Origin of the sequence: Sphingobacterium sp. GVS05A (assembly GCF_019969845.1) — a bacterium.
Classification (GTDB): domain Bacteria; phylum Bacteroidota; class Bacteroidia; order Sphingobacteriales; family Sphingobacteriaceae; genus Sphingobacterium.
Genome location: NZ_JAHXYR010000006.1, coordinates 173,014 through 403,699, shown reverse-complemented (window position 1 = coordinate 403,699; position 230,686 = coordinate 173,014). Strand labels below are relative to the sequence as shown.

At 39.6% G+C, this 230,686-nt stretch carries 193 protein-coding genes and 1 tRNA gene (1 of these 194 cut by a window edge); 87 read left to right on the top strand and 107 right to left on the bottom strand.

Features of this window, described 5'->3' with window-relative positions:
* Window positions 1-159 precede the first annotated feature (159 nt).
* The 3 genes from LC454_RS17175 (at window position 160) to LC454_RS17165 (ending at window position 1,821) form a co-directional block, all read left to right on the top strand.
* Window positions 160-720 carry an RNA polymerase sigma-70 factor gene (locus tag LC454_RS17175; RefSeq protein WP_223583698.1) on the top strand — a complete coding sequence of 187 codons (561 nt, stop codon included), beginning with the start codon at window positions 160-162 and terminating at the stop codon, window positions 718-720.
* 124 nt (window positions 721-844) lie between these two features.
* Window positions 845-1,405, top strand: a complete 561-nt coding sequence (locus LC454_RS17170; RefSeq protein ID WP_223583697.1) for a Crp/Fnr family transcriptional regulator — start codon at window positions 845-847, stop codon at window positions 1,403-1,405.
* An 83-nt stretch (window positions 1,406-1,488) separates the two neighbouring features.
* Window positions 1,489-1,821, top strand: a complete 333-nt coding sequence (locus LC454_RS17165) for a hypothetical protein (protein WP_223583696.1) — start codon at window positions 1,489-1,491, stop codon at window positions 1,819-1,821.
* Window positions 1,822-1,947: 126 nt separating this feature from the next.
* Here the strand turns inward: LC454_RS17165 and LC454_RS17160 are convergent, their stop codons facing one another.
* Complete coding sequence (locus LC454_RS17160) at window positions 1,948-2,109, bottom strand: hypothetical protein (RefSeq protein WP_223583695.1); 162 nt, start codon at window positions 2,107-2,109, stop codon at window positions 1,948-1,950.
* Between the two features lie 342 nt (window positions 2,110-2,451).
* Between LC454_RS17160 and LC454_RS17155 the strand changes: the two genes are divergently transcribed.
* Window positions 2,452-3,234, top strand: coding sequence for an NIPSNAP family protein (locus tag LC454_RS17155; protein ID WP_223583694.1), 783 nt, complete (start codon window positions 2,452-2,454; stop codon window positions 3,232-3,234).
* A gap of 445 nt (window positions 3,235-3,679) precedes the next feature.
* Here LC454_RS17155 and LC454_RS17150 read toward each other — a convergent pair whose 3' ends face one another.
* From LC454_RS17150 to LC454_RS17135, 4 genes are all read right to left on the bottom strand, one after another.
* Complete coding sequence (locus LC454_RS17150; RefSeq protein WP_223583693.1) at window positions 3,680-4,687, bottom strand: bestrophin family protein; 1,008 nt, start codon at window positions 4,685-4,687, stop codon at window positions 3,680-3,682.
* A 32-nt stretch (window positions 4,688-4,719) separates the two neighbouring features.
* Window positions 4,720-7,353 (bottom strand): sigma 54-interacting transcriptional regulator, encoded by a 2,634-nt coding sequence (locus LC454_RS17145; RefSeq protein ID WP_223583692.1) that lies wholly within the window; start codon window positions 7,351-7,353, stop codon window positions 4,720-4,722.
* A 92-nt stretch (window positions 7,354-7,445) separates the two neighbouring features.
* Window positions 7,446-8,117: a succinate dehydrogenase cytochrome b subunit gene (locus LC454_RS17140; RefSeq protein WP_223583691.1), complete on the bottom strand. Its 672-nt coding sequence runs from the start codon at window positions 8,115-8,117 to the stop codon at window positions 7,446-7,448.
* 71 nt (window positions 8,118-8,188) lie between these two features.
* On the bottom strand, window positions 8,189-8,941 hold the full coding sequence (locus LC454_RS17135) for an SDR family oxidoreductase (protein WP_223583690.1): 753 nt from the start codon (window positions 8,939-8,941) through the stop codon (window positions 8,189-8,191).
* A 426-nt stretch (window positions 8,942-9,367) separates the two neighbouring features.
* On the opposite strand from LC454_RS17135, the gene LC454_RS17130 reads away from it, so the two are divergent.
* Together LC454_RS17130 and LC454_RS17125 are read left to right on the top strand one after the other, a co-directional pair.
* Complete coding sequence (locus LC454_RS17130) at window positions 9,368-10,243, top strand: helix-turn-helix domain-containing protein (protein WP_223583689.1); 876 nt, start codon at window positions 9,368-9,370, stop codon at window positions 10,241-10,243.
* 83 nt (window positions 10,244-10,326) lie between these two features.
* Window positions 10,327-11,553: a TCR/Tet family MFS transporter gene (locus tag LC454_RS17125; RefSeq protein ID WP_223583688.1), complete on the top strand. Its 1,227-nt coding sequence runs from the start codon at window positions 10,327-10,329 to the stop codon at window positions 11,551-11,553.
* Window positions 11,554-11,824: 271 nt separating this feature from the next.
* Here the strand turns inward: LC454_RS17125 and LC454_RS17120 are convergent, their stop codons facing one another.
* Together LC454_RS17120 and LC454_RS17115 are read right to left on the bottom strand one after the other, a co-directional pair.
* Entirely contained in the window at window positions 11,825-13,021 is a 1,197-nt protein-coding gene (locus LC454_RS17120; RefSeq protein ID WP_223583687.1) for a GTP-binding protein, read from the bottom strand.
* Between the two features lie 11 nt (window positions 13,022-13,032).
* On the bottom strand, window positions 13,033-13,257 hold the full coding sequence (locus LC454_RS17115) for a hypothetical protein (RefSeq protein WP_223583686.1): 225 nt from the start codon (window positions 13,255-13,257) through the stop codon (window positions 13,033-13,035).
* A gap of 265 nt (window positions 13,258-13,522) precedes the next feature.
* On the opposite strand from LC454_RS17115, the gene folE reads away from it, so the two are divergent.
* Together folE and LC454_RS17105 are read left to right on the top strand one after the other, a co-directional pair.
* Entirely contained in the window at window positions 13,523-14,188 is a 666-nt protein-coding gene (folE, locus tag LC454_RS17110) for a GTP cyclohydrolase I FolE (RefSeq protein ID WP_223583685.1), read from the top strand.
* A gap of 102 nt (window positions 14,189-14,290) precedes the next feature.
* A complete protein-coding gene (locus LC454_RS17105) occupies window positions 14,291-15,310 on the top strand; it encodes a CobW family GTP-binding protein (protein WP_223583684.1) in 1,020 nt (339 codons plus the stop codon).
* A gap of 67 nt (window positions 15,311-15,377) precedes the next feature.
* Here the strand turns inward: LC454_RS17105 and LC454_RS26655 are convergent, their stop codons facing one another.
* Window positions 15,378-15,551 carry a DUF6273 domain-containing protein gene (locus tag LC454_RS26655; protein WP_410528662.1) on the bottom strand — a complete coding sequence of 58 codons (174 nt, stop codon included), beginning with the start codon at window positions 15,549-15,551 and terminating at the stop codon, window positions 15,378-15,380.
* A 208-nt stretch (window positions 15,552-15,759) separates the two neighbouring features.
* Here LC454_RS26655 and LC454_RS17095 point away from each other — a divergent pair, with 208 nt between their 5' ends.
* A complete protein-coding gene (locus LC454_RS17095; RefSeq protein ID WP_223583683.1) occupies window positions 15,760-16,698 on the top strand; it encodes a proline dehydrogenase family protein in 939 nt (312 codons plus the stop codon).
* Window positions 16,699-16,980: 282 nt separating this feature from the next.
* Here LC454_RS17095 and LC454_RS17090 read toward each other — a convergent pair whose 3' ends face one another.
* From LC454_RS17090 to LC454_RS17070, 5 genes are all read right to left on the bottom strand, one after another.
* Window positions 16,981-19,191: a DUF4838 domain-containing protein gene (locus LC454_RS17090; protein ID WP_223583682.1), complete on the bottom strand. Its 2,211-nt coding sequence runs from the start codon at window positions 19,189-19,191 to the stop codon at window positions 16,981-16,983.
* Between the two features lies 1 nt (window position 19,192).
* Window positions 19,193-20,725 (bottom strand): YaiO family outer membrane beta-barrel protein, encoded by a 1,533-nt coding sequence (locus LC454_RS17085; protein ID WP_223583681.1) that lies wholly within the window; start codon window positions 20,723-20,725, stop codon window positions 19,193-19,195.
* A 4-nt stretch (window positions 20,726-20,729) separates the two neighbouring features.
* A complete protein-coding gene (locus tag LC454_RS17080) occupies window positions 20,730-22,019 on the bottom strand; it encodes a glycosyltransferase family 2 protein (protein WP_223583680.1) in 1,290 nt (429 codons plus the stop codon).
* A gap of 169 nt (window positions 22,020-22,188) precedes the next feature.
* Window positions 22,189-23,304 carry a HEAT repeat domain-containing protein gene (locus LC454_RS17075; protein ID WP_223583679.1) on the bottom strand — a complete coding sequence of 372 codons (1,116 nt, stop codon included), beginning with the start codon at window positions 23,302-23,304 and terminating at the stop codon, window positions 22,189-22,191.
* Window positions 23,305-23,317: 13 nt separating this feature from the next.
* A complete protein-coding gene (locus tag LC454_RS17070; protein ID WP_223583678.1) occupies window positions 23,318-23,698 on the bottom strand; it encodes a PleD family two-component system response regulator in 381 nt (126 codons plus the stop codon).
* A 546-nt stretch (window positions 23,699-24,244) separates the two neighbouring features.
* On the opposite strand from LC454_RS17070, the gene LC454_RS17065 reads away from it, so the two are divergent.
* Window positions 24,245-25,054 (top strand): AraC family transcriptional regulator, encoded by an 810-nt coding sequence (locus LC454_RS17065; protein WP_223583677.1) that lies wholly within the window; start codon window positions 24,245-24,247, stop codon window positions 25,052-25,054.
* Here the strand turns inward: LC454_RS17065 and LC454_RS17060 are convergent.
* The 8 genes from LC454_RS17060 to LC454_RS17025 form a co-directional block, all read right to left on the bottom strand.
* Window positions 25,051-27,447 (bottom strand): TonB-dependent receptor, encoded by a 2,397-nt coding sequence (locus LC454_RS17060; RefSeq protein WP_223583727.1) that lies wholly within the window; start codon window positions 27,445-27,447, stop codon window positions 25,051-25,053. The genes LC454_RS17065 and LC454_RS17060 overlap by 4 nt on opposite strands.
* A gap of 355 nt (window positions 27,448-27,802) precedes the next feature.
* Window positions 27,803-28,504 (bottom strand): lycopene cyclase domain-containing protein, encoded by a 702-nt coding sequence (locus tag LC454_RS17055; protein WP_223583676.1) that lies wholly within the window; start codon window positions 28,502-28,504, stop codon window positions 27,803-27,805.
* Window positions 28,501-28,959, bottom strand: a complete 459-nt coding sequence (locus LC454_RS17050; RefSeq protein ID WP_223583675.1) for a sterol desaturase family protein — start codon at window positions 28,957-28,959, stop codon at window positions 28,501-28,503. The genes LC454_RS17055 and LC454_RS17050 overlap by 4 nt, the downstream gene beginning before the upstream one ends.
* Before the next feature lie 36 nt (window positions 28,960-28,995).
* Window positions 28,996-29,832, bottom strand: a complete 837-nt coding sequence (locus tag LC454_RS17045) for a phytoene/squalene synthase family protein (protein ID WP_223583674.1) — start codon at window positions 29,830-29,832, stop codon at window positions 28,996-28,998.
* 4 nt (window positions 29,833-29,836) lie between these two features.
* Entirely contained in the window at window positions 29,837-31,315 is a 1,479-nt protein-coding gene (locus LC454_RS17040; RefSeq protein ID WP_223583673.1) for a phytoene desaturase family protein, read from the bottom strand.
* A gap of 12 nt (window positions 31,316-31,327) precedes the next feature.
* Window positions 31,328-31,744 (bottom strand): hydroxyisourate hydrolase, encoded by a 417-nt coding sequence (gene uraH, locus LC454_RS17035; protein ID WP_223583672.1) that lies wholly within the window; start codon window positions 31,742-31,744, stop codon window positions 31,328-31,330.
* Between the two features lie 8 nt (window positions 31,745-31,752).
* Window positions 31,753-32,394: a MarR family winged helix-turn-helix transcriptional regulator gene (locus LC454_RS17030; protein ID WP_223583671.1), complete on the bottom strand. Its 642-nt coding sequence runs from the start codon at window positions 32,392-32,394 to the stop codon at window positions 31,753-31,755.
* A gap of 471 nt (window positions 32,395-32,865) precedes the next feature.
* Complete coding sequence (locus tag LC454_RS17025; RefSeq protein WP_223583670.1) at window positions 32,866-33,264, bottom strand: hypothetical protein; 399 nt, start codon at window positions 33,262-33,264, stop codon at window positions 32,866-32,868.
* A gap of 24 nt (window positions 33,265-33,288) precedes the next feature.
* On the opposite strand from LC454_RS17025, the gene LC454_RS17020 reads away from it, so the two are divergent.
* On the top strand, window positions 33,289-33,426 hold the full coding sequence (locus tag LC454_RS17020; RefSeq protein WP_223583726.1) for a DUF892 family protein: 138 nt from the start codon (window positions 33,289-33,291) through the stop codon (window positions 33,424-33,426).
* 286 nt (window positions 33,427-33,712) lie between these two features.
* On the opposite strand, the gene LC454_RS17015 is transcribed toward LC454_RS17020, so the two are convergent.
* Both LC454_RS17015 and surE read right to left on the bottom strand, forming a co-directional pair.
* The gene (locus LC454_RS17015) at window positions 33,713-34,837 is read right to left on the bottom strand and encodes an aldo/keto reductase (RefSeq protein ID WP_223583669.1); all 1,125 of its coding nucleotides are present in this window, start codon (window positions 34,835-34,837) and stop codon (window positions 33,713-33,715) included.
* 19 nt (window positions 34,838-34,856) lie between these two features.
* Entirely contained in the window at window positions 34,857-35,591 is a 735-nt protein-coding gene (gene surE, locus LC454_RS17010; protein WP_223583668.1) for a 5'/3'-nucleotidase SurE, read from the bottom strand.
* Between the two features lie 55 nt (window positions 35,592-35,646).
* On the opposite strand from surE, the gene LC454_RS17005 reads away from it, so the two are divergent.
* Window positions 35,647-36,555 (top strand): diacylglycerol/lipid kinase family protein, encoded by a 909-nt coding sequence (locus LC454_RS17005; RefSeq protein WP_223583667.1) that lies wholly within the window; start codon window positions 35,647-35,649, stop codon window positions 36,553-36,555.
* A 111-nt stretch (window positions 36,556-36,666) separates the two neighbouring features.
* Window positions 36,667-37,254: a hypothetical protein gene (locus LC454_RS17000; RefSeq protein WP_223583666.1), complete on the top strand. Its 588-nt coding sequence runs from the start codon at window positions 36,667-36,669 to the stop codon at window positions 37,252-37,254.
* 156 nt (window positions 37,255-37,410) lie between these two features.
* Here the strand turns inward: LC454_RS17000 and LC454_RS16995 are convergent, their stop codons facing one another.
* The 6 genes from LC454_RS16995 to LC454_RS16970 form a co-directional block, all read right to left on the bottom strand.
* Entirely contained in the window at window positions 37,411-38,682 is a 1,272-nt protein-coding gene (locus LC454_RS16995) for an RICIN domain-containing protein (protein ID WP_223583665.1), read from the bottom strand.
* Between the two features lie 32 nt (window positions 38,683-38,714).
* A complete protein-coding gene (locus LC454_RS16990) occupies window positions 38,715-39,596 on the bottom strand; it encodes a metallophosphoesterase (RefSeq protein WP_223583664.1) in 882 nt (293 codons plus the stop codon).
* On the bottom strand, window positions 39,587-41,350 hold the full coding sequence (locus LC454_RS16985; RefSeq protein WP_223583663.1) for a RagB/SusD family nutrient uptake outer membrane protein: 1,764 nt from the start codon (window positions 41,348-41,350) through the stop codon (window positions 39,587-39,589). Before LC454_RS16985 ends, LC454_RS16990 begins: the two co-directional genes overlap by 10 nt.
* A 70-nt stretch (window positions 41,351-41,420) precedes the next feature.
* A complete protein-coding gene (locus LC454_RS16980; RefSeq protein ID WP_223583662.1) occupies window positions 41,421-44,885 on the bottom strand; it encodes a TonB-dependent receptor in 3,465 nt (1,154 codons plus the stop codon).
* Window positions 44,886-45,001: 116 nt separating this feature from the next.
* A complete protein-coding gene (locus tag LC454_RS16975; RefSeq protein ID WP_223583661.1) occupies window positions 45,002-45,982 on the bottom strand; it encodes a FecR family protein in 981 nt (326 codons plus the stop codon).
* 77 nt (window positions 45,983-46,059) lie between these two features.
* Window positions 46,060-46,629, bottom strand: coding sequence for an RNA polymerase sigma factor (locus LC454_RS16970; protein ID WP_223583660.1), 570 nt, complete (start codon window positions 46,627-46,629; stop codon window positions 46,060-46,062).
* 196 nt (window positions 46,630-46,825) lie between these two features.
* On the opposite strand from LC454_RS16970, the gene LC454_RS16965 reads away from it, so the two are divergent.
* Window positions 46,826-47,161 carry a DUF5367 domain-containing protein gene (locus LC454_RS16965; RefSeq protein WP_317196269.1) on the top strand — a complete coding sequence of 112 codons (336 nt, stop codon included), beginning with the start codon at window positions 46,826-46,828 and terminating at the stop codon, window positions 47,159-47,161.
* Between the two features lie 116 nt (window positions 47,162-47,277).
* Here the strand turns inward: LC454_RS16965 and LC454_RS16960 are convergent, their stop codons facing one another.
* From LC454_RS16960 to LC454_RS16940, 5 genes are read right to left on the bottom strand one after another with little or no spacing between them, the layout of a single operon-like run.
* On the bottom strand, window positions 47,278-47,856 hold the full coding sequence (locus tag LC454_RS16960) for a hypothetical protein (RefSeq protein WP_223583659.1): 579 nt from the start codon (window positions 47,854-47,856) through the stop codon (window positions 47,278-47,280).
* The gene (locus LC454_RS16955) at window positions 47,853-50,567 is read right to left on the bottom strand and encodes a GH116 family glycosyl hydrolase (RefSeq protein WP_223583658.1); all 2,715 of its coding nucleotides are present in this window, start codon (window positions 50,565-50,567) and stop codon (window positions 47,853-47,855) included. Before LC454_RS16955 ends, LC454_RS16960 begins: the two co-directional genes overlap by 4 nt.
* A gap of 13 nt (window positions 50,568-50,580) precedes the next feature.
* A complete protein-coding gene (locus LC454_RS16950) occupies window positions 50,581-52,224 on the bottom strand; it encodes a RagB/SusD family nutrient uptake outer membrane protein (RefSeq protein WP_223583657.1) in 1,644 nt (547 codons plus the stop codon).
* A gap of 4 nt (window positions 52,225-52,228) precedes the next feature.
* Entirely contained in the window at window positions 52,229-55,546 is a 3,318-nt protein-coding gene (locus LC454_RS16945) for a SusC/RagA family TonB-linked outer membrane protein (RefSeq protein WP_223583656.1), read from the bottom strand.
* Between the two features lie 32 nt (window positions 55,547-55,578).
* Complete coding sequence (locus LC454_RS16940) at window positions 55,579-56,607, bottom strand: FecR family protein (protein ID WP_223583655.1); 1,029 nt, start codon at window positions 56,605-56,607, stop codon at window positions 55,579-55,581.
* 432 nt (window positions 56,608-57,039) lie between these two features.
* On the opposite strand from LC454_RS16940, the gene LC454_RS16935 reads away from it, so the two are divergent.
* A complete protein-coding gene (locus tag LC454_RS16935) occupies window positions 57,040-57,636 on the top strand; it encodes an RNA polymerase sigma factor (RefSeq protein WP_223583654.1) in 597 nt (198 codons plus the stop codon).
* Window positions 57,637-57,725: 89 nt separating this feature from the next.
* Here the strand turns inward: LC454_RS16935 and LC454_RS16930 are convergent, their stop codons facing one another.
* From LC454_RS16930 to LC454_RS16920, 3 genes are all read right to left on the bottom strand, one after another.
* On the bottom strand, window positions 57,726-58,058 hold the full coding sequence (locus tag LC454_RS16930; protein WP_223583653.1) for a 2Fe-2S iron-sulfur cluster-binding protein: 333 nt from the start codon (window positions 58,056-58,058) through the stop codon (window positions 57,726-57,728).
* 149 nt (window positions 58,059-58,207) lie between these two features.
* Window positions 58,208-59,110: a dihydrodipicolinate synthase family protein gene (locus tag LC454_RS16925; protein WP_223583652.1), complete on the bottom strand. Its 903-nt coding sequence runs from the start codon at window positions 59,108-59,110 to the stop codon at window positions 58,208-58,210.
* A 27-nt stretch (window positions 59,111-59,137) separates the two neighbouring features.
* A complete protein-coding gene (locus LC454_RS16920) occupies window positions 59,138-59,638 on the bottom strand; it encodes a cupin domain-containing protein (RefSeq protein ID WP_120258890.1) in 501 nt (166 codons plus the stop codon).
* Window positions 59,639-59,739: 101 nt separating this feature from the next.
* Between LC454_RS16920 and LC454_RS16915 the strand changes: the two genes are divergently transcribed.
* Window positions 59,740-61,161: a PLP-dependent aminotransferase family protein gene (locus LC454_RS16915; protein ID WP_223583651.1), complete on the top strand. Its 1,422-nt coding sequence runs from the start codon at window positions 59,740-59,742 to the stop codon at window positions 61,159-61,161.
* Between the two features lie 189 nt (window positions 61,162-61,350).
* On the opposite strand, the gene LC454_RS16910 is transcribed toward LC454_RS16915, so the two are convergent.
* The 6 genes from LC454_RS16910 to LC454_RS16885 all read right to left on the bottom strand — a co-directional run bounded on the left by LC454_RS16910 (window position 61,351) and on the right by LC454_RS16885 (window position 72,504).
* Window positions 61,351-63,645 (bottom strand): PQQ-binding-like beta-propeller repeat protein, encoded by a 2,295-nt coding sequence (locus LC454_RS16910; protein ID WP_223583650.1) that lies wholly within the window; start codon window positions 63,643-63,645, stop codon window positions 61,351-61,353.
* Between the two features lie 246 nt (window positions 63,646-63,891).
* Complete coding sequence (locus LC454_RS16905) at window positions 63,892-65,706, bottom strand: RagB/SusD family nutrient uptake outer membrane protein (RefSeq protein WP_223583649.1); 1,815 nt, start codon at window positions 65,704-65,706, stop codon at window positions 63,892-63,894.
* Between the two features lie 13 nt (window positions 65,707-65,719).
* The gene (locus LC454_RS16900; protein ID WP_223583648.1) at window positions 65,720-69,082 is read right to left on the bottom strand and encodes a SusC/RagA family TonB-linked outer membrane protein; all 3,363 of its coding nucleotides are present in this window, start codon (window positions 69,080-69,082) and stop codon (window positions 65,720-65,722) included.
* A 254-nt stretch (window positions 69,083-69,336) separates the two neighbouring features.
* Window positions 69,337-70,437 (bottom strand): FecR family protein, encoded by a 1,101-nt coding sequence (locus LC454_RS16895; RefSeq protein WP_223583647.1) that lies wholly within the window; start codon window positions 70,435-70,437, stop codon window positions 69,337-69,339.
* A 51-nt stretch (window positions 70,438-70,488) separates the two neighbouring features.
* Complete coding sequence (locus tag LC454_RS16890) at window positions 70,489-71,034, bottom strand: RNA polymerase sigma factor (RefSeq protein WP_120258895.1); 546 nt, start codon at window positions 71,032-71,034, stop codon at window positions 70,489-70,491.
* Between the two features lie 222 nt (window positions 71,035-71,256).
* Complete coding sequence (locus LC454_RS16885) at window positions 71,257-72,504, bottom strand: winged helix-turn-helix domain-containing protein (protein WP_223583646.1); 1,248 nt, start codon at window positions 72,502-72,504, stop codon at window positions 71,257-71,259.
* A 252-nt stretch (window positions 72,505-72,756) separates the two neighbouring features.
* Between LC454_RS16885 and LC454_RS16880 the strand changes: the two genes are divergently transcribed.
* The 7 genes from LC454_RS16880 to LC454_RS16850 all read left to right on the top strand — a co-directional run bounded on the left by LC454_RS16880 (window position 72,757) and on the right by LC454_RS16850 (window position 83,075).
* Complete coding sequence (locus LC454_RS16880; RefSeq protein ID WP_223583645.1) at window positions 72,757-73,134, top strand: nuclear transport factor 2 family protein; 378 nt, start codon at window positions 72,757-72,759, stop codon at window positions 73,132-73,134.
* Between the two features lie 626 nt (window positions 73,135-73,760).
* Window positions 73,761-75,200: an SWIM zinc finger domain-containing protein gene (locus LC454_RS16875; RefSeq protein ID WP_223583644.1), complete on the top strand. Its 1,440-nt coding sequence runs from the start codon at window positions 73,761-73,763 to the stop codon at window positions 75,198-75,200.
* Between the two features lie 49 nt (window positions 75,201-75,249).
* A complete protein-coding gene (locus tag LC454_RS16870; protein ID WP_223583643.1) occupies window positions 75,250-77,073 on the top strand; it encodes a HEAT repeat domain-containing protein in 1,824 nt (607 codons plus the stop codon).
* Between the two features lie 12 nt (window positions 77,074-77,085).
* Window positions 77,086-78,180: an ATP-binding protein gene (locus LC454_RS16865; RefSeq protein WP_223583642.1), complete on the top strand. Its 1,095-nt coding sequence runs from the start codon at window positions 77,086-77,088 to the stop codon at window positions 78,178-78,180.
* Window positions 78,181-78,202: 22 nt separating this feature from the next.
* Window positions 78,203-80,494, top strand: coding sequence for a DUF5682 family protein (locus LC454_RS16860; protein WP_223583641.1), 2,292 nt, complete (start codon window positions 78,203-78,205; stop codon window positions 80,492-80,494).
* Window positions 80,495-80,516: 22 nt separating this feature from the next.
* The gene (locus tag LC454_RS16855) at window positions 80,517-81,680 is read left to right on the top strand and encodes a VWA domain-containing protein (protein ID WP_223583640.1); all 1,164 of its coding nucleotides are present in this window, start codon (window positions 80,517-80,519) and stop codon (window positions 81,678-81,680) included.
* Window positions 81,681-82,136: 456 nt separating this feature from the next.
* On the top strand, window positions 82,137-83,075 hold the full coding sequence (locus tag LC454_RS16850; RefSeq protein ID WP_223583639.1) for an alpha/beta hydrolase family protein: 939 nt from the start codon (window positions 82,137-82,139) through the stop codon (window positions 83,073-83,075).
* A gap of 93 nt (window positions 83,076-83,168) precedes the next feature.
* Here LC454_RS16850 and LC454_RS16845 read toward each other — a convergent pair whose 3' ends face one another.
* Window positions 83,169-84,161, bottom strand: a complete 993-nt coding sequence (locus LC454_RS16845) for a phosphotransferase enzyme family protein (protein WP_223583638.1) — start codon at window positions 84,159-84,161, stop codon at window positions 83,169-83,171.
* Between the two features lie 158 nt (window positions 84,162-84,319).
* On the opposite strand from LC454_RS16845, the gene LC454_RS16840 reads away from it, so the two are divergent.
* Complete coding sequence (locus LC454_RS16840) at window positions 84,320-85,414, top strand: DKNYY domain-containing protein (RefSeq protein ID WP_223583637.1); 1,095 nt, start codon at window positions 84,320-84,322, stop codon at window positions 85,412-85,414.
* Between the two features lie 260 nt (window positions 85,415-85,674).
* Here the strand turns inward: LC454_RS16840 and LC454_RS16835 are convergent, their stop codons facing one another.
* On the bottom strand, window positions 85,675-86,004 hold the full coding sequence (locus LC454_RS16835; protein WP_223583636.1) for a hypothetical protein: 330 nt from the start codon (window positions 86,002-86,004) through the stop codon (window positions 85,675-85,677).
* A 427-nt stretch (window positions 86,005-86,431) separates the two neighbouring features.
* Here LC454_RS16835 and LC454_RS16830 point away from each other — a divergent pair, with 427 nt between their 5' ends.
* The gene (locus LC454_RS16830) at window positions 86,432-87,154 is read left to right on the top strand and encodes a ferritin-like domain-containing protein (protein ID WP_223583635.1); all 723 of its coding nucleotides are present in this window, start codon (window positions 86,432-86,434) and stop codon (window positions 87,152-87,154) included.
* Between the two features lie 21 nt (window positions 87,155-87,175).
* Window positions 87,176-88,009, top strand: coding sequence for a ferritin-like domain-containing protein (locus tag LC454_RS16825; protein ID WP_223583634.1), 834 nt, complete (start codon window positions 87,176-87,178; stop codon window positions 88,007-88,009).
* A gap of 65 nt (window positions 88,010-88,074) precedes the next feature.
* Here LC454_RS16825 and LC454_RS16820 read toward each other — a convergent pair whose 3' ends face one another.
* Window positions 88,075-88,917, bottom strand: coding sequence for an anti-sigma factor domain-containing protein (locus LC454_RS16820; RefSeq protein ID WP_223583633.1), 843 nt, complete (start codon window positions 88,915-88,917; stop codon window positions 88,075-88,077).
* Between the two features lie 2 nt (window positions 88,918-88,919).
* Entirely contained in the window at window positions 88,920-89,486 is a 567-nt protein-coding gene (locus tag LC454_RS16815; RefSeq protein ID WP_120258909.1) for an RNA polymerase sigma factor, read from the bottom strand.
* Between the two features lie 348 nt (window positions 89,487-89,834).
* Between LC454_RS16815 and LC454_RS16810 the strand changes: the two genes are divergently transcribed.
* From LC454_RS16810 to LC454_RS16800, 3 genes are all read left to right on the top strand, one after another.
* On the top strand, window positions 89,835-90,683 hold the full coding sequence (locus LC454_RS16810) for an NAD-dependent epimerase/dehydratase family protein (protein ID WP_223583632.1): 849 nt from the start codon (window positions 89,835-89,837) through the stop codon (window positions 90,681-90,683).
* Between the two features lie 101 nt (window positions 90,684-90,784).
* Entirely contained in the window at window positions 90,785-91,219 is a 435-nt protein-coding gene (locus tag LC454_RS16805) for a hypothetical protein (RefSeq protein ID WP_223583631.1), read from the top strand.
* An 87-nt stretch (window positions 91,220-91,306) separates the two neighbouring features.
* Window positions 91,307-91,636: a winged helix-turn-helix transcriptional regulator gene (locus LC454_RS16800; RefSeq protein WP_223583630.1), complete on the top strand. Its 330-nt coding sequence runs from the start codon at window positions 91,307-91,309 to the stop codon at window positions 91,634-91,636.
* Here the strand turns inward: LC454_RS16800 and LC454_RS16795 are convergent.
* The 3 genes from LC454_RS16795 to ppsA all read right to left on the bottom strand — a co-directional run bounded on the left by LC454_RS16795 (window position 91,633) and on the right by ppsA (window position 95,752).
* Window positions 91,633-92,091, bottom strand: coding sequence for a VOC family protein (locus LC454_RS16795; RefSeq protein WP_223583629.1), 459 nt, complete (start codon window positions 92,089-92,091; stop codon window positions 91,633-91,635). The two genes, LC454_RS16800 and LC454_RS16795, sit on opposite strands and share 4 nt — an antisense overlap.
* 103 nt (window positions 92,092-92,194) lie before the next feature.
* Window positions 92,195-92,995 (bottom strand): DUF1080 domain-containing protein, encoded by an 801-nt coding sequence (locus LC454_RS16790; protein ID WP_223583628.1) that lies wholly within the window; start codon window positions 92,993-92,995, stop codon window positions 92,195-92,197.
* 324 nt (window positions 92,996-93,319) lie between these two features.
* Entirely contained in the window at window positions 93,320-95,752 is a 2,433-nt protein-coding gene (gene ppsA, locus LC454_RS16785) for a phosphoenolpyruvate synthase (RefSeq protein ID WP_223583627.1), read from the bottom strand.
* Window positions 95,753-95,878: 126 nt separating this feature from the next.
* On the opposite strand from ppsA, the gene LC454_RS16780 reads away from it, so the two are divergent.
* On the top strand, window positions 95,879-96,763 hold the full coding sequence (locus LC454_RS16780; RefSeq protein WP_223583626.1) for an AraC family transcriptional regulator: 885 nt from the start codon (window positions 95,879-95,881) through the stop codon (window positions 96,761-96,763).
* 53 nt (window positions 96,764-96,816) lie between these two features.
* On the opposite strand, the gene LC454_RS16775 is transcribed toward LC454_RS16780, so the two are convergent.
* Window positions 96,817-102,822: an alpha-2-macroglobulin family protein gene (locus LC454_RS16775; RefSeq protein WP_223583625.1), complete on the bottom strand. Its 6,006-nt coding sequence runs from the start codon at window positions 102,820-102,822 to the stop codon at window positions 96,817-96,819.
* Window positions 102,823-103,161: 339 nt separating this feature from the next.
* On the opposite strand from LC454_RS16775, the gene LC454_RS16770 reads away from it, so the two are divergent.
* From LC454_RS16770 to LC454_RS16760, 3 genes are all read left to right on the top strand, one after another.
* A tRNA-Leu gene (locus LC454_RS16770) sits at window positions 103,162-103,243 on the top strand.
* Window positions 103,244-103,447: 204 nt separating this feature from the next.
* Entirely contained in the window at window positions 103,448-103,675 is a 228-nt protein-coding gene (locus LC454_RS16765; protein WP_223583624.1) for a PLDc N-terminal domain-containing protein, read from the top strand.
* 77 nt (window positions 103,676-103,752) lie between these two features.
* The gene (locus tag LC454_RS16760; protein WP_223583623.1) at window positions 103,753-104,199 is read left to right on the top strand and encodes a VOC family protein; all 447 of its coding nucleotides are present in this window, start codon (window positions 103,753-103,755) and stop codon (window positions 104,197-104,199) included.
* A gap of 563 nt (window positions 104,200-104,762) precedes the next feature.
* Here the strand turns inward: LC454_RS16760 and LC454_RS16755 are convergent.
* Window positions 104,763-105,503, bottom strand: coding sequence for a glycine-rich domain-containing protein (locus LC454_RS16755; protein ID WP_223583622.1), 741 nt, complete (start codon window positions 105,501-105,503; stop codon window positions 104,763-104,765).
* Between the two features lie 119 nt (window positions 105,504-105,622).
* Between LC454_RS16755 and LC454_RS16750 the strand changes: the two genes are divergently transcribed.
* Window positions 105,623-106,519: a hypothetical protein gene (locus LC454_RS16750; RefSeq protein ID WP_223583621.1), complete on the top strand. Its 897-nt coding sequence runs from the start codon at window positions 105,623-105,625 to the stop codon at window positions 106,517-106,519.
* A 174-nt stretch (window positions 106,520-106,693) separates the two neighbouring features.
* On the opposite strand, the gene LC454_RS16745 is transcribed toward LC454_RS16750, so the two are convergent.
* From LC454_RS16745 to LC454_RS16725, 5 genes are all read right to left on the bottom strand, one after another.
* Window positions 106,694-107,077 carry a hypothetical protein gene (locus LC454_RS16745; protein ID WP_223583620.1) on the bottom strand — a complete coding sequence of 128 codons (384 nt, stop codon included), beginning with the start codon at window positions 107,075-107,077 and terminating at the stop codon, window positions 106,694-106,696.
* 128 nt (window positions 107,078-107,205) lie between these two features.
* Complete coding sequence (locus LC454_RS16740) at window positions 107,206-108,174, bottom strand: ROK family protein (protein ID WP_120258923.1); 969 nt, start codon at window positions 108,172-108,174, stop codon at window positions 107,206-107,208.
* Between the two features lie 260 nt (window positions 108,175-108,434).
* On the bottom strand, window positions 108,435-109,145 hold the full coding sequence (locus tag LC454_RS16735) for an SDR family NAD(P)-dependent oxidoreductase (RefSeq protein ID WP_223583724.1): 711 nt from the start codon (window positions 109,143-109,145) through the stop codon (window positions 108,435-108,437).
* A 171-nt stretch (window positions 109,146-109,316) separates the two neighbouring features.
* Window positions 109,317-109,823 carry a hypothetical protein gene (locus LC454_RS16730; protein WP_223583619.1) on the bottom strand — a complete coding sequence of 169 codons (507 nt, stop codon included), beginning with the start codon at window positions 109,821-109,823 and terminating at the stop codon, window positions 109,317-109,319.
* Between the two features lie 539 nt (window positions 109,824-110,362).
* Window positions 110,363-110,800 carry a GNAT family N-acetyltransferase gene (locus LC454_RS16725; RefSeq protein WP_223583618.1) on the bottom strand — a complete coding sequence of 146 codons (438 nt, stop codon included), beginning with the start codon at window positions 110,798-110,800 and terminating at the stop codon, window positions 110,363-110,365.
* 213 nt (window positions 110,801-111,013) lie between these two features.
* On the opposite strand from LC454_RS16725, the gene LC454_RS16720 reads away from it, so the two are divergent.
* The 5 genes from LC454_RS16720 to LC454_RS16700 all read left to right on the top strand — a co-directional run bounded on the left by LC454_RS16720 (window position 111,014) and on the right by LC454_RS16700 (window position 113,801).
* Entirely contained in the window at window positions 111,014-111,508 is a 495-nt protein-coding gene (locus LC454_RS16720; RefSeq protein ID WP_223583617.1) for an SH3 domain-containing protein, read from the top strand.
* A 2-nt stretch (window positions 111,509-111,510) separates the two neighbouring features.
* Window positions 111,511-111,834, top strand: coding sequence for a hypothetical protein (locus tag LC454_RS16715; protein ID WP_223583616.1), 324 nt, complete (start codon window positions 111,511-111,513; stop codon window positions 111,832-111,834).
* 31 nt (window positions 111,835-111,865) lie between these two features.
* Window positions 111,866-112,897 carry a hypothetical protein gene (locus tag LC454_RS16710; protein ID WP_223583615.1) on the top strand — a complete coding sequence of 344 codons (1,032 nt, stop codon included), beginning with the start codon at window positions 111,866-111,868 and terminating at the stop codon, window positions 112,895-112,897.
* A 276-nt stretch (window positions 112,898-113,173) separates the two neighbouring features.
* Complete coding sequence (locus tag LC454_RS16705; RefSeq protein WP_223583614.1) at window positions 113,174-113,395, top strand: hypothetical protein; 222 nt, start codon at window positions 113,174-113,176, stop codon at window positions 113,393-113,395.
* Between the two features lie 25 nt (window positions 113,396-113,420).
* Entirely contained in the window at window positions 113,421-113,801 is a 381-nt protein-coding gene (locus tag LC454_RS16700; protein WP_223583613.1) for a hypothetical protein, read from the top strand.
* Between the two features lie 438 nt (window positions 113,802-114,239).
* Here LC454_RS16700 and LC454_RS16695 read toward each other — a convergent pair whose 3' ends face one another.
* The 3 genes from LC454_RS16695 to LC454_RS16685 form a co-directional block, all read right to left on the bottom strand.
* Window positions 114,240-115,247, bottom strand: coding sequence for a bestrophin family protein (locus LC454_RS16695; RefSeq protein WP_223583612.1), 1,008 nt, complete (start codon window positions 115,245-115,247; stop codon window positions 114,240-114,242).
* A 254-nt stretch (window positions 115,248-115,501) separates the two neighbouring features.
* Window positions 115,502-116,755: an outer membrane beta-barrel protein gene (locus LC454_RS16690; RefSeq protein WP_223583611.1), complete on the bottom strand. Its 1,254-nt coding sequence runs from the start codon at window positions 116,753-116,755 to the stop codon at window positions 115,502-115,504.
* Window positions 116,752-117,501, bottom strand: coding sequence for an RNA polymerase sigma factor (locus LC454_RS16685; protein ID WP_223583610.1), 750 nt, complete (start codon window positions 117,499-117,501; stop codon window positions 116,752-116,754). Before LC454_RS16685 ends, LC454_RS16690 begins: the two co-directional genes overlap by 4 nt.
* Here LC454_RS16685 and LC454_RS16680 point away from each other — a divergent pair.
* The 4 genes from LC454_RS16680 to LC454_RS16665 all read left to right on the top strand — a co-directional run bounded on the left by LC454_RS16680 (window position 117,491) and on the right by LC454_RS16665 (window position 120,418).
* Window positions 117,491-118,339 carry a hypothetical protein gene (locus LC454_RS16680; protein ID WP_223583609.1) on the top strand — a complete coding sequence of 283 codons (849 nt, stop codon included), beginning with the start codon at window positions 117,491-117,493 and terminating at the stop codon, window positions 118,337-118,339. The two genes, LC454_RS16685 and LC454_RS16680, sit on opposite strands and share 11 nt — an antisense overlap.
* Window positions 118,340-118,495: 156 nt before the next feature.
* Window positions 118,496-118,900, top strand: a complete 405-nt coding sequence (locus tag LC454_RS16675) for a c-type cytochrome (RefSeq protein ID WP_223583608.1) — start codon at window positions 118,496-118,498, stop codon at window positions 118,898-118,900.
* A 12-nt stretch (window positions 118,901-118,912) separates the two neighbouring features.
* On the top strand, window positions 118,913-119,461 hold the full coding sequence (locus LC454_RS16670) for a YceI family protein (RefSeq protein ID WP_223583607.1): 549 nt from the start codon (window positions 118,913-118,915) through the stop codon (window positions 119,459-119,461).
* 39 nt (window positions 119,462-119,500) lie between these two features.
* Window positions 119,501-120,418 carry a DUF5777 family beta-barrel protein gene (locus LC454_RS16665; RefSeq protein ID WP_223583606.1) on the top strand — a complete coding sequence of 306 codons (918 nt, stop codon included), beginning with the start codon at window positions 119,501-119,503 and terminating at the stop codon, window positions 120,416-120,418.
* Between the two features lie 110 nt (window positions 120,419-120,528).
* Here LC454_RS16665 and LC454_RS16660 read toward each other — a convergent pair whose 3' ends face one another.
* The 10 genes from LC454_RS16660 to LC454_RS16615 form a co-directional block, all read right to left on the bottom strand.
* Window positions 120,529-122,052, bottom strand: a complete 1,524-nt coding sequence (locus LC454_RS16660) for a RagB/SusD family nutrient uptake outer membrane protein (RefSeq protein WP_223583605.1) — start codon at window positions 122,050-122,052, stop codon at window positions 120,529-120,531.
* 50 nt (window positions 122,053-122,102) lie between these two features.
* A complete protein-coding gene (locus tag LC454_RS16655) occupies window positions 122,103-125,225 on the bottom strand; it encodes a SusC/RagA family TonB-linked outer membrane protein (protein WP_223583604.1) in 3,123 nt (1,040 codons plus the stop codon).
* A gap of 251 nt (window positions 125,226-125,476) precedes the next feature.
* Window positions 125,477-127,807, bottom strand: a complete 2,331-nt coding sequence (locus LC454_RS16650; RefSeq protein WP_223583603.1) for a glycosyl hydrolase family 95 catalytic domain-containing protein — start codon at window positions 127,805-127,807, stop codon at window positions 125,477-125,479.
* A 44-nt stretch (window positions 127,808-127,851) separates the two neighbouring features.
* Window positions 127,852-130,221, bottom strand: coding sequence for a discoidin domain-containing protein (locus tag LC454_RS16645; protein ID WP_223583602.1), 2,370 nt, complete (start codon window positions 130,219-130,221; stop codon window positions 127,852-127,854).
* 95 nt (window positions 130,222-130,316) lie between these two features.
* On the bottom strand, window positions 130,317-131,525 hold the full coding sequence (locus LC454_RS16640) for a DUF4998 domain-containing protein (protein ID WP_223583601.1): 1,209 nt from the start codon (window positions 131,523-131,525) through the stop codon (window positions 130,317-130,319).
* Window positions 131,526-131,556: 31 nt separating this feature from the next.
* A complete protein-coding gene (locus LC454_RS16635) occupies window positions 131,557-132,735 on the bottom strand; it encodes a DUF5000 domain-containing lipoprotein (protein WP_223583600.1) in 1,179 nt (392 codons plus the stop codon).
* 53 nt (window positions 132,736-132,788) lie between these two features.
* Complete coding sequence (locus LC454_RS16630; RefSeq protein WP_223583599.1) at window positions 132,789-134,702, bottom strand: RagB/SusD family nutrient uptake outer membrane protein; 1,914 nt, start codon at window positions 134,700-134,702, stop codon at window positions 132,789-132,791.
* A gap of 19 nt (window positions 134,703-134,721) precedes the next feature.
* Window positions 134,722-138,084 (bottom strand): TonB-dependent receptor, encoded by a 3,363-nt coding sequence (locus LC454_RS16625; RefSeq protein ID WP_223583598.1) that lies wholly within the window; start codon window positions 138,082-138,084, stop codon window positions 134,722-134,724.
* A 191-nt stretch (window positions 138,085-138,275) separates the two neighbouring features.
* Complete coding sequence (locus LC454_RS16620) at window positions 138,276-139,373, bottom strand: FecR family protein (RefSeq protein WP_223583597.1); 1,098 nt, start codon at window positions 139,371-139,373, stop codon at window positions 138,276-138,278.
* A 376-nt stretch (window positions 139,374-139,749) separates the two neighbouring features.
* Entirely contained in the window at window positions 139,750-140,349 is a 600-nt protein-coding gene (locus LC454_RS16615; protein ID WP_223583596.1) for an RNA polymerase sigma factor, read from the bottom strand.
* Window positions 140,350-140,867: 518 nt separating this feature from the next.
* On the opposite strand from LC454_RS16615, the gene LC454_RS16610 reads away from it, so the two are divergent.
* A complete protein-coding gene (locus LC454_RS16610; protein ID WP_223583595.1) occupies window positions 140,868-141,341 on the top strand; it encodes a hypothetical protein in 474 nt (157 codons plus the stop codon).
* Between the two features lie 19 nt (window positions 141,342-141,360).
* Here the strand turns inward: LC454_RS16610 and LC454_RS16605 are convergent, their stop codons facing one another.
* From LC454_RS16605 to LC454_RS16575, 7 genes are all read right to left on the bottom strand, one after another.
* On the bottom strand, window positions 141,361-141,936 hold the full coding sequence (locus tag LC454_RS16605; protein ID WP_223583594.1) for a hypothetical protein: 576 nt from the start codon (window positions 141,934-141,936) through the stop codon (window positions 141,361-141,363).
* A 34-nt stretch (window positions 141,937-141,970) separates the two neighbouring features.
* A complete protein-coding gene (locus LC454_RS16600) occupies window positions 141,971-142,933 on the bottom strand; it encodes a hypothetical protein (RefSeq protein WP_223583593.1) in 963 nt (320 codons plus the stop codon).
* A 191-nt stretch (window positions 142,934-143,124) separates the two neighbouring features.
* Entirely contained in the window at window positions 143,125-144,486 is a 1,362-nt protein-coding gene (locus LC454_RS16595; RefSeq protein WP_223583592.1) for a Gfo/Idh/MocA family protein, read from the bottom strand.
* 185 nt (window positions 144,487-144,671) lie between these two features.
* On the bottom strand, window positions 144,672-145,250 hold the full coding sequence (locus LC454_RS16590) for a fasciclin domain-containing protein (protein WP_223583591.1): 579 nt from the start codon (window positions 145,248-145,250) through the stop codon (window positions 144,672-144,674).
* A gap of 4 nt (window positions 145,251-145,254) precedes the next feature.
* Window positions 145,255-146,631: a RagB/SusD family nutrient uptake outer membrane protein gene (locus LC454_RS16585; RefSeq protein ID WP_223583590.1), complete on the bottom strand. Its 1,377-nt coding sequence runs from the start codon at window positions 146,629-146,631 to the stop codon at window positions 145,255-145,257.
* A gap of 6 nt (window positions 146,632-146,637) precedes the next feature.
* A complete protein-coding gene (locus tag LC454_RS16580) occupies window positions 146,638-149,730 on the bottom strand; it encodes a SusC/RagA family TonB-linked outer membrane protein (protein ID WP_223583589.1) in 3,093 nt (1,030 codons plus the stop codon).
* Window positions 149,731-150,267: 537 nt separating this feature from the next.
* A complete protein-coding gene (locus tag LC454_RS16575) occupies window positions 150,268-150,717 on the bottom strand; it encodes a protein-disulfide reductase DsbD N-terminal domain-containing protein (RefSeq protein WP_223583588.1) in 450 nt (149 codons plus the stop codon).
* 631 nt (window positions 150,718-151,348) lie between these two features.
* Here LC454_RS16575 and LC454_RS16570 point away from each other — a divergent pair.
* The 4 genes from LC454_RS16570 (at window position 151,349) to LC454_RS16555 (ending at window position 156,140) form a co-directional block, all read left to right on the top strand.
* Entirely contained in the window at window positions 151,349-151,846 is a 498-nt protein-coding gene (locus LC454_RS16570; RefSeq protein ID WP_223583587.1) for a DinB family protein, read from the top strand.
* A 512-nt stretch (window positions 151,847-152,358) separates the two neighbouring features.
* Window positions 152,359-152,976: a zinc-ribbon domain-containing protein gene (locus LC454_RS16565; protein ID WP_223583586.1), complete on the top strand. Its 618-nt coding sequence runs from the start codon at window positions 152,359-152,361 to the stop codon at window positions 152,974-152,976.
* Between the two features lie 57 nt (window positions 152,977-153,033).
* Window positions 153,034-153,585 carry a putative glycolipid-binding domain-containing protein gene (locus tag LC454_RS16560; RefSeq protein WP_223583585.1) on the top strand — a complete coding sequence of 184 codons (552 nt, stop codon included), beginning with the start codon at window positions 153,034-153,036 and terminating at the stop codon, window positions 153,583-153,585.
* Window positions 153,586-153,851: 266 nt separating this feature from the next.
* Window positions 153,852-156,140, top strand: coding sequence for a family 20 glycosylhydrolase (locus LC454_RS16555; RefSeq protein ID WP_223583584.1), 2,289 nt, complete (start codon window positions 153,852-153,854; stop codon window positions 156,138-156,140).
* Window positions 156,141-156,274: 134 nt separating this feature from the next.
* Here LC454_RS16555 and LC454_RS16550 read toward each other — a convergent pair whose 3' ends face one another.
* On the bottom strand, window positions 156,275-156,943 hold the full coding sequence (locus tag LC454_RS16550) for a class I SAM-dependent methyltransferase (protein ID WP_223583583.1): 669 nt from the start codon (window positions 156,941-156,943) through the stop codon (window positions 156,275-156,277).
* Window positions 156,944-157,302: 359 nt separating this feature from the next.
* On the opposite strand from LC454_RS16550, the gene LC454_RS16545 reads away from it, so the two are divergent.
* Window positions 157,303-157,860: a hypothetical protein gene (locus LC454_RS16545; RefSeq protein WP_223583582.1), complete on the top strand. Its 558-nt coding sequence runs from the start codon at window positions 157,303-157,305 to the stop codon at window positions 157,858-157,860.
* 26 nt (window positions 157,861-157,886) lie between these two features.
* A complete protein-coding gene (locus tag LC454_RS16540; RefSeq protein ID WP_223583581.1) occupies window positions 157,887-158,399 on the top strand; it encodes a GNAT family N-acetyltransferase in 513 nt (170 codons plus the stop codon).
* A gap of 50 nt (window positions 158,400-158,449) precedes the next feature.
* On the opposite strand, the gene LC454_RS16535 is transcribed toward LC454_RS16540, so the two are convergent.
* Window positions 158,450-158,833, bottom strand: a complete 384-nt coding sequence (locus LC454_RS16535) for a winged helix-turn-helix transcriptional regulator (protein ID WP_120258965.1) — start codon at window positions 158,831-158,833, stop codon at window positions 158,450-158,452.
* A 210-nt stretch (window positions 158,834-159,043) separates the two neighbouring features.
* Here LC454_RS16535 and LC454_RS16530 point away from each other — a divergent pair, with 210 nt between their 5' ends.
* Complete coding sequence (locus LC454_RS16530; RefSeq protein ID WP_223583580.1) at window positions 159,044-159,727, top strand: YceI family protein; 684 nt, start codon at window positions 159,044-159,046, stop codon at window positions 159,725-159,727.
* 169 nt (window positions 159,728-159,896) lie between these two features.
* Here LC454_RS16530 and LC454_RS16525 read toward each other — a convergent pair whose 3' ends face one another.
* The gene (locus LC454_RS16525) at window positions 159,897-161,621 is read right to left on the bottom strand and encodes a tetratricopeptide repeat protein (RefSeq protein WP_223583579.1); all 1,725 of its coding nucleotides are present in this window, start codon (window positions 161,619-161,621) and stop codon (window positions 159,897-159,899) included.
* A gap of 341 nt (window positions 161,622-161,962) precedes the next feature.
* On the opposite strand from LC454_RS16525, the gene LC454_RS16520 reads away from it, so the two are divergent.
* On the top strand, window positions 161,963-162,430 hold the full coding sequence (locus LC454_RS16520) for a GNAT family N-acetyltransferase (RefSeq protein WP_223583578.1): 468 nt from the start codon (window positions 161,963-161,965) through the stop codon (window positions 162,428-162,430).
* Between the two features lie 22 nt (window positions 162,431-162,452).
* Here LC454_RS16520 and LC454_RS16515 read toward each other — a convergent pair whose 3' ends face one another.
* Complete coding sequence (locus LC454_RS16515; protein WP_223583577.1) at window positions 162,453-163,982, bottom strand: DUF2931 family protein; 1,530 nt, start codon at window positions 163,980-163,982, stop codon at window positions 162,453-162,455.
* Window positions 163,983-164,246: 264 nt separating this feature from the next.
* Here LC454_RS16515 and LC454_RS16510 point away from each other — a divergent pair, with 264 nt between their 5' ends.
* On the top strand, window positions 164,247-164,816 hold the full coding sequence (locus tag LC454_RS16510) for a GNAT family N-acetyltransferase (protein WP_223583576.1): 570 nt from the start codon (window positions 164,247-164,249) through the stop codon (window positions 164,814-164,816).
* A 210-nt stretch (window positions 164,817-165,026) separates the two neighbouring features.
* Window positions 165,027-165,644, top strand: a complete 618-nt coding sequence (locus LC454_RS16505; protein ID WP_223583575.1) for an HPP family protein — start codon at window positions 165,027-165,029, stop codon at window positions 165,642-165,644.
* Between the two features lie 302 nt (window positions 165,645-165,946).
* Here LC454_RS16505 and LC454_RS16500 read toward each other — a convergent pair whose 3' ends face one another.
* Window positions 165,947-166,351 (bottom strand): VOC family protein, encoded by a 405-nt coding sequence (locus tag LC454_RS16500; RefSeq protein ID WP_223583574.1) that lies wholly within the window; start codon window positions 166,349-166,351, stop codon window positions 165,947-165,949.
* 118 nt (window positions 166,352-166,469) lie between these two features.
* Window positions 166,470-166,892 (bottom strand): hypothetical protein, encoded by a 423-nt coding sequence (locus LC454_RS16495; protein ID WP_223583573.1) that lies wholly within the window; start codon window positions 166,890-166,892, stop codon window positions 166,470-166,472.
* A gap of 187 nt (window positions 166,893-167,079) precedes the next feature.
* On the opposite strand from LC454_RS16495, the gene LC454_RS16490 reads away from it, so the two are divergent.
* Entirely contained in the window at window positions 167,080-167,463 is a 384-nt protein-coding gene (locus LC454_RS16490; protein ID WP_223583572.1) for a hypothetical protein, read from the top strand.
* A gap of 11 nt (window positions 167,464-167,474) precedes the next feature.
* Here LC454_RS16490 and LC454_RS16485 read toward each other — a convergent pair whose 3' ends face one another.
* The 4 genes from LC454_RS16485 to LC454_RS16470 all read right to left on the bottom strand — a co-directional run bounded on the left by LC454_RS16485 (window position 167,475) and on the right by LC454_RS16470 (window position 170,547).
* Complete coding sequence (locus LC454_RS16485) at window positions 167,475-167,918, bottom strand: hypothetical protein (RefSeq protein ID WP_223583571.1); 444 nt, start codon at window positions 167,916-167,918, stop codon at window positions 167,475-167,477.
* A 339-nt stretch (window positions 167,919-168,257) separates the two neighbouring features.
* Window positions 168,258-169,013, bottom strand: a complete 756-nt coding sequence (locus tag LC454_RS16480) for a hypothetical protein (RefSeq protein ID WP_223583570.1) — start codon at window positions 169,011-169,013, stop codon at window positions 168,258-168,260.
* Between the two features lie 12 nt (window positions 169,014-169,025).
* Window positions 169,026-169,829 carry a DUF6882 domain-containing protein gene (locus LC454_RS16475; protein WP_223583569.1) on the bottom strand — a complete coding sequence of 268 codons (804 nt, stop codon included), beginning with the start codon at window positions 169,827-169,829 and terminating at the stop codon, window positions 169,026-169,028.
* 10 nt (window positions 169,830-169,839) lie between these two features.
* Window positions 169,840-170,547 (bottom strand): hypothetical protein, encoded by a 708-nt coding sequence (locus LC454_RS16470; protein ID WP_223583568.1) that lies wholly within the window; start codon window positions 170,545-170,547, stop codon window positions 169,840-169,842.
* A 237-nt stretch (window positions 170,548-170,784) separates the two neighbouring features.
* On the opposite strand from LC454_RS16470, the gene LC454_RS16465 reads away from it, so the two are divergent.
* The 8 genes from LC454_RS16465 to LC454_RS16430 all read left to right on the top strand — a co-directional run bounded on the left by LC454_RS16465 (window position 170,785) and on the right by LC454_RS16430 (window position 180,318).
* Window positions 170,785-171,528, top strand: coding sequence for a LytR/AlgR family response regulator transcription factor (locus LC454_RS16465; protein ID WP_223583567.1), 744 nt, complete (start codon window positions 170,785-170,787; stop codon window positions 171,526-171,528).
* Entirely contained in the window at window positions 171,525-173,444 is a 1,920-nt protein-coding gene (locus LC454_RS16460) for a sensor histidine kinase (RefSeq protein WP_223583566.1), read from the top strand. Before LC454_RS16465 ends, LC454_RS16460 begins: the two co-directional genes overlap by 4 nt.
* Window positions 173,445-173,449: 5 nt before the next feature.
* Window positions 173,450-174,010 (top strand): hypothetical protein, encoded by a 561-nt coding sequence (locus LC454_RS16455; protein ID WP_223583565.1) that lies wholly within the window; start codon window positions 173,450-173,452, stop codon window positions 174,008-174,010.
* 241 nt (window positions 174,011-174,251) lie between these two features.
* Window positions 174,252-174,941, top strand: a complete 690-nt coding sequence (locus LC454_RS16450; protein ID WP_223583564.1) for a hypothetical protein — start codon at window positions 174,252-174,254, stop codon at window positions 174,939-174,941.
* A 274-nt stretch (window positions 174,942-175,215) separates the two neighbouring features.
* A complete protein-coding gene (locus LC454_RS16445; protein WP_223583563.1) occupies window positions 175,216-176,133 on the top strand; it encodes a hypothetical protein in 918 nt (305 codons plus the stop codon).
* A gap of 51 nt (window positions 176,134-176,184) precedes the next feature.
* On the top strand, window positions 176,185-176,823 hold the full coding sequence (locus LC454_RS16440; protein WP_223583562.1) for a hypothetical protein: 639 nt from the start codon (window positions 176,185-176,187) through the stop codon (window positions 176,821-176,823).
* A gap of 156 nt (window positions 176,824-176,979) precedes the next feature.
* Window positions 176,980-179,427: an ABC transporter permease gene (locus LC454_RS16435; RefSeq protein WP_223583561.1), complete on the top strand. Its 2,448-nt coding sequence runs from the start codon at window positions 176,980-176,982 to the stop codon at window positions 179,425-179,427.
* 288 nt (window positions 179,428-179,715) lie between these two features.
* The gene (locus LC454_RS16430) at window positions 179,716-180,318 is read left to right on the top strand and encodes a DUF1062 domain-containing protein (protein ID WP_223583560.1); all 603 of its coding nucleotides are present in this window, start codon (window positions 179,716-179,718) and stop codon (window positions 180,316-180,318) included.
* 157 nt (window positions 180,319-180,475) lie between these two features.
* On the opposite strand, the gene LC454_RS16425 is transcribed toward LC454_RS16430, so the two are convergent.
* Window positions 180,476-182,941 carry a glutaminase family protein gene (locus LC454_RS16425; RefSeq protein ID WP_223583559.1) on the bottom strand — a complete coding sequence of 822 codons (2,466 nt, stop codon included), beginning with the start codon at window positions 182,939-182,941 and terminating at the stop codon, window positions 180,476-180,478.
* Between the two features lie 352 nt (window positions 182,942-183,293).
* Here LC454_RS16425 and LC454_RS16420 point away from each other — a divergent pair, with 352 nt between their 5' ends.
* Window positions 183,294-185,096 (top strand): mechanosensitive ion channel family protein, encoded by a 1,803-nt coding sequence (locus tag LC454_RS16420; protein WP_223583558.1) that lies wholly within the window; start codon window positions 183,294-183,296, stop codon window positions 185,094-185,096.
* Between the two features lie 2 nt (window positions 185,097-185,098).
* On the opposite strand, the gene LC454_RS16415 is transcribed toward LC454_RS16420, so the two are convergent.
* Window positions 185,099-186,553, bottom strand: a complete 1,455-nt coding sequence (locus tag LC454_RS16415; RefSeq protein ID WP_223583557.1) for a PLP-dependent aminotransferase family protein — start codon at window positions 186,551-186,553, stop codon at window positions 185,099-185,101.
* Window positions 186,554-186,652: 99 nt separating this feature from the next.
* On the opposite strand from LC454_RS16415, the gene LC454_RS16410 reads away from it, so the two are divergent.
* Window positions 186,653-187,534, top strand: coding sequence for a DMT family transporter (locus LC454_RS16410; protein ID WP_223583556.1), 882 nt, complete (start codon window positions 186,653-186,655; stop codon window positions 187,532-187,534).
* A gap of 149 nt (window positions 187,535-187,683) precedes the next feature.
* On the opposite strand, the gene LC454_RS16405 is transcribed toward LC454_RS16410, so the two are convergent.
* A complete protein-coding gene (locus tag LC454_RS16405) occupies window positions 187,684-188,028 on the bottom strand; it encodes a GNAT family N-acetyltransferase (protein ID WP_223583555.1) in 345 nt (114 codons plus the stop codon).
* 198 nt (window positions 188,029-188,226) lie between these two features.
* Between LC454_RS16405 and LC454_RS16400 the strand changes: the two genes are divergently transcribed.
* From LC454_RS16400 to LC454_RS16385, 4 genes are all read left to right on the top strand, one after another.
* Window positions 188,227-188,832, top strand: a complete 606-nt coding sequence (locus LC454_RS16400) for an FMN-binding negative transcriptional regulator (RefSeq protein ID WP_223583554.1) — start codon at window positions 188,227-188,229, stop codon at window positions 188,830-188,832.
* A gap of 110 nt (window positions 188,833-188,942) precedes the next feature.
* The gene (locus LC454_RS16395; protein ID WP_223583553.1) at window positions 188,943-189,677 is read left to right on the top strand and encodes a YggS family pyridoxal phosphate-dependent enzyme; all 735 of its coding nucleotides are present in this window, start codon (window positions 188,943-188,945) and stop codon (window positions 189,675-189,677) included.
* Window positions 189,678-189,687: 10 nt separating this feature from the next.
* Complete coding sequence (locus LC454_RS16390) at window positions 189,688-190,419, top strand: glutamine amidotransferase-related protein (RefSeq protein WP_223583552.1); 732 nt, start codon at window positions 189,688-189,690, stop codon at window positions 190,417-190,419.
* Between the two features lie 299 nt (window positions 190,420-190,718).
* Window positions 190,719-191,036 carry a hypothetical protein gene (locus LC454_RS16385; protein WP_223583551.1) on the top strand — a complete coding sequence of 106 codons (318 nt, stop codon included), beginning with the start codon at window positions 190,719-190,721 and terminating at the stop codon, window positions 191,034-191,036.
* Between the two features lie 116 nt (window positions 191,037-191,152).
* Here LC454_RS16385 and LC454_RS16380 read toward each other — a convergent pair whose 3' ends face one another.
* A complete protein-coding gene (locus LC454_RS16380; RefSeq protein WP_223583550.1) occupies window positions 191,153-191,443 on the bottom strand; it encodes a putative quinol monooxygenase in 291 nt (96 codons plus the stop codon).
* Window positions 191,440-192,051, bottom strand: coding sequence for an NAD(P)H-dependent oxidoreductase (locus tag LC454_RS16375; protein ID WP_223583549.1), 612 nt, complete (start codon window positions 192,049-192,051; stop codon window positions 191,440-191,442). The genes LC454_RS16380 and LC454_RS16375 overlap by 4 nt, the downstream gene beginning before the upstream one ends.
* A 97-nt stretch (window positions 192,052-192,148) precedes the next feature.
* Between LC454_RS16375 and LC454_RS16370 the strand changes: the two genes are divergently transcribed.
* Complete coding sequence (locus LC454_RS16370) at window positions 192,149-193,045, top strand: LysR family transcriptional regulator (RefSeq protein ID WP_223583548.1); 897 nt, start codon at window positions 192,149-192,151, stop codon at window positions 193,043-193,045.
* Between the two features lie 7 nt (window positions 193,046-193,052).
* Here the strand turns inward: LC454_RS16370 and LC454_RS16365 are convergent, their stop codons facing one another.
* Together LC454_RS16365 and lpdA are read right to left on the bottom strand one after the other, a co-directional pair.
* Window positions 193,053-193,622, bottom strand: coding sequence for a Crp/Fnr family transcriptional regulator (locus tag LC454_RS16365; RefSeq protein ID WP_120259001.1), 570 nt, complete (start codon window positions 193,620-193,622; stop codon window positions 193,053-193,055).
* 123 nt (window positions 193,623-193,745) lie between these two features.
* On the bottom strand, window positions 193,746-195,149 hold the full coding sequence (lpdA, locus tag LC454_RS16360; protein ID WP_223583547.1) for a dihydrolipoyl dehydrogenase: 1,404 nt from the start codon (window positions 195,147-195,149) through the stop codon (window positions 193,746-193,748).
* A 355-nt stretch (window positions 195,150-195,504) separates the two neighbouring features.
* On the opposite strand from lpdA, the gene LC454_RS16355 reads away from it, so the two are divergent.
* Window positions 195,505-195,975 (top strand): OsmC family protein, encoded by a 471-nt coding sequence (locus LC454_RS16355; protein ID WP_223583546.1) that lies wholly within the window; start codon window positions 195,505-195,507, stop codon window positions 195,973-195,975.
* A 2-nt stretch (window positions 195,976-195,977) separates the two neighbouring features.
* Here the strand turns inward: LC454_RS16355 and LC454_RS16350 are convergent, their stop codons facing one another.
* Both LC454_RS16350 and LC454_RS16345 read right to left on the bottom strand, forming a co-directional pair.
* Window positions 195,978-196,673 carry a LytR/AlgR family response regulator transcription factor gene (locus LC454_RS16350; protein ID WP_120259004.1) on the bottom strand — a complete coding sequence of 232 codons (696 nt, stop codon included), beginning with the start codon at window positions 196,671-196,673 and terminating at the stop codon, window positions 195,978-195,980.
* 2 nt (window positions 196,674-196,675) lie between these two features.
* Window positions 196,676-197,686 (bottom strand): sensor histidine kinase, encoded by a 1,011-nt coding sequence (locus LC454_RS16345; RefSeq protein WP_223583545.1) that lies wholly within the window; start codon window positions 197,684-197,686, stop codon window positions 196,676-196,678.
* 171 nt (window positions 197,687-197,857) lie between these two features.
* Between LC454_RS16345 and LC454_RS16340 the strand changes: the two genes are divergently transcribed.
* Genes LC454_RS16340 through LC454_RS16330 form a run of 3 tightly spaced genes read left to right on the top strand, consistent with a single transcriptional unit; the run spans window position 197,858 to window position 203,641 of the window.
* On the top strand, window positions 197,858-199,246 hold the full coding sequence (locus LC454_RS16340; RefSeq protein WP_223583544.1) for a TolC family protein: 1,389 nt from the start codon (window positions 197,858-197,860) through the stop codon (window positions 199,244-199,246).
* 10 nt (window positions 199,247-199,256) lie between these two features.
* Complete coding sequence (locus LC454_RS16335; RefSeq protein ID WP_223583543.1) at window positions 199,257-202,547, top strand: efflux RND transporter permease subunit; 3,291 nt, start codon at window positions 199,257-199,259, stop codon at window positions 202,545-202,547.
* Window positions 202,544-203,641 (top strand): efflux RND transporter periplasmic adaptor subunit, encoded by a 1,098-nt coding sequence (locus tag LC454_RS16330; protein ID WP_223583542.1) that lies wholly within the window; start codon window positions 202,544-202,546, stop codon window positions 203,639-203,641. Before LC454_RS16335 ends, LC454_RS16330 begins: the two co-directional genes overlap by 4 nt.
* A 146-nt stretch (window positions 203,642-203,787) precedes the next feature.
* Here LC454_RS16330 and LC454_RS16325 read toward each other — a convergent pair whose 3' ends face one another.
* Window positions 203,788-204,825 carry a linear amide C-N hydrolase gene (locus LC454_RS16325; RefSeq protein ID WP_223583541.1) on the bottom strand — a complete coding sequence of 346 codons (1,038 nt, stop codon included), beginning with the start codon at window positions 204,823-204,825 and terminating at the stop codon, window positions 203,788-203,790.
* A 250-nt stretch (window positions 204,826-205,075) separates the two neighbouring features.
* Here LC454_RS16325 and LC454_RS16320 point away from each other — a divergent pair, with 250 nt between their 5' ends.
* The 4 genes from LC454_RS16320 to LC454_RS16305 all read left to right on the top strand — a co-directional run bounded on the left by LC454_RS16320 (window position 205,076) and on the right by LC454_RS16305 (window position 207,591).
* Window positions 205,076-205,339 carry a hypothetical protein gene (locus tag LC454_RS16320; protein ID WP_223583540.1) on the top strand — a complete coding sequence of 88 codons (264 nt, stop codon included), beginning with the start codon at window positions 205,076-205,078 and terminating at the stop codon, window positions 205,337-205,339.
* Between the two features lie 70 nt (window positions 205,340-205,409).
* On the top strand, window positions 205,410-206,195 hold the full coding sequence (locus LC454_RS16315) for a class I SAM-dependent methyltransferase (RefSeq protein WP_223583539.1): 786 nt from the start codon (window positions 205,410-205,412) through the stop codon (window positions 206,193-206,195).
* Between the two features lie 58 nt (window positions 206,196-206,253).
* Window positions 206,254-207,177: a Dyp-type peroxidase gene (locus LC454_RS16310; RefSeq protein ID WP_223583538.1), complete on the top strand. Its 924-nt coding sequence runs from the start codon at window positions 206,254-206,256 to the stop codon at window positions 207,175-207,177.
* A gap of 51 nt (window positions 207,178-207,228) precedes the next feature.
* Window positions 207,229-207,591, top strand: a complete 363-nt coding sequence (locus LC454_RS16305) for a DUF4180 domain-containing protein (RefSeq protein ID WP_223583537.1) — start codon at window positions 207,229-207,231, stop codon at window positions 207,589-207,591.
* A gap of 84 nt (window positions 207,592-207,675) precedes the next feature.
* Here the strand turns inward: LC454_RS16305 and LC454_RS16300 are convergent, their stop codons facing one another.
* Window positions 207,676-208,125: a VOC family protein gene (locus tag LC454_RS16300; protein ID WP_223583536.1), complete on the bottom strand. Its 450-nt coding sequence runs from the start codon at window positions 208,123-208,125 to the stop codon at window positions 207,676-207,678.
* Between the two features lie 212 nt (window positions 208,126-208,337).
* Between LC454_RS16300 and LC454_RS16295 the strand changes: the two genes are divergently transcribed.
* The 3 genes from LC454_RS16295 (at window position 208,338) to LC454_RS16285 (ending at window position 211,815) form a co-directional block, all read left to right on the top strand.
* Window positions 208,338-208,829 (top strand): GNAT family N-acetyltransferase, encoded by a 492-nt coding sequence (locus tag LC454_RS16295; RefSeq protein WP_223583535.1) that lies wholly within the window; start codon window positions 208,338-208,340, stop codon window positions 208,827-208,829.
* Between the two features lie 52 nt (window positions 208,830-208,881).
* A complete protein-coding gene (locus LC454_RS16290; protein ID WP_223583534.1) occupies window positions 208,882-209,778 on the top strand; it encodes a helix-turn-helix domain-containing protein in 897 nt (298 codons plus the stop codon).
* Between the two features lie 96 nt (window positions 209,779-209,874).
* The gene (locus LC454_RS16285; RefSeq protein ID WP_223583533.1) at window positions 209,875-211,815 is read left to right on the top strand and encodes an oleate hydratase; all 1,941 of its coding nucleotides are present in this window, start codon (window positions 209,875-209,877) and stop codon (window positions 211,813-211,815) included.
* A 74-nt stretch (window positions 211,816-211,889) separates the two neighbouring features.
* Here LC454_RS16285 and LC454_RS16280 read toward each other — a convergent pair whose 3' ends face one another.
* The 5 genes from LC454_RS16280 to LC454_RS16260 form a co-directional block, all read right to left on the bottom strand.
* Window positions 211,890-212,951, bottom strand: coding sequence for a serine hydrolase domain-containing protein (locus LC454_RS16280; protein ID WP_223583532.1), 1,062 nt, complete (start codon window positions 212,949-212,951; stop codon window positions 211,890-211,892).
* Between the two features lie 96 nt (window positions 212,952-213,047).
* Entirely contained in the window at window positions 213,048-213,722 is a 675-nt protein-coding gene (locus tag LC454_RS16275; RefSeq protein ID WP_223583531.1) for a LytR/AlgR family response regulator transcription factor, read from the bottom strand.
* A 5-nt stretch (window positions 213,723-213,727) separates the two neighbouring features.
* Window positions 213,728-215,227 carry a TlpA family protein disulfide reductase gene (locus LC454_RS16270; protein WP_223583530.1) on the bottom strand — a complete coding sequence of 500 codons (1,500 nt, stop codon included), beginning with the start codon at window positions 215,225-215,227 and terminating at the stop codon, window positions 213,728-213,730.
* Between the two features lie 73 nt (window positions 215,228-215,300).
* Window positions 215,301-216,809: a sensor histidine kinase gene (locus tag LC454_RS16265; protein WP_223583529.1), complete on the bottom strand. Its 1,509-nt coding sequence runs from the start codon at window positions 216,807-216,809 to the stop codon at window positions 215,301-215,303.
* Between the two features lie 224 nt (window positions 216,810-217,033).
* Window positions 217,034-217,600 (bottom strand): Crp/Fnr family transcriptional regulator, encoded by a 567-nt coding sequence (locus tag LC454_RS16260; RefSeq protein ID WP_223583528.1) that lies wholly within the window; start codon window positions 217,598-217,600, stop codon window positions 217,034-217,036.
* 267 nt (window positions 217,601-217,867) lie between these two features.
* Between LC454_RS16260 and LC454_RS16255 the strand changes: the two genes are divergently transcribed.
* On the top strand, window positions 217,868-218,560 hold the full coding sequence (locus LC454_RS16255) for an HAD family hydrolase (protein WP_223583527.1): 693 nt from the start codon (window positions 217,868-217,870) through the stop codon (window positions 218,558-218,560).
* 63 nt (window positions 218,561-218,623) lie between these two features.
* On the opposite strand, the gene LC454_RS16250 is transcribed toward LC454_RS16255, so the two are convergent.
* Window positions 218,624-219,148: a DinB family protein gene (locus tag LC454_RS16250; protein WP_223583526.1), complete on the bottom strand. Its 525-nt coding sequence runs from the start codon at window positions 219,146-219,148 to the stop codon at window positions 218,624-218,626.
* A gap of 224 nt (window positions 219,149-219,372) precedes the next feature.
* Between LC454_RS16250 and LC454_RS16245 the strand changes: the two genes are divergently transcribed.
* The 5 genes from LC454_RS16245 to LC454_RS16225 all read left to right on the top strand — a co-directional run bounded on the left by LC454_RS16245 (window position 219,373) and on the right by LC454_RS16225 (window position 227,239).
* Window positions 219,373-220,053: a response regulator transcription factor gene (locus LC454_RS16245; protein ID WP_121125026.1), complete on the top strand. Its 681-nt coding sequence runs from the start codon at window positions 219,373-219,375 to the stop codon at window positions 220,051-220,053.
* Window positions 220,053-221,429 (top strand): sensor histidine kinase, encoded by a 1,377-nt coding sequence (locus LC454_RS16240; RefSeq protein WP_223583525.1) that lies wholly within the window; start codon window positions 220,053-220,055, stop codon window positions 221,427-221,429. Before LC454_RS16245 ends, LC454_RS16240 begins: the two co-directional genes overlap by 1 nt.
* Window positions 221,430-221,591: 162 nt before the next feature.
* Window positions 221,592-222,737, top strand: coding sequence for an efflux RND transporter periplasmic adaptor subunit (locus LC454_RS16235; protein WP_223583524.1), 1,146 nt, complete (start codon window positions 221,592-221,594; stop codon window positions 222,735-222,737).
* 25 nt (window positions 222,738-222,762) lie between these two features.
* Entirely contained in the window at window positions 222,763-225,888 is a 3,126-nt protein-coding gene (locus tag LC454_RS16230) for an efflux RND transporter permease subunit (RefSeq protein ID WP_223583523.1), read from the top strand.
* Between the two features lie 67 nt (window positions 225,889-225,955).
* Window positions 225,956-227,239 (top strand): TolC family protein, encoded by a 1,284-nt coding sequence (locus LC454_RS16225; protein WP_223583522.1) that lies wholly within the window; start codon window positions 225,956-225,958, stop codon window positions 227,237-227,239.
* Between the two features lie 5 nt (window positions 227,240-227,244).
* Here LC454_RS16225 and LC454_RS16220 read toward each other — a convergent pair whose 3' ends face one another.
* The 3 genes in view from LC454_RS16220 to LC454_RS16210 are tightly spaced (at most 2 nt apart) and all read right to left on the bottom strand, a layout consistent with a single transcriptional unit that may run on beyond the window.
* Window positions 227,245-228,822 carry an MFS transporter gene (locus LC454_RS16220; RefSeq protein WP_223583521.1) on the bottom strand — a complete coding sequence of 526 codons (1,578 nt, stop codon included), beginning with the start codon at window positions 228,820-228,822 and terminating at the stop codon, window positions 227,245-227,247.
* Between the two features lie 2 nt (window positions 228,823-228,824).
* Window positions 228,825-229,883, bottom strand: a complete 1,059-nt coding sequence (locus LC454_RS16215) for an HlyD family secretion protein (protein WP_223583520.1) — start codon at window positions 229,881-229,883, stop codon at window positions 228,825-228,827.
* On the bottom strand, window positions 229,883-230,686 hold the 3' portion of the coding sequence (locus tag LC454_RS16210) for a TolC family protein (protein WP_223583519.1). The gene runs 579 nt beyond the window's last position; the window shows 804 of its 1,383 coding nt (coding positions 580-1,383); its start codon lies off the right edge, out of view — the gene reads right to left on this strand; the stop codon is at window positions 229,883-229,885. Before LC454_RS16210 ends, LC454_RS16215 begins: the two co-directional genes overlap by 1 nt.

Here is a 230,686-nt window from a genome sequence, read left to right as displayed (position 1 = left end):
GAATATAATTCGCTACCATTCTAATTCACGTGTAGAGTAGCGCAAATACAACTTAAAACGTATATTTATATGGATTGATTTTTTTTACTATTATTTTCAAAATAATATACAGATTTGCATATTACTTGACCTACTGGATGAAAACAATGTCCGATAACTATGATTGACTTAAAAACATATACCGATGCAGAACTGACTAAATTGATGATTGGAGGGGATCATAATGCTTTTACGGAAATCTATACTAGGTATTGGAAACGGCTATTTCATATCGCAAGTTTAAGACTCAATGATACGGAGGAAGCAGAAGAGGTGGTGCAAAATATATTCGTGTCCTTATGGGATAGAAGAGAAAAGCTTGAAATCACCACAAGTTTAAACGCCTATTTGGCCATATCTGTCAAGTATAGAGTTATCAAAGTGTTGGACAAGCATTACAATCAACAAAAGTATGTAGAGAGCTTAACCACTTCCATATTGGACGATTCGACACAACAATGGCTTGAATTTCTCGATCTCAAAGAGATACTCGAAAAAACGATTACTGAGCTTCCTGAGAAATGTCAGCTTGTTTTTCGAATGAGCCGGGATTTACATTTGTCCCAAAAAGAAATAGCAGCACAACTGGATATTTCCGAAAAAACAGTCGAAGCACACTTGGGCAAAGCAATAAAAACACTACGCAATAAGCTAAATAGATTTCTTATCTTGCTTTTGTAACGAATGGGTCTCCTGGACTATGATCCCCGTACACTGATCCAAGATTTCAAAAGCCATGAAAGCTTGGGATAAATAATAATAGAAATCATAGGTAGACTGCTTCATTTTTTTATATTTGAACTAAATGGAACTTATACCTTATCTGCTTAGGCACACAAAATTGAACAATGCAGAATGCGAAGCTATCGACAACGCCTTTGCCACAGAAACTTTTGCGAAAGGAACCCTATTGTCTCAGCCAGATAATCACCACCAAAATATTTATTTTATCGAAAGAGGACTGATACGCGCTTTTTATAATTTAGATGGAAAAGATATCACCCATTATTTTTTCGATGAGAATAATTTCTTGGTATCATTTGAAAGTATTTTTTTTAACCGACCTCACCCCTATGGCAAACAGGTATTGGAAGAATCCTGTTTGCGCATTATCCCTTACAGCAAACTCGACGAACTCTGTAAAAGTATACCTGCTTTTAAAGACTACCAGTTGCAGGTGTCGCTGCAAGTGATTAGTATGTTGTCAGATAAAACTCTTGCTTTACAATTTCAAACGGCCGAACAACGCTATAAAAATCTGCTCGACAAATTCCCTGGCATATTGCGGAGAGCATCCCTAGGACATATTGCATCCTATCTAGGTATTACACAGCAAACACTAAGCGTGATACGGGCGGGCAGGTAAGTGTTTTCATTTTTTAAGATATATTAAAAACACTGCAGATTATTTTAATTTGCTTTGCAGTATTAAATCATTAAACAATCAATATGAAAAAAGTACTGTCATCTCTTGTCATCATGTTCATGACAATAATTTGTGTTGCCCAATCTGCCAATGATAATTTTGTAGGTAAATGGAAAACTGAGGAAGGCTTCATTATCACCATCTCTTATAATAACGGTAAGTTCTCCGGTCTTGATCCCAAAGGCCGATCAACACTCTATAATGTGCGTTTTGAAAAAAATGAATGGAAAGGGACAGTGGAAAATCACGACACTGGCCAAAAGGGTAATTGTGAAATGTACCTGCAGGGAAAGAAGCTGAAAATTGTGGCTCATAAAGGCATTTTTTCAAAAACATTTTATTGGGTAAAACAGTAGCCAAGGTTGGCTATCCTACAAAACTGCATTTCGTATACGCCAAGTACTGGCACCATGCTGATCAATGCACATTCGATTATATAAAAGTTTAGAGTGATATGAATAATTTTCGATTTTATCCGTATTTTATTTCGAGAATATAATCTCAGTATCTTGAAGCATCCATGAGGTCTCTTTTAATCCGATCTTCTGAAATACTTGTTCTTGAAGCTCCAAATCCTTGGTGGAGCATAAAAGCTGATAAGCAAACAGTTTTAGGCCTTCTTTATTCGCTTTAATAAAGTCCATGTCTTACAAGTTTTACATAGTATGATGTCTAATTTCTTTAAAATACTCAATAAGGGTGCGAATTTCATACTATATAGGTTTTTAGGAAAGAAAGTATAACCCGAATTCTAAACCCATCGAATTCGATGGGTTTAGAAAACAAACTGTTCTCAATAGCTGTGTGATGACCCCGAAAAGCTGGATAGAAAATACCAACGCAATCCGGTAACTGAATACCTAAATAGCATGGTTATGATTCTAGCAGCTGTACTGTACAAAAAAAATCATATTTTTAATCTGTATTTTCTTAATAATAAGAAAACAAAAAATAATAATCTAAATCTATAAAACTAAATGTTAAACATGGTCAGATCTATGAATCCGGGACATTGGATGCTAATCTTATTGATTTTTATCAGTAGTCAATCCAGCTGTTTTGCCCACACAGCAACCACTTATTTTCAATTGAAAGTTTATCACTTTCAGACCACAGAACAAGAACAGGTGATCGATCGCTTTCTTGAAAAAGCCTACTTGCCAGCAATGCACAGATTAGGATTTAAAGAAATTGCTATTTTCAAACCGATTGACAATAAGGATAAAGCGGATAAATTAGTTTACGTATTCAGTTCATCGGCTAATCTTGAAAAATATGCAAATCTTGACGTAGATATTTTAAAAGATAAACGGTATCAAGCGTCGGGGAAGGAGTATTTAGAAGCCGCATATAATCACCCACCATATTCAAGGATTGAAACGATTTTAATGAAAGCCTTTGAGGGAATGCCATTGCTTTCCTTTCCAAAATTAAGCTCTGATAAAAGTGAACGTGTTTACGAACTGAGGAGCTATGAAGCTCCAACGGAAAAGTTATCCGCAAATAAAATCTCCATGTTTAATAACGGTGAAATCGATATCTTCAAAAAACTGAATTTTAATGCCGTTTTTTATGGTCAGGTCATTGCCGGCAGCACGATGCCTAATTTAATTTATCTTACGACTTTCGAAAACATGACAGAGCGCGATGCTCATTGGAAAGCTTTTGGACCTTTGTATAAACCCATGGCTGACTTACCAGAATATCAGAATAATGTTTCTAAAAACGTAACTACACTTTGTAGGCCAACAGATTATTCGGATATATAACGAAAAAAGGACTGCCCTTTGAAAAAATTGAGTAGTCCTTTCGTATTTTACCTGCAAAAAACTACTTAAGCACGTTGACTTCTAATTTTTCCTCAGTTTGGCCTTTTTATTCATTTACCAACATTAAGGCGCTGGGCTTTAAAAAAAATCTCGATGCTTTCCCGTCTTAAGGCAGCCCGGACACAATTGAGGAAAGAAAATAATATGATAATACCGATTTCAGTTATAACAATAGAACTTAGTTTTTTTTATTACGTAGTTTGTGAGACAGTCTCTAGAACAACAATCATTCCGAGAATCTATATGAGGCGATTCTTTTTAAAATCATTAATGTTAGTTTCGACATGATAGAAATTGATTCATTCGAGATGTCAGCACCATAAGATAAAGTGAGAGAAAGCACCAATACGTGATATTGGTTTGCCATTCGGATCCTCTGGTCCAATTACAAAATAATATTATTCCGGTTATCAATGATCTGAGCAAATTTTGAATCTCCCCATATATCCCCTATCTCATTTTCAAGATTTTGACACATTTGAGAGATAGGAATGTCATTGGGACTGCCTTCAAAAGGATTTTCAGTACTCTCTCCGACTTGATCCAATGAGGTATACACCCAGGATATAATCATACTGAAGGGTATGACAAGCCAAACCATGTGGCCTTTCATCAATCCAGCTATTAATTGATTTAACGAATCAAACTCCTTTAACATGGCAAAAGGTAACAACATGCAAAAAAGCCAGACAAATATTCGATTGACGGTTGCATATTGTCTCGGATAAGGAAAATTTTTTATTTTTTCACTTCTGGCTTGGAGGACTGCGAATTCCCTCAGATATTTATGCAGTTCAAAAAAACGGCCATTGTCCAGGTCACCAGTATCCGACAAATGTACCAGTGCAACGCTCTGCAAACTCATTAGTTGCGTAATTGGATTCCTGGCGGAAATCACTTTTTCAAGTTCCTCATGACCAATATATTTTTGTAGTGCAGTTGGCAATGCTATTTCCTTCTCTGGAATAGTATAGAGGGTAGCATATTCGCGATTGTAAGTTTTATCAATATTTTCCCAAACCCGCTTGGACCGCAACTCATATCGCAGCACCGTGAGCCAAGCCAAATGGCGAAAAGTAATCTCACGTGCAATCTCGCTGTCTTTGATAAAATCGCGACACATCATTGCCCAAGCCCTGCTCATGCCAATCTTAAGACCCCAGATATCACGTGCCTCCCATGTCCTATTATAGGTCTGCTGGTTTTTAAATCCGACCACAAAGGCTGTTGCCGTTCCTAAAAAAGCAACTATAGGCCAGGGTACCACCAGCCAGGTAAAACCCAATAATTCATAGAAGAAAACTGGAACAATACTCATGAGGAGCAATAGAAACAATTTTCGTCGTGTCCAGAAAATAAATTCGGTTATTTTATAGCTTCTTCCAATATACATTATTTAATATTTTATAAGATCTCTGATAACAATTAGCTAAAATATTCGTTCTTTCTAATATTTAGTTTTTTCATTTTTGAATGCAGGGTATTCCCAGGAATTTGTAGAATTTCTGATGCACTTCCCGGACCAGAAATCTTCCCGGCACAACGTTTTAAAACCTGAATAATATAATTGCGCTCCAATTCGTCTAGTGAGTAGTTTAGCAATTGTAATTCATCCTGTCCAGACTCAACATGTGGCTGTGGAAGATAGATATGTTCAATTATCTCTGTTGTGGTTAAAAGAATAGATCGTTCTATCAGATGTTCAAGCTCGCGTACATTTCCGGGCCAGCTATAACCACGCAACTGCTGAATGACTTTTGGCATAATTTTCTTAATCTTGCGGCCCGTATAGCGACTATATTTTTGTATAAAAAAGTCAGTAAGCTGGGCGATATCGTCAAGCCGTTCCCGCAGTGGCGGTAGTTGAATCGGAAACACATTGAGCCGGAAATATAGGTCAGCCCGAAAACGTCCGGCTTTTACCTCTTCTTCCAAATTGCGATTGGTCGCGGCAATAAGGCGAACATCAATTTTGATGGTCTGTTGCCCACCGATTCTTTCAAGCTCACGTTCCTGAATGATCCGCAACAATTTTGATTGCGCTTCTAACGGAAGTTCTCCGATCTCATCCAAAAACAGTGTGCTTTCGTGCGCCAATTCAAATTTACCTATACGGCGCTCGAAAGCACCTGTAAATGCACCTTTTTCATGTCCAAATAATTCACTTTCGATCAGATGGGCAGGCAAGGCGGCGCAATTTACTTTGACCATGACTTTATCTTTCCGATCCGAGGATGTATGGATACCACGGGCGACCAATTCCTTTCCCGTCCCCGTTTCACCTGTAACCAGAACAGTAGTGGCAGTACTTGCAACGAGAGACATCAGGTGATATACTTGCTGCATAGGCTCGCCACTGCCAATAATTTCAGAAAAATTGTAAATGGTCCGGATCTGCTCTTTTAGATAATCATTCTCTATTTCCAGATTCTTTTTATAGGTCAACAGTTGTTCATTTGCCCGGATATTATCGATGGCAATTGAAATCTGTGAACAAATGCCTTTAATGAGCATTTTATTGAGCTGATCTGCCAGCAACCATATCGTACCTATATTTTTATCACCGATCCGCAAAGGCAAGCCATACATATTTCTTCGCCCTGTGGTCTTCCACAGTCGGGCGTAATCGTTTCCTTTTTTAATTTCCTCATCGACATTGAACACAAGGCCCTCCTTGCTGGCAAATACTTGAGCAGTATATAGTTCATCGATGGTAATAAGATTACTTGCCAGTTTATCAAAATCGTTTTTTGCATCTGCAAACAATGTAGCATCATACATAAAAGGAGATAAGTGGGTTCCGTCTGCTTCGATCACACGGATCATGGACAATCTCGTGGATAGGGTTTTGTCCAAAACCCGACTGATAGCCGACTGAAGGTCTTGCTTCGTCCTAAGCTGGGTAATATCATTGCTGAAGTCCAATAAAAAAGATTGCTCCTGCTGCTTTTTAACGAGCTGTTCATTAGCCAGCGTATTGGAAATAGCCGTTGAGATCTGTGCACAAATGCTCTGAAGTAAGGGAATATTGATTTCGGCAGTCTCCAACAACAACAGGCCTAAATTGGTCTCACCATTCCGCAACCGTATCCCTGTAAATGTCGCTATCCCCAATGACCTCCAATAATGGAGATAACCTGAAGTAATACCACGTTGCACCTCCCGGTCGACATCAAATAACAACGGAATAGCACTAGTTAAAATACGGTTCTGTAAACCATCATTGAGGGGTAATTGTTGGAACCAATCCACTTTGACTTTCGGTAAGGGATGGGTTCCGAAATCATAAATGTAGGGTGCTGTAAAAGATTTCGTTTCGTCACAGATTCGCCGAATGACAAAACTTCCGGTCGGACTAAGTTGCTTCAATACATCCCGAACAGTCTCTGTTAATTCTTCCTTTGTCCGAACGGCAGCCATTCGGCTACTGAATTCGAGTAAAAAGGTCTTCTCCTTTTCCCTTTTTAGCAGCTCTTCGTTTTTTACGATATTAGAAACTGCACTCGATATCTGGGGAATAATACCAACAATGACATCCCTGAAATTTTGGCTAAAGCCATTAATTTGATCGGTATAAATGTGAAGGAAACCAATAGCACGTCCCTCACGCATCAATTTGGCCATTAAAATTTCCCGAACACCTTTTTCATAATTGACGCGTAGAAATGCTGGGCTTATGGGATCGTCCATAATATCCGATAATACAAATGAAACCGGCTCCGAAGCATCCAATACAGCCTGAATAAATGGTTCATTAAGTGGAAAACGTGTCTTTATCATTTCGGCGTAACGCGGGTGCTCCCGAATTGGAGAACCATCATTGTCAAGAAGGAAAGGGCTATACGTATCATCTTTATAATCGATGGTGGTGACGATGGTATGCGTAATAAAGTATAAGCCTTTTATACCATCCTTAAAAAGCCGAATGAGATCATTTTTGTCACGAACTTTAGTCAAATCATTGCCTAATGCCAATAGAATCTCGCGCTCCTTTTGGTAATACGCAATGCTCTGCTGGGACACATCATTTTTAGGATTGTTTTTTTTATTTGCTTTCATTTTATCCAGAACTGAAGTACAGCAGTACCCATACAATGCTTACTGATGCGTTGATATTTTGGCTATAGTCCGAATATACGCAATCTATTCAATCATTTTATCCACTTAAAATAAATGGACAGCGGCATTAAAAATAATACAAACGGCACAATAACTGAAAAGCTGGTACCCATCCATTTTATAAAACCATTATATCGACGATGAGATATTCCTAGCGAAGTAAATGCACTATTAAAACCATGCAAGAGATGCCAAAATAAGGATACACAACCAAATGAATAAACCAAAACTTCCAGGGGATTACTAAACTTCTCCAGCATCAAATCATAAAGTGGCAGTTCCTCGTCATAACGAAACTGGTGAATACGATTGGGTATCCAAAAGTTGGACGTGTGTATTACCAAAAACAGAAGCAAAAGTGTCCCCAGCAAAGTCATACTCTTACTGTACCATTTTATTCTCGGAGTAGCCAATGGATATGCATATCTAATGGGGCGCGCATCTCTGTTTTTTTTCCACAACAGAAGCCCCTGTAGAATATGAAGCACAAATCCAAAAATAAGCACGATTTCTAAAGTCCGGATAACAGGATTTGTAGCCATAAAATGTGCGCCAACAGTAAACGTTGCTCCACCATCATTATAAAATATGAGTGCATTGACCGACATATGCACAAGCAAAAAACTGATGAGAAACAGTCCACTCAATGCCATTGTAAATTTTCGGCCCAAAGAGCTCGTAAAGATGTTATAAAAACTGTTCATAAGAATATTTTTTTTAAGAAGAGATATACTTCAATATCCAAGGGCTTTATTGCCCTTGGATAAGATTCTATTTATTTTTGAGCATTTAGGCCAAACCAATCTTCAAAGGTCAGCTTACCCAATTTTGCATCACCAGCAGGTACTAAGGTAAATTCCTCCAAGGGTGAACCAAAATATAATGCATCTTTACTGCCCAAAACTTCCTTGGGGTTTTCGGTCTTGGCCAAATATTTCTGTACCAGATCCGCAAGTCCAAATTGTTCGGGGCCGCCAATTTCAACGATTCCATTGATCGGCTGACCAAGTGCAAACTCGGCCACAAACGAAGAGACATCTTCAGCTGCGATCGGTTGTATTTTTGCGGTGGAAAGATTGATAGCATCCCCGTCCTGTGCAGATGCAACGATGCCCCCTAGAAATTCTAAAAATTGCGTGGAGTGAATAATCGTATATGGCATACCTGATTTGACAATAAGATCCTCTTGTACTTGCTTTGCTCTAAAATATCCACTTGCTTGGAGACGACTCGTACCGACAACAGACAGTGCAATATGGTGTTTGACTCCTGCATTAATTTCGGCTGCCAACAGATTCTTTCCAGAAGTCTCAAAAAATTCCATCACCTCCTTGTCTGCGAATGATGGTGAATTGGCCAGGTCAATTACAACTTCGGCTCCACTCACAGCTTCTGCCAAACCCTCGCCAGTAATGGTATTTATTCCGGTATTAGGTGATGCTGCAATAACTTCATGCCCTAGCACTCTTAACTTTGTAACAGTTTTTGTGCCGATCAATCCTGTGCCTCCAATGACTAAAATTTTCATGATTTTAAATTTAATGATTAACAGTTCTTTTTATATGTCGACTGAAACAACAGTGAAGCCAAAAAAAACAAAACACTAAAAATCAAATACTTAACCAACATCCTAAATTAAAAACACACTGTATATCGTGATATTACGTCAAGTTTCACTGTATTTAGTGAAAAAAGTATTAGTTTGATTGTACTATCAGCAACAGACAGTTCATTTATTTAAATAATATAAAACCATAAAATAAGATTGCTTCCTACGCTGATAATACTTAACCTATCATCAGTACCAAAGTCCGGGACAGCTGGAGCTAGTTAATATAACAAAAGTAAGTCTGTCGATAATGGATCGGAGGAAAAGACGCGGTATGTAAGCGGTATCTAAGAGATATCGAAAAGTCAAGATTTGCCATACAAATGAATTTGACGATATTTGAATATGGCACTATCCCTTACATCAGACAACGTGTATAAACTCTACAATATTGATCTTTCCAAAAAGATAGAAGGAATTGCTGTGCTCCAGCAAAAGCATGTCAATGGACAAGCCTATTCGGAACATCCACGCCTGTTTGATGGATTGATTCTTGCATTCATGATAAAAGGTTCCATGAAAGCCCGTATCCATTTCCTGGAGTACGAGCTTTGTGCAGGCCAGATTGCGATTGTGCAACCTCAATTAATGTTAGAGACACTATCGATGACTGAAAATGCCGAGATCATTACGATCGGTCTTTCTGTGGATTTCATATCGACATATCCTATGCTACATGACTTTGTCATGAACAACCAGATTCGCTGGCAGCCTGTCCTAGATCTTCAGGCTGAAGAAATGATCCTAAAAAATGAATTGCTAAGCCTTATACAAAAGGTATATCATAAAAATCAAAGTCCTAAGAAAGTCGAAATGCTACGGCATCTTGTCATTTCACTGATGAGTCTGATCGCCGAGTCTTATACCGCGCTAGCTGATCACAATAATCCTGTAAAAAGCCGTACGCATGAAATTATTGATGATTTCTATCTATTGATTTCAAAATATGCCACCCAAGAGCGTAGTGTTTATTTTTATGCGGACAAACTCCATCTCACACCGCAATACCTCTCGACTTTTCTCAAACAGAAAACAGGAAAGTCTATCTTACAATGGATTGATTATGTCACACTCATGCATGCCAAGACATTACTCAAATCAACCAGCCTGTCGATCAAACAGATCAGCAACAAACTAAATTTTGATGAACCAAGTGTATTTTGCCGATTCTTTCAACGTCTTTCCGGCACTTCACCCGGTGTTTTTAGAAACCGACCATAATAATCTGCCCAATCTTACAAATTGTACATACAGACCATAAAAGTGTAAAACATCTGCGACCAATTGCTACCTACTTTTACAGCATGAAAATCGCAACAAAAAAAGCAGCTATCGGTTTTATATTTGTGACCTTGCTGATCGACATTACAGGATGGGGAATCATACTTCCAGTGGTTCCAAAACTCATTAAAGAACTTATACATGCAGATCTCAGTGAAGCGGCGACCTATGGCGGATGGCTCGGTTTCGCCTATGCCTTTACGCAATTTTTATTTTCGCCTATCGTAGGTAACCTCAGCGACAGATACGGAAGACGGCCAATTATTTTAATCTCACTTTTTGGGTTTGCCATAGACTATATTTTCCTGGCGCTAGCGCCCACAATAAGCTGGCTATTTCTAGGAAGGGTAATTGCAGGGATTACAGGTGCCAGCATGTCGACCGCAACTGCGTATATAGCAGACATATCTACAGATGAAGATCGGGCCAAAAACTTTGGAATGATCGGTGCCGCACTCGGACTTGGTTTTATAATTGGTCCAGTAATCGGTGGTCTGTTGGGGCAATTTGGGGCGAGGGCTCCATTTTACGCTGCCGCAGCTCTATGTCTACTGAATTTCATGTATGGCTATTTTATTCTGCCTGAAAGTTTGGATAAAGAAAAACGGCGACCATTTGATTGGAAACGTGCCAATCCCATTGGTTCCTTTAAATTTTTGGTGAGATATCCGAAGATCTCGGGCCTTGTGACGGCATTGATATTGACTTACATCGGTATCCACGCCGTGCAGAGCAACTGGCATTTTTTTACAATGTACAAATTTGGATGGAATGAGCAGATGGTGGGGTATTCGCTGGGCTTGCTCGGATTACTGTTGGGATTGGTGCAGGGAGGGCTGATCCGGTGGACGTCGCCTAAATTTGGGGAGCAACGAAGTATTTACTATGGTCTGCTATGTTACGCCATAGGATTGCTTTTATTTGCTTTTGCCAGTGAAGGCTGGATGATGTTTGCTTTCCTGATCCCGTATTGTCTCGGCGGTATATGTGGTCCTGCCCTGCAATCGGTTATTACAAAAAATGTACCTGCAAATGCTCAGGGGGAGCTTCAAGGGGCGTTAACCAGTTTGGCAAGTGTCACAGCAATCGTGGGTCCTCCAATGATGACGAATCTGTTTTATTACTTTACGCAGGACAGCGCACCTTTTAAATTTACCGGAGCTCCCTTCTTTCTTGCGGCTCTATTAATGGGCATCAGTGTCGTGATCGTGCGTATCGCTTTCAAAAAAGATAATCGTAAACAGGGGTAATCTGTCGAAAATAAAAAATCTTTAGTTTTTTTAAACAGAATAATATATTTCCAGATACTAATTAGAAATCTCCTGAAACTGCAACATTTCAAAACGGATCACAAAGCCCTGGTTAACGATTAATATAATCCTGATATTCTTCCTGGATCTTTCCTTTGGAAATGTATTGCTGGTACTGAAAAAAGCCCTTGCAAACCGATAGATTCCCGTAGGTAACTGATTTTCTAGAATATCTGTATTTCTAGCTTTATTATGAGGACAACATTAGACACTAGATATTTTTGGGAAATTCGTCCTTCCACCAAGTGAAACGCCAATCATCAGCCTCCTCCTCTGTCAATAAACAAGATTCCAATTCTTTAATATATTTCTCTTTATCCAAGTGTTGCCCTATAAACACCAATTCATTTTTACGATCCTCCCACTCCGGATGCCAGCGTTTTAATAGATCAGCTTTTATTTCGGAGTAAATTGGATGTTGGTACCGCATCTCTTCTGGCATGCTACTCCACCACGAACCAGCGCTTTCCAACCGGATACTTCCGCCAGCTTGGCTAAAACTAATTGCAGTATCTGGCCTCGACGCTAGCCAGAATAATCCTTTAGCACGTATAATATTATGAGGATAATCGTCATTTAAATAACAGTGTAATCGTTGCGGATGGAAAGGCCGCTGGGAGCGAAAAACAAAAGATGAAATCCCATATTCTTCAGTTTCGGGAACATGCTCCTCCGCTAGTTCTTTTATCCAACCCGCAGACGAAGAAGCTTCTTCAAAGTCGAACGCCCCTGTTCCCATAATTTCTTTTGGATCAACTTGGCCAAATTGGGTACGAATGAGCTTCGCTCCTGGATTAAGTTTGCTAATTGCTGCTTCCAAAGTGCCTATGGTCTCCTCTGACACAAGATCTGCTTTGTTTAAAACAATCACATTTGCAAACTCGATCTGATCGGTCAATAAATTTACTATTGTCCTGTTATCCATAAGATCGTCTGCCAGCGATCGATCTAACAAGGTTTCAGAACTGCCAAAATCTTTGGCGAAATTGAAACAGTCCACTACAGTGACCATTGTATCAATATAGCTGAATGATGAAAGGTCAATGTTATCATTAGAATCAACATAACTGAAGGTCTGAGCAACTGGAATTGGCTCTGAAATACCTGTACTCTCAATCAAAAGGTAATCAAATCGATCTTCTTTGGCCAAACGCTCAACCTCAATCATGAGATCTTCCCTTAATGTACAACATATACATCCATTGCTCATTTCAACAAGTTTCTCCTCTGTCCGGGATAGCACATTCTCACGCTCGACGGATTGTGCATCAATGTTCACTTCACTCATATCATTGACAATGACAGCAACTTTCTTGCCCCCCTTGTGATGAAGTACATGATTCAGCAAGGATGTTTTACCTGCCCCCAAAAAGCCACTTAGAACTGTGACCGGTAATTTTTTTTTCATTTCCACTCAAATTAATTTATTTTTTTCTCTTCAGTCCTCACCACAATACGCATCCAATTTTTTATATTCTCAAGGTGCTCCATTCCATAATTTGAAATAAAACGTTGCGTCTCCGCATTGGAATGATCTTCATAAATTGCCAGACGTTGCTTGGCAAATTCTACCGTTAAAGGAATACCGCATTTTTTTTCAATACACCATTTCCAGTCTGCAAAGTTTTCAGGAATTATGCTCATTGTCTTTTTATTTAAAAACAAAACTAAGGACAATAATTCATAAAAGCAATTTAGTTGCATTTATATTTTTTGTGTATATTTGGATTATAAAGCGCAGCGAGCTGCACAATAAAGCTTATACGATTTACGCAACTGTAGATAAATATTGAAATGACCACTTCCGAAGCATTCAAACAACTTTGGGCTATTGGGACTTCAAAACTAGTCTTTCAAGATTATCCATAATAAAGGGATATTAGGTGCAATAATTATTATATCACTAAAAATGAATACATTAAAAAATAAAAATACTTTCATAGATGACATAGGCGACTCACATGTTATGACCTCAATAGAAACTCCGATGCGATCAGATGCCTTTGCGATCTCAGAATCAGAAAAAATAAACAGAATTGCCAAGCTCTTTCATGGTATAATGCATGAGCTTGGCCTTGACCTAAACGATGATAGTCTGAGTGGAACACCCCATAGAGTTGCTAAAATGTATATCAATGAGTTATTCTACGGGCTAAATCCGCTCAACAAACCAAATCTATCTACCTTTAGCAACAAATATGGCTACAATAAAATTTTGATCGAAAAAGATATCTGTGTGAATTCTGCATGTGAACATCATTTTCTTCCGATTGTAGGGAAGGCACATATTGGTTATCTGGCAAAGGAAAAAGTAATTGGTCTTTCTAAATTGAACCGAATCGTAGATTATTACGCGCATAGACCACAAGTGCAGGAGCGATTAACAATTCAGATATTCAACGAATTAAAATCTATTTTACAGACCAATGATATCATCGTGGTCATCGAAGCAGATCATCTCTGTGTATCAGCGAGAGGAGTGAAAGATATCACAAGCAGCACGCTCACGGTAGAGCACGGTGGGATCTTTTCAACTGCGGACAAAAGAGCTGAATTTTTTAACTTAATAAAATAAGCAGCTACTTTTGACCTTTATTGCTAACTATTAAGTGGATACTTACCTGAGATGATGGGTACAATCTACTTAAAAAAAACACCAGATAGGAGTTAAAATTACATGGATGATCTTGAGGCAAGACCAGTAACGATCTTGACAGGTTTTTTGGGATCGGGAAAGACAACTTTTCTAAATGAGCTATTGAAGCATTATGCCGAATATCGTTTCGCTATTATTGAAAATGAAATCGGGCAGTTGAATATTGATGGCATGTTATTGGCTAAAAATTATGGACAGCTTATCGAGCTTCAAGATGGATGTATTTGTTGCACGCTAAACGATGATTTGTATAGTGCCCTCGAAACGCTACATGAGGACAGAGATAGCTTTGACGAATTGGTCATTGAATGTACTGGACTAGCGATGCCGAGCACTGTTATGGAACCTTTCACGGTCCACCCTATTTTTAAAAAATATTTTCCGCTAAAAAGGGTGATCTGTCTAATTGATGCAGAATTTATAGCGGATCAGGTGAAAGAAAGAGATGAAGTGCTCAGACAGATAACCGCTGCTGATATACTCCTCATTAATAAAACCGAGACCGTACACCCTGATTATTTAAATGATCTGCAAACATACCTGCTAACATTAAACCCTTTAGCAAGATTATTTTGTGCTACCAGCAAAAAACAATTTCCATTTGAGGAAATAGAACAAGTGAGTTATTCATATAACAACAATAAATCATTCTCGCTGGTAGAAAACAATAAGCTATCTGCTATAAAAGCGAAAACTTTTTCAGCATTCGGGCAGCAACATCTTTCTGATATATCCTATCGAACGTATATATTTCCTGGAGAATTTAATTATATAGATCTTTTTCTCGCACTCAGTAAGCTCGTTGGAAAGCATATGGATCGGATCTATAGAATGAAAGGAATAGGATATAAAAGTGATAACGATAAAAAAATTGTCCTGCAGACTGTCGGGTTCCGGGTGGACCTGGAGTACGGCGACTATTGGGAAGAAGGCGAAGAAAAAACAAATGTCCTTGTTTTTATTGGCAAAAAACTCGATCAATTAAATATTGAAACGCTACTGAATCAAATGCTGAAAAACCCAACTTTCGAAAAAAAATGAAACTTATTTTATATTATCCGACAAACTGTAACGCAAACAAGGCACCGTAGGAATGATGGCTCATTGATTATTTATCACAAAAATTCCTGTAATTTTCATTAAATGAGTTATAAAGTTCATTATTAAGATATCTTCTCAAAGTACAGTTTTCCCACGTTACATCAACAAAACTATTGTAATACCATTGCACTTCTATTATCTCATTTGTTATAATTAGAAGCTTGCCATCTTTCCTCTTTATTACTTAACGTTCATAATTTCCAAGAATAATTGTATTGCCTTCTTTCATTGTTGCTATAACTTAATTTGATGGTAACTCCAATAAAAAATAATGTCTATTAAAAATACAGCTTTAATTTCCCTGCAAAAAATAATCAATGAATAGAACTGCATATTTTTTTTCACCTCCAAATTTATGTATTTTACATAGCTAATTTTAAGATCGCTAAATGGAACAATTACTAACAGCTGGTGCTGATGCACTGAGGAAAGCTGCATTAAATGAAGATGCTAAAGCTTTTATTTTGAATAATGAAGCACTTTACAAGCTAATGAAGAAAGCCGCTGACCGATATATTGGTGGCGAAAACCTTACGGAAACCCTAAAAAAAGTACAGGTTTCAAATGGTATTGGTTTTAAATGCTCGATCGAATATATGGGCGAAAGCACACGGACTATTCAGGAAGCTGAAAAAGCAACTAATGAATTTTTGAGCATCTGTGATGCAATACTACAACACAATCTCAATTCAACGATTTCACTTGACCTTTCGCACATTGGACTGGAAATCTCTGAAAGCCTCTGTTATGAAAACCTTTCGAATATATGTGAATCTGCTAAGGGCAAAGAAGTGATCATCAGTGCAGAAGGAACCGAAAGGACTGACCGTATATTAAAGCTCTATCAGAAAGGCGCTAAAGAATTCTCAAACTTGTCCATCACATTGCAGGCTTATCTCCATCGAACAACGGATGATTTTGATGCGATGTGTAAAGAAAGAGGACGTATCCGCATGGTGAAGGGGGCTTTCGAAACAGCCAAAGGCCTATCGCTACCACGTGGACAAGAACTCAACGAACGCTATCTTTACTATGTCGAACAGCTGCTTTCAAAAGGTCACTTATGCTCTATCGCAACACATCACCATGAAATTCAACAAGGGGTAAGAAAGCTGATTGATAGATTACAGCCTGCAAAGAGATATTATGAATTTGAAAGTTTATACGGCATACAAACAGAGCAGCTGGCACAATTAAGAGATGAAGGGTATCCAACAAAGCTGTATTTCGTATATGGTCAAGAATGGTATCTCTATCTTTGCAACAGATTAGCCGAATATCCGCTAAATTTATTCAGAGCACTACAGGACATTGTTGAAGCTAAATGACAGTGGGTAATAGAAAGTTCATTATAACTATGAACTTTCTATATCATCACGCTATTTTAAAATCTTACCACAGTAGGTATTATTGACAGTTATGGGCTGGGCGACCGCATTTGGAAGCCAAAGATTGATGGACAGAATCCTGCAGCACCCACCACATCTGTCAATGTTATTGTCTTTTGCCAAGAGACCATAACAATCTCTTCGTAATCATCAGGGATATTATAAGCATAAGATGGCCTCTTTACATGTCAACCTTTAAGATTCAACAACAATCCAATTGGATTACTCCACCCAGATTTCGTCGCAGGCAACAGAGACCTGTCGCGTGGGATGATAGCGCCATTCCGGCAGGGAGGGAAATGGTAAGGCATAAACGCGGATTATTTTAACATCATCCATTATCGACGCTTTAAATTTGACTTTCTGCACCGTATAGTCTTCGTCTATTTTTTCAATCTTAGATGAAAGTAGCTCCTTAAAAATTTCACCGTCTTTCGAAGCTGTTATGCGAATTTCTTTTGGAAGAAAAATCCAATGCCGTGCATCCTGAAGGAAATTGAGTTCTATGGCATGCGCTTTTTTTGCCTTTTCGAAGTTAAATGCAATCTCCATAGGTTCTCCGGTCCACAAAAGCCAATTATAGCTATAATCCAGATAGCCGGGTACACTGTCAATCAGGGTCCTTGGACCATTGGCGGGGAATGAAGGGTCAAAAGGGTATTTCATCATCATTTTTGCTTCAGAGGCTTTATTCCCGCGTACTCCTGTGCTAAATATTTCACCCCATTCTTTCGCATATTGGTCGGGTGAAGCTCCGCCCTCCGCAAGTTCAACTATACCGAGTTTCTTCGCATCCTCAACAAAGCGTTGCAGCTTGCGTTTTACATTTGGTCTAACATTCCATTTCCCATTCTCCTCGAAGAATATCCCATGTTGACGTGGTCCATAAAACCGTGCCTGTTGTAAATAGGTATAATCCAACCCAAGGCCCAACCGCCTAATACGTTGTTCCATTAATGGATTGCCCTCACTTAGTACTTCAGCTTTCTCCAGTAATGTACTATAGTGCTCCATTTTCTCCGGGCTTAAATAATCGTTCCTGTTATCAATTGGATTTCCGTATATCGACAAGGCGGATGAGGGGGCGGGTAGAGCATTTCGTCGTGCATTGAGGTAGGCTTTTATGCTCGAACCGGCTTTGCCGTAATAACCATTTACAAATTCATCCGTAAGCTGATCTTCAGAGATCGTATCGTTCCATACCAGATGAGCTAAAATATATGCATTTAGTTCAGCCATATCACTATAATTAGCTCCTCCTCCTTGCAAAAATACCCCCTCTACCCCCTGGCGTTTTAAATAGTCCAGATTCTTCTGCAAAGTTCCTTGAATAGGAAAAGGAGCAAGGTAATTTGTAAACTGCGTTAAATAGTCCCATACAAAGACATGTGCTGCTTTGGATTTCCAATCACGCAACTGTCTCCGGAATGTAGCCGCAGATGGTTCATTACCAATATCCGCTTTACGAAAAGCATCAATATTGCTTAATATCACGGAAACATTATCGGCCACGCGAAGATGCGTGGGTGCATTGGCTGTCTGTAGGTAAGCAAGTGTCGTAAATTCCTTATCCGGAAATTTAGCAGCGACCCTATTCACAAAGTGGATCAAAGAACCTTGAGGGCCACCTTCGCGTTTATCAATAGCTTGACAGTCGTCACAGGTACAGCTGCCGATATCATCATTGGGCGCTATTGACCAGTATTTAGCTTGCGGATTCTCAAGCATTTTTTGCCTGAAATATGCAACGGTATGTTCAAAAACAGCTTCATTGGAAAGACAGAGCTGGATAGCTTGTCGTTTTCCATGGTATAGCGAATAATATTCTGGGTGTTCTTTAAAATAAATGGATGGCGGTAATATCTTGTTGAACGTATGTCCCCAGTCTCCCCATTTTTCTTCTAGATTATGTAGTCCATACCAGTCTAAATACTCCTGATCCAGTTCAACTGGGAAATATACCTCGCGAAACTGGAAATTAGGTTTCGCAAAAATATGATAATCTGCATCCACGACCAACGAAGATAACTTGGGAATGAAGGTATTCTCCCTACCAGTATACCATTTACGTGCCCCGATAACATCTCTCACATATCGATAAGCGCCATAAAGGGTACCTTTTCCACTACCTTTAATATACATATTCCCTCCAATAAACTGTATCGAGTAACTGTCTTCTGGATATGTTTTGTCTATTGATACCTGCTCCAATATGATCGCTGGCCGATCTTGGTCCTTTGCCTGCAAATCAAACGCTGTACCTGTACTTAATTTTGTAAATTCGTTGATTACCGCGGCTGCTTTTAGCAGAGTTGAATTGTTTTGGTCAGTACGGATCACATAATTGGGAACACCTTCATTCACCAATGTAATCCGCTCTTTACCCTGAGCTATTGTTGCAACAAAAAGCAGACATAACATATACTTCCACATATTAAAAATATTTCCTTAATGAGAGATTCAGATCATACTGATTCATAAATCTATTTTCAGCAACTTTGTAATAACTCCATCCGCCCATAAGCGTAAATCCCCAGCTTTCGATACGATGCTGCCATCCTGCATTGACGGATCGCGACAAAAAACCAAATCTGTTGTTTAAAAACTGATACCGAGAAGGATCGTCCGGAGAGGTTCCGATATTGCCAATGATAGTCACATAGGAATTAGGCTTTTCGCTATTGTAATAGTGCCTTACTGCTAGCGAGTAGGCCTGATTCCAACGCTGTTCGTCATGCAATAAAAATCCCCTAAGATAGATAAAGGTCGGCCCCAAATATCGTCCTGCTGACGCAACCATTCCATAATTGTTAGTATGGTCAGCCGATCGCACATAACGCCCCCCTACATCAAAGAGCCAAAGGCCGGCCTCCCGATAAAGACTATATGCTGCCCGCCAGGTAGGAAATACGGTTCCATCGGCCCAGGCAAGATGATGATAAGCATATAATTTTGAACTATAATTCAACCAAGCATCCAATCCCACCTGAGAACCCTTTTCTCCCCTTCTATTTCCATAGTTGAACTGACCAATAAACATATTTTTTTCGCCCACTTTCTTCCCATATTCCACTCCAGAAATAAAGAAGTGCCCGTTGGGTCTATCTTGTGCACTCTGTGTATGATTTAATCCGACATAGAAACTATAAGGTAAATTTTCGCGATATACTTTTGCCAATTGACGATAACGCTCCACTTGTGGTGATTGTTGCTGCAGTTGTTCCATATAGGTCAAAGCAGTCTGATAATCTTTATTTACAGCAGCGATATTCGCCAGCTGCTCGCGGATAAATAGGGTACTATCCCCTTTATCCCAAAGCATTTCATACCCACTTTTTGCTTTATTATATTCCTTGACAGACATATAAGCATTGGAGCGGAGGTATAAATAACGATGATCGTTAGCATCTGCCTGCTGCATACTGTCCGAAAGAGTAATTGCTTTTTGCTGCTCTCCCTGTTCAATAAATTTTAAGCCCTCTTTGTACCAATTGTCGATGTTACGGTTGACAGAATTTTTCGCACTTCTGGCTTCAAATTCTTGGTATGCTGTTGCCAGCGCTACATCATCAGGAAATCGCTTATATGCCAGCATCCAAATTCGACCCGCTTTGTCTATTTCGCCTTTTGCCTCATATAATGATGCCAGAGGTGAGTAGCTGTCTTTATATTTCGGATCACTTGACATAACAGCTTCGAAATACGGAATAGCCCAATCCGCCCGTCCCATCTTTTGGTAGCTCAATCCCAAAATATAATTAAAATCAGTGTACTGTGGATATTTAGCCAATACCGTCCTACTCAGCATAACCGACTCGTCCAACTTCCCTGCGCGCAGATAGCCAATTGCCTGCGGCACCAAACTATCCACATCGTATTTTTTATTTTGCCAGACCACCTGCGCTGAAATGGTTTCAGCGAACAAGAACTGACAGAAAACGACTATTAAAATCAATAATTTGTTCATTGCTCTATTTTTTTACCCCGTCCGGTGGTAAGGGTGTTAAGGTACCTTTGCGTTTCATTTCTCCCCAGGCATGTTTTTTACCAAAAAGCTCCTGTATATATCCTTTGATAGAACTGTACACAATGATCGGATGATATATAAAAGGTTCTAAAAATGCGGTGAGGCACAAGCGAACAATATCCTCCCTGCGTTTATAATACTTATACACATAATTGTCCAATAAAATCGAAAAGCTTGTTAAAAAAACCGAAAACATATATACAAAAACCAGTAGCAGAATAGCCATCTGCCAGTTGATTCCATTTGTCAGGATCAAATAGATATAAAAAAATATGCCCAGAATTTCCATAATTGGCGCAAAGAACTCAAAAATTGCATTATAGGGAAATACAATCAGTCCAAACTTTCGATAGCTGGGATTGAAGAAGGCCTTACGATGCGTTCGCATGATCTGCATGAGACCCCTTGCCCACCGGATACGCTGACGTGTTAGCATTTTCAAGCTATCTGGTCCCTCTGTCCAACATAATGTCTGCGGGATATATTTAACCTCATATTTTTCATTATTGTCGCACATCTTCATACACATCCTGGTGACCATTTCCATATCCTCCCCCAATGACTTTGGATCGTATCCGCCAGCTGCAATAAGAATTTCCTTATCAAATAAACCAAGTCCACCAGATACATTGGGAATACAATTCAGGTAATTCCATCCCATTTTACCAAGAAGGTATGATCGGATGTATTCCATTTCCTGAAATCGGGCGAGGATCGGTTTAGGCAAAGCTGCTTCAACCAGCATCCCTGAATCCACATAACTCGAGTTGGACATACGTAAAGTCGCTCCTACGGCGATGACACGTTCCTTGGCATCCAATACTGCCTCCATCAAATACACCAATGTATCATTGGCAAGCACACAATCAACATCTGTATTCAATATATAAGGAAAGGCTGCGACATTTATTCCCGCATTGACCGCATCAGCCTTACTTCCTCCGTTAATCTTGTCAACGACAGTCAGGCGTTTATGGGAAATATCACGCGATTTATAAATTGCTTTAATTTCCTTGCAGGGAACCAAATAATCGACCATAAAATCGACTGCCACAAGATCGAATTCCTTGATCAGTTTTGCTAAGGTATCATCCTTACTTCCATCATTTACGATCACGACCTCATATCTTGGATAAAAAAGGGTCATCAACGAACGAACATTATTTACAATAGTCACCGACTCATTGTAAGCAGGTGCGACAATACTGACTCCCGGCGCAATTTCCGATTCCATGAGCGTTTGAATCCGTCTGGAATTGCGTTTTCGAAGGTTCTCGCGAATCGAAAGCGATGATATCCGAAACAGCATAACATACACCACTAACAATAAAAGACAATATAATCCAAAAATAAACTCTACTGAAGAAATAAAATGTGTCATATAAAAACCTCTCCCCTAATATTTAAATGTAATGGACCATTGGATGATTAACAGAGCGTATGAGTTTACTTTCTTCGCTATCCAGTTCTCCATCTATTTTTCGCAAAAGCGTTGTACTATAAGGTTTTTGAGCAACCAATGAGCGATAAGCGTGCTTTCGCAGGCTTAATGGCAAATTGCTATCTATAAACAATCGATACAGGAAATCAATCGATTTTCCTTGTCCTATGCGGCCGAGTGCCTTCAGTATTTCCAATTTAGCTGTCAGGCTGCTTTCCCCCGTATATAGCTCCTGCAATCGCTCTTCGCTATCCTTTGCCAACAGTTTTCCTAATGAGTTAACAGCTTTTAAAGCAGTTTTTGTTTCCTTATTGGCGTTAATTAATTCCCAAAGCCCCGCTTCGTTTAGTTCTTGGTAATAGACCATCAGATCCATGATCAAACTATTAACTTCAAAGGATTTCGACACATCCAACCATTGCGAAAATATATAGTCACCAAAATAGTCCCCCTGGACAATTGTCTGAAAAATATCAATCGCGTGAAGCTGACTGATCCCATATAGTCCTTCAAATACCCTGTCAAAAGCATGTTCACCTTCCACCTGTAACAGGTATTTAGATGCCGCAACACGGATTTCAACCTGAGGACTTTTCAGCAGCTGATCAAGGATCTTTTCCTGAATGGACACCTTCATCAAGGCCAGATTGGCCAGGGACCTCACCGTGGTCACCATGTTCGTGGCTGAATGTCTAATTTCATATTGCGCTTCTTTATCAAAGCCCAATTCATTGAAAAGATGCCGCATACTCTGGCCCTTCTCTCCGCCGATCGTGAAAATAAACTCGTGTAAAACATGGCGTACAACCTTGCTCACGAGCTTATTATTCAAATCCAGCCCCAATTTCTCGACCGGGAAATGACTGGTCCTGTTTTCCGCCAAAACGTGTTCATAGATAAAATCCCTTAATGCCGGATATATCCTAGAATAGGCTCTACGGTACCGATAATCACGGTAATAAAAGAAGGCGATTCCAATAAGACTTGCTGTCCAAAACAGCACGCTCAAGACCAGGGCAGCGATAACAAGTATCGGCCAGCCATCACCTTCAAAAAAGGCGCGAATATCATGCATCATATATGTCAATGTCCTAAGCATGGCCAATCCTCAAACGTACACGTGAAATCAGTTCAGATGGAGATATTGGTTTTTTGATATAATCATTTGCCCCCACTTCAAAGCCCTCCACAATACTGTTGTCGTCGCGATATCCTGAAATAATAATAACTGGTACCTGATTATTAGTGTTGCTCTTTCTAATACGGTCTATAATTTCAAAACCATTAGCAAAAGGTAGTGCCAGATCAGTAATAACCAGATCAATTGATTCGTCCGAGACCAGAGAGAGCGCTTCCTTACCAGATTTGGCAAGCAATAGGTCGTATCCCTCCCGTAAAAGAACAAATTGCATGGTGCTCAACAGAATCTCATTATCTTCGACAACAAGGATTCTCTTTTTTTTGTCCCACATAGCGTGTTTTGTTTAGTTTTTCATAGTGAAACAAAATTTGATAAAAAAAAGGAAACTACCTGTAGTACAACAACTACAGAACGTCATAGATCATTTAAACAAAGTTTTTCATAAAAAACAAAAATAAAATGACAATAAAATGACCTGAAAATTTAAGTTTGTAATAATCAAACTCATGAGTTACTATTTAAAATTTAAACTTTTAGGATCAAACATATGAGCGGGACTTTTATTAAGACTCCCATCGTTACATTTCAATCTACTCTACACTAGGTTTACATTTATAGTAATTAAGCATAGAAAAACTTAGTAGCAATCAAAAAAGAAGGCTATGACACATGGAAAAAAGTATATTCAAAACAGTTTCTTTTTTGCATATCCAAGCAACTGGCAACAGATACCAATGAATGCCCCGACTAACATAGCAAAGCTACACCGTAGTATTTTTTTTTCAGCTGTCAAACTAGCATTCAGTATAGTATGCTTAAGTATAAACTTTGTTTCAATACAAGGATTTATTTTATTTTTACTTTCAAATTTACTTGCATGGTCAGCAAAACAATCATCGTAAAAGATAAGCTCGAGCCCCAGAAATTATTAAAGGTGGCTGCATTTGACAATTCAAAAGCTGTAACCACAGCACATAGACACAATGGGTACCTAGAATTAGTGTTTTTATGGTCCACATCTGGAAAACATGTCATTGATGGCAGGGAAAGTCCAATTAAAACGCCATGTATACTGATCATTCGAAAGGAAGCTGTACACCATTGGGAGTTGACAATACCCATCGACGGTTTTGTACTCTTGGTAAAAAAATCATTTGTAGACCAGAGCTTAGATCTTGAAATCACAAGGATGGTCGATGAAATCAGTAGGTTTGACACCATATATCTTAAAGAAAAGGGGATCATACCAACCCTTCTTAAACTATTATCACAAGAAGAAAATAAAATATGTCAGGAAGGATTGTTTAGATCGTTATTGGCCAAGGCGCTGGAGGATAAGGATAAAACGGAGCAATCCACATCGATATCCAACGACCTGTATGTCAAATTTATCGAGCTGTTAAATACAGGTTCAAAAATCATAAACAGTGTCGCATACTATGCATCCCTCCTGCATACGAGTCCCCAAAATCTGAGTGCAGCATGCAAAAGAAACACCAATAACACGGCCTCTCAGATATTGGCAACCTATATTATCAAAGAAGCGAAAAGGCTTATTTTCTATACCAACAACTCGATCGCTGAAATTGCTTTTGTATTGGGTTTCTCAGATAAATCAAACTTTTCAAAATACTTTAAACGATACACAGACTTGACCCCTTCAGAGTTCAAAAGACAACAGGGCTAAAATTCTTTCTCACCAAACTCACTCTTAGGTAATTTCGAAAGCTGATTCAGCTTATGAAAATTAAAACTGAGGTTAAGCATCAATATATTCTTTTCATAAATATAATTAGTGGTGGTGAAAAAGTCACTAGAGGACGTCGTAATACGCTGCTCATTGACACCCCATTTGCCAAGTTCAATGAACTGCCATTGAAACTGTGCTTTGATCGCTCCTTTCAAAAAGGCCCTACTCAGATTGAAGTGGGGGGTGACAAACCTAGAGTCTTTTCCCTGTACGGTAGGCCTTTCTGAGAGATAATTTACCTGCAAACCTGTGCTCCAATTCTTGGCTAGATCTGCCTGAACCCCAGCGTTCAAGGAATAGACCCAATCGCTATTGCTGTTTGTCTCTTTATAAGTAAGCACTTGTCCAGATATCTTATAACGATACAGGTTCAATCCTCCGTTTACTTTTAACCAAGGGAGGAGCTTTCCGTCACCTCCCAGTTCTGCACCCAAGCGGGAAGCATAGTCTGCATTTGTAAACACCCGATTAAGTATCGTATCTGCATACACAGAATTGACCCGTTGGATCGGATTTTTCGTATGTTGGTAGTATGTGTTTAAGAATATACTTCCTGTCTTTAATTTTTTCACAATCCCCGTCTCGACATTCGTTGTAAATTCCGGAAGCAAGTTGGGGTCTCCTTGTTCCAATGTCTCTGAATGTTCACGTTCGGGTATAGGATTTAGTTCAAAATTGTTATTTCGTTGAACGCGACGGCCAGCAGCAAACTTCCATGACCAATCCTCGCTAAGGGTATGCATCAAATTGAACGTAGGATACAATTGGTGGACTGAATAGGGATATTCTACGCCAGTATTGACTAAAAGTACATCCCGTTGATAATATTCATAACGAATTCCAAGTGAAAACTGGGTCCTTTCAAGTTTATGATCATATTGGCTAAAAATAGCATGCACCGTATTATTTGCGTTTAACTTTCCTGTAAATTCGGAAATAAGCTTAATTGCTTCCCCTGGCTTTTCAATGGCGAAATATTCAAAATTACCTTTTTGCCGATCATTTCTTAATTGGTATCCACTCAAAAGCTCGCCATGTGGCAATTTCCATTGATGTTGAACCGAAATCCGTAATCCACGTAAAGGGTTGGTATAATTGTTATTTGTCCATTGAACAGTATCAATCCCATGTTCGATATTCGCATTCTGGGTCGATCCATATATATGGGCATATTCATAAATTGCACCTGCCTGCAATAAATGGGTATCACTAAACTTGTACTGATAATTGAAATCAATAAGATAAAATTCTCCCTGTTTATTCTGCAGATTGGAGTTGAAATAATTTATTTTTGAAAGTTCTTCACCGGTTGATGGACGAACTGTTCGATTTGTATAATCGATATCAGCCAGTCTGTCCTGAAATTTCCGGGACGCCAACACACCTAAGTTAATTTGCTGTTTATTAGATAGTTGATATAAACCATTCAATCTGACGCCAAAATTATATTTGTCAAAGCTCCGTTCACCTCTGGATGGAAAGAACGTCTGCCGATCCCCAATAATAGTATAAACGCTACCTTCTCTGGAACCTGCATTGTCATTGCGCAGATAATTGGCCGAACCACTCAATTCAAGCTTATTTTTTTTGAGCTGGAAAGAAATATCTCCACCAAATCGCTTTTGCTCTCTCTTGTTTCCATAATCATCTATGCTCGGCAATCCTCCCTGGAGATTAACTATCCAAGCAAATCCATCCGATGTAGCTTTTTTCGTCCTGAGATTAATAATCCCTCCTTTGCCATCAGGATCAAATTGAGCTGAAGGGCTGGTAATATATTCTACCTCGGTAACATCATTAGCTGCGATCTGGCTTAAAATTGTCGCAGGATCTAAAAAAGAAGGTTTACCATTAATAAGTACAATAATGCCTGTATTCCCGCGCATACTTATATTGCCATTCCCGTCTACGGCAGCTGATGGTAGATTTTTTACAATATCCAATGCTGTACCACCAACTGCATTTCTATACTGGCTTGCTTGATACCGCTGCCTATCGGCGGAGTGCTTCTGCGTGGCAATCTCTCCGGTAATCTTAACTTCGGTCAACCGTTGATCCGTACTGACAAGTGCTATTTCAGCTAGATTGATCTGCCTTGTACCATCCAAGTCCACCACTAGTTTTTTCTGTCGATAACCAATAAATTTCACCAAAATAGCATATTGTCCTTTTTTCAGATCGAGAAAACGGAAACCACCTATCGAATCTGCAACCGCACCATCGACGACATGACCATGTATATCGAGGAGAGCAATCGTAGCAAAAGAGATTGGCAAATTTGACATAGAATCCTTTATACTTCCAAAAAGTATTGATTTTTGCGCAAGCACTGCTGTTAGCGTGAATAATAGGTAGAGTAGGATAAAAAATCTTTTCACTGCGGTCTAAGTTTCCCCAAAAATAGAAAAGTTAATAAACATGAAGTACGTACTTGAAAATTATACCACAGTTTTTTCAAATCGACCTTAATCTTACTGAAACTATATGTTCAAGAATGACTAATATGGCTATTTAAAGAATTTCAATAGAAAAACAATGTAACTATTTAATTAAATAGAGAGACCAGCCAAAAGTAGCAGTAGCCGCGTTTTTTCCACCTAATAATTATTCGGATCATAAAGATTAATCATTTTCGACAACGGGCAACATCTTGCTCTCCATGAGTTTTTTACGATAGAATAATTTTTATGAATTGGGGTTATACGGTCTGGTTTGGAATTTTTTGAAAAAATAAAGTACCCATAGAAACTGGGTGTATCCATAAACCGCATCTTCTATAGGAATGGTGAGTACCCGAATACCCATAAAATCCACTGGATTATAATTGACTATTGGTGATTCCAGTCCTGTTCCTGTGAGTATACCATTGACAGGCAAAAATCCTAACATAAGTATTGTGAAAACCAAAGAGGCCTGGCTAATCCATTGTACCCGCATAACAAAGTGAAAGACCAGCAATGTCACTATGGTGACTACAGCAGTCACCAAGGTATATATTCGATCAGCATAGCGAAGTGCTACCACTGCGCATACAATTATACTGACAAAGACAATAATATTGTTAACAGCACTAAGATGTTGCCATCTAAAAAATTTATCCAGGCAGAAATAGGTGAATATGCAGGAGAAAGGAATAAAGATAAAAAATAACCATTCCTCCAGAGGTAATCCAGCCAAGACAATGCCCAAGGTATACTTTGTATTAAACCACCAAACACCGCGACTGGTAAACCAGACATCCCATGCAATAAAAAACAGGGCAACAATAACTGAAGCTTTTAAAAATGGGACAAACTCTCGATCAAATCGAAGCCGCTTGTCGAAGGAAGCGACAAAACATATTATGACCGTAAAAAATAAGATAAGCGAATAAGTATACTGCATCATGTTTTTTCATTATTACTGTACATTTTAAAGTATTTCAACGGAACATATAAAAAGCCAAAGCACTCTCCTTCTTCCTTGACCAAATGTTTGTGATGCTGCTTGTGGGCACGACGAAGTGCCAAAAAGTATCTATTTTTTGTCTTACTCAAAAATTTGAAACGCTGGTGGATAAAAATATCATGCACAAAAAAATAAGCCATACCATACAACATAATTCCCAGACCAATATAAAATAGGTAATTATAATCTTTTAGCGATCCAAAATACATTAGTGCAATGGTAGGCAATGCAAAGATGACAAAGAAGTAATCGTTCTTTTCCAAAAAACCTTCATTGCTATGATCATGATGGTCTCTATGCAATATCCATAAGAAACCATGCATAATATACTTATGGATAAGCCAGGTAGCACCTTCCATGGCAACAAAAGTGATCAGTACGGTAATAAAATTCATATGTTTATTCGCTGATGATTTTAAATTTGCGCAGAATTATAAATAAGCAGCCTTGTATCTCAAATAGCTTTTGAGAGCGACATAGGCTTTTTGAGTATTGGGTATTCTAATTCTATTTTCTAAAATTTCCTTCGATGATTTCTTTCGGATCTTTGCAAAAAGCGAAAGATAATATTTGTAAGCCAGATAAACACCAAACTTGGCCGAGGAAGGTAATTTTTTAATACCCAAAAGTGCTTCTTTAAACTCCTTGTGGATTTCATCTTCAATCTTACTTTTGAGTACATTATCAAATACAGCCATATCCAAATTTGGAAAATAAGTGCGACCGAGGATATGATAATCATCTTTGAGATCCCGCAAAAAGTTTATTTTTTGGAATGCAGAACCAAGTTTCATAGCATATGGTTTTAACTCCTCATAGCGCTGTTTATCTCCCTCGGTAAAAACCTGTAAGCACATCAATCCTACAACCTCTGCTGAGCCATAGATATACTCTTTATAGCGTTCTGAATCATAATCTATTTTTTTCAGATCCATCTCCATACTGTGCAGGAATTGATTGATAAGGTCAATGTCGATGTCATATTTGCGTACTGTCTCTTGAAAAGACTGCAAAATAGGGTTCAACGAAATTCTTTCTTCCAAAGCAGCATTTGTTTCTAAATACAGACGCCTCAATAATCGTTGCCGGTCATATCCATGAAAACTATCGACGATTTCATCTGCAAGTCTAACATAGCCATAAATTGCGTAAATACTATGACGGATGCTTGGTTTCAAAGCCAAAATGCCAAGCGAAAAGCTTGTACTGTATTTCTCAGTTGTTTTTTTGCTCACTTCATAAGCGAGTTCATCAAATAACTTCTTCATGGTCTTATGATTTATGATATAATTCAATGGCTTCTTTAGCGACAATCTTTCCAGAAATGATGGAGGGCGGTACACCAGGACCGGGTACAGTCAACTGACCTGTATAAAAAAGATTGTGCACTTTTTTATTTCTAACCTTTGGTTTCCATACCGCAGTCTGCTTAAGTGTATTGGCCAATCCGTAAGCGTTTCCACCGTAAGCATTATAATCGTTCATAAAGTCGCTGACACAGTAACTTCGTTTGTATGAAATTTGTTCGTATAGATTTTTTATACCCGTATGCTTTTCCAGACGTTCTAACATGTGCATCAGGTATTCTTCACGTACTTCCTCGTTATCCGATATACCTGTCGCTAAAGGCATCAACAAAAAAAGATTCTCAGCATCCGAGGGTGCAACATGAGTATCCGTTTTGGACGGACAACAGGCATAAAACAACGGGTTTTGAGGCCATTTTTTATCCCCGTAAATAGAATCTATATGATCATCCAGATTATGTTCAAAAAATAAAGTATGGTGAATCAAATTAGGAATAGTGGATTTCATACCAAGATAATAAATCAGACTGGAGGGGGCAAAAGTCCTGCTTTTCCAATAGGCATCATCATAATTTCTCAATCCTTGGGGCAATAGCGATTCAATATGGTGATAGTCCGCCGAAGCAACAATAAGATCAAATTCTCGATTTTCGCCATTAACTGTGATCGAGGAGACTGCTTTGTTTTCGATGTTAAGTGCTTCAACACTGTGCCCAAAATGAAAATTTGCTCCTTGCTTTTGTGCTACTTGTTGCATAGCTTGCACAAGCTGAAAAAATCCTCCCTTGGGGTAATACGTTCCCAGTGCATAACCACCATAATTCATCAGACTGTACAATGCCGGAATATCTTTAGGAGAGGCCCCTAAAAAAATGACGGGAAATTCCATCAAAGTCCGTAACCTTTCATCTTTAAAATATTTTGCAACGTAAGTCCTAAAGCTTGATAAGAGATCTAATTTGAAGGCGCTGCGCGCAATTTTTGGAGAAGCGAACTCCAGCCAACTATGGCAAGGTTTATTGACAAAATCACGCATCCCAACTTCATATTTAAATTTAGCTGCCTGCATAAATTTGTCCAGTTTCCTCGCTGCCCCCAATTCAATCCGTTCGAATAACTGTTTTAAATCCTCGTATGATTCAGGCACACTGATCTTTCCGGAATTAAATATCATCTCGAACTGTGGATTCAATGAAACAAGTTCAAAGAAATCAGCTGTGGTATGGCCAAAATCCGAAAAGAAGGACTCAATAATATCAGGCATCCAATACCAGCTGGGTCCCATATCAAACCTAAAGCCTTCAGGCGTAGAAAACTGGCGCGCACGTCCACCTGGCTGTACATGTTTTTCAAAAACATGCACGTCATAACCCGCCTTAGCTAAATAAGCTGCAGCCGAAAGCCCCGAAAAACCTGCACCAATTACAGCTACTTTCTTTTTCATTTTCTTTTGATTTTAGCTTCCTCTATACGTGGAGTACCCATAAGGACTTACCGTGATCGGAACATGATAATGTCTATTGTCTTTTATTTCAAATATTACCTCGATATACGGATAAAAGGTTTCTATTTTTTGATTCAGAAAGTAACTTTGGGTATGAAATTTAAGCTTGTATATACCTTTATTAGTATCTTTTCCAGATAATAAAAAATTACTTATGCGACCATTGGAATCCGTTTTTTCACTGGCTACAGCAGTCCATCGGTTATCTGGCGTCAACTTCTCTAAATCAACTCTAACATCTTGAGCTGGGTTCCCCTTAGAAATATCCAGTATGTGACTTGATAATTGATAATGAAGTTCTTGCGCGTAGGTTGTCAATCCAGAAAGTAAGAAAAACAACATAAAAAAGTATCCTATTCTACTAATCATCTGATTCGCTATATTTTAACTTTGTCCAATAATTGTTCTGTCGCAATGTTTTTATCGTAAATCACTTGATGAAAATCGCTCAGTTTAGTTAACAAGTTGATAAGTATCATTTTTTCCTCATTAGTGAGATCTCCCGAAACAATCCGTGTCGCGTGCCGTATGCTTCCCATTTGCTTCTCCAATGCCAATAAACCAGTTTCTGTAATGTATATCACCTTACTTCGCTTATCCAATTCAGATTCCTCCTGACTTACCCATCCCTGTTTGAGCAAACGATTTATAATAGCCATACCGACTGGCTTTTCATGAATATTTCGTTTGATCAATTCCATTTTTGTCATCTGCCCAAATGATTTTAGCGTAATCAAATAGATAAATTCCTCTTGAGTAGAGAAATCAGATCCCCAAATCGCAGCTTTTGAATAACTCTTTGCGAATCTGTTCATATGTACAATTAACGTACTTATGACACTCTCCGGACTGCGTCCATTTTCCTTACCTTCCCAGTGGGGATCAACAAGCTTATTACTTTGCACATTTACAACCCAGCGCTTAAACCCTTCAGCATCATTAGCATAATTACCGTTTACATTATCTGCTTCGAATTGCTCAATCAATGGTAGGATTCCTTCTAAAAGTTTATACTTCATAACACTAAATTAGAACACTAATATACCATTAAAGTTTTATTTATTTTAAAATAATGATTTTTTGGAATAAAAATATACTAAATAACCAGAAATAGGTCTGGAAATGAATTGGTAAAAAACATCAGTACGATGGGCCTTACCCCTTAAATTAGGGTAACGGTATTTCTTAAGTTTTACGGATTCCCGAGCTGCTGCACCTAAGCAATATGAGTCTTAGGCCCCTATTGCACCAAATGAGTGGATCAAATTAAAAATTGAGGTAAAAGATAAAACAGCCAAGCTATTTATAAATGACGCCAAACCACCTAATCTTATTGTGAATGATCTCAAAATGGGCGCTGATAAAACTGGAAAATTGGTCTTTTTGTCGATATCGGAACCGAAGGATTTTTCAGGGATTTGAAAATGACAAGTAAATAAATACTCAAATGGTGAGGTTGAATTTTTGCCAGCTATATATAGCTGTAATATCTATTTATAATAGTTTATCAGAAGAACTCCTTCTCCTTCATTATCCAGCACCAATTCACCGTCTTCTAAAACGGTACCATCTTTAGCTAAAATCGATATCTGATATTTGGCTCCAGCTCTTCCACCGTCAATCGAAACGGAGAGTCCTGCAGCACCTACCGCATCTATCAATGTTACCGTCTTTTGCCAAGGGGTCGTAACAATCTCTTCATAGTCATCAGGAATATTATAAGGATCTGTAATTGTAGGGGTATATTGAACTTTCGCCGTTGTTGCAGGCCCCTTTAAAGTATAAGTAATCTGAAAGCTCGATGAATCTGAATCATCCTCTTTTGAACAACTGAAGCAAATAAAACTAAAAGTGCACAACAGCAAAAATATTTTAAAAGCTCTTTCCATATATAAATCTAATTTTGTCTTTAAATCCAATTATCGTACCAAGAAGCAGACGAAATTATTGAAAATTATGAAATTGCTAGTTACGGTTGTTTGGCCACTTTTGCAAAGCTGATGGAACATACTGAAGCAGAACAATTGTTACAGCAAACACTTGATGAGTAAAAGCAAACGGATACTTTGTTAACTGAAATAGCACTCTCAGGAGTAAACGAATTAGCTAGCAAATAACAATATAATAATGCCCGGAAATCCGGGCATTATTATTTTAATAGCTCTCTCCTATTTATTACCTATTTTTATACTTACTGATATATAAAGACGTATTCAAAAAAATAAATACCCATACGTATCGCTATTAACAGGTTTTTCAATTAGAATTTATTGCACTAAGAAATTCTAATTGAAGAATGACACTTTCACCAGTATAAAAAGAGGCAAATCCAATGCATTAAGCCTTCGGTAGCGGAGCATTTTTTACAATTAGTTTTTCATGCTTTAATTCCTCCCAAAAATCGGCCGGTATCTTGGTCTTGAAGGACTGGGCATTTTGTATCGCCTGCTCAACGGTATGTGCGCCTGGTATAACACCTGACACTTCTGCGGGGGCCGCCGCAAACTGTAAAGCTGCTGTTCGCAGATCCACAGCATGATTTTCCGCTACGCGCTGTAAGGCGTTCAGTTTTTCCTTTACACCAGCGGGGAATTTTCCATCATATAAATAGCGGTCTTTACCGGACAGAAATCCAGCACATAATGGAGCTCCTACGACGATAGACACATCTCTTTCAGCTACTTTTGGAAAAACCTTATTCAGATCATCCTCATGTTTGATCAATGAATATTGGCAGGCAGAAAGAAAAATATCGGGATCTGCAACACTCAATGTCTGCAATATAGGTTCAATGGTATTAACACCTAGCCCCCAGCCTTTGATAATTCCCTCTTCTCTCATTTTAGTCAGCTCGGGCATCGCCCCCTTGGTCGCCTCCTCGAAATAGTGCGCATAACTATCTTTCATATCGCCATTATCGGGCGAAAGGTCATGGATAAAAACAATATCAATAGACGATAGGCCCAAGCGCTGCAAGCTATCTTCCACACTTCTCCTTACACCAGCAGCACTGTAGTCATACTTATAACCAAAATTTAGTTTCCCCTTCCATAGTATTTGTTCCATCGTAAAGTCTTCTTTCGGGTCCATAAGTCGCCCTACTTTAGTCGACAGTGTAAAACTGTCACGCGGTTGATCTTTTAAAAACAGGCCCATTCTACGTTCGCTGATCCCTAGACCATACCATGGAGACGTATCAAATAATCGTATCCCTGCATTCCATGCAGCCTCTACTGCTTGTAGACATTCAAGATCTGAGTTTTGCTGAAATCCATTACCCAATGCGACCCCACCAAATCCAGCTTTATCAACGGGACGGAATCGTTTCTTTTCTATTAAATTTTGAGCTGTTGCCATTTTATATTCTTTTAATGTTGTTGATAAAATATCAGGTGTCGCTGCACTCAGTGCAAAACCCGCACCCGCAAGGGCTGTCTCTGCTAAAAATTGCCTTCTTTTCATATGTCTGATCCTATCGGTCTCATTTTCGTTCGCTTGCCAGTCTGATCAAAAGTTCATCATGTGCAGTCAAATCCAGCCGTAGTGGCGTAATAGATACCAGTTTATTTTCTACTGCCCAGCGATCTGTCCCTTCCTCCGCAGGCTCAAGTGGTACTACCGTAATCCAAAAGTTTTTTCTCCCCATGGGATCCTGATCAGGTACTACATTGCCATCATAGAGTCGCACCGATTGTCTTGTCCATACAACTCCCGCTGGTTTTGGAGGGAAATTCACATTATATAGCGCAGGGCCTTTATCATTGAGCAAGATCTTGAGTACATCGCCGGTCCATTGGGATAGTCCTTCAAAATCTGGCTCCGTATTTCCAACGGGTGTGCTCAGCGCGATACCGGTAATACCGAGGAGCATGGCCTGCTTTGCCGCAGCAAGTGTGCCTGAATGCCACATGGAATTACCAAGGTTGGGTCCCATGTTAATGCCCGAAAGCACAACCTGCGTATCGGGAAACATATGCAAGCCTAGCGCCACGCAGTCCGCAGGTGTCCCATTCACCCGAAAGGCATCAATTCCCTCAAATGTAATGGGGGCAGTACGATAGCTCAGGGGGCGAGAATGAGTAATAGCATGTCCCATGGACGACTGCTCAACATCTGGCGCAACAATCCTAACGGTACCAAACTGCCTCGCGGTCTTTGCTAGAGCTGCTATGCCCGGCGAATAGATACCATCGTCATTGGTGATAAGTATATTCATAATAATTGTACCTTTTCTATGAAAACCAATCTCAGCCAGGCTTTGTTCAGCTGATATGAAAGAACATGGCAAAAAAGTAAGATTAGTACACAATCCAGCTGCTGGGGATGATGACAATGGCGACAAGGACGAACTATGTCAGCTTATTGAAGAACTAGGACACCATTGCACAGTAGTCGCTAAAAAAGATGCCGTCAAAAAGATCGATCCAGAGACCGATATCATTGCCATAGCCGGAGGTGATGGCACGATAAAAATGACAATTATGGCGCTATTAGAAAAAAAGCTACGATTTAAAAGACCGATAGCAATCTTGCCCCAGGGAACAGCAAACAACATTGCCATTTCTTTGGGTATTCCTTTGGACTGTAAACAGGCTGTGAGTCTATGGAGTCAGTTCCAGCTTAAAAAATTCGATGTCGGGATGATGACCGGTCTAGAACGAAAGCCCTTATATTTTATCGAATCTATTGGCTTCGGTCTATTCCCTATACTGATGGAGAAAATGGATAAGAAAAGCCTAAATACCGCCAGTGCAGAAGATGAAATTAGGATCGCGCTCAAGCAACTCCGAAAACTAGCACTGACATTCCCAGCCAAAGTGCTCAAACTCGTAACCGCTACGGGTAGCATTGAAAAAGACTGCATTATGGTTGAAGTCATGAACATCTCGAGCATGGGCCCCAGACTGGTACTCGCTGCGAATGCTGATCCGGGAGATGGGCAATTTGATATTATAGTCGTAAGCGCCGATCAACGCCAGGAACTGGTTGCTTATATAGATGGGTTATTGAAGAAAAAGAACGTGACATTTAACATTAAGCCTATTAGAGCAAACCGCTTAGCGATGGAGTGGCAGGGAACAGAATTGCACATTGATGATGAGTGCAAGGCTTATGCTGGAGAGCAACTCAAGATTTCATTACTCGATAGCTTGATCGAAATTATTGTGGAAGGGAAGTGATATTCTTAATCAAAAAGAGATTTGCCATTGCGAAAACTAGTAGCAGATCAGTAAGCACAAATAACCAAGAAATAAAATGTATCTTACCTAAAGAATTACTATCCTGCTATTATGTCCAAAAAGAACATCGAAAAGATCAGTCTATTGATAGAGAGAATTAAAGATTGGAAAAGGTTAAATGATGATGAACTGTTTCCGTTAATCAAAGAATTTGAGAAAATGCCAAGGCTGGAAGTTTCTACATTTTACAATGATCTTTTTAACGACACCAAATTGGTAGAAAATCTTTTGGCTATTTATGACAGACATAGCGATAATACGAAGCTCGTTGTTCTTCTCATCTCTTCCCTCGGAAATATGATACAACGATATCACATACCTGAAACGAAGGTTATTTATGAATTCATGTTGAAAAATGCCTATAGAAAAAATGTAAGTGCCTATGTTGCTTTGTTTCTACCAAGATTAGCCTCTTTTAAGGTATATGATAAGAAATGGAAATATATAATGGATATCAAAATGATGTCGCCCAAAAAGATTGCAGAAAGCGCTTTTGAAATCTTAATGGATTTATATATGGATAGCATTCCGGCAGAATATAAAGTTGAGGTTAGCGGATATTTTAAAGCTAAAGCGCAAAAGGCCAATAATGACTATGGAAAGCAGTATTATTTAGATTTAGCAAGTAAAATTCAGTAAACGGTGAGACTGTAACCTCGACTGTATCAATTCTTATGGACCAAACAAAAAGCGCGACTTTGAATATTAAACTCGTAGTCGCGCTAACATTAAACACTAAATTACCTATCTTTTATCAATTTAAAGGCAAAATAAAAACCTTGATTGCTTTCAGTTTTATTGTTTCACCAATCTGAATTTTTGTGCATTGCCAGTATGTGCTGAATAGATCTGTATCTGGGTATCATCTGCCGTGCTTGATCCATTTACATCCAGGTTTTTACCCGGAGCAGATGCAGGCTCCAGATTATAATTACCACTTCCCACATAAGTGATCTTCCACCGTTGCTCAGAAGTGTTGGCAAAAGTGGCGACCTGTACAGGTGTACTGTTTGTGGATCCCCCACCCCGTACTTCCAATACTTTAGTCGTGTCAGCTACGCTCTTCAGCGCATAATATCCGCTGCCCACACTTCTCAGCTTCCATACCTGATTGGATGATGTTGGATAATTGTAAGTCCATAATGTAACATCTTCACCATTCACAGGTGGATTGCCATTAACATCAACGAGCTTGCTAGGTTCTTTTGTTAAAGCGGAAGCGATCTTGTAATTCGCTCCATTGATCAGAATACCCTCTGGCGAATAGAATGTAATCAATAAAATATCGAGATGTGCATAAGTTGCCAGTTTGCTTGCCAAGTCAGTTTCGCCATAATAACGCGATAATGCCCAGGCATACATTTTGACGCGCTCCCCACCAACAGTTTTGGTCGGAAAGTAGGATTTCATTGCATTGTCCACTGAGGCGTCATAACTAATTCCGTCGACACCATAAGTATTGAGTTTGCTGTACATCTCATCCATCACAACCTGTTGCTGTGCTGGGGTCTTACCGCTCAAATCTGACCAGTTACAATAATAGCTTACCTTCCAGCCGAGCTGTTTGAACCCTGTCAAATGTTGTGGATACATGCTTTCTATCAACACTCTATTTTTAATAGCATATAGGCTATCCATTTTCTTCAGTGTCTTTAAAAACAATTGTTCATTTGTACTGCTATTCAAATCTTTACAATCTAACCAAAGCGATGTAAAACCTGGAAGCTTATTGTTTAGATTCGCAAAATACTGTTCCAAAGTCTGTCCAGTGGCTGTTCCGGCTTCATGGCCGATGAGACATGTCGGCTCACCATTTTTATTGGCTACATATATATCCACCTCAAGACTATTGATGCCTTCGTTGATAATCTCATCAACTTTAATCAGATCGTTAGCACGATGTGCACTGACAAATGTCGGCCCAGCTAATGTCGTATTGACTTTACCCATTTTTTTGGAAGCATTCTCTTCATTTTTGGCAATATCTTTCTGACAGCTGACAAATAAGTAGGTCATACAGGCAAACAAACAGACTGCCTTACCAAACATTAACGTTGTTTTTCTCATAATTTTTGTATTTTAATATTAAGTTTATTCGTTTAAAAATCAATTTTTCTGGATGTCATCCGACCTTCTCCATGGAGATTCAGCTGATCTGTCCCTAGTTCCAAAATACCATAAGCATTTTGATCAGCGGTTTCGATCATCCCTTCGAGTGTAATCATCGGAATACCTTTGTAACTTGCAAAATTACCGGGATGATGATGGCCGGATATCACGGCTTTTACAACTGAATATTTTTCAATGATGGCCAATATCTCCCGATTATTCAATGCTTCGAGGCCGTTCTCAGGATACAAGGGATGGTGTGTAAAGACGATCACCTTTTTTGCCTTTGACTGTGCCTTTTGGAGCTGCCTTTCCATCCATTTGAGCTGCGTTGTACTTATACCACCATTCCAGGGTTGGTCATTACCTCTTTTTTCTGTTTGGAGTCCATCATTAAGCATTTGCCAAGCCTTTCGCTCACCTGATCCTGCTTTGGTGGCATACTCAGCCAGTTCATTGGTATTAAGCAGGATAAATAGCCATCCCTCCTTTTCCACCGTATAGTAAGGATTTGGCATTTTATAGGACTTATAAAGTTCCACACCGTCTTCAACGTCCACATAATCGTGGTTTCCCAAAATATTGTAGATGGGTCTTTTGAGCTTTTCGAGTCGCTGAAGTGCAGGGGTAAGATCCTTTGGCCCTACATCGACCAAATCGCCTAGCATGACTGTAAAATCTACTCCTTCCTTATTGATAGCCACAACAGCCGAATCCAATTTGACAAGTGAATTTCGGTAAAAACGGCTCCCGCGGGTATCTTTATCCGCATATTGTGGATCAGCTATCAGACCGACCCTGACCACTGATTGACCTTGCCCCATACTATAAAATAAGCCGAAGAGCAGCGATAAAAATAACTTTATTCCCATCCTGGATTTTGTTTTAGATTATTATTCAAAGTGATTTCATTCAAGGGAATACATTCGAGATAATCCCGGTTTTCTTTAAACCCATAGCCATTGGGCAGCTGTGTCACAAAAGGATCCAACAGACCATCCGCATCAACTTTATAGTTGATTTTAGTACCTGTCCAGTCTGAAGCCGCGAATGGGTAGCCTCTGGGACGTTTTCCTTTCAGCAGTTTATGCGCAGCCCATCGCCGGATATCATCATAACGAAACCCTTCTGCTCCCAGCTCGGCAGTACGTTCACGACGGATTTCTTTTAACTGGTCTGATAAGTTATAACCATAATCAGCATATCTGTCCTTATTGGGATCGTTGGTAATAGTAAAATCCGGCATACCTGATCTTTTGCGGAGTAGATTGATTGATTTGGTATAATCGACTGTTTCGCCAAGTTCAGCCTTCGCTTCAGCATAGTTCAATAAGGCTTCGGCATAACGGAAAATGATGGCACCAGTTTCATCACTTGAGCTCCAGGAGACACCACCACCGGCCAAAGCTGATTTCGGATCATTTCCTTTCCGGATCTGAAAACCGGTATTATTCAAGGCTTCACCAGATTTATCTAAAAATGGCTTTTTAAAGGTGGCCTTACCAAAGGTATTATCCCACATCAAGGCTCCTGGTGTCCAGATCGTCTGGGACAGTCTTGGATCACAATCGGCCCGTATTTTTTCTAAAAAAGCATTTCCTTTCACAGTCTTACCAAGGGTAAAATAATCGTATGGCTGACCATTCCGGCCCAGATAATGCTGTACCTGTTCAAAAGTCATAGATATCCCCGCTGTACGATCGGACACGTAGATCTGAAAAGAGTGTGACAAATCACGGTTGACTGAATAGGCTTTCCAGAGGATCACCTCTTTATTGGCAAGCTGATCTTTCAGGGAAAATAGTTTACAGTAATCGTTTTCGGGATCGTTGTTGCTATACAGCGACATGCCATATTTAGCATCCATCAACGTTTCGGCAGCCACAGCAGCTTGTCGGAAGTACTTAGACGGATCAGCGCCAGCTGTACCAAATGCTGTGCCCTTGTGGTATTTCTGCCAGCTGCCTTCGAATAGGGCGACTCTGGATTTGAAGAGCAAGGCAGCCTGTTTGGAAAGCCGATTGTTTTTACCTTTTACTGTAGCCACAGGCTCCAGATATTCAATCGCTTTATCCAGGTGTGCCAAAATCGAATCGACTACTGTTGTACGTGGGTCGCGTGCTTTGAATAGCTCCTCAGAGTCCATCTCCAATGGCTCCGTATACCAGGGAACATCACCGTAGAGCCTGACTTTTTCGAAATAAAACCAAGCTTTAAAAAAATGCGCCTCACCTAAAAACTGCTTATATTTTTCAAAAGGATCTTTGCATTTCGTATAATTCTTAAAAAAGATATTGACACTACGGATATTACCCCAGGTCCAGTTTCCGCCCGATGAAACCGGCGATTCGGTACCATTCCAGACTGTACTAGGCGAACTGGAAATCTGAGCATCGGATCCACGCGAACCATCCCAACCGATCACACCAAGGAAACTACCTACTGTATTAAAAGCCGGGAATACCGTATAGAATTGAATCGTATAATTCTCTAGGTCTTTGGCTGTTTTCCAATAGCTTTCGTTTTCAATCTGTGTCAATGGAGGTCTATCCAAAAAATCTTCGGAGCAGGAACCGACCAACAGTAAAATGACTGTCGTATATAGTAAGGTTATGATTTTTTTCATTGGTTATTAATTGCTAGATATAATTTTCTTTCACTATCCAGATAGGCTTTTACATTCAACTCAAAGATGATTACAGTGAGATATTCATTCCAAATGCCCAGATCGCTTGTGAAAACATGCTTTTACCATCCCCCAATTCTCCTAACGATGCTGTTTCAGGATCAAATCCGCTAGGAAGTTTGGAAAAGGTGTAGATATTTTCACCGGAAAAATAAATACGGGCGCGTTTTAATCCGATTTTTTGGAGCATTAATGCAGGAATGGTATAGCCTATCTGTAGATTTTTAAGGCGTGCATAGGCACCATTCTGCAGGTAGCGCGTCTGCATTTGCTTATTCTTGCTATCTTGAGTGGTATTACTGTAAGGCCGCGGAAAATAAGCTTCAGTGTTTATGCCAAGTCCCGAATACCGGTCGCCTTCGGTATCCCGATAGTAATCCATGTGATGTGGGAACAGCGAGGACTGATTCCAGGCCCTAAAACCCCAAAATACATTGCCATCCAGCCATAGATCACGCTTTCCAGTACCTTGGATAAACACCGCTATATCAACATTTTTGTAGTTAGCTGTTAAATTAAGTCCAAATTGATAACGGCGTGTCGAATTACCAATGATTTTAAGGTCCCCATGGTCATTTATGGTGTTTTTACCCTTATTGATTAGCGCATCCCCGTTGAGATCACGGTATTCTATATCCCCTGTCTGCCAGGGCTGTCCATTGATAAATTTTTGGTAGCCCGATGCATTGATCTCATCAGCGCGCTCCTTGGTTTTGATCAGGCCAACAGTTTCATAGCCCCAAATTTCTCCGGCATCTTTACCTATGTAATCCGTTGTCAGGATACCCGTAGGATTCGTATACTTCGTAATTATATTTTTGTAATCAAAGACATTAGCTGCAACAGAATAATTAAAATCAGAGCCTATTTTTCCATTCCAACGCAAGCTAAAATCCCAGCCCTTGGTTTTGAGCTCCGAATTATTCTCTCGGGGAATATTCGCTCCCAATACAGCGGGAAGTGCCTGCGCTGGTCCAAGACGGTCAAAGGTTAGCCGTTGATAGTATTCAAATTCAGCTTGCAGGCGGTTTTGGAAAAATCCCAGTTCGACGGCCGTATTCATTGAACGTGATGACTCCCACGTAAGAAAGCGGTTTACCAAATTTGGTGCTGTGGTGTATGCCGGCCGCACGCCGTCAATAAGCCAGCCCAGGTTACTTTGTACCCCCAATAATGCCAGATCCTGATAGGCAGCAACATTTTGATTACCCAGCTTCCCCCATGATGCCCTCAGTTTCATAAATGGGATATAATCCAGTAGAGGTTGCCAAAACAATTCTTTAGAAACCACCCATCCTGCGGATACGGAAGGGAATGCCCCCCAGCGTCTGCCATGGGCAAATTTGGATGTACCATCATAGCGGACATTTGCCTCGATCAAATATTTGTCTGCATAATTATAATTTAAACGTGCAAAATAGCCTAAAGTCGACCAATGCGTGAGACCGTCCCCCACCTGCATTTCACCTGTTGCTGTTGTAAAAGATGGGATATCTGGAACAATGAGTTCCCTTCTTAATCCACTCATCGAATCCAGTTTATTGATTTCATTCTGAAAGCCGGCCAGTACCGTAAAATGGTGATCCCTTCCTAGATCTAAATTATAAGTTGTATAAATATTAAACGCTTTGTAGGTGGTATTGGATTTTATCTTTTGAATATACGGAGGGACGGTAAGTGCTATTGGCACGAGCGTACCATCTACTTCATCTTCATAAGCTACCTGATTGACGCCTGCATAGTCAAAAATCTGATAATCTATCGAATAATCAGCATTTATTTTCCAGTTTTTGAGCGGACTGATTTCAGTCGCCAAGCGCTGCACCAGCGTATTATTTGTCAACTTCTGATAACCGGCTTGCATCTGCGGTACACGAGAAAGTTGCGAATAATAACCATTTGGCGATTTAAGGAAAACCTCGGGATGCGTTCTCAAGATCTGGTGGATAAGCATGCCATATCCCCCTTCACCGTTATATATTGGCCTATCACGGACTCCATTTGTGAGCCTTGTATTGGAACTTATCTTCCACCAGTCTGTGATATTGGCATCGAGTTTAGCCTGAAAATTGTAGCGTTTATACTTATCATCGACCATTCTCAACACCCCTTTTTCGGATGCGTGCCCAAGAGACAAAAAATAAGACATGTCTTTTGATCCTCCCTTAACAGATAGATTTTCCTGCATCCGGCGACCATTACCATAATGGATATCTATCCAATCATTATTACCGTTTGAGAATTGATAGGTTGACCACTTACGCGGGTTGTTGACATCAGGGACAGTTTCAGGAAGTGTAGGATCATCAATATATGCAATAATCCTATCGATGGTAGATTCAGAAAACAACCTAGCAACGCCCTGGTTGTCATGCATTTGATTCATAGCCCGTGCAAATGTATAGGAATCCACCATCTTTGGTTTATTGATAATGGTTGTAGGTCCTCCATTCATTGAAAAATCGACTTGTGGTTTCTGATTAGCTTTGCCGGATTTGGTCGTAATCAGTAAGACCCCATAAGGTGCGCGGGCACCATAGATTGCAGAAGCAGCTGCATCTTTTAAGACAGAAACACTTTCGACAGTATTCGGATCAATGCTATTAATGTCTCCGGCGGTACCATCGATCAGGACATAAGGTTTACCTTGGCCCCTGATCTGCACAGAGGGTGCCGCACCAGGTTCAAAGCCATTGCTGCCATAGGCTATCGTCAGGCCACTGACCGTTCCATAAAGCGATTGGGAAACATTATTTACTGGTCTATCTTGCAAACGCTTGCCATCAACAACCGCAACAGATCCCGTGAGGTTAACTTTCTTTTGGACACCATACCCCACCACCACGACTTCATCAAGTTCGCGTGCCTGGTCAGTTGCCAAACGGATCACCAGATCTCCCACAAGATCATTTGTCACCAAGGTATCAATGGACTTAAAACCCATAAAATGTACGGACAAAGTATCCGAAGGAAAAATCGAATTAAGTAAAAAAGTACCCTTATCATCACTTTTGGATTTTGTGTTGGCCCGCTTTAAATTTAAGGTAGCTCCTGAAACCGGTATGCCGGATGGATCAATCACTTTTCCTGAAATAGGCTTGCCCTCTTTCTGTGTCTGTCTGGCCAAAACAAAACCATTATCGGTCTTTTTTACCTGAATACCGTAAGGTGCCAATAATCTCCGTAAGACTTGTTCCAAAGATTCATTTTTTGTATCAAATTTGGCTATACTAATATTTTTTAGGCCTAGGCTCTCTGTAAACGAAATGTCTGATCCCGACTTCTTCTGAAGGTCAATGATAACGTCGCGCAGTGTGGTCTTTTGATAATTTTGGTTGTATATTTTGCCATTTGCCTGTGCAAATGTACTGTTCCAGGAGATAGTACTAGAAAATAGCAGCAGCGCCCCCCCGAGGGTTAAAGAAAGATATTTGTTGCTTCTTTTTTCTTTTATAATTAGTTTTTTGTTAATCATTTGTTAATTTTGTGTTGATTAAAGGTTTTACATCCATGAAACCGATTATGGAATCGGGTCAGATAGATTCCATAATTTTCTGTAAAGGGTCTTACACTATGTGAGCCCTTTTATTTTTAATATAAAATGATCTCTTTTCCCTCCTGCTTATTTTTGATACTGATTTTTTTTCCGGTCAATAACTGAATCTCTTCTAGCGCAGCTTCCATTGTTTTGGATTGTCGGAAGCTGATGTTGTAGCGATCTATTAATAGTTTTTCATCGGCTGTATAGAGTGTGAATCCGTAGAAATTTTTAAAGTTTTGGCTCAATTCTTCAAAGCTGGCCTGATCTAGCTTAACATGGTCAGACAACCAGGATGATTCTAAAACATACTCAGCATTGGTCAATTTATAATCACTGGACTTGCGATCATAGACTATATTCTCATCTGGCATTAGTGTGCGCAGATTTTTCTTGTTATTGTCAACTTGAACCTTACCCGTGCGCACGGATACGGATGTATTATGGATATCAGGATAAGCTTTGACATTAAAACTGGTACCCAGCACTTTGATATGCAATCCACCACCATGGACGGTGAATGGTCTGGAAGGATCTTTTTTGACATCAAAGAAAGCTTCTCCATACAGATTTACCTCCCGCTTGCGGTCGTAGTCACCAACAGTAAGACTAGAATTCGCATTCAGGATCACTTTTGTACCGTCGTTCAAGATGACTGTTTTCCGTTCGGCAATACTGGTGGATATGGTTCCCTTATTAAGATAGGCTGTCTTGATTGGTTTAATAAGACTGTCGATCTGCGATACCGAAAAGTATTGATGATATAAAACGGTAGAAAGTATCAAGAGTATGATGCTCGCCACAGCCCCACATAAAAAGCGATATCGGTAGCTCGATCGCTTGACTGTGTATCCAGCAGCAGCAATAATCCGGGTCCTGAGATCGCTTCGTTCCGGAACAAAGCCTATCTCTGAAGCTTCGGGCTCTTGTTGGTCCAAGGTTTCGTACCAATATTCCACGATAAATTTCTCGGCTGCATTGGCTGTACCATCTTGGTACTTCTTGATTAGCTTTTTTAACTGTTTTTGATCCACGCGTAATCTTTTCTAGGTTTGCTCTTTCTAGTAAGACAGTTGGTGAGAATCAAAAGTATGTAAGGAATTAAAAAAAATTATTTGATTAGCAAAAATGATAATAATGCTGTCAATGAGCGGGCAAATTCAGGATGCCGTTCGATCAGCATGGCTTTGATGCGACGGTGCATTTCAGCACTGTAACCTTTGACAGTCTGCTCCGCAAGGCCCAATGCGACAGCAATCTCTTTTAGTGTAAAATCTTCATTTCGGAGCCTAAAAATCTTTTGCATATGATCCGGCAACTCGCTCAAAATTTCCGAAAACAAGGTATTCAAGTCTTTTTCAATTAATAGGTTTACTAAGGAGAGATCCACAACCTCGAGATGTATTGACAGCCTGTCTTTCACATCCTGATGGAGTTTTGCCTTGACAAAATAGTTCATAATTTTATTTCGGAGGGCTACATGGAGGTAATTATTGACTGAACCGTGCACAACGATGGATTCTCTTTTAACCCAGAGATTGACAAAAAGGTCCTGCACGAGATCCTCTGCGTCCTGCAAATTTCCAATTTTTAGGAAAGCGCTTTGTGTTAGCTTGTCGGTATGAGTATTCACCAACATTTCAAAATCAGAAATATCTTTGATTAATAGTGTCGATTTCATAATCTTTCTGCTAGCGATATGATTGGTCGTCACAACAAACTTACATGATTTTTTCAATTTAAAAATCTAATTATGAAAACAAACGTTTGCGTAAATTTGGTATTATCTTTTATGTGCATTTTATGATTGCTTTTTCACGGTAGACTAAATCTTTCCACAATTTCGGAGTCGGACAAATTCTCTCATTTATGTCTTTATGATGTTAGCCTTTCGCGTTGCAGGACAATTCTTTTTTATCAAAGATTCAGTACCAATACTTACTAGTTTATATGTAGCTCTAATACCCGCATTAGTATTGATTTCAATTCTAACTTTCAAAAGATTTAAACTTTCAGGATTCGAAAATATCGTCGCTGGCGTATTGTTGGTATTACCAGGAATGGTTCTCGATATGTTCATTATTCAATTTTTTGAACACATCTTTCCTAACATGGCCCCAAACAGTGCGACAACCTTTGGTTCTTGGTTAATGTGGGCATACAGCATTGTATTACTCACATCGATTGTGGTTGGATTGCGAAAAAACAGTTAAGCCCAAAACCTAAGAAGTATACCATTTGGATAGCTACCGAGCTAAATGGATGTGTAAATTATTTTATCCATTTAGCTCTGCAGTCAATTGTCTAAATTACGACAAGATTGAAGACTTTATTCTGTCGACTTTGTCATCCGCTCACGTAAAATCTTTTCACGGTTAGCATCCCAGTATTTACAGTCAAGTTCTATAAAAACTGAACTATACGGGATAAGTGATTCTGTTTTCACGACAATTATCTGGAAAAGATCAGCGGCTTTATCTATTTTTCCAAAAACATCTTCGTGCAACAGGGACCGTTTTTCAATATGCGGTAAAAGTTTGGTTAAGCTCTCTTTGTATTCCTTTAATCCTGGTGCAAGCCTATCATCTAAGTAATCAAATTCTTTATCAAAATAAAATATAGGTTTTACGTGATGCTGTTTATCGAGCAATTGTACAACATAGTCCAGTACTTCCGGCATCTGTTTTTTTGAATCGAGAACAAGTATATTCGCTCCCGTTGGTGCGGGATAAGCTTTATCAACGATCAATATCCAATTGCGATGTCCAAGTAAGGGTACTTTTTGCAAAAGCACCTCTCCCCAATCGGATTTCGGCGCAGATCCGGCCTTTTGATCTGCTGATGACATACATCCCATAACCAAGAAAAGACTTATTATCACAAGCAGTTTATTCACTATTTTTTTCATGACCATCGAATAGTTAATGTATCGCCTTTTTTTAGTCCTACTTTGTCTTTAAAATTGATCACCACACGTTCTCCTTGACGTTTCACTTTATGAATTGATATTTGTTTATCATTTTGTAGCACAGTGATCTGCTTAGCATCAAGTGATAGCTCTTCGGCATCGCCCAGATGAAATTCTTTAAGTTCCAACACGCCATAATTTAATGTTAACTGACAAACAGGCTTTCCTTCCCTTTGCTGCTTTTGAATGTAGGTCCCCCATCCCATCGCCGTGGTAAAAGGCGCTTTAAAATCTGAAGATCCTATTTTTGGGGCAAAACCGATCTGCCCTTTTGGACCGTGATAACTAAAGCCACAGGCATTGATAAAGGTTCCGTAACTCGCCATCGCACGCGCATAGTGATCACTGCATTCAATTTCGTTAAAGGGATTTCTTTTTGCCGCATGGTAGCGGTCATGAATTACCCTGGTCATGACCAAACTTTCGTCGATCATACCCTCGGCCATCATGTGCGCTGCTACTTGATGTTCAAATCCACTCATACATTCATGAAAGTAACCCAGTTGCCAAGTCATATTATCGCCATAAGCTTTTTCCTCATTTTTTGGATTGGTATTCATGACCATACCCCCTTCACCCGCCAATGCATATGGCCGTCCTCCGAGGTGTGTCTTAATATAGGGACCCACATCCATCGCAAAATTATATTTCCAAAGTGCTTTCAGAGCAGATAATGTTTTCTCTTTTTCATTAATCCGGGGCATATCCACTTGAAAACACCAGGCCTGTCCATAGACCTGATCAATATGACAGGTATTGTAGGAACCTAGCTTCTTCCTTCCCTGTATTGCATCTGGTCGATGAATATAATATTCTCCGTTAAAAAGATATTTATCCATGTTTTCAGTTCCTCTTCTGACATAATCCATGCAGATCTGTTGAAATTTCTTATCGCCAGCTTCTTCGGCCATCAATGCCGCAGCTTGTATGGCAGCGAGACAAAGTCCTACAATCCAGCCGATCTCCCCTTCCCACACGGCGTCCAATGTATTTTCCATTGGCGTATCGGTCATACCATCTCCGTTTTTATCCTGATCGAGAATAAATTGAATCGCCTGTTTAAGTTTTGGCCAATTCCGTTTTAAGAATGTGTCATCAGTGCTCATCTGATGATCCCGATAAAAACGAAGGATAACACCAGCCTGCCCGTCGATGGCGGGTCTTTTTTCATATTCTGCCCGGAAGATAATTGCGCCAGTTTCTGGCTGAAAGCCCACCCCAAGGTCAGTAACCTCGCGCAAATTGCGCTCAATATCAGGAAATATACGTCCCATAGACTGACCATACTGCCACACATGGGTGCAAGTACCGGCACAGGCGCCAATACCTTCCCAACCCCAAAATCTTCCTGAAGCAAAACGCATCGTATTCGCTGTCGCCAAGGTTCCTATATTAACAAAGGTACGGTCCATAAACCAATGGGGTAATGTGGTATCATTCCAGGTCTGTTGCCAGGCCAGCGTTTCCCCATCAAGCTTTTGCCGATGCGCCAGGTAATAGTCAATGACTGCCACCGCATCGTTGAATTTTGCACCGTACCAATAGCCAATTTGGGCATCCTTTAAATGCGCTTTCAACTTGGGATGTGGATTATTAAAATGCCAGGAGATCGCATACGAAATCTGACTAGTCTCTGTTGGTTTTATAATCCGCTTAACGGTATAGGCACCCACTTGTAAATCAGCGAAGTCGACGACCGAATCATTATGATCCGATTGCAATGAGTACGGTGTCACCGGCCAGTGTTCCAGCTTGGTATGTACCCATGCCTGAGGATCCAAACAAGTAAAGGCCATTGTACCATAATCACCAGCTTGCAAAGCACTATCGGGTACTTGTTCACAACTGTAGTTTAAGACTTTTACGCCTGCTTTATCTAAGATGCGGGATACTTTACGAACCGCATTGAGATCTTTACGTCCCTTAAACACACCGTTTTCCATCCAGCCTGTTAGGCTTACTTCGACTGGTGTATTTATTTTATTACGCAATTCCAGATGTAATGTCGTTAACGGCAAGGAAGAATTATCTTGGTCCAACGGAATAAATGGCGAATAGGCGGTCAATACGACTTCCACAGGAAAGTTGGCACTACTATATCTAACCCGGCAGGTCGGATAAGTCGGTTCAAACACAATCTCGTCCCAATGATTTTCGCGGAGTTCTTTGACGACTTGTTTTCCTCCAACAGCAACTGATATTGCAAAACCTTGCTCGATGCTACGTAAGTTGTCCGCAATGGCTGGCTCGATATAGGCTGACCCATCACGTGGACGGACAGTCACCAGCTCTTTCCCATTATTCCATTGCACATTTTTGGGTTCTATACCTTCACGTTCACCATCATAAGCTGTATTAAATATCTGCCATAACCACAAGCGTCCATCGCCTCCGATATACACTGTACCTGTATGTAATCCACCAACTGGCATACCAATATAACGCAGTTCATTTTTACTCTTTCGGTAGACAATTTTCTCGCCCCTCTGATGCAAAGAGGCAAGCCATTGCTTATCTATATCCTTCTCCTCAGGGATATTGTGTATCGGATTGTCCCAGGAAAATATTGATTTGGACCAAACTGTAAAATGGCTGGCCAGTACACCTAGACCTATTAAACTCGTTTTCTTAAAAAAGCTTCTTCTATCCATACGTTTTATATAATTACCATCCGGGATTTTGTGGAAGTAAATTTTTGTTTCTATCAATTGCATTCTGTGGAATTGGCCACAAATAGTGCTTATTTTTATCAAATACTCTTTTTTGCGCAAGAAAACGCGGTTTGGTCCAATCACCTATCGCATCATTCTGATTACTGTTAATTCCTTCCGCTGGTTTGCTCAAAACATCTTCAGCGATTTTCCAACGCAAAATATCGAAATAGCGTTTGTGTTCGGCGACAAATTCATGCCGGCGTTCCTCCCGGATTAATTGTCGCATTGTCATTTGACTGCCTAGTTCCGCCGCGGTAACAGCGGGGAGTCCAGCTCTTTTTCGAACCTGATCGAGGGCGGTTTTTATTAGCGCGTCTCCAGGCCTAAATTCATTCAATGCTTCAGCAACGATAAGCAAGGCCTCAGCATATCTATAAATTGGCCAGTTAGCAAAACCTTGATCGGGCTTGGCATATTCAGGTTCATTGAATTTAAGATACATAAAACCGGTGATTCCTCCACCTTCGCTATTGATTTTTTCGCTTTTATTGTAGGCCGGATGTGGCTGATAAGCAACATATTGCCCATTCGGGCGCAACACAGGTAGGCCAGGCAACATAAATGTTTTTTTCAACCTCAAGTCACGCTTCTCCCAGGGATTGGCCGGATCATATAGGCCCGACTGTCGGATATCTTTACCATCTGTACAGAGGTAAGAATCTACCAGATCCCGTGTAGGACAAAAACTCGCCCAGCCATTGCCTGTAATCCCTGTCCCTGAAGGTGATGCCAATACCGGCGTCATGTGTGTGATCTTATCCTCTACATATTGACGGGCGAGAATAACCTCGGTTGTATTCGCATTATTGGCTTGTTTAAATACTTCGGCATAATCGTCAACCAAAGAATAACCCATTTTCTGTACCTCAGCTGCAGCCTCATAAGCCTGCTGCCAAAGCGTTGCGGCCGATACATTTTCATGAAACTGTTTGATGCTAGCTTGATACAAGTAGATATTTGCTTTCAGCAAATAAGCTGCAGCTTTATTTACTCGTCCGAGGTCCGCTCCGGTAAATCTTGCTGGTAGATGATCAATGGCAAACTGGACATTTTCCAATGCATAGGCTAAAACCTCTTCTTTATTAGCTCTCGGCAAACTACTTTCATTTATCGTAACAGGACTTTCTTTAATTACCGGAATATTGCCGAAATGCTGCACCATCCGCAGATATTTCATGCTTAATATAAACCTAGCCTCAGCTTCAAAACGGTTCTTTTTGGCTTGATCAAAGTTCATTCCACGCAGCCGTTCCAAAAAATACAAGCATTTACGAACATCGTCATAGCGCCATTCCTCAGCGATATAACCTGTCGCTGCGTTTTGGTTCCCCATACTGATATAACCTAGGCCTCCTTCACCCCATGCATTGGTCATGGCCGAATTATCGCTCTGACAATCCCGCCAAAAGTCTCGGGCAGTTGGTAAAGCGGTATACACAGCATTCAATCCGACCAATGCATCGTTTTCGGATTTCCAATAGGTCGTCTCGGAAGCCTGAGACAAAGGATCACGGTCAATAAATTTTTCACAGGCTGAAGTACCGAGAAGAATACCTATACAAACAGTCGATTTAAGTATATATTTGTTAAACATTGTATTAAAATTTAAGGTTAACACCAAAAGAAAATGTCCGCGAAATTGGGTAATAAGAGCCTTCTGGATCAAATCCCTTATAATCGGTTATCGTTGCCAAATTTTGCGCTGATACAAAAGCACGTAAGCTTGCTATTTTTAAACTGGATAATAAGTTTGCTGGAAATGTGTAACCAATCTGCGCATTCTGAATCTTTAGATAATTGGCCTTTCGTAGCCAATAATCGGAATATTGTGTATCGTTTGATGTATACTGTAAAGAGAGTCGAGGATAGCTGGCATTTGGGTTTTCTGGAGTCCAGTTGTCCAAGTGCATAGGTCTGGCATTCTGTGTCAGGAAAAAGGCCCAGCCTTCATAACCACTGATATATCGCGTATTCTGCAAGGCACCGTACATATTGACCGATATATCCAAATTTTTCCAACCCAATCCCAAGTTCAGTCCATAACGTATGACAGGTTTATCGCGCAATATCACACGGTCATCTCCATTGATGACACCATTTCCATCCTGATCTTTGTATTTAATATTTCCCGGAAAAATATTCGCTCCCTGTGACGCACTATTGGCAATTTCCGTTTCAGATTGGAACAACCCCTCGGCTTGATAGCCGTAGGGAAGATTATAAGTATATCCTACATTCGTAAAGGTCTGGCTTCCAATCCATGGACCTGTCCCCGCGAGATTCTTAACTTTATTTTTAGAAAAGGAAGCGTTAGCATCGACGGACCAGTACCAATCATTTTTGCGATCATTATATCCAACCTGAAACTCCATTCCCTGGCTCCGCAAACTCAGCAAATTGGCCAAGGGTCCGGCTAAGCCAAACTCTGTAGGTACCGGCGGTGCATATAAGATATTATCGCGATTATTGATAAAATACTCCGCGGTTATATTCACTTTGTTGAATAGACCCAAATCAATAGCTAAATTGCTCTGTTTGGACTCTTCCCAGCTTATATTTGGATTGATCGAGACATTGTTCCAAGCACCGGGTACCACAACGCCATTGAATCCATACATGGCCGGATCATAAGTTAATACAGCAGCAGTAGCATAATATCCTACCTTTTCGGCATCACCCAAAATCCCCCAAGATCCTCTCAATTTTAAAGTGCTCAGGAAATCAGCATGAAAGAAATCTTCCTGATGAATATTCCACCCTGCAGAAAACGATGGAAATACACCCCAACGATTTCCCTTTGCAAACCGTGAGGATCCGTCAGCTCGAACATTTGCCTGGAATAGATATTTCCCTTTATAATCATAATTCAACCGCGAGAAGTAAGATTGGATAGCCACATCGTTAGCATCCCCTGTCGAAATCATATTGGTCTGGGCTCCGCTATTTAGCACATCAATGTTCGGAAAAGGCAAATTGTCCCGAAATGCTGTAAAACCTGAAGTATTAAAATACTCCTGTGAATATCCACCTAACAATTTGAAGTGATGACCACCGAAATCCTTTTTGTAGGTACCCGTAAATTGTAGCATATTACGGTAATTGTTACTCGCGCCATCCGTTAAATTTGTGACCCGATTTTGAACAGAAACTACATTTCCAGCATCATCATATAAATTGTAACTCAAGACACGGTTTTTACTCCAGTTATCAAACGTATAACGGGAAAAATTTCCTTTAAGCTCCAAATCTTCTATCGGTTTATAAGTCAGTTCGAAAATACCCAATAGCTCCTTGTATTTTTGTCGATTGAACCCAGATTGGTAAACTCCCGCAATGGGGTTGTTAACCATCGAAGAACCTGGACCATACTGTCCTAGTTGATTTTGTACAGAATAAATAGGTGCAACACGCGTGGCTTGTGTCTGCCAAATCTCTGTTCCGCCCTGAGGAGCATCAATATAGGTCTCCGTATATTGAATATTTGCCCGCGCATCAATCTTTTCGGAGATATGAAATGTCATATCTGGTTTTAAAATAATCCGGTTATATTTGTTGTTGGGCAACGTTCCGTTTTGGAAATCGTGTGAGGTCGAAAATCTATATTTTACGCGTTCGTTGTTACCGGAAAGCGACAAATAATTATTGTTAATAATTCTGTTTTTCTTATAAATCTCTTCGTACCATTTAACATTGGCATATTTTCCCTCGTGTAAATCTTGCAAACCTTTTTCCCCATACAATGCAGCTTTTCCATCATTTACAAGTGCTTGATCCCACAACTTCATAAAGTCTTCTGAGCCTACGAAATCAATATGTTGTTGCGGTGACTGAATACCTATTCCTGTATTGACTTCAATAGACAGTTTATCAAATGCTTGGCCACTTTTAGTGGTGACTAAGATTACACCATTTGCCGCACGAGACCCATATATTGAAGCAGATGAAGCATCTTTTAAAATCGAAACACTCTCGATATCATTCGGATTTAACGTATTGATATTACCCGGTACTCCGTCGATGAGTACCAATGCTCCTGAGCTGCCACCAATTGTTGATGTTCCGCGGATGTTGATTGAGGCCCCACTGCCTACAGCCCCACTACCCTTACTGACATTGACTCCAGGAATTGTTCCGGCCAAAAGCTCCTGAACGTTTGTAACCGGGCGTGACTTCAGAGATTTCCCAACTTCCACTATCCCCACAGAGCCTGTCAAATCAGCTTTCTTTTGTGTACCGTACCCAACAACGATAACTTCGTCCAAATTGGTAATAGCCGTAATGAGCTGTACTGTCATTGGTGCATCAGAATTAATTTCTCGACTAACAGCCTGATACCCCAAAAGATTGAACTGTAAAGTACTCCCAATGGCAGCTTCTATGTTAAACTTCCCCTCAATATCCGTTCTAACTGCTGTTGTTCCCTTTAAAACTTTTACTGTAACGCCAGTCAAAGGTTTTCCATCTGTATCAGTTACAGTCCCATTAATATATTGCTGATTTGTAAAATTCTGCTTACTTAATGGGGTTCTCTCCACCGTATTACTGGTCGATTGCTCAAATTTTTCGATAACATATTGTTTGTCCGAGATCTTGACCATCCGAAGATTAGCTCTCGCCAAAATTTTAGGTAGCGAGGACAATTTCACTGTCAAGGGATCTATTTCGCCAATCGCCAACTTTTCAATAAGGACATCTGCATAGGCAAAATAAATTTTCTCCTGTTTGGAAACAATCTGCAAAATTTCAGGAACACGCAGGGATCGAAGCACTATTTTGTCAATTCGTTGTTGCTCAAAAGACAGTTCTGCAGCATTCGTATTCCAATAAATCTCCGAGGCTGAGGCGCTGTTGATCAGCGAAAATAATGACAGACCAATCCCAGCCCAGGCGAGTTGCCGAATCCATTTGTTTTTCATAATGTAGGGGTATTTAGATTATATTTTTTTGTTTATTCGCTCGTTTTGATTTCGAAGTGGTCTTTTTCTTCTGAAATACTAACCTTATACAAGTTGCCTATTGATCTCAATACAATTTCCTGTTCGGAGACATCTATCTTGCCACTCACTGTGGCCTTCATCATACTTGAAGGAAGCCTGCCAACCACTTTCTTTCTGTAGATTAATTCCATCCAAATAATAATTTCATTTAAAGTAGTTTTATCCAAATCGAGTATACCTGTCTGCCAACTATTTATCAAACTAGATCGTACCGGCAGTCGCTTCAATACACCCCGGTCTACGTTTACAACTTCACCTGGCTTCATAACCATATTCCGACCTTCGTAACCGGCTCTTACACTCCCTTCATCCAAAGCCACTAATTTAGTTGTCGGTGTATTGATAATATTAAAACGTGTTCCCAGTACTTCAACTTTTAAACCATCGTGTTCGACAACGAATGGTCTTCTCTGACCATTGTGAATCTGTTTTGTCACATGTAGGTACCCTTCCCCAATTAGATCCAGTTTTCTACGAGATCCATCTTCCTGATAAGTAGCAGTACTCTGTTTATTAAGCCATAATGTACTACCATCTGGCAAGATAATTTCTTTCTTGTTTGTCGATGTTGCGTAAGTTTCACTCATTCTTGGTGTGGCTTGTTGCAGATAGATCCATAAACTAAGCGCACTCACAGCGATCAAAATCGCCGCATATTGCAACCACTGGCGAATTTTTAATTGCCTCAATCGAGGTTGAACAACATTTTTCTCTTTATTTTCTAAATGCGCGACAATTCCTGTCCAAACTTCTGAGCAATAGGTTTCATTGACAGTTACTGTGGATTCATAATATTTTAACTCGTAAAGTTTTCTAGCCACGAGATTCACCTCTTGATACCTCGGATACTCATCAAACCAAAGTTGCCATTGCGCATCGTCAACCAAAACTTGTTGCGCAGTTAATTGCAAAAAGGAAGGTTCTCGGAACAATTCTTCTAAGAGTTGGTCGCCGCCAAACATATCTGTATTAGTTGTCATGTATCAATAATTCGGTTTACTTAATTTAAAGACACCATTTTTCCATTCTGTCACCCAAGAAAAATTAAAAAAAGTCATAAAACACTGTAAATGAGATAGAATTATTTAAATTTAAAGTTCATTTCAGCAAAATATAGCAGGGAGTAATGTCAAATTGACTTATAGCTGTTGATTTCGATGGTCAGATGCAGGACTTCTATAACGAACAGTGGCAGCTATTTTAGCTCTTAACGAATTGTTTTTTCATCGGATAAAATGTATATTCTCGATGAGGATCATTTATAAATATTCTTTTTTGCAAAAAATTTTATTTTCGTTTCAACTTCCGTTTCAGGTTACAAATGACGATCTTGAAAAAGTAAAAATAAAGGCTGTAAATCCAAACGATATACCTGTATATTTGTCTCATTACTAATAGCTAGTCATATAACGATGCAAGATGAAAACACATTAGAAATTGAATGGGAGAAGTTTCTGAAGGGAGATAGAAGCTCTTTTGAGAAAATTTATAATTCCAATTTCAAAAGTTTATTTCTATATGCCCTTCGTTTTTCAAAAGATGATGACTTAATTAAAGATGTAATACAAAATGTTTTTATCAATTTTTGGGAAAAACGGAATTATATTAAAGAGGTGAAGAACGTGACGGTGTACCTACACCGATCTGTTCGCAACGAGCTTTTAAATCGGAAAAGACAGGAGGATAAGTATGCTTTTGATGTTTTGGATGAACAGGTTTACGCGTTTGATTTCGAACTCCCGCTTGAGGCCAGAATTATAAAAAAGGAAGAATTAAAGGAAACGCGCCAACGCCTAAAACATGCATTAGAAAATATTACTGATCGGCAAAAAGAAATATTGTATCTGAAATATGTCAAAGGCATGACTTTCGAAGAGATATCTGACACAATCGGTATCACCGTTAAGGCTTCTTATAAGCTTCATGCTCGAGCAATCAGCTCCATTCGACAAAATTTCGGCAACAACCGTTATTCTATTGCTTTCCTAATATCGCTGTATTTCTCTTGACAAAAGTAAAGATAATATCTGCTTGAATAGCGACCTAAGATGTCGGCTAGTAGCTCAGACAGAATCAACTAAAAAAAAATCTATTATAGCTAAAATTCGTCGTAGTTTATCTTGATTGTGTTACTTACAGGTGCCGCTACGCAAGTTAAAATTAAACCTTGCCGTAGGTGAGCTTCTGACAAAATAAAATTTCGTCTCAAACGCACTTCTCCTTTCTCTAACTTGCACACACAAGTCCCACAATTACCACGGCAGCAGCTATGTGCTGCAGCAATCCCTGCATCGAGGATAGCATCAAGCAAGGATATTTTCCTGTCCCAGCGGATCTTGCTGATAGTTCCATTCAAGGTTAATGAAACTAATACACAATCCGATGGTTCGGCATCGGTTTCGGTAGTTTTTGATTCTTCGTCCAGATTCATACTTTTTCACTTATAAAATTACAACAAGTTCGGTTTACAAAGCCCGAACGCTCGTAGCGTTTCGGGCTTTAAAAATCATTATTTTAAATCTTCAATAGATGTCCTAAAGCCAATATGTTATACATTTTCATTAGCTCCGTTTTTCTGCTCTATTGATATTGGTATCCTTCACTTTTTACTGAGGCGAGTATCGTTTCTAATGTTGCGATATCATGATCACTGAGTGGTCCCAAAGGGCTTTTAAAACCACCACCGCCTATTCCCAGAATATCTAGTCCGGCCTTAATGGAACGCGGCAACCCTTTTGCTACGATGAATTTGAGCAGGTCAACCTGTTGATAGAAGAGCTTTCTTGCCTTTTCCAAATTATTTACTTGAATTGCCTCGTACAATGCTATATTCAATTCGGGGATAAGGTTAGGAGCCGCAGTACACCAACCAGCTGCTCCGGCCGTAAAAGCAGCCAATGCCAATGGATTGGAACCATTGAAAAAGGCAACTTCCTCTCCCAATTCCTTCCTTAAATAATGCATGCGCTGAATGTCCCCTGTACTCTCTTTGATCATGGTCACATTGGGAATTTCGAGCAGGCGTTTCAGCAATGTTGGCGACATATCAACCCCGCCTGTTGCGGGATTATTGTATGCCATTATTGGGATAGAAATTTTGGATGCCACGGCATCGTAATGCCTTACTATTTCATCGTCGGTCAATTTCCAATAACTCATCGGTATAATCATCACGGCAGTCGCGCCAGCTTTTTCTGCAAACTGTGCATGGTAAATGGTCTTTTCCGTAGTCAGATTGGAAACGCCGACTAACGTAGGGACACGCCCTGATACCTGCTTCATGGTGGCTTCAGCAATAGCTTCTTTCTCTGCGTCATTCAAATAAGGCAGTACGCCTGTACTCCCTAATGGCGCAATCCCATGTGAACCCGCAGCAACTAAACGTTCAACCTGCTTTTTAAACAAAGGAATATCCACGACCTCATTGTCGTCGAATGGCGTAACAGGATAAGCGATTATCCCTTTAAATGGTACATTATCCATATGGTTTCTATTTTAATGTATGCTGAACTAAAAATCTCTTCCTTCTTCTTCGCGCAAGGCAACCCCTAGGTTTTGCAGTTGTGGCGCATTTTCACAAGCGATGTATTTTGCACTTTCGGTATCACTGGTGTTTTGGTGTTGATGCCAAGCCCAGGACGGAATATAAACGGCATCGCCGGCTTCCCATTCTACAATTTCATCCTCCACTTTGGTCCAACCTTTGCCCTCGATCACATACAGGACAGTCTCATAGGTATGGCGATGTAAATGCGTTTTTTGTCCGGGTAATAGTCCTCCGATCGTCAAACTGACATTTTTGCTTGGTAAGTCTACAAAGAAAACGGGATGCTTTCTTTCCGCTGAGAATTGATTGTGTACCCCAGCGTTTTCAACATTCTTATGGATGACATGTGAAGGTCTTACATAGGTAGGTCTTGCAAAGGTCTGATGAAAATCTTTAGAACTAAATTGCTTTTGTTCGGCATGAATTGATTTTTTTACTTCTGTTGATGCTTCTAATTTTGACATAACTTTAAAAATTTTAATGTTCATTGCATTATTGCATAACAAAAATATGCTAACTTTGGACTAGCGTTGTGATACAGTTTTTATAAAAACAAATAGTCCAGATGTTACGAGAGTGGGAATTTCAAATTCAATTAGATGAACAATCAGAGAAGGCCATTTATCTGCAGATTGCCGATGCCATCATAAACGATATTCATTCCGGCCGATTAAAGGCGGGTGATGCTTTGCCGGGCAGTAGAAATCTGGCGCAGCGACTGAAAGTCAATAGAAATACCATAGTAGAAGCATTGAGTGTACTATTGATAGAAGGTTGGCTTGTTTCCAGAGAGCGGCAAGGCACATTCGTTGCTTCGACCTTGCCCGATTTTAAGGAAACGCAGACTACAGCGCCAATCGCTGAAGCAACAAATGATGCCACGAGTGGATCTACTCAACTGCAAATTGATGATGGATACCCCAACAGCAAAATTGCACCTGTTAATGAATTAGCTCGGGCATACCGTCAAATTTTCAACCAAAAAGCGAAGTGGCAATTAATGGGCTACAGTAGCGAATTCGGGAATCTAGAATTTAGAAAGGCTGTGGTCCAAATGCTCAATCATCAACGGGGAATGCGGGTGAATGAACAACATATCTGCATCACAAGGGGGAGCCAAATGGCCATGTATCTTGCAGCTCAATGCTTACTTTCAAAAGGAGATTATGTGATCATTGAAAATCCCGGATATAAACCCGCTTGGGAGGCCTTTGACCAAAGCGGAGCCAAGTTGTTACCTGCGGGGGTAGATAACGAAGGTGTGATAATCGAGGATATAATAGCGCTTCTGAAATTGCACAAAAACATAAAAGCTATTTATGTGACACCCCACCGCCAATACCCAACTACGGTCACAATGAGCCTAAAAAGAAGACTGGAACTGATCAAACTTTCCAATGAATATGGATTTACCATTATTGAAGATGATTATGACAATGAATTTCATTTTGGTTACCGTCCCATTCTTCCGCTGTCAAGTTTTATGGAGCTTAAAAATTATGTGTATATCGGTACCATGAGCAAGGTCGTAGCTCCGGCGTTACGTATCGGTTATATAGCAAGTAATGATTGTACTTTGATCAACAAGGTCGCTCGTTTGCGCAAGATTATCGACGTGCAAGGAGACAGTATTATGGAACAGGCCGTTTTGCAATTGATCAAGGATGGCACCATAAAACGTCATATAAAAAAAGCAACAAATTATTATAAGACAAAAAGGGATATTACCGAAATATTACTACAAAAACACCTTGGAAATAAAGTATCTTACCTTATCCCAGAGGGTGGGCTTGCCTATTGGATCGTGCCTAAAAAGCAGATCGACTGGGTACTGATTTCGGAAAAACTCAATATGAAAGGTTTCAGCATGATCACACCAGAGAGCTACAGCTTTGACAAAATAATGAATGGTATGAGATTGGGATACGCATCGCTGTCTGATCAAGAATTGGAGGATTTTATCAGCGCTTTGGCGGACTTGTTTTAATAAACAGTACGGTCGGTGTTTAGCGTATGTCTATCCCGAGCTTTATTTCAGTAAAATAAGTTGGAGAACTGGGAATTTTAAGTTCTCTATTAAGCTGGGCAATATAAAGGTGAGTTGCCCAGCTAATTTTAAGATAATATTATCAAACTATTCCACCTTAGTCTAAGTGTGGCCTATATTCAAAGTAATTTATTTTGTTGTTGTCGTTATATTAAAACAATAGACATTACCAGCAAAGTCCGCAACATAGACTTCATTTCCATGAATAGAGACTTCAGCTAATATCGGTGTGCCCAGATTAACCTTTTGCACCAAAGTTCCATCTAAATTTAACACATATAGATAGCCGTCTGATCCGCCGAAAAACAACTTTCCAGCGGCATAGCGGACACTGGATTCGACAGTTGCAACTTTCTTATGAAGATCAGGAGTTGAGTAAGCAGAGCTGTAAATAAGGGCCTCCTCAGTCTGGAAACTCCATTTTTCGGTTAATGCATTACGATCAAATGCTTTTATCCCATTAGTCGCTGTGGGCATGATCACCAGTTCCTCTGTTAATAAGGGTGAAGCCATAACCTTAAAATCATCATCAGTTTGGCTTTTAGTTAACAGAGTCCCTTTCTTTTGATCCAATCTAAAAAGATTGTTCAGCCCGGCTACATAAAGCGAATTTTCATCTGCACTGGCTCCTCCGGTTCTAAATCGCAAACCATCTTCATTTTTCTTCCATAGGAGTTTTCCTGTCTTACTATCGTGAACAAATAAGGCATTCCAATTTGCACCAGTAATTAGATATCCGTTGGTGATCAGTAGTTCTCCAGGCATACCTTCACCACCATTCCATTCACTATTCTGCCATACTGTTTTCCCATCTTCGACTTTTATTGCTGATAGATAATTACCTGCGCCAGTATAATAAATACCATCGCGAACAACTCCAGCACTTACGTATCCTGGAAGCCGCCCACCACTGAGATCCTTTTTCCAAACAAGTTTGCCATCTTTTTCATCGATTGCATACACTGTACCTCCCATATCTGTTGCCAATACCAAGCCATTGCTATAGGCCAACTTCTGCTTGACGGAGTTCTGGGTATGGAAAGTCCAGATGGTTTCCCCAGATTGGGCTTTTAATGCCTGAATTTTACTTTTACCACCAATGGCATCATCGATACTGGCCACATATACCCGCTGTCCCTGAACAAGAGGTGAACTCTTCCATACATTAGACCCTATGTTTTTTGACCAAGCCAATTGAAGAAAAGCGGTAGAAGTGGGTTCATTATGCCAAGCAAATTTCTTAAGCGCCTGTGTGCTGTCGCCATAATTTACTTCCAGCATAATATCATACTGCTGATCGGTACGGCGTGGAACTGTAAAATTTCCACGCCAGTTCCAGTCGCTAACGGGTTTCAATTTAGCCGTTTTTATCGCAGTTCCAAATTTATTTAATAGTGTTGCATACACAGAAATAACATTCTTTTCCGTATGATACACACTTGTGCTAATTTCTATTTCTTTTCTGTTTGAAAAAATCTGCATTCGCTTACTTTGTGGGTAAATTAACGCGATGTGATCTGACAAATAAGGATACTTTGGCGTTATTTTGCTAACCCCCTTTTTATCCACATCAATAACCAGGAATTGAGCTGCAGAATTATCTATTCCTCCTTTATTAGGAGCATTTGTGGATATAACCGCAACTCCATCTCTGCTGCCAAAACTATAATTATTGTGCCAATGGCCATACAGGTATGCTTTTAGATTATACTGCTTCAAATCGATAGAATCGGTTTTTCCTCTCATCACGAAATCCCTTCCAACAAGCAGGTCATGATTAATAAAAATGAGCGGTTTATCTTTTGCTTTTAGTGCCAGATCTTTTTTCAACCAAGCGATTACTTGATCCTGACTATAGCTGGGTGCATAATCACCGCCAGGCATGGGCGTCACCACAAAATGGGCTGGTCCTGCCTCAAATGAATAATAGACCGGACCAAATAAGTCCTCAAATAGTTTTTCACCATACTCACCTTTAACAAGGTCATGATTGCCTACTGTGTAATAGGTTGAAACGCCCATCAGTTCCGTATTTACCTGTCGGGCATGAAACTGCATCCCCGGCTCGTAGCAGATGTCGCCCGTATGCATAATCAGTGTGGCATTTTGTTGCTGCGAAAACTTACGGATATTGTCTATCCATTCCCCGTATAGTGGCGTTTCGGTATCTGTAATCTGAATAAACCGAAGCTTATCCGCCTCTTGCTTTTCATCTTGGATTAAACCGAAATCATAATTTTCTAGTTTTGGATCAATCTTAATATAATGAGTTCCACTTGCTTTATAACCAGCTGGAACACGCACAAAGAGAAATCTGGCTTTATCATTCTTTTTTAGGTTAAAGCTTCCATCTTCAGCAGTTTTTACAACCTCGTAACCATCGGATAATACAATATCTTTCATTCCTTTTTCAGCGTTTTCCATCTTTTTGTTGTTATCAAGATCCAAAAAGACATGCCCCCGATATTGAGCGTAAATTGCATTACTACATAGTAGTAGCAGTGATAGTATAAATTTATGTGTAGAACATTTCATATAAAAACTCTAATTGCAAATAAAGATAGGGTGCCATCCATCGATTGGAGTACCCTATCTTTAACCTTAAAATTTGTAAAAAATAACTCTTTTAATTTAGTCTTTTAGCATATTATCTAGCATAAAACCAATCCCTTACCAAAAGTTTGTCTGTACCAACTTACTACCATCCAGAACCATCTGACTATTAGCAACCGGATAATAGTAATACTTCGGTTTTTCAAATGTCTTCTTCTTATCTCTGGCTACAGTGAACATTATATGTCCATTGTTCCCATTTTCAAGATAAATTGAAGTATTATTACCATTGGCATCTTTTAAATAATACAGGGAAATGTTCTTCTTTTCCTCTTCTGTCAAGTCTTTAATCGGACCGGTATCCTTTGCTGATTCAAGTATAGCGATATCTATTTTACCATCTCCGGTTACGTCCATTGGTCCCAATGCTTTTACATACATCCCTTGTTGTTGATCGGCCAGACGTTCGCCAACTTCCCATCTAAAAATGTCTCTATAGCGTTGACCTTCACAAGCCAGTTCAACACGTCTTTCTCTCCGTATTTCTAGGACAAGCCCCACATTGCCTCCTTTCACATTTGAATAGTAAGCTTGCAATTTCGGATCCACATTGGCATTTGCCTCGCCCAGCTGCATGCTTGGCATCCCCACACGTTGACGTAGCAGGTTGACCGATTTGTCAAGATCAGCCTGGCTCGTGAGGATTCCCAGCTCCGCTTTGGCTTCCGCGAAGATTAACAGGATTTCGGCATAACGAAATACAAATGCATCTGTATAGGCTGCCTCCCAACTGATCATATCTGCTATTTCGGGATAGAATTTGATCTGATTGTACCCTCCGAGCGTTGGTTTGAGTCGCTGTGGGGTTGCAGCATTGACTGACTGAAACCCAGGTTTCATAAAAGTCTGCTCAAGGCGCGGGTCTCGGTTTACAAAAACTTGGTCTATATTCTTCGTTTTATAATCCGCTTGGTCCGTAAAACGCTTTCCGTCTTTCATCAGATAGTTTTCCATCAGCGTTTGGCTCAGAGCCCATTCATAATCCAATACCGTATGTGCATTACGTCTTCTTCCTAAATCCTTATCGTAATCAATAAATAGGATGGTCTCAGGATTGGCCTGCAGGTTAAGACTTATAAATAGATCCCGATAAGCACGGTTAACACCACCAGCATTACTAATTGAAAACTTATTTGACTTCATAATCTCCTCAGTAGCAGAAACCGCTCTTTGCAGAAAAGTATTGGCCGATCCGCTCAGATTCAAATAAGAGTGATATTTACGGAAAGTTCCTTCTTGCAAGGCGAACTGCGCTAATTGCGCCAAGGCTCCCCATTTCGTAACTGTCGACTTGTGCCCATCGGGTTTGATATTGGCAGCGGCAAATTCGAGATCAGCCATGATTGAATCCACAACAAGCGACCGGCTGTCTTGTTTTTTGTGCAATAGTTCAATATCTGATGTTCCCATTGTCTGACTATACCAAGGAACATCACTGTACTGGTTGACCTTATCGATATAAAACCGTGCACGAAAAAACTTTGCAATGCCGATGTAATGGTTCACATCGGCGGCACTAGCCCCCTTCACACGCCCAGCATTTTCAAGAAAGAAATTAATATTTCTCAATGCTGACCAACTCCACACTGCTGCATTCTGCGCGCTCACGCCACCACGCATGATCTCATCAATCGTACTTCCAGAATTGTAATGTGCCAGATTATCTGTCCCAAGATCCGCTATCGGCGCACTCAAACTACCGTAGAAACCATCGGTATAAGTTTTAAGATCGTTTACATTGCTAAAAAACACTTCCGGTGTAACCGATGTCGTGGGATACCTATCCATGAAATCATCGTTACAGCTCATGATCAGGAACAAGGCCCCCAGCAACGCTCCAATCTTGATAATTTGTCTTTTTATATTTTGCATGATAATAGTCATTTTAGAAATTAAAGTTTAAGCCAAACGAGTAGGTCCTTTGGAAAGGATATGCCGTCCGATCGCCAACAATTTCAGGATCGAGATAATCCATTAGTTTGGTAAACTCAAAGAGGTTTTCACCGCTGACGAACAGACGCAATCGATCTATCCCCCATCTATCTGTCATCAACTTGGGAAGTGTGTAACCCAAAGTCACATTTTTCACCCTTAAATAACCTGCATTCTGCAAATATTTAGTCTGCGTCGCAGCTAGTTCAATACCACTTTGCTCGGCTACATAGGATTTTGGTCTTGGCAAATACGCATTTGGATTTTCAGGCGTCCAATGGTCCAAGTTAAACTTGGTTAGACTCGCCCAAGGTTGAGCATATATACCCCAAAAATAGTGGTCACCACCTGGAGGATAATAATTTCTTTTTCCGACACCTTGCAGGAACACGCGCAAATCAATTCCGTTCCAGCTTGAATTCAAATCTATACCGTAACTGTAACGCTGTCTCGAATTACCGATAATTTTATAATCTCCATGATTATCCAAGGTCCAATCCCCCCGGTTTATTTTGCCGTCACCATTGATATCAGCAAACTTGAGGTCACCCGGTTCCAATCCTCTCGTACCAGGATAAGAAGTGACATCATTTTGATTAGCATGTGCCTTGATCTCTTCCTGAGATTGGAAAAAACCCAATGTGGTTAGCCCCCACATCTCCCCCAATTCCTGTCCGACATAATAATCGCTTAAGTTATTTTTAGGATTATTGTATTTTGTAATATAAGCTCTACTGTCTGCTAAATTAACTCTTGCGGAGAATGAAAACGGTTTGCTGGCCACCATAAACTCTTTATTATATCCAAGTGTTAATTCCCAACCGTTGGTTTTTAGGTTCGCCGCATTTTCAAGAGGAACCCCCGTACCAAGGACGATTGGCAACGTCCTACCTGCTGTCAACATATCTTTGGTATCACGACGATAGATATCAAATGAACCAAAAAATTGATTTTTAAATAAGCCTATATCCACCCCAAAATTAGATTGTGTGATGGTTTCCCAGGTCAGGGTTGATGACACTAAGCCCGGACTACCCACAATAGGTACAACCTTGCCATCCAAAATTGCTCCACTTCCTTTGGACATATTGGCAATATAAGGGTAATAGTTGTCCCTTAGATCCTGATTTGCCAATGAACCATACGATCCACGCAGTTTAAAATTGGACAGGGTCTCCTTAATTGGCTGAAAGAAGTTTTCTTGCGAAACTACCCATGCAGCGGATACGGAAGGATTGAATGCAAAACGATCTTTTTTAGGGAATCTGGAGGAACCATCATAGCGGAGGTTAGATTCCAAGATATATCTATCTTTATAAGTATAGTTTAATCTGGCAAAAGCCCCTCTTACCGACCAGGCATAATCAAAAGCACCGACAGAAGGAGTTTGACCAGTCGCGAGTCCTATCGTGGGTAGCGAATTGGAAATCAACTGATCCCGGGATGCCGAAAATGACTCATATATCCGTTCTTCCTGATTGAAGCCCAGCATCACTGAAAAATAGTGATCATTGAGTGTCCGCTGATATTGTGAATAAATATTGTACACATTATAGCGTGTTTCATTACTTCCATTGGAGGCATAGCTATTGAAGTTTTGCCTGTTCATCACATTTGGTCCTGTACTGTAGGCAAGCGGCAACTGAAAGAAGTGTGATTTTCCAGAAACCCTTCTAAAGGTCGCGTCCCCATTTAAGGTCCAAACATTTTTGATGAAGTCGATTTTCGCACCAAAACTAGTTTGAAAATCGTTGATGCGACTGATACTGCGGCCCCCTTCGGCTACAGCTCCGATCATATTTACCCCAGCTTCTGTATAGGTACCATCCGGATTTCGGACGGTATTCAGCGAAGGTTGACGGTTAACATTATGCCAGTAGAGATACCCCTGATCAATTGCTGAGGGCTGATCATACTTATCATTTGTAAAGGTTGTATTATTTGATAAAGTAAACCAGTCCGTGATTTTGTAATCACCTTTTGCCCTGAAATTATAGCGGTCATAGGTATCGGGACTGATCCGTAGCATACCATTTTGTTTGTAGTATTCACCAGAAAGGTAAAACGAAGAGCGTTCATTCTTTTGCGCGATGCTGATATTGTTGGTATACGAGGGTTGTATATTTTTATAAACTTCCTTAAACCAATCCGTAGATCCTAAATAGATATAAGCATTTGGATTTTGTGGATCGACGATTACACGAGGCAATGAAGGGTTTTCACTCAGCTGTTTACCATATTCGAGCATTTTCTCATCGTAAAGATTGTACCATGGTGCTGACATGATATTCCTGTATTTCATTACCTGATACGGATCATCCTCTATCTCTACTGTACGTGTTATTGCTTTTGCCGCAAAGATTGAGTTGGCCGTGACCTTAATTTCCTTCGTTGTACCCGATTTAGTCGTAACCAGTACAACCCCGAAAGCAGCGCGACTACCATAAATCGCCGCTGACGCTGCATCTTTCAATACAGTAACACTAGCAATGTCCATTGGATTCATACGATTGAGCTCCTCGTTCGTTGCTGGAATCCCATCAATAACAATAAGTGGCCCACCACCTGACAGTGATGTATACCCTCGCACATTGATCCCTGGCGAGCTATTGGCTCTTCCAGAGGTCGGTGTAATATTAAGATTAGCCATAGCGCCCTGCAATGCTGTCCCCACATTTGTAATCGGTCTACTTTCCAAAAACTTTTCACCAATCTGATCTACAGCTCCCGAAAGATTGATCTTTTTCTGCGTACCATAGCCAACAACGATGACCTCGTCGAGATGAGACTCTGCAGTTTCCATCAATACATCCGCTCTGTTCTTGTCTGAGACATTGATTTCAACATCTTTATAGCCCATAAAGCGAAACAAAAGGATTGCTTTCTCTGGAACCCGTATGCTGTAACGTCCATCCTTATCGGTTTTTGTTGATATTCCAGCTACCCCCAGTACAGTCACCGTCACTCCTGCCATTGGTCCGGAAGCATCTTTCACAGCTCCTGACACTTCACGATCAGTCTGTTTTTTTTCTTTAATGACGATCGTACTTCCCATGATATCAAAGATCAAATTGCGACCACGCAATGTCTTTGCCAATGCAGCCCTTACATCAGATCCTGCCACAGAGATATCGACACGTGAGGCATTTTCAAATAGCCTTTCATCGTAAAACAGACGCAACTTCGTCTGGTTGGAAATCTCTTTAAGGACAGTTTCAATTTTGGCATTCTTCAAGGACAGATTTACTTGTTGCGCATATCCAGATGCTCTAACACCTACCGTAAATGCCAGCAACAGTACACAAATCAACTTCATAGTCAAAATGACTTTAATGCTTAGGGTATAAGAATGACTTCTCCGGTCCCCCCATGCTATTAATGGAGAAAAAAATTTCATAACTTTGAATTGTTAAGGGTTTAATAATCTATAGAATTCGTACTTCGATAAATTTGGCCTTTTACAACAGGGGATGCGTCAACATCCCCTTTTCTATTGTATAGAACCTTTTGGTTAATTCGTCTGGTTATATCATATCTTATAAATTTTAATTGGTGAAAAATTTAACTGTACTAACGAATGATTATATGCCGTCCATCTATTTCAAACTTTCGGTTTGTCGCAAACGACAGAATGTTCAACACCTCTGAAAGTCTGGATTCCCGGCTAAGCGTTCCATTAAACCTATTGCTTACGGTGATATCCTCCGCATTAATAAAATCCACATTATACCACCTAGAAATTTGACTAATAATTTCCGAAAAGCTGCTACCCTCAAGTGAAAACTCCCCCCGTTGCCAAGCTGTATTTTTTTGTATGTCTGCTGGCTGTATGCGTATTTTATCCGTACTAATGATGGCTTCATTTCCTGGGAGAAGATAGGCTTCGTGTCCTTGACTCATAATTTTCACCTTACCTTCTACCAAAGAGGTATTGATTTCTTTATGGTAGGCATTTACATTAAAACTCGTACCGAGTACCTCGATAACAGAGTTTTCAACTTCGATCCGAAAAGGTTTGTTGGCATCTTTGGCTACTTGAAAAAAAGCTTCTCCAATCAATTTTACTCGGCGTTCATCCCCTTCAAATTGATCTGGGTACTGTAATGTTGAAGCAGCGTTTAACCATACTTGGGTACCATCGTTCAATACAATACTATAGGTGCCCGCTGCTGGTACTTCTAATTTCAGATTCCCCTTAAGTTCTGCGGACTTTATGTTTTCGACCTGATCTTCCTTTCCCAAAGAATGTGTTTCCCCATGCTCATTGGAAAGCCTCGCATAACGCTCACCAGGAAGAATATCATTTTTATACAGGCCTGTTGTATCCGGAGTAATGGCCGCAAGCTGTGGAGCAGGGCTTGTTTGTCCTTGTTGCAAGAATAAAACAGTAATAGTTAACGCAAAGAGAACTGAAGCTGCAATGGCAATCCGTTTCCATGTAAACACATTTTTGTTAGGTTTCATCTTATTCATCTCCCCTTCAAATTTGTGCATCAAAACATCTTTGGATCGACCTAACAACGCCTCTCTTTCATTCTTTGGCAATGTTGGTTCATCATCTAATGAATAGAACCATTTGGATACAAGCTGTTCTTCTTCTGGATTGCACTCCCCTCTCAAATATTTTTTAAGTAATTTTTGAGCATGCTCTCTTTGATTATCTTCTGTCATATATCTATATAACCTTAGATAGCGGATAGAAGTACCGAAAAAAAATGATTTTTATTTCGCCTTAAGCTTTAACCGACTTAAAGCCAGCGAAATATTATTCTTCACGGTCTGTTCGGATATTGATAGTCGAAAAGCGATTTCTTTAATGCTTAAGCCTTCGATACGGCTGAGATTAAATGCTGACTGCATTGTGGAGGGCATCTTAGCGACTTCATTATCCAGCAAAAACGAGAGTTCTTTAACCATCAATTTCTCATCGCTGTTACTTGCACCAACTGGTTCGTTGGTCAGTGGAAACACTAGTCGCTCGAAATATGAAATCCGTTTTTGATCCCTTGCCATCCAGTCAATGACTTCGTATTTAGCAGCTTTGAAAAGATAGGGGTAAATAGATTCCTCGATTTCTATTTTATAGCGTCTGTTCCATAAAGATGTAAAAACCTCTTGAAGGATATCTTCAGCATCTGTAATAGAACCAATCCGCTTTAATATAAAACTTAATAAAATATCTGCATAGCGATCAAATAACACCGAAAATGCCTGTGTATTGCCTTCTCTCACAATATCAAACAATTCTTTATCAGACAGATCTCTCATGACACATTGATTATTATGTACACTATATCAGATTTCCAGAGGATTTTTACAAAGGTATAATTGTGATGTTAATATAACATTAAATTGTACATCCTGCAAGCTACAAAATAATAAATTTTAAAAATAGAGTATTTAAATTAGGTGAAGATCAAGTAAGCTTATAATACTCCTTTTCTGATCAAGTATAAGTTTTCCAAATTCTACAGTTATGCCGTACAAAAACTAGGAACTACTGGAAAGTGCTACTATTGGGGCAGAAATTGCTTCATATTGACAAAAAATATTGTTCAGAAGTAGGGCTAACGAATTATTCAAGGGACTTACCTGTGTTAATTTTATGGAATCACACCCGTTAAAAGTGGCAAACTTTTTTATTATTTCTGCAAAAGGCTCTACCCACAATGCAAAGTCTATAGACTGTTTTTCTATATGCAGATGGATCAGTTCAAGTTGCCTATTTTTTCGATGCGCTTTGCAGTCTACTCTGCCGATAAATGTATTGCCAAATAAAATAGGTAAACAAAAATATCCGTATTGTCTTTTCTCCTTTGGTGTGTAACATTCAATTCGATAATCGAAATTGAAAAACTGCTGAACCCGATCACGATGAATAATAGCATTGTCAAACGGTGATAGCAAATTAATTTCCGCACGAATCTTCGCTATTCTTCTGTCTACTACATCTCGGAGAACATAAACTGACGGATAGCCTTCAATAGTAACTTTTTCTATTACATCCTCCTCAATCAGTGCACGCAAAACGTCATTTACATTTTTCCTGATCGCTTCGCCCGCTTTAAGATGAGTAATCTGTTTGACAGTAGTCCATCCATATGCTCTTAAATAAGTTTTTACTAAATACTCGGCAAACTCAAGTGAACTTGGCTTCGTCAGGTCGATATCATTTGGTAGTACTCTTTCTGCGATATCATACGTCTTTTGCATTCCATCGCGTTCAGAAATCATTAAATCCCCCTGCAGGAAAAGCCGTTCCAAAGCAATTTTTGCAGGCTTCCAATTCCACCAGCTTCCCAGTTTTTTAGTTTCATTTTCAAAGTCTCTTGCTCTTTTGGGACCTTCAGCCCGCATGGTATCTATGATATATTGCATCATTTTAGGGTCCGCATTGTAGTAATGTGATTCACTTTGTTTTACTTCCAACATTCGCGGTAAAACAAAGCGAAAATCTTTCATCGGAAGATAAGATGCTGCGTGAAACCAATATTCAAATACCTGATGCTCCTTTACGAGTTCATCCAAATAACTTGTTTTGTAATCAGGGATCCTTGTCCAAAGCGTATGGTGATGGGCCCTTTCAACAATTGATAATGTATCTATCTGTAAATAACCGAGGTGATCCAGTGCTTTGAGCACGGCCTTTTTTCCTTTTCCGAATGCTGATCGGCGAAGTAAGCCCTGGCTTTCCAATGTAATATTTTTTAACTGCTGTAGGGTCAAGTTTCGCTGCATTTATTTAAGTTTATTCTCTTATAGTAAGATGTTTTCTACTTCTACATGCTTTACAGCATTCATTTAGTCTTTAACGAGGGCTAACATCGATATTAATCCCGATAACCGCTATGTATTGTTATGGTCCAATGGAAACGATCAATGAACCTTTTATGATTCAATCAAATTTACGAAATAAAGTGTCCCGCAGTAGCCGTCTGATTTTTTTTGTTATTTTTAAAGTAAATAAAGTTATTAATTATATAATCAATTATGAGTAAAGTTACTAAAGAAGATGTTGCGGATGCAGAAAATCAGCTTTTCTTAGCCCAGTTGGCAAGCAATGTAGATGCTCTGGACCAACTATTATTTGATAATCTCATTGCAATTGCACCAACGGGGCAAATGTTAACTAAAGAAATGGATTTAAATGCGCATAGAACAAAAGCAATGATTATTGAAGAGGCTTCCACAGAAATTGATGATATCAGAATAACCGGAGATACCGCGCTTTCCGTCGTTACGATGAAGGCAAAAGGCAAGGTAATGGGAGCTCCATTGGAAGGAAAATTCAGGTATTTCAGGGTTTGGAAATATGTTGATGACAAATTAAAAGTCATTGGTGCAAGTTTCATGCAATTGCCTGAATAAGGATGTGATGAATTGCTTGCATCTATAGCTCGTTAATATTAAACCAGATGCTATATAGAACCAATCGGTATACCTTAAGAATATCATGTGACGCACTTGCTTATAATGCAATATCTGACACAGATGACTGGTTTGAATTTAAATACGAACTTAACACAAAGTACTACATTATCTTATTGATTAGATTATTTGAAAAGCGTTTAATCTCCAATTTACTCCCTCCGACCTGTCGTGAATACAGTTTTTATGATCCCGTGAAACCTTAAACAGGCAAATCTTATCGGCTATAAATCATTCCTAAAGGTATTAAAATCATTTTTATAAGTCACTTCTAAAGTAGATTAATGCGGTCGTTTTGTGCCACAAATCAATCGTTCCAAGTGCTGAAATATCGAACATACTGATGATGTATCCAAAAACTGGATGAGAAGATGCTATTCCTCACAAAAAAGTCAATATTCGAGAGCATGCGCTTCGTGAGCAGCCGACTGTATTAAGCAAAATGGAACGATTAGTATTCACTTGAAATCATGAAAGACAACAATTGAAAAACTTATCCACACAGATAATTCTATTAAAAACATTTTTTATCTTGGAAGAGCAAACGACTATATGAAATAGCATTTATGGAAATCACCGAATCACAGATTGAATCTCTCGCTCCCAATGCAGCTGCTGTCAAAAATGGGCGAGATTTAGCAGCTAAAAATAAATTCTCAAATCTCCACATCGATGCTGACAACACCATAATTTGGGGGGATTGTGCTGGCAGCGGTAAAAATCCCTATTCATGCTCTGCGGATTTCTTTGAGAAATCGAATCCAGTATTTAGATGCAGTTGTCCGAGCCGCCAATTTCCTTGCAAACATGGCATCGGCCTACTTTTTGCCTATAAAAATGGTCTCACTTTTAATTCTAGCGATATACCATCTGATATAATAGACAAGCGCAATAAAATTGAGAAAAAGCAGGAGAAAAAGGAATTACTCCAACAAACGCTAAAAGAGAAGGTAGATCAACCTAAAAAGATCAATGCAACAGCTTTAAAGAAGAAAACAAGTACTCAGCTAACCGGCATTGAACTCGCAGAAAAAATTTTGTTTAATATAATACAAAACGGACTTTCATCAATTGATCAAAAGGAACGGAAAAACTATGAAATACAAATAAAAGAGCTGGGGAACTATTATATATCGGGAATTCAGACTTCGTTCCAACATTTTCTGATCTTACTAAGTGACGTAAAGAATGAGCAGTTTACACCTGCGATCGATCAACTTAATTATATCCATAGCTTGCTTAACAAAGCCAGAACTTATCTCCAAAGTCGGTTGGATAATCCAGATAGTCCCATCGATACAAGTTCTTCAATTGAAGAACAAATTGGAACGATATGGAAATTGACAGAACTCACTTCTTATGGTCTCTATGAAGAGAAGGCGGAATTGATGCAACTTTCTTTCGATTCATACGACAATCCTGCCCGTCGAGAATTCGTTGATGAAGGAATTTGGATAAATATGAAATCTGGTGTACTGTATAAAACAAAAAATTATAGACCGCATAGAGCTTTAAAATATGTTAAAGAAGATAACAGCTTTAGCGATATCTTGCAACTTGAAGAGCTTTTCATCTATCCGGGTGGATTAAATCCACGTATCAGGTGGGAATCGGCTAGTCAGACACAAAGAGCACCTTCGACCCAAGACATCGCTGCACTCCACCAGTATGCATCAATAAATTATGCTGAACTATTCAAAGGAGTAAAAAACAGTATTAAAAACCCCTTGGAAGATAAAAATCCCGTTGTTTTAATACATGTCCACCATACCTTCTTAAACGGAAATGATCTCGTTGTTGAAGACGCTAACGGTTACAAATTGACTTTAGTAGATTTCGAAATAAGTACAGTAAAACCAACAAAAATCTTACAGCGCCTTATTTCTGAATATCCCGAACAAACTAGCCTTTTGGTCATGTTAGATAATAATATCACATCGGGACTTTTTACAGGACAACCTTTATCCCTGATCATAGGCAATCAATTGGTAAAACTATTGTATTAAAATTTATTTGACCTACCAGTGTCATAATTACACAATTAAACACATTGCAATGAAAATTCAAGCCTTGTACGACTTACAACAAGAAATAAACAGATTGTTTATTGCAGGAAGCAAGTTTTCGCAGGATGATCCGCGCTTGTTGAAATTGGTTCCAGTTTTTGAAAAAATGGGGGAAAAAGCGCCTGTCTTTAAAAAAATAGCTGGAGATATCGATGAATTGACAAGGACAAATGCTCAAGAATCCGCCTCCAAATTAATGGCTATCAGCACACTAGTGTACGCTGTACTCTACACACAAGGAGAAGACATTGTTGCTAATCAAAAACAAGAAGCACAGTCACCCAGTTTTGACATACAAGAGATACAGACATCAAACTCTTATCTCACATTAAAACCTATTATAACAGCGCTCACACAAAGCAATAGTGGTCGACTAGAGATTTTGGAAGATGCCTACAAAAGGAACATCTTTAGGGATTTTCGTCTAATGCCTTATCTCGATCAGGCCCTAGGAGATAGATACAGTGAATTAGCTGATTATATTGCAGAGCCAATTGCTAGTCAGGCGGGAAAAATGCTTATCCCATTTTTGTTGACAAGTTTTAAGTATGAGGATAAAACTGAAAATGTGCGCCGTTTGCGAATTTTAGACAAACTGCACTATACAGACATTCAGGATATTATCGACAATATCTTCAGCAACAATCTGCCTAATTTACAAGAAGAGGCTATCAATATATTAGCTAAAAACCCCAACAACGAACAATTTATCATTCAGCTTGCAGACGATAAAAATAAGCAAGTCCGTGAAGCTGCCTATAAGGCCTTGTCAAATTATAATTCCGAAACAAGCCTAAAGAAATTGGTAAATGCGTTTAAAAATTTAAAGAACAACAAATCATTAAACGCGTTAGTTTCTGCCCTATCCCGGTCCTCGATGCCTTACTTTTTTAAGGAAGTCAACGATCATTTCAATGAAAAATTAGAAAATTTCATCCAATTAGATCCTGCTGCAGAAGAGAAAATTGTATCGGATAAATTGGAAGAAATAGCTGTCGGATTTGAATTATTCGCGAACAAAGATAGGAAAGAAGTCTACGAGCTTTTCGATAAGTTTTTATTATCGGAAACGATCAACAATCGTATCCAAAGCAAAAAATCAATCTTTAACGAGCCAGCACAAGACGTCGCATACAGTATCTCTTACGTATTAAACAGTTTTGACAAAGTCAATAGGCTACATTACCTAGAGCAGATCGTTCCAAAAATGGCTAAAGATAATTGGCAGGTACCGATTTTCAGAAATTATTTCTATGCCGCTTTTGCCAACAATCTTTCCAGCGATAAAATCTTTAATCTGTTCAAAACAGCTTATGCAAAAGGTTTTATTGACGAAAGTGACCTATTTAATATTGTCTATCCCCAAACAGGTTATCTCGTTCCTGAGGAAACCGCACCTCGACCCCCACAACAGGTCTTAAGTAAGCAATGGATACCGGTTTTGTACGAGAGGCTGCGTGAAATGAAAAATTGGAACGAGAATCTCACGCGTCTGTTTCAATTGATCCACATTACGGAACAGAATAATACATCCGAATTGAATGTTTTCCTTCGAGAAAGAATTCAAAAAGAAACCCTGAGAAAAGCAGAAAACTTATTTCAGCTCGTTATGGATAGAGAGGTCTCCGATAGATTTGAGTTAATTTTTAACGCATTAGCGAACCATAATACGAGTTATTATTATTCCACAATTACCAATGCAGATTATTGGAACCTGTTTCCAAAGGAATATGCAGAAAAAATCAGGACAATGAACCTTACTAAAAAAATAACGATATTCAACGAAATTGCGGATAAAATAGATGCGCTATAAAACCAAACCATTATGAATAATACCACAGATATTTTACGGTTACCAGCTGAAATATTATATAAAGACGAATTAGAGGCGTTAAAATCAGAGGATCTCAATGAAACTAAACCTATAGGTTGGCAACTCTCACCAAAGGCAGTATTCAAGTTTATCACTGGGGGAACGAGTAAAGGACTCACTATTACACCTAAATATATTGGTCACAATAGACTGGTTGAAATTGCTATTGCAACCTTACTGACCGACCGATCCCTCCTATTGATCGGTGAGCCCGGGACGGCAAAATCTTGGTTATCTGAAAATCTAAGTGCCGCCATCTGTAGTGATTCAGCCAAAGTGATTCAAGGTACGGCGGGAACGAGTGAAGAACATGTACGCTACTCATGGAATTACGCCATGCTCATTGCCAATGGTCCTTCAAATGAAGCGCTGATAAAAAGCCCAATCTATCGTGCCATGGAAACTGGTTCAATGGCAAGATTTGAAGAAATCTCCCGTTGCGCTTCAGAAGTACAGGATGCCTTGATCTCCATTCTTTCCGAGAAGACAATTGCAATCCCGGAGCTCTCCCGTGAGATTCCCGCTCAACGCGGCTTTTCAATCATTGCAACTGCAAATACACGCGACAGAGGTGTAAACGACATGTCTTCGGCGCTCAAGAGGCGCTTTAATACGATCGTTCTGCCGGCTCCAGCCAATCTTGAAACAGAAATTTCTATTGTCACAAAACGGGTCGCAGAAATTTCTAACAATTACCAATTAAAAGCTGCCCTTCCGACAAATCAGGTCATTGAAAAAATTGTAACCATTTTCAGGGAACTGAGACAAGGTCAGACACTGGATGAAAAACAGAAGCTCAAAGCCCCTACAGGTGTCATCTCTACTGCTGAAGCAATCTCACTAATTACCAACAGTATGGCTCTAGCTGGCAGCTTTGGAAACGGATCCATTACCGACGAAGATCTCGCAGCTGGCTTACAAGGTGCCATCATAAAAGACGAAGAAAAAGACAAAATAGTGTGGAAGGAGTATTTGGAGAATGTGATGAAGAAGCGAGGTGCTGAATGGCGTGGATTATATAACTCCTGTTCAGATATGAATAAATAAGGAGATTGGAGCAAAATAAGTCATGCATAAAGATTTAAACATATTTGGAATAAGACACCTATCTCCAGGAGGATCCTTTCATCTAAGAGCATATCTGGAACAAATAAAACCAGACTGTATTCTTATTGAAGGTCCTTCGGATGCAACAGATCTCTTACTTCAATTAGGGAATAATGACGTAAAACCTCCCGTGGCACTCTTAGCATATACCAATGCGTTGCCTATTGAAACCGTCTTGTATCCTTTTGCCTCCTATTCACCAGAATACGAAGCACTGTCATGGGGGCTAAAAAAGGGCTGTACAATTCGTTTTATTGACTTACCTACTGACATCCTTCTGAAATTAAAGCAGCGAGACAATCAAACTGATCCAGAGATCAAGTCGGAATTCCACCGCTTTCAAAACAAAATATACGACAATGTTGCAGGGCTGTATGGAGAGGATAATTATGAGAGTTATTGGGAACGAAATTTTGAACATAATTTGAGTTTACATAGCTACAATCAAGGAATTAGTCTCGAAGCAACCGAAATACGTCAATTGGTCATTGATAAAGAAGCGCTTGCTCTCCCTTATGATCATGCATACAATGAAGTACGTGAAGCTCATATGCGCCGGGAGATAAAAAAGGCTATTTCCGAAGGTTTCAGTCCAGAAAAAATAGTCGTCATAGTAGGCGCTTATCATGTTGAGGGTATTCAAACAGATCGTACGACAATGTCTGATGAAACGTTAAAAATGATCCCTCGCGCAGAGAGCAACATGACACTGATGCCCTATTCATACCATCGCTTGAGCAGTCGAACGGGCTATGGTGCTGGTAATAAAGCACCTTATTATTTCGAGCTAATGTGGCAGCAGCTACTGGGACAGAACCTTGGTGATTTATCGGCGATCTATCTTTCTTCCATCGCAAACAATCTCCGGACTCAGGGACATAATGCATCTTCAGCAACCGTTATCGAGGCAATACGGCTAGCTAATGCTTTAACAGCTATGCGTGGTGGCGAATACCCCGTATTACAAGATCTTCACGATGCAGCTATCACTTGTTTTGGAGCAGGAGAACTAGCCATCGTTGCCGATGCTCTTAACCGTGTCGATATTGGTACAGCGATCGGTAGCTTACCGGAAGGTATTAGCCAAACACCTGTCCAAGAGGATGTCGCTCGCGAATTAAAGCGATTGAAATTAATCGACTACAAATCGGCTATCGCGCAGGAACTCACGCTCGATCTTAGGGAAAATATTAAGGTAAAATCTACAGAAGCAGCTTTTATTGACCTCACTCGCTCCACTTTTCTCCATCGCTTAAGTGCATTGAAAATTGGGTTTGCCAAACAACTTCATGTGAATCAAGAGACTGCATCCTGGGCCGAAAAATGGGTTTTACAGTGGACTCCAGAAGTAGAAATTGAAATTGTAGAAGCTAATTTAAAAGGCGAAACGCTAGAAATTGCAGTAGCGTATCAACTAAAAGAAGAACTTCAAAATGGCGATTCATTAGCCGTTGCAACTGCAGTGATAGCCAAGTCCTGCTTGTGTGGGTTAACGGATATTTTTTCAAATGCCTTGGCGGTATTACAACATAAGCTTGTTGAAACGGTAAGCTTTAGCGATATCACTGAAGCATCTCGTCAACTATCTTTTATTTTACAGTATGGTTCACTGCGCAACTTTAACCTTGAGCCATTATTTCCGTTATTGCAACAACTCTTTCTGCGTGCAGCATTACTCCTTGTAGAAAACTCTGCTTGTGACGATAAAGCGGCAACGGCTATTATCAATGGTATCACCCAAATGGAAACGGTTGCGAGAGAACACTATGAATTGGTCAATACAGAGATATGGCATAATGAAATTAAGGTGCTGGCCCAAAGAGATGATCTGAACGCCAAATTGTCTGGCATCGCCTTCTCCATTTTACTCGAACATAATTTTGTCAATGAAGATGAATGCGCTAGAGAAGTTTCTAGACGCTTATCCCCAGGCATTCCAGCAGATATTGGTGCGGGATGGTTTGAAGGCCTTGCCGGTCGCAATAGATATGCTCTATTGTCCCGAATAGGCCTTTGGCGAGAACTTGACAACTATGTACAAATGCTGGATAAGGATGAATTTATGCGAGCGCTCGTCTTTCTCCGAAGAGCTTTTGGAGACTTTGAATCTAACCAAAAAAATTCTGTTGCTGAATTACTTGGCGATCTTTGGGGAACAGGAGCCGAATCAACTGCCGAATTTCTGTCAAAAGAGCTCAATGAGGAAGAGACAACGAAATTGGATGAATTGAATGATTTTGACTTTGATTTTTAATCAAAATTAACCCTTTATAATCATGACCGAAGATATAGATAAATCAAGATGGAGATTGATTCTTGGTGAAGATACAAGAGCATTAAATAATATTGCATTAAGTCCCGAACAATCACTTATGGATCTAACGCTTGCGGCCTTATATAATGGAGATCAGAAGCAACAAGCTTCGAGCAAAGCAGCTGGAGCGGGACGTGGAATCCCCAATTTAGCAAAATGGCTGACTGATGTACGCTCATTTTTCCCTGCGGATATCGTTAGTGTTATACAAACTGATGCCATAGAAAAAAAGGGAATGACCAAACTATTATTGGAACCGGAAACATTAAAGAATGTAAAACCCGATATTTCCATGGTAGGAACGTTAATGGCATTAAAAGGGCAGATCCCAGAGAAATCAAAAGAAACTGCACGTGAACTTGTTCAATCTGTTGTAGATGAAATCATGAAAAGAATCGAGCAGGACACACGTCGTGCAATAAGCGGTGCTTTAAACAAAAAACAGCACAGCCCTTTGCCTAACTTTTCGTCGATCGATTGGAAACGGACAATACATCGAAATCTAAAAAATTACGACGCTAAGAATAACCGTATTATACCAGAAAAATTTTACTTTTTTGAAAGCAGCCAACGTCAAAAAAGTTGGACTGTTGTCCTAGATATTGACCAAAGTGGTTCTATGGCCGATTCCATTATCTATTCATCTGTCATGGGATCTATTTTTGCCAGTATGCCCGCCTTAGATACCCATGTCGTAGTCTTTGATACGGAGGTGACGGATTTAACCGAAATGTGTCGTCATGATCCAGTTGACATGCTATTTGGGGTACAATTAGGAGGAGGAACGGATATCAACAAATCGGTTGCTTATTGTCAAGAATTAATTACCGACCCGCAAAAAACTATATTTATCTTGATATCGGATCTGTATGAAGGTGGAGTACGCAAAGGATTGCTTCGCAGGCTAAATGAAATGCATCAAGATGGTGTTAAAGTCATTACCCTATTAGCTCTTTCTGATCAGGGTAAACCAGATTACGACGTTAACCTGGCTCAGGATATCAGCAAACTGGGAATACCAGCTTTTGCATGTAGCCCCGATCGATTACCGGAACTTGTCGCAGCGGCAATAAAAGGAAACGATTTAAATGGATTTGTAAATCAAGCTAACAATAAACCTCGTTAATGACTAAAAAGATATAGACATCATCACAAGCAATCACGAATTACCATAGAAAAATTCTTCGCATATGAACTGATCTCTCGAAGACGATTCAATTTTATTGCATCAGTAGACCATGAATGATGTCAACAGCATAGCATCTATAATGCTATCATAAAGAATTGGAATAATACTTTATAACTACTAGCATCAATATCAGAAAAATCAGGCATATAAAGAGTGATGAGCTAATAAACTATTGAAGAGTTGAAAATTTGGAAAAGCTATTTCAACAAAGTTGACCAATTAAAGAAAAAATCTATTAAATTTTTCACCGATATATTGGTACTTTTACCGATTAAAATAAATACTTCACCTAAATAATACCAAGATAAGAAATCGGAATTAATTAAGTTAGATGCAGAAAATAATAGTGTACCATTAACATTTAAGCAACATAACTTTAAAAATAGATCCCCAATGCAAAAACACTTAAGTATAACGTATTCTTATCGTAAATCGTCAGCTCAATATGCGAAAGAGAGTTTACATATAAGCCTAATTTTACTCTTACTTTCTCTATTATTTACGACAACTAACATAATCGCCCAAACAACAACATACACAGTAAAAGATATAAAATTTAAAAGTAAAGGGATTGAATTAGCCGGGACAATTTTCACCGCTTTAAATTCGAAAATTGGAATTGTCATAGTTCATGGATCTGGACAAGAGCATAGATCGAATAAGTTTGCAACACTGTTGGCTAAAAATGGGATATCTGTATTGACTTATGATAAGAGAGGGGTCGGTGAATCTGGAGGGGAATATGCGGGGCCCGAGGTTGGTACGAATAATATTGACTCAGCAAACCTCAATCTTCTAGCGGAGGATGCTAGTGCTGCAGTTTTAACCCTCAACAATTATTTTGGAAAAAAACTAACATATATTGGTCTCTCGGGGGGGAGCCAGGCTGGGTGGATTATTCCTTTGGCATCAAATAAATCAAAAAACGTGGATTTTACGGTGATTTTCAGTGGACCGGTAGTTCCGACATTGGAACAGCTCCGTTTTCAATTTTTTACCGAAGGAAAGGCAAATTTTTGGGCGAATCACACCGAGCAAGAGGTAAGAGACCATATCCGAAATGCCCCAGATAAATATAAATTTATTACAACCGATCCGCAGGTATCCCTTCGCCGTTCAAATACACCGGGAATCTGGCTTTTTGGTGGACAAGATGTACAAATTCCTGTCGGTTTATCAATTGACCAGCTCAATTTACTTAAAATCGAAGGGAAACCGTTTGAATATTGTCTATTTCCAGAAATGGGACACTTTCTAACAGCTTCGGACTCCTCAGCTCCTATTAAAATAGCTATAAATTGGATCAAAAAGCTAAGCGAAAAAGCAAAATAGAAGCGAAAAAAAGCTCATTTCTTAAATAATACTGATTACTGTCAATTTATTATTGAATACACAGGCTGTTTCTGCGCAACAGTATTTCGAATATCACTTGTCCCAATAATTCTCCACGATATGCTTTAAAAAAGCTGTGTAAAAATTTAAATGCGGGGGTTGGCTAAATGCAGTGAATTGATCGTGGGTGGTATGGAATCCCATATAGAAAAGCCAAAATCCCAATGAAAGATAGGGTACTGCGGCTAATTCCTCATCCCGGATAGTGCGATTGAGACGATAGCCATCTAAGAAAATACGATACGAATCATTGGCAGTCTCTTGTGTCATTCGCCCAGTATATACATCTAAAATGAGGTGTTGCCAAAAAGTCATTATATCATTCACCAGCCAGCCGAATCCCATGAAATCAAAGTCAAAGAAAGTCACTGAATCATTTTCGAAATGAAAATTTTTGGGTAGAAAATCAAAATGGCAATAGCCTTTTGAAAATTCAGATGGATCAATTTGCGACAATTTTTGTTCAATACGACGAGCCATCTCGCACAACCAACTATATTCTTCAACGTTCTCTTTAAAAACAGGTCTCAGTTTTTCCAAAGGCTTAAAAACTGTTGTCTCAAGATCGAAAGTCCATCTTTCTCCGCTCAAACTAACGGTGGATGAGGTATTGTGAAAACGTGCCATTTCATTTCCCAAAACACGAAGCTGATTTTCACTCAATGACCGGACGACCTGACCTCGCGCAAAACTGAACAACACCGCATAACGCACCCCCTCTACTGCTTCAATTTTCTGTATTGATTCTCCCAAAGTATCAGTAATCGGATAGGATACCGAGACCTTTGCCTGCTCTAAAGCGTGCAACAATTTCACTTCCTCTCGTATCTGTGGTAAACTTCGATGTGATGAACGATAAACCCGCAATATAAACTTGGCTTCAGAAGCCTCTACAAGATAGGTATCCCCTACCCCGCGAAGCAGAAATTTACATTGAACATTTTCAAGTCTATATTTCGCTGAAATCAGCGAAGATAATGCGATTGGACAGAGTGTAGAATAAGTAGCAGGAAAAACAGGCTTCATTTCATAAAGATACGTGAATATGTAGCAGATCACAAATACACGTCCACTTCAAAACCAAATGTTCCAAAGGGTTTATTGACCCAATATTAGATTTGGTATTTTTATAATTTTACAAGAAAATTCCCCTTTTTTAAATTCCACAGCGTAAATTTATATAAATGAACACTATAACGAATATGGCATCGATTCTACCAAACAGGCAAGTGAAAAAATACTTTTTTTTCTTGGCTTGTATTTTACTCAGTTTTTGTACCGCATGTAAGGATGTTGGCAAACTGGTTGATAAGCAAAAATCGAGTTCCTATTTTATCGATTCCAAAGGACATGTAGTCTATTGTCAGAATGGCAATTGGTTTAGCTTGGGCGTATTGCAAATGCAGGCTGATGCGAAATCATTTGAGGTTTTGGCGGAAGATATAGGCAAAGACAAAGATTCGGTTTACTTTCGTAATATGACACAAAAACTGGTAGACAAGAATTCCTTTTATGTTGACAATCAAGTTCCTAAAGATCGTTTTCACGTATATTATATTGATCAGGTCTTGGGCTTTAATGTCATTGAAGGAGCAGATCCAAAAACCTATGAACTAATAAGCAATCATATCAATTGGGCTCGGGATAAAGACCATTACTTCTACTCTAATGACATGATACAAGCCGATCGGGAAACTTTTGCATTCGTTAATGACTTTTTTCTGAAGGATAAAGATTCTGTGTATGTTTCGCCTAATATTGGAGACTTTAGGTCTGTCATGCCTAACACTGGAAATGTTGAAGCCATAAACAAGTATTACATGAGAATCGCAAATACAATATGCTATCCGCCTTTTCAGCAGGGCTCTGCTGCCATAACGAAATCATTTGATTCCATACATACCATTCGGGAGCTTGATCAGGATATAATTTGTGTGAACAATAAAACCATCCTATTCCGGGGTAAAGATTTTAAATACACAGATGTGGATGCCAGCTCCTTTCAGTTATTTCCCATGAATGAAAAAGATGGAATATATGCAGACATCACTTATTCAAAAGACAAAAACCATATTTACTATAATCAGGAAATAATTCCGGATGCAGATGTAAAGACATTTATACCCATCGGTCGTGATTTCGGAAAAGACACTAAAAATGTATATTATCAAAAACAACGGCTAGAAGGTGTAGATGCAGCAAGCTTTAAAAAAGACGGGGATTTTTATAAAGACAAACGGGGTAATAAATTCAGCGCTTTGACAGGAAATAAAGTGTAAATAAATATCTCCTCCGGAGGGAGCTTACCGGAGGAGATATAAGTTATCCGACACAGCACCAGCAGTGATAAATTGCACGCCTTTCACCTTAATTTCTTCGTACAGATGCATATAACCTTGTAACACAAGCTTTAAATTATGTTCTTTAAAAAGATCAAATACTTGTCTTTGATTTGCAAAGGTATCATCGAAAGTATAACGTCCCTCCAGTACTTACTTAAAGTTAAACTGTTGCGGCATCTATCTCTGAAAAGTCTCTACTAATTCCGAAGTAACATATTGTATGTGGCCAAATAAAACTCATCAATCAGTTGCTTAATTAAATCATCTTTTTTGCTATCTACGGCCAGCCCGACCCAATTTTTGGTTGGAAGATATCTACTCCGAATCCATTGAACAGGCAATTCCACCTGCTTTTCCGTACGCAGCCATTCTAATCCACACTCGTTAAAATAGATCTTTTCATTAAATAAATCCATAACAACGAATGGTCTTTTCTTGAAATAGAAAATACTCATATCCAGATCAGCAAGCTCATTGAAGCTGATATATTTTTTTAGATGCATATAGGCATTAATTTCGGTCAACATAACGGTTTATTTGTTTTATCGGTTCATAAAATTATCCATTGGTCCAGATCATTAATCACACCTGATTGATTCGCTTACCAGTTGAAATTTCGCTACCAGTTCCTTTTTTGGAATTTGGTTTATAATTCAGTTACTAATCAAATCTAGGTGAATCGGGGCTGTTCGTTGGGGTAAATTTTGGTCTAATAGGTGGAAAAACGCGAATTTTCATCGTCCATTGGTTTCTTAACTGAAAAGCATTTGAATACCTTGGTATTTGAAATAGCTAGGATGACAACATCCATTCTAATATGAAAAGCGATCTTGGTATTCTTTAGTTCAATTTTTCAGAACATTAAAAAAAAGATGGATCTTCGCAATCCAAGCAATCCAAAAAGTCGTAAATGCTTATAAGTACAGAAAAATTATAAACTAAAAGACTTTTGTTATGAAAAAGATAACACCAAACAATGAGTCACTATTGACCTCCGATAGTGAATTTGAAAAGAAAGATCTCGGGCGTAGAGATTTTCTAAAATTTGCAGGCGCCAGTGCCGCTTCACTCGCCATTCTTGGGATGGCAAGCTGTAAAAAAGATCGTGATGACGATATGGATAATGGTGGTAAAGGTATGTACTTCGGTAGTGGGGATATTGCCATCCTAAATTATGCCTATGCACTGGAACAGCTTGAAGCTGCTTTTTACATCCAGTTGGTCAATAATCCTTATTCAGGTATTTCTGATATGGAAAAAGCTTTCTTTACAGATATCCGTGACCACGAGATTGCCCATCGAGAGTTTTTTAAAGTGGCTTTGGGAGCAAAAGCTATATCTAGTCTTGAATTCAACTTATCAGGTATTAATTTTAGCAGTCGAGCATCTGTCTTAGCCACCGCCAAAACATTTGAAGATCTTGGTGTTTCGGCCTATAATGGTGCCGGTTGGTTGATTAAAGATCCGAACTATCTCCTTTTAGCAGGTAAAATCGTTTCTGTGGAAGCCAGACATGCCGCCTGGGTGCGGGATATGATCGACAATGGTAGTTTTGCTAACCAAGAAGTTGTCGATTCCAATGGACTTGACCTAGCCAAGAGCCCAAGCGTAGTTTTGAGTGCTGCGGCACCATTTATCAAATCAAAAATAGATGTAAAGGATCTACCCACTTATTAATTTACTTAAAATCTGATTATTATGAATCTCTTAAATGTATTTGACCAAATAAATGCTGTAGATCCAGAGTTTAGCGATCGTATCAGCCCACGTCGTGAAGCTATTAAAAATCTGGCCTCTATAAGCGGAAAAGTCACGCTAGCGGCAATCCCTTTTTTTATCAGTGATCTATTTAAAAAGGCTTATGGTGCTACTGCACCCACTGACGTCAACGGTGTACTTAACTACGCCTTGACCTTGGAATACCTCGAAGCGGAATACTATACGATGGGGGTTGCCAAAGCGGGTCTTATTCCATTGGGTAGACCACTTGGTGCCATCACCACCATCCGCGACCATGAAGTTGCTCATGTCAATTTCCTCAAACAGGTACTGGGCAATAAAGCCGTTCCCAAACCTACATTCGATTTTACTGCTGGTGGCACCTTTGGTAATGTCTTTAGCAATTATGATACTTTTTTAGCCGTTGCACAGGCTTTTGAAGACACCGGAGTACGGGCATATAAAGGACAGGCTGGTATACTCCTAGGCAATCGAGTCGTACTTACGGCAGCCTTGCAGATTCATTCGGTCGAAGCGAGACATGCCTCCCACATCCGTCAGATGCGACGTGCCCGCGGTGGTGGTGCAGCTGATCAAAAACCATGGATCACAGGAAGCAATGACACCGGCATCGGCGCGGTTGTAGACCCTATATATGCTGGTGAAAACAATATTACACAAGCTGGAGTAGACATCACAAGCCTCTCGGGCCCTATGGGAAAAATATCAACAAATACGGCTACCCAGTCTTTTGATGAACCACTTTCTGCAGAAGCTGTACTTAATATTGCAGGTTTATTTATTAAAGCATAACAAAAAAAAGACGTAGTTTATCTGTTTAGCATGTCCTGGTTTGTTTATCGAATCAGGGCATTTTTTTAGATACCACCCATGACACAAAGTTCACTAAGCGTAGGCACATCTTTGCCCCCCTCATCCTCGAGTGTAATAGCAAAAGCTTGCGCTTTGGGGATGTCCAGCATTTTGCTTGTACCATCTGCTTTTGCATCCAATGGAAATACGCCAGCATTCACTGGCTTACCATCAACCATGGCCCACAATTGATACTGCTTACCTTTAGGTGCGACAGGCATCTGTTCAAGATTTAGGTAAACTGCTTTCGAAAGCTGATCCCAAAATAACAAAGCATGGAGATCTGGCTTATTTTCGACCCCTTTTAGCGGAATTGTTTTTATTGCAGGATTTTGCACAAGGCGCCATTTGTCTTGTAACGTAGCTAAGCTCGCTTGTTGCTGATCAAATGAAGAACTCGTCTTTGTCAGTTTATCTTTCGTTTCATTGTTTTGCTGATACAGCAACACATTAGCGCCGACACTGAGTACAAGCAACACACTCGCGGCTATCGCCCAATTGTAAGACTTACGTGGTACAATAACCTCCTCCGGTTCCTCCCCGGAGTTCCGTTCAATATTGTGATCGAGTGTTGAGGATTCAGTCTCTTTTCCCTCAGAAGGATCTCCAAAGGCAACGAGGTTTTCCGCATTTAGCTTATTCCAGATATCCTCTTTTAGAGACACAGGCATAGCCATCGCTTGGATATCAGCCAATTCTTCGAGCGCTTTCTCCGCTTCGGCGATGGCCTGTTCCACTTCGACATTATTTTTTCGAATACAATTCAAGATGCTCACTTCCTCTTCCGAAGCAAGCCCCAAGACGTATGATTCAATAATCCCTGACGATATGTATGCTTTAATATCCAAAACTAACGATACTCCTTTAATAATTGTTGTAGCTGTAAAAATGCAGCTCTGGTACGTGTTTTGACCGTCCCCAAAGGAACGTCAAGCTGTTCGGCAATTTCCTGTTGCGTATAGCCTTCATAGTATGCCATTTCGATTAAGATACGCCATTCAGGCTTTAATTTATCCAAAATATTTCTGAATCCAATAAAATCTGCTTTGGCGCTCTGTTCAATTTGAGTCTGATCCTGTTCTTCCTTACTATTTACGATATTTGAAAGCGGTTGGTTTTTTTGTTCGTTTAACACAGCCTTGGATTTTCGGTAGTCTAGGGCAGTATTCCGGGCGATACTGATCATCCAGGTATAGAGCCTACCTTTCTCAGCGTCGAAAAGATCGACATGCTTCCAGATCTTAACAAATACATCTTGTATCACTTCCTCCGCATGCTCACTTGAAGCTACAATACGACAAACTACCCCATAAAGTGCCTCCGAATAGTTATCATAAAGATAACTAAAAGCCTGTTGGTTCTTTTTTTTCAATAAAAGAATCAGTGTTTCTTCGGGAAGGTTGTGTAAAGGACTCAAATTTTACGTTTATAACTGAATAAAGATGAAAATTATATGTTATAAAACCAAGACGCTCTGATAAAACAAGTTAAAATACCCAATCAACTGCATAAAATACTTAAATCGCAGATCGATTAATAATGATCTCATCCTTTTTATTATTCTCTGCCATAATCCATTTTTCTCATCTGACGAACTTTCAAAAATAGACTTTTAATGATCAACGTTAGAATATAATACCTCTGTAAAAAAGAACAACTGATAGCCCAGTAAAAAAATGCAGTGAGAAGAGGACAATGATCTGGCTTCACTATTTTAAATAGTATTTATAATATCTTTACTTTTATTTGCTAAAAAAATAGAAAGATGCGCATATTGGTAACAGGTTCGGCGGGAAAACTAGGAAGTATAACAGTTCAGACGCTACGCAAGGCGGGACATCATGTCACGGGAATTGATTTATTGGAAAGTGACACAACAGATTATTTTCTAGATGTTCAACAACTTGATTCCGTTATCGAATTTACTGTTGGTTATGATGCAATTATTCATACGGCCGCTCTGCATGGAAGGCATATGGATTTAAACTATATTCGACAACATTTTATAGATACAAATATTACAGGGACATTAAACCTATTGAATGCCTGTGTAAAAAACAGTATAAAACGATTTCTTTTTACTAGCACAACATCCATATATGGCAATGCGATGGTGGACAATGAAAAAGCTGTTTGGGTTACCGAAGAACTTACACCCCAGCCCCGCGATATTTATGACATTACAAAACAAGCATGTGAAGAACTCTGTAGAGATTTTTTTGAAAAGGAACAAATAATGACCAGTGTCTATCGCGTAGGTAGGTTCCTTCCGGAATCTGAGAATCTCATGTTAAATCATCGTTTGTATAGAGGATTAGATGAAAGAGATGGCGCTGAAGCTCTTCGACTCGGTGTTGAATTCAACTTTAAATCGTTCCAGATTTTCAATGTGTCCAGTGGCTCGCCTTTTGAAATTGATGATCTAATTGAGCTAAAATCTAATCCTGTACATGTTATCGCTAAGCGTATTCCAAAAGCCATTGAAATATACAAACAAAAAGGCTGGAGCTTTCCAATCTCAATAGATCGAGTGTACAGAAGTGACAAAGCAGCCAATTTGCTTGGCTATAAGCCACAATTCACATTCACGTTTCTTTTAAATCAACTATCCTAGAATTTTAGTTATTGTCAATATCTAAAATTTCATAAAATATAGCTTAGTTTTGGATAAGAATTATACAAAGTTTTATTAGTGAATTCAACAAGGAAAAAATCATGCTATGTAAAGTTTTTATTTTGAGTCTAGGGATCTATAGCTTGGTAAGTTGTACTTCCCAAAAGAATGTTAACGCATATGGAAAAGAGGCAGAAAGCATAGATCTATCTGAGGGACAACAAAAACTATTGAAAGAATATCCGTTGCAAATTAAATTCAACCGTATTGTCGAAGAAAGCCGTTGCCCTGAAGGGGTGGATTGTATATGGGCTGGGGTCGCTGTTGCCGAAGTTGAATTAACGGACAAGGCGGCCAAACCTATAATTTTGAATCTCGCTACAACGGATATGCAAGCAAAAGGTTATCAGAAATCTACTAATTTCAACGGATATACCATTGCATTACAAAATGTTGCCCCCTATCCTACGGCAGAACGCGGTACACAAGATTTAAAAGGAAACTATAAAATTTCCATTTCTGTACAAAAAAAGTAAAATAAACAAAGTTTAATAAGAGAATAATGATCACAGCACTGTGGGGTTACAATGAACAAAACTGTGGTCTTTCAAGGTATAATATGTATGCGTAAAGAAAATTCGACCAATGCCATCAATGAAAAAGCACTACAACAATATTGCAGTGCTTTTAAAACACTATCATTAATTAGCGGGCGGTGGAAGCTTTCCATTTTATTCAAATTGCTTAAAACTGAGACAAGCTATTCGGAGTTCAAACTCCTTCTGCCTGAAATAAGCGACCGGACACTTTCTAAACAATTGAACGAATTAGTGGCGGATGGATTGATTTTAAAGAATAAGAGCAAGGTTTCGTCGATGTACACATTGACAGATAAGGGCCTGAAGCTCGAAAAAATTTTAATCGATCTTTCCGCATTTCATGATCAAGATTAACCAAAATCTATTTTTTCCAGAAACTCTATAACCTCCCCATTAGGACTGTATACCAGGCTATTTCTCACAGGAACAGTTTTGGTATTATTTGATAAATCCAACTCAAACAAACCCTGGCTTAGGTCTTTGGCTCCATATTCAAGGGCTTGTTTTCTTGCCGCATCTGCATCCCTCACAACGAAACATATATGAAGCAAAGCATTCTCTATATATTCGTCATCCGGTCTTCTTTTTCTGCCCTGTGTTGGTATAGCTCCATTTTCATCACATATCTCTAAATAATAATTGATAGCTCTGTTATGAAGCATCACACATTTTTCTAAATTGAAATCCGGTAAAGACCAGCTATGTACTATTTCGAAGCCAAAATTCTTATAAAAATCCACAGTATGCTCAAAGTCCTTGGCTTTAATAGATATATGATGAAAACCGATGATGTTATTTTTTAAATCCATATTGCTAAGTTTTGTACTTTCAAAGGTACCCATCAATAGATAGCAATAAAAGGGCTTACAAAATTGTTAGTATATGAAAAGAAACAATAAAGCATAGCAATCTTTATCTCCTTGGCTTAGGGAGCTCTTTGATCCAGATATTCTTAAAATCTACCGGTTGCCCCTCACTCTGCAAGGCGATAAATCCACTACTCAACAACTTACCATCAATCTTAATTTTGGGGTCGTACCCATTTGCTGTTCCCCCTCCGATCTGCGGTTTTGAGTATTCCAGAACGGTATCGCCGTTAATAATATGTTTAATCAGTGAATCACCCAATACAATCAATTCTCCTTGAACCCATTGATCACCATCATAAGTCTTGGAAGTCGAATTTAAACAATGTGAAGAAGCGATCTTACCTTTGTAAACCACGTTAGTCCCCGGAGAACACATATTACCTGTGGGCCGTGGCTCGCCATCACTTAATCCACCCAAAAGTTGCATTTCTACAGAGATAGGCCAATCTTGCTCTTTCAACATTGTTCGGGGATCTTGTGAATGAAACATGACACCGCTATTGCGCAACGTATATGAAGGTGCTCCTTTGTGAAGATCACCCACAAACCGATATTCAAATTTTAAGTGATAATAAGAAAACGGTGTTTTATAATATAAATGACCAAACTGATCATTGAAATCACCATATTGATCGTACCTGATCTTTATAATTCCATCTTCAACCCTAAAGGTATTCCCGTAATTCTCACCAACTTCATGGTGATGAATTTTGACAAACCAATCATTAATATCCTTCCCATCAAATAATGATTTCCAGCCCGCGTTATTAGACTTACCCTTTATTCCTGCACAACCACCAAACATCAGAGCGGCGGCTAAAATTATATAAATCAATCTTTTCATTTAATACATATTTGGTTTAAATCGGATAGCAATATACGACATATTCCATTAAGCCTCATTGAACAGGCTTGTTCTTAGTATTTAATAATAATAATAGCCTTAAAGCTTCTTAGCTTGATTTATAAAAAATTTCGGGTGTAAACAGTTCCAAAGCAACGCTGCTGAAAGATTTCGAACGCTATTCTCACCGGGAAGAGCAGGTCTCATTTTTCTCGGAAGTTAGTAAATCTGACAGGATCCATGTAACTATAGGAAAAATCACAGTAGAATAATTTTGATATACGAGATACTCCCGGGATTTTGATCCCGGGAGTATTTTGAACTTTAATAAGCGACCAACTTCTCTTCGATTTCTTTGACGGCTTTCACTGTTTTCATAAAGGAATCGGGTGTAACGGAAATTGAATCTATACCTTCTTCAACCAGAAATTGGGCAAAATCCGGATAATCGGATGGGCCTTGACCGCAGATGCCGACCTTGACTCCCTGCCTCTTTGCAGTGCGAATAAGGTTCGCAATCATTATTTTGACCGCAGCATTGCGCTCATTATATAAACCGGAGACTAAGGCCGAATCGCGATCCAATCCAAGTACCAACTGGGTAAGATCATTCGATCCAATGGAAAATCCATCGATATAACGAGCGAACTCTTCAGCGAGGATGATATTGGAAGGAACTTCCGCCATCAGATAAACTTCCATACCATTTTGGCCCCGTTTAAGACCAAATTCATCCATCACCTGATAAACCCGCAGCAACTCATCTACTGTACGGCAAAATGGGATCATAACGACGACATTGTCTAGCCCCATTATTTCCCGAACCCTTTTTATCGCTTTACATTCCATCCCAAAGGCTTCCTTATAGGCTGCTGAATAATATCTCGAAGCTCCCCTCCAACCAATCATTGGATTTTCCTCTCCAGGTTCAAAGTGCTTTCCACCGGGCATATTATAGTATTCATTGGTTTTAAAATCTGAAAAACGAACGATTACTTTATTTGGATAATAGGCCGAAGCGATCTTACCTATTCCGTACGACAGCTTTTCAATAAAATATTGCTGCTCATCTGCATAACCGGTAATAAGCGAACTGATGTAATTGCTCAATTCAATATCATTCAGCTCCCGATGTTTTAAGAGCGCCATCGGATGAATCTTGATATAGTTGTTGATAATAAATTCTTCCCGAGCCAAACCTACTCCCTTTGCAGGGTACTCCGCATATTGAAAAGCGATGTCTGGTGATCCAATATTCATCATTATCGGCGTACTCACTTCCGGTAAGTCCGAAAGATTATGCTCATGCTTACTATATGGAATCCGTCCTTGGTAAATTAACCCTGTATCCCCTTCTGCACATGAAACAGTAACTTCCTGTCCGGTAAGCAATGTTTCTGTCGCTCCATCACAGCCCACGATAGCGGGTACCCCCAATTCACGGGCAACAATAGCAGCATGACATGTCCGTCCACCTTTGTTGGTAATTATTGCAGCTGCCTTTTTCATAATTGGCTCCCAGTCGGGATCGGTTATCTCCGCAACCATGATATCACCAGCATTAAAGTTGATCTCTTGTATATTTTGCTTATTGATACCTCTGAAATTATGAATTCTCCCAGAAGCAATCTTGTCTCCCACCGCAATGCCTTTTAGCAGAACCTGCGAGGACCTGTTTTTCGCATTGATTTTATATTCCGTGATACAATTGGATTTTTTTAGTGAATGGATGGTCTCAGGTCTTGCCTGAACAATGTATAAATCACCTTTCAAACCGTCAAGAGCCCATTCAACGTCCATAGGACACCATTTTCCTTTGAGCGCGGTATAATACTCTTCAATAATACACACCCATTTGGATAGCTGAAGGATTTGCGCATCACTTAGACAAAATCGCTTCGTGTTTTCCACTGGCGTATCTATCACCTTCACTGTTTCACTTCCTGAAACACTGTAAATCATTTGTAATTGTTTGCTCCCTAGTTTCTTTTCTACAATCGATGCATAACCTCTTTTTAACAAGGGTTTGTATACAATAAATTCGTCCGGATTCACCATCCCCTGAACAAGAAGTTCGCCCAATCCATAAGATCCATTCATAATCACGGCATCTTTAAAACCACTTTCTGTATCAATAGAAAAAGCGACTCCTGAAGCTCCTAAGTCGGATCGTACCATCTGTTGTATGCATACAGAAAGTCCGATATTAAAATGCCCAAAATTAAATGCTTCTCTATAACTGATCGCTCGATCAGTGAAAAGAGAGGCAAAACAATTTTTAATCGCTACCAACAGATCTTGCCGCCCCCTAATATTTAAATAGGTATCCTGCTGACCGGCAAATGAGGCATCAGGGAGATCTTCTGCGGTAGCGGAAGAACGGACCGCAACACCAAAGTCCTGTATATGCTCTAAACCGATAAGCTCTTCGTAGGCGGCTAGGATCTCCTCTTCCATTGCCGGGGAGAAAATACCCTGCTGAATCAATGTTCTGATCCTACCTCCGCAACTGGTCAGCTCCCGCAGGTTTGTACTGTCAACACCCTTCAGTATATCTTTGATTTTCTGATCTAGTTGATTGTAGGTGATAAACTGAAAGTAAGCCTGACTGGTCACAATAAACCCATCTGGAATATTTACTCCTAAAGGTTTCAAATGCTGTAACATTTCTCCTAAGGAAGCACTCTTCCCTCCTACCAAATCAATATCCTCAATAGAGGCTTCAATCAGGCGCATTGTAAATCTGTTGTTGTTCATTATACAATTATTTTATACGAAGTTAGGCTGCATTTTTTGAAGTCATTTGTTAAATATTAAGACAAACTGATATTATTTTAATAATTTTATTTACATCATAAGCATATTTGTATTTATATTATATAAATGGAAAACTATTTTGGACAGACCATCCTAACGAAAAATTCGATGTTTACCTTAGCAACTGCTGATGTTTACCACGCAGCAAACAGCTTCCACAGCCATCGTGAACTCGAACTGATTTATATCTGTTCGGGGGAGGGAACTTTTTCAATAGGTCAATCTTCCAAAAGAATTTCCAGCGGTACGATCATTTTAATTGGGGCACATGCGCCACACATGTTCAAATTTGAAACGAACCGCTATTATGACTATGCAATGAAGCACGGCAGGACGCCGGTACCTCTCAAGCTGTTGACATTACATTTTGATCCCAACAAATTAGGGCAAGATTTTCTCAATCTCCCTGAAAACAACTTATTAAGCAAGCTACTAACAGCTTCAAAGGTTGGATTGCAACTAGAAGGACGAACAAAAACGCGTGCGATAAGGAAGCTCAAGAAGCTAGAAAGCTGTGAAAGCTACGAACAGCTACCTTTGTTACTACTGCTAATAAATGAAATCAGCGCAAGCCAAGATATTCCCCAGAGCTGCGCAAATGAGGATATCAAACCCTTTAAGAAAATAGACGAAACTCGTTTGAGCAGGATCTACTTGTACACCATGGATAATTTTTACAAAGACATTAAACTAAGTGACATTGCAGGCATAGTATACATGGTTCCGAATGCTTTTTGCCACTATTTTAAATCACGTACTGGAAGAAGCTATTTTGACTTTCTCATTGAAGTCAGAATTGAACATGCCTGTAAGCTATTGCGTGACGGAAATGAGAGTGTTTCTGCCATCTGTACAAGCTCAGGATTCAACAATTTATCAAACTTCAACCGCTATTTTAAACAGCAAACCGGAAAATCTCCGATTGCCTATCGCCAGGAACATCGACAATAAGAAAGTATACAACAACCATTTGAGTGCTATTTTCATCATCTATTTTGTAATTGTTAATTTACTTCTATTTCTTTCAGCTTTTCATTTCCATAAAAAACAGGAAAATACATCAGTTCTGCTTTAGCCGGATTCAATGTATAAGTTCCGGTATAACGTGGCAATAAGTCAATCTCAAATAAGTGTGCCCCTTTGCTCAGTTTATTGCAAAAGATAATAACGCGATCTTTGAAATGTTCACGGTGTGCTTCTTTCCAAGAATATCCATTTAATTTGCTCTCATAGGAGCAACCCGCTGGAATTGGCACCTCAATCTGTACATATTCGGCTTCGCCGGTTAATTCTAGCGAAACTTCGAGTTTGACCGGCTTTCCCTCTTTTAACAAATTACCCTGTCCCGAATTGTCCTTAAATCGTGTGGAGATCTTGAAACCTTTCGTTGTCTCAATAGTAGGATTCGGATTCCAAAAGCGCTGATATGCGGTAACAAATAATGGTCCTGTTCCCTCCTTACTAACTTTAACCTGATCTGATGGCGCAAATTTCTGGGTATACGGGAATGTAGTTACACGTTTGCCATTGACAATTGCTACTGGAGCTTGAAAAGTCGTACTATTGGCTTTCAACAAATCAGGAAGGATGGTTTGTATAATACGTGAAGACTCATATATATTACTCCAACTGCCTTGTTGCCGCTGTGCGAAAAAATAGTTTCGTATTTGCTCCAGTACTGACTCTTGCTTCCCAATTGTTTTTAAAACTCGGTATGCCAATAAGGTATTCTCGGTATTAGTCTCATTAGGACGAAGGAATATTCCCAGTTTCTGATCCGCAAGCTGTCTATTCGTCCAATACATTCCTCCTAAAATAGTTTTTGACGCATATTGGAGTACAGTATCAGCAATACCGACTTCGTTTGTAATCCCCAATTTAGAGATCAACAAAGCACGTAATAATTTATCTTTGATAGTTTTACTTTTTAGCCTTTTATCGATCGCGTAGAAATACTCCTTATAGTTTGCTTTGGGATCCAAACGATTTAGAAAAACCAAGGAGCTGAACAAGTTTTCTTTTGCTACCGTTAATCTATCTTTATCTAAAAGCACCTCCAGAGAAGCTAAACTATTTTTAAGATTCAATTCCTCCTGTTCAATATATTTACTTCTATCCAGCACGGTTTTATAACCTGCATCTTCGGCATCCAATAGCACACTGACCACATAATTGCTGATCCACGGAGTGGTTTCACTTTTGTTCCACCAGCCCCAGCCTCCACTTGTGTTCCTGTTTTTCTGTAATTCCTTTAAGAGACTGAGGATCTTTTTTTCCTCTCCAAAAGGTTTGCTCAAAAGAGTCGAAAGCATTTTTTTCGAAAGGAGCGCACTTAATTTAGATGCCAGTTGCTCATTACACAAATATTTATAAGTCCCTATCTGCTCGATTTCCCGTTGGACCAATTCCAATGAATTTGCTTCTGCATGCACTGTAATCTCACCTAATGCGGAGAATGTTTTTAGTTCATAAGGATTGGAATCATTGAGTACTTTAAAATCTCCCTGATGTTGTTCAAGTCCTTTCTCGAAAACAGGAATACTTCGTTTTTCGCCATCAAAATAACCATTGGAAAGTCCAAGCGAATAGGAAAGCCGCACACTGTCTCCTTCGGCAACCTGAACAGCGAAGGGATCGCGATATGATTTACCTATTTTTAGTTTCGCTACAGTTGTATTAATCCCATTATTAATGGTCCGGGATACCTCCAAAGTATCTAGTAGATAATTAACGATCCGCCCCATCGCCATAAATCGATCACCCCGAATAGCGAATCGCGGGATAGCCAGATGGGCCGAAATAGCTTTGAAGGATTTAATTTGCAGTTCCTTGGTATCTGTAAAATCTTTTGCCCCTTTAGCGATAAAAAAAGTCTTCCAGTTTGTGATATCATCAGGATAGGAAATATCAAAGCTCGCCTTTCCCATGGCGTCAGTTGTTAGTTTAGGCTGCCAAAAAGCGTCATCATGAAAATTGACACGCATGGCATTTCCGGATTCCAGGTATGGCATAGTGATGGGTGCTGGCGAAACCGAACCACTACCGCTTTTCGTTTGTACCATGATCACGCCATTCGCAGCGCTTGATCCATACATTGCAACCATAGTCTGATCTCTTATGGTATTCAATGAAGCAATGGTTCCTGGAGCAAGGTTAGAAAGATCCCCCGTATAAGGTACTCCATCTACTAATATCAATGGCCGGGCATTTCCGCTAATATTACTCCCACGAATGGTCACTCCCGCAACACGTCCCTGTAAGGATTGTGAAATATTATTTGCCATATGTTGTGAGCTGATCGTCGTTGCTGATCCTGTCATTGCTTGCTTCCTTTGAATTCCGTAACCTACGACAACCACCTCCTCTAAATTATTTTCAGATGGTCGCAATTCAACAAAATAATCCTTGCCAGTAGAAACCTTTACAATCGAGGCAATATAACCAACTGAGACAATCTCTAGGGTAGCATCGTTTGACTCCGTAAGATTCAATTCAACACTTCCTTCAAAATTCGTAACATATCCTTGCTTCGATCCTTGTACTTTTACTGTCGCACCTATCAGAGGTGTATCACCCTGATATACCAAAACCCTCGTTTGCTGTTTATCCTTACGTTTGGCAATAAAACCTGCCCGATCTAATTTTAGTCCTGTCTCTACTCCCGTTACTTCATACTGAATAGAATCCCGCAACGGATTTGCCACCCGCTGTATAATGGTTTCATCACGAACAAGTTTGTAAGCTAAAGCGGCAATATCTGATGTTTGGCTCCACGAAATAGTATCTAATTTTAGATAGTTTTTACCATGAGGCTTTAACTTTACCGGTAGGCTGTATGATATAGAATCATCTTTAACAATATGTACTATAATATCGTTGACAGGCAGGTTATTGAAATTACGTTCAGCACCATAATACAACCTAAAATAACCGCGGTCGGCCTCTTTTGCTGGCTCAATAAAAATCAATGTTGGCTTAATGTCTTTTCTGTCTGAATCCTTTCCGAGGATCAGATTTAGATTAAATACTTTGGACTTTGGGTCCTTTTTTATCGTAACAAATTGTGCCAGTCCGCTACTATTTTGCATGAGCTGAGAAAATTTATCGGCTACGTTTTTCCTGATATCTCCAACCGTCCATATTTTTTCATCGAAAGTCAGTTTTGGCTTAAAATCATAGGCGTCTTTGCGAATATAATTTGCATCCCAGCTTTTGAGTTTTTGATAGTCCCGGTAAAGAGTGTATTGGTACCCGCCTTCAATTTCAAAACGTCCAATTTTTGTCGTATCCACGATTAGCGCAGCTACTTTTGGAATATTATTATATATGTCTGTTCTTGGGAAAGGGCCTACCGATACAGGTAAAGGAACCTGGGTTCTCAACTTATTGTTATAAATGGTATTTGATTCAGGATTTAAATAATAAAGATCACCTGCCGTCTGGATAAAGGCAGGTAGCTCGATCTGCGTGTTTAGATTAGGCAATTGCCAAGCGCCGAAGTTATTCGTTACTGAAATAAGCTGTTTTTTTAGTTCATTGATTTCAGCAGTACCAAGATTTCCGATCTGTTCTTTGGGAAGCATACGTGTTATAATCTGTCCTTGTCGCAATGTCTTGTCCGAATAGGAAAAAACAGTATCTCGCGCGGCATTAAAAGAGGCTACTATTCTTTTTCCTTTTTCAACATAAAAGCCCTTGACAGAGATCTCTCTATCCTTGGTTCTAAAACGGAGATCATGCTGCCCGGGATAAATTGCAAAGATATAATCAGCCTGATGTTGAGTCTGCCTTGAGTAGATCAAAGCACCGTCGATCCATAACATGTGTACCCCCTGCACTTGACCATCTACCACGATATACGGAGAAAGTTGGCTTTGATTTCCTGTGAGCGGCCGCGTTGCCTCATAATAATTAGCTGGAAATAGGAATTGATAGAAAGCAATTGTATCCAATTGCATTTCCTTCGACCATCTCGCCCAATCTTTTAATGCTTTATTGTGCTGTATCTGCTCCTCATCCAAGTCAAAGTCGTCATTTTGAATTGGTCTTGCGCTCCGCATCAGACCTCCAATGGGAATATTCGGGAATCTGGTATTCTTGAATTTTGAAGTAAAACCATATGCAGTAATGTCAATATCCTTGACCGGCTTACCTCTCATATCTGTTACCGACAACTGTACTTCGGCTTTCTGGCCCGGATAAACCGTTGTTGCTGTATTGACGTCCAGATTCAGTTTTTTCTGTATAAAAGGTAGCTCTTCCTTAATCACCTGTGACATTCCCCCAAAGAGATACGTAATCTGCATACTATAGCCATCGTTTCCTTTTCCGGCAAATGCCTGATTTAATTGAGTTGTATAACCCGAAGCAATGGTTCTTTTTGCCTTGCGTACCTGATACCAAAAAGGGATAGCAGCAGGGTTATGGACATTTAATATCACAGAATCAGCAGTGCGATAAAACCGATAGCTCAATTGTCTTTTTTGTTCATCCTCCAGATCTATGGTCTTGGTTATTCCGTTTGTTTCAACAGTTATGCCCGAGGCCTGCCAAGGAAGCGGAATAGTTGCGGGTAGCTTGCTGTTTTCTGTTCTTAAAATTTCACCGCTTTCGCCAAAGACCTGAACTTTTGCAGTTCCTATTTTTTCTATCCCCCGCTCAAAATATTTTGCTTCGGCAATTCCATCATTGGTTGAGAGTTGAATTTCCTTTTCTGTTTCCAACAAGGAAAGATCAAGTTTTTCGCTATATCGCTCATTATCTGAGCTCAGATAGGTGCCAATTACCTGAAAAGAAAGACCAATATCTGCTGGAAAAATAGTATTGGGCAATATGACTTCTTTTTCAGCTACTTCCGTGAGCGATATGCTTGTATTCCAGAGTGTATCGGGAACAAAATTTACGCGATTAGATTTCATGCTTGCGGAAAACTGTGGCATGGGCAAAACCGTTAATTCCACCTTGCCATCGTAAATTGGCATATCGTTTTCATTTACAGCTTTTAATTTTAAACGGATACTGTCACCTTTAGCATAAATAGTTTTGTCGGTTTTCATGCTAAAGGTGATGCTTTTTAGCTCATAATCTTCATAATGTAATACTTCTTGATGTAATATTTCTTTGTCTCTGGTCGATTCCAATACAATCTGGTACGATTTATCCAACATAAGCCCTAATCCAGCATTCAGATCAAAAGAATAGCTATACATTCCCGGACGATATGGTCCGAGCCTAGTTAAAACAGTATCTTTGGCAAATCCATATCCACCCATTAGTCGTACCTTAACTGAGTCTCTATAGGGTTTCCATTTCCCTTTTTCGAGATAAGCTTTAAATTTGACCTGATCATTTGGTTTATATATAGGTTTATTAAACACCATAAAACGCTGTGTTCCACGAGGATCTTTCTTGCGAAAAATATTACCAATCCGATATTTCGTACGTAACCAGCTATTCTTCAAGCCTCTCCATAGGGATTGTCTATATTTATAAGACGAGTTTTTTTCTACACTGAGATAGTGATAAACACCTTTATGTAAAATCTTAACAATATCACCATCGTGAGCATTTTTGGTACTATAGTAACTATGCCTTTTGTCATAGGACATGCGATGTTTGCCTAAATTCAATTTTGCATCTGTGATCAGCTTGCCCAATGAATCATATAAACAGACCGCAAATTTCTCCCCTGGTATGATTTTAGCATATAGATCATCCACAACAAATTCGCGGTACAGCAGATTGCTTTCCTCAGCCCGAACCTGTACATAGTTCCCCCTGGGTAGATCTACTCGCCTTTCTTCTTTTTTAGTTTTAATCACAAAATCTGTAAGCATCGACTCTTCAAAGTTCACTTTATCAATATGGATCTTTTTTAAAACTTCAGGGCTGAGTTTATAAATGTAATATTCAGAAGATCGGCGTTGGCCGTCAAACAAATTAGTTTGGCTAAGCAAGGCTGTTGAATAAAAAAATGCTAAAAGGCTAATTGCGAAGAGTCTCCAGTTCATATTTAATGCTATTGGCTATAGTTTATTTAAAAATAAAGAAATTAAATCAAACAAACCTATTGATTTAGTTTCGCTCAATTCTGTTTTTTCAAGAAAGGGATGCAGTAAATTTTCAAATTCCATAACGACAAAAAAATATTTTTGAGAGTCCAATATAATGGACTAAACTCATCAAGTTCCACAGCTTAAAAAAAGAGGAACTATAAAGCCCACCCATTACCAGAAAGGCCGCGTTAAAAATATCTAGCTCATAATGTGCCCCGTACAGCGAATACAAGCAAAATATTTGCAAGATATAGGTCGGATTTATATATTTGCGACATCAAAAGAAATCCTAATGCGGAAGTGGCGTAATTGGTAGCCGCACCAGACTTAGGATCTGGCGCCGCAAGGCGTGGGGGTTCGAGTCCCTTCTTCCGCACTGATATCCTCCCAAGCTTAAAATCTTCGGAGGATTTTTTTATTTTAGAATATTCCAGAATTATCCGAGCTCCCCCCGATAGCGATCAGATATTTTGATGTACCATAAAACCTAGAATGCAAACAATTACACAAATAAATTCATTATATTAGTGTTAACGCTATTAACTTAATAAGCTAAGTATTAGCTATAACCAATTTGAATATGAACCTATTATTTTTAAATATTGGAGCCCAAGAACTCATTCTTCTCCTCCTGTTTATTCCACAGTGCCTAGTCATTTATACGCTCTACAGTATTATTACAAACGATAAATTTGCCAGTGACAAGAAGATTCTATGGATAGTGGTTGTTTTTCTTTTCAATATTATCGGCAGTATCTTATACTGGATGATAGAAAAAAAAAGCCAGAAGCTTATTAACAATAAATAGCTATTCTTGACAACTATTGACATACAGGTGTCATCGTCGAATTTATCTTTGAGGTATTCAACTAAAATAATATTATCATGGCATTATTACACGCGTACTTAAATTTCAATGGCAACTGCGAAGAAGCATTTGACTTCTACAAAACAGTTTTTAACACTCCACTAATCGGCGTTCATCGTTTCGGCGACATGCCTGCAGATCCCGAACATCCTATTGCAGAAGCTGATAAGGATAAAATTATGCATACCGCACTCAATATTAACGATTCGGTTATGCTAATGGGCTCAGATTGTCTGGAGAGTTTCGGACAGAAAGCAACCTTCGGAACAGGCAGTTATTTGATGTTGGACGCTAAATCTGCAACAGAGGCCACAGAACTTTACAGAAAACTTTCGGCAAATGCCCAAAATATGGAAATGCCTTTGGGCGAGCAGTTTTTCGCTGAATTATTTGCATCCTTTCAAGATAAATTCGGCATTGCTTGGATGATTCACTTTGAAGGCAATAAAAAAATGGGAATGTAAGAAATCTCTTCAAAAAATACAGCTAAACATATACCGCCTATTACTCTATTTCCTGCAAATACATCGTTTGTGGGGAATGGAGTAATAGTTATCTGCAACTGGTTCGGGATTTAAAATATCGTCAAACTTTTCTCTGGGTTGTCCCACACATAAAACCACATTGGTTCATAGCGACAAATTGTATTATTAACAGGATGATAAGATAGCCAACTGGTTTTCCTAAAAAAAGACCAATTGTTATTTTAATCATTCCCGAAACAAGAATGACCATCATAAAGTAAAATGTTGTCTTCGAAATAGTCTGCCGTAAATAGTTGAGGCTAAAAACTGAAAGATAAAATCCGGATAAGAGGATCAAATAAAACTTTAAAAATTCAGGTCCTTTCAAAGAAAATGGATTGTAAGTTTGATGGTTTATTACAAGCCAGATCATACTTATTGCAATTGTAGCCGAGTGAAATAGTATTTTTTTCATCTGTCTGAATTATTTGTTCATCAATTATTTTTAGATAAGGTATTATTCATAAGTATTTATTTTCAATGGTTTTCATAAGCTCATTTACTCAACCTCCACAGCCCCCGCAGCCGCCACAACCACCGCAGCCACCACCACAACTTCCACCTCCGCTACAGCTTCCCCCCGTAGTAGCACAACTTCCGCCGTCAGAATTAGTATTGTTACCATTTTTTGGATTTTTTGTGATAGTACTACCAAAAATCCAGGAGAAAAAACCTAGCAGGAAGAAGATACTAATGACCAACACAATCATTGCTGCCAACGTATTAATCACTTCTCCTAGGCAAGACGTCATCATCAACAGCAGTACAAAAAAGGGAACCAGCTTTAATCTTTTAAACCAGCTCAGCCCCGAAGGTTTCACATCATTATTCCAAATATCGTGGGGTGCATCTTGATTAAAAATTTCTCTATAGCTGGCCAGCGTATCTACGAACCATTTTTTGTGCCTGCTTTTCTCTGCGACACCTCCTTTTGATGGGTGATGATGTAACTTTCTTTTCAAAATCTCGGGACAGAATTCCTCCCAATAGTTTTGAGTATACATAAGATGCATATGCCAGACTTTATCTACGGTTTCACTTGGTGAAGCGCCGTCGGGCAAAATACAGCAGAGATAGACAAACTTCTTATACTCTTCTATCGCTTTTTTTGTAAAGTCCAAAGTCCAGTTTTCTTCTTTGGCCAGTTTCTTTGAAAAAGTAAGATCAACATCTGGACTGTCTAACGAAAACTTCTGAAGCCTGCTCCAGAGAGAATCGTTCTGTAGTATGGTGTTTGTTTCCATTGTTTTAAATTTTAAGTTCTATTTCTTATTCAAATATGCTTTGATTAGAAAATATAAAAGTCCTGCAACAGTCTCTTTATGTTGTAAATAAATCTTAAATTAGTCTTATACAAAGACTGATGAAAAAAGAAGATATCCTGCATCTTGAAAAATTAATGAATTTTCTGAGCATGCATTTTTTGAAAAAAAATCATTGGGAAGATGTCACAAAAACCGAATGGTCTTACATCATTGCAGAGCTTAATGAATTAATTATCAGGGATAATACAGAAAAAAGAATCAAAAAAGAACCTGAAATACTGGGTTCCAATTATCTTTATGAACACCTGATAATCAACAAACTAAAGAAGTATTACCAGAATAAGACCACCATTCTAAGCAAACCTAATTTAGCAAAACTGAGTTTAATCGTCAGAGTTTTAGGCTATGCAAATTATATTGATTTTATTAATTCAAATACGGAAGCATTTAATTTTAATGATCTAAGGATTAATATGAACAATGCAAAGCAGAATACATTGCTTTTAGATCGGCTGGTGGGATGCTGGTATTCCTATAACAGGAATCTTCCAGATAATATTCTACAGGCCAAAGAGGATCGGATATGGCGTTCGGCGATGGAGATCTACAAGTCTGAAACTTCTGATGAATATTTTATCGAACGAAGTGGTGGTGATCATCACAAATATTTCGGGAAGGTAACGGCATATTCAGACTATGTCTTCATCATAATGAACAGCAATACATTTATTCGCCAGCGGCATTTTATTTCAAGAATAAAAGACATCAATGAAAAGCTTAAAAACCCAGAATATAAACTCTTTGAATTGCATTTTATAAGCACCTGTATCAGCTTTAATCAGGAACCAATTGCACTATTTGAAATATTTCAAAAAGCAGAAAGAAAGACCTTTATCTCCGATTCGATCAGCTTCCCAATTGACAGCGATGAAATTCCTCAATCTATTTTAAGGCAACTTGAAGATACTGAGGCAAACAGAATAGATTACAGATAGGTATTAGGTGGGATTTTTAGCATTCCAATATATTTTGATATCCAGAAGGTAATACCTCAAATTAGTATTCAGTCCTTTCTAAAAAAAATCAGCATGGAATCTTCCATGCTGATTTTTTTCAATTATCAATTGCTGCGAGTGTTAGCTCCACAGACTCAAAATTGTCTTTATAACTTAAGCTGACCAGTCGAAAGGTTTTGTACAGGGATCGCACTCAAATTTTAATACCTTACCTAGGCTCTTTGCTTTTTTACCTTTTTTCACAAACACATAGGCTAGGTCTAAATATTCTTCAACTTCCTTTCCACTTTCATCTCTACCTTTTAATATGACAGAATAATATTTTCCCTCACTATCTTTTTTATAAAACACCTCGTTAACGGTAACTTTTTTCGGTGTTTCATTATCACAACAGCTGCACCACAAAACAACAACTGCTTCCTTCTTGAGATATCCAACAGCTTTCTCTGCCTGCGCCTGTGTTAGTGCCGAAAGTTGATCTGCTTTTGAAAAAAAAGCAGTGCAGAGCAATACAAAAAGTAAAATGGTCTTTTTCATCTATTTAAATTTGTTTTTTAATTGTGTAGAAAGTTTTCAATTTTTAAAGAATATATTAAGCAAATACTATGCCCTTTAATAATAAAAACTCTGCCCCTCTCTCACAAATTAAATATGCACCATTATAATTACTTTTCCCAAACCAAAGCACTCGCTCCGAGAATGGCTGCATCTGCTTCCTCCAGTTCACTGAAAACCAGTTTCACCTTATTTCTAAATAAGGGAAAAAGATTCCTTTCCATATGTAACTTCGCAGGTTTTAAAATAAAATCACCAGCTTTAATTACACCACCAAACAGCAAAATAGCTTCCGGAGAGGAGAACATCACAAAATTTGCCAATGCTTCCCCCAGTTTCTGACCAGTATACCTAAAGACTTCAATAGCAATGGGGTCACCTTTTTCCGCACATTCATGAACAGTTTTGGAGTTGATGGCGTCTTCGGGATATTGATTCAGCATTGACTCCGGAAATTCAGCTCTCATTTTTTTCGCAGTAATTGTGATTCCCGTTGCAGAAGCATAGGCTTCCAGACTTCCCTCAGAACCTGTGCTCCAATGCTTTCTTCCTCCCGGTTTGACGATCGTATGTCCCAGTTCTCCTGCAAATCCATCATGTCCATAAATAAGCTTCCCGCCAGCAACAATGCCGCTTCCTACGCCAGTTCCTAAAGTGATCATAATAAAATCCTTCATTCCTCTTGCTGCCCCAAAAAGCATTTCACCATAGGCTGCCGCATTCGCATCGTTGGTTATGGTACAGGGAATATTGAATTTGGCAGTCATTAAATCACTAAATCGAATCACGCCTTTCCATGGAAGATTGGGGGCATGGTCTATTGTCCCAGTATAATAATTTGCATCGGGAGCACCAACTCCAATTCCATCAAAGTTCTCTTCCCCGCCAAACATTTCGATAAAAGGATGAGCTTTCTCATACAAAGCGTCTATAAACTCTTCAACATGCTCATAATCATTCGTTCTTATACTTCCTTTTTCAAGTACCTCACCCCGATGATTGACTACCCCGAATTTCGTATTGGTGCCTCCGATATCTATGCCTAGCGCTACACGTTTTGATAAATCTATTAATGACATTACTATTCCTCGTTTCTAAGTTTTAAAATTATAAAAAAGATAGTGTTTTATAGTGAATTAAACAAGGGATTCGTGTACCAGTTTGGATACTGACGGTGAAACAATCTAATATAATGATGGTCTATTTAAACAGATATTACAATAACAGCCTGCCGATTACCGATGTTAGTTCGATTATTTAAGATCATGAGCCCAATTTTTACCCTGTTGAATTCGACTGGGTAAAAATTGGGCTCATGTGAAGATCGTGCTTAACGTCTCTAGTTCGTATTTTCTGCATAATATAGATCTGAAAAGATCTTTGCTAGCTTAGAAGGATCTTCTCGCCAGATATTGTACATCCCTTGTCCCATCTCATCCGGAACAATATCAAGTTTACCCTTAGATACATATTCCAATATTTTTAGGGCTGTGCTATCCGGATCCGGCATATCCCAATCACTTCCTTTGTTCATATCTGTATCAATTGCTCCTGGATTGACTGCATAAACAGCAATTCCTTCTTTAGCCAATTCGATTCTGACAGATTGTGTGGCAGAAAAGAGGGCTGCTTTTGAAGCAGCATATCCGGCAATAGATGGTAAAGGCGAATAAGCTGCAATTGAAACAATGTTGATTATTTTCGATGGTTTATTCTTTCTCAGAATAGGAGCAAACGCGCGCATCATCTTTATTGTTCCAAAATAATTTACCTTCATATCATTATCCATTCCCAACAGATCGCCTTCCAAAATATTTCCTGCGCTTAAAACGCCCGCATTATTGATGAGGATTTCAGTGTCCTGGGCGACCCTTGCAACCATCGTAATCTGCTTATCATCTGTTATATCCAAGGACAATGTTACGACCCTGCTATCATCAAATACTGGCATTGTATTTAAATCTCTACAGGTAGCATAAATCTTTCTTGCCCCATTATTTAGTGAAGCCTTTACGAGTGCCCCACCTATTCCCCTATTGGCTCCCGTAATGAGGATAACTTATCTTTAAAAATCTGCATATCGCTTGATGTATTTAGTTAACACAAAGCTATCTTGAAAGTTAAAAAGATAAAATCCGGAACTTGCTACATTTGCTGTTCTGACTTTGATGTTGATAGAAGTCCTCCCAAGAAAAATCGATCAACAGAAATTTCAGTAATCCTATTTTCTAAAAGTCCAAACCTGCGTTTTTTTATCATATTGACCTGATTTATCATTTTGTTTCAATTCCGTTAGTTTATAATCTCGGCAGGGATCACCTTCATCAATTTTAGCTGTATAGTTTACTCTGTCTATTACACCGGGTTTGAGTTGTATATAGAATGTTCCATTTTCCATTTTTTCTAAATTAACGGCAATAAACTTTTGCTCGCTGTTTATTGTAAAAGGAAGGGAAATACGTTGGTCGTTTGGTGCTATTTTATATATTTCAATTCCTTCGGCAGGATAAAGCGGGTTGTCACTAAAAATTAAATCCTTTCCATTTTCATTTAGGTAATTAATGTTACTTACCATTGGAATATAAATCTCGGCACAGTATACGTTATCGTCATTACTTTTACAAGCTCCAACAGTAATAAAAACTAGGGATAGGAGCAATAATTTTAGATATTTTTTCATCTGTATAAATTTGTTTTCAGTTGTGATGAAGCTATCAGATTTATTCATCGAGTGTATGTTGTATGTGGCATTCATGAGCTCGCTTCACTCGGTTTGAATAAATCATGATGGTTTCATAATTTATCTATTTGATTAGCATAATATCAAACGCCAGTTTCCATTGATTCGCTACAACATGAAGTAACAGATAGATTTGCCCCGTCAATAGCCCCCACAATAAAGTTGAAGCTGTTGATTGAAAATTATTTGTGGCAATTACGTAAATTTTAATAATTCTCCATATATTCAATAATTAATTAAACAGATGTTTATTTAATAAGATTAACTCCTACGATTTAGAGATTTGGGCAGTGGCTAAGCCTACCGTTTTATCCGACATTTAACACAAAAAAATACAACAACAAGTTAACTATGTTAAAAAGCTTACCTTCCAGGTCATTATTGGTTGTTTTGACAGTTTCACACTCACCTCATTATAAAATACTAATTCCATTCCAATCTGAGAACTATCATGATAGGACACATATCTTCGGAGTTGAAGCTGGTTTAGTCTTTAATATTCGCAAATAAAATAATAGCACTGCAGCTTAGTAGCTACTAGCTTCTAATCCCATGTGTAGGATAGGGTATTCTTTACCCTGGCCGTCCAATGCGGACCTTCTCAGAACTCTAAATCCGATATGCTTGTAGAAATCCACGGCTTGGATATTTTGCTCATTTACATCGACGTTAGCCACCTCCAGATGTTTTATTGCGTGATAAATCAGTTGTTTTCCAATTCCTTTACCACGAAAATCATTGTGAATAAATAACATTTCCAGGTTCTCTCCAGCAATCCCCATAAACGCAACCAATACGCCATTTTCCTCATACCCCAACAACGCAACATGCTCAAAATAGGATGGAATTTGCGCCTTATAATAATTAAAATCCTCCTCTTTCAGAAAATCATGTGTGTTCAACACAGCGCTCTCCCATATTTGAATCAGATTTTGATAATCACTCGTTTCAATTTTTCTAATCATACCTGTAAATTTTGAAGGGTAAAAAAAGCACCCCACCCATTCATTGTAATTTAAAATAAAATTCTATAGAATAAAATTACAATTATAGCTATATTTCATCTATATAAATTTGTTTATTCATTCGTCAATCTTCCCTTTAAGGCATTCACGCTGCCTTCGGCGGTTTCAATTGTGATGAAGCGAACAGATTGATTCATAAAATAAATTATCTCTATGGCAAGCCTCAAAACATTCATTCAAAAAAAAACTTGGATTTTCAGTTTTTTAGCATTTGTTTTTAGCCTAAATGCATTTGCACAGCAAGTGTCCAAAACCTATTATGCCACAATGTCTGAGGGGGTGAAACTTTATGAAAGTCCCAGCGAACACGCAAAGGTCCTAACGACCGTCACCTATGGTTCTAAAGTGACCTTCAATAATTCGGAAGTAGATAAGCTGACTATGCTCGACAATTCAGTGGTCATAGATGGAGCAAGAACTTATTGGATGAAAGTAACACATAATAATGTCAAGGGTTATGTTATAAAAGATAATTTGGCAACCATACAGCCACCGAAGGAGAATACGGATAAGCTTTCTGATTGGTTGAAACAATTCGCTCAACCCTTCGCCAATAAATGGGAAAGTGGCAAAATAGCTGAATCCTTGAGCGAAAGTGAACATGACAATTACATTTCAAGGCAAATATTTCAAACGGATTACTTTTAACTGTGACCTCAGGTTATGATGTAAATTCCTCAGAGACTGTGCAGATACCAAACACCAATGCATTCGCAGTTTATAACCTGATACAACATATCGGAAGTTTTAAATCGGTTTTTAAATTAAATACAGCACTGCGTGAAGGGACATCTAGTTTTAAAGATAGCGAAGGCAACGAATATAAATGGGAAGTCTTATATCAGGAAGGGGAAGGAATTAAAGACAAAATCCTAAAGTCAGTTGTAATAACCTGGAACAATGGAAATAACAATACACTCAAAATATCCACGCTTGGTAATGATATTGTTGTTTTTTATGAAACCACACTGTAATTCTGTTACGATCCAGTATAATTTTTAAAGTATGATAAACCTGAATTACAGTCTTTTTTCCCTTTTCATCGGTATTTTGGCATCCCTTGCTCCAATGACCGGAAACGCTCAAGTGCCATCTTTCTATCAGGTTACACCGGTTGAGATAAAAGGTTATTTCACAAAGACAATATTCCCATTCAATCCAACTTTTATGAAGGAAAATAAAGTAAAAAATGTAACCATCAAAAGTCAGGAAAATGGAATCGCCAATCATTATGCATTTGATTCCAATGGTCTTTTGGTGAGCATAAATATGACCCGATACAATAGAGAAAAAATAGATACTGTTTTTTATACAGCATATAACTATAATACCAATGGTCTTGTCGCTAGAGAAGCAAGAATTGATTATCATAGCGGCATCGTAAAAATAAAGCTGTATGGGTATGACGAAAAAAATCGAGTTGACAATATCAGAATCTTTTCCTTGAACGCTCAAATGCCCAATAGAACACAAAATAATGATTGGATGGGAGAACCTGTTCCCGGTTTAGATCAAATCATTCTCAAAGGATCTTGGCCGGATGAAAATCTATTAAATAGCATGATCAATGAAAATAAGTTTTCTTCCTGGCGATATCGTTATTTTACAGAGAACAAATTTGAGGCAGAGGAACGTACAGAATTCTTCGATTTTGTAAAAAATGGGGGTAGTCAAGATACATGTCACCAAAAGATGACGTATTATTATCTAAATAATCAACCTATTGTTCAATTTCTCCATCCTGGTTGTGCTGCCAAGACCATACCCTCCGAACAATATGATTTTAAAGATGGACTTCTACTGGCAATAAATGAAACAAATGCCAGTATTGAGCCTAGAAATGAAAAATATACCTATGACAAAAACAAAAATCTGATATTGATGCAAAATAGCTGGAATGGACAAAAAGTAAGCGAGTTGATTATGACGTATAATAAAAAAGGCTTTCTAACGACCATACAACGAAAATCTGAAACCGCTAAAATGACTCATTATTTTGAAGATCGCATCCTCAATCTGAGCTACACCTTCTATTGAAAAATTGCATCATATTAACCGGTTTCGTTAAAATATGATTTCAAAAATCTTTAGATAGATATCACCACGAATTGATCGATCTTAATCCGGCATAGCATATTACTAATCAGTAGCGAAGATCCAATACGAAGTAACCGGCATTCAGTCCTCCAATTTATCGAATTGTAAACAAAATATCACGGATTGTAAATAGATAAGATTTAACTTTATAGTAGTCATTAATTTTAGTTTATAAAGGCTGATGCTATTTGTTCAGCCCGTTAGACCTTAGACAAAATGACAACAGCAAACAACGTTCAGGCAATTGCAGAAAAAGTTAAATCCTTCGCAATGGGATTTATTGGCGCATTTTTTTTGGCTCTTGGAGTCAGTTATTTTAGTGAGCAATCATCTTATAGAATCCCAAGAATATTACTTCCTGTTTATGAATTTTTAGGAAATATAGGTTTGGCAATCGGTTTACTTATATTGGGAGGTATACTCTTACATCAAATTTAAAAAATACGGTGGCAGACCGGTTATCATGCTGATTGTTCTACCCCTGTTTACACTACTAGCTTTTGGTTTAAATACATTCTTCAACAATAATCAGGCTGGCAAAAAAGAGGACAATGCGCAAAATAGACAAGCGACAGACCAGGTAGGAAACGCAAATCGTCCCGAGTTAAACAATGAGAAAGCAGAAAAATATTTGGATAAGCTGGAAAACCTATGCGCTGAAATGACCAAGGCTAAAGAGCGTGCTGATGAAAATAGGTTTAAGCTCTTGGAGACACAGTTTTTAGATTTGGGTACTGAATTAGCTATTATTATCCCAGAAATGGCTAAAACAGAGCAATATCCAAGCTTCATACAATATAATGCCTATGTTTCAAACAAGATTCATAAGATGCGAATGAACTAACAGACTCCTAGCATAGTGATTGAAATAAATAATATTTCCAACAAAAATTCTAGCACTTTCAGTTTAAGACATACATTTCCCTATACTCCCGAAAAGGATGAGAGAAATGATAAATACAAGGATCTTACATTAAAATTGAAACCGGTGTAGGATCTTTTTCACAAAAGGGTATTGAACTACAAATAGACCATGAATTGATCATTGATTAAAACAATACATCAACAAAAAAAGGTTTTCAAACGGGGAGAATGAAAACCTTTAAATAACCAATTATAAACCTAAATTATGATAGTACAAATATAAAGATTTAAAAGCATAAAAACAAAAATATCTACCAAAATAGTAGATATTTTTTTTCTTTCTGTTTTCAATCCTTTACACACATGTTGATTTTGAGCTAAAAAGAACAAAAAAGCTACGACAGACAGAATAAACGGTTTACATTAAAATATTATTTTCAGCAACAATAGGTTGCGGTAGCGAAGTCTCATCCAACATATCACGCATATCAATTTCGATCATTCGGCTAATTTGCGTAATCGGTATATCATTGGCACTACCTTCAAATGGATTGACGGAGCTCTCCCCTATGGTATCCAAAACATGAAATGCCCATGCTACGATTGTCGAAAACACAACATTAAGCCAAATACTATATCCTTCCAGAAACGTCCCCTCGCCCAATTTATCATACTCCCGGAGCAAACCAAAAGGTAATAATAAAATAAACACAAACATCAGATAAGTCGTAACCGAAGCGAAATTGCGCGGATAAGGAAAGTTTTTGATACGCTCGGCTTTTCCCTGATCATCGATCAGCCGGATGATAGCCTGTTGCAGCTCCAACCATTGAAAATCATTGATATGCCCCTCTTTTTTCAGGGCTGCAACTTGTTCCGACTGTAATGCCAACAATTGGGTTGCCCTATTCTTTTTGGACAGAATATAAGTGAGTTCGTTTTCTTCCAGGTAGCTTCCCAACACTTCCTCCAACTTGCCATCCCATTCAGGAATACGATAATGTGTACGCAGAAATTCTTGATTGCTCTTACGACTGGTATTTTCCCAATTACGTGGTTCCCTAAGTTGGTATCGCAATGCGGTAAGCCAGGCAAAGTGCCGGTAGAACAATTGTTTTACAATCGGGCTCTGCTTTCCACCGGCTGTATCACGTACCAAAAATGCGAAATTACGACTGTCGTTGATCACGCTGCCATAGATCTGCCTCGCTTCCCAAATACGCCCATAACTCGCATTATTTTTAAACCCGACAATGAAAGCCAAGCCAGTCCCTAACAGGGCAAGGGGTTGCCAGGGTAATGCAAGAAAATGCCAGCCAAAATAATATAAAGCGGTAGGGACTGTAGCAATTAAAAGTATCCACAAGGTATCGCGGAAAGTCCATTTGAAAAATTCCTGGGGACTGTATCTTCTTCCGGTATGCATAGTCTATTTGATAATATGTTCTCTTGAAAATACGAAATATTCTGCATTATTCAACTGTAATTCATTAAGATCCACTGTCCTTCTACAGCATACTTTATTGCATACAGTTGTACCCGATTCAAGCATTATGATCTATCCGTATAACAATATAGACGGTTGAAACAATCAATTGTCCCTCTCTTTTTCTTTCGTCCGACAGAATTATTCAGCTGTAAACATGAACAGCTTGATCGGTATATACTGATCGTATCATATTACAAACTCAATCCGAGTGTAAACGCGACACCTTTTGATTGTAAGTCCACATTCCCATATCCTATTCCTGTTAGAGGTATCTTAACAAAGGGTTTTATGCCTATATTGATCTTGTTGCTGATTTTCTTTTCAACCGATATCGAAAAGTCTGCTACACCAAAAATATGCTGGTTTTCGCCATTGACCTCATAGCTTACACTTTTTTTATCTTCGTAACTGCTTTTGGCCCCATAGACTGCACCCTTTTTGCCTCCGTAATTAGCTTCACCTTCATAGTCAAATGTATATTTTTCCTTCAGCATAAAATAGCTGGACAGACCAGCACTTACATTAAACTTTACCTTTTTACTTTTCAATACCGTATAATTTGCTGTCAGGGGGACATCGATCACATCACATACGGCACTGACCTGGCTAGGCAACTGTGTCAGTTGTGGGGGATTCGACGGAGAATAAAAGCTATATGCCGACTTATAATTCTTCTTGGCATAGATAGCGCCAACAGAAACGCTCAACCCTTTAATTAGTGGATAGGAATAAGCCAAACCAACGTTCTGACTTAAGGAAGATTTACCGGCACCTTTTACACTAGTTAGATCAGGTCCCGCCAAAAGTGTTAACACTGACGACTCTCTTTTTTGCACACTAGGCTCCTCCACCTGCTTCTGATTATACAACGCGGCTAACCGATCTCCTGTTGTTTCAACCGGATCTACCGATAAGTTAAAACGTAGTAGTTGCCCAGCTTTAAATTTCATTTTCGGAACTGTAAAATCGGTTTTTGTATCGATCCGCCGTAGGATACCATGATTTGCTTCTGGGAGCGCTGCTATCGTATTATTTTGTGTCAGCTCCCCTCCAGTTTTTTCCCCCAGACTAAAATCAACATTTTCTTTCAACCCGGATTTTATATTTTCCGTTTTTCCTTGAGGCCTTATCCGTGAAAGATCATGCTGAATAATCGTATCCCCTACCTGTTTCTCAGATCTATTTATAGCAGCAGATGGACCAGAATTATCCATTTTTTTGCTTTCTACCGGTACCTCCATATTCCAAATAAAAAAAAGAGCAAGAACTGCGGCTGCCGCCACAGATAGTGCTGTAAGGAAATACAATGTTGGCTTTCTTTCATTTCGATCATTGTTCAATCGAGACTCCATCTCCTCCCAATGCGATTCATTAAAGTCAAAATTGGCTTCATCGAGACCTTCTCTAAAGATCTCATCAATCTTGTTCTTGTCCTTTTCCATCATGTATTCTCCCCAGTTTTACCTTTTGTCTCCTCTTGGTTTTTCACCATTTCAGCAAGTCGTCCACGGGCTTTATGCAAATTGGATTTTGAAGTTCCAACTGCTATACCTAGCATATCACTGATCTCTTCATGTCCATACCCATCAATCGCATAAAGATTAAACACTGTACGATAGGCCGGTGGAAGCCGATGTATCATCAGTAGCAAATCCTCGTAATTCAATTTTTGAGTTATCGTATCATTATCGGCAATAGCATGTTCGACCACAGCTATATCGACCAGGTAACCCTGTCTAATTTTCGCGCGATAGAAATCTATTGCCGTGTTTGTCATGATTTTTTTTATCCAGGCAGATAAAGGCTTTTGATAATCATATTTGATTATATTTTTAAATACTTTAAAAAATCCCTCGTTTAAAATACCTATTGCATCTTCTTTATTATCGGCATATCGTAAACATATACCCAGTGCCAGCGCATAATATGTGGTATAAAGATCTTTTTGAGATCTACGGTCCTCATTTATGCATCCCTTAATAATATGGATAGATTTTTCGTCAACTTCTTTTATCGCCACTCGATATTGTTGCTTTTCTTTTGATAAATATAGTATAAAATGTAGTACGATGAGATAATAAGAAAGGTTGCCTGCAATGAAAAAAATATTTTTTTCATTGCAGGCAACCTTTTCCAGAGCATGGTCGTAAACGGTAGTATCAACATTAAAACTTAGTATTATGGAACTCAACAAAAAAAATGTAAAAACAGCCCTAATGGCCGTTCTCTTGTTATCACTATTTTCGTCTTGTTCTAAAGATGACGATAAAGCCCCTGAGGATAAAAAGAAAGGAATACAGACCGCTGCAAATGCGCAATTTGGAACTATTCTGACAGATGCTAATGGGAAAACGCTCTATTTCTTTTCAAATGATACAAAAGGCATGTCAGCATGTACAGGAAATTGTCTATCAACCTGGCCGGTTTATCATAACAATGAGACAAGTTCTGATATGAAGATAGATAAAAGTCTTCTGGGCGAAATTACGAGAGCTGATGGTGGCAAACAAAGTACCTACAAAGGTTGGCCACTATATTATTATGCTGGAGACAGCCAATCTGATCCTGTAAAAGGAGATGCCGTAAATAAAATCTGGTATGTGGCAAAGCCCGATTATCTGCTCATGGTTGCCAATGCACAACTTGTCGGGCATGATGGAAAAAACTATTTGGGAGATTACACGGAAGGTACGGGTAACACCTTGTATTTAACCGACGATAAAGGCCGAACACTTTATGCCTTTAATCCCGACAAATTCAATAAAAATACGTTTACCAAACCCGATTTCAGTAATGATGCTGTCTGGCCGATCTATCAAATGGACAAAGGAGCCTTACCGTCCCTCATAAAATCGGCAGATATCTCGGTTATCGATGTTTTTGGTAAAAAACAATTGACTTTCAAAGGATGGCCTACGTACTATTTTGGTCAGGATCAACAACGTGGTGACAACAAAGGAATTAGCTTCCCTCGCCCCGCTGTATGGCCAATCTTGAATGACAAAACAACTACCGCACCTACTAGCTAAATTATAGTTTATGAAGCTACAATGATTTATTCAAATAAACGGCCAGCTGAACGGAGTCCCAAACATTCGAACGAGTCCTTGAACAGCAACAGCAGATAAAAATATGTAAAAAATAAAGCTGATAGCTTCATCAACTTCGAGAAAAAAATGATACAGATGAAAAAACTAAAAATAGCTATACGGCTCATCCCGAACAATAAGTTCATGTTGACTATTGCGACTATTGTTGTAATAGCTATTGCACTTACAGGATGTACGAAAAAACAAGCAGAGGAATTATCTCCTGAACCTCCGGGGCCAGAAGAAGTTACCGTAAAAAATGTATCCTATACAAATTTTGCAAAAGCACTTTTTGAAACCAAATGCAGGTCATGCCATACCGCTGGACGACCTGCCAGTGCACGCTGGGAATTTAACGGATATAACTCTGTCAAAGATCATATTACAAGAATTAACAACGTCGTATTGGTGACCAAAACGATGCCCATCGGGGGCACCTTGACAGCGAAAGAAATAGAATTGCTGGATGCTTGGATCAAACGCAATACTCCGGAAAACTAATGCAAAACTCATATGAATAAGATACATATCTATAGTATACTCCTGTTATTGCTCGGGAGTAAAGCTACATTCGCTCAGCAGACAAATTCCTTAGTCTCCAAAGCTGCAACCATTTCTTTTTTCAGCAGTGCCCCCCTGGAAGATATAGAAGCGAAAAGCAGTTTAGCCGGGTCTGCCCTAAATATCAAAACAGGAGAAATTATCTTTCGCGTAAAAATTACTTCATTTCAATTTGATAAAAAACTGATGCAGGAGCATTTTAATGAAAACTATATGGAGAGCGATAAATATCCGCTCTCTGAATTTAAAGGTAAGATCGAAGAATGTGAAAAATTAGCCAAAGATGGCACCTACAAATTAAATGTCTCAGGTACTTTACAAATTCACGGTGTCGGTAAATCCTATTCTACCGCGGCAACTTTCAATGTGAAGAATGGTGCAATAAAAGCTATCGCAGCCTTTGATGTCAGACTGGCAGACCATAAAATCAGTATTCCCTCCATCGTCGGAAAGAAAATTGCGGAGGTCGTGAAAGTAAAAATAGAAGCTGCTTATAACTAATAATTATTCCATTCAATTATGAAAAGTATACTATGCATAATGCTATCTATTATTTCGCTGAAAGTAGTTGCACAGGAAGGTCTCGATAAAATGATCAAGCTTGAAGGGCCAAAGAACGAAAAAGTTACTGCCACATTTAAATCAGGCAACTTGATCAATCTAAAAACTACTGAAACCATTCATCGAAATGAAATGGACTTCAGAGTAGATCACCGGTTTGGAGATATTGGAGGAAGTGCCGGCGGAGCAAAAAATTTCTTCGGTCTTGATAATTCAACAGATATCAGGATCGGTTTTGATTATGGTTTAACGGATAATATCAACATTGGAATCGCCAGAGCGAAAGGTGCCACAGAAGTCAGACAGCTCTATGAGGGTAATATCAAATACCGCTTTTTTGAACAAACAACAGACAATAGTGTACCTGTTTCGATCGCTTTTTTTGGAAGCACAGTCGTATCCGCGATGGAGGCTTCGGAAGAAAAACATTCAGCGGCAAGTTTCGAACGGTTCAGTGATCGTCTGAGCTATGTGACGCAATTGATTATTGCTCGAAAATTCAGTTCGAGTTTTTCTCTTACCGTTGTCCCCTCCTATCTTCACCGTAATTATACAGCTTATAATGATCAGAATAACATGTTTGCAATCGGTATTGGTGGTAGGGCGAAAGTCAGTAAGAGGATAGCATTCGTTGCCGACTATTTCCTCCCCTTCCGCCAATCCTCGAAAAAGAAATACCGCGAAGAGGTTACTGGCCAACGCTACTACAATGCTTTAGGTGTTGGTTTGGAAATGGACACAGGTGGACATATATTTCATCTCAATTTTACAAATGCAACAGCGATACAAGAATCACAGTTTATCAGTGAGACCAATAGTTCATGGGGGAAAGGGCAATTTAGATGGGGATTCAGTATTGCAAGACGTTTTAATTTTAACAAAAAAGATAAAGGATAAAATCAGTAAACATACTGTGCTTATTGGTTTGCTATAAATGATATTAATCGTTTAAAGCTGAACTATTATCCCCCCACCGCTAAAGGTGAGGGGGAATAAAAGCTACTAATTTAATTATAGTCTTCATTTTGCACCAAATTCTTGTTACGATCAAGTTCTGACTGTGCAAAAGGCAGTACATTGTTTTTTTCACCGAATTTCAACGGTGCACCACCAGGGTTTTTAAGTGGGGCCAACGTACTTTCCATCAGGTTTCGCCGCTTGAGATCATAATAACGATGTCCTTCCAATGCTAATTCGATCCGACGCTCATGTAAAATGAAATCGCGTAATTTTTCCTTGGTATTGTAAATCGTCTCATCTACTTTCGGCATCTCAACACCTTTTCTTTCCCTAATCTCATTAAGCGCTTTGTAAATACTTGCGTCTGGTCCGCTCACCTCATTTTTGGCCTCCGCATACATAAGTAATACATCTGCATAACGGGTATGGACAATATTTTGATCCGTCAATGGAGTCTTCGTTCTGTCAAATGGCAGTTTTGAAAAGTCTAAATATTTCTTTTGTACATAACCTGTCAACAATGGATCAGATTCCTTAAACTCCTGACCGTTGGGATTTATGTATTTTTCGGTAGGCACTTTAATTGTCATTTTAAGACGGGGGTCTCTGTTTTCATAAGGATTAGCAGCAACATAACCAGATCCAGCTTCATTGATCCGCTTTCCATTCTTCATTTCATAAGCATCCACCAAATTTTGATAGGGAGCAATACTACCATACCAGCCTATTTCAACCAATACCCCTTCTCCGCCCTGCGGGTTATTTGGTGCGAGGTATTTTGTGGAGAATATGATCTCCGGATTATTTTGTTGTGTAGCTGTGAGAAATAGATTTTGATATCCGCCCTGATAAATCTGAAACTTTCCTCCACTGATAATCTGCTTGGCCAAGTCAGCGGCAGCGGACCAATTCTGCTGGAAAAGATACACCTTTGTTTTAAGAGCCTGAGCACTGGCTTTCACAGCGTGTCCATTATAAGCCTCGTCAGGAAGGTTTGCTATTGCAAAATCCAACTCCCTATGAATAAATTTCAGTACATCCTCCTTTGAACTCTTTGCTATTTTAGCGTCTTCAACTGTTGCCGGCTCAGTTTGATAAAGAACAACTCCACCAAAGGCCTGAACAAGGTCAAAATAAAACATCGTCCGTATAAAACGTACTTCAGCTTTGTATACTGTCTTCTTTGCATCAACCGTAGGCGATTTATCAATATTATCGAGAAAAAAATTACAGCCAGAGATCCCTGCATAGGGTATGGTGTAAAATGTACTTGTGACATTGGTCGAGTTGACAATACCTCGGGTCAGATCACCAAATCCATAATAAGAATGTCGATCTAACGCATTGTCCGAGTAAGCATCCAACCATAATTTACCCTGCCCATAAAATCCACTTTGCAATCTCCGATATACACCTGCTAAGCCCAATTTTGTATCAGCATCAGTTTTCCAGAATGCGGCACCATCAATTTTGGTGGTAGGGTCTTTATCGAGAAAATCTTCATTGCAGGAGGTCAGCATTGCCGTCATAGCTATCGCGATCATAGCTATGCCAATATATTTTGTTTTCATCTTTGCTAAATTATATTTACATCCGATTTTTTTATAACAAATGGATTCGATCAATATTTGATCTTAATCCCCGCTGTATACATTTTGATCTGTGGGAACTGTGCAAACCGTCCCGAGCCCGATCTTTCGGGATCATTACCTTCATATTTTGTCCAGGTAATCAGATTATCTCCGGAAACATACAATGTAATTCCTTTTGCAGCTATCCGTTTCGTCATCGACTCTGGAAAAGTATAGGACAGATAGAGATTTTTCAGTCGAAGGTAAGATGCATCCTGAAGAAAGTATGTAGAAGGATAACCTGATACACCCGCATAACCTGTCAGATAAACAGCAGGCACGGTATTACTTGGATTCGTAGGTGTCCAAGCATCCAAAAATTTGGTCGGAGGAGCTGATCCCTGCATAAATGGTTCATAGCCCCAATGACTCACCTGAACTTTTTGTCCTTGTACTCCTTGAAAGAATGCGCTGATATTAAATCCATTCCAACCAGCATACAAATTGAATGAATAGGTATAATCTGGAAACCGACTGATACGAATGCGGTCTTCTGGGCCGATAATTCCATTACCATCCACGTCTCTCATCTTCAGATCCCCTGGTTTAAGCACACCTGAGTTAGGCTGTTTCGGTGAATTATCAATCTCAGCCTCACTTTGGAAGATTCCTATCCAGTCATACAGAAAAAAATTATCATACGGCCTTCCGATCTCAATTGTTCCAAGAGTTTCTGTCAATCTTTTAGTCACCTTATTTCGATAGCGGCTAAAAACAATATTGGCACCATAATTAAACGTTCCAATTTGATTCTGATGACGTAATTCGATCTCAATCCCTTTATTTACCATAGCTCCAGCATTAATAATCGGTGGCGTCAAACCACGGCTAGCAGGGACATCAGTGCGCTCTTCCAATATATCAGTCGTATTTTTACTATACCAGTCAATCGTTGCACCAAATAAGCCCTTATAGATATCGATATCTAAACCAAAATCGGTAATAGCGGTCTTCTCCCAACGCAGATTTTTTTCCACCAGACGGGTTTTTATCGCGCCAGATTCAAGTGTGCTAAAAGGATAGGTCACATTGTCCAAAACCTCCTGGTATGGATAATAATCCAGATTACCACCCCTTCTTATCTCCTGGTTGCCTAAAGCGCCATAAGAGGCTCTCAATTTAAGATTATCGAGCCACCCGACATTATCTTTGATAAAATCCTCCTCAGAAATACGCCAGGCAGCTGATCCGCCACCAAAGGTTCCCCATCTGTATTTGGATCCTACCCGGGATGTACCATCATAGCGGATATTCCCTTCAGCAAAGTATTTCCCTTTATAATCATAATTAATTCTTCCGAATAAAGATTTAAGGCTCCATTCAAAAGAACTTCCGTTCAATGATTGTTCTCTTGCCGAACTTCCATCAAGTTCCATAATCGTATTATTAGGAAAGTCATATCGTCCTCCGCCTATGCTTGTCGTGCGGTTATCCTGTTGCTCATAACCTCCCAAAATACTGATATTATGTACGGATGCTAGGGTTTTCACATAGTTCAAAGTAGAATAGAAAGTCTTCGTCAGACTACGTCCGGACGATTGTCGGAGACCTACAAAATCGGGACTTCCATTACCCGACTGTTCATATTCACCTTTGTCATTGGGATGATAGGCAAAAGAAGGGCTACCAAACTGACGATTGCGATAGTCTTCGTTGAAAAAAGCAAAGGCAGCCTTTGTTGACCATTTCAAACCATCCATAATATCAACATCCATATAAGCTTGGGCATTTACATTATATTTTTTTGTCAGTTGTCTTCCGGTATTAAACACTTCCTCTGCGGTTCTATTTGTTCCACCGGTATTCATATAGTCTCTGCCAGCGGAACGCCCACTACCATCGGGTAACCAAGGTTTGAACGTCGGCGCTGACGCATAGGCCAACAACAACAAATCATCGTTGGTCATCCAGGGAGCCTTAAAGTCTTCGTATGAAAAATTAACATTGGTACCTATTTTCACTCTTTTATGTACCTGAGTACCATAATCTGCAAGTCCATTGTACCGTTTATATAGATAGCCCTTTGTAATGCTATTTTGATCCAAATAATTGAAGGACAGATTATGTGTACTCTTTTCACTTCCCCCTGAAAAGCTCAGGTTATGATTTTGAACAGGTCCTTTCCCCAAAATATAGTCCAGCCAGTCGAAGTTTGGATATGCCTCGCTATTGGGATTATTTTTATAACTATCAATCTGTTCCTGGGTGTATATGGCCGGTTGACCACTTCGGGCACGTGCGGCATTATACATTTCCATATAGGTAACGGAATTGGTAATCAGATCGGGATATTTCGTTGCTTCACTAGTTCCCCAATAACCATTATATTCGATATTGCTGGTCCCTGCTTTTCCCTTTTTGGTGGTAACCAGAATTACACCATTCGCCGCGCGGGCTCCATAGATCGAGGCTGATGCCGCATCTTTTAGTACAGTTACATTTTCAATATCTTGAGGTGAAAGGTTCGATATTGAACCTATGACTCCATCAACGAGCACCAATGGATTAGGCGATGCACCACTTGATCCCAGCCCTCTGATCCGCATACTGCCATTGTCCCGACCCGGTTCGCCCGTAGGCTGTACCACATCTAGTCCCGCAATACGGCCCTGCAATAAATTTTGAACATTAGGTACGGGGCGCTCAGTCATTCTCTTACCGGATACACTTGCGACCGAACCAGAAAGATTTACTTTCTTCTGGGTCGCATAGCCTACGACAACAACTTCGTCCACCATCCTGGTATCTTCCTCCAACGTAATGTTGTAATTTTTAGATCCTCCTACAAGAACCTGTTGTTCCTTATACCCGACAGAAGTGATCAATAAGACATCATTGGCTGAAGCATTGATGTTAAAGCGTCCCTGTTCATCCGTTTTAACGGTCTGATTGGTTCGTTTTAAGTGAACCGTAACCCCTACAAGTGGTGCTGCTCGAACATCCCTAACTGTTCCGGTAATTGTCGACTGTTGCTGTACAGCTGGCTGATGAAAGGCATGTACAGGAAGATAGCTTGTGCTTAAAAAGAACGACGCAGCTAATGGGATTGCGGTCCTTTTTATTAGTTCCCGCGCACTATATGCAGCGGGTCCTACAGGTTTAAATAAGTACATAATTTTTGATTGGTTATAACAGTAATTATTTTATAAAACCGATAAAAAGTTTAAAAAACGAACAAACTTCCTATCGATTCTATTTTTTATAGCTGGATAGATAGAACCGAACATAAAGATCACACTACTGTCAAGATAAAACCTTTATGCCGGTACAAAACAGTGAGCCCCAAAAGCCCCACAGCCTACTTTCAACTATTCGACTATTCGACTATTCAATGCACATGAGAAGCATTCTTTTGAACAGCTACTTAAATATTTTTAAGTGTGGTGTACCATTGGTAGCCACCATTTAGTCTGATTTTTATTTTCTCTGGCTTAGCAGAGCGTATGGTATACTTGATCAATTTACCCTCTTTCCATTTCATGTCGACCGTGTAATTGCCCCTCGCTTTGAGGCCTTTCACCTCGCCATTTTTCCATGCATCAGGTAAAGCAGGCAACAGATCTATACAGCCATCGTGACTCTGCAAAAGCATTTCCGCAATACCAGCTGTAGCACCAAAATTGCCATCGATCTGAAATGGAGGATGTGCGGAAAATAGATTCGGATAAACACCTCCACCACCGCCCATATTATTCGGGTCAGCTACCGGTTTTAGCATTTCCCGGATCAATTTGAACGCTCTGTTTCCATTATGAAGTCTTGCCCAAAACAAGGTTTTATAAGCAATTGACCAGCTCGTACTATTATCTCCCCTCACTTCAAGTGTCTTCTTTGCAGCTTCCGCAAGTTCGGGAGTGGATAAAGGCGTGATTAATGGTGCTGGATAAACCCCATATAAATGAGAAACATGGCGATGGGTCGGTTCGATTTCCTTATAATCCTCCAACCATTCCTGTATACGTCCATCTTTGCTGATCACTCCAGCTGGAGGTATCGCCTGCAGCAAATTCTCCAAATCCTGTCTAAACGCATGATCAATTTTCAGCTTTTTGGAGGCTGTGATCACATTAGTAAACAGCTCCCGCACAATCTGATTATCAATGGTAGGTCCCATACAGATACTTGCTGTCTTTCCGTTAGACATATAGAAAGTATTCTCTGGCGAAACTGAGGGTGAAGTAACCATCCAGCCTGTTTTAGGGTCTTTCACTAACACGCTTTTATAAAATTCCGCAGAACCTTTCAGCACAGGATAGATATCTTTTAGATAATTTAAATCATTTGTAAAAGCATAATGATCCCATAAATTGCTACATAGCCATCCTGACCCCGCATTTGATGCTCCCCATGATGCACTTTCGCCGGGCTCAGTAAATCCCCAGACATTTGTAATGACATGCGCAATCCAGCCATCAGCATTATAGTAAGCCTTGGCGGTTTTCTTTCCCGGTTCAACAAGACTTTTCACCAATTCTGCAAGTGGCAGATTCAGTTCAGATAGATTGACCACCTCTAGAGGCCAATGATTCATCTGTACATTCACATCCAGGTGGTAATCCCCATTCCATGGTGTGTTGATCTCCTGCGCCCAAAGACCCTGTAAATTTGGTGGCAACAGTCCTACCCGGGTGCTACTGATGCTCAGATATCTCCCATACTGAAAAAACAAAGTAGCAAGTGATGGATCATTATTGAAATTGTTGTAGAAATTGGCTATCCGACGGTCTGTTGGTAAATCTGCAGCTGCCCCTTCTCCAAGATCAATATAAGCACGTTTAAAGAGCTTGCTGAATGCAGCTATATGACTGCGTTTTTGTAGATCATAACTTTTTTTCATCGCTGCGGACAAAAATTGACTTGTCTTTTCTTCAAAGGTAAAGCCCTTGAAATCAGTTCCAGCAGAAATATAAATCAACACCTCAGTAGCATCTTCAATAACCAGATTATTATTTTCTGGACGGATAGTTCCGTCTTTCAATTTAGCCTGTACGCGAGCCAGATACTTCATCCCTTTACCATCGGTACCGTTATTGAGCTGGCCGGACATCTGCAATTCGTTGCCCACCGTATTAACCTGATAACGTTCAGGTCTATTCATCGCAATACGACAATTGAGCTGCCCTGGCTTGTCTGCTGTGAACCTAATGACATCGACATCATCATCAAAACTTGTAAAATACTCTCGTTTATAATTTACACCATTACGTGTAAATGTACAGTTCGCAATGGCTTGGTCCAATAGGAGTTCGCGACGGTAGTTCTCAACTTTTTGTCCCACACCCTGATCGCCCTTATAAGTGAAATCGATCTGCAATGCACCCATTGTTTGAAATTTACCCCACCGTTCTCCTGCTGAGCCTTCGCCTTTACAAACAAAATTGCTGTTTACCAATGCTTGCGCCTCATCATTTCTCCCCTGTAAAATAAGTTGCCGGATAGCCGGAAGGCTTTTGTAGGCCTCGTAATTATTGGCATCCTGCGGACTTCCAGACCATAAAGTAATATCGTTCAGGACAATACGCTCCTTTAAAATACCGCCATCGGGTGTCATTCCCAACCTGCCATTACCCAGCGGTAATGTGGCTTCCCAAATTTCCGCTGGTTTATCATACCACAATTTTAAGGGCTTTTGCTGAGCAGATACAGTTGTAAGAGCGAAGCAGCAAAAATAAAATACAGTTAACAGTTTCTTCATGATATATAGTGTTTCAAATCCCTCATTGTTATATGGAAAGCTAATTAATCTCCATAAACTTTAAATTCATAGATATTGGCAATAGTCTTGTCTTTGGCAGGCAACACTGTCAATCGTACCCATCTCGCTTTGGCATTGCCCTCATCAGCAAAACATGGAATTGATATTTTAGCATTGTTGGTTTTATCTGCAAAAACAGACCATTTCACATTGTCGGCGGAATACTCAATTTTGTATTGTGCTCCTTTATCTACAAAATCCGTAAAGGTTTCACATCTTTTGATTCTCTGTAGAGAACCAAGATCCACGACCAGATGCTGCTCGGTACCATCAGCTTTTGGACTCCACTTGGAAAGGCTATTTCCATCAAATGCTCCAATCAAGCTATGTCCCACGGGATCAGCTGGAGAGGTAGCTGGTTTCCATGCAGACAGCAATTGACCTGAAGCCGGCGTATAATTGAGGACAAGGTTGTCGAATCCGGCAAAATTAAAGCCCGATACATAACCTGCTGCACCAATTGAATAGGTATCATCCTGTACATCAACAACGAGTTGGCCATCTATGTAACCTTTGATATTGCTTCCTTTTCCGGTCAGCTTCAATTTATGCCATTTACTGGCATCCACATTTCCACTTGCAAGTATATTTTTCTTTGTCTGAAGTTTCCATGTACCATCTTTATAGATATTAAAACGATAGCCGAAAGGAATATTTGATTGATTGGCTTTATCATAGGCTCCTCTCAAAATTAGTCCGGCATAACCGACTCCATTAAAGGCATCATTTTCGACAAAAACATCAGAAGAAATCTCGCCCTGCTCCCATTCCGTATTTTGTGCAACAAACGTATAGGCACATTCATCCGGAATCCAGTGCGTGATATCGTTTACGAGCAATTGTCTTAAGTATTTATTATTCCCTTCAGATTGCGCCAATTCAAAAGCACCCGAGTTGTCATAAAAGTATTTTGGCGAAAGTGGTGCTCTTTCTAAAGAGTAGTTATCAAAATTATCACTGTATTTTGTTGGGAAGGCTTTTTCTTTAGGAATATTGTGTACTCCCTTTTGCTGACCTGTCGTTGTCGTAATCGTATAAATACTCTCCGGATCAACAGCTAATGTAACTTCTCCGTTGACTACAGAAACATCTTCCTGTTGTACAAATTGGCTTTTACTGTCCGACTTCCACACATGCAACTTATCTTTAGGAAGATCAGCGATATTGAATGTTAATTTCTGCCCCTCTGAACCACTGACCACCACAATACTATAATCATTGCTGCCATCCATGTTTTTATAAGTACAGTAAGCACCATCCCCACTGAATTCCCCACAGCCACTATCGAGATATTTCCATCCCGGTTTGGCAAACTGGTTAAAATGCGCTACTGCCCAGATCGTTGGCCACACCTCATAATATCCTGACCAAGGTGTGGTCCCTTTCATCAAGCCTACGTTCGAAAAACAGGAAATATCGGGCATTGAAGCAATCGGACACCACATATTTACTTTCACTATTTTCCATTTGATGTAACACTTTAGAATGTTCTTGGCTAAATATGTCGTGTTTCTCCAGGATGCTCCAGGCAATGAAAAATCCTCACCAGACCATAAGGGTAATTCTGTCAAAACAGAATTTGGATTTGGTTCTTCACCTCTATATCCCCACATATAGGAATCCGGATAGTGATAGCTGATCGATGAAATTGTATTTCTGAATACAGAGTCTTTAACCAGCAAATCACTGATTTCCCATGCTTTACCAGCACCTTCGGGTGCATTTATTTTAATATCTTTAAAGCCATTTCGATCGAGTGTAGGTCTTAAAACATTGACAATCCAATCCCTGTTATAATCGCGTTCATTCCAACAACCTGAAATATACTTCATCTTGAGTCCCCAGTGTTTTGCACCTTCAATAAACTTGACCAGGTAGTCAGCGTTATCCTGTGACCATACCCCTTTAAACCATCCGGGCATGCTCCATTCCAGGGCATCGAGTTCGATATTCGGATTTCGATTTGCTGCTTCACGCATCAGCCAGTACTCAAATCCACGATTGTAATGAGGTTTTTCCATTTCTGCCCTTGTTCGTGCAAAACTTGGTTCCGAACCACAGGTGGTGTTACCATCCCCCCCAATTTCAGTCTTAAGGTAAGTAAAGCCAGCACCGAAGTTTGGTTTGAACAGGTAATCTAAAATATCGCTTCTGGATTTATCGGCATAATCTATCAATAATCTTGATGAAGAGCCTGCACTGACAGCGCCGACCCCATCAAAAAAACGTCCGCTACCTTTTCCGTCGATCTTAATTAGTTTAGATGAACCAGCGTTCGTCTGTGCTAAAGCGGCACTGACTGCAAGAGCTAAGTAAAGTGTTGTAATTGTGTTTTTAAACATAGTTGGTTTCATTGTATTACCTGTTTGAATTTCGTATAAATTTCAGGGTAAAATCTGATGGCTTTACCCTGAATATTCTTGTATTAGCGCATGCTAAAAAATGATTATTATTTTACGATCCGATCACTTGTCCAGAAAGTCAGTTCTCCCATTGTGATAAATGTACCTCCGCCCCAAGTTTCCAGTACTTTAATTCGAATATACCGCGCTTTAGGCGTTCCCGGAGGAAGCTTAAAATCTTCGCCTGCTTTTGCGTAGTTGATATCTCCATCGGTTGTTTGTCCGACCGGTAATCCAGAAGGTTTTATGGATTGACATTCGGCCAGTTTTGTCCAGCTTCCCCAAGATCCGTCTGAAGCAGGACTATTGCTGCCCCATATTTCGAATTTCTTCACATTCTCAGCCCTAAAGATACGGTCTGCAGCTTGCCAGGTTTTAAATCGGCTAATAGAAACAGATTCCCCCATATCAAAAGTAAACCATTGCGAAGGCCCTTCAGTGGAAGCAAAGCCCTTGCCGTCGTAATCTTTATTCCAAAGATATTCCATCAGCCAACCCCAATTATCCCGAACATCTGTAGGAAGGGAATAGACCTTAAAGTTTGCCTTATCCACTTCGCGCTCAAATGCTGGAAGTGCGACCTCACTCGGTGCTATTGAGAACTCATCTATTGCCTTGGGTTCAGGTAAAAATATAGATTTGTAAATAAGCTTAGTATCGCTCTTAAAGCCCGAAATCTCTGTTTTTAAACTTCCTCCGGGAATCACCATGGTTTGGGTAGTACCAGTTTCAGTAGTATATTTTAACTCAATGGACTTTTCCCCCTCCAATGGAGAATTCCAGTCAATAAAGAGCTTGCCCCCATCCAATGAATAACTTAACGTTTTTACCGTTCTGTTAGATAATACTTTTAGGTAATTATCCCCATACACCATACCAGTTCCTTGTTTTACTATTGATTTAGCTTTAGGTCCAGTGTATGTATATACATCAAAAGAATAGGTACCTTGAGAAAGATTATTAATCAACAGATCAACAGTATCTTTACCCGTTGTTTTTACAACGTCTACTTCTGTCGAGTCTGCATTATTATTCCAGAAGGCCTTAACTTTGGTTATCAGCGGATCATTTCCCAAAACAACCTGTAATTTAATTCTTTTATTACCACCATGGACGAGCACAGTATCTGCTCTCCCGGGGTAGTAAATTTCGCCATCCTTTGTAATTTTTTTATACTCATCTTCTTTGGTACAGGAACTCATATATAATCCTACAGTGACAAGGAAGAAACAGGTCAGATATTTAGTCATTTTCATATTTTCACTATTAATTATTTACACCAAATTTCTATTGTGGATTCCCCCACAGCGCTAATTCTGTAAAATTCACATAAACTCCATCTGACCAATTCCGCAAGGTTTTAAAGCGGATATATCTTACTGCAGGAGCATCTACAGGAATGCTGATGGTCTCCCCCTCTAGTGCAGCTTCAATATCAGCATTAGAATTCTGTCCCGGTGGCAAACCTGATGGTTTTATCTGTTCGTGTTCGGCTAATAATATCCAGTTGGTGAAACTGCCATCCGGGCTCGGATTGTTGGAGCCCCATATTTCCACTTTTCTTGGATTATGGAGATGAAAATACCACCCTTGTCTCATAAACCAGACTAAACGGCTCAACTTAGCAGTTTGCCCCATATCGAAGGTAAACCATTGGGGCATACTTACCGGGTCAATGGTATGATAAGCTGTTTTATTACTTACATCACCATCAAAAAGATACTCAACTTCGTTTCCAGGATAATTTTTCGCATCAGTACCATTAATATTTAATCCTTTCATTTTTGTTCTATCCAATTGTGCTTCAAAGAAAGGCTTTAAAGTCACATAGGTGGTATCGGATAAATTACCCCAGCGATCCCGTACCATCAGTCCAAATCGGGTTTCTACGGCAGCGAGATTTCTTGCACCGAACGTTCCTGTTTTTAGCTTCGTATTCAGCGTTTTCAGTGGCGCAAAATTGCCCAGTTTATCATTTGCTAAAATAACTATGGCTACATCCGATTCAGTCACATTCTGATAACCAACATCCAACCCGCCAAAAGCAGCACTAGCTACTAGCTTTTGTTTAACAAGCTCAAAAGGTGGTGTTTTGGGTTGTACTTTTACAAGCAATGGTACAGAGACATTTTCACTTTTATCCACGGCATATAACCTTGCTTCATAAACGTCCGTATCGGCAAAGCCCTGTAAAACAACACTGTCCAAATACCTACTAACCTTGGTGTTCCGAACGATCCCTTGTTTCGTCGTATACTCAGCCCTTATATACAATAAATCATCATCTTGTGGCAAGCTATAGGTTATTTTGGCCGCTCCATTTAAATTCTCAACCTGGGCGTTGCTCACAGGCCCCGGAGCCTGCTTATCACTTTTATCCATCGTCCCCACCTCCGTTTTACGACAGGATCCGATCGTTCCGACGAACAACAATCCTGCATATAACATATATATTAATCCTTTCATTTTTGTTCTTTTCTAATGATTGATTTTGAATACTAAGTTTTATCTAGCTTTTGTTACCAGCCTCCATTTTGAACCAGATTCGGATTTACCAGGATATTATCGTCTTTTATCGGCCAAAAATAATCCCTCGGACTGTTAAAACTTTGATTGAATAATAATATCCTTCGGTTATAATCGGCATATTCTGACCGAATCACATCCCAGCCATAAATGGGTTGGTTCAGAATCTCTCCAGCCTTTTTCCAGCGTCTGAGATCCCAGAAGCGGCTGCCCTCAAAGGCCATTTCAATTAGACGTTCCTGTTGTATAATATCTCTTAAACCATTTTTATCGGTATATTTATTTGGATTCTTAGAGAAGTTAGTCCAAGAAGACTCAACAGATTTAAGCCCTGCCCGATCTCTTACCATGTTAACGTATTCCAGCGCAAGCGCCTTATTATCTGTCTCGTTTAATGCCTCAGCATAAAGCAAATAAAGATCTCCTAGACGTACTACAGGCCATGGATAGCGTTCAACAACTACATTTATCGGAGTTGCCACCATTTTCCAGTTCACCAGTTTCTTGGTATAATAACCTGTTACCGAATAAATACGGGTTTGCTTTTTTCCAGAATGTTGTCCTGATTTAGCCTTAATGTTAAAATTTGCATTTTCCATATACCATGTAGATCCATCAAATGCCATATCAGCATAAAAACGAGGTTCTCTGTCAAAATGCAGACCAACAGACTGATAGCCATTCTGTATCCCAAAATCTGCAGCTGTTGCAGTTCGCAGTTGAAATCTATTGGCATAGTCCCAGGTTTTATCTTCTGTAATAGGTACACCATTTTCTGTATAAAATAATTCAGCCATTTTCAAAGTAGGTGCAAGCTGCCCCTTTAAGCTTGGATTAGCTACATTTGGATCTAGTTGTGGACTAGCATAGAGTTGTAAGGTCCAAGTGTCATCTGGCTTAGTGGTTGTCCCCCAGATCAGCTCCGTATTCCATTTTTCACATACGGCATTACGGATGCTCATTTCCGTTTTCGTGAAATCATCTACTGGCTTTCCCGGTGAATTAAAGTGATACAAATTTATATCCACTTTTTTGGCGGCAGCGATGGCTAGTTTACATGCTTCCACTGCTTTATCCCATTTTTTTTGATCATAGGTCGCACTAAATAATGCCCTACCATCGCGATTCTTAATATTTGCAAAATCTAGGTTTCCGTTAAACAAAGGACTTGCCGCAGTAACAAGTACTCTGGCTTTGATTGCCAGTGCAATAGGTTTGGTTATTCTACCCAGCTCTGTACTTTGGTCTAATATTTTTTCTGGTAGCCCCACACTTCCCTCCCCTGCAGCAGCCTCATCGAGTAGATTAACAATATAGTTTACAACGGAGTCTGTAGACTGACGACTTACCTTTACCTCATCAGGCAAGGCATTAATTGGCAAATTTTTATCAACAACCGGAATAGGACCATACATTCTGAATAAATACCAGTGAAAATAAGCCTTCAAAAATTTGGCTTCGGCAATCCAGCGGTCTTTCATATATGGCTCCACGTCTTTAACCCTATCAACATTTTCTAAAAATATATTACAGTTCCGAATACCATTCCACATCGATTTACCATCAAAACTATCCCAATAATTCATTTCTGGCTTATTTCTGTTTTGAAGTCCTCTAGCAATATTATACGGAGATAGGGTCGAATAATCTTCTCTGGTAGGCATTGGCCAATAAATCCAAAACTCATCTCCAGTGTTCATACCTGGATTCATTTCCGGATGGCCTTCCCGTGGCAGCCCATCATAACAGGTAAACAAAAATTTCTCTGCTTCATTACGATTGGAAAAAGCGTGGTCAATGGTAGAGACATTGTCTGGAACCACATCAAGAAAATTTTTCTTACAGGAATTCATCATAAATAGCAGCAAGGCCGCCGAAAGGGTAAAACGAATCGTATATTTTTTCATATTGAATTTCTTTTTTGTGTTAGAATTGGACGTTTAATCCGAAATTGTATACTTTTTGAAGCGGATATCTTAAACCATTACCACCCATCTCTGGATCCCAGAGATCAAAGCTACTTTTGACGAACAGGTTACTGGCATTTAGATAAAGTCTGATTGGTCCCACCCCCATTTTATCAAGCATCTTGCTTGAAAGATTATAGCCCAATTCCACTGTTTTTAACCGTAAAAATGAACCATTACGCATCCACCAGCTAGAAGATTCAAGGTTATTATGGTTCAGATTCGGGCTTAAGCGAGGCCAAAACGCATATATATTACCGTTCTCCTCGGACCAGTGATCATCAGCAATGGCTTGTAACAAACCATGTTGATAGGCACCATTCATAACAAAAGGACTGGTTTTATCGGGGTCGATCCAGAAAGAAGATCGGCCGGAGCCCTGAAAGAATCCACTAAGATCAAAGTTCTTATAGCCTACTGACAATCCAAAACCATAAATAATTTCAGGTACCATAGGTAAGCCCAATGGGACATAGTCCTGTGATGTGATAATTCCATCTCCGTTCATATCTCGATATTTAATATCGCCTCCCATGACCTCACCGAAAGTCTGAACAGGAGAATTTTTCACCTCTTCATTATCGACAAATAGCCGCTCAGCGATCAGCCCGTACCCTTGACTAAGAGAACGACCGACCTTGGAAAGATAAGCTAAACTGGATGGGTAATTAGGTTCCTCATTGACAAGCAATTTACTGGTTGCATAGGTAAACGTTCCTCTAGCCTGTATCCACATATCACCAAAATTCTTATTGTAATCTATGGATAGGTCAATACCTTTTCCCTCAGCCTCGCCCACATTAGCCCGTATGTCTGCCGATAATCCCATTGTTGTAGGAATATAAGACCGATTCATTAGAATATTATTTCTGCGTGTCTTGTAGGCATCCAAAATGATATTGACACTGTTAAATAGACTGAGATCCATCCCTAGGTTGACCGTCGACGCTTGTTCCCAGGTAATCGCTTCGTTTGCATATCTGGAAATTGTCACCCCCGGTTTACTGTATATATAATTTGTACCAAAAGCTGATCCGTGACCACCATCTTTTAGATTCACATCTGATAAATAAAAGAAACGATCATTTGGATCACCAATCTGATCATTACCGATCAAACCATAAGTTGCTCTAAATTTTAGTTTCGTTATAGTCTGTCTTAATGGTCTAAAGAACTCTTCATTCGATGCGTTCCAGGCAGCTCCAATTGAAGGGAAGAAGCCATAACGATGATTCTTCGCAAAACGTTCGGAACCATTTAGTCCAAAATTTGCTTCAAACAGATATCTGTTATCGTAACCATACGTAAATCTACCCGATAGTCCCTGATTTCTATAAGGGAGAGAAGTCTGAAGCTTATCTGCATCACCAGTTACAAAACTCCGTAGCTGGGTAACCAACAAGCCTCCAACACTATGTTTTTCGGCGAAGGTGTGATTGTAGTTAACCGCAGCCTCCAGATAAGAAACTGTATTTGCAACTTTAGCTCCTCGCTTAAAATCCAAATACTCTGTGGCATCTTTCTCATTGAGCAACTCCAACGAATATTTGTCACCTTCTGTACTAGTTGCATTTGCCCGATAATAAAAAGGAGTGTATCTCCTACTCAGATCAAAATAAGAATAGCGTTGTGTATAGGCCATTAATCGTGCACTCAGCCCTTCTGTTAGGAATTTAAAATCTTGCTTAACTTCAAGCTGTACATTTAATGTTGATGAATTTGATTGCTGAAATCCTGATACCATTTCTGCATACGGATTGAAATACATCGCTTCCGTCTGCCCGTTAATTCTGGCATTCCCAAATAATGGATGTTCGGCATAAGGCATATCAGATGCTGGAAAAACAGCCGGAAAATTGACAGGATTTGCAGCTATTGCTCCCTGAAAGATATTGCCCCCTCCACCAATTGGCCCTTGATAGTCATCAAAGCTTCCCGAAGTTCTTACGATTCCCTCTGTTGTAGGGGTCAGTTTAACATTGACATTTGACCGGATCTGATAGCTTTTCAAGTTAATATTATTATCGAATTTATTTCCATGGTCAGACTTTAATACACCATTATCCACATTATAGGTTCCCGCAATGTAAAACTGTGCATTTTTTCCCCCACCACTCATATTCATATTAAATCGTTGGTTAATCGTGTAATCTTTGATCAACAAACCAATCCAGTCATTATTAGGGTAAAGAAAAGGGTTTTCCCCTGCTATTGTGCGGTCTATCTTATTCTGGCTGTAAGGTAGGTCTTCAAGTGCATTTCTAGTCAATACAGCTTCATTCGCCAGCTTCATATAGGTGATATTGTCCGCCAATTTGAAATTTTGTGTATTCGATGAAATCGAATTCTCTGCCCTCAAATTGAATTTTGTTTTTCCTGTGATACCGGATTTCGTCGTCACCAACACCACGCCATTAGCTCCCCTAGCCCCATAAAGCGATGATGCTGCTGCATCTTTTAAAACCGAGAATCCAGAAATATCATCGGGTTGCAATCGGGCTAACGCGTTAGAAGTGGATTCCATACCATCAATCAAAATCAATGGATCTACCTTCCCACTACCAAATGTTGTAATCCCGCGGATAAAAAACTGTGCATTATCAGCACCGGGCTCACCACTCCGTTGAAAGGCAACGACCCCAGATAGCCTTCCTGCAAGCATCGTTGTCAGATTGCTGGTCGGTCCTTTCAATTCTTTCGGATTGATTGTTGTAATGGAACTGACCATACTCTCTTTTTTCTGATGGCCATAAGCGACTACGACCACCTCATCCAATTCGCTCTTATCCTCCGTTAATTGTACATCTATCTGTTGAAGCCCATCAAACGGAACTTCTTTTTTTGCATAACCCACGATAGAGAAAACTAGAATTCCCTTGGGGGTCGATACTTTGAGACTATAATTTCCCTCAATGTCTGTTGTCGTTCCATTGCTTGTCCCTTTTTCTACGACAGACACACCCTGTAGTTTTTTATCTCCTTCTCCCGCAACAACGCCTTTGATCAAATTCTGATTGGCCCGGCTCTCTTTTCTTTTGGAGATAATAATCATTCTTTCCTCTATCGCATACTCCAGCCCTAAATTAGCTGTAACTTCCTTCAACGCCTCATCAAGTGTGGCATTCTTAACTCGAAAATTTGTCTTTTTTAATGGGCTGATCAGATCTATATTATAGAACATGTCGTACCCCGATTGTTTCTTGATCTCTTTCAGCACAGATTCTACAGCTGCATTTTTCAGCTCGAGATTGATACGTTGGCCATAGCCCTCCGCAAATGCCGAAATTGAAAATAAAAATGTAATTACAAATGTTAGCTTCATTATGATTAGATGCTTGCGAGTACATATTCCAGTCCCCAATAGGCGCTGTAATAAACAATACAAATGCTTGTATTGAACTTTTAAATTCATACTTTTGTGATGTTAGGTTTTTAGAAAATTTTGTATTACCCTAATGTTCGCCGACGGTATGGCAGTACTGTCGGTTTTTTTGATTAAGTTTTTTCCCCCATTTATTTATCAAATTTTAGTGTAGTTCCCGTTCGGTTAATCTTGATATTTGCTGTCCGCGCAATAACACTCAGTGCTTTGTCCAGCTCATAATTTCTTGGTATAGTTCCGCTAAATGTAAGTGCAGGAAGGGTTTCCAAATCGACGTCAATATTGTACCATCTGACAAAATCCTTCATAATTTCCTTTAATGTTGCATTCTCATAAATAAATACACCATTCTTCCAGCCCAATACCTGCTCCTCGCTTTCAGTCTTATCTTGTTTCAAAGCTTTGGATTTTTTATCAAGGACAATCTGTTCGCCCGGTTTAAGGATATATTCCTTTTGCGGTGATGATCCGATCAGATTCTGGACAGATACTTTACCATGAAACAAAGTGGTTTTAGTCGTTTGTTCATTTTCATAATTGTTGACATTAAACTTGGTTCCGTATACCTTAATCCGTTGATCGTGTGTTTTAACGATAAAAGGCTTATGCTTATTGGTTTCTACATCAAAAAATCCTTCACCCTGAAGTTCGACCTCCCGTTGACCTTCAGCATAGAAAAGTGGAAATTTAAGTTGGGAATCAGAATTTAGAACCACAGCGCTACCATCGGTAAGGTAAATACGTGATTGTCGGCCCTTGGCTGTCCGGATTGTTTGATAAATGATTTGAGGCTTAAGATTAGGCAGACTATCCAGTACTTTAACATGGATATCCCCTAGACTATCCTGTAGAATCACGGTTCCATTTTCCCGCAATAATTCAACATTGGAGGTACCATCCAGTTTTATCTCTTTACCATTACTTGTTATCAATGTACTTCGGTTATCTGCTATTCCTATACCACCCGATTCTTCGCCCCCACGTGTGTACCATAATACCGAAATTGCACAGATTATGGAAGCTGCAGCAGCAATTGATATCCACGCGAATAGTTTCTTATTGTTCTTTTTTCGGTTCTGATAAAAATACTCACGGTCAAAATATTCATCAAGCTCCTGAATAGCCATTCTAGCCTGATCATCTAACTCAGTTTCCTCTTCAAGCTGCAAATCTTCCAAGATCAGTTCCTTGAAAAGCTTTGCATACTCCTTTTGACGCATGTAATGCATTAACAAATGGATTTCTTCATCCGTGCACTGTTTAGCAAGATATCTTCTATATAAGTTTATTAATTTGGTTTGTTCCACAGTATAATTGGTCTTACTTTAACTCTATATACGTAAGCAAAAAAAATATCAACTATGCCAAATCAAAAAAAAAATAAAATACCTACAAATATGTCCTACGTCTCGCAGTGGCAGAGATGCCCAAGGGTTTTTAATGTATAATGATTTGTAGCAGGATGGTGCTGATGTAGCTGAGAAATACAAGCTGGTGTTCCGCTAATAATATATAATTAAACAACAGTAATTTCTATTCTTAAGTGGAAAATCGAGGTTAATATTCCACAATTAATATCATAAGAAAAAAGTACTGATCCAAATCCTAGTTGAGAAATATAGGATGGTATTCCGCAAATAGCATCATAATGAAACAACAGTAGTTCCAATTCCAATGCGATTTAATAATACCCGTAGCTTTAACAATATGATTGTTGATGGTGGCTGTAGAAATATTCAAAAGTTTGGACACCTCATCATAGCTTCGACCTTCGAGCTTACAAAGTACATATACTTCCCGACATCGTTCGGGAATAATATCCAAGATATCATTGAGGTACTTTTCCATTTCTTTATAAGAGACCTCCGCTTCAATATCATTTGCACATTTTCCCTTCGATAGAATCATCAGCTGTTCACTCTTAACTTGATCCGAAGCAATTTTTCGAAAATAATCGTAAACAGTGCTTTGCGCAATTGTATAGAGATAGGATTTAAAATTTTTTGAAACATCAATCTGCGCTCTATTCTGCCAGACCTTTACAAATACGTCCTGAACGATATCCTGCGCAAACTCCACCGATCTTACCTGCTTTAAAATACGGCCGAAGATCTGTGCCCTATAGTTATAATAGAGCTTTTCGAATGCCTTTTGATTCCCCTCAGCCAATTGTACGAGCAATATCGCGTTGTCCTCTAGACTCATAATTCTATTTCTATCGAAGTTCAATAATCCATGGTTTTTCAATTGCATTACGATGTGCGGGAAAATAATTCATATTTTCTGCACATGTGCTTTTCTAGGTACTTGACGAGTTGAAAATAGCAGCAAAATTTCGTTAGGCCACCTGACAGTCGTCTGACAATTGATCTTTAAACAAAAGAAATAATATAAATTAAATCAGGGATGTATAAAACACGTAAAAACATGTAAAATATTACGATACAGCCAATGCATTTCTCTTTTTTAAAAAGGAAGTGTCCAATCGATACATACTTTACTAAATAAGTGGGCTATTTTTCTCCGACTGGGGGCTATTTCTCTTCGGGAGCGATATCATGCAAGTAGCTGAGCTAATGAGCCTGCCGCGTATAAATATCGAAGTTAAAAAGCTCAAAACTGGCACGAAATTCGATATCATTTGATCAGGCATAATTAATCAGATACTTAAAAAAACATAAAAACAACAAAGTCATTTTGAGTTGTAAACTAATCTAAAACCTATGATCGTATCATTAAATACTTATTTAATTATTATTGGGATATTTTGTCTTTTAATAGTTTTCAAACCCCTATATACACGATTTATCAAAAAAGAGGAAAGTAAAAATGATGCGATATTGTTACTGCTTCTGTTAACCATTCCGATCAATTGGTTTACACCAACTATCCTGACAATTACAGATTGTAATAATTACACAAAAGAGGTTGTGTTGTTCCCAACAACTAAAGATGGCTTTAAGATTAACTATGGAAGAGCGACTTATATCTTGAATAAATCGGATCGGAATTTAACATTTGAATATTACTACTATGGAGATAGCACACCAGCGAAGGGAGAGGAAAACAAGGAAATTGAACCGAAACAAAATGCGAAAGTAAATGTTATTTCAATCGATTATATTCTTTCAGAACCGGCAGAGAGTGTATCTACGAAATCGAGCGGTGCAACAAAAACTGTATTGAGATGTAAATAAATAGGATATAGCACATTCGTTATTCCTGCTGTATCCAGGCAAATTTTCCCTTGTTTAAATAGATAACACCTCCACCACAAGATTCAGCTTGGTGAATGAAAATACCATCGTTTACCAATTTGATTTTATCTTTTTCATTTACTTCCTCATCTGTGATTATTTCACCATCATCATTTACATTGTTCCAATAGATTTCCCCTTTGGGCGCCTTTTCAAAAACACCCACCCAATTTATATCATCAAAGCCCTGACCCACGATATCAGTGCCCATCCCTAAGTATTCAATCTTTCTGTTCCCATAAATAAATCTTAAGCCATATTTCTCATTTTTTGTATTTTGTACAATCTGGACTGTATCCGTCAAATTGTCTCCGTCCAAATCACAGTATACCGTACTCGGTTTATGTATGTGGGATAATACTATCGTGTCTGGAACCGTCTGGTCTTCTATAATTCGAGGGGGCTCATCATTGTTTAATTCAATCTTATTTTCAACCTGTTTGGAACTGGAATTTTCAATCTTTTTATCTTGACAGCCCAGTACCATGCATAGTGTCAAAATAAGAGAAACTATAAAACGATTTCTTGCCATCATCTATATATTTTAAGAAAAAATGTTCCCAATTAGATTAGTTGTCACAATTCGCAATAAATAAGGGATTGTGCAATATTTTTACAGCTGTCTGGGGTTCTGATGTTCCCTTAATCTGATCAAACTTCATTAATATGCCATCGTAATGGTAGTCTGTGCTTTTATAGTCCAGTTCTTTTGCAGGTATCGCTCGATTGAGATATAGATTTTTGTCGGTATCATATTTGTAAGCTGCTAACTCTATTTCCTGATCCATATCATCATGGGTATTGTAACCATTATTTACCAACTTGAAATCAGCATCAAAGGCTCTATCAAAAGACTGGTCTAAAAATTTCAGTTCTTCGAGCATAGAAATTTCTTCTTCTTTAGTAGATTTGCGAATGGGCGTATCCGACTGATCACTGACAGCATATAACCCTTCTTTGCCTATTTTGAGCATAAAGTCATTGTGGTACAAGCTACTTTGCATATGTTGCACAATAAAATCATTAAAATCGCCACTGGCAAAATGATACATCAATTTAGGAATTTCAATACCACGATCATTGTCCTGGTTTTCTCGCTCCAATAAGGTAATCGTATCCATCTTTTCATTAAACAGATGAACACTAGGAAAGTCCTTACAATTCGCATCCTCATTAAAAAGTGGCTGCATCTTATCCGGAAACGTTCCGACCAAAATCGCACTACTCAAACGATCCCCCATGAAACAAACACGCATCCCGTTTTTGATAGTCGGATTTTTCCGCGCATAGACATAAAATTGAGCGTCAGGATTTTTAGGTTGTAGATAAATAAGATCATTTTCGATCTTCCATGTACCTTTTATTAATGTTCCATAAGCTATTATCAAAAAAGTCTTGTTTTTGTTTATCACAAAAGCGGCATTCGAAGATTTATATACCCCGTCAATATGTTGTTCGCTTTGTTGTGCACAGACAAGATTAACGCATAATGTCAATAACAGCACAAGTAGTTTATTAAATTTCAACAGCATAGTTACAATATTTAGTTAAATATCGTAAAAAAGCCATGAGATAAATTACAGATTAAACATTAAACGCTACGGGATTAAATTTTCGGTGGTATTTCACCAATATTTGATTCTCCCAATTTCTAGTGCATAAATCTAAGTGGTTAATAAGGATCAGATGAAAACGATATACTAAACCATGATTATAATTTATATTAGGACAGATAAGGATGTTGCCAGGGCATTCGATAAGGTCTTTTTAATAACTTGGTTGCTTCGGGATCATCGGTACATATTTTTTTCAATGGATCGTATTTCAATGGTCTATTTAATTGCATAGAAATATTGGCAAGTATACAACAGGCTGTCGATATATATCCCTCTTCGATATCAGCTACAGGCAATCGATCATGTTCTATTGCAGATAATAGATCCAATAGATGTTGTCGTGTGGCAGGAGCTGTGTGCAATTCAATTTTAGGTTCTTCCAGATCAGCAGGAAATTTATCTTTTTCATAAACCACGTCTTTTTTAATGGGAGTACCTTTACCTATTGGAGTAAATTCATATTTCATCACACTTCCTTTTAGCGTTCCTTTATCTCCATAAATAATAAACGCCCAAGGATATTCGGGATCCACAGGATTGCCCCAAGTGCGATGTTGCCATATACAATTAAGCTCATCATATTCAAATACTGCTGTTTGTGTATCTGCAATAGTCGACTTTCCCTCCTTTTGCACATAGATTCCCCCTGTTGCACTAATTTTCTTTGGCCATTTGAGTTGTAACAGCCAACGAACAGTATCAAACATATGCATACCCATATCACCTGTGATCCCATTCCCATATTCCATAAAAGTTCGCCACCAACCGCCATGAGGTAAACCGTCGTAAGGACGTAAAGGAGCCGGTCCAGTCCATAGTTCATAATCAAGAAAGTCAGGAACAGGCTCCAGTGCCGGATTACCGTTCTTCCTCATATGATAGTAGCAGCACATTTCCACGTGCGATATCTTACCGAGTAAACCTTGGTCTATAATCTGCTTTTTTGCATCAATCAGATGTGCTGTACTCCGCCGTTGTGTTCCTACCTGTACTTTTTTATTATATTTTCGTGCATATCGGAGTATTGCTTCGCCCTCCAGCACATCAACACTAACAGGTTTTTGCAAATAGACATGCGCTCCCGAACGTATCGCATCTATGGCCTGCCGCGCATGCCAATGATCAGGCGTACCGATTAGAATGAGATCGAATTGATGATCCGCAAGCATTTTCCGGTAATCTTTGTAGAGCTTTGGAATCTGCCCCGAGCGTTGGCGTTCTCCGACCAATCGCCCCGCCTCCTGCAAATGACGGCTATCGACATCGCAAATCGCAACCACATCGACATCGCAAACCTGCATCAGCCTAAATAGATCGCTTTTTCCATACCAACCAGCCCCGATCAGTCCGACCTTGATATTTTTAGATAGACGTTCAAAGGATAATCCTTTCGCTTCTAAAGCGGATAAAGTAACAAAAGCACTTGCACCCAGAATGAAGTTTCTTCGGTTCAGCGTATAATCAACCATAATTTACTGGCTTATTGTTTAGTTTAGTTTAAAACAAAACAATAAACTGAAGATAATGTTTATTGAGCCATCATTTTTCAATTGTATCCATTATCGCCATAGCACTTTATAAGCTGTTCGTATTTCCATTTTTTCCTTATACTTTATACACAAGACATTGTTCAGAAAACAGATCATCAATATACCTATTTCGCCTTCTCGGATAAAAATACAATGTGATCAACGACATGGATGACACCATTATCCGGAACTAAATTAGATGTGCGGATTTGCCATTGGTTGTTGGTCCCTTCATTGATCAGCCCCACATAGGTACTGGTATGGGACAAGTACATCGTTTGACCTTTTTCAGTCGTATAAGCAATTGGCTTGTTACTCGGAGCCAAGGCAGGATCGCTAAAATTCACTACCGCCTTTACAATATGATAACGCAAAATATCCTTCACTATCGGTACTGGAATAGCGGCAATATTTTCGTATTTATTTTCTTTTAGATATGCTGTAAAAGCTTGATTGGTGGGCAGAATAAAAGTCGCTTTTTCTGTACGTTCATACAATGCTTCATCCTTACATTGCAAGATAGCTTGTTTTAGTAAGGACAATGAATCCTTCCCTTGAATATATGTCCATGCCGACATATTCAGTTTACTATTGTCTTCCGCGTAGTCATATTCGAAGCTTTCCTGTATTTCGCAACTAGAAAACAATGACAGTGTACCAAAACTACTTAGAAAAAAAATAACGATATATTTTACCTTCTTCATAAGATTATCTATAAAATTCATTTTGTTGCAAATTTGGATTTTTAAGAAGTTCACCTTCATGTACTGGCCATAGCAAATTTCGTTTATCGGAGAGACCATTGATCGGTTTCATTGTCGAAATAGCAGTTTCATTTCGCAAGAGATCAAACCAACGGTGTCCTTCAAAACAAAGCTCTACAGATCGTTCATGCAAAATACTGCCAACTAAACTTCCGAATTGGCTTTGCGCCTTATTTTGATCCAAAACTGGAAGTCCCGCACGAGTACGGATACGGTTCAGTAGGTCCAATGCTTCAACAGGCTGATTTAAATTGGCATGTGCTTCAGCCTTAAGCAGAAGGATATCAGCCAATCGCGTTAATACAATATTGCCTGAGGACGGTTCTGGACTCTCGTCATTAAATCCTTGCCCAAAAAACTTCCATATCTTACGGGGCTGAACTTGGGACACATCGTAAATACGAGGTTTGCGAAGATCGTCAGGTTCGATTGACGCTATAAAACCCGCACTGGGTACATAATCACTATCCGATCCATTGGCATACCACACACGGAGGTTATTGGGTTGCACTTCATTGTATCCGACCTCAAAAATACTTTCGGTACTGCTTCCTTTTACAAAGATGTTATTCCAATCCTCAATTGGCACCAAGGCATATTGCGGGTCCGCGATTATTTTTTCAGCCATTTCTATCGCTTGTGCATACTTTTTTTGCCACATATAGAGCTGGGTCAGAAAAGCATAAGCCGCCCCTTTGGTAATCAGTACACGGTTTCTGGCACCCGAATAATTTGTCGCACAATTCTCTGTTGCTAAGATTAAATCTGCTTCCACATTAGCCAATACCTCCGCCTCAGTGTTCTTCTTAACAAACAGGTCCTGATCCAATCCCTCATAGGGTTCCGTAACCAAAGGCACCTGCCCCCATATTCGAACCAAGTAAAAATAAGCCAGTGCCCTTAAAGCATGGGCCTGCCCAAGTAATTGCCTTTTAAGTTCGCTATCTTCCGTTCCAAATGCCTGTGGAATATATTTGATCGCATAGTTCGCACGGGATATAACAGTATAAAAATTATCCCAGCGTGCCGAATTGATAACGGGAGTCAGCGTGTTCTGTTGTAGCGCAGCAGGATCACCGGCATGGCGGGTCACAATATTATCAGCCCGCCCCTCTCCCCAGTAAGCAAAATTCTGACGAAAAAGAGATTGCAAACCATTATAGATGCCATTGACACCAGCCTGCGCATCACTGGGCTTTTTATAATACCCCTCTCCAGAGACATTGCTAATAGGCTCCTTATCCAGCAACGAGTTCGAACAGCCGCTGACGGATAAAAATAGAAGAGAACAAAATGTATATTTTAACAATTTTTTCATCATGATTTATTAAAGACCAAGGATTAAACCAAACATAAATGTGCGGCTCTGCGGATAAGAGCCCTCATCCAATCCTACACGAAGACCAGAATAGGAATTAACATCGGGATCAAAACCGGTATACTTTGTCCAGGTAATCAGATTTGTAGCCGTAACAAAAGCATCGAGCTTACGCAAACCGATACGTTTGCTCCAAGCGGGATCAAAAGAATACCTCAAATTGATGTTTTTTAATTTCAGATAAGAACCATCTTCGACCCACCTGCTTTGCACCCGACTATCAGACTGTTTTGGATCATCCCGAATCAATCGGGGAAAATCTGTTTGATCTCCCTGTTCCCGCCACCGGTTAAGAGCATCAGTAGATAGATTATTATAACGAACAATTGAATTGCGCTGATGATTCAACTCACTATAAATCTGATTACCCACCGAATATTGAAAGAACACATTCAAATGAAAATTCTTATAGCTAAAATCATTGGAGATCCCGCCGAAATACTTCGGTTCAGCATAACCAATAATCTCACGGTCATTTTGATCGATAATATTATCATTGTTCACATCCTTCCAAATGGGGTCACCACCGGCAAATACAGGTCCATTCGCACCATTTGTTAACCCGCTTGTATTGTCTTCATCTCGCGCATACACACCAAGATAACGCCAACCATAAAATACACCGATAGGCAGGCCTTCCCTTAGAATATGGAAAGCCCCATTTTGAATATGACCGCCAGTCAGAAGATTCTTAGGCAACGACGTAACTTTATTTCTATTTAAGCTGACGTTTATATTTGTGTTCCAGCTAAAAGCTCCCTCCAGATTACGGGTCTGTACGCTAAACTCCAATCCTCGATTCTCAATTGACCCTATATTTTGTGTAATAAATTCAAATCCTGTGGTTCCGGGAATAGGCACGTTATAAAGTAGATCTTTCGTTTTCTTCAAGTAAGCATCCGTAGAAAACAGGATTCTGTTTTTTAAAAAGCCAAGCTCTAGACCAAGGTTATATTGACGCGTTGTTTCCCAAGTGAGGCTCGGGTTGGGCATCACGGTGGGCGCCGCTCCCGAAAAATCCAGATAATTCGTTCCTAAAGTAAACTCTCCTCTCGCTGCATAATCACCGATAGCCTCGTTTCCGGTACTTCCAAGGCTAAAACGAAGCTTACCATCGCTAAGCCAACCCAAATTCTTGATCCCTTTTTCTTCGACAAAACGCCAGCCCGCTGACGCAGAGGGAAAAAATCCAAACCGTCGGTTACGCCCAAAACGGGAAGAACCGTCCGTACGAAGGTTGAATTCCAGCAAATATTTCCCGAGATAGTCATAGGTTACCCGACCGAAATAAGAAAGCATGGCATGTTCGGAAGCGATATTTACACCTTGGTTTGAAATGATAGATGCACCATTCAATGTACGGATATCATCACTTGGAAAATATTCTCCATCGAGACCTGTCCGGTCATAACGCCATTTCTGAAAACTTATTCCCAGTACCGCCCCAATATTGTGTGCATTAGCTACACTTTTTGCATAGGTAAAATAACTTTCATTACCCCAGGTAAGATTTCCAGAAGATCGTACAGCACCCTTATTATACCCCTCGCGGTAATCCAATATGGATGGCATAAATTCATCTTCTTTCATTGAAATATAATCCAGGTTTACATTGCTTCGGAATTTAAGATCTTTATAAAGATCAATTTCCAGGTATTGGCTTCCAACGATGCGATTGCTCTTGTTCAGATTGGTTGCAAACAAAGCCATCCCAACGGGATTCCGCTGTCCGATCATATAACCATTCAGCGATCCATTTGGTAGATACATCGACATAATAGGTGGCCGTATCAATAGACTCCGGATAATACTCAGATTCCCTGAGCCCGCGGCATTTGTCCTGTTATTCACTGCATTTGTATAGGAAATACTCTGGCCTATCCTGATCCGATCCGAAATCGTAAAGTCGACGTTCAATCGGGAAGTAAATCGCTTGTAATTAGAATTCAATATCACACCATCCTGATCCAAATAAGATGAACTCCAGGCATATTTCGTCCCTTGATTCCCTCCTCGTACAGAGAGATCCAACTTATATTGCTTTGCTGAACGCATCAACTCATCCTGCCAGTCCACGTCACCACTGTTCATGGGGTTGAGCGAATCTATAATTGTATAGAATGGTTCCTCGGGTTTGGCCATACCACGATAGGAATCCAAAACTGCTTCTCGATATTGTCTTGCGTTCAAAACACTTAGTTTGCGGGTCAGGGCGCTCACTCCCGCGGTTGCATTTAATATCACTTCGGGCCTACCTTCAGCACCTCGTTTCGTCGTAATCATCACGACTCCATTGGCAGCTCTAGAACCATAAATAGCGGTAGACGCAGCATCTTTAAGAATCTCAATCGAAGCGATATCGTTCGGATTGATATCCGTCATCGGATTCAGCCCAGAATTTTCAGTACCGTTTAAAGAAGAAATGGAATTGGATTCCAGTGGAATACCGTCTACAACAAAAAGGGGATTGTTACCCGAGTTCAATGAGGAGCTCCCCCGAACACGTATGCTCATCTCCCCACCAGGCGCTCCAGAATTGGACGAAACCTGCACCCCCGCTGCCCGCCCCTGTAAAATTGAAATGGGATCCTGCAATGTTGTTTTGGCAATTTCTGAAGCACCTACGGAAACAATAGATCCTGTGAGGTTTCGTTTTTTCTGACGCCCATATCCTACCACAACAGTCTCTTCCATCAGATTGGAAACAGCAACGAGTGCGATCGTATAGCTTGCACGTGAATCTGTTTTTATCGTCTGACTCGAATAGCCCACAAATGAAAAAGTAATGGATTGCCCTATTGCTACATCGTCCAATACAAAGCCCCCCCTTTTATCCGTGCTCACTGTAACATTTTTTGCGTCGCTGAGCTTTACGGTGACTCCAAATAAAGGCGACTTTGTGGTCGCGTCAATCACGTTACCAGTGACCGTCTTTTGCTGAGCGACTACAATGCCAGGAAAAATTAAAATGCTGCACAAAAAAAATAAGGATAGAACATAATACGGTCCTTTAAGGTTACACTGGTTAGCAATAAATTTCATATCAAGACTTTAAGTTTACATCACCTACTAACTATCGATAACGATTAATAAAAAATATTTTAATGAAAACATTTACATTAAAACGTTAAGCATTACCAAATAATTAACGTTTGAAAAAAAACAATAGTATACGCAGCACTAAATTTAGTAACATTTATGTGACAAAATCACTTTCAAGAAACATTATATTGTCCCACTATCTATTTCATAAATATTGTTTTCTTTCCCAACCAAGTCAATAACAATTCCAAATGGCCTTTCAAAATTTGAAGAACATCAAACTGCAGACTGCCCTGCTTGTGGAAACTTTCATAATCCCGAATAGATGGCATAAAGCAGGTCATAAAAAAGCCCTAGAGCGGGGAACTCTAGGGTCTTAGCCATATATTAACCTATTTTATGAAAAGTATTTGCATTATTAACGCATTATTGTGGCAACTTATTTTGTGCTATATTGAAAAAAATTAATAATTATAAAAAAACCCCATCTATAGCGTTATAAATGGGATTTTTCATAAGATCCAAAATAAGATTTTGTTATTTGATCGTTACTGCAAAAGCATATTCATCTGGAGGAAGACATTGTGATGCATCACATGCTTGCCATTCCACACTACCTTTCACAGTTGCTGTTCCTTTTTTCAAAGTCACCTTTTGTTGGAAGATCACCTCATTTGTAAAATATCCTACATCCATTTTAAAAACCTCCTCGTGTTTTACTTTCGGTTTTGGCTCAGCAGTTTTTCCTGCCAATACATAATCAGTCGCATTAGCAAATGTGAAAGAAGTCGGAATAGGTCCGCCATCCTTTACATTTTGCGAATAAATATGCCAGCCATTTTGAATGGTAGCTTTTACATAGACGACTGCCTCTTTGCTGTTCAGCTTTTTGCTAGCTACAGTCCATTTTACCGGTTTGTGAATCTGAGCAAAAGCGCCAGTTATCATAAAAATAACTGCAGTCATTAACAATACTAATTTTTTCATTTTTTTATATTTATTTTGGTTTATTACATGATGCCCATTCTCCTACCTTCATATCCATTTTCTTCTATATGTAAATATGATGATATGGAAAGACAAAAAACGCTACAACAATATTCGCTATAAACAATATAAAACACAACAACAGGTTGATAAAACAATAAATTTTATTGAAAACAATATAAAAAACAATACGATTTACATTTATACAACACGTTTTTCAATATTCTCGCCTTATTTTTTTTGTGTTCTAAAAAATGAAAATAATGACTATATCACACTGGCTATACCACCCAAAGTCTGCTATTATCCATTTAAAATCAGAGACAACAGATTTGTTACGTTGCAGTACCTGTCAAAAATCATCTTTGGCACAGAAATCGCATTATGTAAAACTCATAATTTAGGTTAATAATTGGTTAGGTTAAACCGCTTGAAGTTCCCCGCTTCAAGCGGTTTTTTTATTATAAAAATCTTCATATTCAAATCCATACTGACACATAGCTGTCAATATCCAAACTTATCTTTGACGTAGGATAAAAAAAACAGAACGACCTATCATTTGTTCAAAAGGATGGGTAGAAAAACAGGGGCATGTATCAAAAAATATTAAACTAATATATTCCAAAACAAGATGAACACACTTCAACAACTAAAATCTGAACTTGAAAATGAGTACCAGATCACTAAAAATTTTATCGAACTTTTTCCAGAAGGCAAAAATGACTATGCCCCACATGAAAAAAGTATGAAAATCATGCCTCTTGCAACGCATCTCGTGGAGGTATTTGAATGGCCAAGTACAATTTTGAAAACATCTGAACTGGATTTTGCCGATGGTGGCTACAAGCCCACCATTCTATCAACGCGGGAAGACTTACTCCAGAAACTAGATCAAGATTATGAAGCAGGAAAAATAGCCTTAGAAAATGCTACCGAAGATGATTTAAATCCAGTTTGGACCATCAAAAGTGCTGGTCAAAAACTCGCAAGCTGGACAAAATATGAAGCAATCCGTCATTCTTTAAATCAGATCACACATCACAGGGCACAATTAGGTGTTTACTATAGACTGAATAATATCCCCTTACCGTCAAGTTACGGACCTTCTGCCGATTCACAGAACTTTTAGTATAGTCCAACATAACTATCGTTTTTTGAACGAAATGGCATAAAAACAGTCCGCAATCTACCTTCGTTTATGATCTAAGACTGTTTTTATGCCATTTCGCTATGCACCCTATCCCAGCCTACTGCGCCCCTCAGTCGGGACAACGTCAGGATGAATCCGTGATGTTTCCGTAGTGAGTCCGTAGTGAGTCCGTGGTGAGTCCGTGTTATACTCGCTAAAACCACGTTCATATGATGGTCAGACTACCCTAACATGTGCTCTCAGGTATGTTTAAAGCTCGAATCATGCCGGAATGGCTCTCGAATAGTTACTGAAAATAGGCCAAACACTCGGACTCACTTGCCGGAAACGCGGTTTTTTGACGTGAAAAACCTTCCTGCATCAATCAATCACACGAAGAGCCAATATAATGGCATAATTTTTGAAAAAAATCAATTAACCAATTAGCGAATTATACTAAGTAAGCTAGAGGTTCAAAGCAAATATAGAAGCAGCATATTTAAACCTTGATTATGATTATTTTCGGAACAAGAACAAAGTTATTACAAAACAGCTCCAATACAGCTGTTGGAACTTGCAATTATTGCAACACAGTCGGATCCTTATATGCCTACAAACAGGTAAAATACTTTCATATCTTCTGGATCCCCATTTTTCCATACAGTACAGAGATTATTAGTGTATGTAATCATTGTAAAAAAGTAAATTACCAACGTGAAATTGATCCCCAAACCCTTGCAACAATCCGTTCAAGCGGTATGCCGAAGACACCCGTTGGATATTTTTCTGGATTAATACTAATCGGTCTTTTCTTCGGATCTGCGGCCGCAGCTGGAATATCCGGATCCATTAAAACAAAAAAATACCTGGAAAATCCGGCTGCTGGTGATGTATATGAAATCAAACGGAAAGAAAATGGGAAGTCCATGTACACGTTATACCGCGTTGCCAATGTCACAACGGATTCCATTACTTTCGACGTCAACGACTATGAAGCAGAGGGAACGAAAGGTCTTCGCAAATTGAGGGAACAACGCAGCGATAGTTATTCAGAAAAGGTCACTTTAGCCCGCCCAGAAGTTGTCAAAATGAAAGATGATAATCAGATATCGTCAATAGAAAGAAAATAGAATTCGAACAACGACAACATCTGTTGCCCATTAAATAATTACCAATACAGCGATCAGATGAAAACAGTATTATGGCAGGGAGTCGCTTTCCATTCCCTGGAGTATTTCAACATACAGGAAAATAATGACCATTATGTTGTAGTATCAAAAATTATAGGTTCCTATCGGAAAAAAATTTATTCGGTCTCCTATCAACTGATTATAAACAAACAGTGGGAGATCGAGGAATTTCTTATTGATTCCGAGGTCGATATGACCAAAAACACCCTAACTGGAAAAAAAACAGCTACCAACTGGGAAATCAATCATTTTGACAATCCGGACTTTATGGGTTTTCAATATATAGATATCTCCTTAACACCCTTTACAAACACGCTACCAATAAACAATCTACAGCTTATAATTGGTGATTCAAAAGAAATAGATATCATCTATATCGACCTAATAAACAACGACATCACACCTGTCCGGCAACGTTATACAAGGACAGATTTACACGAATATCTGTATGAAAATATAGTCAGTGATTTTACAGCTCGTATTCAGGTGGAAGAGAACGGACTGGTCCTAAACTATCCCGGTTTATTTAAAAAGATAGCTGGAAATTAGTTTCAATCATCCCAAAATTAAATCAACACAAAGTCTTCCCTCACCCCTTGTCCTAACGATGCCTTCTGTTCAAAAAAACAAATCGGCATGTGTATAGGCTCCATAGCTGTGCTACCAGATAACAGTGCCACTAGTATACATTTTTTTATTACCTCCGTTTACACAAAATATTTCTATATTGGTTCCGAGTTTTTCATGCTAAACCGACAAATTCTATTTGGCAAGCTCTTAAACACATAATTATTAAGAAATCACAAAAAAACTTTATGTCTAAAGCTATTTCACTGCTCCTGCTATTGTCTGCTTTCTATTGGCCCAGTACAAGTTATGCGCAAGAAAAAAATCATATCCCCCAGCTGATCCCTTTTCCCAAACAACTGGAATCATCTACGGGTTTCTTTCAAATAGCCAAGGGAGAATTCTCTTATACGATTGATTCCAACATCTCCTCAAACGCTCTAGACCAATGGGTACGTCAATCGTTATTCGGGGACATCACTAAAAAGAAGGTGACACATGCCAATGCAACACTACGATTGATAAAAAAAAGTAGTCTTTCCAAGGAAGGTTATGAATTAACGATTGATAAAAAAGGAATTCAGATTTCTGCTTCTTCGGATCAGGGGCTATTTTACGGACTGCAAACAATACAACAACTGTATCTTCTTGCAAAACCCGCGGGGAGTATTCATTTGCCCTATCTATCAATTAAGGATCAGCCAGCGTTTCAGTGGCGCGGTGTGGAACTAGATGTAGCGCGGCACTTCTTCTCAAAAGATTATTTATACAAGTTTATCGATCTCTTGTCGTCCTATAAATTCAATAAGCTTCACTTGCATCTCACAGATGATCAAGGTTGGCGTATCGAGATCAAAAAATATCCAAAACTTACTTCACAAGGTGCGTGGAGAACCTATAACAACCAAGATTCAGCATGTCTTGCCAAAGCAAAAGACAATCCCGACTTCAATCTACCCAGCGAACACAAACGCATCAATAATGGACGAGAAGAGTATGGTGGATTTTACACACAACAGGATATCAGAGATATCGTCGCCTATGCATCGAGCAGACATATCGAGATTATACCTGAGATAGATATGCCCGGACACATGATGATCGCGACCAAAGCTTATCCCGAGCTACTCCTAGACAGTGAAACCGCAGGCTGGGGAAAACAGTTCTCGGTACCAATCAGTCCATGGAAAGAAAGTAGTTATACATTTATAGAAAATGTACTTAGCGAGGTTATCGAGCTTTTCCCTTCTACTTATATTCATATTGGTGCCGACGAAGTGGAAAAAGATTCCTGGTCAAATTCAGCTATAGCCACAGCATTTATGAAGGAGAAAGGCATAGCCAATCTACATGACTTACAAAGCTATTTTGTAAAACGTGTTAATAACTTCATACGTTCGAAAAACAAACGCAGCATCGGTTGGGATGAAATACTTGATGGTGGTTCGGATACATCGATGACAGTTATGTATTGGCGGGGATGGGTAAAAAATGCACCTCGTGAGGCAGTCAATCGTGGTCATCGTCTCATCATGACACCTACCAATCCTTTGTATTTTGACTACCTTCCCAATAGTAGCAGCTTGGATGCGGTGTATAATATGTCTGTCATACCATCCGATATCCCGAGTAACAAATCAAATTTAGTTCAGGGCGCGCAGGCAAACATATGGACAGAAATGATCCCATCAACAGCCCGGTTAGAATTTATGATTCTACCAAGATTGAGCGCATTGGCAGAGCGAGTCTGGACCAATAAATCATTATATGAGAGCTATAGAAATAGATTAATCGCTCACTTTGGGATCTGGAACAAAATGGGGCTACATTACCGTATGCCAGATTTAAATGGCTTTGCCGATAATCAGGTTATCATTAACGGGCAATCCATGCTGAAAATTGAGAATGAACTTCCAGAAAATGCAATACATTATACCACCGATGGTAGTCTACCAACTCAGAAAAGCCCAGTACTAAGCGATTCACTTATTGTCAAAAACGAAGGAGCCATACGTTTCGCAACGATATCTTCTTCAGGAGCAAAGAGCGAATTGTACCAAGTGAATTTCAAGAGAGATACCTGGAAAAAAGGTATTACCGAAGATGTAAAGAATATGCGTGCAGGATTGACCGCAACGCTATTTAATGGAACATTTGCAAACACAGCTGCAATAACAGGCAAAGCGGTACGCCAGGAGATTATTAAGGATATCCATTTGAGCGATACGATTAAAATGCCTTCATTTGGCGCAAAAATTAAGGGTTATCTATATGTGAAAGAAAAGGGGATCTATAATTTCTATTTCACTTGCGATGATGGTGGAGTTTTGCGCATACATGATCAGGTGGTCGTAGACAACGACGGACAACATGCCCCAATCATGAAAAGTGGACAGATTGCTTTAGAAAAAGGATATCATCCGATTAGCATCGATTTCATAGAAGCGGGAGGTGGTTTTACCTTGAAACTTCAATATCGTGTTAACGGTTCCAAAATTATCGACATACCCGACGATCATCTCTTTCATAAAAACTAAGGTTAAAAGGGGTGTCCACAACGGACATCCCTATTTTTTTATTTTACTCCTATCTTCCAAAATCTCTTTTCAAATATCCAATTCCCAATGGCTCACTTTTTGAAAAGCTTCTTTACCATTCACATATTGAAAACCTATCTTTTCTTTGTCATCCAGCCCATATAAATTGTTGATTGAAAAAAACGTATCGGAACCTCAAATCCCGCTTCAACACATAACGCTGCAAGCCGATCTTCAGACACATGAAAAAGTTCGTTCTCTATCCTATTTAATCGAAGACTGACCTGCTCTTCGGGTATGTTATCGGACAATAGAAGTCTTAGAATTTTCAGATTTTCTTTAATCATGCCGCTATTTCCTGTGATATCCAGCATTACAAGTGGTGCTCCTAAAACCAGTCTTTTTCCAATTTCTTTCAGCAATTCTAACTTAGTTCCATTATCTTCAAGAAAATGAAGAACCAACAATAACGTAGCCGCATCATATTTTTTATCGTTTTTCAAATCCTGGATCAGAGCTTCAACAAGTACAACGTTAGGATATCCATCAAGTTTCTGCCGAGCCTGTTGAATCATTTCTGTGGAGGGATCTATCCCCGTTATATTCCATGTTTTGCCCTTTGCGACAAGCTTCTGTATCTCATTACCAGTTCCACAGCCTATGACCAGCAGATCATTGGGATCTGTATCTGTCAACAGCTTAGGCAAACAATCCAAAAAATAATGATAGTTGGGAATCCAGGCTTCTACAAATTGATCATAGCCGCTCGCTCTTTCATTCTCAAATAATTCTACTTTGCTCATATTCTTAATAATGCGATCTTAATATTAGACAGATCAAGTGTTAAGCTATAAAGATAGTTCAATTGAATCAGTATCTCCTTTAATTAATTCTTTTTGATTGAAAAACTTGTATTAACCTAATATTCTGACTAATAACCTCTAGCCAAATTTATTGGAAATACATCCCCTAACAAAAGCCGTTAATTATTCTTGAAAAATATATTGTCTTCTATTCTGCCATCTATAGAATCAAAACTTTTACTATCTTTATTCTACTTAGCCAGAGTTATGACAATGACAAATAAAAAGCCATCTGGCTGGACCAGATGCAACCAAGATAATTTGTTAAGATCGGCTCAAATTATTATTAACAACACAATATGGGCTTTTTAAATTTCTTAAAAGGACAACATAAATTAAAGCAGATTGACGTCAGTGAAGACCAGGACTTTGTTGATCTGCAATTAACGATAACCAAAAACTGGAATGATGAAAACCTAAATCATATTATTCAGGCAAAGGGTCTTTGGGGAAAAGAAACAGTCGGTATAGAAATCTCATTTCGACGCGATATGAAATTAGGTATCGTTAACACAGAAGTAGACAAGAAAAGATTTTATCGAGAAGGGATCAACTTCTATTCCATTGGGGAATTGAGTGATAATTTTGCCAAAGCTTTAAGTAGCTTATTTAAAACTGAGACCAGCTCTTTCAGGATGCTTGACGCTATAGGCTCCACAGCATTTGTACTTAGTGGCCAACCAGAGTATTTTGACGAAGAGTATATAAAAACCAAAATTTTCTTCGACGATACAAACGAAAAGGATAATTATGCGGAATGGTATGTGAATATTGACCTAAAAAATAGAATTCTTGAATTAAGGGAAAAAGATCAGGAATATCGAAAAAACATCATTAATGTGTTGACAAATAACTAGCTTTGCGATAATTTAGAAATTAGTGCATGTCTATTCAGCTATTAGCACGTGAGTCTAACTCCTATTCTATTCGTCAGTTATTGGAAAGCGAATTCGAATATTATAAATCGATTCGTCTGGAAGCAATTCAAACGGAGCCTAGCTTATTTCGACGGAGCAATCCCGCAGAAAGCGATCTCTCCGATTTGGACTGGCAAGAGCGTATAAAATATGCTCGGATTGTCTTTGGACTTTTCAAAAAAGACGAGCTAATCAGGATGACCAGCATGTTATTATTAAACAATACTGAAGCATATTTTGGACAATCCTTTATTCGCCCTATACATCGCGGACAAGGGCTTTCAAGTCTCCTGTACAAAATTAGAATGGCCTGGGTCAATACTCAGCAGATCAAACGGCTCATCATCAGTCATCGGGAAATCAACACGATTTCAAAAAAAGCGATCCTACGTGCAGGTTTCGAATATAGTCACCGGGAACTCGTGCATTGGCTGGACGGCACAACTGGCTACTCATTGTACTACCGCTTAGAACTTTAACACAAACCGGATCTAATGTCGGAAATAAGCGAATATAAAGAACAAACCTCCTATATAGCAGCTGAGCTAGTCCCGTCTTTTTGATAAAGTGTGCTTCTGTAAGTGATACCCCATTTAGCTATTTCATCAATAATGGGACCTAATGTTTTACCACAATCAGTAAGTTCATACTCCACAGTAAGCGGCTTGGTATTTAAGACGGTTCTTCTGATAAGATGGTTCATTTCCAGATCTTGCAGCTCTTTGGACAGCATCTTTGCCCCAATCCCATCAACTTCCCGCAACAATTCCATAAAACGTAGCTTTTCAAACAACATTAATGTTCCTATAATGTGGAATTTCCATTTACCTGCCAAAATCTCCATGCTGTCATTTATCGCCAATATCCGCGTTTTACAGCCGGTGGAGGAACTTGATAGTGCTTCCTTTTTCATTTTACTTGATCTCCTTCTATTGATTACAAAAATACTGAATTACAGCGTCACAGTGCACTATCTTTTTGGAAAGTAGTTTCTTTAAGGAAACTAATACCAAAAATAAACTATCTATCATCTACCTTTGTATTCATAAATTAAAATGGCATGATTGATGCCGACGATACAGAACAATACAAACATCTTATTAAAAAATAAAACGATTAAAAAATGAAAAAACAATTAATCTCGGGTTTAGCCCTTATTTTGTTATTCGCTTCATGTCAAAATGCAACTGGAGACAAAGCCAAAACAACATCAGCGCAAGAAGTGACTGAACAAAAAGGACAGACTTATACTGTAGAGGCTGACAAAAGTACATTAAAATGGACAGGTTACCACAAAGGTGGTTTGAATCCAAGATATGGTGTCTTAAAAAGTGATGGTACACTTTCTGCTGATAACAATGCTATCACCGGTGGATCTTTCACCATTGATGTCAATTCAATTGTAACAGACAGCGCTTCTGTAGACCCTACTACTGCAGGTGGTAAAAAATCAACAGATTTGGATGCACACTTGAAAAGTGCGGACTTCTTTGATACAGCGAAATACCCTACAGCTAAATTTGAAATCACCAAAGTCGCTCCATTTGATGCTGCTCAAGGAAAAAGCGTTGTTGCTGATGCTACAAACACTGTCAGTGGTAACTTAACAATCAAAGACAAAACAGTAAACGTAACATTTCCTGCTAAAATTACTTTCAATGGTGAAGAAGTTACTTTCTACTCTAAATTTACGATCCAAAGACAAGATTGGGGACTTACATATGGTACCGAAGGCAATCCTCAAGATTGGATGATCGCACAAAATGTTGACATTGAACTTAATGTTACAGCGAAAAACGCAAAATAAGATTTCTAATGGCTGTTGCAGCCGCCTAGAATTCTAGCTATAATCAAGTTGGCTTAAAAAAGAGCCAACTTGATTACTCTTTACCCTATTTGTATCCCTAACCTACCAAATCCGTATTATTACCCATCCTGATCAGGTACATAGCATTAAATTCATGTGGATTCATCTCCTAATCTCGTAACTCCATTTTCTTCTTTAGACGCTGTTTTGCTTTTTTGATTGCTTCGGTAGATACACAGAGTAGTTCACTCATGCTACTGTTGTTTAAATCCAATTTTTGTAGAGCAAGTATGCGCAGATCGTTATCTGTTATTTTTGAATAGTTTTGTTTCATTTGTGCTAAATAACCCGGATGGACCTTGTCAAAAACATGCTTGAATTTTAGCCATCGTTCATCGGTCATGATATGTGTCTGCAACATTGCATTTAAGCTATCGGAAACCTGAGCCATGTAAGCAGGATTTTGCGCTGACACCTTCACAATCTCCTGTCGGAGCTGTTGAATAGTTGTGTCATTTTGCTTGATCGTATTGGTAAATTCGCCAAGGGAATCTTTTAAAATCAAAAGCTCTTGATCGAGTAATTGCCTCTCGTAACCTAGCTTGAGCCGGTCTTTTTCAAGAAGAGTATTTCTTATTTTAATTTTTGCCTTTGATCTGTTGATTAAGAGCAATACGATCGCAAACACCAAAATCAAACAGACCCCAATAAATTGATATGTCCGTTTGGTGTGAAGCCTTTTTTCCTCTGTAGATTGAATCGCTCGATTATATCGCTCGGTTTCCCTTTGCCAAAGAAAGGTTTGTATCTCTTTATCATTTATTCTTTTTTCTAACGAATCTTTTAATATCAGGTAGACATGCAATTGTTTGAGTTCTTCCTCTTTTTGATTTAAACCATGGGCAATATCAGACAATAATTTTGAGGCCTCCATCTTATATTTCAGAAAATAGGGCTTTTCCTCCATCAGGCTTATGCTGGTTAGGACATGTTGCTTGGCCAGTTTCCATTCCTGAAGTACAATATACCAGCTTGCCAGATTGAGATTTGCCCGCATGGCATCCTTTCGTTCGTCAAATCGCATAGAAAGATCGATGTTCTTCTGAATTAAAGCAATTGCTTTTTGCCGATCGCCCGCTTTCCAGGCTTGATCGGCTAGATTACCAGAAATAATGCCAATCCATACCGAATCTTTAGCCAATTTCGCTTCCGACATCGCTCGATTGAAATAAGTAACAGCTTGATGATTAAGCGAATCATTTGATAGATATACTGCTATGGCATTGATTATATCCACACGTTCTCTTGATGCTGCTTTCGAAAAAGGCAATGCTTCCTGTAAGTAATCAACGGCAATACTATGATCTCCAATATAACTATAAAAATTCGCGATGAATTGGTAATGCTTAACTACTAATGGTATTTTTTTGATATCAATTTTGGATTTTAAATCATTTGCACGCAAAAAGAATGGGAATGCTTCCTTCACTTTCCGATAGACATAGTTATAGTAGCCTTGTCTTGCATAGCCAATCATTTCCAATTCAATATTATGATGCTTTTGAAGTAATTGCTCCGCAAGCCGATAATATTGATCAGAAACGGCATTAGTTTGATCAAACGCAATCGAGTACCCATCTGCCATACGCATGTAGTATCCCCATTTTAGTATACTATTATTTGTCTTATTAGCGAGCGTTAAAATAGGATCCAGTGCATTTTTCAATGCAACAGTATCCTTCCCAAAGTTAGCCCGAAATTGGAGGGCAGCTTCCAACTGAAGAACAGGGTCTTCAATATGCACTATTTTTTCTATAGATTGTCCAACGGCTATATTCGTACTTTTTATCGTCAGAACAGCTAGGAATAACATACAGAACAAATAAATTTTCATTTTTAAAAAGGTCAAGTTTTTATTAAAATGGTTAACAGTAACAGGTCAACTCATAATAGATTTAATTTCCAGATCAGCCCTATTAAAATCTGACATTACCCAAATACAGTTGGATTCCCCAATAGTTATCGGAATGACTTTTTTAATTATTTAGCAAAATGGTTAATATAGACTCATAAAGCGAGGGTATAGGCCCCGATTCACTGTAGTAAATATACAATTTATCCACATAAGAGATCAATCCCTTTTTGTTAAAAAATTGTTAGCTCATTACTCTTATTTTTAGGATTGGCGGTACTATCTATTTTTATACCATTATCCAAATGTGTTTATATTTGTATATGGAGATATCAATACGAAAAGGAAGATTAAGCGAATTGCCCCAAATAAAGGAACTATTTGCGGGAACAATTGCTTCAGTATGTCAGACCGATTATAATGCAGAACAAATCGAGGTATGGAAATCTTCAATCAATAACATTGAACGTTGGAATAACTTAATCAAAAACCAGTATTTTATTGTCGCAGAAATAGACAAAGAAATCGTTGGTTTTGCTTCATTGGATCATGGCAACTATATCGATATGTTATACGTACACAAAGATTTTCAGCGACAGGGCATTGCACAACGATTATATGACCACTTGGAGCATAAGTCTAAATATTCAAATATGGAGTCGCTAACAGCGGATGTCAGTAAAACCGCAAAACCTTTTTTTGAACGTAATGGTTTTACAACAATTGCCAGACAGGTGCAAGTTCGGTCAGCCGTTGAAATTGTCAATTACAAAATGCAAAAGACTTTTTAACATCGACTGGTCTAGCTAAAGATCAAAACTTCTCACCATATGCTATGATTTTGGTTTCCATAAGTAAAAGCTGGTGTTCAGCATTTTTTAATTGTGCTGTCGCCCTACCATTTTGTGTATCTACGGTAATTTCCATCTCAGCCTTTATATTTTTATCGCGATCAAAAAAAGCCTTGAATTTTTTAAAAATATCCGTTTCATCAAATTCAAAATTTACAGCGCAACGGTTTTTATTTTTATCATACCATTTGATATAGATATGCTGTGGAATTCCCCTCTTTTCAACTGTTATATTTTGTGTTCTTTCGTCGAAAGCAAAACGTTCAGCATTAAAATACTGAAAAATAACATCATACGTTCTTATTTCTGGAGCGATCACAAACTTTGGGTTCCAGATATAAGCTGTCCTCAGTTTATTCCAATAATCATCAGGAACAGGTTGATTTTTTTTTGCCATTTGTATTGCCAAAGGAATGATCGTTGTATCTGTCAAAACCTTATTGCGCCACTCCTGATTAAATAAATCACCATAAACCATTTCCTTACTATCAGAAACCTTCTGGTCAACATCAATTTTCTTCGCCTGATACTGACCTATTTCGACCTGACGATACCCCGATCCTCCAGCCCATATCACCAGTCCTCCACCGGGTGCAAACCCGAAAATAATCCTGTTATAATGCTCCTCAACATCACTAGCTGCCCTTCTTTCTACATAAGGCTGTTTAAAAAGTGTAAGCAATTTGTTGTAATCTATTGTGTCATTGAATCGGTAGAACGCATTCTCTGAAAACGAATACCAAGTAACATCAATTGCTTTGGGCAATGACATCATACTTTTATAGGTTTCGGCCCCCGCCTCTCCCCATTTTGCATGATAATTCACCGTATTTCCCTCACTAAATGTAAACTCATAATCCTCATCTTTCGGAAAGATGAATATCCCTTTGTAGAGTTGTACCGGATAACCTGTGGGATTACTCATTGCACCAGCCCATTCAAATCGACCCTCTTTTAAATTATCTGCCTGATCTCGCCGCTCCCGTTCAGCTTCCCGAACCTCACGGCCAACAGTCGAAAAAATAGACACAAGCACACTGATTAAAATATAGCCCAAAAATATTAGTATCAATGCTGTCCACGATCTTAAGCCCCAAACGAACATAATGCTACTGAATAAACTCAAAAAAATACTCAAAATTAAAATCAAAGGGAACATTTCAGAAATTACTCCTCCCAGATCAGCATATATCTTGTGTTCATATTCGTCGCCTAGTGTACCGACAAAAAGCAACACTGGTAATAATATGGAAAATATAAAGTAATATAAAAAACTGTAAATACCCTCAAAGACAATACTGGGCTTGTCAAATACCTTTAATTTTTTTCGAAGCTTATTAAAATGAAAATAAATAAGGGTAATTAAAAGAAAATAGGGCGAAACAAAGAATGCCCCATAAACCAAGTTCATATCGGCATCTTGCGTTAACAACATTGCCAATAATCCCAAAAGAGTCACAACAAAGGCTGAAATTGTAGCTTTAAGAACCATGTATAGATTTTATTATTTATTGATCATAATATATAGCGGTATCCTGTCTACATTTTGCTTCAAATTCACAATTTGAAAAACAAGAACAACTTTACTCAAAAGTAATAAGAAATGAAATTATAAGTACACAACAATTCATATTCAAAGCAAACCAATACATATTCGTTCTATTTTTTCATACTACTTAAGAACGCTATGCTCGCAATGCTTAAAAAGAAAACAGATCATTTTGTTATCTTAGCCCATGAATAGAAAATACGAGTTATGCATTTGACGATTAGACCCGCACAACAAGATGATGCCGCAGTTGTCCCTGAAATCATGCTACAGGCGATGGAAGATATCATCTTTCGTTTTATACAAAAAGAAGACAAAAAAGAAGCAATACGTTTTTTAACCGATCTTTTTCAACAGACCGAAAATCTATATAGCCATGAAAATACTTTTGTTGCTGTAGATCCCGAAGGCAATATTATGGGATCATTGACGGGATATGATGGAGATCATTTTATTACGCTACGGCAACCAATCCTGGAACTCATGCAAAAACAATACGCCAATGACCTAATCCCAGAACCGGAAACAGCAGGACAGGAATTTTATATAGATTCTGTTGCTGTATCCACTGCTGCCAGAGGTCAGGGGCTAGGAACAGAGCTATTGAAACATGCGATAAAATATGCCAAAAATCAAGGTTTCAAACAAATAGGACTATTGGTTGATCTAGATAATCCGAATGCCAAGAAGCTTTATGAACGCCTTGGTTTCACATTAGGAAACAAAATGCCTTTCGTCGGTGGAGAATACTATCATATGTATATTCAATTTGTTTAAGTTAATCTATAACATCCAGTTCCTGAGAACCATCAACATTATTATTCAAATATTGGTTTCTTCGAAAACACCAAAATTGTTAACTCAACAAATTGGTCGAAATAGGACGCAGAACAATTTATAGCCTATCTTATTTATAAATACCACAAGGATTAATATAAATGATCTAAAAAGGAATTTTTAAAATTCCTTATTTTTGCTCAGATCAACATGAAAAATCAACTTCATCGGCAACTCCGTATTTACAGATATGTTATCTATCGGGAGACGTTAATAGATCCTTGGGAACATTTTTGGTCTTTTATCGGTGCATTCATAGGCATATTTATCATCGCTTTTATTCAATCGCTTCATTTCCCACCATTGGAGAATGTGTTTCTGATCGGATCATTTGGGGCCTCCTCTGTTCTGGTTTATGGAGCCATACAAAGCCCACTTGCGCAACCTCGAAATTTAATCGGTGGTCATGTGGTTTCAGCAATAGCTGGAGTTACTGTAGCACAGCTACTCCCTGATATCATCTGGCTCACTGCCCCCTTTGCTGTAGCCCTGTCTATCGTATGCATGCAACATACCCGCACATTGCACCCTCCGGGAGGAGCGACAGCCCTAATCGCAGTAAGTAGCGGAACCAAAATTTCTTCCTTAGGGTATTGGTATGTATTGAGTCCCGTACTCTCCGGCTGCCTGATTTTATTTATAGTAGCACTTATTTTTAATAATATCACCAAAAATCGACACTACCCTGTTAAAAGATCACGTTTACGGCGTTCACGGCGACAATATCTAAAATCACGATTTGAACGAACCAAAGGGACATCAACCTAATCTGATGATTCAATTTAGTTCATTACCATAACACAAGCTTATATAGACTGTAAATCGTATACTTCAATGCTAATTAATCGATAACAATCGAAGTATACGATATGCAAAAAATTTGAGTTTTATTATATGACACCGAATTTCCAACTAAAAGAAAGACTTACCGATCTATTACAATAATTGTTAGATGTTGTATTTATAAATGAATTTGAGTAATTGCCCTCAACCATACAATTAGACCAATTGATCAGATAATATGGATGAACGATGGCTGGTCGAAAAAATTTGCTTTAGTATGTATAATGTTAAGCGCCTGGAAATTTACTCATGTCCATATAGAATATCTCCCAGGTATGGCCATCATAGTCTTCGACCTTTCTTAACTGCATAAAACCATGATCCATCATTGGCATTGGCTCTATTCCTCCTGCAGCCAGCCCTTTGTCAACAATTTCATTTACCCGATCCAGACTCTCCACGGAAAGAGCAAATAGTCCAGCGATATGACTTTTTGTATCGGCTAATGGCTTATTCGTAAAGGATTTAAATTTATCATGTGTCATGATCATAACAAAAATATGTTCACTCCAAACCATACATTTAGCATCATCATCACAAAATTGTAGATTTACTTCAAAACCCAATTGAGTATAAAAATCCATTGATTTGTTTACATCCGCCACAGCGAGATTAATAAATACCTGTTTCATCTTCCTAAATTTTTAATTGCTATTGATAACACAAAATTGCGCATTATGGTTTATAAAAATCTTGGCATAAGCCAAGATTTAAAGATCCTGTGAATATGTTCCACTTTGAATCTTTGCTTTAATATTTTTCTAATTTAAGTGTAATAAATTGTTCCCAATCACCTTTTTCTGAAAGCAAATACCAATGCCCAACAAGCACCGAGCAGTCATTATTCATCTGCCCATTAAACTTTATTCCATCTCCCTCAATAGTAAACATATTATTGATTAAATTTCCTGTCATTATTCCACTTTCCCCCCTCGAATTGGCATATTGCATCTTCACTTTATCTCCTGGCAGCATGGTGATCATTTCAAATGTTTCACTATGTTCTCCCCCTATGTGGACATCCGCCTTATGCAAAATACAGTTGTCATTGAGTATAAACTCATAAGAATCAACACCAACTAAAGGCAGCTTTTTTGTACAAACCCACACTTCTCCCGAAGTTTTCCATTTACCAATAAATTTATGATAATTGCTATCTTTAATTTTGTTCATTGTCATATAATTTAGGACTTTAACATACACTATTGATACAAAAATAATCTTAACATCGTTATATACTCTTGGCATAAGACAATAAAATTCGTACACGATCAAAATCACATATCAGTTGGCGGAAAGAAGCTACAAAAGCTATATTTGTCTAAGTATTAAGTATAATGTTATCATTTAATTCTTAAACATGGTCATCATTAGAACGTTCGGTGTTATATTGCTCTTGCTAGGTTTATTTCTCGCATACGGATTATCCAAAGACAGCCGACTGATGCTCTTTGGCAGCAAAATTAGAGCCGATGTCATTGGGATAGACAGTGTAAAAAACAAGCGTTTCGGATACCTACATTATCCGGTCCTCCAATTCAATTATAAGCAAAAACAAGTTCGTCTGGTGAAGGATTTAAGTAGCATTAACCCCCAAAAAGTACCGGCTCATATGGAAATATATTACGAGGAATATATCGGCATAAGCGATGGTTTTACCGGTATATATGCTGTCTTTTCTATTATGAGCATCACCATGATAATCTTTGGCATCATAGCTATTCGTACCAAATATCCACATTAACCTATCTCAGCTTATTTGGAAAGCTCGGTAAGGTCTGCTTTGGAGAATATATGCTCACCTTTGAGATAGCTATTTGCATCTTTCAGATAGACATAAATTATTTTTCTAGCTTCTGGATTAGGCAACTTGTATAGGTTATTTACCAAAAACTCTTTATCACGCAATCTGTCTTTATTGTAATTCAAAAAAGATGGCGCATGTGTCTGAACACTCCAACGGATAAAACGTAAATCAATATTATCCGGATACTTGATGATAACCGATTCCAATAATTTCTTGCCTTTTTTAAACTGGCCCAACTTCGAAAAGGGATTTCCCATATGCTTTGCCCAAAGGATCTCATAAGCGGCAAGATAGCCTTTTTCCGTTGCTGTATTTGCGGCTGCTTCCAGTGTCTTCAAATTGGCCTCACAGAGTTTTTTATCTTTAACTGCTGCGGCATAATCGGCTCGCATTTTGTCTACATTTATTTGACCAAAACAATAAATTGTACTTAAAATAAACGAGAAACAAACAAAAAATCGTACTACCATCCTAAATTCAATTAAATAAAATCATGCATTATCCAGATGAACTTAAACATACAATGTATCATCATATTAACCAAACAACTTGTTGTTTCATCTAAAATTCATCCTCAGACCATACTCAGTCTTATTTTAGTTCATATAACAATAGTTTAAGCGCAAGAGTTTTCTTATTTTTCTCTTTCATCGGAAACCGCTGCCTCGTTTTGCCTATTTAAAGCCCTTCGCAAACCGGCCTTCCCACCCAATTTTGACTTCAAGACACATCTATTCCTCAAACATTCTTGCATCATAACTTTTGATCACAAAACCACCATGCAAGTACCTCGCTTTTCTCGTTATTTTCCTTTCATCCGATTGGCGATAAAAAGTGTAAGAGATTTCCCTATTTTTTGCTTCGAATTTTATGGGTATTGGTGGATAGGATTTTAAGTGATCTTTACTCAATTGATCACTTTCAAGAGAAGATTTGTTCCTCAACGGGCTTTCATCAACATTTGTCCAGCTACACACAGATAAAAAATGTTTATTCGAACCAATCAAACCCAAATTATCTTCATATACGTAAGCCTTATAACAAGAAAAAGATAACTCATCCATTCTTTTGATCAATAGGTAACGATACTGATCAAGCGAATGAAGCTCATAGAAGTAATCAAAGGTTCTTTCTTGCCTATTGATCACATGCTTGTTTTTCAACACATAATTCCAGTGCTCAAAATTAGATCTGAGGGTGAACAGCTCATACTCTCCAGATTTTTTCAAGCTAAAATCTGAATTTAAACTATCCAACACCTTTCTAAAGGTTTTAAAACTGATGATATCATCTTGCTCTAGTGCTCGAATTAATTGTCCCTCAAATTCTTCGCAAAGTGTACTTTTGTACACTGAGTCTTGGTTGGCGATCGCTGTATTGAAATCAAGAAACGAGCGGACAAGCTTTAACTCTTGGTCCGTTTGCCCGTAGGACTCCAGTGCTCCTTGAAGCAATAGCATCAACAGCACTAATTTAAGCAGTCTCATCTGTCGGAGTTTCTACCCATTGAGATTCGTAAGACGGGATAGCTCATCAAACTCTGCAGTGATCCTGTCCCCGCCTTTGGTTGCTATGAGTTGGGCTCCCTCATCCGATATTTTATAACCTTTTTCTTCCAGATACCACTGCAAAGCAATCTTATGGTTCATTTCAAATTGGGAAATTAACTGCGGGAAGACTGACAGTACCCGAAGATGATCATCTTGACGTTGATGGTCAACAAGATCACTTTTGATCGTCACCAGCATTGCCCCCTGTCCATAATCTGCAATATAATAAGCGCTCGCATCAAACATTCCCGAAGCGATCAAACCAATGCGGTGCAACTCATCTTTGGAAAAATCGAAGCTGCTGCTGCTTAAAAGATCAATCTCTTGATCTTCACCATATTTTTTTAGTTGAAGAGACTGCTGCGTAATATGTTCAGAAAGACCAGATTTAGTATTTGCCCATGCCCAAAGCCAAGTTTCGGACGAATGCGAAAAGGTCCCTAAGACCTGCATCGGAAAATCAAGGTTTGGCCCAAAACTAATCTCCTCTTTGCTCATATCAATATTCCAATTATTATTACCGATGACCGTTGCAAAGTCATACTGCTTATCAAAAGCAATTCCACCAAATCTTTCTATCAATTCCTCTTCTGTGCGATAGGACAAGTTATCTTCCGGCTCCTTTGTAGACGTAACCTGTTCCACTTTAGCTCCAGATTTCGCTCCAGTAATAACTTGCTCTACTTTAGCTTCTGTTTCGGTACCCTGTCCTGTTTTAGTGCCCTTTCCAAAAAGTTTGTTTAAAAATCCCATAATTGTTTCTCTATTTTTTCAATTCAGCCAGTAATTCAGCCCTTCTATAACTCTCCCCGTTAATTGTCAGTATGATTTCATCGATCTGTTTTAAATCAGCTATTATTTTAAGTAACTCATTTTTTCTATCTATTTTGATTTTCTTATTGATAAAAAATTCATGAATATAAAGCGTATTCAATTTCGTAATTGTCTTTAAATCAGCCAAATCTTTCAAATAAAACATATTGGTTAACCGCAATTCACCTAATTGATCCAATTTAGCAAAATCAACTAATTTTTTTGAATTGAGTTCAAACAAAGCAATACGTTTCAATCCCGAAAAATCATGCAAAAAAGATAAATCACCCATTTTTGATACCGAGGAAATTTCGAGATTCTGTAACGAAGGTAGATGCGGAATGATTAAATGATCACTTTTAGAAGTAAAACTTTCCAGTCGCAGCGATTCTAGCCCCATTCCCTGCACAAAATCCAATGTATTTACTGCTCCTTTCATACTAATAAACAATTGCTTAAGTGACTTGCAATTGGCCAGCGGGGATAAATCCTTAACACTTCCCGCAATTAATACACTTCGCAAATTCCTGATTTTCTCGATAAATTTTAGTGAAATGTTCGTATAAAAAAACAGTTCCAATTTCTCAATCTGGTCGATGGGGTGATCATTAAGAACATCCAAATCTTTTGCACTATTGATCTCAATTGCCAATTCCATAATACGTATTTTTATGCTTAACTCAAATATTTTTTATGCTTAACTCAAATATACTGAATGCAATAACCAACCTAATTATGCATTTACAATCCGTCAAAATCGTTTATGATTCGTGAAATTACTGAATATATCGACAGGCGATCTGTATCAAATATTGAAAAAAACAACACAAATTTTAAATGAATAAGATTTTTTTACTCACAATTATTATTTTTACCGAACAGAAAAGTTTGAAAAATGATAACAGTAGCGATAATAGAAGATGAACCCGCTGTCCGTAAGGAGATCAGTTACCTTATACAAGAGGAAACCGACACAGAATTAATTGGTTGGAGCGACAGTGTTAGAACTGCTGTAAAACTAATTGAAGAAAAGAAACCGGATGTGATCCTAATGGATATTCAACTAAAGGATGGTACAGCTTTCGATCTTCTAAAAAAGCTCAATGTTATCCCACAAAACGTCATATTCATCACCGCATATAATCATTTTGCCATCAAAGCAATCAAGTATGGTGCTTTAGATTACTTGTTAAAACCTGTTGACCAAACCGAATTAAAAGAGGCATTAGAACGCTACCGTCGTCGCAGCGATAATAATCCGCAATGGATGCAGCAGTTAAATATGGCACAAAGTGCAATGCACCATGGCGATCTACCGGAAAGTATTGCTTTGACATCCATTCATAATGTGCGTATCGTTGCTGTTCATGACATCGTCTACTGTAAAGGTGATGGTCCATATACTTTTTTCTTTCTGAATGATGGTTCCAAGGAGCTCATATCCAAACCGTTGAAATATTATGAAGAATTGTTACCCGCCCCCTATTTCCTACGTACCCATCAGTCCTATCTGGTCAACCGTAAGTACATAACCGGTGTTAACCGTTCTGAGTATATCGTATTGAAAAACAAAGAAGAAATACCTATTTCATCGCGACGGAAAAACGTAATTTTAACCCAGCTTTTCCCAGAGAAATGAGATATCTGTTACAATGTATTTTCTTTTTGCTGCTTATTTTACATATTGTAGCTTGCGACAAAAGACCGACTTTTTCTTCCCGGGACCATGATGCTGTCTTAGCACAGATAAAGGAGCTCGAAGACATAAGGTTGACGCCTAAGAACGGCGACTCACTCAAGAGAGCCTGGCGACAGCTTGGAGAAAATCCTAATGTAAAAAATGATACCGTATTCTTTGCAAAAGTTAAATACAATACCGCTAGACTATATGCCATGCTCCAGCAAGATTCCGCAGGCTTTTTTGTAGAGCAGGCTCTTGAATTGATCGAACCTACCGCCGGTAATCTAAAGTACAAAGCACTTATTTACAATGGTATTGGCAATATCCGCAGTGCCGAAGCAAAAGAACGCGAAGCTGGCTATTACTACAACAAAGCAGCAGCGATCGTTCTCTCGGATAGCACCGCAGGCCTTTCTGCGGAAGCGAAATCGGCTATATTGCTCTCTGCAGCACAAAATAACCTAAGTTCGTTTCAATACAATCTCGCTGAAAAAATGAATCGGGCGGCCCTCCATCTCTCAGATTCGCTTCCAAAAGAGCATATCAATCGTCAACGTGTATTGGTGCAGATGATTTATACATTAAATACATTGCAGAGGCCTGGCAAGGAGATAGCGCCATACCTCCACAAATTAGAGGAACTCCACCGACTATTTCCAGATAAGTATAATATCAGTTTCTTATACGATTCGAAAATACAGTACTTTGAAACGACACAACAGCAAGATTCCTTGCTACATTACCAACTACTGAAAATAGAAATTGATGAGCGACAGAGCAATATCAAGGAATCCTCTGTATTGATGAATAATCTACTTGTAAACTACTGTAATGTTGCAGCAATTTATGTGCTATTTAAGAAGCCTGTGCAAGCAGCTCAATATATTGTAAAAGCCAAACAGCTTAGAACACAATTCCCCAAATTAATCTTTCCGCATAATGAAATACTCTTTCAAAAAAGCTTAGCCGAGCTGTACAGCTTACAGGGCAAAAAGGAAGAAGCAATATCCGTCCTAAATAATATTGTTCAATTACAGAAAAATGTCTATCATTCGGAAAACACACAGGCTATTGCCGAAATGAATGCATTGTATCAACTACAGGCAAAAGATCAATCCATTCGCACATTGAATGAAAGCATTAAGATCAATAAACTACAGTTACAGCAAAATCGCCTGTGGCTGGTCATATCCTCTTTGGGTCTTATCTTATTGATTATTATATTATTCTTTCTATACTATAGTTTCCGTCAGCGACGCCTAAGCCAGGAGAAAGAAAAAGTCCTACTCCAACAGCAATTACTGCGCACACAGATGGAACCACATTTTATTTTCAACACCTTAGCAGCGGTACAGAGTTTTGTGCGATTAGATAAGAAAGAAAGTGCCATCAAATATCTCAATCGCTTTAGTCGTTTGTTGCGGAGCAATCTGGAGTTAAGTCGCGAGAATCTAGTGCCTTTAAATGAGGAGATCGAAACACTGGAAAACTATCTGACCTTACAGCAAATGCGCTTTGAAGATGCTTTTACCTATCACATTACACAGCCAGACGAACAGGATCTTAGTGCCATCATGTTGCCTCCAATGTTGATACAGCCTTATGTCGAAAATGCCCTACTACATGGTATTGACCTCGAAACCTGTAAAGGCAATATCGACATTCATTTCCAATTGGATGGAGATATTTTATCGGTGGACATCCTTGATAGCGGTAAGTCCGAACCAAATATCCAAGAAACGCCACATCGTTCACTCTCTGGAACAATCAGTCATGAACGCATGCAGCTCCTGGGGAGGAAAGCAAGCATAAAAATCACGAAAAATCCTGAAGGAGGGACACTGGTAAAATTGCAAATACCTGTAGCATATTAATCATTATGGCTAAGAAGTGTCTTTTTCTCCTTCTGCTGCTTCCCTTTCTACTGACAATAGGATTTGTTGTTCAAATAAGAAAGATAGACACGGACTTAACACATACAACAGTTGTTCCTCTCAATAACAATGGTAGTCTATTGTCCATCGATAAACACGCAAGCAAAAGGAGAATATACTTTTTTGTATCCGAAGCGGGCAAAATCATTAAATACGAAAGAAAGTATCGCGGCTTTGTGACTGATTGGTGGGTAAAATCTCAAGCAACAAAATTCGCAAACAACAAAATGCTCTCCTTTTACCATGAGCATAATCCGCAGAGCGGTCAGGCAGAGAGTTTTCCATTCTTTGGTCTTTATAAGGAGAAAAAAGACTTTTCCTATTATGCCGACATCTACTATTACCTGAAAGAAAAGTATTTCTTTATGCTATTGGCGGCCTTTATTGGTTTCATCCTGGGTGGGGCTTGGTCAATTGATACAATTGGCGGAGCCACACACAATAAAGGGATTTTCGCCTGTTTCTTGCTGGAGCTTGTTTACTTTGCTATACTGCTATTTTTTTAGAATAATCACGTTTCTATTTTATCGTCCAAAAACAGGAACAGGTAATAGATACTATTTTATCACCTAGCTGCGAATCGTAAAAACTATTTACGATTCGTAAATATCACTGTTCTGGCCAGTATTCCTTTCTTAGTTTTGATAAATCAGTAATGGTATGTACATGAAAAATACATTCTTCAACATTGCATGCATTAGACAAATCATAAGTTTCACTATCCTTATCGTTATAACTAGAAATATTATGGCACAAGAGGTCAATCATTATATCGCGACCGGTAAAGACAGATCCAAAACGATCAGTGGACAGTACGGTGACCTCAGTGGCATCTGTCTCTTTGAAGACGGCAAATTCATGTTATATGGTTATGCTACCATGGTCTTTGGATCCTATGTCTTTGAAAAAGATTATCTTCTTTTCTATCCAGACCAGTTACCGCAATTTCAGTTATATGCATGCCATAACCCCACTTTAGGAGATGACGTATCTGTCAATTTTAGAGGCTTCGAAGAGGGAAAGACTTCTGTACAGTTTGGAGACGACAGAATACAACCAGTTTTCAACGATGGGGCCAATTGCTTCGATTTCCCCTATATCTATGAGCAATCACACCCGATGTCACAATTGAAATTCGCCGTACAAAATGAAGGTTTTGATGCTGACCCCGCATACCAAACATTCCACTATCAAAATGACGAGCGCTTCAATGACTTCATCGCAATCTATAATAAACCACAGCGAGCGCGAGCGAATTTCGGCGCCTACCTGTATTTAACTGAAGATAAAAAGCTTGCTATAAGCCTTTCTAATTATGGAGGCAGGAAGGGCTTTTTAAGAGAAAACCAAGTAGACCCAACACAAAAGCGCTGGCTTGAAATATTAACAATGAAAAAAGAATATGAAAGTGCGGGAAGCATTGAGCTGACGGAATAATTTCTAATGCGGAGTATAACATTTCTTATCCCGACCTAGAGGAATATAATTTTGACAAAGCAACAAATCAATACATCAGCAAGTCCGCAAAGGAAAACGACCAAGAGAATGATCAGGGTGATCGCTATCTGCGTCAATATACCAAAGAGCCATTAGTACCCAAGCAAGGTAAGTTTGACAGCAAAACTGCCACTGCCGCAAGTCTATTTTTTGCCAGCTGTGACAAACCTAACGAATCGTACAATCACATTAAAAGACGAAAAGAAAATACTAAATGATCAAACAAAGTGTATACCTCATCCTATTACTACTACTTTCTATAGATAGTTACGCACAGTTGAATTTGCGAAAAGCGATTTTACAAAGTGATTTGATTATTTCTATCAATAACCATCGTCAGGACAGCATTTGGGAAAATGACCATACCTTGCAGTCATACACGCAAATGGATAAAATAGATTCAGACAATGCGTTTATCCTCCGCAATAAACTCAAATCTACACCACAGACACTACGACTCAGGAATTATCTGGCTCAGGAAGAATTCTTCTCCAAGGATATTCATCGCCCCTCCTCTTGTCTCGTACCAATGGTTATCGATATAAGCAAGCACTATCAAGATATATTTTTCATAAAAAAAGAAAAAGGGCAATACAAACAAGTATTGATGTTATCAGATGTAGAGGATGCCCTCTTTCAAGCTTATAGAAAGCAGATAACAAGTAGCAGCAATTTTGAAAACGCCAAAAATGAAAACGAACGGTTTTCCAAAACCCTGGACTGGTTTATCGAGAACGGTCTGCTACCCGATGGCGAATTTATTGCCTATTATAAACAAAAAGGCATCACTACAGATTCAATATTATATACTGAAAAACAATATCAGAATGCTCTACAACAATTTCAACTGGGGCATGAAGATCTGTTATCCCTACTCAAAAAGAAGTACCCTGAGGAGGTAAAACAATATTACGCTCAAAAAATGAAGGACATTCTAACTATCGAAGAGCCTGATTATAGTAATTATTATGATTTCTACAAAGCTATTTCTGCTCTTACCGATAGCTTTAACAGCGACACAAGTTCCGCGGATTATATCTTGTGCAATGCACTGACATCCGAAAAATTCGACAAATATGAAAAAAGAGATATTATGGTACATTTACTAAAAGTCGCAAGTGAGTGGAAATAAGCAATGGTATCAAGTTTGCTTAGCGTAATGAATAAAAAACAGTGATCGACCATGCGTATGCTGATTCGAGTTATTATATTAGTTATATCATGTTTCATCCATATCGTTGCCTATGGACAGTATCGTACGGTCCAGCAGATCGTAGATCAAGTGATTCATTCCTATAACAGTAAAGACAGCATCGCTTTTAATGCACTTCTGAACAAAGAGCTTGGTCTCTATTTCATAACCACTTTGGGAGTCAATAATCGTTGGACATATACATCTAAAATCTCTTTCAATCACCATACAGATTGTTCAATCAACGCCCCGTACCAAGACTTTCTGGCGCGGGATCAGATCGCAAACCCAAACTCAAAGACTATCATCTATAGCAATCAACCTTTTTTCGAGTGTGAAACAATCTATAAAAATGGCATATTTGTAGCCAATAAAGGTAAATACCATCCCTTATCCGAATCTATTATTTTTTATAAAACACACTATTCAGGCATTATCGGTGAAGAAATTACATCGGATAAAGCGCAGGAACTAGACCATCTCTATAGCAAGGTAAAGCGTATTGAAAATCAGAGTCGACGTATTATTGTCAACAGCGACACAGGTACTTTTATTTTTTATATTACCAAAATTGACGGACAATGGTGGATAACAATTATAGATTTTGCCAGCGCCGATTGCAGTGTCTAGTTGTCCGCATCTGAACAAGAAATGTTCGAATATGAACAGTCCCTCCGCACAATACTAAAACATAAACAACTAAAAATCAAACAACTAAAACAATGGCAAATCAATTGCAATTCCATTTTGACATAAAATAGTCATCTATTGATAATTGATACCGCTATGTTAAAAATCTACATAAAAACCGCTTGGAGAAGTTTAAAAAGTCAGCGCTTCTTCTCATTAATAAAAATAGGCGGATTTGCCTTTAGCATAGCAATCTGTATGCTTATTGTTTTGTACGTAAAGCACGAGTTGAGCTATGATAAATTCTACAAAGATTCCAACCTACTTTTCAGGGTAGTAGGCGTAATCAATAAAGACAATACTGTTCTAAAAGGATTATCGCTCCCGGCTCCGGCAGGTGCAACTTTAAAAGAAGAATTTCCAGAAATTATAGCCTCTGGAAGATTATTAGCAAACCCTCTTTTTGGTGCTGGAACCAATCAAATCGCCACAACTGGCAATGCCGAGCTATTTTCCGAAGAAGGTTTTTGTTTTGCGGATCAAGCGATCATGGATTTCTTCCCTACCAAAACAATCTTCGGTTCATTAAGCCATGCGCTTGACAATCCAAAGACTATTGTAATCACCAAGCGGAAAGCAGCGAAACTGTTTAATGGAAATCCGATCGGAAAACGCATCTATCTAAATAATGAGAAATCAAATGAGTATTCCATTACGGCAGTCATTGATGATATTCCGACAAACTCCAATCTATATGGATATGATTTCTTTATGACTTTAAGTGGTCATGAGCCTTATGAAGGTGAAAAATTAAATTGGCTGGCCTCCAACTATACAACCTATTTTAAAATCAGAGAAGGCACGGATATACAACAATTGGAAAAGAAAATCACAAAATCTTACATTCAGGATCATTATAAACCCGCCATGATTAAAGCAGGTATGACAGTCAATGAAGAGGTTTGGAATACTGCAAGAATGACCTTACAGCCTTTGGAAAAGATTCATTTATACTCCAATGATGTTCCAAGCCATAAGATTGAAAGCCAAAATCGTGGCGATATTCGATTGGTCTATATTTTTGGTGGAATAGCGTCATTTATATTGATTATCGCTATGATCAACTTTATCAATCTGTCTACTGCCAATGCAGCTACACGTGCAAAAGAAGTTGGTGTCCGGAAGACAATCGGTTCCGGTCGAAAGGCCCTGATCATACAGTTCATGACGGAGTCCTTTTTATACAGTGGAATTTCGATCGCATTTGCCTTATTTTTCGCTGTGCTTCTACTACCCCTTTTTAATCAGATTGCCGGCAAATCCTTGGTTTTTCCTTGGACAACCTGGTACTTTATCCCCACCCTTATCATCTTTGGTTTATCAATAGCTATTGTATCTGGAATTTATCCCGCAATGTATCTTTCTAAATTCAAACCAATTGCCGTATTAAAAGGAAACGTAAATTTAAAATCTAGCCGCAACTGGTTTCGAAATGGACTTGTTATCTTCCAGTTCGCAACATCTATCATCCTGATCATTGGCACTTTGGTCATCAACCAACAAATAAAATATATTTTAAATAGAGACCTAGGTTTCAATAAAGAACAGGTACTCATATTAAGAGGAACGGGCACTTTGGATGGAAAGCAAAGGTTGCTAAAAAACGAATTAAAGGAATTGTCCAGTGTGGCTTCTGTTTCTATAGGTGATTATCTACCTGTTACGATGGATGGCGTAAAACGTAACGGAAATTCATTTTGGAACGATGGTAGACAAAATCAAGACGTGGGTGTAGCCGGTCAGAACTGGATAGTTGATGATGATTATATCTCCACATTCGGGATCAAAATCCTCGAAGGTCGTAATTTCAACATGAACATGCCAACAGATTCCGCGGCGATAATAGTCAATCAGAAGATGGTAAAAGAGTTGAACATCAAGAATCCGATTGGTGCAAAAATCCGAAATTATGCATCTTATACAATCATTGCTGTGGTCGAAGATTTTATCTTTGGAAACATGCGTAATGAGGATGTTAAACCGCTGGCTCTGGTTATTGGTGGCAGTCCAAATATGATGTCCATCAGACTTAAATCAGACAAAATGGAACAAAGTATTCAGGAAATTACGAACGTTTGGAATAAATTCTCTCCAAATCAAAAGATTCAATACACCTTCTTGGATGACGGATTTACCATGTTATATGCAGATGTACAACGGACTCAGGTTATTGTCTCAACCTTTGCAGGTTTAGCGATATTTATTGCCTGTTTGGGTTTATTTGGACTTGCCGCATTTGTGACCCAGCAACGGACAAAAGAGATCGGCATCCGGAAGGTTCTTGGAGCCAGTTTGCTAGGAATTATAAAATTGTTATCTGCTGATTTTATAAAACTTATCTTCATAGCCATTCTAATCGCCTGTCCTATTGGCTGGTGGGCCATGGACACCTGGTTACAGGACTTCAATTACAGAATCAGTATTCAGGCTTGGATATTTATACTTGCAGGAATCGCCAGCATGTTGATTGCATTTGGAACCATCTTCTACCATGCGCTAAAAATAGGACGAATAAATCCGGTCAATAGTTTAAAAGACGAATAATTTCAATTAAATTACTTAACTTAGCTTATAGACCAAACGTTTACGTTTTGAACACAATTCTTAAATTTATAGTTGCTTAGTTAGCCTCACAAACCACAGGCTAATCATTCTTTTATTTGGATAATCCTATCCAAACAGGTTTTCATTTGATTTTATTATTCACCCTACTGCTATAGCAAATATTCTTTTTTGCTATGCAAGCTATCCATCCCCTGGTGTTGCGATAGCAGAAACATCGTGAATAATATCAAAAAAATTAACAAAGAATATTAAGCACGACTATAAATAATGCAAAAGGAATATACATGGGCTGTCAGTCCAAACAATACACCACTACTAAAGAAATCATGTAGCCACTGCGATAGTAAACAATTTTATTGCAGTGAAAAATTCAGAATAAATGCACAGAAAAAAAACGTTGACGTATGGTTGATTTATCGATGTGTTAAATGCGATAGCACATACAATTTGACCATATTTTCACGTACTCGACCAACTGCAATAGACAGTATATTGTTCAACAAATTTCAAAATAACGATACAGAACTGGCTTGGAGATATGCGTTTTCCGAAGAAATGAGAAGAAGGAATAAGGTGGAAGCCGATTTAGCTACAGTAACCTATGCTTTGCAATATGACCAGATTTCAAGCGATGAATTGCTGTCTTTGAACAAAAGGATCTTAACATTCGAGGTGGACTATCCCTTTGACTTCCACCTTAGGTTATCATCCCTCATTCGTACTTGTCTCAACCTTTCCTCAAGGCAGCTCGATCAACTAATCATGCAAGAAGCAATTACGGTAGCGGGAAAACACCTACAGAAAAAGCATAAGCTAAAAGACAAAGATCGCATTGAAATTGATTGTAAAAAACTTAAAAGCATACTGTAACAGATTGATCTGATCCTCGATTATCTGAAAACAGATAGCCTCAATTTCTGGAGCTGTTTTTATTAGAAAGCCATAGTCTATCACAAAAAAGGGAACCGTTGGTTCCCTTAATTTTTCGTATATAAAATGAAGTACTTTTTATAAGGTATTCATATATCTATTTTTGCTGAAGTTTATCTGATAACATCTTCATATAAAAACCACCTACAACACTACGCGCCTTAAAATTCTCACGTATCCCTGTATTTGCATCGTAAAAATCATTTAGTGGAACACGTGATTCTGTTTGGATCGCATGATTGTAAACCGGATGCACCAAAGCTTCAAATTCTTCTCTTGTCGGCGCGAAAGTTGCAGTCCACAAAATCCAGTCGTTTTTGGTATATGCTTTTCGACTATCCAATGGAATTCCAAATCTACTTTGTTTGGTAAGGTAATACTTGATCTCTGTGTTATAGACTTTCTGTGGAAACAGATTTAGTCCCAGCACCTTGTCCCAAATCAGGTTATATTTTTGGCTCCAGGTATTTTTATCGTCAAATGTCAGCGCGTAATGATCTCCGGCATCTGCCATTTCCATCCATTTTGGCACCATCTCCTCCGCAATGGCACGATATTTCTTCGCCGCCTCAGTTTCACCGATCGCTTCAGCCATTTGCGCATAACAGGCAATCCCCACAATAGCCTTTACCGATAAGTTTACGTTACGGGCGAGATGGCCCGCAAAATCATCTGTACATAATTGCGTTTTAGGATCAAAACCATCCTTTACAAGATAGTCTACCCAAGTGGTGAGCGTCTTCCAGTGCTTACGTGCATAGCTTGCATCCCCCTGTACTTTTGAAATCGCAGCTGTCAAGATAATCATATTTCCAGACTCTTCGACAGGCATTGGCTCGCCATAAGTCTGTCCATTGGCCAATGGATATGTACCCAGATCATGTGCTGCCCAAGGGTGAGGATATTTGCCACTTTCACTAAAGTAAAAGATACCCGTCAACATGCCTTTCAACAATTCCGGATTATAGATCAGGTATAGGGGCGCCGATGGATAAGTGACATCGACCGTATTAATAAAACCACCACTGTTGTTCTCTTTGGACAACCAGAGCAATTCGTCCTGTGGACTTTTCACCAAGGTATGCGCAGCAATGCTCTGACGATAGGCCAGTGTTGTTAAATGTGCATATTCCTTTCCTCCAGACTTTAGCGCATCCGCGTAGACCTGTTTATCGAAAGCAACACATCTGTTCATTACTGTGCGGTATTCATTGGCCGCTAATGTGAGTTGATTTTCGATGGTTTCCTTACCAGAATTATTCCACCAAGGTCGCAGATCTTTTTTGAAATATTGGATAGCATAAATTTCATCATAGCCAAGCTCAACAAAACGTTCGACTTCCTTGTTGCCCACCGTCCCAAAAGGAATGATCGTATTCAAGGACAATGCTGTTCCTCTTGTACTTTTTGACTTTGTATTCCCTTTTCTAAAGTCATCCACAGCCGTTGCCATTGGACTTACAAACTGCTGCGACTGATCTTTTTTGGGTGAGGCGACATAAAAATACCCCCAGTCAATACGCATATCATCGGCTGCTTTCTGCAACATAGGCTGTTCGACTGTTCCTGTTTTCAAAACAGCTAATTTGTCAGTCTCATATTTTTCAGCAACAACCTCCTGCGATGGTTTATAAACCGCAATGTTGGATGCCGCACTTAAAAAGACTTTTACAGCATGTTGTTTTCCATCATTTGCTTTTACCTGGTAGGTAATATAAGATACAGGACGAGCCAAAAGATTAAGATCATCCATCAATAGCGGCGATGTAAATGTAAGCTTCAGATCGACTTTGCCTGCCTGGAAATTATATATGGTACGTGTGGCTGTTATCTCCACATCTTTCTGTAGGGCAGTTTGTATTTTAGGTCCCCCCTCTTTGAGCCTATCTACTAAGCCAAAGTCAAGAAAACGGCCTCCGGCAGTATTGCGCAGGTGAATAGCGATCTGATTTTGGCCAGCCTTTAGGTCCGACTTATTTATCGGCAAGTACTGGAAGCTGTTTGTCCAACCCGTCTTTTCATAAACCTTTTTTCCATTTAAAAACACCACAATATTATCATCATGGTTCAATTTTAAGAAGAGTTCGTTGATGCCTTGTGGGTCGGTCACATTAAAGGCACGACGTACCCAGATATCATCCGATTTCCACAAAGTCTTGACATGTTTTTGATCATCTCCCAGCGGAGCAGCACCTGATTTCCAGTCACTGGCTTTATAAGAAGAGGACTGCCAGTCTCCCTCGGGTTTAGACTCGGTATATTGGACAGTAAAAGACTGATCTTCCGCAGTGGGAAGAATCGTTTTATAATTGGGCTCCTCCTTACCAAGAAAACGATAAATATTGCCGTCGACATTAATCAGCCCCAAGAGTGAATGATCCGCTTCGGTCCAATGTTTGGTGGTCGATGCATTCAACTGATCCGTCATCGACCAGATACTAAAGTTTGGATTGTGGGTAATCAATGGGTAAGCTGGCGCTTTTCTTTGTTGCGCCTGTGCATCAAAAAAGCTCGTTATACAAGCTAACAAGCAACAAATACTCACTTTTCCTAGTTTGTTCATCTTAAAAATAGGTTTTTTAAAGGGTTTGATCATATATTTTGATAAAATTAGCGACCTAGCTGTTTTTCAGGCATAAAAAAATGAATTATTAAAATTGCGTTAAAAAAGCATGAGCTTCACAACAAATAACGTTGGAATAACTGACATTCAGCAGCCTCTTCGTATCATTTTATATGCAATTTATATCATATTGCTGTTGGTCTCACAATAGAATAGAGGATAAAAAAGGTAATCGGAAAAGAATAGAACATCCAATAACTGGGTTCAATAAAAAACATTATTATCTTTGGCTATCCGATCAGGATCAGATTGGTTACGCTGATAGATTGGTACCAATTTTACCTTGGAGAATATGAGAAGATTTTACATTTTTTTCTTTACGATTATACTATGCTTTTGTTCAACAATTGTTGGGCTTTATGCGCAAGAAAACGATTCAATCAATAAAAAAGAACTTGGTTTAAGTACCTTATTAAATGATATCCGACAACAACAGATCAACGATTCGCTCGAACGTCAGAAATTACAGCATGAAATCGCCAGTCTCAAAAGTCAGAATAGTCCCAAGAAAGAGAATCTAAAACAGCAGCTCAATGACTTTGACGAAGAAAACAGCCTACGCAAGCAACAATTAAAAATCAAAGTCGACTCGATCAAAAAAAACACCAAGCGTTATGCCGTCGCACCATTTAATGATACCCTTTTTTATATCTATAACAAATTGGGGTCATCCCTGGCCAAAGATCGCGCCTACAATGTGGTCAACAGAATTGAGAATCTCTATGAAGATGATTTTGTAAAAGTAGATTCCTTCAAAATCGAAAACAACGAAATCAGCGCCGATATTGTTTACAAAGATCTGATCATTACTTCCATCACAGAACTTGACGCCCTACTGGAGGGTAAAAGCAAAGAAGAGATTGCCAGACAATACCTCAAGCGTATCCAACAGGCCATCAGTGAGGAAAGAGCAGACAATAGCATTACCAAAGTGCTGATCCGTACAGGGCTTGTCCTTCTTATCCTTATCATCTTTTCGATTTTGGTATTTTTTATCAATAGACTAAAAAAGTATGGCACGAATCGCCTATTGACCGAACGTACAGAGCGGATCAAGGACGTTAAGATCAAAAATTATGTGCTGGTCACTTCCGTTCAGAAAACCCGTATTTTCATTAACACAATCAATATTGCACGTTGGGGACTGATCGTGTTGATCGCTTTTATCATGCTTCCCATTGTTTTCAGTGTCTTTCCGTTTACGCAAAGCTGGGCCTCCAATCTGATCGGACTTTTTACCAAACCTTTGAAAAAAGCGGTCTTCGCCATTTGGGATTATATTCCAAATCTGATCACTGTTTTCGTCATTCTATTTGTCATGCGTTATGCAGTGCGATTTGTGAAATATATTTTTAACGAGATTGATAAAGGTAAATTAGAGGTCAATGGCTTTCACCGGGAGTTTGCTATGCCTACATTTACCATTGTCCGATTTCTATTACACGCCTTTACATTGGTACTTATATTCCCCTATCTACCGGGCGCCAATTCAGACATCTTCAAAGGAATATCTGTTTTTATTGGGGTGCTATTTTCCCTTGGATCATCCTCAGCCATTTCAAATATTATTGCAGGTCTTGTCATTACCTATATGCGACCTTTCCGCATTGGTGACCGAATTACAATTGCGGATAAGACAGGCGTTGTCATTGAAAAATCACCCTTGGTAACTCGATTAAGAACAATTAAAAATGAGGAAATCACCATTCCAAATTCGTCCATCCTATCGGGCAATACTGTTAACTATTCTACCTTTTCAGAAGAAGGAATATGTTTTCAGGTTGAACTCACAGTAGGCTATGAAGAACCTTGGCAACGTATACACGAATTGCTCTTAAATATTCCCCCACGTATAGCACGTGTCAATCAACTCCCAGCACCATTTGTATTACAAAAAAAACTAGACGACTTTTATGTCCTCTATGAGCTGAATGTTTATATTTCCAAATCTGGGGAAATTGAGCTGGCCAAATCCGAAATTTATCAACATATTCTCAATGACTTTCTGGCTGCAGGTATTGAAATGAATGGCCCGCATCTATTTGCAAAATTGGATCATGTACCACAATACCAGCCTAAAAACACAGATAAATAGTATTAAGGTCTTTGATCTATTTCTGGATCAGTTTTATTGGCATGTAGCATCATTTGGGCTAGATTTCCCAACTGCACCAGCGCAAAACGTAGTTCATCCGTCCAGGGTAGTCCTAAGCAGAGGCGCATACAATTTTGAAATTGATTTTGCAGGGTGAACATTCTCCCTGGAGCAATACTCATTTTCTTTTTTAATCCGTAGTTGTAAAGCTTTGTCGTGTCTATGCTTTTTGGCAACTCGACCCAGAGTGCTAGCCCTCCTTGAGGTCTGCTGATCCGGGTTCCTTCCGGAAAAGACTCCGCGATCACATTGGCAAACCGTTGATAGTTTTCTTGCAATGTTTTCCGAAGATCATAGAGATGATGATCGTATCTTCCAGTCATTAAAAAATTACCCACTGCCTCGTGAATTAATGTTGTGGATGACAGGGCATGGATTAATTTCAAGCGGAGAATCTGATCCTTGTATTTCCCAGCAGCGACCCAGCCCACCCGGTAGCCAGGGGCCAATGTTTTTGATACCGAGCCACACCATAATACATTGCCCTCTTCGTCAAAGGTTTTACAACATTTGGGTCGTTCGCTCCCAAAATAGATATCGCCATAAGTATCATCCTCAATCAGTGGAACAGCGTGCTTAGCAAGTAACCTGACCACTTCCATTTTATTTTTATCGGGCATACAATAGCCCAATGGGGTATTAAAATTGGGCACAAGCAGACAAACATTGATGTCGGGCAGTAAGCGTTCAAGCGAATGGATATCAATCCCCGACATTGGATCGCAGGTCAATTCAATAACCTTTAATCCTAAACTCAGAACCAACTGCAAAATACCGGGGTAGCAGGGACTCTCCAGCGCAATGGTATCTCCCGGCTTGGTCAATGCCATCAGACAGAGCGACAGGGCATGCATACAACCATTTGTTGTGATGACGTCATCCGCTGTCAATCGACCATCCCAGCCCAGGGAACGGGCCGCTACCAACCTACGCAATTTCAAATTCCCCTGTAAAGGTTCATATTCAGCGCCGCCAGCATCTAATTCCCGGGTTGCAAGTACGATTTCCTTTTTTAATTTAGCCAAAGGCAGTAAATCCCCTGAGGGAACACCGATGGAAAACAAGGTTAGGTCTTTACGGCCCATATTCGCGTAGACGCTACTGATCAGCTCATTGGGTTCAACACTATCCGCTATCAGCTGTATTTGACCTGTTTCCGGAAGCTGTAACTTATGCTGATTCCATGCGTTAACAAAATATCCCGATTGCGGTATCGAATAAATTAGTGATTGCGCCTCCAGTGCGAGGAATACCCGCTTAGCTGTATTCATACTGATACCATGTTCTTTACTCAACACGCGCACCGATGGTAGCCGTTCATTGGGTCTGAGAACACCATTTTTTATTTTACTCGCTATATTTTGAGCCAAAACACTATATAGAAAGTCTTTTCCCATTTTGTAAATATAACTGTATCCATCAATTAAACAAAAACTGTAACTGTACTCAATAATAACTATTCGCGAGATTTGTATCAAAATTTAGATAATCTGACAATGAGCATCAATACAGAAGCAACGGAATCATCAAATGGCTGGCTAAACGGTTTACTCGGCGTCATTATATTTAGTGGATCATTGCCTGCAACACGGATAGCAGTCTTAGATTTAGATCCATTCTTTGTGACCGTAGCCCGCGCTACTATCGCAGGTATGCTCGCCCTTATCGTATTAGTGATCAACAAGGAAAAATTCCCTCAAAAAACACAGTTTTTATCCCTTGGTATTGTGGCGTTGGGTGTAGTCATTGGTTTTCCCTTATTGAGTGCCTTGGCCCTACGTTATGTGACTTCCGCGCATTCCATTGTCTTTGTAGGCATACTTCCCGTATCAACTGCTGTTTTTGGTATCATTCGTGGTGGCGAGCGCCCCAGGCCAGTATTCTGGATCTTTTCGATATTGGGCAGTCTTTTGGTTGTTGGGTACGCTCTCAGGCAAGGTATATCTTCCTCCCCTGTTGGTGATATACTCATGCTATTTTCTGTTATTCTTTGTGGACTGGGCTATGCCGAAGGGGGCAAGCTTTCAAAGACATTAGGGGGCTGGCAGGTAATTTCTTGGGCATTGGTATTTTCATTACCAGTAGCGCTGCCTTTGACTTATATTTTTCTTCCCTCCACGGTGGCACATGTTGGCATTGGGGCCTGGGCAAGTCTCGCTTACGTCTCCCTCTTTAGCATGTTTATCGGTTTTATCTTTTGGTATAAAGGATTAGCTCAAGGCGGTATCGCCTCTATTGGACAGCTACAGCTCCTTCAACCCTTCTTTGGTCTAATCTTAGCCGCTAGCCTACTTCACGAAGAAGTGAATATCGGGATGTTATTCGTCACCATTGGTGTCATACTCTGCGTGGGTGGCGCTAAAAAATTTGCCAAATAACAAGACATGAAGCACAACAGACCTTGTCCGCTAACAATTATAAAACCAACACATACATCAGCTCAGCTGCGACAGTACCATCCGGCCATTCAACTTCACGGGAATGTGTATAGGTAAAATTAAAGGCTTGATTTGCTGCCTTTGACGGTTCATTCCCCGCGCGATGCGATACGGTGATCTGTGCACATCCCTTCTGGCGGGCCCATGCAATACGTGCCAGATAAATATAATCTTGACAACCCTTTTCCACGATGAGGTTCGCGAACAAAAGAAGCAATCAGAATAGCATTTGAGGCATCATCACGGTCCACTACCACGCCTGTTAACCCGACGATAGCCTCATGATCATATAGTCCAAATATCGCACAATTTTGATTCTCAAGTAGTGCCACCCAATCCTGCTGGCTGTAAGCCGCTTCTCGCTGATAATTACTTCCAAATACCCCAGGGTCTGTATCTAACGCCTCCAGTCTAATCTTCTGTAATCTTGCCATTGTGCTGGAGCTAAGCGCCGCAGTACGTAATTTTCTTTCTTCATTTCTTCTTTTACTATCATCAAGGTAAATATAGCCGACAATCTCGATTAGACCCATTAAAATTGTCACTGGACTATCCACTTTATTGAATTTGGACCATTTATTCCCATCACTTTTGCCCTATTTTTGATATGATCAAAAAAAATACCCCATTGTATGTACGTACCCAAACATTTTCAATTTAAAGAATATACGGAACAGGTCGCATTTATGAAACAATATAGTTTTGCAACGATTGTATCCATAAAAGACAATATTCCGATAGCAACACAACTTCCCTTTCAGATCAACGAACATGCAGATAAGCTATTTTTAAGTTCGCATTTTGCTGTTGCAAATGAGCAAGCAAAGTATATCGTAGAAAACACTTCGTTGGTTATTTTTTCAGAACCACATGCCTACATATCCCCTATGCATTATGACAAAGAGGAAAGCGTTCCCACCTGGGACTATATCGCTGTACATGCCTACGGAACAGCACGGATTATAAATAATGAGGACGAAAAAATAGAAGTATTAGAACAGATGATCAAGACCTATGACAGTGCTTATTTAAACCAATGGCGAGGGCTCTCAGATCGTTTTAAAAAAGGCATGATGCGAGGAATTGTCGCCTTCGAACTTGAAGTAACGGATCTGCAGGGGCAAAAAAAGATTAGTCAGAACAAAACTGCTGTCGAAAGGGAACGTATTGCCACATATTTAGAAAAAGGAGACAATCCAATCGAAAAGAGCATCGCCGCTTCTATCAGACAGCTATAGTCTCAATAAAAAATGGTTTTATCCCTTTGATAAACATATTTTTAGATTGGATAAAGATGAACAAATCGATCGTATGATAAAAAAATAGGATAAACAATTAATTCAAAAAAATGAATTCGACTATCAGTGACAATATAAAGATGATACTCCAACGTATCGAAACGGCTTGCCAGCGTAGTGGTCGAGATCCACAAGAGGTAACATTATTGCTCGCAACAAAAACTGTAACAGCGGATCGTATTAAAATCGCCTTACAAGCCGGACAGACCTTGATTGCCGAAAACAAAGTGCAGGAACTAAAGGAGAAATACGAAGACCTGAAGGGAATTCCACATCGCAATCATTTTATTGGACACTTACAGACCAATAAAATCAAAGAGATCCTTAAATATAATGTCTCCTGTGTGCACTCTGTAGACCGCCTCGATTTAGCTCAAAAGCTCCATCAGCGACTCACAGCCGAAAATAAAACCATAGATATACTCATTCAGGTCAATACATCTAACGAAGAAAGTAAATATGGTGCCGCCCCAGATCAGGTCATTGACCTCGTCAGGCAGATCGCCCCTCTGAACAGCTTACGCATAAAAGGATTGATGACGATTGGCATCCTAAGTGCCGAAGCTGAACAAGTCCGTAGGTGTTTCCAGTTGCTCAAACAGATTCAACAACAAATCATTATGCTCGATATTCCGAATGTATCGATGCAAGAATTATCCATGGGAATGAGTGGGGATCTGGAAATAGCAATTGCCGAAGGCGCAACTATTGTACGAGTAGGTACGGCGATATTCGGACAACGAAATACCCCCGATAGTTATTATTGGAACGAGAATTTGATTTAAAATAGAGCGTATGAATGTGCATTTTATACAGCATGAAGATTTTGAAGCTCCGGGAGCCTATTTGCAATGGGCATTAGCACGACACCATACAACGAGTTTCTCCAAGGTATATCAATATGAAGCGCTACCACAAGACGGCACGATGATAGACTTATTGGTTATTATGGGTGGTCCTCAAAGTCCAGATTCGTCTCAACAAGAATATCCTTATTATGATGCACAGGCTGAAATCGCCTTAATCAGGCAATGTATCCATGCTGGAAAAGCCGTTGTTGGGGTCTGTCTGGGATCACAATTGATCGGTGAAGCCCTAGGGGCAACATACGAACCGAGTCCGGAGAAAGAAATAGGTGTCTTTGGGATCCAACTTACTCAAGACGGTTTGGCGGATCAGAAAGTTAGGCATTTTGGCGAATTTCTACCTGTTGGTCACTGGCATAATGATATGCCGGGGCTCAGTCCAGCCAGTCAAGTTCTTGCGGTCAGTGCAGGTTGCCCAAGACAGATCGTAAGGTACACCGAACTGGTTTATGGCTTTCAATGCCATATGGAACTCAATTCGGAAGTTGTCGAATTGTTGATTCAGGCAGAGAAAGATCTTTTGCGCAAAAGCAAACTACATAGATTTGTACAGACCCCAGATCAAATCCGCAGTTATGACTACACCGAGATGAACAATAAGCTATTTCAATTTCTCGATCACCTGGAAGCTGCCTATCAACATACAAAAAACAATTTTTAGAACGGATCACAGCAATCCAAACCCGGTTCATCATCCATACACTGCAATCCAACATTACAGCGCGTATACAACGGCTTTGAAAATGACCGACAGTACAGCATCTGTAGTAGATTTAGCAGATTTTAGGAACGAGGTATAAAACCATCATGATTTATTCAAACCAAGTGAACCGAACGATTGAGCTCATGAATACCGTATAAAACATACACTCGACGAATAAATCTGATAGCTTCATCACAACAAAAAAAATTTATATAGATGAAAAAAAACTGTAGATTTAGTTATCAAACAAAACGTCGATGGATTTTACACTTAAGCATTTTTTTAGATCAGCCACGCTATTAATCTTCGGTCTGCTGTTATTTTCATGTTCGGTCAAAAAGAACGATGAAAATCTAATTTGGTATGAAAACCAGGTTATTGAACAGGCAGTACCCGAACAAGACTCGGTTTACAGGATACAGATTGGTATGATGGCTTCTTCTTTTTGGTTGGATAACAAAGGTGACGAGCGGAAAGATCAGTTATCTCTTTTACAAGAGAGTCTGAAGCAACGGAATCCCCTTACTATTGGCGTTGAAAAAGGAACCAATAAAATCATTCGTGTCACTAAATAGCAATAAACGGCTAGTACTCCTTAACGCTAACACGAATGATTTCAACAGTTTTTAATATAAAAACGCGTCTGATCCCAGTTTAAATTATAAATTTTGTCCTCCCTCTCAAAATGGAATCAAGCTATTTTTTCCATTAAGTAAATCTGTGGTATCTCTTGCAGCTTCTCCTCAACCATTCGGCCAAATGCAAGGATATAAGGTTGCTGATTATGTGCATCAAGTCCGGCTTGACTTTCCCAGATTTCATAAAAGATAAACTGATTCTCATCTTCAGCCAGCTGATGCAGATCATACTGTATACAAGCAGCTTCCTTTCGGCTCTCTTCGACCATATGCTGCAATGTATGCATAACCTCGATTCGAAATACCGGATTCGCCTTTAAAATAGCCGTTATATAGATCTTCATGATAACTGAGTTTCAAAATAAAATACCTCTTCCAAATATGCTTTATATTCCTTTTCGTAGTTATCCACACGCTCCTGTGTTGCGCCTTTCTCCATATCATGGAAATGAAAACTTCCAATACTTTCCAATCCAGCAAATTGATTCATCTTATGGAAACCAAACAGAACACCTTCATCAACAGAATGTTGATCAAAAAACTCGCCTTCCATCGTAAATGCCGTATCTGGCGCGTTCCAACTTGATGTTACAAAATACTTTTTCCCATGCATCAATCCACCGGTACCATAATTGATTGCCGGGTTCTTACGTGAACGACCATCACTCCGATAGATGCCATTATTGTGTCCAGCTGTAAACACTTCATCTATATAAAGCTTTAGACGGTTAGGCACCTGAAACCACCATACAGGGAAGTGATAAACAATGATATCCGCCCATTTAAAATTTTCAGCTTCGACCATCGCGTCAAATTCATCATTTACATTGGTCACACGGATTTCAAATCCATTTTTAACTAAGGTTTGCTCTGTCCAATTTGTAATTGTGGTATTAAAAGAACCACCTGAGTGTGCGAACTCCTGTCCGCCATTGATAATAAATATATTCATCTCTATTATTTTTATTATTGATAACACAAATTTCTATCATTTTTATAGATAATACAAATAATTTAAATTGTATATTTGTATCATTAAAATAATAGATATGAAATGGAACTTAGAATGGCTTCGTACATTTAAGGCGATTTATGAGACCGGCACACTTTCGGCGGCCGCACAAGAATTATTTATTTCGCAACCTGGCGTGAGTCTACATCTCAATTCTTTGGAAGCCTTTACAGGGCACAAACTATTCGATCGGTCAGCACGTCGGATGGTACCGACAGAGAAAGGAAAAATTTTATATAATTATATTATTGATCCGCTTAAAAAGCTAGAAATAGGCGAGCAACATTTTCACAATCGAGCTCTCGATGAACGTATTACCATCAGCGTTGGAATGTGTTTTGAAACCTTTCAATACACACTTGAGGAACATATTGCCCAACTTCCCTTCAACCTCATTATTAAATTCGGCGAATACCCGCAGATGCAACAGGATCTGGACAATGGGCTACTCGACCTCATTATTACACCGCAAAAAGGCAATCAGCAGAATTTAGTCTATCAGCCCTTTTCAAAAGAGCGTATCGTGCTGATCGCAGGTTGCCAAACAGATACAACCGAATTGGAAGCTTTATTGCACGACAATAAGATTAAGGAAGCTTCCCAGCTATTAAAAAAACAGCTATGGTACAGCACTGCCGCAGATATGGATCACCTCAGGAATTTCTGGTCAACACATTTTGGCGAACATCCCGATTTCAGCCCCAATTACATTGTACCCAATATCAGTTCCATTATACGTTGTCTCAGCAATAACAAAGGCTTTTCTATTGTTCCTGATTTTTTATGTGCAGAAGCTATTGCTTCCGGCAAAATAAAACTAGTCTGGGAAGGTCAGTCTCCGGTTGAGAATACACTTTATTTTGGCACACGCAAGAAAACAATGTACCAAGAGGAAATCAGCAAATTGGAAACATTGCTGCAGGAAAAATGGTAGATTTCCCTTATTGATTCAGCATCTTACTTAAGAATTCGGGGGTCACGCCAATATAGGCGGCCACCTGCTTTTGCGGAAGACAGGCTATCAAGCTAGGATAGCGTGTGCAAAATCGTTCATAACGCTCCTTAGCGGTCAAACGGAGATTTTCCATGGCACGGCTCTGGTAATATACCAAGGCATTTTCCGCCAACACCCTGAAATAAATATTCAATTTTGGGATCTCTGTATACAATCTATTGAGATCCGTTTTTGCGATCATGGCAATTTCAGAATCAAATACAGCATCAACGGCAAGATATCCCGGCTTACCCGTGACTAGGCTATACATATCCCCTATCCACCAACCTTCGGGTGCAAACTGCTGAATATATTGATACCCATTTTCATCCACACAATAACTGCGCAGACAACCCGAAACGACAAATAGTGCATAACGGCTAACATCCCCTTCCAACAATAAAAACTGTTTTTTCTTGACCTTTTTTATTTTGACAAAGGAAAAGAAAAGGTCCATTTCCTCCTTAGTAAGATCAATCTGTTTCAGGATGTTTTCCGTTAATATATGTTGGTCCATGCGGCAATATTCATTGATATTTAACAAATATAGTTTATCCCAAACCCCGAACCAAAGTTTCTATCAATTGTTTATTATTTGCAGAAAGCCAGCGACAGTGACCTTCTGCAAATTTAAATACAGTTAAATATTGACTGATGGTCGTCCTGATGCAATAGTATGTGCTTCCTTCATCACTTCGGAGTACGTCGGATGGGCGTAAGAAATCCTGGCCATACTATCTGCCGTAATTTCATATTCCAGCCCTACGACTGCCTGCGCAATAAGATCTGCAGCCCTTGCTCCCAGCACATGTACCCCCAACAGTTCACCATAGACCGGATCCGCCAAAACTTTCACAAAGCCCTGCGTGTCCATTCCCGCACGTGCACGGGCATTGGCAGAAAATGGAAAGCTCCCAACAGTATATTTCATTCCCTTCGCCTTGAGTTCCTCTTCGCTGAAACCGACAGATGCGACTTCAGGCCAGGTATAAACAACAGCAGGTATTCGATCATAATGTATATGCGGTTTTTGACCATTGATCTGTTCGACAACAAATAGTGCTTCCTCTTCCGCTTTATGGGCCAACATCGCCCCACCGATCACATCTCCGATAGCATAAATATTGGGTGCAGCGGTCTGCAGCTGATTATTTACCACAATTGTTCCCCTGGTATCCAACTGAACATCCGTATTTTCCAGCCCCAATTTTTCGGTATAAGCTTTGCGACCGACAGCCACCAACACATAGTCAGCCGTTATTTCCTGCTCCTGCCCAGATCGATCTTTGAACGAGACCTGCGCGCCATCGCCCAAATTTTCTGCTTTATAAACAGCCTGTTGAAGCAGTATGCGGATCCCTTCCTTGGACAGGATTTTTTTGAGCCCATCCCCCAGTTCATGATCCATATTTGCCAGGAGATGATCCGCATATTCGATGATCGTAACTTCAACGCCCAATCTATTAAATATAGAGGCCATTTCCACGCCAATCACACCACCACCAATTATAACCATGTTTTTTGGCTGCGCCTTTAGGGATAAAGCCTCCGTTGAAGTGATGATTCTTTCCTTATCAATCACTACCCCAGGAATAGTAGCCGGTTTCGACCCTGTGGCGATAATAATCTTATTGCCCTGAATAAGCTCGGTCACATTGTCTTTCTTGATAATGCTTAATGTCGAATTATCCACAAAGGATGCTGTACCCTGCATCACCGTTATCTTATTTTTCCGCATAAGAAAATTAAGACCTTGTGTATTCTGTAGTACCACCTGATCCTTACGCGCATACAGCCGTCCAAAGTCTACTGACAAGCCATCCGCCGTAATTCCATGTGCCGCAAAATGATGTACAGCATCGTGATAATGGTGGGTACTGTCCAAAATAGCCTTTGTCGGAATACAACCAACATTGGTACATGTTCCACCTAATGTATTGTATTTTTCGACCAATACCGTTTTATACCCCAATTGGGCAGCACGAATCGCGGCAACATATCCGCCGGGCCCAGAGCCAATAATGACTAGATCATATTGTTCCATATCTCAAATTATTTTTGTACCTAATTCCTATTTATCACGCTAACACCTGCCTTTTGAGCTACCTATATTTGCTATTAAATAATAATACCATTTGGTATATTACTAATCAAAAAATACCTACACAAGCCTAATTAAAACAATTTAAAATTTAAAAACGAATATCATGATGCAAATATATAAAATAAAATACCGTTAAGTATATTTTATTATTAACCAAAAAAAGAAAAGCATGGCCACTATATAAACGAATTGGCAGATCCGATACCTCTCCATAGACAATTGGAATTTATGACATAAAATGCCGCTGATATTTTATAACTTCACAAGGAATAAGCAATAAAAACATCATTTGTCGATGAAAGAACATCAATATAACGCGACGGTTGAATGGACGGGCAATTTAGGGAGTGGTACAGATCATTATAAAAACTATGAACGAAGCCACCAGATCAGCATAAAGGACAAAGTGATTATCCAGGGCTCTTCTGATCCGGCATTTCGTGGAGATCCCAACAAGCACAATCCCGAAGATCTCTTACTTGCGTCCTTATCCTCCTGCCACATGCTATGGTATCTTCATTTCTGTTCGGTCAACAATATTATCGTGGAATCATATATTGATCATGCCACAGGAACAATGATGGAGGAAGAAAGTGGCAAGGGCTTTTTTAAAGAGGTCATACTTAGCCCCTCAATCCGTGTACAGCGACCTGAAATGATCGCCAAAGCAATAGCGCTCCACAAAAAAGCCAATGAATATTGTTTTATTGCAAATTCAGTAAATTTTCCGGTGCTCCATCAACCTCATGTAAGTGCTGAAGGGTGATTTTACCTGTTCCCTAAGCGTTCTTGTAATTCTCTTCTGAAAGTAATCCCAACGGGCAGACTCATATTATTGATCTGCACCATACCATGTTCATACTTGCTGACCTTGTTGATAGAGGCAATATACGATTTATGGATGCGGACAAATTTGGACGCAGGTACCTGCGTTAAGATCTGTTGGGTGGTACTAGCAGTAAGATAAGTCTGTGCCGGTGTCACGATTTTTACGTAATTACCAAAACTCTGGATAAAATCGATCTGAGAAAGCTTCACCTCAATCAATCGTCCATCCATACGGATACTTATTGTTTTTGGCTCCTCCTCCTGTGGTATTATACTCTGGTTAAAAGATAGAAAGCGCTGTACAGCTTTAATAAAACGAGGAAAAGATATTGGTTTCAACAAATAGTCCACCACCCCATAGTCATAGCTTTCCAATGCGTACTCCGAATAGGCTGTTGTCAAGATCGTTTTGGGTGGATTGTCCAACATTTTCAAGAATTCCATTCCGGTAATTTCGGGCATGTCAATATCCAGAAAGATCAGGTCAACCCGATTATTGCGTAGATATTCCAGTGCTTCGAAGGCATTGTAGCACTGAGCGACCAATTCCAGATCAGCGCTTCTTTCAATATAATTTACCAATACATAATGTGCAGCTGGTTCATCGTCAACCACAATACAGCGATTTTTCTCCATGGCTAAAGATTTATAACTAAAGACACCTCAAACTCCTCTTTACTTGCATTTGTATTTAACTGATAGCGGTTGGGATAGAGCAATTTTAATCGCGCTATCGTATTTTCCAAACCTATTTTTGCCGAAAATACATTCCGTTTTTTCACGGGAACTGAATTTCGTACATGCAAATATAAGTTCCCTTTTTCAATCCTGATCGAAATTGATACGTAACAATCTTCTATACTACAGGTACCATGTTTAAAGGCATTCTCTACAAATGTGATCAATAGCATCGGCGCGATCTGGTACTTAACACCCTCTTCCCGCTGATAATCAAAGTCAATCTTGGTTCGATAGCCCAACCGTTCACGTTCCAATTCGATATAACTCGAAATAAAATCAATCTCATCATCCATTGAAACAAATTCCTTGTCGCTACTTTCCATCTGATAACGCAGCAGTTGTGACACTTTGATAATCAATTCAGAGGTACGTTCCGGGAATTTAAGGCTGATACCATAAATGGTATTTAAGGTATTGAACAAAAAATGGGGATTCAGCTGTTTTTTCAAATTAGACAATTGTGTCTGATTGGAGAGCAGTTCCCGTCGCGTTTTCAATCGTTGAAAACGATAGAATTCAATAAATTGGATACTTCCCAAAATACAGATCAACGAGCCCAATAATACGCCGACCTGATAATGGAATGTTTTCTGAGCGAGGCTTTTATACAAAAAACAGTTCTTGTAAATAAAGTTTTCCGTTATTTCTTTTAGCACCAAAGCAAACACCAACAATATTGCGATCGACGATAGCGCATACAATGTGGCTTTATTCTTTTTAAGCAAAAGAGGCAGCAGAAAAAAACGGTTCACCTGCGCATGGATATATAAGATCAAAAAATAGATCACCCCCATCAAGAAGCCTTTCCAGCTCAAAATCAGAATCCAGTCATTCAGCGTAAAGAGGATAAACGAGAAAACCAACAACATGGTTTCCTGTATGATCTTATTTTCCAGAACCTTTCTCATACTCCCTTATTTTGTTTAAAATCTGTTACAAAGTAAAAGTATTAAGTTTATAACCACCGAAAAATAAATGACGAATTACATTGGTCACTTTTAAACGCCATAGATCATTTTAAACGGACTATACAACAAGGTTCAGTCCTATCTTCGTTTCCATAAAATGATATATAACCTATGCTGAAATTGAATTTAGTGTTGTCATTGGCTGTATCACTTGCGACCTCAACCTCATTTGCACAAAAGCTTACCATCCGTGATGCCGTAGACCAAGGTCTTGCAAATTATGGAATTATTAAGGCAAAGGCGTATTATGTCCAGTCAGCACTACAGACCAACGAACAGGTAAAACGCGACTTCTGGCCTAATTTGACCGTTGCAGCGCAACAAGATTATGGAACCATCAATGGACAGAATGGCCCATTGTATGGATTTGGTGGACTCGGTGTTGCTTCTTCGGGTGCGGCACTTCCGGAGCAAAATTGGAATTCCGCTTTTGGAGCGCTTTATCTTGCCAACATCAATTGGGATATCTACACCTTTGGCCGCAGAAAAGAGCGCATCGAATTGAGTAAGGCGGACAGCAGACGCTTGGAAATTGATCTTCAACAAGAACAATTCCAGCATAAGATCAAGATTGCCGCAGCCTATCTAAATCTTCTGGCGAGCCAACGTCTTCAAAAAAATCAACAGAAAAACCTTGACCGCGCGCTCGTATTCTTTAACATCGCGGCTACCAAAGCCAAGAATGGGATTTTGCCCGGTGTCGATTCAACCCTGGCTTCGGCAGAAGTATCCCGCGCGAAGATCAGTTTGAATCAGGCCGGAGAGAATGTGAAGGAGCAAAACAACAAATTAACGGTACTGATGGGGATCAACGCAACAGATCTTCAAATTGACACTGCGCTGGTAACAAAAACACCTACCCAGCTACTGACCACCGACCCGACGTTGGTGGACAACAACCCCGTGCTTCAATATTACAAAAGCCGGATTGAAGTTGGCGAACAACAACTGCGACTGTCAAACAAGGAATACCTGCCCACCTTATCGGCCTTCGGTGTTTTCCAGGCAAGAGGTTCTGGCTTCAAAAGCGATTACACGACAGACCTCCATGCATTTACAAGAAACTACTGGGATGGTATCCGCCCCAACCGACAAAACTATCTTTTGGGCTTGGGAATCAATTGGAATTTAACCACGATCGCCCGAATCAACAAAAAAATCAGCGCACAACGGCATACCAACAATGCTTTACGGGAGGAATATCAAACCACCGCAGCACAATTTGTTGCACAGCTGGATGCCGCCGACGTTAAGATCAGATTAGCACAACAGAGCGATATCGAAGCCCCTCGACAAGTATCAGCGGCCCAACAGGCCTACAATCAAAAGATGGCTATGTACAAAAACGGTCTGGCGACACTTGTGGATGTCACCCAAACCCTATATACACTTAATCGAGCCGAAACAGATCGCGAAATCGTCCATATCAACCTGTGGCAATCACTTTTGCTGAAAGCAGCAGCAGCTGGAGATTTCGACATTTTCAACAAAGAACTATAAATAACACCGCATGAATTTAATACGTTTTGCCTTACGTAAGCCGATCTCCATCCTTGTGTTGGTCATGGGCCTTATTGTATTCGGAATAGGCGCAGTACGCACGATCAAGGTAGACATTTTGCCCAAAATGAACCTTCCTGTTATTTATATTGCGCACCCCTTTGGAGGTTATTCTCCAGATCAGATGGAGTCCTATTTTGCTAAAAACTACGTCAATATCCTGCTTTTTGCCAACGGAGTCAAATCCATTGAGACCAAAAATATCCAGGGGCTGACCTTAATGAAGATCTCCTACTACGAAGACACCAATATGGCTCAGGCTGCAGCCGAATTGAGTGCATTGGCCAACCGGATCCAGGCGTCCTTTCCCCCAGGATCACAACCACCCTTTATTATCCGGTTTGACGCATCTTCACTCCCTGTAGGGCAGCTGGTACTCAGCAGTGATAAACGTTCTAACAACGAACTCCAGGATCTAGCCAATGTCTATGTACGGGCTTCTTTTACCTCCATACCGGGATTACTTTCCCCACCACCTTTTGGAGGTAGTCCACGTACAATCGAAGTCAATGTTGACCCCGATCTGATGCGCAGTCACAATATGACCCCTGATCAGGTCGTCGAAGCATTAAAACTCAACAACCAGACCGCACCTGCCGGAAATGTCCGTATAAAAGATAAAAACTACATTACACCCACCAATAACACCATTCGTGATGTGAAGGATTTTGAGAAAATTCCGCTTTTTAAAGGCAGTGTACAAAATCTCTATCTGGGTGATATAGCTACTGTAAAAGATGGTGCCGATGTCACAGCAGGTTATGCACTGGTCAATGGCAAACGATCGGTCTACGTCAGCATTGCCAAAGCCGGGGATGCCTCCACTTGGGAGGTCGTACAAAATCTGAAGGCCGCACTTCCAAAAATACAGAATACCCTGCCCGAGGATGTCAAATTATCCTATGAGTTTGACCAATCCGTCTATGTCATCAACTCCGTCAAAAGTTTGATTACCGAAGGCGCTATCGGAGCAATACTCACTGGTCTGATGGTCTTATTATTTTTGGGCGACCGTAGAGCAGCTTTAATTGTTATCCTAACAATCCCAATCTCTGTTATTTCGGGCGTACTCTTCCTGAAACTATTTGGACAGACGATCAATCTAATGTCACTGAGTGGGTTGGCACTGGCAATCGGCATCCTCGTTGACGAGAGTACGGTTACGATAGAGAATATACACCAGCATCTGGATATGGGCAAACCCAAAGCATTGGCAATCTGGGATGCCTGTAAGGAAATTGCCCTGCCAAAGCTGTTGATTTTATTGTGTATCCTTGCCGTATTTGCGCCTGCATTTACAATGACAGGTATTCCGGGATCCCTATTCTTACCCTTAGCCCTGTCCATTGGATTCTCCATGATCATCTCCTTCCTGCTGTCACAGACTTTTGTACCGATCATGGCCAACTGGTTGATGAAAGATCACCACAAGACCGGTCCACATAAAATAAATCCAAAAGGACTGAATGCAGATGAAATAAAATTTGCCGAAACAGGTCTATCCGTTGAATCCGAACAAGATACCTTGAATCAGAAGAAACTCCTTGTCGAACGGGAAGATTTTAACAACGATGGCAAGATCAGCCTGTTTGAACGTTTCAGAAATCGGTTTATGAAAATGATCGACAGACTGTTCAAACAGAAGAAAATTATCACCGTCGTCTACCTGGTTGGTGCCATAAGCCTGGTGCTCGTTTTACTCAATACGATTGGACAGGACGTATTTCCAAAGGTCAATTCGAGCCAATTTCAGATGCGTCTGCGTGCGGTTGAAGGAACCCGTATCGAACGTACCGAAGAGAAAGCCAAACGCGCATTGGCCGAACTTGAAAAACTCGTTGGAAAAGAACATATAGGGATCTCCTCCGTGTACATTGGCCAGCACCCAGGGCAGTTCTCTGTATCGCCGATCTACCTATTTATGGCTGGGCCTCATGAGGCAGTTTTTCAAATCGCTCTTAAAGATTACGAGAACGATATGGACAGCTTCCGCGATGAATACAGAAAGCGACTCAAGGCCGCTCTTCCAGATGTGCAAGTTTCCTTTGAACCCATCGAACTCACCGATAAAGTCCTGAGCCAAGGTTCACCAACACCGATCGAGGTGCGAATTGCCAGTAAGAACAAAAAAAATAATGAGAAATATGCAGGTAAATTAATCGAAGAACTGAAAGCTATCCCCTATTTCAGGGATGTACAGCTGGCACAATCCATCAAATACCCGTCCTATGACATCAATATTGACCGGGTGCGTGCCGCTCAGCTCGGTATTGACCTTGCAGAAGTGACCCGATCATTGATCGCAGCAACATCGTCCTCCCGTTATACAGAGAAAAATACCTGGATTGATGAAAAAGCGGGGCTATCCTACAATGTACAAGTACAGGTTCCGATTGATAAAATGAAAGACGAGAAAGAGATTGGAGAAATACCATTGTTAAAAAATTCGTCAAGACCAATACTGAGCGACATTGCCACCATTACGCCATCTTATACTTATGGCGAGAATGACAACTTAGGTGCTATGCCCTACATTTCTGTCACGGCCAATATCGACCATACGGATCTGAAAACAGCCTCCAATGATGTACAACATAGTATTAAAGCTTTGGGCGAACTTCCACGCGGTCTTTCGGTGGAACAAATCGGATTGGGAAAAGTATTAAATGAAACCATGGATAGCCTACAGGCAGGTTTGGCTGTAGCAATTATTGTGATATTTCTGATGCTTTCGGCCAACTTTCAGTCGTTCAAAGTATCCTTGGTTGTTCTCACCACCGTGCCAGCAGTTGTTCTTGGATCCTTACTGATGCTCTTAATGACCGGTTCAACACTCAACATGCAATCCTATATGGGTATTATTATGTCTGTGGGTGTATCCATCGCCAATGCGGTGCTATTGATCACCAATGCGGAGCATATCCGCAAGCACAATCAAAATGCATTGGCAGCAGCACGCGAAGCAGCCTCACTGCGTCTACGTCCTATTATTATGACCAGTTTGGCCATGATTGTCGGGATGTTGCCAATGGCTATCGGTCATGGTGAAGGCGGTGAACAGGTATCCCCATTGGGACGTGCCGTTATCGGAGGCTTACTCTTCTCCACCTTTGCCGTACTGGTGATTTTACCTTTAATATTTGCTTGGGCACAAGAGAAAAGCAGCACCCAATCGATCTCCTTAGATCCCGAAGACGAAGAAAGTAAACATTATATCGCAGCATTAAAACCTTTATCATGAAACACAATCTCCTAAAAATATTATCCGCAGTTGGCCTGCTCGCCTACTTAACCGGATGTCAGTCCGCTGCCGAGGAAAACAGCAAAAAAGTAGCAGTTGTAACGGCAAGTCCAGCAATGGAAACATTTGCACCGTCCAAACAGAAACTAACAAACAAGATGCAGATACCGGGCGAGATCAGTGGATTTCAGCAGGTAGAAATTTATGCCAAAGTGAGCAGCTATGTACGAGCATTAAAAGTTGACATTGGCAGTCGGGTTCAGACCGGACAGCTGTTAGCTGTACTCGAGGCTCCAGAATTGAGTTCACAATTGTCAGCCGCAAAATCAAGGTTAAAGTCGCAGGAAGCGATTTACATGGCCACCAAAAGTACCTACGATAGACTGTTCGAAACCAGTAAAGTCGAAGGTACTGTAGCCCGACTGGATCTTGAGGTCGCCGAAGCGAAAAAGAATGCTGATTTCGCCCAATTTCAGGCGGCAAAATCTGCCTATGCGGAGGTACAGAACCTATTGAACTACCTCGAAATACGTGCCCCATTTGATGGTGTTATCGCTACACGTAATGTCAATCAGGGTGCGTATGTCGGACCAGCGGGCAGGGGTTCGGAGATGCCCATCATGACCATCCAGCAACAGAGCAAGCTCCGTTTGGCTGTTGCCGTACCCGAACAATATGCCGGCTTCCTGGCAGCAGATCAACCGCTGCAGTTTACCGTAAAGTCCTTGCCGGGCCAACAGTTTTCAGGTAAGATCGCACGCAAGTCAGGCGCGCTGGATAGCAGATTCAGATCTGAACGAGTTGAAATCGACATTACAAATACCAACAACAAACTCCTCCCGGGTATGGTTGCTGAGGTCGAGCTGCCCCTGACTTCTCAGGATAGCACCTTTGTTGTTCCCAAAGCCGCAGTCTTTACCTCAGGTGAAGGAAGTTTTGTCATCGCCGTTGTGGACAACAAAACAAGTCGTGTTCCGGTACAAAAAGGACGTAGCATTGACGGACAGGTAGAAATCTTTGGCAATCTTAATCCGACCATGCGGCTTGTGAGTAAAGCCGATGAAGAAATCGCGGATGGCACCACCGTTAAATAAAAACAAGAAAGCTGTCCTAAGAATAAAAACGAAGCCCATGCGCATTGATCGTTGAAAAGAGATGCTCGGGAATACGAATAAATTAAAAGCCAATAGGGTGTCCAAAAATATCAGACACCCTATTGGCTTTTATTATTTTCACACGACTATATACCCATAAATTTAAAGGCGTTGGCAGATTTAAATAGTCCATTTGAGATGCCATTAATTGCTATGCCCTGTTTTAAATCTAATTTCATAACAGGGGAGCCTTTTTTCAAATCAAATTTAGTAAGATCCACCCATAAAGTTCCCGGAGTCAACACATTCTCAAAATAATAAACTTTATTCTTTTGATCTGCGACTGACCGCCATCGGGTAGAGGAAATATTAGGTTCAGTTTCCGAGCTGATACCAAATGGGACAGAGCAATTACGAATGACACTAAATACACTCGCGACAGCAGTTCGTGTATCCTCCGTTTGCGGGATGGCATTGATATAATACGAAGCACGCACAAAACGATCTGCAGCCCGATTGGTACCCGGAAGCATAATTGTCCCCGGGATTCCCTGCCAGTATCTGTTTAAAGCCAGCTGTTCCTCAAATACGGGTGAATTTGTCATCACCGTATATGCTGCATTATGGTGAATAACCAATTTTCCATTGATATATTCAAAGATGGCATTGTCACCCGTTGCATCCGAAAGGGATAGATGTACGGTCGTAAACTTTTCGGTTCCCGGAATATAGTCACTCACAATTACAAAAGGCTCGTCCTGCAACACCTTCACCGCCTCAGCCACCGTCGCAAAATTGTCAAGTACATATTGTGCCCAAGCAGAGATCGCTAGCCCCTTTTTTGTTCCGGTGGGATCAAATTTAGGATAAGTAGACTCGACCAGCCAAAGGACATTGGCGACCAGTCCCTTTTCATTCAGTCCATCCACGGTCGCAATATCCCATGCACTAGCAATCACACTACCATATTGTGATGTCCAGGTCAGCGATTGCGGCCCCACTTCACCACTTCTTTGCACACCACGCGGAAATACCCAAATATTCGCAGCAATGTCATCCTTCCAGTCCATGCTACGTGCTGTAATAACCGTTTGACCGGGCCCCTTGTAGACCACCCTGGTGCAGGCATTCGTCTCTCCATACAGGAGGACTACAATTAAGATAATTGAAAAAAGATACTTCATAAAATAGTTGTTTGAAATATTAACAAATACTTAATGATATTGTTTATATAAAATTATAAATAAAAAAACACCATTATAAAGCAATCTCCTCAAACTCTTTAACATCTCATCCGCTGAAAGATCTTATTTTCTGGAGTACCCCCAGATCTTTTTTTGCTGTAACCTACGTCTTTTAGTTTTTAACCTTATTTTTTGCTATTTTCAAAATAGATCGCTACAACGACAGTGAATCATTTAACTAAAAAATCAATTGCTAAAGGACATATTGAAGATCATTACATCAGGGATGAAACTTGGGCTTATCGTATTTCTGATCCAAAGTATATTGATTTGTATCGATGGGCTGCGTGACAAAAAGACCAAAGCGGCTATCGGTATTGTTCTCGGTAATAAAATCAACCCCGACGGTAGTCCCTCGGAGAGACTACAGGAACGATTAAACAAAAGTATCCAGCTATACAGGGCAAACCGGATTCAGATGATCCTTGTCAGCGGAGGCTTTGGAAGTACATAGCCATTCAATCAAAAAGAAGTTTGTTTTATCGTCAAAGCAAATTATATTTACGGTACACTAAACCAATCAAATGAAAGAGAAATTTATTGACAGAAAAGACCAACAGGCAAATAAAATATTTGAAAGACGAACATTAGCAAATGACTATCGGACTATTCTTCCACTGTTAAAGCCTGGTTTAGCGATCCTCGATGTAGGTTGTGGCACTGGAACACTGACAAATGAAGCCGCATCACTTATCGCGGACGGAACAGTGATCGGTTTGGACAACACTCAATCTTTTATTGATATAGGGAATCAGCAGTACGGTGGCACCTCCAATCTTAGTCTGGTCTGTGATAATATTTTCAGTTATGAGCCTCCACATCAGTTTGATCTGATTATGACTGCAAGAACAGTGCAATGGCTAAGTGATATTCCTGCAGCCTTACAACGGTTCAAATCCTGGCTGAAACCCGGAGGACAGCTTTCGATCCTGGATTATAACCATACAGCAATTGAATGGAATCCAGCACCACCGACCAGTATGCAGGAGTTTTATCATACATTTCTGAAATGGCGTGCTGATGCGGGTATGAACAACCGTGTCGCAGATGAAATCGCCACTTTACTCCAACAACAGGGATTTACAACCATTGAGACAATCAACGCCGATCTGACCTACACCAAGGGCGACGATCATTTTCAGACCAATCTTGGAATCTGGATCAAAGTTGCCCAGTCACAACAAATGGTAATAGAAGGATATATTACAGATGAACTGCGTTTAAAAGCCATTGAAGATTACAGTAACTGGATCGAAACAGAAGCCCTATCAATGACCTTAAAAATGAACGACGTAAGGGGAAAAGCATAGATTACAATTTTATTTGTAGCTTAGTATTATTGTCAATGTCCAATCAATACAATATTTTATGAACAATCAAGCGCAGAATGTTATCGATTCGCCCAGCAACAATACCGTTTTCATGGTATGGAATTTTCAGGAAAATAAAGAGCTGAAACCAGTGTTTGAACGGATCTGTGCCCTGGTCGTCAATCTGAATAATTCAGCTCAGGTACGTTCGACTGGTATAAAAGCGAGTGTCGTCATGGGGATCAGTTATCATGCCTGGAAAAAATTAGCATTACAGGAGCCATTACCAAAAGAATTAATTCCTTTTGAGCCCATCGTAGGTCAAAAACATGTCGCTGTTGCTACCCCAGGTGATCTCCATTTTCATATTCGCGCTGAAGAGCAAAGCTATTGTATCGACATGGCAGCCGAAATTTCCGATGTCCTGGCAGCAGTTGCTGACTGCAAGGAAGAAATCCACGGCTTTCGTTATTGGGACGGAAGAAGCATTCTAGGTTTTGTCGACGGCACCGAAAACCCGACAGGTGAAGACCGTGCTTTCTTTGGTATTATTGGAGATGAAGATCAAGCCTATAAAGGTGGCAGCTATCTTTTTGTTCAAAAATACATTCACGACATGAACAGCTGGCGGGCCTTACCGGTATCCGAACAAGAAAAAGTTATTGGGCGAAGTAAAACCAATGATATTGAAATGGCGGATGATGTAAAACCTACAAATTCGCATTCGGCCTTAGCCAATGTAGGCGATGACCTCAAAATCGTCAGGGACAATATGCCTTTTGGTAATATCGCCAATAATCAAATGGGCACTTATTTTATTGCTTATGCCAGTAGATTTAGTACCGTGACACAAATGCTAAAGCGAATGTTTATAGGTGATCCTGAAGGTAATTATGACCGTATTCTGGACTTTAGTACAGCTCAGAGCGGCACATTATATTTCTGCCCATCTATTAATATGCTGAAAGATTTTGCAGGATAGAGCAATCTTTACGGCTTAAAGACAATCATTACTACTCAATATATTACGACTATGCAAATCGACGTTATCCAAGTAAACAAAAAAAATATCGCTGAAGTAAAAGACACTGATATCCTCATCAACAATCTCGATGATGGTTTACAGATCATGGTAGACTGTGGCGCACAGGAAGCATACAAAGCAATCTTATACCAAGAAAATATTTCGGCTGATTTTTTTGAACTCAAAACTAAGTTGGCGGGGGATATTCTTCAAAAATATACGCAGTATGATTTTGACGTTGCTATTGTTGGTGACTTTTCTATTTATAATAGCAAAAGTTTGAATGATTTTATCTACGAAAGTAACAAAGGCCGTAAGATCAACTTTGTTGCTACCCGGGATGAAGCCATTACTAGACTATCAAAGGGTTAACAGCGCAGCTCGATCCATTCAAGGCTGGCCTGTCAACCTCGTTTCATAAAAAATAAGCGGCTAATAAAATAGCCGCTTATTTTTTTATTCCTGCTGCAACCAATCCTCGTAGGACATTACCCCCAATTCTGGCCTCCCCTCACCTTCCAATAGAGCAATAAATTCCAATTGATTTCCATCTGGATCGTTAAAATAAATGGCCAGTGCCGGCATCCAGGCAAATACCATTGGTTTTTCTACACCATCTTTCAAAAAATTGTAAGGCTGCAAATCCCGTTCCCTGAGATAGTCTACTGCGTAATTCAAGATATCTTCTTTACTGGTTCTAAAAGCAAAATGCCGCGGTTGAAAATTTGCTTCCTCCTGCCAAAGTCCCAGCATATACTCCTTACCTGTACCGACCCACAAAAAGACGATAGGCCGATTGGGATCACGGTGTGCAATCCGCAGGCCAAGTACCTTCGTATAAAAATTGACAGACTCCTCCAGATTACGTACCTGGATATGCGTTTCATATAATCCTGCTATCTTCATTGTATCAATAGTTAAATGTGATCTAGTTTCCATACATCATTCCAAACTTTTGTTGTCATGAGCCGATGTATTTATTCCTCCATGACAATTTAAGTTAAATTCCGATATCCCAATTGGCAAAACCAGAAATAAGACAGAAAAATGATTATTTGGAGCCCAACTTTTGATTTAACAGAAAAACAACCTTATCTTGTGTAGAAGACACATGAGCCATGTACAACACACTAGAATTAAAAAAATACACAGCCGAAGATTTCGTTCTTTTTCGAGACCTTACCAAAGACGATGATATCATGAAATATATTTCGGGTGAGGGATTAACCGCCGAGCAGGCAGAAAAAAAATTCGCTTCAATTCTCGAAATCAATACAGATCCATTATTAGGTTATTTTAAGGTGATAGATTCCGATAGCCAATTATTTTTGGGCGACTGCAAATTGGTCAACTATAAAAAAGATCCAACCGTCTTTGAAATCGGTTATTTGCTTAAAAAGGAGTTTTGGCGTAAAGGTCTAGGTACCAAAATCTGTGAATCTCTGCTGACCATGGCCAAAAGCATCGACGCCAATAAGGATGTGATCGGCATCATTGACCCAGATAATGCTGCCTCCAGACAATTACTGACAAAGTTTGGGTTTCAAAGCTACTTTGTTGGTATAGAAGATGAGGTTGCTACAGAAAAGCTTATTTTAAAACGCACATAACCTATTTTATCCAACCGAAAGAAAAAGGTCTATTGCACATGACAATCCTCCTATGAAGTTTAGTATCAAGATCAATCCAAATACACACGACAGCCTACAAGACACTTTATCTTTCTTTGGTGTAGATTGCAATCGCCCTTACTACATCTCATCTGGCAATCCCCTTTTCGAATACCCCAGAAATTCTTTCCGTATTGATTTTTACGCCATTTGCGTTTGTACGGCCGGAACAATTACAGTGGAAATTGATAATCACGAATATACACTATCACAACATAGCTTACTTGTTTCAGCCCCTTCCACCATCATTAAATTTACAGCGGTCAGCAAGGATTTCAGAATGAAACTACTTTTCTTTGACAAGTTGTTTCTACTTAAAAACATTGCCAACCCATTTTTTATAGAAAAACTGGGACTATTCAACAATACGACATTCGCAATTATACCCGAGGCAGAAAAACTCGCCGGAAAATTATTAAGGCTCCTTGAATATTTAAGAGAGGTGACCCTCAGGGCGACACGTTTTACCCCCGACATTATTCGCACCATTATATTTAACCTGCTGCTAGAAATAGCCGATGTGCTGGCCGTGGAGGACCAACATGCAGTCGAAACAATTCAGGAGGCCAATAGCCTCTACTTTAAGTTTACAGATCTGGTACAGCAACACTGCAGCCAATCCAAAGATGTGAAATATTACGCCGATCGGTTATTTATTTCAAACAAATACCTGATTAGTATTGTTAAGAAGGCATCTGGAAAGACGCCACATGAAATCATAGACGAAAATTTGCTCAAAGAAGCGTATGCCCTACTCGGAAATCCTGAGAAGACCATTTCCGACATTGCCTACGCCATAGGCTTCAATTCGATCTCTGCATTTGGCCGTTTTTTCAAAAAGTACTCCATGTTATCGCCTTCTGAATATCGAAAAAGACAAAATATGTAAAAAAAGGAAATTCGGTAGAACAATAGCGAATTTGAGGGCATAAATGATCTAAGGAGTATAGCTAACTTTACTCAAGAATTAAAAACAATAAGAATCATGAAAGAAATCACCTCAAAATTCGACAAAGTATTAAATGCATCTGCTGAATATGGAAATGTAAATCATGAACCGGATTCAAGCACAGAACAACAACGTAACACGCCTAAAAAGGCAATGCCTTTTTCAGATCAGATAGGAAATTACCAACGCAATAAAGGTATACCGAACAAAGCCTACAAAGACAGCAAAATCTATATTGTCGGTAGCGGGATTGCGGGGATGTCTGCAGCATACTATTTCATCCGTGATGGACATGTCCCTGCGGAAAATATCACCTTCCTGGAGCAGTTACATATCGAAGGTGGATCCCTGGATGGAGCCGGTAATGCCAAAGATGGTTATGTCATCCGTGGTGGACGTGAAATGGACATGACTTATGAAAATCTATGGGATATGTTTCAGGATATTCCAGCATTGGAAATGCCAGCTCCCTACAGTGTACTTGACGAATATAGATTGATCAACGACAACGATTCCAACTATTCTAAAGCAAGACTTATCCATAATCTTGGTGAAATCAAAGATTTTAGCAAATTTGGATTGGCCAAAAAAGATCAACTTGCAATTATCAAACTCCTGTTGAAAAAGAAAGAAGAATTGGATGACCTGACAATTGAAGATTATTTCAGCGAATCTTTCTTGAGCAGTAATTTCTGGACCTTTTGGCGCACCATGTTTGCCTTTGAAAACTGGCATAGCTTATTGGAATTGAAACTGTACATGCATCGCTTCCTTCATGCAATTGATGGATTAAACGACCTTTCTTCCCTTGTATTTCCTAAATACAATCAATATGATACCTTTGTCACCCCATTACGCAAGGTGTTACAAGATAAAGGTGTTAAGATCCAGTTTAATGTACTGGTCAAAGATCTTGACATACAAAGCAACACCGAAGGAAAAACCGTTGCGGGTATCATTACCGAACAAGATGGTCAGGAAGTACGTATCCCACTTGGTCCAAATGACTTTGTCATTGTCACGACCGGTTCAATGACCGAAGACACCTTCTATGGCGATAATACCAAAGCACCGATCATCGATATCGACAACAGTACCAGTGGACAGAGTGCCGGTTGGAAACTCTGGAAAAATTTGGCTGCTAAATCAGCTATTTTCGGTAAACCCGAAAAATTCTGCAGCAACATTGAAAAGTCAGCCTGGGAATCTGCTACCCTGACCTGTAAACCCTCGGCTTTGATTGAAAAATTAAAGGGCTATTCGGTCAATGATCCCTATTCAGGAAAAACAGTCACCGGCGGTATTATTACAATTACAGACTCCAACTGGTTGATGAGCTTTACCTGTAACAGACAGCCACACTTCCCCTGTCAACCCGACGATGTCCTTGTACTTTGGGTTTATGCCCTATTTATGGACAAACAAGGAAATTATATTAAAAAGACTATGCCCGAATGTACCGGAGATGAAATTTTGGCCGAACTATGTCATCATCTGGGAATCATTGATCAATTGGATGATGTCATCAAAAATACGATCGTCCGCACGACATTTATGCCCTATATCACATCGATGTTTATGCCCCGTGCTAAAGGCGATCGCCCAAGAGTCGTTCCAAATGGCTGTAAAAATCTAGGTCTCGTTGGACAGTTCGTCGAAACCAACAACGATGTGGTATTTACCATGGAAAGTTCTGTCAGAACTGCACGTATAGCTGTGTACGAGCTCTTGAATCTCAACAAGCAAGTACCTGATATCAATCCCTTACAATATGATATCCGTCATTTATTGAAAGCCGCACGGACACTCAATGATGATAAGCCGTTCATAGGCGAAGGACTATTGCGTAAAATCCTGAAAGGATCTTATTTTGAACATATTCTTCCCGGAGCAGATGAAGAAAGTGAAGATCATGAATCATTTGTGGCCGAGCAGTTCGGTAAATTCAGAGATTGGTTAAAAGGAATTAAGGGTTAATTCTAATCCACACGCCAAATCGCCTATGTCTTTAGAAAAGACATAGGCGATTTTATTTTCAATCAGCAGACATGCTAATTCGCATATACTGCATTTAGCCAGCCAAAAACAGATTTGTTTTCGGCACTTGGCCCCATGGGCTTAGGCAGTTTAAGTACAGCAAGCAGCGCATCAAATGCATCCGTAATCAATAGATCATCACGATTGCTAAATAAAGTGATAACAAGGTCTTTCTGCTGATCTAAATAAACAATATTATGGAAGCCCGTTGATTCTCCCGAATGGAAGAACAGTGTATTTCGCTCCAAAGGATAGATAAACCAGCCTAAATTGTAGGAAACACCATCTTTTACCGGAAGGCGCTCTGTTCCCAGAAAATCCTGTATAACAGCTTCGGGAAAACGCTTATGAAGCAAATAATTGGCCCATTGATGGTACTCCAAAGCCGATAGATACACACCACCATCGCCTTGAGTCGCACTGGTCACACTCTGATCGGCAAAAACAAAGGTATCCCCCTTGGGATGATAACCGAAAGCCCGATTGGGGATATCCGAATCAACAGTGTAGACGATTCCATCGCGTATAGCATTCGGCAAAAACAAATGCTTTTTTACAAATGCTGCAAAAGACTCCTTTGCCACCTTTTCCACAATCAAAGCCAACAGGCAATAGCCCGTATTGCTGTACCTGAATTGACTCCCCGATGGAAAATAAACAGTATCGGTCTGCCGGATATAATCCAGCACATCTTTATCCGAAACCTGCGCTGTTCGATCACTTGGTATCAATGCCTCATAATCCATTATTCCCGAACGGTGTTGGAGTAATTGAGCGACGGTAATACCCTCCAAAGCTAAGGGCAAATCGTCAAAGAAAAGTCCCAATTGATCCGTTGGTTTTAGCTTTCCCTGAGCAAATAAACTGCAAATAGCTTGCGCTGTCACCTGCTTACTGACGGAGGCCATCCGAAAATGGGTCTTTTCTGTGATCTTTTGTTTCGTTTTTAGATCCGCTATTCCGACTGCATATTGGTAACGGATCTGTCCATGCTGACTAATCGCAACAGCTATCCCAGGTTCATTTCCCTTAGGATAATAGTTGGAAAGCGTTTTATCTAATAAAGATTTCTCCATATTTTGTCCCGTCACATAGCTAGTTAAACACATAAAAAGTAAAACGAGTTTTAGGTACATGATGCTATAGTGCTGCATTGCGTTTATTTTTGTGTATTAATACAATTTAAGATCTGTATAGGTGGTACCAATAGGTATTATTCTGTCAGCTATCCAGATCTGGGCGCGATCAAACTTTGTCATCTTGCCTTTTGCAACAATAAACGCCCTGTGGCAACGCACAAAATCAGCCTTTGGCAGCAATTCGCTGAGCTCACTGATGGTGATCCTTGAGCTAATCAGTTTATTCGATAGATGTATTTGCGTATAGTTACCGGAAGCTTCGATATAGTGTATATCTTCAAATTCGACCTTTACATGTTCATAACCATCTTTTACAAAAAAATAGCCCTTGTTGGTCTCAGCCTTTGTAGATCTCAGATGGTACAATTCATGTGCTTTGTTGCAAGCCTTTAAAAATCGAGCCATAGAAAAAGGCTTTAACAGATAATCAATTGCGTCAAGTTCAAAGCTCTGCAAAGCATGTTCGGAATAAGCCGTTGTAAAAATAATCATGGGAACCGTACTCAGGCTTTTCAGAAATTCGATACCTGAAATATCAGGCATCTTAATATCCAGAAAAATTAGATCTACATGCTGCCGCTGTAAATAACTGATCGCCATAAAAGCATCTGTGAATGTTTCTCTCAATTCAATAAAGGAAACTTTTGACGTGTGATGGCTAATGACCTCCAACGCCAGTGGCTCATCATCTATCGCTATGGCTATCATACAAATTATTGGTTTAAAATCTTGTCAAGCTGCTCGTAAAGCTGCTGTCCATGACTTGGCCGAAGCGCTTTTTCAACGACCAATTTTCCTGTTTTATCAAATATAAAATATTGTGGGTAATATTCCGCTTTGTCCTTGGCATTTCGTAGCAGCTCCTTCCAAAAGGGGTCCATCTGTTCCCTATTTTTACGCAAATGGATTCCTGTCAAATTATTGATTCGTATAAAATCTTTCCAGTCCTCATCTTTATTATCTGCATCCATATCCAGATAAACAAAAGCGATATCTTTATCCGCATATTTTTTCTTCAGTTCCGGCGTATATTTCAACTCCGCCTTACAGGGACCGCACCAGGTTCCCCACACATCAAGATACACGACCTTTCCTTTCAATGTCGCAATCACCTCATCAATTGAGTTTACACGCTCGTAATCCGCAAAAATCTGAATATTTTTGTTTTGCTTATTTTCTACCAACGCTGACTTCAATTCCGCAATATAGCCCTGAATGGCTGGATTATGTCTGGCTGTAGGAAAGCGGCTAAAATGAGCCGTTGCCAAGGCTTCTAAATGTTTCAAATCCTTATCCTGATATAGATTGACCAATTGTTGATAATCATACTCCGCAGCGATACTTGACGGAAAATTGTTCGCTACACCGATAAGCCGCCAATAATCCTTGCTATAGATATCCATCAACCTATTGGCGCTATCCAAGCTTATTCCAAAATAAGGTATCAATTTACCGGATGGTATTTTCTCCGCTTTTATTTTGGCAAAAGCCTTCCTTTCGAGATATCGTACATAGTTATCCACGAAGGTATAATAGGATGGTCCTCCAGCTGAGGTACGAAGACTCAGGTCAGCATCATCAAAAATATGCAGTATCAAACTATCCGCTGTGGATTTTGGCAAAGCACACTCGCGCACAAAATCATTGAGCTGATTGTATTTCTGCGCATTAAACTCCATTCTGATAAACTGCTTTTGTTCAGGAGACAATCGTGAACTTTCAATCAATGTGTTCATCTGATTGCTATGCAAAAAATAAGGCTTCAATAAGTTTTCCTGTAACTGGGAAAAGGAAAATTTAGCAAAATCAGCAAGGGCTGGAGCTTTCATAAAAAAGGGTACTGGATCCGGATTAATCTGTTGTATAAGTTCATTCTCGGCTCTTGCTGTACCCCCAATAAAACGAATGGTGCTATCCGTCAAGACCAGTTCCAAATCCTTTCCCGGATTCAGCAATAGCGTTTGAAATATCACCTTGTTATACTGAATTGTTGCCGACTTCTGTTCCGAAATCGGAAAGATATACTGAAATGAACCATCGCCAGCAATGGATATTGTTTGCGAGTTTTCACTACGAAAACCAAATACAAGCGGTATATTGACATTCAGACTTTTGCCTGATTGATAGTTTTGGATTCGGCCATGCAGCTTAAACTGAGCCTGTATAGTCGAGTGACACAAGACGATAAGTGATAAAATAAAAAGCTTTTTCATTGGATTTTAAAATGCTCCGTCAAACGAAGACTTATAAAAGGTTAACAAAAGATCGAAAATAATGACAATTTACCTAGTCAATATGTAAGGTCAAATGGACAAAAAATTCCTGTGCATTTTCACGAATGATCAGCTCATGTCTGTCTTTATACAATAGCAATAGGCGTTTCCGTACATTGTCAAGCCCCACACCACTTTTTAACTTTTCAGGATCATTGTCATTTTTGAGATTGATACTGTTACTGACATCAAAGAATAGCACATTGCCCCTGACCTGTAAGGAAATTTTGATATACGAGGGCTTCTGTAAACTAATGCCATGTTTGAACGCATTCTCAACAAAAGGAATAAGCAACATCGGGGTAATTTGGTAATTTTCAAACTGCTCTTCAATCAACGTTTCGATCTTAATATCGGCAGACTGTGAGGTCCGAAGAGTTTGCAATGCGATATAATTATTCAGGTATTCGACCTCTCGGATCAGCGAAATCTTATCCTGTGTATTCTCATGAAGCATAAACCGCATCATGTCCCCCAGTCGCTGGATTCCCTCCCCTGTCCGTTCGGCTTTTTCCTGCAAAGCGGTACCATATAATGTATTTAATGCATTAAACAGGAAATGTGGATTGATCTGTGACTTTAAGAAGTTGAGATTAGCATCTGATTTACCCAGTTCGGTACGTAGTGAGGTCAACTCAGAATTTTGTAAAACACGTTTTCTATACAAAAACCATGAAAGTGGAATACTGACCAATAGCTGTGTAGGCAGATGAAACAACGCTACAATAAAAATTACTTCGGATGTCCGATTAAAGAAGAACAGTGCCAAAATACTTAAGGGTAACGTCAGTATCAAGCTAATAACAAAGATGTTCCAAAAATAGCTGCTAAATTTTTTTTGCTGCCTATACAGTTCAGGCAATAGGTAGTAAAGCGAATAAATCACAATACCGACCGCAGAGAGCACCACCATGGTCCAGAGAATCGTAAGCTGAAAATTTGATCTGGATGTAATCCATAAAAATAATCCTACGAACCAAAATCCTATTCCGAAAGCCAGATCCATTTTCATTTGTCTTTGCACAGCGGTATTTCCGTCCAAATTTTTGAGCAGATAGGCAATAAAATACTTCACGCAGGTATAGACCGAAATAAGAATGACCAATAATGTGGTCTTACTAAAAGTATCAAAAAACAGGCTATTATATCCCTGTTGAATTGTCTTATATGCCAACAACTCATAGGTATGACTGTATGTCTTAGCAATACCTAGAACAAGGCTAACGATAGCTATCAGCAGAACGATCAGGGAGTAATTTAATGCTTCGCGTTTCCTATCAATAATTGCGGGGATCAGTATAAAATTCAGCGCCAAAAAACTTAGATAGACCGCTAAAATATAAAGGAACTTGGGCACAAAAAAGTTAAAGAAATAGGAATAACTTATGCCTACGGTAACGAATTGTTCATGGATACCACCATCATTCCTTTGATTGGTATCTGATACAAGGGTATAGCTGAATATAATAAAAAGCAGCGTTGCTAACCAGAATTCTACTTTTCGAAAATCTTTTAGTTTCATAACGTAATCAATTATTCATTTATGTTTGCATTTAATGGTATTCATGAATGCTTCACATTTTGTTGTTAAATGGTCAAATGGAATATCCAGTTTTTCTTCACATTGTTTGTGCTTTTCCAACATGGATATTTCATCTACGATTGGTTTTGATGATACAATACTAATAGAAATGAAAAGTTAAATAGAAAAAATGTGACGAATGCCCTAAAAAATGGGATAGGTAATTATTCTAGGAATTTCTTAAGCTCCCGATTGAGGCTTCTGACCGAAATACCGAGATAGGCAGCCATATCCTCTTTCTTGATCGCAATATCCTGCTGGGATTGGATTTCCAATAAACGGTGTAAACTATGTTCCAGACTGTATAACTGCTGGTAAGATGCCCGGCTCGAGGTATGCACAATACGTTGTGCCATCACATCCAGCAACATATTGCTCCATGTGATATCTCTTTCCAATAGCTCCCTAAAATACGCTTTGGAAAATGCATAGGCCGTCACATCGGTCATGGCTTGTATACTACACAGACTGGGAATATGACGAATGCTTTCGATCTCCCCGACAATTTCCCCGGTCGAAAGAAATTCAACGATATACTCCTTGTCATTAGCCTCGGTAAAATAACACTTGACTATCCCTTCACTGATAACCATGACTTTGGTAGATGCTATCCCCTGATCATATAAGTTTTGCCCCTTGGTATACTTTCTGACCACGATATCCTCCTGACGCTGCTGCTGAGCGTAAAATGTTATCGTACGATCCAAAAATGATTGATTTGTTCTTAACATAACGATCCGGGACAAATGTCCTTTTAATAATGATTTCCTTTTGAGAAATTAGCTTCATAAAATTACAAAAGTAGATTTAAAAACAGCATGATTTATTCAAGACGACTCTTCGATGTGAGTGGGTTAGATGAACTCTTGAACACTATGCCGCCGAAGGCAGCGTGAACCGAGCGCAGCGAGCTCACGAATACCTTAAAATACCAACTTAATGAGTAAACGAGCTCATGAAGACCATTGAAAATAATTGATGAACAACTAATGATACAAATGAAAAATAAGATAACAACCATCGCTTTTGATGCCGACGATACCCTCTGGGCCAATGAATCCTATTTTCAGGAAGCAGAAAGACAATTTTGCCTGCTTTTAGAAAATTACCTTCCACAACATACCGTCTCGCAGGAGCTCTTCGCTACCGAGATGAAGAATCTGCACCTATACGGCTATGGAATCAAAGGCTTTATGTTGTGTATGATTGAGACCGCCAATCGAATCTCAGAAAACAGGCTTCCCCTTGAGATCATTAATCAAATTATAGCGATCGGACATGAGCTCTTGCAGAAGCCCATTGAATTGCTTCCCGGTGTGACCGAAACGCTGACCCAGCTAAAGGGCAATTACAGACTGGTCGTTGCAACCAAGGGTGATCTGTTGGATCAGGAACGGAAATTAAAAAATTCGGGACTGGAAGACTATTTTCACCATATCGAAATCATGAGCGACAAAAAAGAAAAAGACTATCGTAAGTTACTCAAGCATCTGGATTGCACACCTGATCGCTTTATGATGTTGGGCAATTCCCTCAAATCCGATATCCTTCCGGTACTTGAGCTCGGTGGGTTTGGTGTTCACATTCCCTATCTCGTGACCTGGACACATGAACAGCATGAGGTTAATTTAGAACACGAACGCTTTATTGCCCTTCAACGAGTCGATGAGATCCTGACACATCTGGGCTAAAGGCATTTGAACAGCGTAAGCTAGCACATTGCCTACAAAACACTAGCTTATGCTGTTTGACGCTTAATAGGTCATCTGCTCGTCCATTTCATATTTCATACCCGGATAACCGAGTATACGCCGCATCAATGCCATCTGACCGCAGAGATAATCCTGCCGTCCAATACACATCCCTATAAAGTTAAGTTTGTTCTCCTCGACAAAAGGAACGTTCATATCAATTTTGAAAATCTCCGCCAATTGCACATCGTCTACTTCCAGCAGACGCTGATAGACTTTGGGGGAAATGGCATAGAAACTATCTTTCAATTCTTTTAAACTTGGGTAGTTAAATTGTTCATCCAATGTTTTACCCATAAAAAATAAGTCATGATAGGGATCTTCCTCCTGAAGGCCCAAAATGTATGCGATTCCATAACGTACATTGACAAAGTTACCGGCCATCCACACCATGTGGTTGGTCTGCCCGTTGATACGTTGACGTGCATGTTCCTCCGTGATACCATCCAAAACATTGATAAAACTTTGACTGTGCATCCGATACGCAGGAATAATGACTTCTAATTTTGCTGATTTTGGTTTATCCATTGCTCATTGATCTATAGGTGCTAGGCACCTTGTTATTCATCAAAGTTAACTGATTTAGAGCACGATACTCTTGTCGTATGGCAAGAATATGAACTTATCGAAAAGAGCTACCGTTAAATAGCGAAACCAAGGTAAATTTGATAACTTTGTCCTGCACCGTCCATACGCTTTGGTCGAAGTCAATATTGAGGATGAAGTATTAACGAATAATCTTTCGCTGTTGTATGAAGATTCTTTTAGTCGAAGATGATGTCCGTGTCGCGGGACTAATAAAACGCGGACTGGATGAAAACGAATTTCAGACCGACATTGCCTATGATGGTATTTCAGGAAAGAAAATGGCCCTGCAACACGATTTCGACCTGATCATTACCGATATCGTATTACCCAAGATGGACGGGCTTGATCTCTGTAAGGAAATCCGCCATATCAAACCCGACCTGCCCATCATCATGCTTACCGCACTCGGTACCACAGATGACAAAATCGAAGGTTTTGATGCTGGGGCGGACGATTATCTGGTCAAACCTTTCGAAATGCGGGAGCTATTGGCACGGATACGGGTGCTGCTCAAACGCTATCAGAAACAGGACAGCACTACAGGAACCATCCTGCGCTATGCAGATCTGGAAATGAATCTGCATACCAAAAATGTCAGACGCAACAATATTGATATCAGTCTGACACCCAAAGAATTCAAACTGCTCCACTATCTGCTGCTGCACCCCGAACGTGTATTGTCTAGAATGGAGATTGCCGAAAAAGTCTGGGAAACCCATTTCGATACCGGTACTAATTTTATTGATGTCTATATCAATTACCTCCGAAAAAAAGTAGACAAGGATTTTGATAAAAAATATATCCATACCAAATCTGGGATGGGCTTTATTTTAAAACAGGACTAATGCAGATCAGAACGCGAATCACCATACTGTTTACAGTCGTCACAGCGACCATCCTGATGGTATTTGCCTGCACGGTTTATTATTCGGCCGTAGAGAACCGGGAGAATGAATTTTATGCCCTCCTCAAAAAAGAAGCCTACACCAAAGCAAATCTATTTTTAAATGCACAGGTAGACAAAAAAACACTGGAAGATATCTACCACAACAACCGAAAAATTCTCAACGAGGTTGAAGTAGCCATCTATGACACCCGTTTTAAGCTATTATACCATGATGCCGTAGACATTGATTTTGTCAAGGAGACGCCGGCTATGTTGCGGGATATTGTCAAAAAAAAGGAAATTGGCTTTTATCAGGACAAATGGCAGGTGATCGGCATTACCTATGCATACAACAACGCGAATTTCATCATCACCGCTGCCGCTTATGATCAGTATGGTTACAATAAACTTCAAAATCTATTATCGACCATCATTATTGTTTTTATTTTTGCGGTCTTTTTAAGCTATGCCGCCGGAATATTTTTCTCAAAAAAAGTATTCCGTCCGATTCGGTCCATGACGCAAAAAGTCAAAAACATATCGGCCAATAGCCTGGATGCAAGACTTCAGAGCACAGGCAATAAAGATGAGCTATCCGAACTGGCAAACACCTTTAACGATATGCTGAACCGTCTTGAAAACTCCTTTGATGGCCAAAAGCACTTTGTCTCCAATATTTCCCACGAACTGCGCACGCCTTTGGCAGCGATGATTACCGAACTCGAAATTTCCGCGAATAAAGACCGAAGCACCGCTGAATATAAGGTTATCATTGACAACACACTAAACGACGCCCAGAAACTTAAAAAACTGTTTAATAGTCTACTGGATTTTGCCAAGGCGAGTTACGATAGTTCGGAGATTTCCTTCAAAGCACTACGTATCGATGAACTCCTGCTTGACGCCTGCCAGCAGGTTTTGCAGGCCAATCCTGATTATAAACTCGACATTTTCATTGATCCCGCTCTGGAAGACGAGCAGATGATTTCGATTGTCGGCAATGAATACCTGCTCCAGGTCGCTTTTGTGAATTTAATTGAAAACGCATGTAAGTTTTCCGATAACCAAAAATGTTCCATAGCGATTAAATCCAGTGGAACTTCTATACAACTGGAATTTAAAGATGACGGCATAGGCATCGAGCCTCAGGATCTTGAACGCATATTCACCCCTTTCTATCGCGGCAACAACAAAGCCTACAGTGAAGGGAATGGCATCGGTCTCTCACTGACCAAAAAGATTATTCTACTGCATCAAGGCGAAATTCTTGTCCGCTCAACGAAAGGCATCGGTAGTGTATTCCAGATCAATCTACCCCATCCATCAGCACTCTAATAAAATTCTAATATTTTTCTAAAGCCTCTCTAACTGCCTTCCAGCAGAGGCATGGATAGCTTTGCACCATAATTTTTTTGAAACAGAAACGCCGGTCATCAACCGCCCATTCGTTGAACAGTTCTTGAATGGGTAGAAGATGGCTTTTAGAAACTAAAAACAATGGTTAACCGCGCTATCAAAATCCCTATCCATCCCCTTAGATTCATGGGCTGGATCGCTGCCCTCACGATCATGCAAGCATGCACTCAACGTCCCGCTGTACCTTCGGACGAATCCTCGGCCCTGCATTTCGCAGGTGACACCCTGACGATCAACGCACATGCGCCACTGCTGTCCAAGATCAAGTGTACCACCGTCGTCCAGCAACCGCATCAGTTGACATTCAGCACCGCCGCGATGGTCAAAATCATCCCCAATAGTTATGTTGAAATCCCCATGCCCTTTGCGGGGCGGGTTGTCAGATCCTATGTGAGGCTTGGGCAGAAAGTAACGGTCAATACAGCCTTATTTTCAATCAGTTCTTCAGATTATTTCGATGCACAACGAACATACTTTGAGTCCAAACAAACCTATGCCCTCGCAGCAAATATTTTAAAACGTCAAAAGGATCTGCTCAGTCACGGTGTCGGTACACAGAAAGAACTTGAAGAAGCGGAAACCAATTTTGCCATTAGCAACACGAGGCTCAATAATGCGGCGGCGGCTTTAAAAATATACGACAACAACCCAGCGCAGGTCGTACTTGGTCAGCCCATGCTCGTCCGTTCACCCATCCATGGTGAAATCCTCAGCAATAGCATTGTCCTCGGCCAATACAATAAAGAAGACGCTCCAGCTTTACTCCGGATTGCCGAACTGTCGAAAGTATGGGTTTCGGCCTATATCAAGGAAAAAGACCTCGGTGCCATTGATCAGATCCGCAGTGTCGAAGTGCGTATTGACAACCAGCCCACAAAAAGACTACAAGGAAAAATTGTCCATATCAATCAGTTTGTCGACGAAGCAAACCGCAATATCGAAGTGCTGGTTGAATGCGACAATAAAGATCGGCTACTCAAACCGGGTATGTATGTCAATACGCAATTTGAACAGGTAGCTGCTGCCAGTATATTTATTCCTGCGAAAGCTGTACTCCAATTTAATGATAAAAGCTTTGTCTGGGTACAGCTAGCTCCCCACACATTTATGAGACGATATGTACAGACAGGTGTCACCGAAAATGAGCAGATTCAGATTATACAGGGTCTGTCCAACGGTGAACAGATCATCGGTGAGGGCGCATTTTATCTGCTAGCAAGCAACTAAATCTTTATCCAAAAATCGTATTACAATGAAACAACTTGTTAGCCATATCATCGCCAAGAGATGGGTTATTGCCGCTGCTTTTTTACTTATCGCATTTTTCGGTTATTACGCTTGGAAACAACTTTCAGTTGAAGCCTATCCCGATATTGCAGACGTGTCCTCACAAATCGTCACTCAGGTGCCGGGCCTAGCCGCCGAGGAAATGGAGCAACAGATAACAATTCCCATTGAACAGACCATCAACGGATTACCCGGAATGGAAGTCATGCGTAGCAAAACCACCTTTGGACTATCCATGGTCACCATCGTGTTTAAAGACGGTGTTGACGACTACTGGGCCAGGGCCCGTATACAGGAACGCCTGGCAGATCTCAGTCTCCCCTACGGGGCAGTACCTGGATTAGATCCACTTACCTCACCAACAGGGGAAATCTTTCGTTATATTCTCGAAAGCAATACCCAAGATCTACGGAAATTGACCGAACTCCAAAACTTTGTCATTATCCCTAAGATCAAACAGGTGGCGGGAGTAGCTGATGTAACCAATTTTGGGGGCATCACGACACAGTTTCAGGTCGAGCTGGATCCTAAAAAACTCGATCAATATGAAGTTTCTCTAGGCGAAGTAACCGCAAAGATCGAAGCCAACAATGCCAATGCCGGTGGAAGCATGATGAACCGTGGCAACCAATCCTATGTGATCCGAGGTATCGGCCTTGTCAAATCGCTGGACGACCTCGGCAATATCGTTGTCAAATCGGTCAATGGAAACCGTATCTACATGCGGGATCTTGGACAGGTAAAGCTTGGCAACCTCGCGCGTAAAGGCGCCTTGGGCTACAGTGACAAACGTGGAGTAGACTATTCAGATAATATCGAAGGCATTGTATTGCTATTAAAGCATGAGAATCCCTCCAAGGTATTGGCCGGTGTAAATGCGGCGGTCGAGGAACTTAACAGTAAAATCCTTCCGAAAGATGTCAAAATACACGTGGTCCTCGATCGCACGAGCCTGGTCGACAACACTCTGCATACCGTATCCAAAACACTGCTCGAAGGTATGGCGCTCGTCCTTCTTGTACTGATCCTTTTTCTGGGCAGCTGGCGTGGTGCTCTATTGGTTGCCATCACCATTCCATTCTCGTTGTTGATCGCCTTTATATTGATGCATTTTACAGATATACCTGCTAATCTATTATCGCTAGGGGCGATAGATTTCGGAATTATCGTGGATGGTGCCATTGTTATGCTCGAAACCATTCTGAAAAAAAGGGAAGAAAAACCCGATGCTCCATTGGTCGAGCAGACCTTAACAACGAAAATTGCTGAAGTGGCCAAACCAATTTTCTTTGCCACCATCATTATTATCACAGCCTATCTTCCTCTTTTCGCTTTCGAAAGGGTAGAAAAGAAACTGTTTACACCGATGGCCTATACCGTTGGTTATGCGCTATTGGGGGCTCTAGCGGTATCCTTGCTGTTGATTCCCGGACTGGCTTACCTCATCTACCGCAAGCCACAAAAAGTTTATCACAATAGATGGCTGGAAAAATTAACGGCACTTTACCATCAGCGGATCAAAAAAATAATGCTGCGTCCAAGACGAGTGTTTGTTCCCCTGGGCCTTGTTCTTTTAGCGACAGGACTGCTGACAGCATCCGTGGGTAAAGATTTTTTGCCTACACTTGACGAAGGTTCGATCTGGTTACAGGTCTCCCTCCCTCCGGGCATCACGGTAGAGAAATCCAAAGAAATGAGCGACAGCCTGCGTGCGCGTACCTTGAAGTACGAAGAGATCTCCTATGTTATGGTACAGGCCGGACGAAATGATGATGGTACCGACGCCTGGACCCCTTCACACTTCGAAGTCAGTGTGGGTTTGAAGCCATACAAAACATGGAAATGGGGAAAAACCAAAGCAGATCTTATCAATGAGCTAGCCGCAGAATATGCCCAAATGCCCGGCTATAATGTAGCTTTCTCACAACCGATGATCGATGGTGTCATGGATAAAATCGCGGGAGCACATAGCGAACTCGTTGTCAAACTTTTTGGGGATGATCTGAAAGAAACCCGGCGTGTCGCCGAAGACCTCGTGACCACCCTTAAAGGCGTGGAAGGTGCTGTTGACCTGGCCATTGACCAGGAGCCACCACTCCCACAGTTGCAGATCATCGTTGACAGAGACAAAATTGCACAATATGGATTGAATATTTCGGATGTCACCGACCTGATTCAAATTGCAGTTGGTGGCAAAGCTGTATCTCAGGTCTATCAGGGGATTAAAGTATACGATATCACCTGTCAGTATGCTGAGAACGAGCGAAACTCGCCGGAAAAGATTGGCAATCTGATGTTGTATCCTGATAATGGCACACGCATCCCCTTGTCGCAAGTCGCCACGGTCAAACTCAATACCGGAGAAAGTACCATTTCACGCGAACGCAATAGCCGCCAGCTGACCGTCAGATTGAATGTACGGGGGCAAGATTTAGGTACTTTCCTGACCAAGGCCCAGCAGGCTATCGACCAGAAGCTGAAATACGATCCACAGAAAATCAGACTACAATGGGGTGGTCAATTTGAAAACCAGCATCGCGCCTACAGTCGACTGGCAGTCATCGTCCCCCTGACACTGGCGATTATATTTATCCTGCTGTATAGCACCTTCGGTTCTTTTGGACAGGCCGGATTACTTATTGGCATTGTACCCCTAGCACTCTTTGGTGGAATGCTTGCGCTCATTATACGGGGTATGACCCTAAATGTATCTTCGGCAGTGGGTTTTATCGCTCTTTTCGGTGTTGCCATACAAAATGGTGTATTGATGCTTTCCCAGTTCAATGTGCTACGAAAAAATGGTATGGCCTTAGAAAAAGCTGTCATTGAAGGCGCTTTCAGTCGATTCCGCCCTGTACTGATGACCGCGACGGTGGCTATACTTGGTCTGCTTCCAGCGTCATTGGCGACAGGTATCGGATCAGATGTGCAGCGGCCTCTGGCCACCGTGATCGTCTATGGCTTACTCTTTTCTACCCTGCTGACACTGTTTATGCTTCCACCTTTGTATTATTTGATGGAAAGAGGACGACAATACAGCGGTGGGTCAGAACCATCAACCAATCAAATACAAGCGGAGACAAATTCCTAAAATCAAAACCGCACTCTGATTAAAGCAGTACAGCTGCTTTAATCAGAAGGACTAAAATAAAATTCCGATGAAAACACTGATCAAACTTCTTCTTTTCCTTATACTTCCACTTGGAAATGTGGCGGCACAAACGATAGATTCAACTTTTGTACAAAAAAAACTGGATTACAGCAACTTTATCGCCCAAGTTGGGAAGAACAACCTCGGTTACGCTGCTGAAAAGTTCAACCTTTCAATCGCTGAGGCGAATATCATCAGTGCCGGTATCTTCCCCGATCCTGAATTCACCGTAGGGCTCTTTGACAATAGCGAAAGAAGCAAACAACTCGGCCGCGGTTATACCGCTGGATTGAGCTGGACGGTAGAATTGGGGGCAAAACGGCAGGCACGTCGCCAGGTTGCAAAGGATGAGGCCGAAACCACGCGTCTCCTATTCGGAGACTATTTCCGAAATCTACGTGCCGATGCTACCCTTGCTTTTTTATCAGCAAGGTACAACCAGCAACTGGTAGCAACCTATCGCAGTTCCTATCAACAACTCGCTCAGCTCGCCAGCTCAGACAGTATACTTTATCAACTGGGCGCTATTCCACAAATTGACTACCGACAATCAAAATTGGAAGCCGCCCATATGCGCAATACGCTATCGGCAGCCGAAGCGGCAGCCAATTCCTCCCTAGCGGGGTTATCACTGCTTATGGGAGATAAGGGCCCGGTTCTTTGGCTACCACAAGGATCTGATGTTTCTTTTGATCGCAACTTTTCATTAAGTACATTGCTGTCAACCGCAGTACGAGAGCGTGCTGATCTTAAGGCTGCACTACAAAACAAACAGCTCTCCCATAGTCTGCTCCAGCTGGCAAAGGCAAACCGTGTGTTAGATCTAGGTATTTCCATCGGCTTTACCTACAATGGTGAGGCCAGAAATGAAACCGCACCGACACCACAGTTTAACGCCATCAATGCCGGCTTAGCCATACCACTGAAATTTTCCAATTTTAATAAAGGGGAGCTGAAATCTGCTCAGTTCAAAATTGAGCAAGACGAATTGATCTATCAAGATGCAGCATTACGCATCCAGAATGAGGTGAATCAAGCTTATATGCAATATAAAGCCACTCAAAAACAAGTACTGCAATTTAATAATACCATGCTGCTCGAAGCAAAAGCAATCCTGGAAGGAAAGATCTACAGTTACAATCGGGGCGAAACCGCCCTGCTGGAAGTGATCAACGCACAACGCTCCTACAATGATACCCAACTTGCTTACAATGAAGCGCGCTACAATTATGCGGTCGCATTGGTGGAATTACAACGTGCCGCAGCCATTTGGGATATTGATCAATTGTGACACCGTTATACCGGTGAAATCTGATTCTTTTTAAGCTTCTTATACATGCTTTTCAAGGAAGGAGAAATCAGTATCAGCAGCAAGATGCTGATACTGATTATGGACATCATTTCATAGTAGTCCATGCCATACCGGACGAAAGACTGTATATTAACCCGCTCGCTGATGAGCTTCAATCCCGCGGCATGCTCCTTGTACTGCAATCCATGTTGCAATACCCTGTGAGATTCCCGCTGAATATAGTCTTCAAATATCAGATTGCTTGACTGCAGTTGGTCCCTAAAAACCTCCCGGTGCTGGGCATGTTCAAATAATTTAAAGAAATTCTGCAGACCGATACTACTGGTATAGCCCAAGTAACGGACGGCCAAACAAGCTGCCGCCGCTGAAGCTCCCAAATGAGGGCGTACACTGGCAATCACAAATAAGATTGTCGGTACCATAATCAGACCAACACCCAGCCCATGCAATACCAAAGGCAACCAGAAGTGATCTTCATTGCCCTCACTTTCAAATGAAAAAAACATATATTGATGAAAGGCCAACAGACAACAATAGCCAACAATCCAGATCCATTTCACTGTGCGCCGTTTTAATAACCAGTAGAAGGATAACATGACACCACATACAATCCCGAGGATATTAAACCATTGGATATAGGACAGGTGAATGGGATCCAGGCGGATGACCTGTAGAAAATACTGATTGGAAATCGCCAACGAAAACCGTTCGATATACATCATATACAAGACCAAGATTCCGAACAGGAATTTTCTATTTCCAAAGATGGACAGCTCAATATAAACACGTTTGATTGCTTTCTGCCTCAAAATAAACAGGCCCAGACATAAAATTCCACCGATCAGTACGGTCAGCATGGAGGTATCCGAAAACCAATAAAGTTCCTGTCCGTAGACCATCAGATAACCGAAACTTATAACAATGAAACTGTAGAGGATAAAACTGGCCCAGTCCAGGGAAAATAAAGGGTACGGTCGATTATGCCGGATGGGTTTCATTGTGACGATGATCAGTAGTAGCCCCGGTACAAAAGATAAGGCAGCATACAGGTAAAGTTCATCAAAGTTAAATGAATCAATAAATTCCGCCGTCACAAACGTATTGAAAGGCGAGCTACAGAGCAGCATACCAAAAAAAATCGCATAACTTCCCTCCTTTGCCCTTTCGGTTTTCAGTCGGGAAAATATCATGGATATAGAGAGGTTGACAGCCGATGCGAACAGCATACCTTGAAAAAAGCGTAAGCCATATATCCAACTGATCTCGTTAATGCGATACATCAGGTAACAATTGAGCAGCTGTAAGAGATTGAAAATGACGTAGTACTGCTTGACCGGGAAATACTGAAAAAAGCGACGTTCCAGGACATAGAATCCGACAAATCCCGCGTAGAAAAGAATAATGAGGAACTGTACATCACTAGGCTGTGCACCGTAGAACCCCGCGGTGACATTGACATTGGCACCGGGCAGAAAAAACAAGACCATGCTTGGCATCAATCCGCTGAATAAAATCAGCTTAATCAACCATTCGGGTACCCAGTCTTTGAAGATCCCTTTCACTATTATTGATTTTTTGAGACCGAAACATTGACATTCATTCCTGAGAGTAATTTTGCAGCTCCCTGACTCCGATCCAGTTCGATACGAACAGGAACACGCTGTACGATCTTCACAAAATTACCGGTCGCATTGTCCGGTGGAAGCAATGAAAAAGAAGATCCTGTTGCTGGCGAAATAGAAATTATCTTTCCATAGAATGTTTCATCCGGGTAGGCATCCGCAACAACCTCTACACGCCCGCCAAGGTTGAGATAACGCAATTGCGTTTCCTTAAAGTTGGCTGTCACCCAAGTTGGTGTTTCTGCATTGACAATAAATCCCAACACCTCGCCCGGATTTACCATCTGTCCTTTTTCAATGCTACGTTTCCCTACCCGACCATCATAGGGAGCCCGGATTACGGTATATCCTACATCAAGATGCTTTCGGTTTGCTGCAGCTGACAACCGTTCTTTCTCCGCATTGATTACCCCTTTTTTCACATCAACATCATTCACCCGATCCCACGATGCCTCCAACTTATGCTGCAATGCTGCAAGTTCACTTTTGTACACCTCCAGTGTGGCTTTTATGTCTTCCAGTTGTTGCGCCGTAGCAGATTTTTCATCAAACAGAAATTTATAGCGATCGTATTCCAGTTGCTGCTTCGTCATCCGCGCTTCGGCAGCAGCAATGGATTTTTCCAACGATTCATGTTCGGCCTGCAATATTTCCTTTTGGCTGCCCAGCACACTGATTTCCGCATTTTCTTTGTTTATCGAAGCCGAAGCTTGCTCAGCTTCATATTTGTACTCCCGGTTGTCGATCAGCAGTAAAGTGTCGCCCCGCTTGACCGATTGATGATCTTTAAAGTGAACCGAAACAATGTAACCACCCACACGGGAGATAATGGGATTAATATACTGGGTCACTTGTGCATCATTGGTATAGGTATACCGGATGCGCAGCCAGAGTATCCTTCCACCCCATAGTAAAAGTGCCAACAAAGCAATCCCAGCCAACCAATTGGTGATTCTGGTCAATTGTACATCGGTCATTGACCGGCCTGATTTAGGTTTCATTAGATAGTACCCTTCAAAAATTCAATAAAATAATAATGTTTCTGTATCGCGATCCGGGCGGATTCCAGATCAAAGTTTGTCTTGAGGCATTGCATATCTGCATCCAATAGATCCGTAATCAGTGCCGAAGACCTGAAATACCTATTTTTTATAATACGGGCATTTTCGTTGGCAAGGGCCAGATTTTTTTGGCAGACCGCTCCTTGTTCCAGTGCGAGGTTATAATCTAGATAGGCTTGTAGCAGTTCATTTTCCACCACTTCCTCCTCATGATGATGTTTGACCTCCTCTCGCTTCAAAGCAACCTGCGCTCCCCGGACAATATTTTTATTGAGGTACAATGCGGATATTGGGATGTTCAATTTAAGTCCTACGATATTTAAGTTGTACCAGCTCGCATTATATGGATAGAGAAATACCTGTGGATTCGCAAAAGTAAATGTATTGGTCAGGCCTAGTTCGGGCAGGTAGTTTGACTTCGCCTGTTTGATACTCAGTTTTTTCAACGCAACTTCCTGTTCGGATTTCAACAGTACAAAAGCTTGATGTTTGGCAACGGCAACGATTTCCGCATAGTTCAGCGGATGACTTTCCATCGTGGCACACATCGGGATAATTTCCTGTCGTATATCGGCAATCAGCTGCAATTTTTGGTTGATGATCTTGATATCATTAGCGATCTGTACCAAAAGCAGTTCGCGCTTGGACAATTCGAGAGAAATCCTTAAGACATCGCTATGCAGCACAACACCGGCTGTATAACGGTGTTCGATCTCTTTCAATTGTGTCCGCTGATCTTTGAT

What these genes read in the sequence shown, in the direction of transcription:
- LC454_RS16330 (WP_223583542.1), top strand. Translation starts at nt 202,544, where the DNA reads ATGAAACACAATCTCCTAAAAATATTATCCGCAGTTGGCCTGCTCGCC.
- LC454_RS17030 (WP_223583671.1), bottom strand. Translation starts at nt 32,394, where the DNA reads ATGAAGTATAAACTTTTAGAAGGAATCCTACCATTGATTGAGCAATTC.
- LC454_RS16645 (WP_223583602.1), bottom strand. Translation starts at nt 130,221, where the DNA reads ATGAAACCAACTATGTTTAAAAACACAATTACAACACTTTACTTAGCT.
- LC454_RS17135 (WP_223583690.1), bottom strand. Translation starts at nt 8,941, where the DNA reads ATGAAAATTTTAGTCATTGGAGGCACAGGATTGATCGGCACAAAAACT.
- LC454_RS17155 (WP_223583694.1), top strand. Translation starts at nt 2,452, where the DNA reads ATGGTCAGATCTATGAATCCGGGACATTGGATGCTAATCTTATTGATT.
- LC454_RS17015 (WP_223583669.1), bottom strand. Translation starts at nt 34,837, where the DNA reads ATGAAAAGAAGGCAATTTTTAGCAGAGACAGCCCTTGCGGGTGCGGGT.
- LC454_RS16580 (WP_223583589.1), bottom strand. Translation starts at nt 149,730, where the DNA reads ATGAAATTTATTGCTAACCAGTGTAACCTTAAAGGACCGTATTATGTT.
- LC454_RS16390 (WP_223583552.1), top strand. Translation starts at nt 189,688, where the DNA reads ATGAATGTGCATTTTATACAGCATGAAGATTTTGAAGCTCCGGGAGCC.
- LC454_RS16590 (WP_223583591.1), bottom strand. Translation starts at nt 145,250, where the DNA reads ATGAAGAAGGTAAAATATATCGTTATTTTTTTTCTAAGTAGTTTTGGT.
- LC454_RS16425 (WP_223583559.1), bottom strand. Translation starts at nt 182,941, where the DNA reads ATGAACAAACTAGGAAAAGTGAGTATTTGTTGCTTGTTAGCTTGTATA.
- LC454_RS16990 (WP_223583664.1), bottom strand. Translation starts at nt 39,596, where the DNA reads ATGGGAATAAAGTTATTTTTATCGCTGCTCTTCGGCTTATTTTATAGT.
- LC454_RS16265 (WP_223583529.1), bottom strand. Translation starts at nt 216,809, where the DNA reads ATGAAACTAAAAGATTTTCGAAAAGTAGAATTCTGGTTAGCAACGCTG.
- LC454_RS16300 (WP_223583536.1), bottom strand. Translation starts at nt 208,125, where the DNA reads ATGAAGATAGCAGGATTATATGAAACGCATATCCAGGTACGTAATCTG.
- LC454_RS16270 (WP_223583530.1), bottom strand. Translation starts at nt 215,227, where the DNA reads ATGAAAAAGCTTTTTATTTTATCACTTATCGTCTTGTGTCACTCGACT.
- LC454_RS16260 (WP_223583528.1), bottom strand. Translation starts at nt 217,600, where the DNA reads ATGTTAAGAACAAATCAATCATTTTTGGATCGTACGATAACATTTTAC.
- LC454_RS16315 (WP_223583539.1), top strand. Translation starts at nt 205,410, where the DNA reads ATGAAAGAGAAATTTATTGACAGAAAAGACCAACAGGCAAATAAAATA.
- LC454_RS16635 (WP_223583600.1), bottom strand. Translation starts at nt 132,735, where the DNA reads ATGAAAGGATTAATATATATGTTATATGCAGGATTGTTGTTCGTCGGA.
- LC454_RS16495 (WP_223583573.1), bottom strand. Translation starts at nt 166,892, where the DNA reads ATGAACAAAATTAAAGATAGCAATTATCATAAATTTATTGGTAAATGG.
- LC454_RS16570 (WP_223583587.1), top strand. Translation starts at nt 151,349, where the DNA reads ATGAACACACTTCAACAACTAAAATCTGAACTTGAAAATGAGTACCAG.
- lpdA (WP_223583547.1), bottom strand. Translation starts at nt 195,149, where the DNA reads ATGGAACAATATGATCTAGTCATTATTGGCTCTGGGCCCGGCGGATAT.
- LC454_RS16600 (WP_223583593.1), bottom strand. Translation starts at nt 142,933, where the DNA reads ATGCTGTTGAAATTTAATAAACTACTTGTGCTGTTATTGACATTATGC.
- LC454_RS16475 (WP_223583569.1), bottom strand. Translation starts at nt 169,829, where the DNA reads ATGGGATTTTTAAACAAACTTTTTGGAAAGGGCACTAAAACAGGACAG.
- LC454_RS16610 (WP_223583595.1), top strand. Translation starts at nt 140,868, where the DNA reads ATGATCGTATCATTAAATACTTATTTAATTATTATTGGGATATTTTGT.
- LC454_RS16595 (WP_223583592.1), bottom strand. Translation starts at nt 144,486, where the DNA reads ATGGTTGATTATACGCTGAACCGAAGAAACTTCATTCTGGGTGCAAGT.
- LC454_RS16420 (WP_223583558.1), top strand. Translation starts at nt 183,294, where the DNA reads ATGAGAAGATTTTACATTTTTTTCTTTACGATTATACTATGCTTTTGT.
- LC454_RS16535 (WP_120258965.1), bottom strand. Translation starts at nt 158,833, where the DNA reads ATGAAAAAGGAAGCACTATCAAGTTCCTCCACCGGCTGTAAAACGCGG.
- LC454_RS16910 (WP_223583650.1), bottom strand. Translation starts at nt 63,645, where the DNA reads ATGGAAAACGCTGAAAAAGGAATGAAAGATATTGTATTATCCGATGGT.
- LC454_RS16335 (WP_223583543.1), top strand. Translation starts at nt 199,257, where the DNA reads ATGAATTTAATACGTTTTGCCTTACGTAAGCCGATCTCCATCCTTGTG.
- LC454_RS16695 (WP_223583612.1), bottom strand. Translation starts at nt 115,247, where the DNA reads ATGCATACCGGAAGAAGATACAGTCCCCAGGAATTTTTCAAATGGACT.
- LC454_RS16455 (WP_223583565.1), top strand. Translation starts at nt 173,450, where the DNA reads ATGGCTAAGAAGTGTCTTTTTCTCCTTCTGCTGCTTCCCTTTCTACTG.
- LC454_RS16675 (WP_223583608.1), top strand. Translation starts at nt 118,496, where the DNA reads ATGAAAAAACTAAAAATAGCTATACGGCTCATCCCGAACAATAAGTTC.
- LC454_RS16415 (WP_223583557.1), bottom strand. Translation starts at nt 186,553, where the DNA reads ATGGGAAAAGACTTTCTATATAGTGTTTTGGCTCAAAATATAGCGAGT.
- LC454_RS16530 (WP_223583580.1), top strand. Translation starts at nt 159,044, where the DNA reads ATGAAAAAACAATTAATCTCGGGTTTAGCCCTTATTTTGTTATTCGCT.
- LC454_RS16790 (WP_223583628.1), bottom strand. Translation starts at nt 92,995, where the DNA reads ATGAAAAGATTGATTTATATAATTTTAGCCGCCGCTCTGATGTTTGGT.
- ppsA (WP_223583627.1), bottom strand. Translation starts at nt 95,752, where the DNA reads ATGAACAACAACAGATTTACAATGCGCCTGATTGAAGCCTCTATTGAG.
- LC454_RS16850 (WP_223583639.1), top strand. Translation starts at nt 82,137, where the DNA reads ATGCAAAAACACTTAAGTATAACGTATTCTTATCGTAAATCGTCAGCT.
- LC454_RS16395 (WP_223583553.1), top strand. Translation starts at nt 188,943, where the DNA reads ATGAATTCGACTATCAGTGACAATATAAAGATGATACTCCAACGTATC.
- LC454_RS17170 (WP_223583697.1), top strand. Translation starts at nt 845, where the DNA reads ATGGAACTTATACCTTATCTGCTTAGGCACACAAAATTGAACAATGCA.
- LC454_RS16385 (WP_223583551.1), top strand. Translation starts at nt 190,719, where the DNA reads ATGGATTTTACACTTAAGCATTTTTTTAGATCAGCCACGCTATTAATC.
- LC454_RS16630 (WP_223583599.1), bottom strand. Translation starts at nt 134,702, where the DNA reads ATGAAAAAATATACGATTCGTTTTACCCTTTCGGCGGCCTTGCTGCTA.
- LC454_RS16240 (WP_223583525.1), top strand. Translation starts at nt 220,053, where the DNA reads ATGCAGATCAGAACGCGAATCACCATACTGTTTACAGTCGTCACAGCG.
- LC454_RS16870 (WP_223583643.1), top strand. Translation starts at nt 75,250, where the DNA reads ATGAAAATTCAAGCCTTGTACGACTTACAACAAGAAATAAACAGATTG.
- LC454_RS16915 (WP_223583651.1), top strand. Translation starts at nt 59,740, where the DNA reads ATGTTACGAGAGTGGGAATTTCAAATTCAATTAGATGAACAATCAGAG.
- LC454_RS16775 (WP_223583625.1), bottom strand. Translation starts at nt 102,822, where the DNA reads ATGAACTGGAGACTCTTCGCAATTAGCCTTTTAGCATTTTTTTATTCA.
- LC454_RS16895 (WP_223583647.1), bottom strand. Translation starts at nt 70,437, where the DNA reads ATGACAGAAGATAATCAAAGAGAGCATGCTCAAAAATTACTTAAAAAA.
- LC454_RS16505 (WP_223583575.1), top strand. Translation starts at nt 165,027, where the DNA reads ATGAAAAATCAACTTCATCGGCAACTCCGTATTTACAGATATGTTATC.
- LC454_RS16325 (WP_223583541.1), bottom strand. Translation starts at nt 204,825, where the DNA reads ATGAAGTATCTTTTTTCAATTATCTTAATTGTAGTCCTCCTGTATGGA.
- LC454_RS16255 (WP_223583527.1), top strand. Translation starts at nt 217,868, where the DNA reads ATGAAAAATAAGATAACAACCATCGCTTTTGATGCCGACGATACCCTC.
- LC454_RS16555 (WP_223583584.1), top strand. Translation starts at nt 153,852, where the DNA reads ATGTCTAAAGCTATTTCACTGCTCCTGCTATTGTCTGCTTTCTATTGG.
- LC454_RS16765 (WP_223583624.1), top strand. Translation starts at nt 103,448, where the DNA reads ATGAACCTATTATTTTTAAATATTGGAGCCCAAGAACTCATTCTTCTC.
- LC454_RS16380 (WP_223583550.1), bottom strand. Translation starts at nt 191,443, where the DNA reads ATGAAGATCTATATAACGGCTATTTTAAAGGCGAATCCGGTATTTCGA.
- surE (WP_223583668.1), bottom strand. Translation starts at nt 35,591, where the DNA reads ATGAATATACTTATCACCAATGACGATGGTATCTATTCGCCGGGCATA.
- LC454_RS16730 (WP_223583619.1), bottom strand. Translation starts at nt 109,823, where the DNA reads ATGAATAAATCTGATAGCTTCATCACAACTGAAAACAAATTTATACAG.
- LC454_RS16410 (WP_223583556.1), top strand. Translation starts at nt 186,653, where the DNA reads ATGAGCATCAATACAGAAGCAACGGAATCATCAAATGGCTGGCTAAAC.
- LC454_RS16660 (WP_223583605.1), bottom strand. Translation starts at nt 122,052, where the DNA reads ATGAAAACAAAATATATTGGCATAGCTATGATCGCGATAGCTATGACG.
- LC454_RS17165 (WP_223583696.1), top strand. Translation starts at nt 1,489, where the DNA reads ATGAAAAAAGTACTGTCATCTCTTGTCATCATGTTCATGACAATAATT.
- LC454_RS17005 (WP_223583667.1), top strand. Translation starts at nt 35,647, where the DNA reads ATGAAAGAACATGGCAAAAAAGTAAGATTAGTACACAATCCAGCTGCT.
- LC454_RS16740 (WP_120258923.1), bottom strand. Translation starts at nt 108,174, where the DNA reads ATGTCATTAATAGATTTATCAAAACGTGTAGCGCTAGGCATAGATATC.
- LC454_RS16480 (WP_223583570.1), bottom strand. Translation starts at nt 169,013, where the DNA reads ATGAGACTGCTTAAATTAGTGCTGTTGATGCTATTGCTTCAAGGAGCA.
- LC454_RS16750 (WP_223583621.1), top strand. Translation starts at nt 105,623, where the DNA reads ATGAAAAAAGAAGATATCCTGCATCTTGAAAAATTAATGAATTTTCTG.
- LC454_RS16955 (WP_223583658.1), bottom strand. Translation starts at nt 50,567, where the DNA reads ATGGATAGAAGAAGCTTTTTTAAGAAAACGAGTTTAATAGGTCTAGGT.
- LC454_RS17105 (WP_223583684.1), top strand. Translation starts at nt 14,291, where the DNA reads ATGGATGATCTTGAGGCAAGACCAGTAACGATCTTGACAGGTTTTTTG.
- LC454_RS16805 (WP_223583631.1), top strand. Translation starts at nt 90,785, where the DNA reads ATGCTATGTAAAGTTTTTATTTTGAGTCTAGGGATCTATAGCTTGGTA.
- LC454_RS16290 (WP_223583534.1), top strand. Translation starts at nt 208,882, where the DNA reads ATGAAGTTTAGTATCAAGATCAATCCAAATACACACGACAGCCTACAA.
- LC454_RS17070 (WP_223583678.1), bottom strand. Translation starts at nt 23,698, where the DNA reads ATGTGGGACAAAAAAAAGAGAATCCTTGTTGTCGAAGATAATGAGATT.
- LC454_RS16250 (WP_223583526.1), bottom strand. Translation starts at nt 219,148, where the DNA reads ATGGATAAACCAAAATCAGCAAAATTAGAAGTCATTATTCCTGCGTAT.
- LC454_RS16625 (WP_223583598.1), bottom strand. Translation starts at nt 138,084, where the DNA reads ATGAAGCTAACATTTGTAATTACATTTTTATTTTCAATTTCGGCATTT.
- LC454_RS17075 (WP_223583679.1), bottom strand. Translation starts at nt 23,304, where the DNA reads ATGATGCATGATATTCGCGCCTTTTTTGAAGGTGATGGCTGGCCGATA.
- LC454_RS17040 (WP_223583673.1), bottom strand. Translation starts at nt 31,315, where the DNA reads ATGAAAAAGAAAGTAGCTGTAATTGGTGCAGGTTTTTCGGGGCTTTCG.
- LC454_RS16370 (WP_223583548.1), top strand. Translation starts at nt 192,149, where the DNA reads ATGAAATGGAACTTAGAATGGCTTCGTACATTTAAGGCGATTTATGAG.
- LC454_RS16940 (WP_223583655.1), bottom strand. Translation starts at nt 56,607, where the DNA reads ATGACAACTAATACAGATATGTTTGGCGGCGACCAACTCTTAGAAGAA.
- LC454_RS16445 (WP_223583563.1), top strand. Translation starts at nt 175,216, where the DNA reads ATGATCAAACAAAGTGTATACCTCATCCTATTACTACTACTTTCTATA.
- LC454_RS16500 (WP_223583574.1), bottom strand. Translation starts at nt 166,351, where the DNA reads ATGAAACAGGTATTTATTAATCTCGCTGTGGCGGATGTAAACAAATCA.
- LC454_RS16845 (WP_223583638.1), bottom strand. Translation starts at nt 84,161, where the DNA reads ATGAAGCCTGTTTTTCCTGCTACTTATTCTACACTCTGTCCAATCGCA.
- LC454_RS16900 (WP_223583648.1), bottom strand. Translation starts at nt 69,082, where the DNA reads ATGAAGTTGATTTGTGTACTGTTGCTGGCATTTACGGTAGGTGTTAGA.
- LC454_RS16920 (WP_120258890.1), bottom strand. Translation starts at nt 59,638, where the DNA reads ATGTCAAAATTAGAAGCATCAACAGAAGTAAAAAAATCAATTCATGCC.
- LC454_RS16310 (WP_223583538.1), top strand. Translation starts at nt 206,254, where the DNA reads ATGAACAATCAAGCGCAGAATGTTATCGATTCGCCCAGCAACAATACC.
- LC454_RS17045 (WP_223583674.1), bottom strand. Translation starts at nt 29,832, where the DNA reads ATGAAGAAGTTATTTGATGAACTCGCTTATGAAGTGAGCAAAAAAACA.
- LC454_RS16230 (WP_223583523.1), top strand. Translation starts at nt 222,763, where the DNA reads ATGAAACAACTTGTTAGCCATATCATCGCCAAGAGATGGGTTATTGCC.
- LC454_RS17080 (WP_223583680.1), bottom strand. Translation starts at nt 22,019, where the DNA reads ATGGAATCGGAAATTGCGCCGGGAGTCAGTATTGTCGCACCTGCTTAC.
- LC454_RS16280 (WP_223583532.1), bottom strand. Translation starts at nt 212,951, where the DNA reads ATGGAGAAATCTTTATTAGATAAAACGCTTTCCAACTATTATCCTAAG.
- LC454_RS16810 (WP_223583632.1), top strand. Translation starts at nt 89,835, where the DNA reads ATGCGCATATTGGTAACAGGTTCGGCGGGAAAACTAGGAAGTATAACA.
- LC454_RS17115 (WP_223583686.1), bottom strand. Translation starts at nt 13,257, where the DNA reads ATGAGCATAATTCCTGAAAACTTTGCAGACTGGAAATGGTGTATTGAA.
- LC454_RS16560 (WP_223583585.1), top strand. Translation starts at nt 153,034, where the DNA reads ATGAAAACAGTATTATGGCAGGGAGTCGCTTTCCATTCCCTGGAGTAT.
- LC454_RS16365 (WP_120259001.1), bottom strand. Translation starts at nt 193,622, where the DNA reads ATGGACCAACATATATTAACGGAAAACATCCTGAAACAGATTGATCTT.
- LC454_RS16550 (WP_223583583.1), bottom strand. Translation starts at nt 156,943, where the DNA reads ATGAGCAAAGTAGAATTATTTGAGAATGAAAGAGCGAGCGGCTATGAT.
- folE (WP_223583685.1), top strand. Translation starts at nt 13,523, where the DNA reads ATGAATACATTAAAAAATAAAAATACTTTCATAGATGACATAGGCGAC.
- LC454_RS16350 (WP_120259004.1), bottom strand. Translation starts at nt 196,673, where the DNA reads ATGGAGAAAAATCGCTGTATTGTGGTTGACGATGAACCAGCTGCACAT.
- LC454_RS17130 (WP_223583689.1), top strand. Translation starts at nt 9,368, where the DNA reads ATGGCACTATCCCTTACATCAGACAACGTGTATAAACTCTACAATATT.
- LC454_RS16710 (WP_223583615.1), top strand. Translation starts at nt 111,866, where the DNA reads ATGATAAACCTGAATTACAGTCTTTTTTCCCTTTTCATCGGTATTTTG.
- LC454_RS16525 (WP_223583579.1), bottom strand. Translation starts at nt 161,621, where the DNA reads ATGAAAATTTATTTGTTCTGTATGTTATTCCTAGCTGTTCTGACGATA.
- LC454_RS16430 (WP_223583560.1), top strand. Translation starts at nt 179,716, where the DNA reads ATGCAAAAGGAATATACATGGGCTGTCAGTCCAAACAATACACCACTA.
- LC454_RS16995 (WP_223583665.1), bottom strand. Translation starts at nt 38,682, where the DNA reads ATGAGAAAAACAACGTTAATGTTTGGTAAGGCAGTCTGTTTGTTTGCC.
- LC454_RS16490 (WP_223583572.1), top strand. Translation starts at nt 167,080, where the DNA reads ATGGTCATCATTAGAACGTTCGGTGTTATATTGCTCTTGCTAGGTTTA.
- LC454_RS16890 (WP_120258895.1), bottom strand. Translation starts at nt 71,034, where the DNA reads ATGAGAGATCTGTCTGATAAAGAATTGTTTGATATTGTGAGAGAAGGC.
- LC454_RS16450 (WP_223583564.1), top strand. Translation starts at nt 174,252, where the DNA reads ATGGCACAAGAGGTCAATCATTATATCGCGACCGGTAAAGACAGATCC.
- LC454_RS16640 (WP_223583601.1), bottom strand. Translation starts at nt 131,525, where the DNA reads ATGAAAATGACTAAATATCTGACCTGTTTCTTCCTTGTCACTGTAGGA.
- uraH (WP_223583672.1), bottom strand. Translation starts at nt 31,744, where the DNA reads ATGATTAGTAGAATAGGATACTTTTTTATGTTGTTTTTCTTACTTTCT.
- LC454_RS17145 (WP_223583692.1), bottom strand. Translation starts at nt 7,353, where the DNA reads ATGAAAGCAAATAAAAAAAACAATCCTAAAAATGATGTGTCCCAGCAG.
- LC454_RS16930 (WP_223583653.1), bottom strand. Translation starts at nt 58,058, where the DNA reads ATGAATCTGGACGAAGAATCAAAAACTACCGAAACCGATGCCGAACCA.
- LC454_RS16860 (WP_223583641.1), top strand. Translation starts at nt 78,203, where the DNA reads ATGCATAAAGATTTAAACATATTTGGAATAAGACACCTATCTCCAGGA.
- LC454_RS16825 (WP_223583634.1), top strand. Translation starts at nt 87,176, where the DNA reads ATGAATCTCTTAAATGTATTTGACCAAATAAATGCTGTAGATCCAGAG.
- LC454_RS16760 (WP_223583623.1), top strand. Translation starts at nt 103,753, where the DNA reads ATGGCATTATTACACGCGTACTTAAATTTCAATGGCAACTGCGAAGAA.
- LC454_RS16470 (WP_223583568.1), bottom strand. Translation starts at nt 170,547, where the DNA reads ATGGAATTGGCAATTGAGATCAATAGTGCAAAAGATTTGGATGTTCTT.
- LC454_RS16980 (WP_223583662.1), bottom strand. Translation starts at nt 44,885, where the DNA reads ATGATTAACAAAAAACTAATTATAAAAGAAAAAAGAAGCAACAAATAT.
- LC454_RS16745 (WP_223583620.1), bottom strand. Translation starts at nt 107,077, where the DNA reads ATGAAAAAGACCATTTTACTTTTTGTATTGCTCTGCACTGCTTTTTTT.
- LC454_RS16885 (WP_223583646.1), bottom strand. Translation starts at nt 72,504, where the DNA reads ATGCAGCGAAACTTGACCCTACAGCAGTTAAAAAATATTACATTGGAA.
- LC454_RS16545 (WP_223583582.1), top strand. Translation starts at nt 157,303, where the DNA reads ATGGGCTTTTTAAATTTCTTAAAAGGACAACATAAATTAAAGCAGATT.
- LC454_RS16655 (WP_223583604.1), bottom strand. Translation starts at nt 125,225, where the DNA reads ATGTACTTATTTAAACCTGTAGGACCCGCTGCATATAGTGCGCGGGAA.
- LC454_RS16460 (WP_223583566.1), top strand. Translation starts at nt 171,525, where the DNA reads ATGAGATATCTGTTACAATGTATTTTCTTTTTGCTGCTTATTTTACAT.
- LC454_RS17095 (WP_223583683.1), top strand. Translation starts at nt 15,760, where the DNA reads ATGGAACAATTACTAACAGCTGGTGCTGATGCACTGAGGAAAGCTGCA.
- LC454_RS17055 (WP_223583676.1), bottom strand. Translation starts at nt 28,504, where the DNA reads ATGATGCAGTATACTTATTCGCTTATCTTATTTTTTACGGTCATAATA.
- LC454_RS16575 (WP_223583588.1), bottom strand. Translation starts at nt 150,717, where the DNA reads ATGAAAAAATTAGTATTGTTAATGACTGCAGTTATTTTTATGATAACT.
- LC454_RS16690 (WP_223583611.1), bottom strand. Translation starts at nt 116,755, where the DNA reads ATGATGGAAAAGGACAAGAACAAGATTGATGAGATCTTTAGAGAAGGT.
- LC454_RS16970 (WP_223583660.1), bottom strand. Translation starts at nt 46,629, where the DNA reads ATGAAATCGACACTATTAATCAAAGATATTTCTGATTTTGAAATGTTG.
- LC454_RS16620 (WP_223583597.1), bottom strand. Translation starts at nt 139,373, where the DNA reads ATGCATTACATGCGTCAAAAGGAGTATGCAAAGCTTTTCAAGGAACTG.
- LC454_RS16615 (WP_223583596.1), bottom strand. Translation starts at nt 140,349, where the DNA reads ATGAGTCTAGAGGACAACGCGATATTGCTCGTACAATTGGCTGAGGGG.
- LC454_RS16720 (WP_223583617.1), top strand. Translation starts at nt 111,014, where the DNA reads ATGGCAAGCCTCAAAACATTCATTCAAAAAAAAACTTGGATTTTCAGT.
- LC454_RS16875 (WP_223583644.1), top strand. Translation starts at nt 73,761, where the DNA reads ATGGAAATCACCGAATCACAGATTGAATCTCTCGCTCCCAATGCAGCT.
- LC454_RS17140 (WP_223583691.1), bottom strand. Translation starts at nt 8,117, where the DNA reads ATGAACAGTTTTTATAACATCTTTACGAGCTCTTTGGGCCGAAAATTT.
- LC454_RS16680 (WP_223583609.1), top strand. Translation starts at nt 117,491, where the DNA reads ATGGAACTCAACAAAAAAAATGTAAAAACAGCCCTAATGGCCGTTCTC.
- LC454_RS17120 (WP_223583687.1), bottom strand. Translation starts at nt 13,021, where the DNA reads ATGAAAAAAAAATTACCGGTCACAGTTCTAAGTGGCTTTTTGGGGGCA.
- LC454_RS16840 (WP_223583637.1), top strand. Translation starts at nt 84,320, where the DNA reads ATGAACACTATAACGAATATGGCATCGATTCTACCAAACAGGCAAGTG.
- LC454_RS16285 (WP_223583533.1), top strand. Translation starts at nt 209,875, where the DNA reads ATGAAAGAAATCACCTCAAAATTCGACAAAGTATTAAATGCATCTGCT.
- LC454_RS16340 (WP_223583544.1), top strand. Translation starts at nt 197,858, where the DNA reads ATGCTGAAATTGAATTTAGTGTTGTCATTGGCTGTATCACTTGCGACC.
- LC454_RS16705 (WP_223583614.1), top strand. Translation starts at nt 113,174, where the DNA reads ATGACAACAGCAAACAACGTTCAGGCAATTGCAGAAAAAGTTAAATCC.
- LC454_RS16905 (WP_223583649.1), bottom strand. Translation starts at nt 65,706, where the DNA reads ATGCAAAATATAAAAAGACAAATTATCAAGATTGGAGCGTTGCTGGGG.
- LC454_RS17025 (WP_223583670.1), bottom strand. Translation starts at nt 33,264, where the DNA reads ATGGAAAGAGCTTTTAAAATATTTTTGCTGTTGTGCACTTTTAGTTTT.
- LC454_RS17065 (WP_223583677.1), top strand. Translation starts at nt 24,245, where the DNA reads ATGGTCAGCAAAACAATCATCGTAAAAGATAAGCTCGAGCCCCAGAAA.
- LC454_RS17000 (WP_223583666.1), top strand. Translation starts at nt 36,667, where the DNA reads ATGTCCAAAAAGAACATCGAAAAGATCAGTCTATTGATAGAGAGAATT.
- LC454_RS16605 (WP_223583594.1), bottom strand. Translation starts at nt 141,936, where the DNA reads ATGATGGCAAGAAATCGTTTTATAGTTTCTCTTATTTTGACACTATGC.
- LC454_RS16305 (WP_223583537.1), top strand. Translation starts at nt 207,229, where the DNA reads ATGCAAATCGACGTTATCCAAGTAAACAAAAAAAATATCGCTGAAGTA.
- LC454_RS16540 (WP_223583581.1), top strand. Translation starts at nt 157,887, where the DNA reads ATGTCTATTCAGCTATTAGCACGTGAGTCTAACTCCTATTCTATTCGT.
- LC454_RS16565 (WP_223583586.1), top strand. Translation starts at nt 152,359, where the DNA reads ATGATTATTTTCGGAACAAGAACAAAGTTATTACAAAACAGCTCCAAT.
- LC454_RS16935 (WP_223583654.1), top strand. Translation starts at nt 57,040, where the DNA reads ATGCAAGATGAAAACACATTAGAAATTGAATGGGAGAAGTTTCTGAAG.
- LC454_RS16225 (WP_223583522.1), top strand. Translation starts at nt 225,956, where the DNA reads ATGAAAACACTGATCAAACTTCTTCTTTTCCTTATACTTCCACTTGGA.
- LC454_RS16945 (WP_223583656.1), bottom strand. Translation starts at nt 55,546, where the DNA reads ATGAAAAACAAATGGATTCGGCAACTCGCCTGGGCTGGGATTGGTCTG.
- LC454_RS16215 (WP_223583520.1), bottom strand. Translation starts at nt 229,883, where the DNA reads ATGAAACCTAAATCAGGCCGGTCAATGACCGATGTACAATTGACCAGA.
- LC454_RS16355 (WP_223583546.1), top strand. Translation starts at nt 195,505, where the DNA reads ATGAAAGAACATCAATATAACGCGACGGTTGAATGGACGGGCAATTTA.
- LC454_RS16925 (WP_223583652.1), bottom strand. Translation starts at nt 59,110, where the DNA reads ATGGATAATGTACCATTTAAAGGGATAATCGCTTATCCTGTTACGCCA.
- LC454_RS16515 (WP_223583577.1), bottom strand. Translation starts at nt 163,982, where the DNA reads ATGGTTCTTAAAGCTACAATTTCAGCCTTTGTTGTGACTCTTTTGGGA.
- LC454_RS16985 (WP_223583663.1), bottom strand. Translation starts at nt 41,350, where the DNA reads ATGAAAAAAATCATAACCTTACTATATACGACAGTCATTTTACTGTTG.
- LC454_RS16650 (WP_223583603.1), bottom strand. Translation starts at nt 127,807, where the DNA reads ATGAAGAAACTGTTAACTGTATTTTATTTTTGCTGCTTCGCTCTTACA.
- LC454_RS16375 (WP_223583549.1), bottom strand. Translation starts at nt 192,051, where the DNA reads ATGAATATATTTATTATCAATGGCGGACAGGAGTTCGCACACTCAGGT.
- LC454_RS16855 (WP_223583640.1), top strand. Translation starts at nt 80,517, where the DNA reads ATGACCGAAGATATAGATAAATCAAGATGGAGATTGATTCTTGGTGAA.
- LC454_RS16440 (WP_223583562.1), top strand. Translation starts at nt 176,185, where the DNA reads ATGCGTATGCTGATTCGAGTTATTATATTAGTTATATCATGTTTCATC.
- LC454_RS17090 (WP_223583682.1), bottom strand. Translation starts at nt 19,191, where the DNA reads ATGTGGAAGTATATGTTATGTCTGCTTTTTGTTGCAACAATAGCTCAG.
- LC454_RS16405 (WP_223583555.1), bottom strand. Translation starts at nt 188,028, where the DNA reads ATGGCAAGATTACAGAAGATTAGACTGGAGGCGTTAGATACAGACCCT.
- LC454_RS16510 (WP_223583576.1), top strand. Translation starts at nt 164,247, where the DNA reads ATGCATTTGACGATTAGACCCGCACAACAAGATGATGCCGCAGTTGTC.
- LC454_RS16950 (WP_223583657.1), bottom strand. Translation starts at nt 52,224, where the DNA reads ATGTTTAACAAATATATACTTAAATCGACTGTTTGTATAGGTATTCTT.
- LC454_RS16795 (WP_223583629.1), bottom strand. Translation starts at nt 92,091, where the DNA reads ATGGATTTAAAAAATAACATCATCGGTTTTCATCATATATCTATTAAA.
- LC454_RS16800 (WP_223583630.1), top strand. Translation starts at nt 91,307, where the DNA reads ATGCGTAAAGAAAATTCGACCAATGCCATCAATGAAAAAGCACTACAA.
- LC454_RS17050 (WP_223583675.1), bottom strand. Translation starts at nt 28,959, where the DNA reads ATGAATTTTATTACCGTACTGATCACTTTTGTTGCCATGGAAGGTGCT.
- LC454_RS16780 (WP_223583626.1), top strand. Translation starts at nt 95,879, where the DNA reads ATGGAAAACTATTTTGGACAGACCATCCTAACGAAAAATTCGATGTTT.
- LC454_RS16435 (WP_223583561.1), top strand. Translation starts at nt 176,980, where the DNA reads ATGTTAAAAATCTACATAAAAACCGCTTGGAGAAGTTTAAAAAGTCAG.
- LC454_RS17150 (WP_223583693.1), bottom strand. Translation starts at nt 4,687, where the DNA reads ATGTATATTGGAAGAAGCTATAAAATAACCGAATTTATTTTCTGGACA.
- LC454_RS16700 (WP_223583613.1), top strand. Translation starts at nt 113,421, where the DNA reads ATGCTGATTGTTCTACCCCTGTTTACACTACTAGCTTTTGGTTTAAAT.
- LC454_RS16245 (WP_121125026.1), top strand. Translation starts at nt 219,373, where the DNA reads ATGAAGATTCTTTTAGTCGAAGATGATGTCCGTGTCGCGGGACTAATA.
- LC454_RS17125 (WP_223583688.1), top strand. Translation starts at nt 10,327, where the DNA reads ATGAAAATCGCAACAAAAAAAGCAGCTATCGGTTTTATATTTGTGACC.
- LC454_RS16835 (WP_223583636.1), bottom strand. Translation starts at nt 86,004, where the DNA reads ATGTTGACCGAAATTAATGCCTATATGCATCTAAAAAAATATATCAGC.
- LC454_RS17085 (WP_223583681.1), bottom strand. Translation starts at nt 20,725, where the DNA reads ATGAACAAATTATTGATTTTAATAGTCGTTTTCTGTCAGTTCTTGTTC.
- LC454_RS17160 (WP_223583695.1), bottom strand. Translation starts at nt 2,109, where the DNA reads ATGGACTTTATTAAAGCGAATAAAGAAGGCCTAAAACTGTTTGCTTAT.
- LC454_RS16725 (WP_223583618.1), bottom strand. Translation starts at nt 110,800, where the DNA reads ATGATTAGAAAAATTGAAACGAGTGATTATCAAAATCTGATTCAAATA.
- LC454_RS16520 (WP_223583578.1), top strand. Translation starts at nt 161,963, where the DNA reads ATGGAGATATCAATACGAAAAGGAAGATTAAGCGAATTGCCCCAAATA.
- LC454_RS16465 (WP_223583567.1), top strand. Translation starts at nt 170,785, where the DNA reads ATGATAACAGTAGCGATAATAGAAGATGAACCCGCTGTCCGTAAGGAG.
- LC454_RS16960 (WP_223583659.1), bottom strand. Translation starts at nt 47,856, where the DNA reads ATGAAAAAAATAGTGAATAAACTGCTTGTGATAATAAGTCTTTTCTTG.
- LC454_RS17175 (WP_223583698.1), top strand. Translation starts at nt 160, where the DNA reads ATGATTGACTTAAAAACATATACCGATGCAGAACTGACTAAATTGATG.
- LC454_RS16670 (WP_223583607.1), top strand. Translation starts at nt 118,913, where the DNA reads ATGAATAAGATACATATCTATAGTATACTCCTGTTATTGCTCGGGAGT.
- LC454_RS16880 (WP_223583645.1), top strand. Translation starts at nt 72,757, where the DNA reads ATGAGTAAAGTTACTAAAGAAGATGTTGCGGATGCAGAAAATCAGCTT.
- LC454_RS16830 (WP_223583635.1), top strand. Translation starts at nt 86,432, where the DNA reads ATGAAAAAGATAACACCAAACAATGAGTCACTATTGACCTCCGATAGT.
- LC454_RS16400 (WP_223583554.1), top strand. Translation starts at nt 188,227, where the DNA reads ATGTACGTACCCAAACATTTTCAATTTAAAGAATATACGGAACAGGTC.
- LC454_RS16585 (WP_223583590.1), bottom strand. Translation starts at nt 146,631, where the DNA reads ATGATGAAAAAATTGTTAAAATATACATTTTGTTCTCTTCTATTTTTA.
- LC454_RS16965 (WP_317196269.1), top strand. Translation starts at nt 46,826, where the DNA reads ATGATGTTAGCCTTTCGCGTTGCAGGACAATTCTTTTTTATCAAAGAT.
- LC454_RS16485 (WP_223583571.1), bottom strand. Translation starts at nt 167,918, where the DNA reads ATGCGAGCCGATTATGCCGCAGCAGTTAAAGATAAAAAACTCTGTGAG.
- LC454_RS16755 (WP_223583622.1), bottom strand. Translation starts at nt 105,503, where the DNA reads ATGGAAACAAACACCATACTACAGAACGATTCTCTCTGGAGCAGGCTT.
- LC454_RS16275 (WP_223583531.1), bottom strand. Translation starts at nt 213,722, where the DNA reads ATGATAGCCATAGCGATAGATGATGAGCCACTGGCGTTGGAGGTCATT.
- LC454_RS16295 (WP_223583535.1), top strand. Translation starts at nt 208,338, where the DNA reads ATGTACAACACACTAGAATTAAAAAAATACACAGCCGAAGATTTCGTT.
- LC454_RS16235 (WP_223583524.1), top strand. Translation starts at nt 221,592, where the DNA reads ATGGTTAACCGCGCTATCAAAATCCCTATCCATCCCCTTAGATTCATG.
- LC454_RS16865 (WP_223583642.1), top strand. Translation starts at nt 77,086, where the DNA reads ATGAATAATACCACAGATATTTTACGGTTACCAGCTGAAATATTATAT.
- LC454_RS16345 (WP_223583545.1), bottom strand. Translation starts at nt 197,686, where the DNA reads ATGAGAAAGGTTCTGGAAAATAAGATCATACAGGAAACCATGTTGTTG.
- LC454_RS16665 (WP_223583606.1), top strand. Translation starts at nt 119,501, where the DNA reads ATGCTATCTATTATTTCGCTGAAAGTAGTTGCACAGGAAGGTCTCGAT.